At 34.3% G+C, this 230,686-nt stretch carries 239 protein-coding genes, 7 tRNA genes and 1 pseudogene (1 of these 247 cut by a window edge); 102 read left to right on the forward strand and 145 right to left on the reverse strand.

Annotated features, from left to right (window positions below):
- The first annotated feature begins 207 nt into the window (after positions 1-207).
- The 4 genes from ACMT7R_RS05425 (at position 208) to ACMT7R_RS05440 (ending at position 2,696) form a co-directional block, all read left to right on the forward strand.
- A complete protein-coding gene (locus ACMT7R_RS05425) occupies positions 208-678 on the forward strand; it encodes a carboxypeptidase-like regulatory domain-containing protein (protein ID WP_415310591.1) in 471 nt (156 codons plus the stop codon).
- A 232-nt stretch (positions 679-910) separates the two neighbouring features.
- Entirely contained in the window at positions 911-1,138 is a 228-nt protein-coding gene (locus ACMT7R_RS05430) for a hypothetical protein (RefSeq protein WP_415310592.1), read from the forward strand.
- A gap of 115 nt (positions 1,139-1,253) precedes the next feature.
- The gene (locus ACMT7R_RS05435) at positions 1,254-1,757 is read left to right on the forward strand and encodes a hypothetical protein (RefSeq protein ID WP_415310594.1); all 504 of its coding nucleotides are present in this window, start codon (positions 1,254-1,256) and stop codon (positions 1,755-1,757) included.
- 216 nt (positions 1,758-1,973) lie between these two features.
- A complete protein-coding gene (locus ACMT7R_RS05440) occupies positions 1,974-2,696 on the forward strand; it encodes a hypothetical protein (RefSeq protein WP_415310596.1) in 723 nt (240 codons plus the stop codon).
- Positions 2,697-2,929: 233 nt separating this feature from the next.
- Here the strand turns inward: ACMT7R_RS05440 and ACMT7R_RS05445 are convergent, their stop codons facing one another.
- Positions 2,930-3,913, reverse strand: coding sequence for a hypothetical protein (locus tag ACMT7R_RS05445; protein ID WP_415310597.1), 984 nt, complete (start codon positions 3,911-3,913; stop codon positions 2,930-2,932).
- Positions 3,914-4,154: 241 nt separating this feature from the next.
- On the opposite strand from ACMT7R_RS05445, the gene ACMT7R_RS05450 reads away from it, so the two are divergent.
- Positions 4,155-5,135 carry a hypothetical protein gene (locus tag ACMT7R_RS05450; RefSeq protein ID WP_415310599.1) on the forward strand — a complete coding sequence of 327 codons (981 nt, stop codon included), beginning with the start codon at positions 4,155-4,157 and terminating at the stop codon, positions 5,133-5,135.
- Between the two features lie 88 nt (positions 5,136-5,223).
- Here ACMT7R_RS05450 and ACMT7R_RS05455 read toward each other — a convergent pair whose 3' ends face one another.
- Positions 5,224-6,252 (reverse strand): hypothetical protein, encoded by a 1,029-nt coding sequence (locus tag ACMT7R_RS05455; protein ID WP_415310600.1) that lies wholly within the window; start codon positions 6,250-6,252, stop codon positions 5,224-5,226.
- 139 nt (positions 6,253-6,391) lie between these two features.
- Between ACMT7R_RS05455 and ACMT7R_RS05460 the strand changes: the two genes are divergently transcribed.
- The 3 genes from ACMT7R_RS05460 to ACMT7R_RS05470 all read left to right on the forward strand — a co-directional run bounded on the left by ACMT7R_RS05460 (position 6,392) and on the right by ACMT7R_RS05470 (position 8,157).
- Positions 6,392-6,922: a hypothetical protein gene (locus ACMT7R_RS05460; RefSeq protein WP_415310601.1), complete on the forward strand. Its 531-nt coding sequence runs from the start codon at positions 6,392-6,394 to the stop codon at positions 6,920-6,922.
- 170 nt (positions 6,923-7,092) lie between these two features.
- The gene (locus ACMT7R_RS05465; protein WP_415310602.1) at positions 7,093-7,416 is read left to right on the forward strand and encodes a hypothetical protein; all 324 of its coding nucleotides are present in this window, start codon (positions 7,093-7,095) and stop codon (positions 7,414-7,416) included.
- 429 nt (positions 7,417-7,845) lie between these two features.
- The gene (locus ACMT7R_RS05470; RefSeq protein WP_415310603.1) at positions 7,846-8,157 is read left to right on the forward strand and encodes a putative quinol monooxygenase; all 312 of its coding nucleotides are present in this window, start codon (positions 7,846-7,848) and stop codon (positions 8,155-8,157) included.
- A 150-nt stretch (positions 8,158-8,307) separates the two neighbouring features.
- Here ACMT7R_RS05470 and ACMT7R_RS05475 read toward each other — a convergent pair whose 3' ends face one another.
- The 5 genes from ACMT7R_RS05475 to ACMT7R_RS05495 all read right to left on the reverse strand — a co-directional run bounded on the left by ACMT7R_RS05475 (position 8,308) and on the right by ACMT7R_RS05495 (position 13,278).
- Positions 8,308-8,724: a hypothetical protein gene (locus ACMT7R_RS05475; RefSeq protein WP_415310604.1), complete on the reverse strand. Its 417-nt coding sequence runs from the start codon at positions 8,722-8,724 to the stop codon at positions 8,308-8,310.
- A 270-nt stretch (positions 8,725-8,994) separates the two neighbouring features.
- Entirely contained in the window at positions 8,995-11,010 is a 2,016-nt protein-coding gene (locus ACMT7R_RS05480; protein WP_415310605.1) for a S8 family serine peptidase, read from the reverse strand.
- Between the two features lie 281 nt (positions 11,011-11,291).
- A complete protein-coding gene (locus ACMT7R_RS05485; protein ID WP_415310606.1) occupies positions 11,292-11,696 on the reverse strand; it encodes a hypothetical protein in 405 nt (134 codons plus the stop codon).
- Between the two features lie 367 nt (positions 11,697-12,063).
- Positions 12,064-12,432 (reverse strand): hypothetical protein, encoded by a 369-nt coding sequence (locus ACMT7R_RS05490; RefSeq protein ID WP_415310607.1) that lies wholly within the window; start codon positions 12,430-12,432, stop codon positions 12,064-12,066.
- Between the two features lie 300 nt (positions 12,433-12,732).
- Entirely contained in the window at positions 12,733-13,278 is a 546-nt protein-coding gene (locus ACMT7R_RS05495) for a hypothetical protein (RefSeq protein WP_415310608.1), read from the reverse strand.
- Positions 13,279-13,489: 211 nt separating this feature from the next.
- Here ACMT7R_RS05495 and ACMT7R_RS05500 point away from each other — a divergent pair, with 211 nt between their 5' ends.
- Entirely contained in the window at positions 13,490-14,143 is a 654-nt protein-coding gene (locus ACMT7R_RS05500) for a hypothetical protein (protein ID WP_415310609.1), read from the forward strand.
- A gap of 138 nt (positions 14,144-14,281) precedes the next feature.
- On the opposite strand, the gene ACMT7R_RS05505 is transcribed toward ACMT7R_RS05500, so the two are convergent.
- Both ACMT7R_RS05505 and ACMT7R_RS05510 read right to left on the reverse strand, forming a co-directional pair.
- Positions 14,282-14,581, reverse strand: coding sequence for a hypothetical protein (locus ACMT7R_RS05505; protein WP_415310610.1), 300 nt, complete (start codon positions 14,579-14,581; stop codon positions 14,282-14,284).
- A 930-nt stretch (positions 14,582-15,511) separates the two neighbouring features.
- Positions 15,512-16,072, reverse strand: a complete 561-nt coding sequence (locus tag ACMT7R_RS05510) for a hypothetical protein (protein WP_415310612.1) — start codon at positions 16,070-16,072, stop codon at positions 15,512-15,514.
- Positions 16,073-17,636: 1,564 nt separating this feature from the next.
- Here ACMT7R_RS05510 and ACMT7R_RS05515 point away from each other — a divergent pair.
- A complete protein-coding gene (locus ACMT7R_RS05515) occupies positions 17,637-18,614 on the forward strand; it encodes a hypothetical protein (protein ID WP_415310614.1) in 978 nt (325 codons plus the stop codon).
- 265 nt (positions 18,615-18,879) lie between these two features.
- On the opposite strand, the gene ACMT7R_RS05520 is transcribed toward ACMT7R_RS05515, so the two are convergent.
- A complete protein-coding gene (locus tag ACMT7R_RS05520; RefSeq protein WP_415310616.1) occupies positions 18,880-19,092 on the reverse strand; it encodes a hypothetical protein in 213 nt (70 codons plus the stop codon).
- Between the two features lie 635 nt (positions 19,093-19,727).
- Positions 19,728-20,462 (reverse strand): hypothetical protein, encoded by a 735-nt coding sequence (locus ACMT7R_RS05525; RefSeq protein WP_415310618.1) that lies wholly within the window; start codon positions 20,460-20,462, stop codon positions 19,728-19,730.
- Positions 20,463-20,695: 233 nt separating this feature from the next.
- Between ACMT7R_RS05525 and ACMT7R_RS05530 the strand changes: the two genes are divergently transcribed.
- A complete protein-coding gene (locus ACMT7R_RS05530; protein ID WP_415310620.1) occupies positions 20,696-21,352 on the forward strand; it encodes a nitroreductase family protein in 657 nt (218 codons plus the stop codon).
- A 58-nt stretch (positions 21,353-21,410) separates the two neighbouring features.
- Here the strand turns inward: ACMT7R_RS05530 and ACMT7R_RS05535 are convergent, their stop codons facing one another.
- Positions 21,411-21,920, reverse strand: a complete 510-nt coding sequence (locus tag ACMT7R_RS05535) for a hypothetical protein (RefSeq protein ID WP_415310622.1) — start codon at positions 21,918-21,920, stop codon at positions 21,411-21,413.
- Positions 21,921-21,976: 56 nt separating this feature from the next.
- Positions 21,977-22,066: transfer RNA gene (locus tag ACMT7R_RS05540), tRNA-Lys, on the reverse strand.
- A gap of 266 nt (positions 22,067-22,332) precedes the next feature.
- Here ACMT7R_RS05540 and ACMT7R_RS05545 point away from each other — a divergent pair.
- Together ACMT7R_RS05545 and ACMT7R_RS05550 are read left to right on the forward strand one after the other, a co-directional pair.
- Positions 22,333-22,602, forward strand: a complete 270-nt coding sequence (locus tag ACMT7R_RS05545; RefSeq protein WP_415310624.1) for a hypothetical protein — start codon at positions 22,333-22,335, stop codon at positions 22,600-22,602.
- Positions 22,603-22,902: 300 nt separating this feature from the next.
- Positions 22,903-23,172, forward strand: coding sequence for a hypothetical protein (locus ACMT7R_RS05550; RefSeq protein ID WP_415310626.1), 270 nt, complete (start codon positions 22,903-22,905; stop codon positions 23,170-23,172).
- A gap of 72 nt (positions 23,173-23,244) precedes the next feature.
- Here the strand turns inward: ACMT7R_RS05550 and ACMT7R_RS05555 are convergent, their stop codons facing one another.
- From ACMT7R_RS05555 to ACMT7R_RS05570, 4 genes are all read right to left on the reverse strand, one after another.
- Entirely contained in the window at positions 23,245-23,727 is a 483-nt protein-coding gene (locus tag ACMT7R_RS05555; RefSeq protein WP_415310627.1) for a hypothetical protein, read from the reverse strand.
- A 160-nt stretch (positions 23,728-23,887) separates the two neighbouring features.
- Positions 23,888-25,645, reverse strand: coding sequence for a helicase C-terminal domain-containing protein (locus ACMT7R_RS05560; protein ID WP_415310629.1), 1,758 nt, complete (start codon positions 25,643-25,645; stop codon positions 23,888-23,890).
- Between the two features lie 102 nt (positions 25,646-25,747).
- On the reverse strand, positions 25,748-26,023 hold the full coding sequence (locus ACMT7R_RS05565) for a hypothetical protein (protein ID WP_415310631.1): 276 nt from the start codon (positions 26,021-26,023) through the stop codon (positions 25,748-25,750).
- Positions 26,024-26,028: 5 nt separating this feature from the next.
- Positions 26,029-26,727: a hypothetical protein gene (locus ACMT7R_RS05570; RefSeq protein WP_415310633.1), complete on the reverse strand. Its 699-nt coding sequence runs from the start codon at positions 26,725-26,727 to the stop codon at positions 26,029-26,031.
- 141 nt (positions 26,728-26,868) lie between these two features.
- Between ACMT7R_RS05570 and ACMT7R_RS05575 the strand changes: the two genes are divergently transcribed.
- Positions 26,869-28,350 (forward strand): DEAD/DEAH box helicase, encoded by a 1,482-nt coding sequence (locus ACMT7R_RS05575; protein ID WP_415310635.1) that lies wholly within the window; start codon positions 26,869-26,871, stop codon positions 28,348-28,350.
- 244 nt (positions 28,351-28,594) lie between these two features.
- On the opposite strand, the gene ACMT7R_RS05580 is transcribed toward ACMT7R_RS05575, so the two are convergent.
- Together ACMT7R_RS05580 and ACMT7R_RS05585 are read right to left on the reverse strand one after the other, a co-directional pair.
- Positions 28,595-29,395 (reverse strand): hypothetical protein, encoded by an 801-nt coding sequence (locus ACMT7R_RS05580; RefSeq protein WP_415310637.1) that lies wholly within the window; start codon positions 29,393-29,395, stop codon positions 28,595-28,597.
- 59 nt (positions 29,396-29,454) lie between these two features.
- Positions 29,455-30,021: a hypothetical protein gene (locus ACMT7R_RS05585; RefSeq protein ID WP_415310639.1), complete on the reverse strand. Its 567-nt coding sequence runs from the start codon at positions 30,019-30,021 to the stop codon at positions 29,455-29,457.
- A gap of 257 nt (positions 30,022-30,278) precedes the next feature.
- On the opposite strand from ACMT7R_RS05585, the gene ACMT7R_RS05590 reads away from it, so the two are divergent.
- Entirely contained in the window at positions 30,279-30,773 is a 495-nt protein-coding gene (locus ACMT7R_RS05590) for an acyl-CoA thioesterase (protein WP_415310641.1), read from the forward strand.
- A gap of 62 nt (positions 30,774-30,835) precedes the next feature.
- Here the strand turns inward: ACMT7R_RS05590 and ACMT7R_RS05595 are convergent, their stop codons facing one another.
- Positions 30,836-31,876: a hypothetical protein gene (locus tag ACMT7R_RS05595; RefSeq protein ID WP_415310643.1), complete on the reverse strand. Its 1,041-nt coding sequence runs from the start codon at positions 31,874-31,876 to the stop codon at positions 30,836-30,838.
- Between the two features lie 417 nt (positions 31,877-32,293).
- Here ACMT7R_RS05595 and ACMT7R_RS05600 point away from each other — a divergent pair, with 417 nt between their 5' ends.
- The 3 genes from ACMT7R_RS05600 to ACMT7R_RS05610 all read left to right on the forward strand — a co-directional run bounded on the left by ACMT7R_RS05600 (position 32,294) and on the right by ACMT7R_RS05610 (position 34,894).
- Complete coding sequence (locus ACMT7R_RS05600) at positions 32,294-33,154, forward strand: hypothetical protein (protein WP_415310645.1); 861 nt, start codon at positions 32,294-32,296, stop codon at positions 33,152-33,154.
- A gap of 53 nt (positions 33,155-33,207) precedes the next feature.
- Positions 33,208-33,822: an NADPH-dependent FMN reductase gene (locus tag ACMT7R_RS05605; protein ID WP_415310647.1), complete on the forward strand. Its 615-nt coding sequence runs from the start codon at positions 33,208-33,210 to the stop codon at positions 33,820-33,822.
- Positions 33,823-33,931: 109 nt separating this feature from the next.
- Positions 33,932-34,894, forward strand: a complete 963-nt coding sequence (locus ACMT7R_RS05610; RefSeq protein WP_415310649.1) for a DNA adenine methylase — start codon at positions 33,932-33,934, stop codon at positions 34,892-34,894.
- Positions 34,895-34,989: 95 nt separating this feature from the next.
- Here ACMT7R_RS05610 and ACMT7R_RS05615 read toward each other — a convergent pair whose 3' ends face one another.
- The 3 genes from ACMT7R_RS05615 to ACMT7R_RS05625 all read right to left on the reverse strand — a co-directional run bounded on the left by ACMT7R_RS05615 (position 34,990) and on the right by ACMT7R_RS05625 (position 39,335).
- Positions 34,990-36,090 carry a hypothetical protein gene (locus tag ACMT7R_RS05615; RefSeq protein ID WP_415310651.1) on the reverse strand — a complete coding sequence of 367 codons (1,101 nt, stop codon included), beginning with the start codon at positions 36,088-36,090 and terminating at the stop codon, positions 34,990-34,992.
- A 12-nt stretch (positions 36,091-36,102) separates the two neighbouring features.
- A complete protein-coding gene (locus ACMT7R_RS05620; RefSeq protein WP_415310653.1) occupies positions 36,103-39,093 on the reverse strand; it encodes a DNA topoisomerase VI subunit B in 2,991 nt (996 codons plus the stop codon).
- 77 nt (positions 39,094-39,170) lie between these two features.
- Positions 39,171-39,335, reverse strand: a complete 165-nt coding sequence (locus ACMT7R_RS05625; RefSeq protein WP_415310655.1) for a hypothetical protein — start codon at positions 39,333-39,335, stop codon at positions 39,171-39,173.
- A gap of 187 nt (positions 39,336-39,522) precedes the next feature.
- Between ACMT7R_RS05625 and ACMT7R_RS05630 the strand changes: the two genes are divergently transcribed.
- The 6 genes from ACMT7R_RS05630 to ACMT7R_RS05655 all read left to right on the forward strand — a co-directional run bounded on the left by ACMT7R_RS05630 (position 39,523) and on the right by ACMT7R_RS05655 (position 45,693).
- Entirely contained in the window at positions 39,523-39,702 is a 180-nt protein-coding gene (locus ACMT7R_RS05630) for a zinc-domain-containing protein (protein WP_415310657.1), read from the forward strand.
- Positions 39,703-39,810: 108 nt separating this feature from the next.
- Positions 39,811-40,230 (forward strand): S6e family ribosomal protein, encoded by a 420-nt coding sequence (locus ACMT7R_RS05635; protein WP_415310658.1) that lies wholly within the window; start codon positions 39,811-39,813, stop codon positions 40,228-40,230.
- A gap of 136 nt (positions 40,231-40,366) precedes the next feature.
- A complete protein-coding gene (locus ACMT7R_RS05640) occupies positions 40,367-41,629 on the forward strand; it encodes a translation initiation factor IF-2 subunit gamma (RefSeq protein WP_415311633.1) in 1,263 nt (420 codons plus the stop codon).
- Positions 41,630-41,635: 6 nt separating this feature from the next.
- Positions 41,636-42,085, forward strand: a complete 450-nt coding sequence (locus ACMT7R_RS05645) for a hypothetical protein (protein ID WP_415310659.1) — start codon at positions 41,636-41,638, stop codon at positions 42,083-42,085.
- An 18-nt stretch (positions 42,086-42,103) separates the two neighbouring features.
- Positions 42,104-42,766 (forward strand): MBL fold metallo-hydrolase, encoded by a 663-nt coding sequence (locus tag ACMT7R_RS05650; RefSeq protein WP_415310660.1) that lies wholly within the window; start codon positions 42,104-42,106, stop codon positions 42,764-42,766.
- A gap of 116 nt (positions 42,767-42,882) precedes the next feature.
- The gene (locus ACMT7R_RS05655) at positions 42,883-45,693 is read left to right on the forward strand and encodes a peptidylprolyl isomerase (protein ID WP_415310661.1); all 2,811 of its coding nucleotides are present in this window, start codon (positions 42,883-42,885) and stop codon (positions 45,691-45,693) included.
- 42 nt (positions 45,694-45,735) lie between these two features.
- Here the strand turns inward: ACMT7R_RS05655 and ACMT7R_RS05660 are convergent, their stop codons facing one another.
- A complete protein-coding gene (locus ACMT7R_RS05660; RefSeq protein ID WP_415310662.1) occupies positions 45,736-46,674 on the reverse strand; it encodes a deoxyhypusine synthase in 939 nt (312 codons plus the stop codon).
- Positions 46,671-46,910, reverse strand: coding sequence for a hypothetical protein (locus ACMT7R_RS05665; RefSeq protein WP_415310663.1), 240 nt, complete (start codon positions 46,908-46,910; stop codon positions 46,671-46,673). The genes ACMT7R_RS05660 and ACMT7R_RS05665 overlap by 4 nt, the downstream gene beginning before the upstream one ends.
- Before the next feature lie 128 nt (positions 46,911-47,038).
- On the opposite strand from ACMT7R_RS05665, the gene ACMT7R_RS05670 reads away from it, so the two are divergent.
- On the forward strand, positions 47,039-48,118 hold the full coding sequence (locus ACMT7R_RS05670; RefSeq protein ID WP_415310664.1) for a deoxyhypusine synthase family protein: 1,080 nt from the start codon (positions 47,039-47,041) through the stop codon (positions 48,116-48,118).
- Between the two features lie 178 nt (positions 48,119-48,296).
- A complete protein-coding gene (gene pyrI, locus ACMT7R_RS05675) occupies positions 48,297-48,758 on the forward strand; it encodes an aspartate carbamoyltransferase regulatory subunit (protein WP_415311635.1) in 462 nt (153 codons plus the stop codon).
- A 216-nt stretch (positions 48,759-48,974) separates the two neighbouring features.
- Here the strand turns inward: pyrI and ACMT7R_RS05680 are convergent, their stop codons facing one another.
- Positions 48,975-49,544: a cyclic nucleotide-binding/CBS domain-containing protein gene (locus ACMT7R_RS05680; protein ID WP_415310665.1), complete on the reverse strand. Its 570-nt coding sequence runs from the start codon at positions 49,542-49,544 to the stop codon at positions 48,975-48,977.
- Between the two features lie 78 nt (positions 49,545-49,622).
- The gene (gene rqcH / locus ACMT7R_RS05685) at positions 49,623-51,719 is read right to left on the reverse strand and encodes a ribosome rescue protein RqcH (protein ID WP_415310666.1); all 2,097 of its coding nucleotides are present in this window, start codon (positions 51,717-51,719) and stop codon (positions 49,623-49,625) included.
- Between the two features lie 220 nt (positions 51,720-51,939).
- Between rqcH and ACMT7R_RS05690 the strand changes: the two genes are divergently transcribed.
- Genes ACMT7R_RS05690 through cobM form a run of 4 tightly spaced genes read left to right on the forward strand, consistent with a single transcriptional unit; the run spans position 51,940 to position 54,401 of the window.
- Complete coding sequence (locus ACMT7R_RS05690; protein WP_415310667.1) at positions 51,940-52,233, forward strand: hypothetical protein; 294 nt, start codon at positions 51,940-51,942, stop codon at positions 52,231-52,233.
- 11 nt (positions 52,234-52,244) lie between these two features.
- Positions 52,245-52,832, forward strand: coding sequence for a precorrin-6Y C5,15-methyltransferase (decarboxylating) subunit CbiT (gene cbiT, locus ACMT7R_RS05695; RefSeq protein WP_415310668.1), 588 nt, complete (start codon positions 52,245-52,247; stop codon positions 52,830-52,832).
- 49 nt (positions 52,833-52,881) lie between these two features.
- A complete protein-coding gene (gene cobI / locus ACMT7R_RS05700; RefSeq protein ID WP_415310669.1) occupies positions 52,882-53,613 on the forward strand; it encodes a precorrin-2 C(20)-methyltransferase in 732 nt (243 codons plus the stop codon).
- Positions 53,610-54,401, forward strand: a complete 792-nt coding sequence (cobM, locus tag ACMT7R_RS05705) for a precorrin-4 C(11)-methyltransferase (protein ID WP_415310670.1) — start codon at positions 53,610-53,612, stop codon at positions 54,399-54,401. Before cobI ends, cobM begins: the two co-directional genes overlap by 4 nt.
- Here the strand turns inward: cobM and ACMT7R_RS05710 are convergent.
- Entirely contained in the window at positions 54,398-54,694 is a 297-nt protein-coding gene (locus ACMT7R_RS05710; protein ID WP_415310671.1) for a hypothetical protein, read from the reverse strand. The two genes, cobM and ACMT7R_RS05710, sit on opposite strands and share 4 nt — an antisense overlap.
- A gap of 230 nt (positions 54,695-54,924) precedes the next feature.
- Here ACMT7R_RS05710 and ACMT7R_RS05715 point away from each other — a divergent pair, with 230 nt between their 5' ends.
- Positions 54,925-55,116 carry a hypothetical protein gene (locus ACMT7R_RS05715; protein WP_415310672.1) on the forward strand — a complete coding sequence of 64 codons (192 nt, stop codon included), beginning with the start codon at positions 54,925-54,927 and terminating at the stop codon, positions 55,114-55,116.
- Between the two features lie 24 nt (positions 55,117-55,140).
- A complete protein-coding gene (locus ACMT7R_RS05720) occupies positions 55,141-55,419 on the forward strand; it encodes a hypothetical protein (protein ID WP_415310673.1) in 279 nt (92 codons plus the stop codon).
- Positions 55,420-55,530: 111 nt separating this feature from the next.
- Here ACMT7R_RS05720 and ACMT7R_RS05725 read toward each other — a convergent pair whose 3' ends face one another.
- Entirely contained in the window at positions 55,531-55,677 is a 147-nt protein-coding gene (locus tag ACMT7R_RS05725) for a hypothetical protein (protein WP_415310674.1), read from the reverse strand.
- Between the two features lie 449 nt (positions 55,678-56,126).
- Here ACMT7R_RS05725 and ACMT7R_RS05730 point away from each other — a divergent pair, with 449 nt between their 5' ends.
- Positions 56,127-56,390 (forward strand): hypothetical protein, encoded by a 264-nt coding sequence (locus ACMT7R_RS05730; protein ID WP_144730631.1) that lies wholly within the window; start codon positions 56,127-56,129, stop codon positions 56,388-56,390.
- 98 nt (positions 56,391-56,488) lie between these two features.
- On the forward strand, positions 56,489-57,181 hold the full coding sequence (locus ACMT7R_RS05735) for a hypothetical protein (protein ID WP_415310675.1): 693 nt from the start codon (positions 56,489-56,491) through the stop codon (positions 57,179-57,181).
- A gap of 28 nt (positions 57,182-57,209) precedes the next feature.
- Here ACMT7R_RS05735 and rnz read toward each other — a convergent pair whose 3' ends face one another.
- The 7 genes from rnz to ACMT7R_RS05770 all read right to left on the reverse strand — a co-directional run bounded on the left by rnz (position 57,210) and on the right by ACMT7R_RS05770 (position 65,003).
- Positions 57,210-58,139 (reverse strand): ribonuclease Z, encoded by a 930-nt coding sequence (gene rnz, locus ACMT7R_RS05740; RefSeq protein ID WP_415310676.1) that lies wholly within the window; start codon positions 58,137-58,139, stop codon positions 57,210-57,212.
- A 27-nt stretch (positions 58,140-58,166) separates the two neighbouring features.
- Positions 58,167-59,066: a ribose-phosphate diphosphokinase gene (locus ACMT7R_RS05745; RefSeq protein ID WP_415310677.1), complete on the reverse strand. Its 900-nt coding sequence runs from the start codon at positions 59,064-59,066 to the stop codon at positions 58,167-58,169.
- Positions 59,067-59,246: 180 nt separating this feature from the next.
- Positions 59,247-61,358 carry a hydantoinase/oxoprolinase family protein gene (locus tag ACMT7R_RS05750; protein WP_415310678.1) on the reverse strand — a complete coding sequence of 704 codons (2,112 nt, stop codon included), beginning with the start codon at positions 61,356-61,358 and terminating at the stop codon, positions 59,247-59,249.
- An 84-nt stretch (positions 61,359-61,442) separates the two neighbouring features.
- A complete protein-coding gene (gene murI, locus ACMT7R_RS05755; protein ID WP_415310679.1) occupies positions 61,443-62,243 on the reverse strand; it encodes a glutamate racemase in 801 nt (266 codons plus the stop codon).
- A 46-nt stretch (positions 62,244-62,289) separates the two neighbouring features.
- Complete coding sequence (locus tag ACMT7R_RS05760; RefSeq protein ID WP_415311636.1) at positions 62,290-62,679, reverse strand: metal-dependent transcriptional regulator; 390 nt, start codon at positions 62,677-62,679, stop codon at positions 62,290-62,292.
- 154 nt (positions 62,680-62,833) lie between these two features.
- On the reverse strand, positions 62,834-63,196 hold the full coding sequence (locus tag ACMT7R_RS05765; protein ID WP_415310680.1) for a hypothetical protein: 363 nt from the start codon (positions 63,194-63,196) through the stop codon (positions 62,834-62,836).
- A 142-nt stretch (positions 63,197-63,338) separates the two neighbouring features.
- Complete coding sequence (locus ACMT7R_RS05770) at positions 63,339-65,003, reverse strand: PQQ-dependent sugar dehydrogenase (RefSeq protein WP_415310681.1); 1,665 nt, start codon at positions 65,001-65,003, stop codon at positions 63,339-63,341.
- A 189-nt stretch (positions 65,004-65,192) separates the two neighbouring features.
- Here ACMT7R_RS05770 and ACMT7R_RS05775 point away from each other — a divergent pair, with 189 nt between their 5' ends.
- Positions 65,193-65,831 (forward strand): cyclase family protein, encoded by a 639-nt coding sequence (locus tag ACMT7R_RS05775; RefSeq protein WP_415310682.1) that lies wholly within the window; start codon positions 65,193-65,195, stop codon positions 65,829-65,831.
- Between the two features lie 68 nt (positions 65,832-65,899).
- Here the strand turns inward: ACMT7R_RS05775 and ACMT7R_RS05780 are convergent, their stop codons facing one another.
- From ACMT7R_RS05780 to ACMT7R_RS05805, 6 genes are all read right to left on the reverse strand, one after another.
- Positions 65,900-67,012: a hypothetical protein gene (locus ACMT7R_RS05780; protein WP_415310683.1), complete on the reverse strand. Its 1,113-nt coding sequence runs from the start codon at positions 67,010-67,012 to the stop codon at positions 65,900-65,902.
- Between the two features lie 100 nt (positions 67,013-67,112).
- Entirely contained in the window at positions 67,113-67,796 is a 684-nt protein-coding gene (locus tag ACMT7R_RS05785) for a DedA family protein (RefSeq protein WP_415310684.1), read from the reverse strand.
- Positions 67,797-67,894: 98 nt separating this feature from the next.
- Entirely contained in the window at positions 67,895-70,687 is a 2,793-nt protein-coding gene (locus ACMT7R_RS05790; protein ID WP_415310685.1) for an FTR1 family protein, read from the reverse strand.
- 262 nt (positions 70,688-70,949) lie between these two features.
- Positions 70,950-71,411 carry a hypothetical protein gene (locus tag ACMT7R_RS05795; RefSeq protein WP_415310686.1) on the reverse strand — a complete coding sequence of 154 codons (462 nt, stop codon included), beginning with the start codon at positions 71,409-71,411 and terminating at the stop codon, positions 70,950-70,952.
- A 127-nt stretch (positions 71,412-71,538) separates the two neighbouring features.
- Positions 71,539-72,768 carry an ammonium transporter gene (locus ACMT7R_RS05800; RefSeq protein WP_415310687.1) on the reverse strand — a complete coding sequence of 410 codons (1,230 nt, stop codon included), beginning with the start codon at positions 72,766-72,768 and terminating at the stop codon, positions 71,539-71,541.
- Between the two features lie 299 nt (positions 72,769-73,067).
- Positions 73,068-73,367: a hypothetical protein gene (locus ACMT7R_RS05805; protein WP_415310688.1), complete on the reverse strand. Its 300-nt coding sequence runs from the start codon at positions 73,365-73,367 to the stop codon at positions 73,068-73,070.
- Positions 73,368-73,490: 123 nt separating this feature from the next.
- On the opposite strand from ACMT7R_RS05805, the gene ACMT7R_RS05810 reads away from it, so the two are divergent.
- From ACMT7R_RS05810 to ACMT7R_RS05820, 3 genes are all read left to right on the forward strand, one after another.
- Positions 73,491-74,144, forward strand: a complete 654-nt coding sequence (locus tag ACMT7R_RS05810) for an alcohol dehydrogenase catalytic domain-containing protein (protein WP_415310689.1) — start codon at positions 73,491-73,493, stop codon at positions 74,142-74,144.
- Complete coding sequence (locus ACMT7R_RS05815; protein WP_415310690.1) at positions 74,026-74,526, forward strand: zinc-binding dehydrogenase; 501 nt, start codon at positions 74,026-74,028, stop codon at positions 74,524-74,526. Before ACMT7R_RS05810 ends, ACMT7R_RS05815 begins: the two co-directional genes overlap by 119 nt.
- Positions 74,527-74,661: 135 nt before the next feature.
- On the forward strand, positions 74,662-74,970 hold the full coding sequence (locus tag ACMT7R_RS05820; RefSeq protein WP_415310691.1) for a hypothetical protein: 309 nt from the start codon (positions 74,662-74,664) through the stop codon (positions 74,968-74,970).
- Positions 74,971-75,049: 79 nt separating this feature from the next.
- On the opposite strand, the gene ACMT7R_RS05825 is transcribed toward ACMT7R_RS05820, so the two are convergent.
- Positions 75,050-76,231 (reverse strand): multicopper oxidase domain-containing protein, encoded by a 1,182-nt coding sequence (locus tag ACMT7R_RS05825; RefSeq protein ID WP_415310692.1) that lies wholly within the window; start codon positions 76,229-76,231, stop codon positions 75,050-75,052.
- A gap of 433 nt (positions 76,232-76,664) precedes the next feature.
- On the opposite strand from ACMT7R_RS05825, the gene ACMT7R_RS05830 reads away from it, so the two are divergent.
- Positions 76,665-78,398, forward strand: coding sequence for a hypothetical protein (locus ACMT7R_RS05830; RefSeq protein ID WP_415310693.1), 1,734 nt, complete (start codon positions 76,665-76,667; stop codon positions 78,396-78,398).
- 96 nt (positions 78,399-78,494) lie between these two features.
- Here the strand turns inward: ACMT7R_RS05830 and ACMT7R_RS05835 are convergent, their stop codons facing one another.
- Positions 78,495-78,983, reverse strand: a complete 489-nt coding sequence (locus ACMT7R_RS05835) for a cation diffusion facilitator family transporter (RefSeq protein ID WP_415310694.1) — start codon at positions 78,981-78,983, stop codon at positions 78,495-78,497.
- Positions 78,961-79,494 (reverse strand): cation diffusion facilitator family transporter, encoded by a 534-nt coding sequence (locus ACMT7R_RS05840; protein WP_415310695.1) that lies wholly within the window; start codon positions 79,492-79,494, stop codon positions 78,961-78,963. The genes ACMT7R_RS05835 and ACMT7R_RS05840 overlap by 23 nt, the downstream gene beginning before the upstream one ends.
- 426 nt (positions 79,495-79,920) lie before the next feature.
- On the opposite strand from ACMT7R_RS05840, the gene ACMT7R_RS05845 reads away from it, so the two are divergent.
- On the forward strand, positions 79,921-81,060 hold the full coding sequence (locus ACMT7R_RS05845) for a hypothetical protein (RefSeq protein WP_415310696.1): 1,140 nt from the start codon (positions 79,921-79,923) through the stop codon (positions 81,058-81,060).
- 294 nt (positions 81,061-81,354) lie between these two features.
- Here the strand turns inward: ACMT7R_RS05845 and ACMT7R_RS05850 are convergent, their stop codons facing one another.
- Entirely contained in the window at positions 81,355-81,747 is a 393-nt protein-coding gene (locus ACMT7R_RS05850; protein ID WP_415310697.1) for a hypothetical protein, read from the reverse strand.
- A 134-nt stretch (positions 81,748-81,881) separates the two neighbouring features.
- The gene (locus tag ACMT7R_RS05855; protein ID WP_415310698.1) at positions 81,882-82,658 is read right to left on the reverse strand and encodes an asparagine synthase C-terminal domain-containing protein; all 777 of its coding nucleotides are present in this window, start codon (positions 82,656-82,658) and stop codon (positions 81,882-81,884) included.
- A 71-nt stretch (positions 82,659-82,729) separates the two neighbouring features.
- On the opposite strand from ACMT7R_RS05855, the gene ACMT7R_RS05860 reads away from it, so the two are divergent.
- Positions 82,730-83,512, forward strand: a complete 783-nt coding sequence (locus ACMT7R_RS05860) for a 6-pyruvoyl trahydropterin synthase family protein (RefSeq protein ID WP_415310699.1) — start codon at positions 82,730-82,732, stop codon at positions 83,510-83,512.
- Between the two features lie 228 nt (positions 83,513-83,740).
- On the forward strand, positions 83,741-86,113 hold the full coding sequence (locus ACMT7R_RS05865) for a valine--tRNA ligase (protein ID WP_415310700.1): 2,373 nt from the start codon (positions 83,741-83,743) through the stop codon (positions 86,111-86,113).
- 28 nt (positions 86,114-86,141) lie between these two features.
- Here the strand turns inward: ACMT7R_RS05865 and ACMT7R_RS05870 are convergent, their stop codons facing one another.
- The gene (locus ACMT7R_RS05870) at positions 86,142-86,510 is read right to left on the reverse strand and encodes a DUF6659 family protein (protein WP_415310701.1); all 369 of its coding nucleotides are present in this window, start codon (positions 86,508-86,510) and stop codon (positions 86,142-86,144) included.
- Positions 86,511-86,785: 275 nt separating this feature from the next.
- The gene (locus tag ACMT7R_RS05875) at positions 86,786-88,795 is read right to left on the reverse strand and encodes a discoidin domain-containing protein (protein WP_415310702.1); all 2,010 of its coding nucleotides are present in this window, start codon (positions 88,793-88,795) and stop codon (positions 86,786-86,788) included.
- 317 nt (positions 88,796-89,112) lie between these two features.
- Here ACMT7R_RS05875 and ACMT7R_RS05880 point away from each other — a divergent pair, with 317 nt between their 5' ends.
- The gene (locus tag ACMT7R_RS05880; protein ID WP_415310703.1) at positions 89,113-90,039 is read left to right on the forward strand and encodes a hypothetical protein; all 927 of its coding nucleotides are present in this window, start codon (positions 89,113-89,115) and stop codon (positions 90,037-90,039) included.
- Between the two features lie 37 nt (positions 90,040-90,076).
- Here the strand turns inward: ACMT7R_RS05880 and ACMT7R_RS05885 are convergent, their stop codons facing one another.
- Entirely contained in the window at positions 90,077-90,547 is a 471-nt protein-coding gene (locus ACMT7R_RS05885; protein ID WP_415310704.1) for a RidA family protein, read from the reverse strand.
- A gap of 81 nt (positions 90,548-90,628) precedes the next feature.
- On the opposite strand from ACMT7R_RS05885, the gene ACMT7R_RS05890 reads away from it, so the two are divergent.
- The 4 genes from ACMT7R_RS05890 (at position 90,629) to ACMT7R_RS05905 (ending at position 94,445) form a co-directional block, all read left to right on the forward strand.
- Positions 90,629-91,321: a hypothetical protein gene (locus ACMT7R_RS05890; RefSeq protein ID WP_415310705.1), complete on the forward strand. Its 693-nt coding sequence runs from the start codon at positions 90,629-90,631 to the stop codon at positions 91,319-91,321.
- A gap of 4 nt (positions 91,322-91,325) precedes the next feature.
- On the forward strand, positions 91,326-91,391 hold the full coding sequence (locus ACMT7R_RS05895) for a hypothetical protein (protein ID WP_415311638.1): 66 nt from the start codon (positions 91,326-91,328) through the stop codon (positions 91,389-91,391).
- 134 nt (positions 91,392-91,525) lie between these two features.
- Entirely contained in the window at positions 91,526-93,646 is a 2,121-nt protein-coding gene (locus ACMT7R_RS05900; protein WP_415310706.1) for a thioredoxin domain-containing protein, read from the forward strand.
- Between the two features lie 112 nt (positions 93,647-93,758).
- Positions 93,759-94,445 carry a hypothetical protein gene (locus ACMT7R_RS05905; protein ID WP_415310707.1) on the forward strand — a complete coding sequence of 229 codons (687 nt, stop codon included), beginning with the start codon at positions 93,759-93,761 and terminating at the stop codon, positions 94,443-94,445.
- An 8-nt stretch (positions 94,446-94,453) separates the two neighbouring features.
- Here ACMT7R_RS05905 and ACMT7R_RS05910 read toward each other — a convergent pair whose 3' ends face one another.
- Positions 94,454-94,762 (reverse strand): hypothetical protein, encoded by a 309-nt coding sequence (locus tag ACMT7R_RS05910; protein WP_148685579.1) that lies wholly within the window; start codon positions 94,760-94,762, stop codon positions 94,454-94,456.
- 113 nt (positions 94,763-94,875) lie between these two features.
- On the opposite strand from ACMT7R_RS05910, the gene ACMT7R_RS05915 reads away from it, so the two are divergent.
- Positions 94,876-95,250 carry a hypothetical protein gene (locus ACMT7R_RS05915; protein ID WP_415310708.1) on the forward strand — a complete coding sequence of 125 codons (375 nt, stop codon included), beginning with the start codon at positions 94,876-94,878 and terminating at the stop codon, positions 95,248-95,250.
- Positions 95,251-95,293: 43 nt separating this feature from the next.
- Here ACMT7R_RS05915 and ACMT7R_RS05920 read toward each other — a convergent pair whose 3' ends face one another.
- The 4 genes from ACMT7R_RS05920 to ACMT7R_RS05935 all read right to left on the reverse strand — a co-directional run bounded on the left by ACMT7R_RS05920 (position 95,294) and on the right by ACMT7R_RS05935 (position 99,615).
- Positions 95,294-95,833: a hypothetical protein gene (locus tag ACMT7R_RS05920; protein ID WP_415310709.1), complete on the reverse strand. Its 540-nt coding sequence runs from the start codon at positions 95,831-95,833 to the stop codon at positions 95,294-95,296.
- A gap of 165 nt (positions 95,834-95,998) precedes the next feature.
- The gene (locus tag ACMT7R_RS05925; protein WP_415310710.1) at positions 95,999-96,727 is read right to left on the reverse strand and encodes a class I SAM-dependent methyltransferase; all 729 of its coding nucleotides are present in this window, start codon (positions 96,725-96,727) and stop codon (positions 95,999-96,001) included.
- Positions 96,728-96,845: 118 nt separating this feature from the next.
- Positions 96,846-98,489, reverse strand: a complete 1,644-nt coding sequence (locus ACMT7R_RS05930; protein WP_415310711.1) for a hypothetical protein — start codon at positions 98,487-98,489, stop codon at positions 96,846-96,848.
- A gap of 172 nt (positions 98,490-98,661) precedes the next feature.
- A complete protein-coding gene (locus ACMT7R_RS05935; protein ID WP_415310712.1) occupies positions 98,662-99,615 on the reverse strand; it encodes a glycosyltransferase in 954 nt (317 codons plus the stop codon).
- A gap of 216 nt (positions 99,616-99,831) precedes the next feature.
- On the opposite strand from ACMT7R_RS05935, the gene ACMT7R_RS05940 reads away from it, so the two are divergent.
- Complete coding sequence (locus tag ACMT7R_RS05940) at positions 99,832-99,981, forward strand: hypothetical protein (RefSeq protein WP_415310713.1); 150 nt, start codon at positions 99,832-99,834, stop codon at positions 99,979-99,981.
- A 336-nt stretch (positions 99,982-100,317) separates the two neighbouring features.
- Here ACMT7R_RS05940 and ACMT7R_RS05945 read toward each other — a convergent pair whose 3' ends face one another.
- From ACMT7R_RS05945 to thpR, 3 genes are read right to left on the reverse strand one after another with little or no spacing between them, the layout of a single operon-like run.
- A complete protein-coding gene (locus ACMT7R_RS05945; RefSeq protein ID WP_415310714.1) occupies positions 100,318-101,085 on the reverse strand; it encodes a hypothetical protein in 768 nt (255 codons plus the stop codon).
- On the reverse strand, positions 101,069-102,469 hold the full coding sequence (gene cca / locus ACMT7R_RS05950; RefSeq protein ID WP_415310715.1) for a CCA tRNA nucleotidyltransferase: 1,401 nt from the start codon (positions 102,467-102,469) through the stop codon (positions 101,069-101,071). The genes ACMT7R_RS05945 and cca overlap by 17 nt, the downstream gene beginning before the upstream one ends.
- A gap of 4 nt (positions 102,470-102,473) precedes the next feature.
- A complete protein-coding gene (thpR, locus tag ACMT7R_RS05955) occupies positions 102,474-103,058 on the reverse strand; it encodes an RNA 2',3'-cyclic phosphodiesterase (RefSeq protein ID WP_415310716.1) in 585 nt (194 codons plus the stop codon).
- A gap of 91 nt (positions 103,059-103,149) precedes the next feature.
- On the opposite strand from thpR, the gene ACMT7R_RS05960 reads away from it, so the two are divergent.
- Positions 103,150-103,758, forward strand: a complete 609-nt coding sequence (locus ACMT7R_RS05960) for an AAA family ATPase (protein ID WP_415310717.1) — start codon at positions 103,150-103,152, stop codon at positions 103,756-103,758.
- Between the two features lie 7 nt (positions 103,759-103,765).
- Positions 103,766-104,152 carry an RNA-binding domain-containing protein gene (locus ACMT7R_RS05965; RefSeq protein WP_415310718.1) on the forward strand — a complete coding sequence of 129 codons (387 nt, stop codon included), beginning with the start codon at positions 103,766-103,768 and terminating at the stop codon, positions 104,150-104,152.
- Positions 104,153-104,173: 21 nt separating this feature from the next.
- Here the strand turns inward: ACMT7R_RS05965 and ACMT7R_RS05970 are convergent, their stop codons facing one another.
- Positions 104,174-105,040, reverse strand: a complete 867-nt coding sequence (locus tag ACMT7R_RS05970; RefSeq protein ID WP_415310719.1) for a sulfurtransferase — start codon at positions 105,038-105,040, stop codon at positions 104,174-104,176.
- Positions 105,037-106,683, reverse strand: coding sequence for a nitrite/sulfite reductase (locus ACMT7R_RS05975; RefSeq protein WP_415311639.1), 1,647 nt, complete (start codon positions 106,681-106,683; stop codon positions 105,037-105,039). The genes ACMT7R_RS05970 and ACMT7R_RS05975 overlap by 4 nt, the downstream gene beginning before the upstream one ends.
- 349 nt (positions 106,684-107,032) lie before the next feature.
- On the opposite strand from ACMT7R_RS05975, the gene ACMT7R_RS05980 reads away from it, so the two are divergent.
- Positions 107,033-107,161: transfer RNA gene (locus ACMT7R_RS05980), tRNA-Trp, on the forward strand.
- A gap of 178 nt (positions 107,162-107,339) precedes the next feature.
- Here ACMT7R_RS05980 and ACMT7R_RS05985 read toward each other — a convergent pair.
- Both ACMT7R_RS05985 and ACMT7R_RS05990 read right to left on the reverse strand, forming a co-directional pair.
- Positions 107,340-107,645 (reverse strand): hypothetical protein, encoded by a 306-nt coding sequence (locus ACMT7R_RS05985; protein ID WP_415310720.1) that lies wholly within the window; start codon positions 107,643-107,645, stop codon positions 107,340-107,342.
- A gap of 345 nt (positions 107,646-107,990) precedes the next feature.
- Positions 107,991-108,563, reverse strand: a complete 573-nt coding sequence (locus ACMT7R_RS05990) for a hypothetical protein (protein ID WP_415310721.1) — start codon at positions 108,561-108,563, stop codon at positions 107,991-107,993.
- A 123-nt stretch (positions 108,564-108,686) separates the two neighbouring features.
- Between ACMT7R_RS05990 and ACMT7R_RS05995 the strand changes: the two genes are divergently transcribed.
- Complete coding sequence (locus tag ACMT7R_RS05995) at positions 108,687-109,094, forward strand: VOC family protein (RefSeq protein WP_415310722.1); 408 nt, start codon at positions 108,687-108,689, stop codon at positions 109,092-109,094.
- 164 nt (positions 109,095-109,258) lie between these two features.
- Here ACMT7R_RS05995 and ACMT7R_RS06000 read toward each other — a convergent pair whose 3' ends face one another.
- Complete coding sequence (locus ACMT7R_RS06000) at positions 109,259-110,749, reverse strand: FAD-binding oxidoreductase (RefSeq protein ID WP_415310723.1); 1,491 nt, start codon at positions 110,747-110,749, stop codon at positions 109,259-109,261.
- 80 nt (positions 110,750-110,829) lie between these two features.
- Positions 110,830-111,723: a type II methionyl aminopeptidase gene (gene map, locus ACMT7R_RS06005; RefSeq protein ID WP_415310724.1), complete on the reverse strand. Its 894-nt coding sequence runs from the start codon at positions 111,721-111,723 to the stop codon at positions 110,830-110,832.
- Between the two features lie 102 nt (positions 111,724-111,825).
- Between map and ACMT7R_RS06010 the strand changes: the two genes are divergently transcribed.
- Positions 111,826-111,899: transfer RNA gene (locus tag ACMT7R_RS06010), tRNA-Pro, on the forward strand.
- 31 nt (positions 111,900-111,930) lie between these two features.
- Here the strand turns inward: ACMT7R_RS06010 and ACMT7R_RS06015 are convergent.
- From ACMT7R_RS06015 to ACMT7R_RS06040, 6 genes are all read right to left on the reverse strand, one after another.
- The gene (locus tag ACMT7R_RS06015) at positions 111,931-112,335 is read right to left on the reverse strand and encodes a 30S ribosomal protein S11 (RefSeq protein WP_134483782.1); all 405 of its coding nucleotides are present in this window, start codon (positions 112,333-112,335) and stop codon (positions 111,931-111,933) included.
- Between the two features lie 38 nt (positions 112,336-112,373).
- Complete coding sequence (gene thiL / locus ACMT7R_RS06020) at positions 112,374-113,357, reverse strand: thiamine-phosphate kinase (protein ID WP_415310725.1); 984 nt, start codon at positions 113,355-113,357, stop codon at positions 112,374-112,376.
- Between the two features lie 10 nt (positions 113,358-113,367).
- Positions 113,368-114,696: a phosphomannomutase gene (locus tag ACMT7R_RS06025; protein WP_415310726.1), complete on the reverse strand. Its 1,329-nt coding sequence runs from the start codon at positions 114,694-114,696 to the stop codon at positions 113,368-113,370.
- Positions 114,697-114,760: 64 nt separating this feature from the next.
- Positions 114,761-115,171 (reverse strand): transcriptional regulator, encoded by a 411-nt coding sequence (locus ACMT7R_RS06030; protein ID WP_415310727.1) that lies wholly within the window; start codon positions 115,169-115,171, stop codon positions 114,761-114,763.
- A 72-nt stretch (positions 115,172-115,243) separates the two neighbouring features.
- Positions 115,244-115,537, reverse strand: coding sequence for a ferredoxin family protein (locus tag ACMT7R_RS06035; protein WP_134483789.1), 294 nt, complete (start codon positions 115,535-115,537; stop codon positions 115,244-115,246).
- Between the two features lie 99 nt (positions 115,538-115,636).
- Positions 115,637-115,858, reverse strand: a complete 222-nt coding sequence (locus ACMT7R_RS06040; RefSeq protein ID WP_134483791.1) for a hypothetical protein — start codon at positions 115,856-115,858, stop codon at positions 115,637-115,639.
- A gap of 127 nt (positions 115,859-115,985) precedes the next feature.
- On the opposite strand from ACMT7R_RS06040, the gene ACMT7R_RS06045 reads away from it, so the two are divergent.
- From ACMT7R_RS06045 to ACMT7R_RS06060, 4 genes are all read left to right on the forward strand, one after another.
- Positions 115,986-116,822 (forward strand): hypothetical protein, encoded by an 837-nt coding sequence (locus ACMT7R_RS06045; protein WP_415310728.1) that lies wholly within the window; start codon positions 115,986-115,988, stop codon positions 116,820-116,822.
- Positions 116,822-117,634, forward strand: a complete 813-nt coding sequence (locus ACMT7R_RS06050) for a hypothetical protein (protein WP_415310729.1) — start codon at positions 116,822-116,824, stop codon at positions 117,632-117,634. Before ACMT7R_RS06045 ends, ACMT7R_RS06050 begins: the two co-directional genes overlap by 1 nt.
- 46 nt (positions 117,635-117,680) lie before the next feature.
- Entirely contained in the window at positions 117,681-118,943 is a 1,263-nt protein-coding gene (locus ACMT7R_RS06055) for an MBL fold metallo-hydrolase (RefSeq protein WP_415310730.1), read from the forward strand.
- 70 nt (positions 118,944-119,013) lie between these two features.
- Positions 119,014-119,904, forward strand: a complete 891-nt coding sequence (locus ACMT7R_RS06060) for a DNA glycosylase (RefSeq protein WP_415310731.1) — start codon at positions 119,014-119,016, stop codon at positions 119,902-119,904.
- A gap of 71 nt (positions 119,905-119,975) precedes the next feature.
- On the opposite strand, the gene ACMT7R_RS06065 is transcribed toward ACMT7R_RS06060, so the two are convergent.
- The 4 genes from ACMT7R_RS06065 to hisI form a co-directional block, all read right to left on the reverse strand.
- Complete coding sequence (locus tag ACMT7R_RS06065) at positions 119,976-120,767, reverse strand: hypothetical protein (RefSeq protein WP_415310732.1); 792 nt, start codon at positions 120,765-120,767, stop codon at positions 119,976-119,978.
- Between the two features lie 80 nt (positions 120,768-120,847).
- Positions 120,848-122,194, reverse strand: coding sequence for a ThiF family adenylyltransferase (locus ACMT7R_RS06070; RefSeq protein WP_415310733.1), 1,347 nt, complete (start codon positions 122,192-122,194; stop codon positions 120,848-120,850).
- 41 nt (positions 122,195-122,235) lie between these two features.
- Positions 122,236-123,462, reverse strand: coding sequence for a threonine synthase (gene thrC / locus ACMT7R_RS06075; RefSeq protein WP_415310734.1), 1,227 nt, complete (start codon positions 123,460-123,462; stop codon positions 122,236-122,238).
- A 77-nt stretch (positions 123,463-123,539) separates the two neighbouring features.
- Entirely contained in the window at positions 123,540-123,869 is a 330-nt protein-coding gene (gene hisI / locus ACMT7R_RS06080; protein WP_415310735.1) for a phosphoribosyl-AMP cyclohydrolase, read from the reverse strand.
- Between the two features lie 172 nt (positions 123,870-124,041).
- Between hisI and ACMT7R_RS06085 the strand changes: the two are divergent.
- A pseudogene (locus ACMT7R_RS06085) lies at positions 124,042-124,821 on the forward strand (DUF1743 domain-containing protein); the annotation flags it as partial.
- 581 nt (positions 124,822-125,402) lie between these two features.
- On the opposite strand, the gene ACMT7R_RS06090 reads toward ACMT7R_RS06085, so the two are convergent.
- The 10 genes from ACMT7R_RS06090 to ACMT7R_RS06135 form a co-directional block, all read right to left on the reverse strand.
- Positions 125,403-125,518, reverse strand: a tRNA-Met gene (locus ACMT7R_RS06090).
- Between the two features lie 328 nt (positions 125,519-125,846).
- A tRNA-Leu gene (locus ACMT7R_RS06095) sits at positions 125,847-125,963 on the reverse strand.
- Between the two features lie 48 nt (positions 125,964-126,011).
- Positions 126,012-126,938, reverse strand: a complete 927-nt coding sequence (locus ACMT7R_RS06100; RefSeq protein WP_415310736.1) for an ABC transporter ATP-binding protein — start codon at positions 126,936-126,938, stop codon at positions 126,012-126,014.
- Between the two features lie 30 nt (positions 126,939-126,968).
- Entirely contained in the window at positions 126,969-128,105 is a 1,137-nt protein-coding gene (gene dnaJ, locus ACMT7R_RS06105) for a molecular chaperone DnaJ (protein WP_415310737.1), read from the reverse strand.
- Positions 128,106-128,157: 52 nt separating this feature from the next.
- A complete protein-coding gene (dnaK, locus tag ACMT7R_RS06110; RefSeq protein ID WP_415310738.1) occupies positions 128,158-130,101 on the reverse strand; it encodes a molecular chaperone DnaK in 1,944 nt (647 codons plus the stop codon).
- On the reverse strand, positions 130,102-130,794 hold the full coding sequence (locus ACMT7R_RS06115; protein ID WP_415310739.1) for a nucleotide exchange factor GrpE: 693 nt from the start codon (positions 130,792-130,794) through the stop codon (positions 130,102-130,104).
- Positions 130,795-130,906: 112 nt separating this feature from the next.
- Entirely contained in the window at positions 130,907-131,338 is a 432-nt protein-coding gene (locus ACMT7R_RS06120; protein WP_415310740.1) for a translation initiation factor IF-2 subunit beta, read from the reverse strand.
- A 110-nt stretch (positions 131,339-131,448) separates the two neighbouring features.
- Complete coding sequence (locus ACMT7R_RS06125; protein ID WP_415310741.1) at positions 131,449-132,039, reverse strand: hypothetical protein; 591 nt, start codon at positions 132,037-132,039, stop codon at positions 131,449-131,451.
- A 74-nt stretch (positions 132,040-132,113) separates the two neighbouring features.
- Positions 132,114-134,183 (reverse strand): minichromosome maintenance protein MCM, encoded by a 2,070-nt coding sequence (locus ACMT7R_RS06130; RefSeq protein ID WP_415311641.1) that lies wholly within the window; start codon positions 134,181-134,183, stop codon positions 132,114-132,116.
- Between the two features lie 67 nt (positions 134,184-134,250).
- Positions 134,251-134,862, reverse strand: a complete 612-nt coding sequence (locus ACMT7R_RS06135; protein ID WP_415310742.1) for a hypothetical protein — start codon at positions 134,860-134,862, stop codon at positions 134,251-134,253.
- A gap of 55 nt (positions 134,863-134,917) precedes the next feature.
- On the opposite strand from ACMT7R_RS06135, the gene ACMT7R_RS06140 reads away from it, so the two are divergent.
- Positions 134,918-135,973 (forward strand): replication factor C small subunit, encoded by a 1,056-nt coding sequence (locus ACMT7R_RS06140; protein WP_415310743.1) that lies wholly within the window; start codon positions 134,918-134,920, stop codon positions 135,971-135,973.
- Here ACMT7R_RS06140 and ACMT7R_RS06145 read toward each other — a convergent pair.
- The 6 genes from ACMT7R_RS06145 to ACMT7R_RS06170 form a co-directional block, all read right to left on the reverse strand.
- Complete coding sequence (locus tag ACMT7R_RS06145; protein ID WP_415310744.1) at positions 135,970-136,242, reverse strand: hypothetical protein; 273 nt, start codon at positions 136,240-136,242, stop codon at positions 135,970-135,972. The genes ACMT7R_RS06140 and ACMT7R_RS06145 overlap by 4 nt on opposite strands.
- A gap of 104 nt (positions 136,243-136,346) precedes the next feature.
- Positions 136,347-137,132, reverse strand: a complete 786-nt coding sequence (locus ACMT7R_RS06150; RefSeq protein WP_415310745.1) for a 7-carboxy-7-deazaguanine synthase QueE — start codon at positions 137,130-137,132, stop codon at positions 136,347-136,349.
- Complete coding sequence (locus ACMT7R_RS06155) at positions 137,119-137,877, reverse strand: 7-cyano-7-deazaguanine synthase (protein WP_415310746.1); 759 nt, start codon at positions 137,875-137,877, stop codon at positions 137,119-137,121. Before ACMT7R_RS06155 ends, ACMT7R_RS06150 begins: the two co-directional genes overlap by 14 nt.
- Before the next feature lie 18 nt (positions 137,878-137,895).
- Entirely contained in the window at positions 137,896-138,300 is a 405-nt protein-coding gene (locus ACMT7R_RS06160; protein ID WP_415310747.1) for a hypothetical protein, read from the reverse strand.
- Between the two features lie 463 nt (positions 138,301-138,763).
- Positions 138,764-139,162 carry a zinc ribbon domain-containing protein gene (locus tag ACMT7R_RS06165; protein WP_415310748.1) on the reverse strand — a complete coding sequence of 133 codons (399 nt, stop codon included), beginning with the start codon at positions 139,160-139,162 and terminating at the stop codon, positions 138,764-138,766.
- Positions 139,163-139,191: 29 nt separating this feature from the next.
- Positions 139,192-139,788 carry a hypothetical protein gene (locus tag ACMT7R_RS06170; protein ID WP_415310749.1) on the reverse strand — a complete coding sequence of 199 codons (597 nt, stop codon included), beginning with the start codon at positions 139,786-139,788 and terminating at the stop codon, positions 139,192-139,194.
- A 142-nt stretch (positions 139,789-139,930) separates the two neighbouring features.
- Between ACMT7R_RS06170 and ACMT7R_RS06175 the strand changes: the two genes are divergently transcribed.
- From ACMT7R_RS06175 to ACMT7R_RS06185, 3 genes are read left to right on the forward strand one after another with little or no spacing between them, the layout of a single operon-like run.
- On the forward strand, positions 139,931-141,319 hold the full coding sequence (locus tag ACMT7R_RS06175; protein WP_415310750.1) for a cytosine permease: 1,389 nt from the start codon (positions 139,931-139,933) through the stop codon (positions 141,317-141,319).
- 20 nt (positions 141,320-141,339) lie between these two features.
- On the forward strand, positions 141,340-141,600 hold the full coding sequence (locus ACMT7R_RS06180; RefSeq protein WP_415310751.1) for a hypothetical protein: 261 nt from the start codon (positions 141,340-141,342) through the stop codon (positions 141,598-141,600).
- A gap of 31 nt (positions 141,601-141,631) precedes the next feature.
- Positions 141,632-142,588: an NAD(P)/FAD-dependent oxidoreductase gene (locus ACMT7R_RS06185; RefSeq protein ID WP_415311643.1), complete on the forward strand. Its 957-nt coding sequence runs from the start codon at positions 141,632-141,634 to the stop codon at positions 142,586-142,588.
- A gap of 236 nt (positions 142,589-142,824) precedes the next feature.
- On the opposite strand, the gene ACMT7R_RS06190 is transcribed toward ACMT7R_RS06185, so the two are convergent.
- The 15 genes from ACMT7R_RS06190 to ACMT7R_RS06260 form a co-directional block, all read right to left on the reverse strand.
- Positions 142,825-143,724 (reverse strand): metal ABC transporter permease, encoded by a 900-nt coding sequence (locus ACMT7R_RS06190; protein ID WP_415310752.1) that lies wholly within the window; start codon positions 143,722-143,724, stop codon positions 142,825-142,827.
- Positions 143,725-143,749: 25 nt separating this feature from the next.
- Entirely contained in the window at positions 143,750-144,493 is a 744-nt protein-coding gene (locus tag ACMT7R_RS06195) for a metal ABC transporter ATP-binding protein (protein ID WP_415310753.1), read from the reverse strand.
- Positions 144,494-144,540: 47 nt separating this feature from the next.
- Positions 144,541-145,509 carry a metal ABC transporter substrate-binding protein gene (locus ACMT7R_RS06200; protein ID WP_415310754.1) on the reverse strand — a complete coding sequence of 323 codons (969 nt, stop codon included), beginning with the start codon at positions 145,507-145,509 and terminating at the stop codon, positions 144,541-144,543.
- 158 nt (positions 145,510-145,667) lie between these two features.
- On the reverse strand, positions 145,668-146,603 hold the full coding sequence (locus tag ACMT7R_RS06205; protein ID WP_415310755.1) for an urease accessory protein UreD: 936 nt from the start codon (positions 146,601-146,603) through the stop codon (positions 145,668-145,670).
- Between the two features lie 17 nt (positions 146,604-146,620).
- Entirely contained in the window at positions 146,621-147,277 is a 657-nt protein-coding gene (gene ureG, locus ACMT7R_RS06210) for an urease accessory protein UreG (RefSeq protein ID WP_415310756.1), read from the reverse strand.
- 19 nt (positions 147,278-147,296) lie between these two features.
- The gene (locus tag ACMT7R_RS06215) at positions 147,297-148,025 is read right to left on the reverse strand and encodes an urease accessory protein UreF (protein ID WP_415310757.1); all 729 of its coding nucleotides are present in this window, start codon (positions 148,023-148,025) and stop codon (positions 147,297-147,299) included.
- Complete coding sequence (locus tag ACMT7R_RS06220; protein WP_415310758.1) at positions 148,015-148,611, reverse strand: urease accessory protein UreE; 597 nt, start codon at positions 148,609-148,611, stop codon at positions 148,015-148,017. The genes ACMT7R_RS06215 and ACMT7R_RS06220 overlap by 11 nt, the downstream gene beginning before the upstream one ends.
- A 101-nt stretch (positions 148,612-148,712) precedes the next feature.
- A complete protein-coding gene (locus tag ACMT7R_RS06225) occupies positions 148,713-149,078 on the reverse strand; it encodes a hypothetical protein (RefSeq protein ID WP_415310759.1) in 366 nt (121 codons plus the stop codon).
- Between the two features lie 10 nt (positions 149,079-149,088).
- Positions 149,089-150,648, reverse strand: a complete 1,560-nt coding sequence (locus ACMT7R_RS06230) for a TCP-1/cpn60 chaperonin family protein (RefSeq protein ID WP_415310760.1) — start codon at positions 150,646-150,648, stop codon at positions 149,089-149,091.
- 70 nt (positions 150,649-150,718) lie between these two features.
- Positions 150,719-152,446: an urease subunit alpha gene (gene ureC, locus ACMT7R_RS06235; RefSeq protein WP_415310761.1), complete on the reverse strand. Its 1,728-nt coding sequence runs from the start codon at positions 152,444-152,446 to the stop codon at positions 150,719-150,721.
- A 12-nt stretch (positions 152,447-152,458) separates the two neighbouring features.
- Positions 152,459-152,836 carry an urease subunit beta gene (gene ureB, locus ACMT7R_RS06240; RefSeq protein ID WP_415310762.1) on the reverse strand — a complete coding sequence of 126 codons (378 nt, stop codon included), beginning with the start codon at positions 152,834-152,836 and terminating at the stop codon, positions 152,459-152,461.
- Positions 152,837-152,908: 72 nt separating this feature from the next.
- Entirely contained in the window at positions 152,909-153,211 is a 303-nt protein-coding gene (locus ACMT7R_RS06245; RefSeq protein WP_148685528.1) for an urease subunit gamma, read from the reverse strand.
- Between the two features lie 126 nt (positions 153,212-153,337).
- The gene (locus ACMT7R_RS06250; protein WP_415310763.1) at positions 153,338-153,892 is read right to left on the reverse strand and encodes a hypothetical protein; all 555 of its coding nucleotides are present in this window, start codon (positions 153,890-153,892) and stop codon (positions 153,338-153,340) included.
- Between the two features lie 165 nt (positions 153,893-154,057).
- Entirely contained in the window at positions 154,058-155,194 is a 1,137-nt protein-coding gene (locus tag ACMT7R_RS06255) for an urea transporter (protein ID WP_415310764.1), read from the reverse strand.
- A gap of 89 nt (positions 155,195-155,283) precedes the next feature.
- Complete coding sequence (locus ACMT7R_RS06260; RefSeq protein WP_415310765.1) at positions 155,284-157,644, reverse strand: sodium:solute symporter family transporter; 2,361 nt, start codon at positions 157,642-157,644, stop codon at positions 155,284-155,286.
- Positions 157,645-157,804: 160 nt separating this feature from the next.
- Here ACMT7R_RS06260 and ACMT7R_RS06265 point away from each other — a divergent pair, with 160 nt between their 5' ends.
- Complete coding sequence (locus ACMT7R_RS06265; protein WP_415310766.1) at positions 157,805-158,344, forward strand: Lrp/AsnC family transcriptional regulator; 540 nt, start codon at positions 157,805-157,807, stop codon at positions 158,342-158,344.
- 29 nt (positions 158,345-158,373) lie between these two features.
- Here the strand turns inward: ACMT7R_RS06265 and ACMT7R_RS06270 are convergent, their stop codons facing one another.
- Positions 158,374-159,282 carry a ParB/RepB/Spo0J family partition protein gene (locus ACMT7R_RS06270; protein WP_415310767.1) on the reverse strand — a complete coding sequence of 303 codons (909 nt, stop codon included), beginning with the start codon at positions 159,280-159,282 and terminating at the stop codon, positions 158,374-158,376.
- Between the two features lie 302 nt (positions 159,283-159,584).
- On the opposite strand from ACMT7R_RS06270, the gene ACMT7R_RS06275 reads away from it, so the two are divergent.
- On the forward strand, positions 159,585-160,040 hold the full coding sequence (locus ACMT7R_RS06275; RefSeq protein ID WP_415310768.1) for a universal stress protein: 456 nt from the start codon (positions 159,585-159,587) through the stop codon (positions 160,038-160,040).
- Positions 160,041-160,155: 115 nt separating this feature from the next.
- On the opposite strand, the gene ACMT7R_RS06280 is transcribed toward ACMT7R_RS06275, so the two are convergent.
- Positions 160,156-160,677: a hypothetical protein gene (locus ACMT7R_RS06280; RefSeq protein WP_415310769.1), complete on the reverse strand. Its 522-nt coding sequence runs from the start codon at positions 160,675-160,677 to the stop codon at positions 160,156-160,158.
- Positions 160,678-160,905: 228 nt separating this feature from the next.
- On the reverse strand, positions 160,906-161,133 hold the full coding sequence (locus ACMT7R_RS06285) for a hypothetical protein (protein WP_415310770.1): 228 nt from the start codon (positions 161,131-161,133) through the stop codon (positions 160,906-160,908).
- A gap of 538 nt (positions 161,134-161,671) precedes the next feature.
- Between ACMT7R_RS06285 and ACMT7R_RS06290 the strand changes: the two genes are divergently transcribed.
- On the forward strand, positions 161,672-162,193 hold the full coding sequence (locus ACMT7R_RS06290) for a hypothetical protein (protein WP_415310771.1): 522 nt from the start codon (positions 161,672-161,674) through the stop codon (positions 162,191-162,193).
- A 324-nt stretch (positions 162,194-162,517) separates the two neighbouring features.
- On the opposite strand, the gene ACMT7R_RS06295 is transcribed toward ACMT7R_RS06290, so the two are convergent.
- A complete protein-coding gene (locus ACMT7R_RS06295; RefSeq protein WP_415310772.1) occupies positions 162,518-162,655 on the reverse strand; it encodes a hypothetical protein in 138 nt (45 codons plus the stop codon).
- A gap of 317 nt (positions 162,656-162,972) precedes the next feature.
- Between ACMT7R_RS06295 and ACMT7R_RS06300 the strand changes: the two genes are divergently transcribed.
- The gene (locus ACMT7R_RS06300) at positions 162,973-163,407 is read left to right on the forward strand and encodes a nitroreductase family protein (RefSeq protein ID WP_415311644.1); all 435 of its coding nucleotides are present in this window, start codon (positions 162,973-162,975) and stop codon (positions 163,405-163,407) included.
- Between the two features lie 102 nt (positions 163,408-163,509).
- Here ACMT7R_RS06300 and ACMT7R_RS06305 read toward each other — a convergent pair whose 3' ends face one another.
- On the reverse strand, positions 163,510-163,698 hold the full coding sequence (locus tag ACMT7R_RS06305) for a tautomerase family protein (RefSeq protein ID WP_415310773.1): 189 nt from the start codon (positions 163,696-163,698) through the stop codon (positions 163,510-163,512).
- A 304-nt stretch (positions 163,699-164,002) separates the two neighbouring features.
- Between ACMT7R_RS06305 and ACMT7R_RS06310 the strand changes: the two genes are divergently transcribed.
- From ACMT7R_RS06310 to ACMT7R_RS06340, 7 genes are all read left to right on the forward strand, one after another.
- A complete protein-coding gene (locus tag ACMT7R_RS06310) occupies positions 164,003-164,824 on the forward strand; it encodes a class I SAM-dependent methyltransferase (RefSeq protein WP_415310774.1) in 822 nt (273 codons plus the stop codon).
- Between the two features lie 84 nt (positions 164,825-164,908).
- Entirely contained in the window at positions 164,909-165,286 is a 378-nt protein-coding gene (locus ACMT7R_RS06315; protein WP_415310775.1) for a hypothetical protein, read from the forward strand.
- A gap of 497 nt (positions 165,287-165,783) precedes the next feature.
- Entirely contained in the window at positions 165,784-165,951 is a 168-nt protein-coding gene (locus ACMT7R_RS06320) for a hypothetical protein (RefSeq protein ID WP_415310776.1), read from the forward strand.
- Positions 165,952-166,700: 749 nt separating this feature from the next.
- Positions 166,701-167,309, forward strand: a complete 609-nt coding sequence (locus ACMT7R_RS06325) for a CHRD domain-containing protein (RefSeq protein WP_415310777.1) — start codon at positions 166,701-166,703, stop codon at positions 167,307-167,309.
- 345 nt (positions 167,310-167,654) lie between these two features.
- A complete protein-coding gene (locus ACMT7R_RS06330; RefSeq protein ID WP_415310778.1) occupies positions 167,655-168,566 on the forward strand; it encodes a GNAT family N-acetyltransferase in 912 nt (303 codons plus the stop codon).
- A gap of 415 nt (positions 168,567-168,981) precedes the next feature.
- Positions 168,982-169,143: a hypothetical protein gene (locus ACMT7R_RS06335; RefSeq protein ID WP_415310779.1), complete on the forward strand. Its 162-nt coding sequence runs from the start codon at positions 168,982-168,984 to the stop codon at positions 169,141-169,143.
- Positions 169,106-169,630, forward strand: a complete 525-nt coding sequence (locus ACMT7R_RS06340) for a hypothetical protein (RefSeq protein ID WP_415310780.1) — start codon at positions 169,106-169,108, stop codon at positions 169,628-169,630. Before ACMT7R_RS06335 ends, ACMT7R_RS06340 begins: the two co-directional genes overlap by 38 nt.
- A 170-nt stretch (positions 169,631-169,800) precedes the next feature.
- Here the strand turns inward: ACMT7R_RS06340 and ACMT7R_RS06345 are convergent, their stop codons facing one another.
- Together ACMT7R_RS06345 and ACMT7R_RS06350 are read right to left on the reverse strand one after the other, a co-directional pair.
- The gene (locus tag ACMT7R_RS06345) at positions 169,801-170,769 is read right to left on the reverse strand and encodes a cache domain-containing protein (protein WP_415310781.1); all 969 of its coding nucleotides are present in this window, start codon (positions 170,767-170,769) and stop codon (positions 169,801-169,803) included.
- A gap of 116 nt (positions 170,770-170,885) precedes the next feature.
- A tRNA-Pro gene (locus tag ACMT7R_RS06350) sits at positions 170,886-170,978 on the reverse strand.
- Between the two features lie 98 nt (positions 170,979-171,076).
- On the opposite strand from ACMT7R_RS06350, the gene ACMT7R_RS06355 reads away from it, so the two are divergent.
- The gene (locus ACMT7R_RS06355; RefSeq protein ID WP_415310782.1) at positions 171,077-172,069 is read left to right on the forward strand and encodes an Lrp/AsnC family transcriptional regulator; all 993 of its coding nucleotides are present in this window, start codon (positions 171,077-171,079) and stop codon (positions 172,067-172,069) included.
- 5 nt (positions 172,070-172,074) lie between these two features.
- On the opposite strand, the gene ACMT7R_RS06360 is transcribed toward ACMT7R_RS06355, so the two are convergent.
- The 6 genes from ACMT7R_RS06360 to ACMT7R_RS06385 all read right to left on the reverse strand — a co-directional run bounded on the left by ACMT7R_RS06360 (position 172,075) and on the right by ACMT7R_RS06385 (position 177,206).
- Positions 172,075-173,070 (reverse strand): aldo/keto reductase, encoded by a 996-nt coding sequence (locus ACMT7R_RS06360; RefSeq protein ID WP_415310783.1) that lies wholly within the window; start codon positions 173,068-173,070, stop codon positions 172,075-172,077.
- A complete protein-coding gene (locus ACMT7R_RS06365) occupies positions 173,070-174,011 on the reverse strand; it encodes a DUF1802 family protein (RefSeq protein WP_415310784.1) in 942 nt (313 codons plus the stop codon). Before ACMT7R_RS06365 ends, ACMT7R_RS06360 begins: the two co-directional genes overlap by 1 nt.
- A 65-nt stretch (positions 174,012-174,076) precedes the next feature.
- Positions 174,077-174,874: a chlorite dismutase family protein gene (locus ACMT7R_RS06370; protein ID WP_415310785.1), complete on the reverse strand. Its 798-nt coding sequence runs from the start codon at positions 174,872-174,874 to the stop codon at positions 174,077-174,079.
- A gap of 96 nt (positions 174,875-174,970) precedes the next feature.
- The gene (locus ACMT7R_RS06375; protein WP_415310786.1) at positions 174,971-175,231 is read right to left on the reverse strand and encodes a hypothetical protein; all 261 of its coding nucleotides are present in this window, start codon (positions 175,229-175,231) and stop codon (positions 174,971-174,973) included.
- 502 nt (positions 175,232-175,733) lie between these two features.
- The gene (sufC, locus tag ACMT7R_RS06380; protein WP_415310787.1) at positions 175,734-176,516 is read right to left on the reverse strand and encodes a Fe-S cluster assembly ATPase SufC; all 783 of its coding nucleotides are present in this window, start codon (positions 176,514-176,516) and stop codon (positions 175,734-175,736) included.
- A gap of 405 nt (positions 176,517-176,921) precedes the next feature.
- The gene (locus ACMT7R_RS06385) at positions 176,922-177,206 is read right to left on the reverse strand and encodes a hypothetical protein (protein WP_415310788.1); all 285 of its coding nucleotides are present in this window, start codon (positions 177,204-177,206) and stop codon (positions 176,922-176,924) included.
- A gap of 98 nt (positions 177,207-177,304) precedes the next feature.
- On the opposite strand from ACMT7R_RS06385, the gene ACMT7R_RS06390 reads away from it, so the two are divergent.
- Positions 177,305-177,535 (forward strand): hypothetical protein, encoded by a 231-nt coding sequence (locus ACMT7R_RS06390; RefSeq protein ID WP_415310789.1) that lies wholly within the window; start codon positions 177,305-177,307, stop codon positions 177,533-177,535.
- A gap of 26 nt (positions 177,536-177,561) precedes the next feature.
- Here the strand turns inward: ACMT7R_RS06390 and ACMT7R_RS06395 are convergent, their stop codons facing one another.
- A complete protein-coding gene (locus ACMT7R_RS06395) occupies positions 177,562-178,242 on the reverse strand; it encodes a hypothetical protein (RefSeq protein ID WP_415310790.1) in 681 nt (226 codons plus the stop codon).
- Between the two features lie 131 nt (positions 178,243-178,373).
- Between ACMT7R_RS06395 and glnA the strand changes: the two genes are divergently transcribed.
- From glnA to ACMT7R_RS06410, 3 genes are all read left to right on the forward strand, one after another.
- Positions 178,374-179,780, forward strand: coding sequence for a type I glutamate--ammonia ligase (gene glnA / locus ACMT7R_RS06400; RefSeq protein ID WP_415311646.1), 1,407 nt, complete (start codon positions 178,374-178,376; stop codon positions 179,778-179,780).
- Between the two features lie 84 nt (positions 179,781-179,864).
- A tRNA-Val gene (locus ACMT7R_RS06405) sits at positions 179,865-179,939 on the forward strand.
- Positions 179,940-181,016: 1,077 nt separating this feature from the next.
- Positions 181,017-182,942, forward strand: coding sequence for a potassium transporter TrkG (locus ACMT7R_RS06410; protein ID WP_415310791.1), 1,926 nt, complete (start codon positions 181,017-181,019; stop codon positions 182,940-182,942).
- A gap of 67 nt (positions 182,943-183,009) precedes the next feature.
- On the opposite strand, the gene ACMT7R_RS06415 is transcribed toward ACMT7R_RS06410, so the two are convergent.
- Positions 183,010-183,525 carry a universal stress protein gene (locus ACMT7R_RS06415; RefSeq protein ID WP_415310792.1) on the reverse strand — a complete coding sequence of 172 codons (516 nt, stop codon included), beginning with the start codon at positions 183,523-183,525 and terminating at the stop codon, positions 183,010-183,012.
- Positions 183,526-183,861: 336 nt separating this feature from the next.
- Positions 183,862-185,304, reverse strand: coding sequence for an SLC13 family permease (locus ACMT7R_RS06420; RefSeq protein WP_415310793.1), 1,443 nt, complete (start codon positions 185,302-185,304; stop codon positions 183,862-183,864).
- 206 nt (positions 185,305-185,510) lie between these two features.
- Between ACMT7R_RS06420 and ACMT7R_RS06425 the strand changes: the two genes are divergently transcribed.
- Both ACMT7R_RS06425 and ACMT7R_RS06430 read left to right on the forward strand, forming a co-directional pair.
- Positions 185,511-185,942 (forward strand): hypothetical protein, encoded by a 432-nt coding sequence (locus ACMT7R_RS06425; RefSeq protein ID WP_415310794.1) that lies wholly within the window; start codon positions 185,511-185,513, stop codon positions 185,940-185,942.
- Positions 185,943-186,026: 84 nt separating this feature from the next.
- Complete coding sequence (locus ACMT7R_RS06430) at positions 186,027-187,235, forward strand: cation:proton antiporter (RefSeq protein ID WP_415310795.1); 1,209 nt, start codon at positions 186,027-186,029, stop codon at positions 187,233-187,235.
- A 122-nt stretch (positions 187,236-187,357) separates the two neighbouring features.
- On the opposite strand, the gene ACMT7R_RS06435 is transcribed toward ACMT7R_RS06430, so the two are convergent.
- Positions 187,358-187,861 (reverse strand): hypothetical protein, encoded by a 504-nt coding sequence (locus ACMT7R_RS06435; RefSeq protein WP_415310796.1) that lies wholly within the window; start codon positions 187,859-187,861, stop codon positions 187,358-187,360.
- 342 nt (positions 187,862-188,203) lie between these two features.
- Positions 188,204-189,532 carry a phosphomethylpyrimidine synthase ThiC gene (gene thiC / locus ACMT7R_RS06440; RefSeq protein ID WP_415310797.1) on the reverse strand — a complete coding sequence of 443 codons (1,329 nt, stop codon included), beginning with the start codon at positions 189,530-189,532 and terminating at the stop codon, positions 188,204-188,206.
- Positions 189,533-190,294: 762 nt separating this feature from the next.
- On the opposite strand from thiC, the gene ACMT7R_RS06445 reads away from it, so the two are divergent.
- Positions 190,295-190,834, forward strand: coding sequence for a hypothetical protein (locus tag ACMT7R_RS06445; protein WP_415310798.1), 540 nt, complete (start codon positions 190,295-190,297; stop codon positions 190,832-190,834).
- A gap of 308 nt (positions 190,835-191,142) precedes the next feature.
- Entirely contained in the window at positions 191,143-191,325 is a 183-nt protein-coding gene (locus ACMT7R_RS06450; protein WP_415310799.1) for a hypothetical protein, read from the forward strand.
- 431 nt (positions 191,326-191,756) lie between these two features.
- Here the strand turns inward: ACMT7R_RS06450 and ACMT7R_RS06455 are convergent, their stop codons facing one another.
- The 5 genes from ACMT7R_RS06455 to ACMT7R_RS06475 all read right to left on the reverse strand — a co-directional run bounded on the left by ACMT7R_RS06455 (position 191,757) and on the right by ACMT7R_RS06475 (position 196,324).
- Positions 191,757-191,999: a right-handed parallel beta-helix repeat-containing protein gene (locus tag ACMT7R_RS06455; protein ID WP_415310800.1), complete on the reverse strand. Its 243-nt coding sequence runs from the start codon at positions 191,997-191,999 to the stop codon at positions 191,757-191,759.
- A complete protein-coding gene (locus tag ACMT7R_RS06460; RefSeq protein WP_415310801.1) occupies positions 191,977-192,852 on the reverse strand; it encodes a right-handed parallel beta-helix repeat-containing protein in 876 nt (291 codons plus the stop codon). Before ACMT7R_RS06460 ends, ACMT7R_RS06455 begins: the two co-directional genes overlap by 23 nt.
- Positions 192,853-193,539: 687 nt before the next feature.
- Positions 193,540-194,073, reverse strand: coding sequence for a hypothetical protein (locus tag ACMT7R_RS06465; protein WP_415310802.1), 534 nt, complete (start codon positions 194,071-194,073; stop codon positions 193,540-193,542).
- Positions 194,074-194,637: 564 nt separating this feature from the next.
- Positions 194,638-195,228 (reverse strand): plastocyanin/azurin family copper-binding protein, encoded by a 591-nt coding sequence (locus ACMT7R_RS06470; RefSeq protein WP_415310803.1) that lies wholly within the window; start codon positions 195,226-195,228, stop codon positions 194,638-194,640.
- A complete protein-coding gene (locus ACMT7R_RS06475; protein ID WP_415310804.1) occupies positions 195,191-196,324 on the reverse strand; it encodes a PQQ-dependent sugar dehydrogenase in 1,134 nt (377 codons plus the stop codon). Before ACMT7R_RS06475 ends, ACMT7R_RS06470 begins: the two co-directional genes overlap by 38 nt.
- A gap of 388 nt (positions 196,325-196,712) precedes the next feature.
- Here ACMT7R_RS06475 and ACMT7R_RS06480 point away from each other — a divergent pair, with 388 nt between their 5' ends.
- Entirely contained in the window at positions 196,713-196,982 is a 270-nt protein-coding gene (locus ACMT7R_RS06480; protein ID WP_415310805.1) for a hypothetical protein, read from the forward strand.
- 367 nt (positions 196,983-197,349) lie between these two features.
- A complete protein-coding gene (locus ACMT7R_RS06485; protein ID WP_415310806.1) occupies positions 197,350-197,877 on the forward strand; it encodes a hypothetical protein in 528 nt (175 codons plus the stop codon).
- Between the two features lie 328 nt (positions 197,878-198,205).
- Here ACMT7R_RS06485 and ACMT7R_RS06490 read toward each other — a convergent pair whose 3' ends face one another.
- Entirely contained in the window at positions 198,206-198,637 is a 432-nt protein-coding gene (locus tag ACMT7R_RS06490; RefSeq protein WP_415310807.1) for a YidH family protein, read from the reverse strand.
- A gap of 269 nt (positions 198,638-198,906) precedes the next feature.
- On the opposite strand from ACMT7R_RS06490, the gene ACMT7R_RS06495 reads away from it, so the two are divergent.
- Positions 198,907-199,122 (forward strand): heavy-metal-associated domain-containing protein, encoded by a 216-nt coding sequence (locus tag ACMT7R_RS06495; protein ID WP_415311647.1) that lies wholly within the window; start codon positions 198,907-198,909, stop codon positions 199,120-199,122.
- 101 nt (positions 199,123-199,223) lie between these two features.
- Here the strand turns inward: ACMT7R_RS06495 and ACMT7R_RS06500 are convergent, their stop codons facing one another.
- The 6 genes from ACMT7R_RS06500 to arsM all read right to left on the reverse strand — a co-directional run bounded on the left by ACMT7R_RS06500 (position 199,224) and on the right by arsM (position 202,889).
- Positions 199,224-199,544 carry a hypothetical protein gene (locus ACMT7R_RS06500; RefSeq protein WP_415310808.1) on the reverse strand — a complete coding sequence of 107 codons (321 nt, stop codon included), beginning with the start codon at positions 199,542-199,544 and terminating at the stop codon, positions 199,224-199,226.
- A 362-nt stretch (positions 199,545-199,906) separates the two neighbouring features.
- Complete coding sequence (locus ACMT7R_RS06505) at positions 199,907-200,596, reverse strand: MIP/aquaporin family protein (RefSeq protein ID WP_415310809.1); 690 nt, start codon at positions 200,594-200,596, stop codon at positions 199,907-199,909.
- A 53-nt stretch (positions 200,597-200,649) separates the two neighbouring features.
- Positions 200,650-201,102: an arsenate reductase ArsC gene (locus ACMT7R_RS06510; RefSeq protein WP_415310810.1), complete on the reverse strand. Its 453-nt coding sequence runs from the start codon at positions 201,100-201,102 to the stop codon at positions 200,650-200,652.
- 30 nt (positions 201,103-201,132) lie between these two features.
- The gene (locus ACMT7R_RS06515; protein ID WP_415310811.1) at positions 201,133-201,615 is read right to left on the reverse strand and encodes a methyltransferase domain-containing protein; all 483 of its coding nucleotides are present in this window, start codon (positions 201,613-201,615) and stop codon (positions 201,133-201,135) included.
- Positions 201,593-201,877, reverse strand: coding sequence for a hypothetical protein (locus ACMT7R_RS06520; protein WP_415310812.1), 285 nt, complete (start codon positions 201,875-201,877; stop codon positions 201,593-201,595). The genes ACMT7R_RS06515 and ACMT7R_RS06520 overlap by 23 nt, the downstream gene beginning before the upstream one ends.
- A gap of 211 nt (positions 201,878-202,088) precedes the next feature.
- A complete protein-coding gene (gene arsM / locus ACMT7R_RS06525) occupies positions 202,089-202,889 on the reverse strand; it encodes an arsenite methyltransferase (protein WP_415310813.1) in 801 nt (266 codons plus the stop codon).
- A 57-nt stretch (positions 202,890-202,946) separates the two neighbouring features.
- On the opposite strand from arsM, the gene ACMT7R_RS06530 reads away from it, so the two are divergent.
- The 7 genes from ACMT7R_RS06530 to ACMT7R_RS06560 all read left to right on the forward strand — a co-directional run bounded on the left by ACMT7R_RS06530 (position 202,947) and on the right by ACMT7R_RS06560 (position 208,688).
- Positions 202,947-203,375: a winged helix-turn-helix transcriptional regulator gene (locus tag ACMT7R_RS06530; protein ID WP_415310814.1), complete on the forward strand. Its 429-nt coding sequence runs from the start codon at positions 202,947-202,949 to the stop codon at positions 203,373-203,375.
- Positions 203,376-203,857: 482 nt separating this feature from the next.
- Complete coding sequence (locus tag ACMT7R_RS06535; RefSeq protein WP_415310815.1) at positions 203,858-204,688, forward strand: class I SAM-dependent methyltransferase; 831 nt, start codon at positions 203,858-203,860, stop codon at positions 204,686-204,688.
- Between the two features lie 21 nt (positions 204,689-204,709).
- Positions 204,710-205,201 carry a hypothetical protein gene (locus tag ACMT7R_RS06540; RefSeq protein ID WP_415310816.1) on the forward strand — a complete coding sequence of 164 codons (492 nt, stop codon included), beginning with the start codon at positions 204,710-204,712 and terminating at the stop codon, positions 205,199-205,201.
- Positions 205,202-205,569: 368 nt separating this feature from the next.
- On the forward strand, positions 205,570-206,037 hold the full coding sequence (locus ACMT7R_RS06545; protein WP_415310817.1) for a universal stress protein: 468 nt from the start codon (positions 205,570-205,572) through the stop codon (positions 206,035-206,037).
- Positions 206,038-206,307: 270 nt separating this feature from the next.
- Positions 206,308-206,808 carry a cyclic nucleotide-binding/CBS domain-containing protein gene (locus ACMT7R_RS06550; protein WP_415310818.1) on the forward strand — a complete coding sequence of 167 codons (501 nt, stop codon included), beginning with the start codon at positions 206,308-206,310 and terminating at the stop codon, positions 206,806-206,808.
- 553 nt (positions 206,809-207,361) lie between these two features.
- Complete coding sequence (locus ACMT7R_RS06555; protein WP_415310819.1) at positions 207,362-207,745, forward strand: hypothetical protein; 384 nt, start codon at positions 207,362-207,364, stop codon at positions 207,743-207,745.
- Positions 207,746-208,409: 664 nt separating this feature from the next.
- Positions 208,410-208,688: a hypothetical protein gene (locus ACMT7R_RS06560; RefSeq protein ID WP_415310820.1), complete on the forward strand. Its 279-nt coding sequence runs from the start codon at positions 208,410-208,412 to the stop codon at positions 208,686-208,688.
- A gap of 121 nt (positions 208,689-208,809) precedes the next feature.
- On the opposite strand, the gene ACMT7R_RS06565 is transcribed toward ACMT7R_RS06560, so the two are convergent.
- Entirely contained in the window at positions 208,810-209,724 is a 915-nt protein-coding gene (locus ACMT7R_RS06565; RefSeq protein WP_415310821.1) for an NAD(P)/FAD-dependent oxidoreductase, read from the reverse strand.
- A 113-nt stretch (positions 209,725-209,837) separates the two neighbouring features.
- On the opposite strand from ACMT7R_RS06565, the gene ACMT7R_RS06570 reads away from it, so the two are divergent.
- Positions 209,838-210,248 carry an ATP cone domain-containing protein gene (locus ACMT7R_RS06570; protein ID WP_415310822.1) on the forward strand — a complete coding sequence of 137 codons (411 nt, stop codon included), beginning with the start codon at positions 209,838-209,840 and terminating at the stop codon, positions 210,246-210,248.
- Between the two features lie 108 nt (positions 210,249-210,356).
- Here the strand turns inward: ACMT7R_RS06570 and ACMT7R_RS06575 are convergent, their stop codons facing one another.
- From ACMT7R_RS06575 to ACMT7R_RS06605, 7 genes are all read right to left on the reverse strand, one after another.
- On the reverse strand, positions 210,357-210,581 hold the full coding sequence (locus ACMT7R_RS06575) for a hypothetical protein (protein WP_415310823.1): 225 nt from the start codon (positions 210,579-210,581) through the stop codon (positions 210,357-210,359).
- Between the two features lie 1,049 nt (positions 210,582-211,630).
- Positions 211,631-212,575, reverse strand: a complete 945-nt coding sequence (gene nuoB, locus ACMT7R_RS06580; RefSeq protein WP_415310824.1) for an NADH-quinone oxidoreductase subunit NuoB — start codon at positions 212,573-212,575, stop codon at positions 211,631-211,633.
- Positions 212,575-214,353, reverse strand: coding sequence for an NADH-quinone oxidoreductase subunit C (locus ACMT7R_RS06585; RefSeq protein ID WP_415310825.1), 1,779 nt, complete (start codon positions 214,351-214,353; stop codon positions 212,575-212,577). The genes nuoB and ACMT7R_RS06585 overlap by 1 nt, the downstream gene beginning before the upstream one ends.
- Before the next feature lie 110 nt (positions 214,354-214,463).
- On the reverse strand, positions 214,464-216,002 hold the full coding sequence (locus tag ACMT7R_RS06590; protein ID WP_415310826.1) for a hydrogenase 4 subunit F: 1,539 nt from the start codon (positions 216,000-216,002) through the stop codon (positions 214,464-214,466).
- The gene (locus tag ACMT7R_RS06595) at positions 215,995-216,672 is read right to left on the reverse strand and encodes a hypothetical protein (protein WP_415310827.1); all 678 of its coding nucleotides are present in this window, start codon (positions 216,670-216,672) and stop codon (positions 215,995-215,997) included. Before ACMT7R_RS06595 ends, ACMT7R_RS06590 begins: the two co-directional genes overlap by 8 nt.
- 14 nt (positions 216,673-216,686) lie before the next feature.
- Complete coding sequence (locus tag ACMT7R_RS06600) at positions 216,687-217,643, reverse strand: respiratory chain complex I subunit 1 family protein (RefSeq protein WP_415310828.1); 957 nt, start codon at positions 217,641-217,643, stop codon at positions 216,687-216,689.
- Positions 217,643-219,718 (reverse strand): proton-conducting transporter membrane subunit, encoded by a 2,076-nt coding sequence (locus ACMT7R_RS06605; RefSeq protein WP_415310829.1) that lies wholly within the window; start codon positions 219,716-219,718, stop codon positions 217,643-217,645. Before ACMT7R_RS06605 ends, ACMT7R_RS06600 begins: the two co-directional genes overlap by 1 nt.
- 293 nt (positions 219,719-220,011) lie before the next feature.
- Here ACMT7R_RS06605 and ACMT7R_RS06610 point away from each other — a divergent pair, with 293 nt between their 5' ends.
- From ACMT7R_RS06610 to ACMT7R_RS06620, 3 genes are all read left to right on the forward strand, one after another.
- The gene (locus ACMT7R_RS06610; protein WP_415310830.1) at positions 220,012-220,626 is read left to right on the forward strand and encodes a hypothetical protein; all 615 of its coding nucleotides are present in this window, start codon (positions 220,012-220,014) and stop codon (positions 220,624-220,626) included.
- Between the two features lie 313 nt (positions 220,627-220,939).
- Positions 220,940-221,218, forward strand: coding sequence for a hypothetical protein (locus ACMT7R_RS06615; RefSeq protein WP_415310831.1), 279 nt, complete (start codon positions 220,940-220,942; stop codon positions 221,216-221,218).
- A 611-nt stretch (positions 221,219-221,829) separates the two neighbouring features.
- Positions 221,830-222,930 (forward strand): alpha/beta fold hydrolase, encoded by a 1,101-nt coding sequence (locus ACMT7R_RS06620; protein ID WP_415310832.1) that lies wholly within the window; start codon positions 221,830-221,832, stop codon positions 222,928-222,930.
- A gap of 476 nt (positions 222,931-223,406) precedes the next feature.
- Here ACMT7R_RS06620 and ACMT7R_RS06625 read toward each other — a convergent pair whose 3' ends face one another.
- On the reverse strand, positions 223,407-223,916 hold the full coding sequence (locus tag ACMT7R_RS06625; protein ID WP_415310833.1) for a pyridoxamine 5'-phosphate oxidase family protein: 510 nt from the start codon (positions 223,914-223,916) through the stop codon (positions 223,407-223,409).
- Positions 223,917-224,372: 456 nt separating this feature from the next.
- Between ACMT7R_RS06625 and ACMT7R_RS06630 the strand changes: the two genes are divergently transcribed.
- On the forward strand, positions 224,373-225,899 hold the full coding sequence (locus tag ACMT7R_RS06630; protein ID WP_415310834.1) for a multicopper oxidase domain-containing protein: 1,527 nt from the start codon (positions 224,373-224,375) through the stop codon (positions 225,897-225,899).
- 763 nt (positions 225,900-226,662) lie between these two features.
- Positions 226,663-228,267, forward strand: a complete 1,605-nt coding sequence (locus ACMT7R_RS06635) for an acyl CoA:acetate/3-ketoacid CoA transferase (protein WP_415311649.1) — start codon at positions 226,663-226,665, stop codon at positions 228,265-228,267.
- Positions 228,268-228,370: 103 nt separating this feature from the next.
- Here ACMT7R_RS06635 and ACMT7R_RS06640 read toward each other — a convergent pair whose 3' ends face one another.
- A complete protein-coding gene (locus tag ACMT7R_RS06640; RefSeq protein ID WP_415310835.1) occupies positions 228,371-228,889 on the reverse strand; it encodes a universal stress protein in 519 nt (172 codons plus the stop codon).
- Between the two features lie 238 nt (positions 228,890-229,127).
- On the opposite strand from ACMT7R_RS06640, the gene ACMT7R_RS06645 reads away from it, so the two are divergent.
- The 3 genes in view from ACMT7R_RS06645 to ACMT7R_RS06655 are tightly spaced (at most 34 nt apart) and all read left to right on the forward strand, a layout consistent with a single transcriptional unit that may run on beyond the window.
- Complete coding sequence (locus tag ACMT7R_RS06645; protein WP_415310836.1) at positions 229,128-229,820, forward strand: VIT1/CCC1 transporter family protein; 693 nt, start codon at positions 229,128-229,130, stop codon at positions 229,818-229,820.
- Between the two features lie 34 nt (positions 229,821-229,854).
- A complete protein-coding gene (locus tag ACMT7R_RS06650; protein ID WP_415310837.1) occupies positions 229,855-230,421 on the forward strand; it encodes an APC family permease in 567 nt (188 codons plus the stop codon).
- Positions 230,408-230,686 carry the start of an APC family permease gene (locus ACMT7R_RS06655; RefSeq protein ID WP_415311650.1) on the forward strand. It continues 588 nt past the right edge of the window, so only the first 279 of its 867 coding nucleotides appear in the window; the start codon lies at positions 230,408-230,410; its stop codon lies beyond the right edge, outside the window. The genes ACMT7R_RS06650 and ACMT7R_RS06655 overlap by 14 nt, the downstream gene beginning before the upstream one ends.

A 230,686-nucleotide genomic window follows, 5' to 3' on the forward strand; every position in this document is an offset into this window, starting at 1 on the left:
TCTAAGTAGCAATACAAAGTTGTATCTTATCATTTTTCAGTCTTTGTAAGTTAACAAACTATATCGTTAATTCGAAAATTATACATAAAAATCATAATCTTTCTGTCTTTTGTAGTAATTATTTCAAAAGAAAATATCAGGATGTAAAACTTTTAAGAAATAATGTAAACCCTTTAATAGGCGGACACCATAGATATTGTGATCAACATGCAATTAATACCAATAACATACAAAAGCGATGTAGATATGTATCAACAGCAACAACAAATTCAAGGCCATGGTCATGCAGACAGAAAGACAATGGGTATAGTGATAGCAATAACTGCCACTTTTATAATTGGGGGTTATGTCTTGGTAAATATACCGCTATCTAATGTAAGCATGGGTTCTATTTTCGATCCATTGCCCGTTTACAAAAACGGTTTAGGATCTGTTAACGGTTATGTAATTGGCTCGCCTGAAGTACCAATTCTTGGAACCATCATGGTTGCCGCTGAGCAAAGCGGAAAATTTCAGACTGTAAGCATAGGCTTAGAACCTGATGGGAAATATGTTTTTCAAGATTTGAAGCCAGGAGTATATATATTGATTGCTTTTTTTCCCGATGGTGAGTATAGAGTGACGAATAACATAAAAGTTGAACCAAACTCGGTGCAGACACTAATTTTCAAATATTAATTTTTTTCTTAGATTTATCTTTAAAGACCAATGGGTTCATTCAGATACACAGGAGATCGGAATTATTTTGAAGTATATGGACTGCGGAGAGATTTAAGATATACCGAGTTTTTTATAAATATTGCTATTGAATCACAATAAACATAAATATACAAACTAGTAGAATTATCATGAAGATTCTAATCACAACTTCAATTTCCATATTGTTGGTATCGGTACATCATCACGTGCCATGGCTGTTACCCATTTAGAGACAACTAATGAAGATTTTCTCAATATAAGAGAAGCGACCATAGATGCTACAGACTCTGAACAAATGTCTGCTTTTCTCAAATTTCATGGACATATTCCAACAAATGATGATGGCGGTGCATTTGGATATTGTATTTTGACACTCAAGGGATTGGATGCAGTTGTCGTCAGTACAATACATCCAGGTATTCTATACAGTAAAGATTAAACTGATACTGATGCTCCAATCTGGCACAATCATTTTATGATTTTATTAAAGGATTCTGAATACTATTTCGAATGTATTTGCGAAGCATTTATATTTATTGGCATGACATTACAATATGATGAATAAATTCATCTTTACAATAACCTCAATTGCAATGCTAAGTGTGATTGCAATGATGACACAAACCATTGGACAAGTCTCCGCACAACAAAATCAAACAGAACAATCGACTCCGTTTATAGTACAAAACACAACCAAGTCAATGGTAGATCCATTACCTGGTCACGAAGCTCATCAAATAGTTATTGCAGCTCCTCCAAGGGATGACGGCAAGATATATTCGGGAATTACCTCATTCACAGCAAGTCAACCAGTTGAAGTGGTAATGTTACATCCATATACTTCAGGAGTGAATACAACTGAGACAGGCGAACCATTGAATGCTCCGTTTGGCGATGGCAAAGTTGCAATTTCTTTGATGAAGCAATTTACCGATTCTCCAGTGAGTGCTGGTTCGCTTGTATTTGCAGGTAACGCTTTGGCATTTCACAATATAGAAGGAAAACCATTCGTGATAACCTATACAATAGATGGGGACATAAGTTCTTTAACACAATGAAGGAAAAGCTTGGGTAGGTAACCTCTTCCACCTTCTTAAATTTTTATAACTATAATCGTTTTCATATTCTTTGGTGGAAATGACCATGAAACAAAGTACAGATAATTTCCTTAGATTTCTCTACTAATTAAATTCGATTTGTAATTATATTCCACTTTTTTATATTTTTAAGAAGAACGCCAAATATAGCCAATTACTTGTTTAATAGTGAATAATATGAATTTAAATGCAAAATTGATAATGACTGCAGCTATAGTAGCAGGAGTTTTATCTATAGGATTACTTTCATACAATCAAATTCAGCAAACAAGTGCACAAGCCGGTGGTTTAGTGGGATTAGAGAACATTCCTGGATTTGACTTATTTAAAGAGAAGGCTCAAGACAATAACATTCTAACTCAAAGCTCAAGTAAAGATTATTTAGATATTGACAAAGCTGTTGTTGCAAAAGCAGCAAATAAGGTTCAAGCTGTTTTACAAGCCCATGGACATATTCCAAAGGATGGTAGCGGAGGTGCATTTGGATATGGTATTTTAACGACACAACAATTGAGTGCCATTATGGTTAGCACAACACATGCAGGTGTATTAGATAGTGAAGACCAAAGAAATGCTAATGATCCAAGATGGCATAATCACTATGTATCATTGGCAAATGTTCCGGGTGACCCATGTGGATCTGATCCAGCCGTAACTTCAATAACATTCCAATCTCCAGGTGAAGTTATTGTAAATAAGGATAAGGCAGTAATGTCAAACCTTCCAGCCAAATTTACGGGAACTAACGCATTAACTGGTGCACCACTCACACTAAATCCTGGAACTAATGTTCAAAATGTAGTTTCGTTTGTTCTTGAACCAATCTTCGACGACGAGGATGAACTAGAAGCCGTATGTGTTAAAGACATTAGACCAGCTGACAAGGTAATAAAGAATTAAATCCTTTATTTTTTGTGACTTCGCATCTTAAAGTTGATTAGAACAGGTACTTTTTGATTAATGTTGATTATTCAATTTTGGTAAAAATGATTTGTATTTCTTAATAACTCCTAATATTGCAAAGGATTTGTGAACAAAGATTCAGTTCAATCTTGAACCATATCCCCACGCGCCCAACCTAAATGATACTATATATAGTAACATGGACAACATAAATAATATACTAGAAAGATCTAATTGTTATTCATTACTTCAAGACTCTTTACTTCATTCCAATATTTCTCAAACATCAATTCTTGAATCAACACTTTGTGCTCCTCATTTGAATAAGTTGCATTTAGTTTGCCGTCTGGAGAATAGTTAACTTGAAGCAAATGTTTGTTGTCAAATATCATCACCATCTCATCTATTTCTGTAATTTTGTTTGTATATCCTAACTTGATTGGCCTGATTTGTGTTGACTTGTTTATATAAGCAATTTGTTTTGTCAAATATACATCTACATCTTCTATGAGAATCTTGATCGATGCCGTTTTTTGTAATATCGATGGTAATTGATGAAGAAAATTACCTTTGTTCAGAAGATAGCATAGGATCTTGTTGGAGGATAATATTGTAAGGTCCTTCTTACAAGTAAGTATTAAAGACTCTACTTCTTTTTCTATGTTTTCGTAATCTGTTATAGTTCTTTGAGCGCTTGTTTTGTCTTCGTATTCTAACTCTTTCTTTCTTGTGGTAAATGGTACGGCCATACTCCACAATTCTTCAAAAATCTGCATTTGTTGTTCGGCGAGAGTTTTAGAATTGCTAAAGTATGTTTGTAAGGATTCATCATTCTGCTTATTAAGTATAAATGCCATGTATCCCATCTCGTCGCGGATTCCAAAATTTCCCCTCAATCCCTCTAAATGTCTAATTTCTAAGAAAGGTAACGTATTAAGAAATCCTATAGTTTCTAAGTTCACATCAGTAATTAGTCTACATCTTATGCCTTTTTCCTTGACCCTTTGTCCTACTAATTCCAATCCTTCTACAAAATATTTAGACGCCCATTTACACATGTCGGCATCCCATACTGTATTATAGCCTAATTCAGTGGAATTCAATCCATCTAAAGTAATTTCAAGCATAATTTTGTAATCCTGAATAACGTCAGTTATTACTGGATAATAATAATTGGACTCTTTTAACTGCTTGAGAGTTATTTCATCCACCATAATGTCTTAAAATTACATTTTATTAAAAAGTTGTTCCTTGTCCCTTCCTTAGACTTTAATTGATAAGATGGGTGAAATATAATTAAGTTAAAATCATTTTAATAGAAAATTATAAGTATAATTCTTTATTCTACATCCCATAGTCCTACAGTTCTAATGATCGGTATGCGAATTGTAAGATATAATACGAATCTCATCAGTTAAGCAACTTTTTAATAGAATGGATTAATCTTACAATTCAGTGGACGAATTAACATTTCGTCAGTTAAAGGAGTCCAAATACTATGAACCTAAAATCACTGATGTAATTACCGATTATAAAATGATGCTTGATCTGGTTGCAGACGCCGTAAGTGTCACAGAAAAAGGATATGATACGGTAATAGATTCAGTTATGTTTAACTTTCTATTGAAATATTTCAAGCATGGAATTGACCTCATAGATAAGCACATAGAAGAAACTGGGGTAAAAATGAGAATGATTGTAGATGCAAACAGCAAAAACATTGATGCGCTAAATGCCATAAAATTTTATGAAATAAAACATGCAGATGGAATACGAGGCAATTTCGGAATATGGGATAAAAGAGCATATATTGTTTTCATATTTCACAAAGAAAGTGAACAACCAGATCAAACATTGTGGAGCAATTCAAAAGAACTTGTAGACAAACAACAAACACTATTTGACAAAATGTGGGATCTTGCCATTCCGCTCTCTGTGAGAAATAAGGAATTAAAGTATCAGCAAGTTCCGCAATATTGTGATACATTATCCAACTCAAGTGAAGTAAAGGCAGAAATTAGTAACGTTGTACAACAGTGTAGGGAAGAATTACTGATAATTTCTTCGGTCAGAATATTAAATTTGCTACTTTTAGCCTCTGATTTTCTCACTCAAGTTTCTGTTCTATTAAAACGTGGAGTTAAAATTAGAATTTTGTGTGATTCCCTAGACACAGACATTGAAAATAAATTCAATTTTATCAATAGTCTAAAATTGGGTAACGAATTGCAATATGGATACTCAAATCAATTTAACAAATTTAATGAACTAGTCCTTATCAGTGATGGCAAAACAATGCTTCGATCTATACTTCAACCCTCAAAAGAATTTATGGCACACCTGTCTACTAATGAAGCCGAAGTTCTAGTACAGGAGATATTATTTGAAAAGTCGTGGAACGAAATTAAAAGTCTGGATGTTGTAAATAGCAACTAGTTTTTGATGTACAAAGACGTTTTCAATCACAAAAATTAACGAAGGACCATCGGGTATAGAATACAAACTAATACTTGATGTTAAAAGGTTAAATGATCACGCAGTAGTATTGCCGTGTTGTATTAGGAGTAAGAGGGATTAACCGTTTTGAATCTCCGAGACTTTGGATTTCGTTCCAATATTTCTCAAATAATACTTCTTGAACCAAGACGGTATGTTCTTCATTAGAGGATAACGCAAATATTTTACCATCCTGTTGGTGTTTTGTCTGCAGTACTTGTTTTTCATCAGTCAGAACAACCATTTCATTGAAACAGCAAAGGCTCTTACCAAATCCATATTTTATTGGATTTTCCCCATTTTGGCTATTTAATTCTGAAATTTGTTTCGAAAATACTTGGTCGGTTTCATCAGTTAATATTTTGATTGAAACACCTCTTTTCTGAGCAGACTGAATTTTACCAAAATTATTATTATTCATAAATAACTGATTTAAAGACCTTAAGGATGAGAAAATTAAAAGTTCTTTTCTACTCTGGTCTACTATGTAATCAAGTTCGTCTTTGAATTCATATATATTATTGATCATTCGCTGATATTTTGGTTGATCGCTTCTATCTAGTTCTCTTATTCGGACAGAAAGTGGAATGCTAATTTCCCATAATTTGTTAAAAAGACCAACCTGTCGTTTCACTAAATCAGGATTATTACTAAATAAGGTTTGATCAGGTAAGTCGCTCTTTTGATGGAAGAGATATACCATATATGCTCTTTGGTCAGCGATCCCCATATTTCCTCTTAGATTATCGACATGATGAATATTTGGAAAATTCAATTCACTTACGCGATCAACATTTTCCTTAGTAGTTTCCACTATCAAGTTCAATTCTACCTCTCCATTTTCTAATCGCTGTTCAACCACTTTTCTTCCGTCCTGAAAATATTTCCAAGCCGAATCAAATATTGCAGGATCCCATACAGTATGGAAATCCTTCTCCGTGAACGGAAGCCCACGACGAACAATTTCATACATCAAATGAGGATCGGATATTATATCAGTCATCACAGGGTTCCGAAAGTTAGATGCAATCAAGTGATTAACCGTAGACTCATCCACAAAAACATATGGTATCACTATTTGTTAAAAACTTCGGTTGTAAATCTATATCGGGTAATACCACATGCTTTCTTAAAATCTGCAATAGTCCTAATACATTAAAACTATTTATGGTTGCATTTTACATTACTCCTAATCTTTGATTAAAGAGGACAATCCTCCTGAGGAAAAAACAGAAGTTATCTATGGTCCCGAGAACATTATAAAAATAAATAATGAATTATGGTCTGAACTAAAAGAATCCGCCGACATTTGTGCAGACAAAAATGTTCCTTATTCATATACTGCTATTCCTCAAGTTGCCAATGCGTTTAGCAAACTCCAAGCCAGAGGTATTAAGGTAAGAATAATCACTGAAATTACTACAGATAATATAGAGTATTGTAAAGAACTGCTCAAACTATGCGAATTGCGTCATCTAGACGAAATAAAGGGAAATTTTGGAATAGGTGATGGTATATATTATAGAGCCAGTGCGAAATCAACAGAAACAGCACCTCCTCCGCTTCTTATATGTAGCACCTTGAGAGCATTAGCAGAACAACAACAATATTTCTTTGATATGCTGTGGAGAAAAGCGGTCCCTGCTAAAAGAAGGATTAAAGAAATAGAAGAAGGATCTGAAAAGAGAATTTATAGAAACAATTCAAGAACCCAAAGAAATACTTGATGTAGTTACGCAAAATAATTGCTTCATCTACAGAAGAAATACAAGTAATAATTTCAAATCAGGAGATACTACATTTATTTGAAAATGAAATCGATTTAATAAATTTATTCAGAGGTCAACTAAAAGAGGGCAATCATATACAGATTATGATTCATCAAGAGAAACAGAACATGGATTCTCAACCTCCGAAACTTGAAGAGCAGTTTCGTAATCTGTATAATCTTAAAAAGAATCACGAAGATCAAATAGAAATACAGAGTATTCTCAGTGACATTTATGAAAGATTAAATGTTTTCATATCAGACAGGGAAACAATAGCAATAATAGAATCAAATAAGTCGATCAAAGACAAAACGACTAATGATGAAGATATATTTGACCTATTGGGTTTGGCCACTTATTCGAATAGTGAATCAACAGTTTCATCTTATGCAACAATATTTGATACACTTTGGATCAGGTCAAGCATGTCAACAGATCCTCAAATAATATGAAATAAATTCTTTAACGGTAGTTTGACTTTTTCTGTAGTTAAATACAACCGTGGGGATACGGTTCAAAATTGAATAGAATCCAAAGTTAATTTTGACACTAACCAATAGAGAAGGGTCCAAATCCCGCATTTCATACCTTTTTGAGATCGATTTGAACCCGCTAGTTAACTTTTGGTTAACCTTTAGAAATGTTATTCAGAATTAAACAGCATATCATAACATCCATCCACTTTCATAATGAGATACTTGTACAGCCGCTTATTAAGATGTTGGTTCAGTCAGGACCTCGCACTCATTACAGAACATGTTCACGTGAACCCAATAACCTGGATACAATATTGTAGGATACTACAAGGTTATCATATCGTCAAAACCGTTTAATTTAAGACAAGCTTTAAAAGATATAAAAATTAATTAATTCGAGTAAAAATGTCAAGTCAAAGCAATCAAGTAAGAGTAATAGTTTTGATCAATGCAAAGGAAGGAAAAAAACAAGAGTTACTAGATCTATTAATGCCGTTAGTAAACCCACCAAGAAAGCGCGAAGGTAATGTTACTTATACTTTTAACAAATCGATCGAAGACCCTAATGAATTATTATTTGATGAAGTGTGGGAAAGCAAAGAAGCATACGACAAACATTACAACAACCAAGAATCAGTAGATTTGAGGACCAAAATTCAAGATTTGGTTTCAAAGCCGATTGAATTTAAACTATATAACGAAATTACAGGTCCCTAATTTTGTTTGATCCCCATTTTTAGAACTAAACTGTCAAGCCTTGATCAGTCACAAATTTAGTTTTCAAAAGTAGATCTAATATCACCATTTTAATAAGTTTAAAAACACAATATACGGATAGTCATATTTCACTATAGTTACAACTACGTATTATTTAGTTCTTATAGTAATTGGACGTTCCTCAAATTGATAAGTACATACATTGCTATGGATCTCTTGGCAAAGACTTGTGACGCTAACTGTATAATTTCCAGGTTCTATATCATTGGGAATTGACAAAATAGCAGAAAAATTTCCATTTGCATCACTTGTGACATTATCGGATATCAACTTGTCACGTTCCTTTTCTAACCAAACCTGTAATAATACATCCGAAGCGGGCTGTCCATTGTACTCAACCCAACCTTTCAAATCTATTGTTTCATTATGACGAAACTCATTCTTATCTATATATGGTATAGGTTTTGATACATGAGTAGCAAGAACATCAAATGAATATGAACCTAGTGAAGTGAAGGATACAGCCAACAATGTAAATAATGTGATAATTCTGACTCCATTGTTCATCTGGTATTGATTTGAGGTGCGTCTAAATTAAAATTTATCCTTTTCTAAATTAGATGTGATGCATACCTGAAGAAAGTTTGAGTTTGGGCGCGTAGGAATTCGTGCGGATATCGGTGTTTTAAATGGGATTCTGCTTCCACTGCTTCTAAGAACTACTTAAACTTATAAAGAAACCAGCATTTTGAAATATTTGGACATTGTCTAATACTCGCATGAAATTATTTTTAATAAGAATTGAAGGAAAAGCAGGTGAACCAATTTGCTAGTCAACTAGATCCGTCTATTATTAGTAATTTTCATTTCTAATTTAATGAAGTCATTGGCACCCTCATCAGTATTCAACACTGTTTCGTTTAGATTACGTGATGAATCCTTAGGAACATTCAGCAAACCTGATTTTTCACCATCCAAGTCAGTTGTATCTTCCGAAGTTCCCTCATACAATTTTATGTTGTAGTGGACATCAATAGACGAATCAGTTTTCCAGTCAAGGGTTAAACGTATCTCACCTCTAACTTCGCCGCCCACCTTGTCGATCCAAACAGGTATGTCGACATGGGTTTGAAAGGGTCCTAGTTGAAATATCTGCGGAACTCCAGCGTTAAATGAGACAGTTTTTTCTTCATCATCTCCGAAATCCTCATAGTCATGTAGAACCATGGTTCCTTCAAGAGCAACTTCACGATACCATGGAGAATCAGGATTGAATGCTGCGGCCGCCAATACGGCTCTAAGTGTGTTAATACGTCCATATCCCATTTCAATATTCCAAGTCCCATTGGAATGAGCCGCGTCTATACTATAAGGTAAAGTCCCAACCTTATCTGCGGTTCTTTCTATGATATTTCGAGCTTCTTCTGGATTTATGGCAGGATATACACTAAAAACTAATCCTGCTAATCCCGACAGATGCGGTACAGCAGCTGATGTTCCTTGAAAATCTAACATATAATCGCCCGAATTATTATATCCCTGCGTTCCTACCATATCGGTAGTAGGTATTAGTATGCCCGGCGCTACTACAGACATTTCTGGTCCAAAATTAGAACCCGTGTATGCTGTCCCGCCTGAGACTGAACTTGTAGGAGATTGACGATTGTCATTTTGATCTGTTCCACCACAAGCCATCACGTATTTACTACTTGCAGGATAATTTATCGTACTATTGTTATTGTTACCAGTAGAAGCGCAAATAAGTGAATCAGTGGATGCCTCACTTAAGGCTGTTTCTACTGCAGTTGTATCTGGAAGATTAAAAAAGATACTCATATTGATGACTCTAGCTTTAAACACGCTTGCAAAATTTATTCCTCTTATCAGTTCCTCTTCAGTCCAGTTTACAAATGCAAGTGGAAGTATCTTACAGTCCCCCGCTACGCCTGCAACTCCAAGTGAATTATTAATTGTAGCGGCAATTATACCTGCAACTGCAGTTCCATGTCCAATTTCTGTAGGACCAGGAGGTTCTACTGGAGAGCCATTTCCCAACATAGTATCCAAGTTTACACCTGGACTAGCAAACTTGAGATCAGGATGAGTTAAATCACATCCAGAATCCAGTACACAAATCACTATATCTCCACTGCCTCTTGATAGATCCCATGTGGTAGTACCTTTGTCAGGAGGCATAGTAACTTCACCACCTGCTCTGATGCGTCTCATATTCCATTGGCTAAGATAATCAGGATCATTGGGAACATTAGATACTGGAACTACCATAGGCATGTGCTCAAAACGTATTAGGCTATAAACATCTGTATCAGAATCTAAAATACTTTTTATCTTAAACGCATTAAAATTATTCAGATTTCCTATTTCATAGTAGTAAGTATTCTTTCCAGAATACTTTGATTTTTCAATCGACTTTTTCATTGAATAATGGTTGTAAAGATCCTGAGAAATTGATGGTTCATCACTACTTGCTTGAGTTGTAAATGTGAGTATGAGAACGTGTGGTAACGGACATATCATTCCTCGCTGTCCTGAGATATCTGAATTACTATAAACTGGAGCGACCCAATCAAAGTCCTGACCAAATAGATTATGTAATGTTCCGCTCATATCTGCTGGAGTAAATAATTCTGAATTGTATATCCAGAATCTCTTATTGGTATGGTTTATTTTTTCGTCAGGATTCAAAGGATTCTCTAAAGCCATTGGAGACTGAAGGGTACTTGTCACTTGATTGAGTGTATAGGGCTTCTTTAGGCCTAACAACCATCTGTTTCTATCAATACCTATTTTAATACCACTCGGATAGACAATTTCATCTGGGAAATCCACCATGTATACATGGTATATGCAGATATTATTAAGTTAGTTGAAGAACAACCGTTACGTATAATAGCGCCTATGTAAGATCTTAGGTTGTTGAAAATGATTTTCAAGAACAATCAAAATATGATTCATTTCTATGGATAGTAAAGGTAAAACAGAGTTGGATTTTAGTCATTTTCTAAAGTTCTCATATTTATTTGAATACATCTGTGGATATACGGTTCATGGTTGAATAGAATCTAGTATCAAATAATTATATGATTGCCCAATTTATGATTGTCAGATTGAAGTTACCATGGACCCTTGCCATTTTGCATAAGATATTCATTATAATATTTGGTCGATTTGTTTACATCATATGCTTGCCAAATCCAGTATGCAAAAATTACGATACCCAGTATAATAAACAGTGGAATTACTCCTCCAATTATAGAGAGAACCATAGTAATGGCAAGTGCCCAACCGAGTATCAATAGACCAATACCTTTACCAGTTTTACCTATATACATATGTCCAATCCCCTGGAATCCAAAAAAGCCTGCGATTAGTGCGATTAGAACTGCAGTCCCAGGGTTTTTATTCTGAGTTACAACAACAGATTGAGTAACCGATTGAAGTTGTGACTTTCCACATGAAGGACAATATGTGATTTCCTCAGAGGCGAATTCTTTGCCACAGTGCTTACAATATACCATTTGTAATTTCTTGATTTTGAAATATTTAAAAATATAATCCAGATTCTTAAGATTAAATTGTATAAGAGAAAATCCCTTATGGTCTTGTGGAGCACGATTTAAGGAATTTTTGTCGAGCATGTGAAAGCGGATTCAAATCCCAATACATTACACTAATTTTACTATATTATAGTATCATTTAGTTTGGGCGCGTGGGGATTAATGCGGATATCGGTGCTTTAACAGGATTCTACAATGAATTGTTGAAAGAAATACTTAAACTTTCAATGATTAAGCCAAAACTATCTTGTAAAATTATATAGTGAGTTAACAGGAGTTTCCTTTGATGGTATAATAAATAAAAATATAACTCTGATGGATGACTCAGTTACACCCTTACCGTGAGATATTCTGGACCTTTCTTAGGACTATTCGTCATTTCAAAGCAATCATATATGCTTCCGTCATCCTCGTCAACCACACAAACATGAAAATCTTCATTTGCATCGATTAAACCAGACGGCATTACTATTCTAGTGGTATACTGTCCATCTGGAGTATTGGGATCATCATCATACATTGCATCGATCAAATCGATATTGTCTCTTGAATATTGCGGAAACTCTTCGATGTACACGCTCACATCATTAGGTCCGTTTCTCGAACTGTCTATAAATTTCACCTCCACTATAAAGCTGCCCTTTTGAGCATAAGTCGTCGGAACTAATGTAAGAACTAGCGAAATTGATATTGCCAAGACGATCTCCTTTTTGATCATGATGACAAATTATACATCTTTCATATTTAACAATTGTGAATCATTCCCAATAATATGTTAGAGAATACTATAGTAAATTTCATACAGGTTCAAAACATTGTTGTCTCATTAAAGGAGATCTTGATTATCGTTGATAAGTGATTTAGGTGCGCGGGGATACGATTCAAGGTCGAATATAATCACTATGCAAAAATATCAATTCATAGGAGACATATAGAAATTACTTTTGAGCAAATTTGCTTTAAGATTTGAAAGTATTTTCCCTAGGACTATACTTGATCACTCACTAGTATCATTATCAATAGGAACATTGGTCTCTCTCTGAATGTCAAACTCAGTGGTTTCTTCATTGTCTTCATCGTTTGAACCTGTATCACTTTGTGGTGTTTGTTCGATAATATCTACTCGAGGAGCGTCTGCTTTAATTTCATCGTCAAACTGAGGTGGCGTCTGGTTTGGCTCTTCTTTTAGTACAGGTAAATTATTTCCATTGTCTGGAGAGATCCGGCCAACATCTGGGCTGGGTCCTCGTGGTTGAGTGGCTTCACCGCAGTCATAGTGCGTTTTCGTATTAGGATTATAGAGACAGTGCTGACAATATTCCATTTCAATTCCTTCTGGATCGCCAGGTACAATCTCTGTCCAGCAACACGTGGTACCGTAGGTACCAGGATCTGCACCTGGCTGTGTCCAGCATCGGGCATTAGGATCATCAAAAAATTGGTGTTTAGGGGCTCCAAAAATATTTGAAGTAAGAGAAGAAGTCAATAATATAGTAACGAAAAATACAATACTAAAAGCAATGATTTTTGATTTTTGAGACAATATCATCACCATGTGTCTCGATCTTTATAAGGATTTATCGACTTGTTAATGGATTTATCAAAACTAACCAAACAGCAACATTTGCTATCATTACTATTACCTCATATCAGAGTAACAATAAAGTAATTGTTATTATAAAATATATATTATCAAGCCTTTAACAATATACCAGGAATAATGAATTTCTTTTCCAAAATTAGGCAAGACTAAAATGAGTAGAATGTATTGTAATAGTAATAATTATGTTTTAACTACGATAGCAACAATCAGTTTCATACTGCTTTTTTCAACAGTTACAAACCCATTATATGGATATGACTTGGACGATGTAAAATCATCAATAGCATATGAAGAGGCCATTAATGAATTCGATCTGCCAGCAAATGCCAAGAACTTTAGCATGGAACTTGACAATGGATTAATTGCTAACTATTACCTTGCTCCTAATCAGACCTATGTGTTTGATGGAGTGTCGGGTGCGATTTCAGAACAAGATGACAGCGACAATGACGGAGATGGTAAAAAGAAGATCAAATATTATGTGGACGTTACGGTAACAACAACGTACTCGTATCCACAATCACAAGATAAACCTCAGGATCCACGAAACGATCCCAAGTATGATTCTATAGATTGGCAAGACGACCGTGGTGAAGAATACAATTTAAGTCAAGAAGAAATGGATGAGATATTAGAAGAGCAAGAGCAAGAGGAACAGAACAATGACAGTGACAATGACGGCTCAAATGATGAAACCAGTGATAGCACTGATGGACAAGATGATAGCGGTGGAGATGATAGCGGTGGAGATGATAGCGGTGGAGATGATAGCGGTGGAGATGATAGCGGTGGAGATGATAGTTAGAACCCCAGGACATACTATACACAATCCAAAACACCAATTTTTTCTAATTTATGAAATTTAAAAAAGATTATTTATTCATGCTGAATAAATAGCTATTATGGCATCATTCACTGTTAGATGGAATTGCATTTGCCCATATTAAGCGTCTGTTGCACTTTCACAGGCATCTCTTGTATTGCCTTCTACCGACATGCATCCCTCAAGAAATCCTTGATAATAGTCGTCACCACAATTGCTATAGGTTCTCTGATTAAATGGATGGTCTTCACCATCGACTATGCCTCGTTCAAAACAACTGACTTCATCACTACTTGCATGTACCGTTGTAATTCCTCCTAAAGTAATCAGAAAGACAGGTACAAGAATAATTGCCAATCCTATTTTTGAAGACAAAACTGTTGTTTGAATAATATTTGAGTGAAATCTATCGTTCATCATAAACGTCTGCTATAATTACTATATAGGCTTTTTTCTCTGTGGGTCCTATTGATAATGATATCCAAGACCGAGAATATTGATTAATCAATCAATAATAATAACTTGTTGCAAAATCTTGCGAGAGTAGAGGATAAGAAATGGCAAATCACAGCTATGGTCGTCCCTGTAAATCATGATATTGAGCATACCCAAATAGTTCCAGTCGTGTATTAATGCAGAAAAGCACATTCCTGTATCCAGATAGCCATTCATTAAAATAAGGATTGAACTATGTGTTAACTTCAATAGAAAACAAGTTTCAAACGACTTTATGTCATCACTGGAGATTGAGGTTTCAACTTATGGGATAAAAAATCCATTAATTTGATATAGCCTATTAAAATAAAGGGTACGATAGTTAAGAGTATAGAAATTGAAACAAATTATGTAAAATTTCTCAACCGCCGCTGGAGTATTAAAGAAAAAATATTGTGAAGATATACATAGATTTTTAGCATTCAAGAAAAATATGGAATTAAATTCTCTGTAAACTATTTAATCTAATCCATCAAAGAACTTATTGCATAATATTCCATTTTCAACACTGAAAATAAAGGAAGAATAAATAGAAACATCTTTGCTTGACAAATTGTGGCATTCAATATCATTTTACAGTCAAAATCTGGCTGTACTGTCGCAGTTGTGACAAACGTGCAATCCTGTTTTATTATATTTCTATTAGGCATATGATAAGCAATCTTTTACAAATAGCTGGATGGTCTAAATTAACAAAATATTTGGCTTTTTGATTTAATTAGTACCGCAATTAAAGGGTATTATGAGCAATAGCTGTTCTCAGCACCAATTTGCTTTCTCAATGGAACACCTTTTTTTCAATTCTTTTGGGTTTTTCAGGACTACACATATGAAATAGATTATTTGTTTTATTTTCTAATTATTTGGTCTATTGAACAAAAATGATTTTTCGATTTTGCGTTTTATATCAGTTATAGGATCACCTATGGTATTATCATTCATTTTTCTATACTTGGAAATCTTTTTGATTCCATCTATAGAACGTAACAATTCGACCATCTCATTCATGTCTTCCACAGGAGTATGAGATTGTATGCTCATATCGAAACTTTCAGAAAGAATAAATGCCTTTGTCTCTTCATCGGTGTGATTTAATAAGGCCTCTAATTCATTGAATGGTTTGATCAATTGATCAATAATTTTAATAATTTTAACATCTTCCTTACTTAGATTGAATATATCAGGAAATTTTTTATTGTATTTGTTGTATATCTCTAAATCGGTTTGATTGAGAATATCAAATTTATTATTGTAGCGAACGTATATGTTAGACGATCGATTTAGAGTTTTATTTTTGACATTCATGTCAATTATTTCAGATGCAGAACTATGCTTTGTCTTATTATGACGTTGCGCATTCCATTTTCGGCCAAATTTTTCTCCACACTCGTCGCATTGGTAAAATTTCTTTTTCATAATTATGATATTAAATAAATAAATAAAAGAGTTACTCAGAGTAACTTTTTATAGATTCGAATTTCGGAGAAGTAAACTTGACAGAATGACATCTAGAAGATAATTTTCATCACTAACAAACAAAAAAAGTATTCGGGCCGGTGGGGATTAAGTATCTCATGATAATAAGGTTCTAATACACAGTAGTTTTCTTCTCAATAGAAGTTAGCTGGATATCTAAGGACACTTTTAAAATATTAGATCTTTAGTTCTTTTAATTTTTGTTTTGTGTTAAATATATGAAAGAAGCATGTTTGAGTATTCATTTTCTTGTATATCAACAAGATATAATACTTATCTTTTAGATAACTACCCCTCTGTTGAACTATATCTGGATACGCATATTGTAACTATGAGATCAACATTGTCTATAGTCTCGTTACAGATTTTTATGATCAATCGGTTAATCCTTTATAGATATGTCCATAGCTACTATACATGAAGGCATAGTCTTCTGACCATTACTATATATAAAACTAGTTTATTTTAGTGATATGATTATTCCCTAATCTGTCGATAAGTAAGAGAAGAGAAAAAGTCAATAATATCAATAACTTGCAAAAGATTTTAGCGATGGAAAAGGGTTTTCCATCTTTTCTTTATTCACACTTATCAAAACTCAAGCCTCAAGGAAATTAGATAATTACAGAATATAGTCGCATCTTCTTAACTATTTGGCAACATGAATCACCACCAACAACATCCATCAAGACATAATCAAAAAAGATAATCATCTTAACCCATCCAAACTCTCTAAATTAGGTGGCAGAGCAAAATACACACCTTGTCACTATTAGTTACTCTGCTAAAATAAGAACTGTGCCGTGTTGGTTTTGATGATAAAACTGAACTCGGATAATATTAGTACATCATATGTCGATTTTCCGACATTTGATTGAATCCTAGATATTTATTAGAAAAATCAAAGATATAGAGTTAGGTACTCCTACACCTACCTATCTATTTAATATTTTAGCAAATTAAAAGAAATTAGAAAAATTATTGATCCTCCTTAAAAGTCTTCAAAAAAAAGTTTTAGCAAGATTTGCATAGATTATTAGGGCTCTAAAAAAATACAGGTGGCTGCTGTATGTAACTAGTTACAACATGTATCCCCACAATCAACATATAATTTCCATTGAGGTATAGAATTGATTAGAGATTTATGTTTGTTTTAATGCGTTGTGAAGATATCATTTAGGGCGGTTTAGAACCTAGAAAAATTTTGACTAGAGCATTACCCATTTGCGAATTATTTGGTTTGAGCCCGTGGGGACACGGTTCAAGATTGAATAGAACCCGAGTTCATAAATCTTGTTATAGGATAAGAAGTCACCACGTCATACAAATCGTTTTACCAAAAATTCAACAATTAACACTAATTAAAAAGCAGTAGCATAAAAGAACTTGATCTTAATCTAATACAGATAGAGTATCAGGGTTTAAACATCAGTCATGTTTTGACCATAATGAAAAAAAGTCACGACCTCAAGATCCTTATAAAATATATTGTAAATATAATAGAGTGGATGACATAGTCCTCGAACAGTTAAAGGAATCAAAATTTGTGCATCCTGAAATCACGCAAGTCATACTCGAACCCAAAAAGATGTTTGAGATAGGGCTATTTGCTCTTTTAAATGTCAAGTATAGGTTTGACATTGTTTGGGACAGGCCGATGCTAGACTTTGTTTGGAATTATTTTAGGGAGGGAATCAATATGGCTGAAAAGCAAGCAAAAGAAAGTGGGGTCAAGTTTAGATTGATTACTGAAGTTACAAAGGAAAATCTGCAATATATAAATTCGATAAGACATCATGAAATTAGACATGTCAACAGCATAAGAACCAATTTTGCAATTATGGATGAAACATCGTATATGGTTCAAATATTCCACAAAGAAAATGAACCTCCCTCTCAGGCCTTCTTTAGCAATTCTCGAGCACTTGTGGGAAGCCAACAACAACTGTTTGATAGACTATGGGAGATTGCTACTCCGTTATCACATAGATTAAAAGAAATCGAATATCAAGAGAAATTAAATTATTTGCGAATTATTACAGATCAGAATGAAATTAGAAGTGAAATCGATTCATTAGTCAATCAGGTTGCTAATGAATTGATAATATTTTCATCTTTTGAAATACTACATAACATTTTTGAAACAGACATATTACCTTATGTAAAATCGTTGTTAGATAGAGGAATAAGTATCAAGATTCTTGTAGACAGCACTAGTGAATATTTTCAAATTAAGATGAACTCAGTTATTGAAGAAAGGGAAAGCAAACGCATACAAATGGGATATTGGAATAATCTAGGCAGATTTGACGAAATGATTTTAATAAGTGATAGCAAATACGTTCTTCAAGTACGTTATGACAATGACAATAAGATGATAGCCTCATTTACAAATGAGGAACATAAAGTGCAGGTTCAAGAAATAATCTTCGAGAAACACTGGAATGAGGTAAAGAGTCTTGAAGTCATGAATGGCAATTAGTTCGATAACTCATCCGGATTGACTGTCTTTCGCTAACGTACTTAACTATACGAAGTTAGATATTAGATTGCTTGCATCATCTCTTACTCTAATCTATGCTGTATATTGTGTTACCTTTTTTGATATCATTTAGTTTGGGCATGTGGGGATACGGTTCAAGGTTGAATCTCATCTAGACTTCGTAAAAATAAAAGATTATTTTAGCCGATTGTAGTGATGCACCAACATAGAGAATATAATACTGTCCTTGTTATACTTTGGTTGACTAGTCATTATCCCTGCTATACCTCTCCTCTATAAGATCTATAATTTTTCTTATTGACCTATCTTCATTCAAGTCATGAGTCTTTTTTAAGTGATCAAACATATCACGACTCATCCAACTTTTAATTTTTATCTGATCCTTCCATTCGCGTAGAACCCAATTAACCGTTTCATAAGAACAAATAGGACATCTTAACGGTTTAATATCATTCAATATTGTTTAATTTTGACCGCCTTATTTTAGTATATACCGTATCCTTATCCATTATCTCTGTCTGTTACTCACTGTCCTCATTTACAGATAATTGAATCGTTATTGATTTTCTTCCCTTGTAATGTTCGTATATAGTTTTGATTAATTACCTATCGATATAGTTTAATCCCAAATGGATATAGCTACCCGAACTTATTTCAGTCACGTTATCTTAATTCCATCAGAAAAATCATCCCATCCGTCTATAATACATTCTTTAGATTCAATGATCTTGTTTGTCAAGATGAATTTCGCTTCCTTCTTTGTAGATTTATAATTGTATTGTCCATAACTTCCATCAATCCTGTTACTTCTCTGTATTGTAAATTTTGCCGTTCAAAGTTATAGCTCCAAGGATATTGATATCAGACATTCCAAATAGTATTACCCCATTATAGTATCATTTAGTTTGGGTGCATGGGGATACGCTTCAAGATTAAAGAGTCCAATGATTTTAAATCAAATAACAGGTATGTACGAACGTTTGGACGACTTATCCGAGTGAATTTTATTATGGGAAATGATCCGGCAACATTATCTCATGGCGAGATATTTATTATCAAACTATCTGTTAGGGTTGATTATAAGGTTATAATCTAAGGTGGGGGTAATAAGGTGACCTCCCCTTTCAATGATACATTTGATACTGGATCAGGAACTGTATAAAACGATGCTGAGGCGGCTATTGCTATTGCAATCAATCCAACTATGAAAAGAGCATATCCCCATTTTTGCCTATAGTATTTCCTATCAATATTTGTTTCGTAAGCTTCCGATATTTCTTTTGGTACATCTAATCGTATTGTTCTTTTTTCTGGAAAATGTGACAAAGCAAAAAACAGTACAGATATGGAAAGAAAAACATTTGGAACAAGTTTGATAACTAGATCTGAGATATTAAAAATATCTGTGATATTAAACACGTATATAATCCCAAAATTTACTGCGATCAATCCTACTATTGTTGTTATCATATATTCTGCCCTTTTGTCTAGGGTAGGTATTGTATTTTCTTGCCATCTTTTTGCCATATCCATCAACATTCTTTCGTACCATCCTTGGGGTGTTATATTTACATCTAGCACATTATCTGTGCTATGATTATACTTTATTTCATAGACTGTTTGACATGGCGAGTTATTATGCAGAAATGGACAAATAATTGAATGATATTTGATAGCTGAACCCCCATCGCCCACACTTGCCGTTATTGAAAGTATAACAGTAGCTGGATCCACAGGATTCCAAAGAATCCTATTGTTACACAACTGGCATGTAATAGTCAATATTCTGGTAGCTGGATTATAATTAGCCCAGCCTGGTGTTGGCATAATTTATTTAGAAATAGCTATTATTAAAAGTTTTTATCTTTTGCCAATTATTGTGATTAAATACATATCATTAACATTATCGTGATGCAGACTTCACAATTATCTAATAAGTATACACCGGATCAAAAGTATATGTTTGCAAGGTTACGAACTAATATTTGATTCCATATAGCGAATTATTAATAAATCGTAATTTTCATTAGTTTTATAAATCAAGATTCAGGGTCATAAGTATGACTGCATTAACTCCTGAAGAACTACTTACAACTACAAGAGCCGTAAGAAAGAGACTTGATCTTCAAAAACCTGTGGAAATTGAATTAGTCAGAAAATGCATAGAAATAGCCCAGCAGGCTCCATCGGCTTCCAATAGACAGAATTGGCACTTTTTGGTTATTACTGATCAAGTCAAGAAGAATTCATTATCTGATCTCTTTAGAAAGGGATGGCAATCCTATATAGATTCACCAACTTCTGTTGCCAAGACCATAAGCTCTGATGACCCAAAGAAGAGTGAATCTCAAAGAAAAATATATGAATCCGCAAAGTATCTAGTAGACAATTTAAGAAAAGTTCCTGTATTTGTTATTCCCTGTATTGAAGGCAGAACCGACGGATCAAATGTTCCAGTGGTAGTCCAAAGCGCTATTTGGGGATCAATTGCTCCTGCAGTCTGGAATTTTATGCTTGCTGCGAGGTTATACGGACTGGGAACAACTTGGACCAGTTTTCACCTTTTATTTGAAAGAGAGGCCGCTAAATTATTGAATATTCCATACGAAAAAGTTATGCAAGTGGCGTTGCTTCCTGTAGCTTACTATAAGGGAACCTCATTTAAACCTGCGCCAAGAGATACAATAGAAAAAATATTACACACGAATTCATGGTAGGGGCCGTCATCACCATTTATTAGAACAATATCAGATAGGCCATCTTAGTTATTACTGCTTATTTGGAACGTAGTAAACATGTATCTAGAACCATGCTCCTAAAAAATATGAAAGGGTTAATTCGTCTATCAGGATATTCTAACAATTTCTTTATTTCATCCCTAGTAGGAACACGATCCTCTGATGCATGCCTTCCCTTTGGGATACCTCTGGTTACTAATCGCCAGTTGATTATAATATCATTCATATCACAAAATAACTTTATGGGTTTGTAATAGTTAGGAATAGTTGATTGAGATATTTGTCCCTTTTTGGCTCGATCATTATGAAAGATAATATAATTTAACAAAGTATTTTGAAAGGTCTTCGGGTCTTGATTTATGAATTCATAAAATTGATTAGCCTTCTCCTCAATGGTTGTACCTCGTAATTTCAAATAGTCAAGAAAAACCTCCAGCCGTTTCGGATACTGTCTTTTTGTTTCAGGAGCCTTCAATGCATAAATGAATCTAAAATATGGAGAATCCATCATAATTGGTTCGGTATCATTATACTCAAATGATTGCAACTCTATCCCTAACGATATTCATCACATCGGGCCTAAAAAAGGATTCAGTTATGAAGCGGGCCCGTGGGGATTCGAACCCCAGACAGCCGGATTTCTTTCTTGATTAGTTAAAAGTCCGGTACTCTACCTGGCTGAGCTACGGGCCCATCAACTCCTATACCGGACTAGTACAATTTAATTTTATAGATTAGCTTTCTTTTACACGCCTCTGTGCAAAAGTGATAGCTGTTTTATTCAAAAAGTCAATAGTTAGTATGTCCTTGGGCAGCTAAACAAAAAAAAGTAATTGAAAAACAACTACAATGATAAAATGTTCGAGTAAATATTCTTTGATCATTATACTACTTTATAAAAACAGTAACAACCATCCAAACTATGATATAATTAATTTCAATTATACTTTTCAATTACGATGAGTAACATAACAAAAAACTATAAAGTCGGAATATTTGCAATGTTTATTGCAGCAGCACTCATAGGTTCAGTAGTAGCCTTTGGCGACAACTATGCATATGCAGGTGGAAAGAAGAAACACAATGACGCAGAGCAAGAAATTGAACAGGGTCAAGAAAATGCACAAAACGGACAATGTGTTACTGGTACAGTATCCTTACTAAACTGCAATAATGTAGGATTATTATTCCAAAATAACGACGGCGAACTCGCCTTAGGTCAACAATAAACCTCCCTTTTTTTATTATTTTACTAAATATCAGATTTTGCTTTTACAGATCATTTTAAAGTTTTAGTTATTAACCTTCTTAGAATATAGTCACCATCACATCTCAATCAATAATTATCATTACCATTATTACTATTACATCGTTGTTACTAGTTTTTGGGTCATATTGTACTTATCATAGATTTCAACAATCCTTTATTATTCTGTAATTAAGATCTAGAAAATTATTTGCGATAAATATAACAGTAACAACCATCCAAACTATGATATAATTAATTTCAATTATACTTTTCAATTACGATGAGTAACATAACAAAAAACTATAAAGTCGGAATATTTGCAATGTTTATTGCAGCAGCACTCATAGGTTCAGTAGTAGCCTTTGGCGACAACTATGCATATGCAGGTGGAAAGAAGAAACACAATGACGCAGAGCAAGAAATTGAACAGGGTCAAGCAAACGAGCAGAATGCACAATGTGTATCCGGAGATTTCACAATTGCTGGATGTAACAACGTAGGCTTGATGTTCCAATTCCAAGACGGTAACATCGCTGCAGGTCAGCAATAAACTCTATCCTTTTTTTCTTTTCTAGTCTTTTTTCAAATTAGTAGTATTATTATTATTATTTTCAATATTATCTTACTTTGTTCTATCAAATAATAGTTCTCCAAGTAACCATTTTAGATCTATTTTGACATTGCTATGATCATTATTACTACTACTGTTATTGGAATCGATTCTACTCCGATCTACCGAATATGTATCATACCCATTTTGATGTTTGGGATTTATATCAACCTCACAGGATTCTTCCCTAAAAAAAATAGTAGACCCCTGAGAATCAATAAACATTAAAAATGAAGTCTTTTGGTTATATTTGTCTCTGATACAGATTTGTTTTTTATCCCTGTAAGGATCATTTCTATCAATATTATTGTCGTTTTGCAAAAATATCATATACTGTTCTAATACAGGGATTATCTTGCGAACAAAATTCCTAAAATGGTTTAATTCATGTGTAGCAAGGCCTAATCCACCAGTGTCCCATTGAAAATAATAATTTCTTATTCTAATATCAGGTTTATAGCAATATTTTTCATAATCCTGTATTTGGATATCCATATTCACTAATAGCTTTAAAATGATTATTTACTTTTGTAAAAAAAGTAAGAATCTATCGATTTGTATATTACGCTCATACCTATACACATACACTCACAGGTGCGCACGCGTGTGCGTGTATATCTACATCTCCCCATCTTTGATGATATTGTAGTGACCCCTATCTTGTAATGATAGCTTCTGAAAACCACTTTGGAACCATATCTCGTCCGTTTTTTAACAAAAATGAAACACTGCTATCCAAAATGTAGGTATTTGCATAATCTTCAGAATTTCGTACACTCCTCCCATATGCTTGTATAAGTCTAAGAATAGTATTCCATTCATACCATTTGGGATTTCTCTGTTTTAAAACAGAGACTTTTTTGTCAGTTAAATCAGGATAGGGCACCTTTACAATAACCTGAAACCTAGAAAGATCATCCTTAAGGTCGACTCCCAGAAACATCGAAGGCGATATCAGAACGGTGGGTTTTGTACTTTGAACATGTTTTAAAATCATTTCATTTCTGTCAAATTTTGGATTGGTTTCGATAAGACGTGATAAATTAGCTTTTGATAGATTATTTTTGATATATTGAACTTGAGAATATGACGTAGTGTGTATAATGCCCTTGTCATTTTTATGTACAGTTAGCAAATTATCTAGTACTTTAACGATGTTTGGCAAAGATTCACTCATTGTCCTTGCATTTAACCACGCTACATTCATTAAGTAAATAGGCCTGTTTTTGATTGGAAAATCTGAATTTTCAACTCTTATAAACTTGACATCATCGCTTTTTAGTCCTACTGCTTTGCACAAGTTTTCTTTACTCAATATAGTAGCACTCATTAGCAGAGAAGTTTCACCCTTGTCAAATATATCTTCAAAGTAACTTGATACGACCAATGGTTCTAATTTGATCCTTGATAGAGTATTGTCAATTTCATTTTTAGTAATATTGGTAACAAGCCAGTTTTCCTTGTTAAGCCGCAAATCTTCCAAAAACGATGACAAACTCTTTTCATAATTTAGCGCATCAATCAGATTTTTTTCGCTAACATAAATATCCTGACCCAAACTGCTGCTACTACTGCTATTATTACTACTACTGCCACCGCCGCCGCCTCCTGCTCCCAAAATATTCGCTGCTTTTTCAACATACCCAGTAAACTGTTCTTTTAAAGTGGTACAAAAATTTATCCAGGTTTCTACATCAGTTTGCTTGCTATCGGGTAATTTGATTTTTGGAAAGAACCTAGTCAGGGATTCTTTGCTAAAAATAATATTTTTAAAAGACGATAATTCAGATTCTAGTGTGTGTGCTTCATCTAATATCAAAAGTTTTCTCCTGTTTGCGCCCGAAGAATAAAACAAATCAGATAAAAAATACTTGTAATTGTATATTGTATGGCTTGATTTGATAGATATCCACTTTTGATGATAATACAAGCATGGTTTCCACTCAATTCTAATCAGTTGAGAATGCTCCCTTGCCTTATCGTGGTATTTTTTTAAAGCGAATTTGTTTATGTCTATGTTTTCATAAATGGTCCCTTCAGCCTTTACATCATAGTCGCTCATCCTAGTTTTGTAAATGCAATCAAAATCATCATCCTTCAAACATGGTCCGTATTCACAGTTCTCACTTATTCCCATATCCTCCTTTATTATACAGGGAAAGTTGTTACGTCCTTTTACTTCCGAAAGATATGGAAAATCTCTGTTATATTGTGTTTGAAGATCTTTTGTAGATGTACAGATATGAGAGCTTCCCAAAAATCTTGCCAAAGTAACAGCAACTGCACTTTTGCCAAATCCAGTGGGAGCTTCTAAGAATATGAATTTGTAATTGGATTTTAGAGCTTGATCAAGTTCCTCAATAACCTGGGCCTGTTTAGGACGAATGGTCTCAAGAGGGAAAAAACTTCGCATAGACATAAGAGGGGATGACTATTTGTATGTAAATGGCTTATTAAAGCCTAACCAACTAACCAACTAATCAACCAACCAGGGTATTCTCTTTTCAAAGTAGATTTATTCTATAATAATTCCATAGCCCATAATCCTCATTCCCTTGGAATCGGGTCTAAACAATACACATTTTTCATTTCGCACGTACGCTAGTGGCTTTTCAAATGTAATATTTAGGTTTGAATCAGCGATCTGTTTTATTTTTACAGTACGGATTTGAAGGCCCACAGAGATCATATAATTCTGGGTTTCAGAGAGATCTTCTTTAAAGAATTGATTTTTGATAAATTTGACCTGAAGGTCATTGTAAGCAATTTTGGCCAAACCAGATTGATGCAATAATGTCACCTCGTGAAATATCCTTTGCCTGAAACACCCTTTAATGCAAGGCCCACACGTGAAGGTTTCTTTGATATGTCTACAGGGTCATCGTGCATTTGGATAGATTTAATCATTATGGGTTTGTCAGCAGGATAGAGTACTAGTTCGTCGTATGGTTTGATCGCTCCTTGCCTTACAGAACCCAGCACCACCGTTCCGACTCCCTTAACATCAAAAGCATGATCTATAGAAACACAAACCCCATCTTCTTTTTCATTTTCTTTTTCTTTAGCAAAATCGGTCTCAGCCCCATCGATTTGCTCTTGACCCAGGTCAGCAATGGCACTTTTTAGCTGGTCTAAATTATCCAAAATTACAAATGATGATAATCCGGTATTTTTTATTATATTTCTAATCTTTTCAGCGTCAATTTCATAGCTATGCAAAATAAAACCTCTTTTTATCCCAAAAATATCAACGGCAACAAGTTGTTCACCCAAAAAAGTATCGAGTTTTGAAATATTGATTATAGCGTAATCAGACATTGCTACAGATTGTAATAATGGTTGAAGCTTTTCGGGGTACGTATTAGGGAAACAATATGAAATAATCTTATCATTTGTTTTTCGATCGTATATTGTGATATCACTAGATGTCCCCTTTTTTCCCAACTCTCCCGCAATTGAGGTATCCCCCAACAAAACAAAATTATAGCTATTCAAAATCTCCATTTTATTAACAAATTTTTAAATAAAATCTTTGCTTTTGGTTTAGCTACTACTATTAAAGCATGACTCATGATTTCAATGCATTGCTATTTATAAGGTATAACCACATTTAGTAATCCGAGCTGAATATATTAATTGGTTAGTTTTGAAGAACTTGGTATTGAAAAATCTATAGTGAAAGCATTAACAGAAACGGGAATCGAACAACCATTTCCTATTCAAGAATCAATAATTCCACTTATCTTAAAAGGAGAAGACGTTATTGGTAGATCGAATACAGGAACTGGTAAAACAGCCGCATTCGTACTACCTATGTTGAGTAAGTTGAATCCTAATAATTTTCTTCAGGCACTTATTTTAGTTCCTACAAGAGAATTGGCTATGCAGATTACAAGCACAATAAATCAACTTGTAAAGTATAGCAACCTAAAGTCCGTTGCCATTTATGGCGGACAAAATTATCAAATGCAAAAGAAAATACTCAATAAAGGTGTAAACATCGTAGTCGCCACCCCTGGCAGACTCCTGGATCACATGAATCAAAGAACTATTAATTTGAGCAAAATTAATTTTCTTGTTCTTGATGAGGCAGATAGAATGTTGGATATGGGTTTCATTGATGATATCAAAGAAATCCTTTCACACATTGACAACAAAAAGCAAATCTGCCTTTTTTCGGCAACAATGCCTGACTCAATAGTCCAGCTTGCCAGAGAGCAGATGAACAATCCAAAGCAAATAAGTATTGAAAAGACAATCTCTCAAGCCAACATAAATCAATCTTATCTACTCCTCAATGAAAAAGACAAATTCAAACAATTGGTTAGCACCCTCAAACCCATCTCAAACAAAGATGAAAGTCACATCATTGTTTTTACGGCAACAAAGCAGAGGGCCAGAGATTTAACATTCAAACTACGAGATGATGACTTTTACGTCGAAAGTATTCATGGAGATCTAAATCAAAGACAAAGAGAAAACACTCTTTCTAGGTTTAGAAATAAGAGATTCAACATTTTAATCGCTACGGATGTTGCATCAAGAGGATTGGATATAACTTCTGTAAGCCACATTATTAACTACGATATCCCCGACGATGTAGAGACCTACTTCCACAGAATAGGAAGGACTGCTAGAGCAGGGGCAAACGGCACTGCGCTTTCTTTTGTTTCCCAGCACGACATGTTTACACTCAGAAAAATTCAAAATATCGCAAAGAACTCTCTAAAGAACCTCAACACCGAGTATGGAATAGAAGTAGACTTTAATGTCAACAGTCCTCCACGACCCAGTCGTTACAGATCTAATTACGGCCGTGGTGGCGGTGGCGGCGGTGGCTATGGACGCAGTAGTTATGGCAGAAGTAGTGGCGGCGGTGGCTATGGACGCAGTAGTTATGGCAGAAGTGGTGACCACAACAGCGGCAATAGTAGTAGCAGTAGCAGTAGTAGTAGTGACAGAGATAGCAGACGTGGCTATGGACGCAGTAGAATTCCAGCAGAACAAAGGTCTAGAAACAACTACGACAACAGCAGCAAATTTCAATCAAGAAGGTTAAGCGGAATTACCAGACCGTTGGGAAGAAGGAATAATTACAGCAGAGAAGACTCTGACTAACAATACAAAACACAAGAAGACACTTATTCCAGTTATCTGTATATGGATGCTGGAACCAAAAAATATTCATTTTTGATTTTATTATTTTTACATCTTCAAAGCTTGTACACTAAATATATGGAATCGATTTAAATTCGCAGGTATTACTAGCCAGGCAGCAAAATCACTATGAGAGATAAAATACTTGTTTGTTTAGAAATTTAAAATTTGAAACTAGAAATTAAAAAAATAAGAAGATGATTTTTTACTCTGCGTGACCGTGGTCGGCTAATGGGCTAATTTCATTAACACCCAAGACGATTGTGGATGTAGCTGCAAAGTCAATATCATCTGTAGAGTTATTTGCTATTGCAATATCTGTGATGGTGTTTGCGTCGTCAGATGCAATATCTGCATGATAGAGACAAAGGTCTCCAGGTGAGGACAGTGGTGCTACAAATTCTAATTCAGCTGGTGCTAGATTCGGTGCTTGACCAATCAAAACATCTACAGCGGTAGCATTTGCTTCATCACATGGAACCTTTGCTGCAATATGACCACTTTCTATCTTATATGGTGTGGAATCATACAGGTGAATAAAACTGCCTTCAGGTAAACTTTCACCTTCTAACAATATAGTTTGGGAATCCCTAGTCACTGTACTTTCATGAGCGGTAGCATTTTCAGAGTGGTCATCGGTAGATGAAGCTTCATCTCTGGGTGCTGCACTCGTTGCATTTGTAGTCACCAAGCCATCTGTTGTTGTTGGCAATAACTCTTCCTCAACTGGTACTGATTCGGTTACATTTTCGGTAGTTTCTGTTTCATTGCCGGTTGGACTATCAGCCACCAAGCCATCTGTTGTTGTTGGCAATAACTCTTCCTCAACTGGTACTGTTGTTTGGGTTACATTAGTAGAATTGTCAAGTGGTACCTCTGTTACATTTAGAGCTTCAGATAATGATTCGTTTTGTGCGTACACGTATCCATTACCAGAAAATATTGCAGATACGAGCACAAAAACTACAAAAAGTGATACTTTTGTACTAGTGGATTTTTTCATCATTATTTTATAATAAAATTACTGGTATTTATGTAGTTTTCAGTACAAAAGTCGAAATATCATTATGTGGTTTGCTTTACTCCGTTGCGTCTTTTTACTTTTATAGCATAGGAAACCCCCACAAGGGCTGCAAGAATGACAAATATATAATAATAATTAATCATAAAGCTAATTACAGAATCGTTTATTCTTTCAAGTACAGGTACTTGTACATCAATTTCGAATGTAGCACTTTGGATATCCAGTGTATAAAAAATATCTTTTATATCGACAAAAAGCAAATACTTGCCCGGTTCGCTAAAAGTATAGTTAAAATCATAATGACCTTGTCTGACCATAATATAATTAGCGGGGTTGGAAAACACCGGATTTCCATCTTTGAGGATATAAAAAGCAACAGGTAATTCTATGATTTCATCGCCTTGAGTAGATTTAACCTGCATTAAAAAAGCAGTATCTTTTCCTACCAATGGTTTTGAGGGATTTAGCAAAAGATCGATTACAAAATTTCCGGCTGTCTGGTTTTGAGCCCCACTTAAACTGCTGGTGTCACCATCACCTTCATTAGTACCACCAAAAAAATGAGCCAAAGCTGCTTGATCGCTGTCAACAAAACTAAAATAAAACAAGCCAAGGAGAAGGGCAGAGCAGGTTAAAATTTTAAATTGTCCAAGACCAGATAGCCTTTGGACAGAATAACAATGAAAATTCACAAGATTTTTAAATATAATAATACTTGATAGTCTAACTGGGTCAGACAAAAGCATATGAGATACTGAGCCAAAGTTTAATATAAATTCAATAAATTTAGCTTTTAGCCTTGCAAAAAAATCATGCCCTTTTATTATTTAAGAATTAATACTTCCATGTCGCTTGTTTTTTTATATTGTCTGAAGAAAATGCTCAAAATATAATCAAAAAAACAGTGCAAGAATCTGAAGCAGAGACCACAATTGTAATGCTGCCTTCCGATGCCAACCCGCTTGGAAATGTTTTTGGAGGCATGATTCTAAAATATGTTGACTTGTTAGCAGGACTGGTTGCAAAAAGACACGCCGGCCATGCCAACATTGTAACAGCAAGCATGGATAGTATGACATTTTTAAAGCCAGTATACATAGGAAACGCTTTGATCTTAAAGGCCAGAATAAACTACGTAAGAAAGAGTTCTATGGAAGTTGAGGTAAAAATAGAAGCAGAGGATTTGAACAAATCTCAAAAGGTTCACACTGGCACAGCATATGTAACTTTAGTTGCCCTAGATGAAAAGGGAAAACCAACCGAGGTTCCAAAACTAGTATTGAGAAATGACGAAGAGCAAAGGAGATTTCAGGAAGGTGAGGAGCGGATGAATACCAGGCTCAAAAACAGGAAAAGGTGAGCAAACAGCAAGGATAGTAAGATAAGATATTAAATAGCCACAGAATTAATCCTTATTTTACCTCAATATTTGATCTTTGATTCATTGAGAGGATAAACGTACACGTTTGCCTTCTCATCTCCGATTCTGATTGAATCCAGCAGCAAAGAACCTTTCAATTCTGAACCGTCAACTCCCCATCCCTTCTTTCCAAGGATGCAGTTTTCATCTATCTTGTACTTTAGGGTCGCAGCATTAAATGGTTCCAAGGTGACCCTTTCTTCTGCCAACAAACCTTCATCTCTCATCGATTCAGACATTTTCCTACCCCCATCATTTAACAGATACTTTATACCGTAATCTTTTCGAAGAATTTGAAGCCCCTTGTGCATGTCAAATTTTTCTCCAGTTTGCAGGTACGTAATAAACTCAGATTCTTTGATCATCTTTGAAAGATGTTCGTATACCGCGTCGGTAGTCAAAATGATTACCCTCAGCTTATTTTTTGGATTAAGCATGGCTATCTCATTTTTTTCATATAATTCTACTATTCTTGATTTGGCTATACTTTCAAGCGAACGTATGGATACTACAAAGTAAAACTTGTCCAAGTTAACAAATCTCTTGGAGAGATTCAAAAGCTCATCATATATTTTTGGATACTTGGGTCTCAGATGATTTCCAAAAAAATCCCATGACCAAATCTGAGCATGATTTTCCATCATATTGTTTACTGTGACAATAATGGCGTTGTTTCCTACAAGCATTCTGTGCAACGAAGCAAACACATTATCTCCAAGTTTTCTGCTACCACCAGTAAGCAAAGTGACGCCTCCACCCTTCAATCCTAGCAGCTTGAAAGCATAGATTCCGCTGTGAGATGAAAAGGCTTCTGCAGCAATAAAACTGGTAGCTTGATAGGGAACTGTCAACTTACTAACGAATTCTTCCGAAGCACCAATTACCACATATGGAATCACTTTTGACAAATAGGGACATTGTAAATCGTCAACAGTATCATAAACTTTTAGACTTCTTTTTCGCAACTGAGTAACGGCATTTTGATCTATCAAGCCATTATCAAAAAGAGATTCAAGTCTATCAAAATAATTTCCTTTGACCATGTCTGAATTCACCATATAATCCGAACCATTAAAAGAAGAAAACAACTAGTAATTTAATTGTCTATCTCTCTACTATTTTGCCGCAGCTTTTCAGGATTCCGGTAAAACCTTTTTTTGTATAGATGTGTATGTATGGATTAAAAGCTGCAATAAAGCTATTGGTGTTCCCAGTCTACACAATATTGGATGGCTGTATATTATGGCAATAGTAGTTTATTTCATGTAAAATTGTAATTGTCAAACTATAGTTTACTTTTAGACTTTGCAAAGGAGATTTTTCACGATGTTAGATAAGCAAGCTGTTGAAAAAAATACAATCAATCTTCTATTAGAATTAGATTATAGTTTTGAGAAAAAAACACGTACATAATTATTAAAAACAATCCTCATAAAGAATATCCACTAAAAAATTACATCATGTATTTCAATAAATTAGCTCCCACAGTAATATCGGCAATGTTCTTGTTACTAATCTTAAGTTCAGTTAATTTTTCATCTGTAAAGCTAGTTAATGCAGCCACAGGTGACTTGGTAAATTATAACAACAATTTTAACATGTATACTTCACCCAACGATCCAAATAAAGACTCTGCTATGCAGAACGCAAACTGTGTGGTCAATTTTATGCAAACATATGTTTATGCAGCTGGTTCAGCGGACAACTGCAATAACGCATCTACACCTGCAACCCCAGCAGAACAAAGCCAAACCCCTGTGCAAAGCCAAGCATATCCACCAGCATCTGATGGTCCCCAAACAGCAGTTGGAGGACAAAGCGATAGCGCAGGTGTAGTAAAAGTGGTGGACACCAACAATCCTAATGGAGCAACCTTTGCACCGGTTCAATCGACCGCCTTCACATCCAACCAAAACAATCCAAATGATAATGATGATGATAAAGACAAGGATGCAAGAGACAAAGACAATGATGATGATGATAAGGATGATAATGACAACAACAGAAATGATGATAATGATAATGATAAAGACAAGGATGCAAGAGACAAAGACAATGATGATGATGATAAGGATGATAATGACAACAACAGAAATGATGATAATGATAATGATAAAGACAAGGATGCAAGAGACAAAGACAATGATGATGATAATGATAACAATAATAACGACGATGAAAACAAAGTTTACAATGAAAGCACAGTAACCAAACAGGAACGCAAATTGTTGCTCACTGCATGCTTTGAAAGAGCATATGACAAAGGTAACTACCTATCCACAGAAGAAATAGTAAATTGTGCAGAGAACTACAATAGCTAATTCTCTCTTTTTGTAACTAAATATTCAAATAATAAACACATGAAAAAAAACTAATGACTATAAAATTATTGGGAATTGCAGGGAGTATGAGAAGCAATTCCTATAGTTTTAAAGCCTTAGATCTTGCTTTAAAAACATCTAAAAACAACTATCATGCAGAAATAAATTTATTTGATCTTAGGAAAAACAAACTACCAATTTATGAACCCAATCTAGACTTGGACAAAATTCCATTGTCAGAAAAAGAGAGTTTAGAGATGGCCAATAAGCTTGTCCGATGGGCAGATGCAATTATCTTGACTTCCCCAGACTATCACGGTTCTATGTCAGGAGTTTTAAAGAATTTTTTGGATTTCTTTTGGAAAGAATTTTCTGGAAAAACATTTGGATATATTTGTGCATCACATGAAAAAGGGTTAACAGTAATGGAACAAATGAGAACAGCAGTAAGACAATGTTACGGGTGGAGCATGCCATATGGTATTTCAACAAGCTCAGATGATTTTGATTCAGAGGGCAACATAACGAACAAAAAGACAATCTTGCGTATCGAGATGTTATCCAGGGATATAGTATTTTACGGAAAAGCTATAAGAGATCAATTTCTTTCGGATACGTCAAACAAAGTTAAAGAATCATATTCTTTTCTAACTTTAGCAAAGGAGTAAAAGACAGAGATAGAACAATAAAAGCGTTTTAGGGGTTTGTACTATAAATCAATTATATAGAAAACAATCATATGTCTTAATGTTAATCTAGTTCATAATATCACACCAATTGCATAAAACTCACACAACTTCGTTTTTGAAATGGGCTGGTGGAAAGAAAAGACTAGTAGTGCTCTTAGACAAGCTAACACCAAATTATGTTGACAGGTATTTTGAACCCTTTTTAGGCGGTGGCGCCTTTTTCTTTTATTTAATCCAAACAAGAAAACCCTTTAAAGCTTTTTTATCAGATTCCAATCCTCAGTTAATAAACACATATAGAGTAGTTAGAGACAACGTAAAAGAATTAATAGAGATCTTGGAGAATCATCAAAAAAAATACTACAAGAGCGGTGAAAAATATTACTATTCAGTCAGAGACAACACTGACGCCAACCAATTAAACATCCAAATTAGTAATAATACCCACTCAGCAGCGGAAGTAGCAGGGAGGTTCATTTTTCTAAACAAGACTTGCTACAATGGATTATACCGAGTAAATAAAATAGGAAATTTTAACGTTCCTCATGGAAGATATTTCAACCCAAAAATTTGCAATAAAGAAAAACTAATGGAATGTTCCAATTTACTAAATCGTTCGGAGGTTGATATAAGATGTGATATTTACAAGAATACCACTACAAAATGCCAAGAAGATGATTTTGTATACTTGGATCCGCCATATTTTCCTGTTTCAAGAACAGCAAACTTTACAGATTATACAAAAGAAAATTTCGGAGTACAGGAACATGCAGAACTTGCCAATGAATTTGACCGTCTCAACGATATAGGCGCTAAAGTATTACTTTCAAACTCCAATTCAGACTATGTAAAATCTCTTTATGAAAAATACCGTATCCTCAAGGTTAAATCACAAAGAAATATCAACTGTGACGCTAAAAGACGAAGTGATCATCATGATTTAATTATTACGAATTTTAACAGGAACAAGAAGATAAACAACATAGAACGGACAGTAGTCAAGGGTAAAAATAAGAAAATAATCGTATCAACTACAATCATCGATAGATAGGTCCTTAAATACAGTAAAATAAGGTAGTTTTCAAGCTTGATTGATTTTAATTATGCTTGATTGATTGATTGATTGTTAGTTTACTAAATTGGTAATCATATTAGACCTGCCAATCGCAGTTTTTGTGGCAAATAAGTCTCAGATAGATATTTGAATCCATGTTTAAAGAAAGCGTCCAATTCGCATTTTTCTTTCTTGTTTAAAAAGAGGTTTAGTTCTTTTTGCCATTGTTTATTCTGCATCCACGGTTTTTTCTTCATATCATTTGCCCTGTTAATATCTTCTTCAGTAGCTGTCAGTCTCGCAACTTCTGGTATGTTAAACTCGTAGATATCAGAGAACATCATTCCAAGGACTTGAGCATTTGGAGTCACAAGTCTTTCACTATCGTAACTCAAAGATTCGCTACCTATTTTATATCTTAAAGCAATACCTAACCCCCAAGGATCTGCATCAGCAAAGACAACTACTGGTTTTTTCCACTTTTCGTTTAGAACCTTTACCATCATTCGAGTGGCACGATCAGGTTCCCCTGAACCAGTTAATAAAATGGCATTATATTTCTGAATAAATCCTGATTTTCTAATGTTATTTAAAACAGTATCTTTTTCCACCACCATAACAAAGTCCGCTTTCACGTCCTCAATTTGGACATCGCCTATGTTGGTAGGAATTAGCTGAGACGTAGCCCGGCTTCCAAGATTACAATCAATAACATCCCCTCCAACTCGTAATTTTATGGGTCCAGAGATCATGCCCTTTGGTTTAGAAGTTACGGAAAATTCCTCCCTCGGGATACCAGTCAAAAGTTCCACTGCTTTTATGGCATTATCTGAGTCCTCTTGTCCGGTCCAAAATTTTTGTTTATTTTTATCATCTCCAACATTACTAAGGGTAGCATAGTACATCCCTCGTATAGTACTTTCCATATCTTCATCTAGCAACTTCTTTACAGCGTTTGCCATTACCAAGTACTGAGCAAATGTAGGTATCCTCTTAACACTATCGGGGCTAACCTCGACCTTTTTGTCACCAGTGGTGAGCATCCTTTTTTCATTGGACCAAACGGTGTTATCATAACCTATTTTTGGTAAATCCAAAACCGGCATTTGATTCTGTTTTATAACGTCATCAGAAATTTTCTTCATAATCCGTTTTACTATAGATATAAATTCCTGTTTTTTTACTGTAGACAATTAATAGATCACCTATTTCCTTTTACCCTTATTTACTCTTTTACTGAATGAATCAATGGTTGATTGAATTTGTTTTGTTTGAGAAGGATGAGAAGAGGGAATTTTAGTTGCATTACCTTTCACTCGCAATCCCACTTCTACTCCTCTTTTACTTTCCCTTCTTCTACCTCCAGTTTCTTTATCCATTTTACTTGATGATTTTTTTTTATTAATTTTGGTTTCAATTTTGCCAATATCTTTTTTCAAAATATTATCGGATCTATTGTTCTTTTTATTAATAGTAACTGGTGCTGGCATTTTGGATTTTTTTTCATTAATTGTAGCATTCTTTTTCTCTTTCTCTTTCTTTTTATTATTTACAACCTTTAGGTTCAATTTCCTGTTTTTAGTTGAAGGTTTTGATTTATCGGGCAGACCTGAAGATTTAGTATTTTTGCCACCAGGTCCAAAATCAGAAACTGAATTTTTCTTTTGCTTATCTTGTTTTTTAGACCTTTGAACCTGATTCATTTTTTGATTGCGATGATCAATTTTATATAACGCTTGTGATGGTAAATTTGAAGAAGAGAGGGATTCGATAGTACCTGTGGAAACAGTAGAACCTTTTGAAACTGTGGAATCAAAAGACCCTTCTAAATTTGCGGAATTAGCATAAGGAGAAGGAGAAGGAGAAGGAGGAGATGAGGAACTTGCATGCAACGCGTCCCCTCTAGAAGTCAAAGCAGCGGTAGTAGTGGTAGTGGTAGTGGCAGTGGCAGTGGCAGTGGCAGTGGCAGTGGCAGTGGCTTGTGGAAGAACATTAGCCAAAGAAGACATTTCGTTTTCATCAATCATTGGCTTTTTAGCCAGATGATTCTCAATTAAGCGAGAAAAAGAGTCATTTAATTTTGAATTCTTGATTCCAAGAGATTCATTTATGGAATCTACGATGAAAGGAAGATAGTGTTTATATAATCGCAACTTATTTTCGGCCTCTTTTAGTTTTAATTCTTTACGAATCTGAGTACTTAATTTTCGATATAACTCTGAAAGGCAGGATTTCATGTAATATTTTAATTCGCCCTCAGAAGCAATGCTTTCTTTTCCTGCAGTCTTGTACGGTATTTTTGTTGAACAAATATGAAAGAATATATGCAATGGTAACACTTCGATGACTCTATCTTTTTTTGATTCTTTGTTGGTAGAGAATTGTTCTTTGGCCTGTTTTTTAGTAATACCCATTTTATTAATTTCAACTTCAGATATTACCTCTCTAGCGACATCTGAGCCTTCATCATATAATAAGGGAATTTTATTTGCAAACCGGTACATTTTAAACGAAGGAATATCACCTCCATAAGCCAAGCCGGTTTCAACAATTGTAGGCCTATTGTTTATGACACATGTTCGTGATGTATAGGTCGTTAAGACAGGTTTAAGGACTTTGACTGAAAAATTAGACTTAGAAGATATATTATTTTTTTGTTGTATTTGTTGCTGGTTCTGTTGTTGTAGTAGTGATTGTTCTGTATTTGATAACGTCGCCACTGAATTATCTACTGTTGTCGTCATATGAGGACTAGCAACTGTAGTAGCAGTAGTAGCAGTAGTAGGTGCAGCATAAGAATCACTCATAGCCACTGACGAATTATCAGATTCTAATTTGTTGACAACCGAGTTGTGAGATTCAGCTTTATCAGCTGATATGGTAGTATCATTATTAGTACTATTATTTTTGCTTGAGACGATAGTATACTCAGACATCATTCCAATAGTTAAAACATTCTCTCCAATGGGACTTAAGTGGTCGGTATTAGGATTCTGGAATCGTGTTTTTTTACATATATTTACTACTTTAATAAGATCGTGTTCACTGAAATCACTTATGGCGGTCTTTAGTGAGAGCCCAGCATTCGTAACAATGTCCTTGGCCTTTTCGTATGAGAGCTTTTGAAAAGAGGAGCTTAATATTTTGGGTAGTGACATTTTTTGACTCTGAAATTTTGAAATTGCTTTTTTTAGAGTCTTGAGATCCATGTCAGAAGGATGTGGTAGAATTTCTTGTGCCGGCTGCGGCATTATAGATGTCCTTCGGTCAAAGTGAAACAATCCGTCATCTGTTTCAAACGTAATAGATGCATATGGGTTTACAATACTTGTTTCAGAAACATACTCGTAAATCTTGTTTTTAGTTATGGGCATTAACTTGGCTCTTAAAATAACTTCTATCTTGAATCCAGATTTGCCTGTGGTAGCAGTGTCGAAGCGCGCATCAGGGCCCTTTAGTAATTTTTTGGATAATACAATGGGTTTATTAGTTCCAATATCAGTCCTAAGTTCAAAATAATATTCATCGGATTCGTCAATGGAGCGATTCCATACTTTGATAGGAAAATCCGTATCCTTTGTAGAGAAGGCCGCAACCATTTTTAATCCGACACCAAAAAGTCCCCTTTGTTGTTTTTCCATGTATTTAGCAGAAGTCAAAAATGAGCATACCGCGACAGGTAATTTTTCGGAGTTGATACCTGTCCCGTTATCCTCGCATGAAAGAGTCCACAGATCATTTGCCTGATCATAAATTTTCAAAGATACATTAATTGATGGTAAGATTGAAAAACTCTCACAAGAATCTAGCGAGTTTTCGATTAGCTCTCGTATGGCCATGTACAGTATACGTTCACCAGTAAAACCGGCCAAAGCGGAATTATCTACAAAAAACTCAGATTCTGCTTTCTTATTATAAATAATCTTGTATTTTTCTAGCTTATTTAAAGAAGCAGAATGTCCTTCTTCTTCTTTTTTCTTTAATGATCTATCCCTGCTGGAATCCAAAACGACACTATCCTTTATTGTTGTTTTTGTTGAGGTAGCGTGAACAGGGGTTGTCTTGGTAGTAGTAGTAATAGTATTGTTAGCAGTAGCATTAGTAGTAGCAGTAATAGCAGAAGTGGCCGTCTTTGTAGTCATATTAGTAGCATTAGCAGTATTAGTAGTAGGAGCGGCAGAGGATTTGGTCGGCATCAAATATAATAGATAATATCTTATTTGATTTAATCGTTATTCCAATTCAACATTGAATTGATTAGAACCAACTACTCTCAATCAATCTGGGAACCGTATGGGGTGGACGAATTTTTTAATTCTCTTATGCTATTTGGATGAATTTCCACTAGGTAGCGTTTTTTTTGATTTTCTTTTTGAATCACCAAGTAATCTGTACCCGTTCCGACAACTGTTCCATTTAATAACTCCTTAATTTTCAATTGGGTAGTAATATTAAATCAAGAGGCTCATAAGTAGTATTATTTCTTTTTTCGGATGTTTTGATGTCACCATAACAAAAGCATATGATGAAGATAAAACAACAAATACCAAGAATTTAGGTTGGGAGCTCATGACTAAAATGCAAAAGACATAAGAATTCTTTAGTCGCAATATTTTCTTGTATATATGGATGCTAGGTGTGTAAACTGTAATAGGAAAGCAGATTTTGATATTGATAAAAGCAAGGTAACCTGCAAAGAATGCGGATTGGAATTAGATTATGAAGAGTACATTGAAAGAATGAAAGAAAAGGCAGTTACAATGGCTGATGATTTTCAGTCGACCTGGGATAAGAGAGGATTTTAATTTATTTTATGTTCTGAGGCTGACAATGAACAGACCATTGCATCTTGAGTGTATAAGTAGATATTTTAGCAAGATTAATTAAGGCTACAAATTCAAATAAAAAGGACTTTGGTAGAATTTAAAGTAGTCATTTCAGATTCAGCTGGTAAAAGCACCAATCAGGAATTAAAAGACAAAAGTGCCCAGCCTCTTTTAGGTTCTAAGCTTGGAGATGTGTTAGAATCTTCTATTTTCGGATTTAAGGAAGGAAAGGTGAAATTAACAGGTGGCAGCGATAAATCTGGAACACCTATGCGTTCAGATTTACATGGAGCTACAAAGAAATATGTTCTCATGACCAAGGGTGTTGGAATGCGCAACCTAGGACCAGGAGAGAGAAAGAGAAAGCTGGTCAGAGGAAATCTCATCACAGAAGAAATTTATCAATTAAACTGTCAGTTAATCGATGCAAAATTGCCTGAAAAGGAACTTCCGACTGATACTGATCCTTCCACAGCAGTTGCTGCTGAAGGCGAACAACAACAATAACAATCAGGATAGTTCACAGGCATAGATGTAAAACTTTTTATCACATTTTTTTGATTTTTTTCTGATTGCATCTAGATAATCTTTTGGTTTAACACTTTAAGTAAATTAATATTTGAATGAAAAAATACAAAAGGTATTGCACTGGAAGGATACTTTACCTGAGTGGTATATTCAAAAATATGGTTATCAACCATGTATTAACATAGGCACCTCAGGACATGTAGATCATGGTAAAACAACGCTTATTGAAGCTATTACAGGAGTATGGACAAGTGGACATAGTGAAGAGCTTCGACGAGGAATCACAATAAAGGTAGGTTATGCAGATGCTGCCTTTTATAAATGCCCTAACTGCCCACCCCCATCAAATTACTCTGTTCAACCCAAATGTGCTCTATGTAATTCTGAGGCAGAATTATCAAGAGTAGTAAGTTTTGTAGATTCTCCCGGACACGAGAGTTTAATGGCAAACATGCTCTCGGGAGGAGCGTTAATGGATGGTGCAATACTAGTAATAGCTGCAAACGAAAAGGTTCCTCAGCCTCAAACAAGAGAACATCTTTTAGCACTTCAAGTATTGGGTATTGAAAATATTGTGATCGTTCAAAATAAGGTGGATCTTACTGAGAAGGAGAACGCTGTAGAAAACTACAACCAAATAAAGGAATTTGTAAAAGATAGCGTAGCTGAAAATGCTCCAATAATACCTATTTCAGCGCAGCACAGAGCAAACATTGATGTTTTGATAGAATATATTGAAAAGTATATTCCTACTCCCCAAAGAGTTAACAATGAAAATGGCATTATGCACATCCTTAGGTCTTTTGACATAAATAAACCTGGAACCTCAATAAAGAACATTAAAGGAGGTGTATTGGGAGGTGCCTTGGTTCAAGGCGAATTTGAAATAGGAAGTGAAATAGAAATCTTGCCTGGAATTTACAACGAAAGAAAGAATAGGTATGAATCCATTTTTTCTGAGATAGGTTCCTTGGCCACCGGTGCTGGGTTGGTAGAAAAGGTCAGGCCAGGCGGGTTGGTTGCAATAGGTTCCAAACTAGACCCGTCCTTTATCAAAAGTGATTCACTGATAGGTGCGGTGGTTGGAAAACCAAATTCATTGCCCCCAGTTGTCGATGAAATTACAATAGATATCAATCTATTTGATACGGCGGTCGGTACTCAAGATTTGGTAAAAGTTGAGCCCATAAAGACCAAAGAAAACCTTAGGTTAAACATTGGAACTGCTGTAACCCTTGGAAACGTTACGAATTCAAAGAATCAAAGAATCGAAGTAAAGATAAAAAAACCCATTTGTCTCATGCCTAAAAGTCGTGTTGCTCTGAGTAGAAGAATTGCAGATAGATGGCGATTAATTGGTGCAGGAATAGCCGTTTAAACCAATATGGAGATTGTTAGCGATACTAGTTTTTTAATGGTTTTGTGCTATGAGCCCGTCAAAAACCTGGATGCGCTAGAGTCAAAATTTGGAAAATTGATATGGTTAATCCATCCACAAACGGTTGACGAGCTGATGCAGTTAGAAAAGGCGGCAGGTATAAAAAGATCAAAAATTGCAAATTTATCCTTAAGGATTATCAAAAATCAGATAGAGAAAGGAGATTTTAGATATCTAGATGAAATCGAATTGAATCAGATTGATAAAAATGTTACGAATCTTTCAGTCGACTCTGTATTACTAAACCTATCATTCCAAAAGAAAAGACCTCTAGCTACAATAGACAAGGGTTTGATTACGCGAGCCCTGAAAAAAGGCGTTGATGTCATAACATTAAAAAATAATAAAATAATCTATGTTCATTCCAAAGTTGGATCAAACTTAAATCATCCCTAATTACCTTCTTTATTCATTATGATCAATGTTGAAGGAGTTGAAATACGATGGAATGGACATGATGGATTTAGATTTGATTCAAATAATAAGAGGATTTACGTTGATCCTTACAAGCTAATTGCAGAATACGATAACAAGAATGACGCAGACATTCTATTGATTTCACATAACCATTTTGATCACCTAAGTGTTGAAGACATAAATAAAATAATTAACAAAAATACAAAAATTTGTGCTCCAGAAGAATGCTTGGATTCTTTGAAGAAGAATTATCCAGCTAACAGCATCATTTTATTAGGACACGGAGAGACAAAAAAGATAGAAGAAGGCATATCAATTACAGGCATAAAAGCTTATAACACAAACAAGAACTTTCACCCAAAAAAGGATGGAAAAATCGGTTTCATCATAGAAATAAATAATTTATCAATTTATCACACTGGGGATACAGATATCATTCCGGAGATGGAAAACGTAAATCCGGATGTCTTGTTGGCACCTGTGTCGGGCACGTATGTAATGACAGCAAAAGAAGCAATAAAGGCTACAAATGAAATAATCAAACCAAAAAAACTTGCTATACCAATGCATTATGGAACAATTGTTGGATCAGTTAAAGATGCAGAGGAGTTTAGCAAGGGTGTGAATGTTTGCAAGACTTCGATACAGGAAATAGAATAAAAGAAAGCATTGTCTAGCTGCCTGTGTGCCTCTCTGGCCTACTCTAATGAAAATACTCACTAAAAGAATGATTAAATATTAAATAAAGTTAAAAAAATCATAATAACGTGTAGGTAATGGCAGGAATAGAGTTTTTTAAATCAGAGAGGAATAGAAAGATAACCAAATACCTTTTAATTATCGCGGTACTGTGTTTAGCTTTTTCAATTGCTTTCATTCTTAGAGCTTATCCAATAAAATATGGATTTTACTTAAATGAATTTGACCCCTTTTTTGATTATAGAGCTACAGAATATATAGTAAATAACGGGGTGGTTGCGTATTTTGACTGGCATGATTACAAGTCATGGTATCCTGACGGTAGGGACATAGCAGGAACCTCCCAATCGGGATTGCATTTAACGGCGGCTACCCTTTACCAAATTTTTGGATTGAATATGACCTTGATGGATTTCACAATTTGGTTTCCGGTAGTAATTGGGTCAGCGTCAACCGTACTAATGTTTCTGCTAGTACGAGTAATAACAGGCAATACTATTCCAGGATTAATAGCAGCCCTATTTTTTGCTGTAAGTCCCGCAATAATACAAAGAGGAAACCTGGGTTGGTTTAAGTCAGAACCATTGGGACTGTTTTATGGCCTAGGTGGAACATACTTGTTCTTATCTGCCTTAAAGGATAAAAAATACAAGTATTTTATCCCAAAAGCAATTGTCGGAGGAATACTAGTAGGACTTGCGGTCACCTCTTGGGGAGGGTCTCAATATTTTGTAATACCGATTGGAATTTTCATAATAGTATTAGGATTTATTTCAAAAGACCTCAAAAATAATTTAATAGTTGCTGCTTTGTTTACAATTTCAGTCATTTCAGTAGCCGGTGCATTCCCAAGACCAGGAATGTCGTTTGTTATTGGACTACCGGGTATACTGTTGATGACAAGTACACTGTTTCTATTTGTAACTACCATAGTTAGACTAAAAACTTCAGAGAAAAGGGCAACCTTAAAGACTGCAGCAGTATTGGGGATATTTGTAATAATCGGAATTTCTATAGTGGCAGGAGGTTTTTACAAAACACCATCGTTTAGATATCTTAACGCCATAAATCCATTTCTTTCGGCAGAAAATAAGCTGGTAGAGTCTGTAGCGGAGCACTTTACACCTACCATAGTGGATTATTTTAGACAGTTCTCGGTTCTAATAATTTTCGCAGGTTTAGGAATATGGCTGGCTTTTAAGAACAAGAGTAATTCCAACATGATTTTTGCCTTGATAATAGGATTGACGGGTATCTATATCAGTGCAACCTTTGCGAGATTGCTGGTATTTGCGTCTTTAAGTATCATAATACTGTCGAGTATAGGAATTTACCAATCCATCAGAAGCATAACATCGATCAGAACAGAGTATGAGCAAGGGGCAATATCGCCATCATCTTCTCCAAGTAAGGACGATCCAAAAATAAGAAAGGAGATGAAAATGAAAATGAGCAAACAAGTTTTGCCTTACATGGGTTTTGTCACGATTCTGATAATAATGCTAACTATTCCCATGGTATATGACAGTAATACAAATTGGATTACTTCTGCCGATGTGCCAACATCCATAGCTAATGGAGGAACTAACTATAGATTGACCACTAATGACTGGATTGAGACTTTGGACTGGATATCAGAAAACACACCAGAGGATTCGGTAATAACATCTTGGTGGGATTATGGATACTGGATTACTACATTGGGAAATAGAACATCTATTGCCGATAATGCAACCATTAACCAAACGAGAATTGAAACCATAGCAAAGATGTTTATCAGTCCAGAAGAAGAAGGCTGGAAAATTGCAAATAATCTAAAATCAGACTACATATTGATATATGTAGTAGGACAAAAACTTCCTTCCCTAGACCCTGCTAATCCAACGCCGCTATATGTGCTGGGTAGTGGAGGAGATGAAAGCAAAAAGCATTGGTTTATCCGGATTGGCGGATTCAATGAATCAGAATATGTGGAATCAAACGGAGACACTCCAAAGCAAAAGTATTGGGATTCTCTCTTGGGAAATATGATGCCTTTTAAGACTATAGGATACTTTAATCCAAGTATTGGAACTCTCTCACCAACATATCAACCAAATGCAATTCCATTTTATACAAAGGATATAAAATATCCGAAGGGCAATACTGAAGAGCCATTGTCTTTAGAATACGCTTCAAAGAGCTTTGAAAGTAATGATCCAGGACTATTTTTTGGAGTTTTGCTCTACAAAGTTAATCAGAATTATAGTTCCACAGTCAACTCTACTGCTGCCAACTTCGCAGCAACAAATGGTAATAATAATCAAACCGATGGATCCAACGCCTCGATCTCACAATCTAATATTTTAAATAATATAGACAATACAACTTCTTCTAGTAACAATATGACAACGACTACTAATGCTACTGCAACTATTGAAACAACACAGGGTCCAATAAAAATCGAGTTTTACCCAGATGTGGCGCCAAATCACGTGAAGAACTTTCAAGACCTTGCCAGCAAGGGATTTTATGATGGGATAGTATTTCATAGGATAGTTCCAGGATTTGTAATTCAAGCAGGAGACCCAAATACAAAAAATGATAGTGCTAGCAGAGAATCTTGGGGTACAGGCGGTCCAGGATATACAATAAATCAGGAATTTAACAATATGCCTCATGAAAGAGGAGTATTGTCTATGGCAAGAACAAACGATCCCAATAGTGCAGGTTCACAGTTTTTTATAGTGCTTAACGACTCGAATTTTCTAGATAATCAATACACTGTCTTTGGCAAGGTAACAGAGGGATTGGAAATAGTGGATAAGATTGCAAATTCCACTACCAACTCAATGGATCAGCCACAAGACCCCAATTCAGCACGAATTACCAAAATTACAATACAATAAGCAACACCTCTTTACATAATCCCTTTTTTATCTAGGAGTTTCTTATTTTGATAACAAGCTATAATAGATGAACGGCAATACTGTGCTTACATCGGCATGGATAGTAACTTGTTTGGCTTGAGTTGTAACTTTGCCCCATGAAATGGCTTCTGCTACAGGAGCACCACTTAGGCTACCATCCCATTCTGAAGCTGTTGTAATATACACAGCATAATCTAACCCACCTCGGTATTGATTCCACCAAAGGGTATGATGCTTTGATAATCCTCCACCCATCATGAAGGCCCCAGTCATTTTGGCATCAAATATCAACTCAGATAAGATGGTTTGATCCTTCAAGATATCGATTCTAAATTCCTTATGTGACTGATTGAACAGCCACATCTGATTTCCTACTGCACCATCTACTATTCCTGGAACCATAACAGGGATATCATTTTTGGCAGCCCAATACAAGAAAGAAGACTCATTTAGACGACTTCCTATGTACCTGAGCATTTCAGATGGAGCCAATTCTAGTGAACGTGTTTTTGATTTGGCATTATCATAAAGTTCTTGTAAAATAGGCTGGACTTTAGCTTCAATTAGGGGTCCATAATTTTCGTTAGGTATAAGTATGTTACCCAATCTATGAATATCTTTTTTCAAGAGGAATTGATCGTCTAATCTAAAATCACCCTCATAGTAAGAAGAAAAGGATTTTGCAATGTCGTGGTCCAATGCACCACATGTAGTAATAACGCAATCAAACATCTTGTTCTTTATCATGTCTCGGATAATTCCACGGTTTCCAGTGGACACAAGCGCACCAACAAATGAAAGGAAGCGGGTGCAGTTTTTCTCACTCATCATTTTTTTCAATATTCCAATCCCACTAGCCAGATGTCTCCCTTCAAACCCACCAGAATGAGCCATATTTACCAGAATCTGATTTAAAGATGTATTTCTATTAATGGAATAATCGTCAATGGATTTGTTCAAATAATCAGAACTATTTTTAACATTGGCATTATTGCTTTGGTTTTTGCTTTGGTTTTTGCTTTGGTTTTTGCTTTGGTTTTTGCTTTGGTTTTTGCTTTGGTTTTTGCTTTGGTTTTTGCTTTGGTTTTTGCTTTGGTTTTTGCTTTGGTTTTTGCTTTGGTTTTTGCTTTGGTTTTTGCTTTGGTTTTTGCTTTGGTTTTTGCTTTGGTTTTTGCTTTGGTTTTTGCTTTGGCCACTACTCTTCTTTATGTGGTTCAACAATGGATGTAATTATTTTCATATTAATAAACTGCATCAGGCAATAATCTTGTTATCAACAAGCGGGACGATCACAAATATATAAGTGATATATAGATTTAAGTGATTGAATCACGATCGACATAGTTTTTCAGGAAAAAAAATAGATCCTCCAGAAATCTCTGCCAACATGAGTATTTCAGAAATGATAGATTTATTCAGAAACACGGGATATAATGCACGTAGGTTAGCTGAGGCAGCCGATATATTAAAAAAAATGGTTGAATCCAATGCCACGATTTGTTTGACCATTTCTGGAGCATTAACACCCATCGGTTTTGGTAAAATGATAGCAACCATGATAGAAAATGGTTTTGTGGACTGGATAGTCACCACCGGTGCTAATGCCTATCACGATTTACACTTTGCATATGATTTGCCAGTCAGGCAGGGTCATTTCGATGTTGACGATGATGTTTTGTACTCTAAACGAATTGTGAGGATATACGATGTATACATAAAGGAATATGGTACCCTCCAGTCACAAGACCTTATAATTCAAAAGAATATTCAGAAAATTTATCAAAAAGATATAGATATTCTAAATGGTTCAACTGCCGATTTGTCATATCTGATAGGAAAAGAGGCCTCTGAAAAATCCAAATCACCTGAAAAATCATTCATGGTGTCAGCATTCAAATCTAATGTTCCTGTTTATATGCCAGCACTTAGTGACTCATCAATCGGACTAAATATGTTACCGTCTATGCTAGACGGAAAAAGGTCAATAAATCCTATCAAAGACATTGCAGAATCAACCGCAATTCTTTGGAAAAGTAAAATTTCCGGTGGATTCGAATTGGGTGGCGGGGTTCCCAAAAACTTTTTTCAACAGACTGGTCCAGCATTGTATCAAATTCTAAAAATAAAGGAAGGCGGTCATGATTTTATAGTCCAGCTTACAGACGCAAGACCAGATACTGGTGGTTTATCTGGAGCAACCCTACAAGAAGGAAAAAGCTGGGGTAAAATAAAGACATCCCATAAAGGAAATGTAATAGTCTATGGAGACTCATCTGTATATTTTCCAATCCTCTGTTCATATTTGCTTAGCGAATGCAAGCCTAGGGCCAGAAAACAGATATTCAAGAAGAAGGATTCATGGGTGGAAGATATGAAAAGTCAATACATCTCCTCGAAATCTTAATTTACACAAGCAGGAAAAAAATTTGAATTTTTTCTTTTTGCTTGACTATTAATAAGACAATTACACTAGGCCACGCTACGTTAATGATTATCTTCTTAAAACAAGATCCAGATACCTTTTCCCAGCGTTGATAAACAATAACATAAAAAGGTTGAAAACAGGTAATGTAATTGGTCAAATGTCGGAATTCAATCAACTATTGGTACGAAGAATAAAAAACGGTACTGTAATAGATCATATTGAGGCATCAAGGGCTTTACTTGTACTTAATATCCTAAATATCAGAGGTCAGGAAGGAAATGTAATCACCGTGGCCTTAAACGTGCCGAGTGTCAAACAAAAGAAGAAAGACATCATAAAAGTTGAAAACAAGTTCTTGGAAAAGAAAGAAACGGACAAGCTAGCATTGATTGCACCTAACGCGACAATCAATATAATCAAAGATTACAAGTTGACCGAAAAAAGAAGAATTCAACTCCCAGACAAAATAATAGGATTTTTCAAGTGTCCAAATCTGAGATGCATAACCAATACTGAACAAGGACTAGATTCAAAAATAGAGATTATCGATAAAAAAGACATACTATTAAAATGTCAATACTGTGCAAGGTCGATAACCACTAACGAATTAATTAGCTGAATAAATGATTGAACGACCGACACAAGATAAAATGCATAAAAAATTGAAATGAAATAAACTAAATTTTTTTTGTGTGCGCGTATATATGCATGTACGTGAGCACATGCATCTAGGCAGGGAATCACAAATTAAGTTGACTATTTATTATTGAAAATAAAAAATGCTTGGGTCGCATGTTCAAACATTTAATAAAATAAAAGTGGATCCAAGATATCATTATTCTCCTCTACAAACTTCACAAGTATAGGATCCATCGGCATAGAGCAGAAAATCAGACCATTCACCACATTCATCACAATATCCAGAAATATTTCTAGGAGAACGTCCAATTTCACCTCTTATAAGCAATGATTTTTCAGAGACTACATCAAATAATTCTGGAGTAACAGCTAGGACATCAGATACAGAGATAATTCCAACAAGATTACCCTTATGAGTTACACCTAAGCGCTTTATCCCGTGTTGTCGCAGGAGTCGTGCTGCAGAGGTAATACTCTCCTCTCCATTAATCGAAACTAATGGTTGCATTATACTTGACGCTTTGATTTCAGAAGGAATATGTCCAGCAGCAATTGATTTGGAAACAATATCCATTTCCGTTACAATACCTAGAGGGTTATCATTATCCATGATTACGATACTTCCGATTTTAGCATCAGTCATTAATTTTGAAATCTTGATTAGATCATCATTAGGTCCTGCATGGACAATAGGGCTATTCATGACGTCACTAACTAAAACCCGTGTAGTCATTCCAGTAGTTTCGTCTCTAATATCTTTAGACACATCCAATCTTCAGTGTTTGAATTTAATTACTTTTCTATTCATACAGTGTGTAATAAAGGACATGAGAAATTTTTGAACCTAATCATTTTTTTGGAGAACTTTAAATTCATATTTTAAATCCCCTTTTTCAATTGGCAGAAGTTTAAACTGACCCACAGGAAGGATTCGCACGATCTCATCAATGGATAAATTCTTCATAAAAGTTATGAGGCCTTCAGGAAATTCATTTTTTATAAAGTATTCTACAAAATCAGACTTTATCTTTTTTGAAGCCTTTACGACATCAAAACCGGAAGGAATTACCTTTCTCAAACATATCGATCTTTTCGATATGGATATGGGAGGACCTACGATCAACAAAGGTCTTTCCTCTATAAAAGAAAGTCCTATTGCCAGTTTTGTTTCCAAATTCTTGACAAAATTTCTCTTACCTTCAATAATAAAAGCACCTTTTGGTAAATATTGGCCCGTTGGTGCACCTTTTTTAACTTGGTTTGGATAAACCCAATAGGCATCCGCTGAAGAAAGATTGTCTTTCCATGATCTACTGAATGATATAGTCGCCTGCGACACCTGGAGTACACTTTGAGAAATGTCCTCAACGGACTTGTTATTGGCGTTTTTTAAGATGAAGAAAGGAGAGCCATATACCTCAGCATGAAATACATAATCATGTTCCGTTAGATGTTTTCTTATAAGCACCGAATTGGACGAAGAATCTCTGCCACCTATAGCCAGCATATCATCGGTAGTAAGAAACCATCTATACTTTTCATACCATTCTTTGTTGGTTAAAATTTTGATTTGTGACAAAGGTTTTTTATTTTTTTGTTTTTGAATTTTTTCCAGTTGTTCATGTAACTTTGCCCGAGAGGTTTCAATTGTGATCAAACCCCTTTCCATTTCTTTAGCTACATTAAACAAGAGTGAAGAAATCTTTGGAATATTGAAACTCCCCTTGTCTATGGGTACTTTTTCTCCCATAATTTCCAAATAATCCTTCCCCTTGATGCTTAAGATTTTGGCATCAAAATCATTTAGTAATTTATCCAAAGGATGGTCGTGATTTTCTGTAACGGTAGTGCTCCCAGAATCAATATGGGTTGAGGAAGAGATGGAGGAGGAATAGAGGGGTGTAAAGGCAAAAGATTTAGCGACAACGGCAGCCGAATTTTGCATAAGCAAATTGGCAAAATTTCGAAGTTTGTTCGATTTTGAAATAACCAGTTCTTTTGCTTTCTCTTGTTCATTTAAATCGTGTTCTATTGACTCGATCTGTTTTTCTAACTCGGAATTTTTTGTAGTACTATTCTGTAAAATATTATAATTCAGGTATTCATCAATTGCATCAGTGTATGAATCAAATCTTTTGATGAGATCGGAATCAACAACATCACTAGGAATTACTGGACTAATATCGATGGGATTTTTGTTTTCATCCAAAAGTATGCACGGTTCGTGTCCAACTCCAGTTGAAATATTTCTTATTGTGGAGGTTAATTCTTCAAATAAAATTTTTTTCTCAGATGGACTCAAATCTTTCACCTTCTTATTATGAATCTTTGAATTATGTACTGCGAGTTCAATGAATTTTTTTGAAATAGAAAGGCTTCTGCCCAACCATCTTTTTAGATCAATATTTTCAGATTCATTTTTCTCAATTAGGGACAAAAAATCAGAAAATGTAATGGATAGAGGATCGACTCCTCTTGCGGGTGGAGGAAAATATTTTAGTCCCACCTTTAGAATCCTATGTCTGACATTAATTGGATTCAAGATATTCAAAATTTTAAAAGAATCATTACAGATCATTATGTTCCCATGACCAAACAATTCGACAATGAGATAATATTTTATCCCCAGTATATTCTGAAAAACAAACTGTACTATTCGTTCCCCAGGAGTAACCACAGCGTCGACAAGTTTTGAGCGTTCTAGGTCGGTTTTAATCTTCTTAAGAGTGTCATTGTCTTCCATAATAGAGTATTTGTACTTTGTAATACAAATTCCAAATGTAGAAATCAATAAGGAAACATCATTTTTTTGGGAATGATGAAATTTGATTATCAGAGAGTTTTTTGATATTAGGGAAATATTGCTTACGTAATAAACGCTATCTATAACTTCCTTGATATTGTTTACGATAAATCTTAATTCTATCTCCGAAATAGCCATTTGAATAATAATATGTTTTTATTGAATATAATAACTAGATGGGATTTAATTGTTCTCCACCGTAATAGGCTTGCTTGATAAATATTTACATATAAAACTAACCTGCTGAGGTTTAAATAATTACAAGTTTTTGATTCTTGACGATATCTGAGTATGTTTTTATTAGAGTTACGAAAAGTAGAGATTAAATGTGGTTAATTAAAATTAATAGCACATACCATTGCAAATAGAAGATAAAATTTATTATTTAAGAATCGGTTTCGCTATCATAGCAGGATCGATATTAGGTGTTGTTGTAAAACCCAATTCTGATCAATCTAATACAATAGGATTAACTATACTCATTGGCATCATTTTTTATGCAATATCTCAAATAATTGCTACCCGAATGGCCAAAGATGTCCCCAAAGATAAAAAGAAAAAGGTGGTTACCATAGCAATTTTTGGATTCATTTTCATGCTATTTACATTTATGATATTGATATACACGGTAATTAACCAAAATATCATATAAGCAGACAGAAAATGATATGGAATTACAAGACACCTGGTATCTTAGACGAATTATTTGAAAGAACTGAAAACGTCCCAATTACAAAAGAAGACGTTAGATCGATAATAATCAGTAAATTACGGCTAAAAGAAGGTTTTACTGCCATCGATGTAGGGTGCGGCAGTGGCAGTATAACTGTAGAAATTGCTCTCCAAACCAGAGCCAAAATATATGCAATTGATTCAGATTTAGAAGCTATAAATTTAACAGAGAAAAATCTTTTGAAATTTGGTACTTTAAAAGATACAGCCATTATTCATGGAAAGGCCCAAGAAGTACTACCAACCTTGCCAAATGTTGATGCGATTGTAATTGGAGGAACCACTGGAGAAACTGATAAAATAGTGAAATTGGCGCTGTCGAAATTAAATGAAGGTGGAAGGTTGGTAATTACATCGATTCTAATAGAAACCATTTACAGTGCCCTTAAGGCTATGCAGGAATCAAGTTTAAGAGATATAGATATTACTCAAATAACAATTGCAAAGTCAAAGAAAACAAGCTCAGGTACTATGATGATATCAAGAAATCCTGTTATCATTTTCTCGGGTACTAAATGAAATGGTTCAAATATGAACACTTTAATTAAAATAATTTAGAATTCTACTTATGCGTGATTCAGTTCTTTATTGTATAGGATGTGGCCCAGGTGACCCAGAATTAGTAACCATTAAAGCAATAAATTTGATAAAAAATGCCGATATAATTTTTACACCAACTGCAAGGGAAAATAAACCTAGTGTTGCTCTTTCAATAGTTGAAAAATATGTATCCAAGGGAACTGAGGTACGACAGCTAATATTCCCAATGACAAAAGACATAACAAGATTAAAGGAATCATGGAAAAATAATGCAAATGAAATAGCCGAGGCAGTTAGGGTTGGAAGAAAAGCCGTTTATTTAACTGTGGGTGATCCCTCCCTGTACAGTACCTGGATCTATATACATAAAGAAATACAGACAAATCATAAGGATGTGGAAGTTGAAATTGTCCCGGGTATAACTTCGATATTCTCGTTTTCTGCAGAACTTAAAACTCCCGTAGGAGAGGGAGAGGAAATAATAGGTATAATTCCCGCATGTTATAATTTAGACAGACTGAAGACTGCTGCAGAATGTTGTGATACTTTAGTCTTCTTAAAAGATGGAAGATATTTTAATAGTGTAATTGATGTTTTAATGGAATCCAGTTTTCCGGATGATTCGGATGTCTTTATAGCACAAGATGTGTCTACAAATGCGGAATCGTTACAAAGAAGAAAGTTAGTTGATATAGCGAATAACAAGAATGAAAACAATGATAAGTACTTTTCCATCATGATAGCCAAAAAGAAAAAATGATTCAAAAAAATACTGTATATTTTGTAGGCTCAGGACCTGGCGATCCAGAGTTAATAACCATCAAAGCAAAAAATCTTGTCGAAAATGCAGACGTGATAATTTACTCAGGGTCCTTGCTAAATCCCGAATTATTGAGATACGCAAAAAATGATGCTCAATTATTTGATGCAGCAAAATTGAGCAGAGTCGAGATATATGAAATTCTCAAAGAATCTACAAAGAATGACAAACTGGCTATAAGATTTCATGACGGGGATCCGGGCTTATTTAGTACCATTCGAGAACAAATTGACAAATTGGAGCAAGATAACATTAACTGTGAGGTGGTACCTGGAATAACATCCTTACTGGGTGCTGCAGCTTCAATGAATTTGGAGATGACTCTGCCAGGGATTACACAAACGGTAATAATTACTAGAGCAGAATTTAGAACTCCAGTACCAGACAGAGAAAAAATCTCTGAACTCGCAAAACATGGTGCAACAATGGCATTTTATCTAAGTGTTCATTTGTTGGATAGAATTGCTAAAGAGCTATTAGATGGAGGAGTATATACCAATGATACGCCAGTTGCGATAGTATACAAGGCAACATGGAATGATCAAAAAATATTAACAGGAACCATTGGCACTATTGCAAGAAAGGTAAAAGAAGAGAGAATAGTTAAAACTGCTCTAATAATTGTTGGAGACGTTATTTCCCCAAAAGAATATGAATTTTCAAAGGTTTATGATTCAAAATTTACCCATGGATATAGAAAAGGTAAAAATGATAGCAGCGGTGACTAACTAAGCGGGATACGCTCTAATTCCTTTTGATTAACAGAAGCCCATGCACCCATACCTCGTCCGTTGGTTCCCTCTAAATCGATGATCTGGCTTATAATAATCTCTTTAGGAGCCATTGGAGGCCAGAGCATGGCGACATAATCACCCTTATTGCCAGGCTTGTTCATATCCGCTAGAATCATCTGTTCTGTCTTAAAACCAACTGTAGATAGCTTTGATTTTATTGATTCAAACAGTTGTTTTTGACCGTGGACTATTACATGAACGTTTTTATCCGAACTATAATTAGACATAACCTAATAAAAGTCGCATATTTATAAAGAGGTTGCTAATCTTCCAGATGTTGCAGTAGCATAAGACTAACATATGGCATTGTCGAAGTAACGAAATATTATATCAGCAATGACAAATACTTACGCGTTAAATCTATCAGATACCATCATGCAATCAATCACAACTAACCTAACGAGAAAGTATAATAGAGATGGTTTAAATATTAGGCTCGCTTAATTAGGCTTAACTAATGACTTTGCATCAAAAATTCACATCCTCTCAGTCAGTAGAGCTTGTAGAAGAAAATGAAGAGGAGAGCATCATAACTTTCATCTGTGAGAACACTGACGGAATCTTGGATCCCTTAGATCAAATGACGTTTGCATTAAACGAAACTGCTATAAGATATGGTCCAATAGTAATACTAAAGGATGCTCCGTGATACTCGTATAGGGTGATGTGGCAATTGGTAACAACTAATCCTGGCGCAGCTTCGAGTAACAGTGCCTCATCGGGAAAACACATTATTCCAGAGGATAAAACTGATGAAGTAAAAGCACTAATAGCCCGATACGTGTTGCTTAAAATAGAACAAAAAAAGATAGAGGCAAAATTATCTGAAATTGCAAAATATTATGATGACGAGTCTTTAAGAACAATATTTGAACCTATTGGTGAATCAATGATGGGTGTAATAGGATTAGAATCATCCCATAATAGGAAAAGAACTGATTCTCTGGCATAGAATTCGTTTATTAGCTGATTATCAGCAAAAAATATATTTTTTGCTGATAATATAGCCGGTAGATAGACTTCGAAAAGGTACTAAAATATCAAATCGAAAAATGAAATCCTGTTATTTTTTTGTTCTATAAACATTCAATTGCTTTCTAGCTAATTTTCTTCTGTATTTAGCAAGCGGATTTTTTCCAGTCTTTGGTAATACTCTTCCTTTCATTATATTGGTGCCGCAGGTATTACAATATCCATCTATGGTCACCATACTATTCGCCAGTTTCACAAATTTTATATCCGACATAATTACAACGGATTTGCAAACTGTGCAAAAAGTACTCGAATAATCAGGCATAATGGTACATATAGTCAATTGAAATATTAAATTTTCTATTATTGTTATAGTCATTTTATCTTATCCTCTATTGAAATATCTTTTAGATTTAATTCACCTATTCAAACACTGGTTACTTCACAATGAGTAATAACATATCATAACTAATAATACATTTAAAGTTCAGATTCTTCTTTGTAGTCATTTCATGCAAATTTTTTCAATGCATATTAGAAGTCGAGAGTTTACAACTTTGAGTCAGTTTCATAGATTTAACCGAGCATATCTGTTTGTTCTGCTACACCGCGATCTAAATTTATTTAATGATCTAAAAATCTAATTAAAAAACATTTAATACCACGCTTCGTTAAGTTAGAACCAACATGACATTACCAAAGGGATTTGGTTCACAATCTAACACCCAAAAAAACAGAACTTTTGATGAATGGTGGGCAACCGTACCTGGGGATTTGAAAACAAAAGCTCGAAAGGGCGATGAAGCAAACAAAGTTTTATTGAATCAGGTAAATTATGTATTACTTCATCTTCATCTACAAGGCAAACACGATACAAAACCATCTCATGAAGAATTGAAAGATTGGCTTCATAGTGGTCAAGTAGACGTAATGCGTCAAATTAAAAAATAAATTTTTTAGAAAATTTTATTTTTTTATTTTCTATCTATTATAACATAAAAACTAAAAAATAAAATATATATAAATACCTGCATATATAAAAAAGAGTTTTGAAGAGGGGTAGTCATATTGCAATTTTTGATACTTTTAAGACATATCAAGCAAAATCTACCAGAGAATCAAAGCGACAAAGAGGAATAATTGCACATATTGCATTAGAAAAGGATCCTAGTGGCAAAACAAGGACTTCAATTGCTCACATCTTGGCAAAAAAATATGGAATTGCATGGCAAAACATTTACTCTGCAATTTTCAAAGACCTTGATGAGGTACTAATACCTGCAAAGGTTGTCAAAGAGGGTGGCAGATTGCCAACAAAGAGAGGCCCAAAAGCCTTACAAATAGAGGGGATACCGTATTACGAGTTAACCAACACAGGGCTAATAATTGCATCAACTATTGAAGAAACAGGAGATATCAGATTTCGCATGAAGTTGTTAGAACTTTACATATCGAATTCAAGTATAAACGGTACAAGTAGAAATGAAAATGCCGCTATAATCAATGAGGGAATATTATTGTTATCAAGATATGCACCTTCATTCATTTTAAAAATAATTAATGAGTATATTGTTGCCTATAATCGTGGCGAAATTGAAAGATTGGATACTCTTGATATTGAAAGATTGAAAAAGGTAATTTCGAAACAAATAACCATTGAAAAAGAATTGGTTGAAACTTGTATGATACTGTCCAATGACAAAAAAGAATTGCTAAAGAACTTTATTGAAAGAATTAGTTAATGCACATTACTGACAAAATTTTTAGATTTTAGTTTTTATAGTCAACAGAAACAGTTTTCAGATCAAAGGCAAGTTCGGTAGAAAAGAAAACAGAACGTGCTTCATTTAACAATACTTCCAAGTCTTTATATCGACTGCTAAAATGAGTTAGGCACAGTCTGTGAACAGATGCCAATTTTGCTAGGGCTGCAGTTTCAATAGCCGTCGAATGATAGCTTTCCTTTGCCTTTAATAGTTCGTTGGATGAGAAAGTAGATTCGAATATCAGTAAATCACAATCTCTAAAAAAATTACAAAGATTATCAGATGGGCGAGTATCGCCTGAAATACCAATTTTTCTACCAGGTCTTCTTTGACCAACAATTTCGCTAGAATGAATTACTCGGTTCTTATCTACAATATCTATTCCTTGTTGAAGTAAACTGTATAATTCCCCTTCGGGAATATTCAGCGTTTTTGCTTTTTTTATATCGAATTTTCCCGGTCTATCGTTTTCAACCACACAATAGGCATAAGAACAAACACCAGGTCCATGTTCAGATTTACAATATAATATACTATACTCTTTTTCTTTGACCAATATCCCATGAGAACCACAAATTTTATGTATGTTTATTTGAAAAGTCAACTTAATATGCAGCAATCTTATATTTTCTAAAATGAAATCATTCAATGGCTCAGGGCCAAAAATATCAATAGGTAACGTTCTTCCTTGAAGTGAGAGCGTTTGTAGAAAACCTAAAATTCCCAAAATATGATCCGAATGCAAATGTGTGATAAATAGCTTGGTTCTTTTATTGAATCCGAGTTTTGCCCGGATAAAATTATATTGCATACCTTCTCCTGCATCAAAAATGAGCAATGTTCCATGTCTATTCACTACTATGCATGAAAGTGATCGGTCAGCAGTAGGCATTGCTGCAGAGGTACCTAAGAATATTACATCAAGACTTACCATAATATAATCAATCACAGAGAATATTATCTATTCGTCTAAAATCGAAGATAACGTTTTGGCAATTTCATCACTTAAATCGATCTTTGAACATGATTTAGGAATACTATTGGTAGATATCAGATCATGGATTCCGGTTTTTCGCAAAGTATCCAATGATTTTTCATCAGATAAGGCATGGACACACATGACAAAAATTCTGTTACAATCATTTTTCTTCAAGACATCAATCGCTCTCATTATTGTTCCCCCGCTTGATATCATATCATCTATTATTACTATATCGCGATCCTTAACTTCAATATCAAGATTTTCATCCATAGTAATGTTGCCAGTTTGTCTATCGCGCTTCTTCCTTAAACTTACGGAGGAAGTTCTTAGGATATCAGAAAACAACTTTGCCCTTGTAGCCCCACCTTGATCAGGGGATACAATCAGGGGATCAACCAAGTTGAAATTGGTTTGTGCATACTTGGCAAGCAACGGAATGGACGAGATATTAAAAACATTCAAGTCAAAACAAGATAAGGCTGTGGCACTGTGAATATCAATAGTAACTAAATTATTGATACGGAAGCAATCAAAAAGCTTTGATATGAGAGCCATGGATACAACTTCGCCTTCTAAGAAAGTTCGATCTTGTCTTGCATATCCCATATATGGGATAACTGGTATAACCTCTGCTGCACCAGATTTAATGCAATATGAAAGCATCATAAAAGTTTGTAAATAATGTGAATCTACCGGGGGAAAAGTGGATTGGACTATGACACATCTCTTATTAACTAGGTTCGCATTTATTCTTATTTTACTTTCTCCATCAGAAAAAGTTCGCAATTCAACTTCAACAGGATCAACATTCAAGATGGATGCAATAGACGTTCCTAACTTTGTTGAGGATGGTCCAGGTAAAACCGCTAAATCTTTCACGACATCATTGAGATAAAAAGAGAATCTTAAAAATGTTCAACCAATGTGAATGAACCAGATTGCTTATTGACAATTATGCATGCTTTAAGATAGAGATATAGTTCTAAGAAGCAGCAGCAGCAGCAGCATGACTAATAATACCAAAGGTTCTTGCTCAATTAAATAATGATCAGTCTTTTTTTATTGTTTTATTATCAATATAACGTCTGAATTTATTTTGTTCAACTGTTCTGCTATCGCTTGAATAACTTGTTCATTTGCATTCAGGCTAGAAAAATCTAACAATTGAAATCCATCCAGCAAGTGAACAGTTGGACTTAGATCGGAATTTGAGAATTTTGAAATAATTGAGGGAAGATCGGTCATTAGCATAGTGGACGAATTATATATTAATTTGCCATTGTCCAGTGAGAGACGCACTCTGCCATATTTGTCTAAAACAAGTATAGATTGTTTATTTGTATTGAAGAATAGTTTTTTATGTTTGTATGAATTAGTAAAAATATAATAATTACCTAGTTTATGCTCGAGAGAAATGTTTCCACGATATTGAAATAAATCTTTCGCAATTCCGAACAATTCTTCTTCACTTAATTCTTTAGAGCCATTATTATTTAAATCAAGAGTAACATTACCTATTGCAGTAACTCTTAGTATAGATCGATCACTTATGTATTCAGATTGAACAGACAGAGAATCTGGTGAGGCATTCTTTCGTATTGCTTCTTCCTTGATTTCTGTTATCAATTGAGTAACATCCTCAGGAGTAGGGTTATTAATTGTTCTTTCTTTTTCTTCATAAATCATCCCAGTAGCAACTCCAATTGAAGATATGACATCCGCGTGATCTGCCTTTTTGTACTCAAAATTAAGTTTTCTTGCGACCATAGGAACCAGAACAGAAGCTCCTCCACCTCCGCCTATAACTACAATCCTGTTTTTGGATAATTTGTATTCTTTAATCATGGGTAGGATATAATCTACAATTTTAGAAACAGAAATATCCATGACTTGCCTGGCAATTTGCTCAGGAGTTACCCCTAAATAAGTTGCCAGTTTAGTAAATGCAATCCTAGCTGCGTCCGTATTCCCGTAGGCATTATCATTCTTGGGAATAAGATTCAATGCATTCGCAGCACACGTGTTAGTTATTCCATATTTCTTTCCACCTGGAACCTCGATGCAAATATAGTCATTAGGATCATTATTTAACGGGCTAATAGTAACAATTTCGCCTTTTAATAAATCCTCAGGATTTGCAAAACAAGAGTATTCCATTCCTGCAATATGTGAGGATCGGGGACCGACATCTATAATTTTCCTCTTTGAAGAAACTCTTATCAATGAACCACCGGCGACTCCACATATTCTAGAGTCAAGAGATCTTATGCAAGTAGGATGTTCCATAATGTTCACATAACGCATTTCTGGCTTACCATCCTTAATGATACTAATATTGGTTGAGGTGCCACCAACTTCTATAAATATTCCCTCTAATACCTGTAAAAACAGTAACGCCCCCACAACACTTGCTGCTGGACCCGATAATACAGTAATTATTGGTTTATGCAAAAAAGAATCCAGGGTAGTTACGCCACCATCACCTTTCATTATCATTACAGGTACATTGATACCAAGCTTGCTTACGGCGGACTTTACAAAGGTTGCAGTGCTCGTAGCTTTAGGAAGAATACTGGCATTAATTGTTGCTGTCAAAGTTCTAATTTCTAATCCATAAATTCCTGTTAATTCATGACCCGCGGTGCAGGGAAGTTTCGAATGTTTCATAACAAAGAGCTCATTACTAGGATCATCAACTCCGAAAGCTTCACTAACAACTATCGATTGAGCTCCCTCAGATACTAAATTTTCTATAGATTTGAGAATTCCGGGTCCTTCTAAATATTTAGAAGTATCCAAAAAAGTATAGCAAGTTTTTAAAGACTTGTTAGAATTCAAAGATATATCTTTTATATGAGTTCGTTTTACAACATTTGTTTTTTCCATCCCAACACCCATTCCAATAATACCAACCTTTGAAACATCCCCCTCAAGGAATGCATTCACAGCTTGGGTTGTGCTGTGAGAAATCAACTCTATCTCTTCATGGTCTATATTACAAAGCTCAATTAGCGCAGATAACGCATTCACAATACCAATAGAAACACCGCCGTCCAAAGAATGAGTTGTCGGGACAGATTTTTTTCCAAGGATTTTCTTTTCGACCATATCTATGGCTACGGCCTTGGTAAAAGTTCCTCCTACGTCTATACCGATTCGAATCTTTTTCATGCTTTTTATATCCTCTTCTTCATAGAAGCTCTAAAAACGAATATTTCATAAATTTCATGTAATTTAAATGCTCCCAAAAAATTGCTAAAGTTGCAATGATACGTCAAATATTAAATCGCGAACCCCCATAGAGCGAAGGATGGATTGAAAATTGTTTTTGTCTGCGGATACAAGGATTTCAAGTTTGCCCTTACCATTCTTATTCAAGTCTCCCGTATATTTGAGATAATTCTTTACATCGCGTGCAACTTCAGTTGAAGAATTTACCAATTTAACTGAAGGTAAAACTGCTTCAATGTAGTTCTTAACTATTGGTAAATGAGTGCTACATAATGCTGCTACATCAATCGTATTATTCACCATATGCGGTCTAATCACCTCCTTAATCCTTTGAAATGTTAATTTCTGATCAATCAAAAATGCCCCCTCTTCAACGAGGTCGATTATTTCGGAAGAATCTATATTTTCTACGAAAAATTGCTGAGGTATTTCTTTTTTTATAAGATAGGTAAACTCTTTGCTTTCGAGCGTACCTCTGGAAGCCATTATGGCAATGTGTTTTTTTCTGCTAAGGTTTATAGTTTTTTTCAAAGGCAGACGAGTGGGGATAATATCTATTGAGAAATTATTCTTTATTTCATCATATATTTGAATTGATGGTGTATTTGATGCCATTACTATTAGTTTCGGTTGATATTTTTCCAAAAATTTGATTGATTTTACAATTATATTTTTTAATTCATTTTTTGACTTTCTTCCGTATGGAAAATTCATTTTATCCGCATAGTAAAGAAAGTTCTCAGTAGGAATAACCTTTCTTAACTCTCTGACAACAGATAAGGATCCTAACCCCGAATCAAATACGGCAATGGGTCTATGTAGCACAAGTAATGACACTCATCAAGGGACTAAAAATGTTTGAATTCGTATATTATTTGATGCAACAATTTCCCTCAGGTATTTGATAACCATGAGGACATATTTTGGGATGTTTTAATAAAGTACAGAGAGCATCAGTAAAAATTTCTTTCATATGATGCTCTATGCCACAAACCATCTCTTCGTCTACATCGATTTTGAGGGCATCTTTCATCAATACTTCTAATAATCGGGTGTTACGTATCATTTGCTTTCCAATGCTTTCTCCTTCACTTGTAAGAGTCACTATTGAACCCTTCTTGTAATCGATCAAGTGAGAGTCATTCAATTTATGAAGCATTTGAACGACTGATGGTTGAGTTACATTCAAGATCTTGGCTATAGAGCTTACCTTTAATTCTTGTCCGCTCTCCAAAATAGACCACATTGCCTTTAGATACATTTCGACGTGTTCGGCTTCCGCTGTACCCACATACAATTGTTCAGGAAGTCCAGAATTTTTTGAATATGTAGTCAATGCTTATGATTACACAGTATTATTTTTTAAATTTATTGATTTGGAACTTGCTAAAAAAAATTAGTGATTCAAATATGGCTCATTGTGAAAGTGAGCGTGGCAAGTTTTTCTCGTTTTTCTTCAGCTGTAAGACAATTTGTTTTTTGTTTAACATTAGCTCCACAGACTGGATTTTGCTTTTATAAAATACAACTTTTTTTCCCTTCTCGTTTATTACAATTCTATCAATGAACAAAAGGCCAAGGTTCTTAAGCTTTCTAATCTTTTTGTAAGTGGAGCTAATTGGTAGATCATTTTCCTTACAGATTTCAAATACGGTTTTTGAATCCTCTATAGTAGACATGACAATTTTGTATGAAAATCCATCAAACAATTCCTTTAAGAGAATTGAAGCATTCTTGTCTTCATGATTCAATAAATATTGTTGATCAGAGTACATCATTTAGGCTTACCTAATAATTAGGATAACCTAATATTTAAACGGTGTTATATTTTTTTGAATATATGCAATATTACAATTGGCATGTAGACTGCAGGATATGTAAGGTTTAAAATCTAATAATGTGTATGAATTTTATTGGTTTCTATTCTACAATAATTTCTCCCACCATTGATGGATGATAAACACAATAGTAGTCGTAGATTCCTTCGTCGTCGAATTTCAATGAATACGCTTGTTTTGAAAGGATTGCATCAGAATCAAACAATTGACCTTCATCTGGATCAGTGTCAGACCCAGAAGTGGCGGTGTGTGATACTGTATCTGCATTATACCATGTTATGGTATCACCAGATTGAATGGTAATCGGATTGGGAGAATATGAATTATCTCCGCTGATACCGTTTATCGTTACCAATACAGAATCTTCAGGCACGACGCTGGATTGTGATAAAGAATTAGTTTTTGGTACGGTGCTCTGAGATGTAGGAAGTATTTTGTATAAATCTCCTGTAAAGCTTAATACATACATATAACCATCTGGGCCAATTTGAATGTCGGTGATTCCGCCAAAGCCCTGTCCAAAAATTATAGGTATGCTTTCAACAGTATTGTCTACCCTCTTATCTATAAGAGGAGTTGTATCACCGGCATATGTATTATTTATTACTATGTCATCGCGTGCTTGATTTAATGTGAATCTATATAGATTTCCATTGTTAATATCGCCTACAAACAAGTTATTCTCATATTCTTTTCCCAATTTATCCGAATTTAGAAACTTTAAAGCTGTTGGACCTATAGGGATATGCCATGCAAATTTAGGTTCTGCATATTTTCCACTTCCGAAAATTACTAGATCGGAGGGTGATGCGCCGTTACCCAACAGATCATCATCAGAAAAACCCTGTATTAAAGACCATCCACTATTGAAACCAGGAAAAACCAAATTTATTTCATCTCCAGATGTAGGTCCATTTTCGGTGTCCCATAAATTCCCTGTCAAAGGATCAAAATCCATACCAAAACTGTTCCTAATACCCATAGCATAGTATATACCCAATGGAAGTTCGTTTCCGAAGATTGGCTCACCATCTACTACCTGACCGTCTTGAGTAATTCTAAGGACACCACCTAATCCGTTCGGTGCAGGACCATTCTCTACATTTTGTGCTTGTGTTCGGTGCCCCCCAACTTCTCCAATTATCATATATACATTGTTATCCGGTCCGATCAAAAGTTTACCTCCATTGTGATCCGTTCTATTGATGTTATTAGGGATAGCAGTCAGATCCAACAAAAGAACTGGGTTGACTAGTTGTCCATTCACATAATCATATCTATACAATCTGTTTCCCAAGGGATCAACATTTCCTTTAACATCACTACCGTCCTGTTCATTTCCAGATTCAGTATAAGAAAGAAAAACGAATGTTTTTCCATCAGGATGCTTTGAAGCAGCTATCCCTAACAATCCCCGCTCTATTTTGGTCGCTACGGATAAATCAATTAAAGGACTATCTTGTATTTGTCCATCAAGTACTCGCATAACTTGACCAGTATTTTTTTCAGTAACTAAAATGTCACTTTCTCCTACAAATGTCATACTTGTTGGAAAGGTTAATCCAGAGACTACTTTTTCTACAGTTAAGCCCTCATCATTAATAGTGGGCCCAGATGGCGAAGGCAGTGCCTTAGAATACGCCCCATAAGAATAATGGTCAGAGTAAGAATCAGATGAAAAAGATAATACCAGTGTAAGAGCAAACATAAAAATCAATAGATTAATATCATGATCAAGACTTTTCAACGGAAAAAATAAAACCTGAATTAATTAAAAGGTTACGTATTATTGTTTTTAATAATAATGGGTAAAATAAAGAATTTAAGACTTGATCCCCTTTGTTCAATTGAAATTAATTGTGAGAAAATCCAAAATTCTCGAAATATGAATAATGCTAAATATATATGGTGAATGTAAAAGACCTCTTGAAAATAATTGCAGATAATTGATTTAACACAGGAAATTGATGAGCATATCCAAGTCTTTCCAGGCTCTCCAAAGGTTAGTTTATTACAGTGGTCAAACTTTGAATCGCATAAATTTGCTTCTGAGGCAATTTTTTGCAGTACCCATGTAGGAACACATATCGATGCCCCATATCACTTTAACAGTAGTGGTAGTGCTATTGATAAGATTTCTCTCGAGAGATTAATAGTTCGAGAGAAGACAAAAGTTCTTAAAATAGAAAAGAAGGATAATGAAGAAATTGAAATTAGCGACCTCAGAAATTGCGAAATCATGGAAAACGATTCCATATTAATTAACACCAATTGGTCAAAATATAAAAACATGAATAAGTATTTTACCAATAGTCCCGGCCTTTCTAAAGCCGCAGCTAAATATTTAGCAGAAATCAAAATAAATCTCGTAGGAATAGACAGCCCAAATATTGATCCAGCCACAGATGAAGATTTTGGTTCCCATAGGATATTTAGTGAAAACAATATCCTCATTTTAGAAAATCTTATGAATCTTGATAAATTACTAAACAAGAGATTCACCTTGATAGCGCTGCCCCTTAAACTCAAGAATTGTTCTGGATCACCCATCAGAGCGATTGCTATACAAGACTGATCATAATATCATGGCGCTACCATAAAACACATAAAATAATGAATCTAGTGAGCATGAAAACGTAAAATCTAAGACTCGATTTTCTTATTCTTTGACTTTGTATTGCTGATTAATCCGACCAAGCGATAGCCATATTCGAAATTATGTTTTACATGGTTAATACCATGTGTTAGGTGGGGTTCAAATTTACCATCTAATATATTTTCAATATAAAACTGGACCTTTTTAATCGAGATTTGAGAATGCCTAATTTGTTTGTCGGATAAAGAACGTCCGAGTTCAGATTCAATCTCTGATTTGAAATCCTTTAATTCAGTTAATTTGCCATACCTTAGTATTTTGTTATAATTATTGCATATGTCATATAGTTTTTGCAGTTCTTTTTTTGGCAATGTAGACAAAGAATTCTTAACCTGTGATGGATCTCTATGGATGATCTGTGCTATCTTATACGCTATTTCACCTATAGGATATATCTTATCTTCGTTATGGTCAGGGGTAGTAAATTGACGGCTATTTTCCTTTGAAACAGAGTAGTTTGTTTTTAATGATGAAGAATCCTCGATTTTATTTGGATCTTGGTGTACCTGCTCCAATGACGGGCTTTTTGACAAATTCAAAAGAGAATTCAGATCACGACTGGGATAAGAGTACTTTTGAGACATCAGCAACGATTTTTTAGAATCATAATAACTCTTTAACTGAAAAAGAGATATTTTTTTACCCTCTAGGTCGGTCTTAAAAAATATGATAGACATTATATCAACAAGAAGGTTTGGAAATTGAATTTTTACATTATTAGGAAAATTGTCATAATTACGTAGCAGGTCATCACAAATTTCGAGAACAATATTATCATATGTGGAAATTGTAAAGGGAATCGAATTGGTCTGTTTTTTGATCAGATGATCCACAAGGAATTTGTATGACATTATAAAGAAATCATATGCATCGTTTTTTTTCAAGACAAATTTTTCATTTTGAATCAAGATTGTTATCGTTTTTAACAAGATCATGTACGGATCTACAACCTTAACATCAGGAAACAAATTTCGAAAATCATTCATTATCATAATAAAATAATCATCATTCTTTGCAAGGTCATCGACCCAATTAATCCCAAGCTCTCTAAAGCTCTTTTTAAATAAAATATTGAAATCAATATTTGAATTACCAGTCATTCTTGGACGTCCTATAATGGTATTTTTTTGTTATTAAACATTAGAAAATAATCTAATTGTAAAATATTCTAACAAAATATCACATAATAAAACGTGAATGCTATCTTTTTTTATCGTTGTTATTATTATTATTATCAGAATCTGATTCAGTATCAGAATTATCTATGGCCCAAGGAAACCATTTTCCAATTATTTTTGCCCAATCAAATTTGAAGGTAAAATACAAGACAAGGGCTAGCAAGACTACTGACATCACCGTAACCAATATAGTAGAATATTCATTGTTAGAATCTGTTACGACCAGAAATCTATCCATTATGGGTCTACCCAGAAAAACTGTGCCCCAAACAATAATTTCTCCTAAAAAGAACTTGCCGATAAATGTAAACAATGCAAATCTAGTTGGGCTATACTTGGCTATTCCAAGAGGAATGTAGACCAAATCGTCAGGAATAGGAGTCAAAGCAGCTACAAACACTCCGATGCCTCCATATTTGCCCAATAATTTTTGAAGAGGCAACATCCTAGTCTTTGTCTTTTTGCTTAAAATGTTGCGACCATAATAACTTGCAATAAAAATAATCGTCTTGGCCAAAACTGCTCCTATTGTACTCATCAAGACTATTAGATTGGGATCCAATTCTTTGTTAAGGGCAGAAGTGACTAAAATGGGAAAATACGGTACTGGTATGAACGGAATAATACTACCGATAAAACTGATTAGAAAGATACCAACATAACCTGAACTACTATAAAAAGAAAAAAGGTCTTGTATATCAATCAAACAAAGAAATTATTGAATTAACAAATATAACTACTTTCTTAATTTTATGAAATTTATAGTAAAAATAGGAAATTATTAGATATCACTAGATCGCCTCTCTAGGTTTTTTTCTTCTTATCGGGTGTAGGAGGGGTTCCTTTGTTACCAGCAGTGGCTTCTCCCTTTTCTTTATTGGCTACTGATTTTCTCATAGAGGCTATTTTTTGTTGACGTCTAGGTTGGATAAACAGGATATACAATGACCCGACTACATAAATGGCAAGCAATATCAATTGTCCAACAACAGTCTCAAGCGTTGGATGAATACCGGTCATCGTCGCTATGTTTATGTCCAATCTAGGAATTATTCCAAAAAGGTGTGTAGTTGAAAGCCATCCAAGCTCCTGGAATTCCCTCAATGCATTACCCAAAAATGTGATGGACATAAATGCCCCAACCCCCATAGTTAATCCAAATAGTACTCTTAAAGGTAGTTTCTTGCCTAGTTTTCGAATTATAAAGACAACTGCAATAATTATTGCCAATCCTAATACCATTCCTGCTAACACATACAGTTCCATATACTTCGCAAAAGAAAATAGCGCCTGATAGAACAGGACGGTTTCAAATCCTTCTCTGTATACTGTGAAGAAAGCAAGCAGAATGAAAACCATGAAGCTGCCCGTAGCTGTTGCCTGCCATACTTTTGCCTTAACAAATTCAATCCACTTTTTGGTCTCAATCTTGTTAAGTACCCAGAAGCTTACCCAGAACAATACGGCCACAGCTGAAATCCCTGCAATAGCTTCAATAAGTTCTCTTTGTGCACCGGAAATTTCGATCAAGAATTCGGCTATCAGCCATGTAACAACAGTCAGACCTATGGCCAGGACAATTCCAGCGTAAACATGTTTTTTGAACTTTTCATTTCGTGAAGCTTCCAAATATGTCAGTATCGCTCCAATAATTAATGCAGATTCAAGACCCTCTCTAAAAATTATGGAAAATGAAGAGGAGAAAGCAATGACTGGTGCAACAACGCCTATGCCTGAAACAAACCTTTCGGATTCGTCTAGCCCGGTTTTAAGTTCATATACCTTACTTACAACCTGATCAGACGGTGCGTTCGAGGAGATAAGATTACGTAACTCTGCAAATTTTATCTCCATTTCAAGAGTAAAATCAGGATCAATTGGCCTCAGAGGTATCTCTATATTTTCATAGCTATCTAAATAGGCTGACCTTGCAGTGGCCAAGGCATCGGATGTATCATTTTGATTGTAAACGGTAATGACTTGATCCAGTTTGATTCTTATAGTGTCTATGTCATCGCGAACCTGGTTCTTGAAGTCTTCTGTAGCATTTCCCATAACCCGCCTTTCACCAGTATAAACACCAAATCCCTGTTTAAGGGAGTCAATATTAGCGGTATTTGAAACAAAGGCTGAAGGTAGTGTTAGATTTCCAGGGTTTGCTCCTGAGGGGTTACTACTTGAGCTCAATAATTGTTTGGAAACCTCAAGATCTGCCTTTATGTCGGTAATATAGGCCTCGATTACGGGTAACGAAGTTTGATTTTGGATCATGTCACGCAGATTTTCTCTCATATTTGTTTCAATTTGCAACATAAGAGTGGAATTTACCTCCTCGATCGGGGCCTCTAGATATTCAAAATTATCCAAATATGCAGAAGATACATTCTTGTCTGCAGCAACATAATCGCCATTTTGAAGGGAGGAAAGTGCATTATTTAGTAAGGTATCTATGTTGTCATAATAAGATTGGAGAGCAGGATCGACTCCAGAAGAACTTGAGCTCAATAATTGTTTGGAAACCTCAAGATCTGCCTTTATGTCGGTAATATAGGCCTCGATTACGGGTAACGAAGTTTGATTTTGGATCATGTCACGCAGATTTTCTCTCATATTTGTTTCAATTTGCAACATAAGAGTGGAATTTACCTCCTCGATCGGGGCCTCTAGATATTCAAAATTATCCAAATATGCAGAAGATACATTCTTGTCTGCAGCAACATAATCGCCATTTTGAAGGGAGGAAAGTGCATTATTTAGTAAGGTATCTATGTTGTCATAATAAGATTGGAGAGCAGGATCGACTGCACCAGGGAAACTCTGTAAACGAATGTTATTTGATTCATTTAGATCATTTTCTATTGCGGAAACTAATCTCATAAATTCTGCTGTATCTTCACTTTCAGATTCGACCAACGTATTTAAACTTGAAACAAAGTATTCAACTTCTTTGGATTTTGTATCAGTCATATTTAATTTTATGATCTCGAAAATCTCACTTGATTGATTTAGTAATCCTAATGTATTCTCGTAATCCATAGTGGCAAAATTTGCGGCTTCTGGATCGGTTAGTTTTGAGGTGTTTAGATAAATGCCATATGAATTGTAGGCGTCTCTAAGTAAGTATGACATTGTCTGAGCTTCGAGAATGGAAAAATCTTGGGCTGGAAGTGCATCCTTTAATTTAGAGTAGAAATCATTAACAAGATTTATCGAGTTTATGATTTCTGAATGCAAAATAGGTGAATCAGGCGAAGTTCTTGAGTTAATTCCAATATCAGTTAAATTGGCCTCTAAACTACTAGCTAAATTACTGTCTAACATAATTGCGACTGGTTTAATCGATGGATAAACTACAGAATGTGGAATATAAGCATGTTCAAACAAAAAAGAATTGTTGTTGCCATTTACTTTGTCTAAGAGAATATTTAATTGAGTTTCAATTCTGTTTAAATTAAGGTTCAAAAGTAATAGATTTTCATTGGAAATCGATGATGATTCACTGGAAGTCGAATTTTGTGCTGAAACATTATTGATGCATGAGAAAGAAATGTTCAATACTAATGCAAATACAATAAATAATGCTAGCAATCTTACCATGATTATTTTCCCCTCAGCCAAGGGTTCAAGATGAAATGCATTTGATCTTTAAAATAATTATGAAATAAGAATGACATTAGGCTCTCCTAATTTTATAGCGAACACAATTTAAACATTCTTAGATAAATTTGTCAAATCTAATTGAATTTAATTAAATCTTTTACAATAATAGAACAGATATATGAATAAAATTGTTTTAAACTGCAATATATATTGGATATTTCCTATATTCTAAAAGTAGTCTATAAAAAAGAGATATTAATTAAGGAGTCAGTGCGACACCAGAGGATATTGTATTAGATATCGGTTCGGTTCTATTTAGATCGGTAAAAGTCACATTGACCTGAACATCTGTTAATGATTGATCAGGAATGGCAGTCCTAAACTGAACGGTTCCTGATTCATCACTTATTGTAAATCCATTCGTGTAAGAAGAAGTTTTTATAAGCGTTCCATTAGGTGCAAATACTTTCATCTCACCATTGATTCCAGTATTTAATAAAGAGAGGTCCTTAAGCTGGTAGTCTACAAGCGAGTAAACCTGGTGTAATGGATTGGAAGTAGTCGGTCCAAAGGTAAGTGTATTAAAATTTATTGTGATTTTTTCCAATGATTGTGCGTTTATGCCATTTGATGAATAGGCTCCAAAAAGCAGCACAGTGGTAGCAAATAGCGTTGCAGAAAGCATCACAATACTTTTATGATTTTTTAGTGTAGTAAGCATCAAATTAAAATCAAATAAATACTATAAAAACAATATGTTAAGATTTAGTTATACATTTTAATAAAAAAATTTAGATTGAAATAAGAATCGAAAAATAAAATAATAAATATATTACGTTTGAAAAAGGCTATCTGTTTTCATACGCCACCTCCTGATGATACGATATATCCAGACCCAGGTCTTCCTCTTCCTCTGAAACTCTAAGGCCAACGGTATATTGAATAATCTTCAATATCACAACCGTGCCCACAAAAGCCAAGAGTGCAGCCACACCTATACCAAACGCCTGAATAGCTAATTGCATAGGATTACCATAGAATAAACCATCTGGACCGATAGAATTTACAGCCGAAGTAGCAAACAATCCTATCCACAATGCTCCTGTCATACCTGTAATGCCGTGAACCGAGCTTACATCCAGCGCATCGTCTATCTTTAATCTTTCTTTGATCAAGACAATACCATAATAAGATGCTAATCCCAGCACAATGCCCAAGAAGAAGGCAGACTGTCCGGTAATAAAGCCGGCTGCAGGAGTGATACCTGCCAGTCCAGAAATTCCACCGTTAATTACTGCACTAACAGTAGGCTTTCCTGTCCTGGCCCAGCTTATAATTACCCATACAAGCGCACAGACTGCAGCTCCAATTTGAGTATTCAAGAAGGCAGTTGCAGCCAATTGTCCGGATGCTAAAGCACTACCTGCGTTGAATCCAAACCATCCTAACCACAAAAGTGTGGCACCTATTGCCGCAAGCGGTAGATTATGAGGAACCATGATCTCTGGTCCATATCCTTTTCGTCTACCTAATACCAATGCAGACGCCAAAGATGCCATACCCGCACTAACATGTATAACTATACCTCCCGCGAAATCCCAAACACCTAATTGAGCTAGCCAACCTCCGCCCCAAATCCAGTGAGCAAGTGGATAATAAATTATCAAGCTCCAGAGGATCACAAACAAGACAAAGCCACTCCACTTAACACGTTCTGCAAATGCGCCTGTAACAAGCAGTGGCGTAATAACTGCAAACATCATCTGATAGGTAGCAAATGTAATTCCAGGTATCGTAGGCGCTAATGCTACACCCTCACTAAATGGAACGTTGTTATAAAAGAAATTAGAAAGATCTCCTATAACACCGCTAACATCGGGTCCAAATACCAGAGTATAGCCCACTATGAACCATAGGGTAGATAGGAGCATCATCCCAGTCATTGTTTGCATAATAACAGATAAAGAATTTTTTAATCTGATCAATCCCGACTCAAAAAAACCAAGAGCAGGAGTCATCAAAAATACTAATCCAGTGGCGACTAACATCCACGTGGTATCACCAGTATCTATTGCCAACGGTCACAAAAGGTTTACAGTAGATTATAAAGTTTTTCCTTTTTAGCTTAAAAATTTTAATTAAAACAATAGGATTAATAAAATTATCATAAAGTTTTGATTTTTTGATTAACAGTTTTAATGAATTGTAAAATAAATTATTGGAATAAAAGGTGCTTTTAAGTTTATTTGTGTAATTGAGTAAAATGGATAATCTGGTGCGTTCAAAAGAATATAAACTGTCTTAGATGCCTCAAGCGAAAACACTATGTTTATAATTACGGCGTAAGAAAAAAAATAAACTCGAATTGATCATCGAACTATTCCTCAAAATTCATGAAATTTTTCCAGAAATTCATAAATTCCGAAGTTCTTGAATCAAAATTTCCGCTATCAGTCACTTGTTCTTTGGTATTGTTGACCGTAGAATTGTTTACACCGGTGGTTGAACAAGATTTATCAACGCTGCATGTAGTCACTACACATTCGTCATTATTGCAATTTTTTTCATAGTATGTGTAGCTATTATTGTTCTTCTTATCTAAAGAATAACCGTTAGGAGCATAGAACATCGAAAATCCAACAACTAATATCAATGCAATTACGAAATACTGGTTCATAGCAACCAAAAGCCGATAAATATATTTTTAAATTTTGAATAAATCATCAAAACAATTTTTACTAATATCTTTACGATAGGATGAAAACAAATTATATATAATAAATTATTACTGACATATAGTATGAAAGCTCTTTTCTATTCAAAACCAGGTATAGAAAATCTCACATTTTCTGATTACCAATTAACAGATTTAAGAGAAAATGAGGTTTTGATTGAAACAAGATGCATGAGTGTAAATCCAATCGACTATTACACTATTACTGGTATACACGGTATAAATGGTCCCAAAATGAAGATATCACCATTTCCTCACATTCCGGGTACTGAAATAGCAGGGATAGTAAAGAAAAAAGGCCCAAATTCAAAAACTAATCTTGTTGAAGGTGATCGTGTTATTATCTACAATAGGCTATTCGATGGAACATGTAGATACTGCAGAAACAATAAGGAGATGCTTTGTGTCGATGGCGGGATGATAGGACTAGTAACAAACGGAGGATATGCAGAATATTTGAAAGTTCCAATTCAAAATGTTCTAAAAATACCTGATCAAATAGACTGGGAGGTTGCATCGGCGTTACCCGTTGCAGGACTTACTGCCCTCAATGCTATCGAGGAATCGGGATTAAAAGCTGATGAATATTTGTTGATATTTGGTGGTTCTGGCAATACCGGCCTTTTTTGCTGCACAAATTGGCAAAATAATAGGTGCAAAAACAATTTCCATTTCTTCAAAACCATGGGTAACGGAGTTTGGCGCAGATTATGTCTTTGAAAATAGTTCGGCATTAAATGAAAAAATAGCATATGTTACCAACGGTAATATGGTTGATGTTGTCATAAATTCTCTTGGCGAATTAACTTGGAGTCAGGGGATAAACGTTATAGGAAAATTGGGCACTATAGTTACATTTGGAGTACTTACTGGTGGCAACCTGATAACAGACGGTAGATTGTTGTATAACAATCAGATTACCATAAAAGGTACAACAGGCGGTTCGGTAAGTGCATTAGACAAGTTGATAAACATGGTAAAAACAGAGAATTTACGAACTAAAATTTGGAAACGATTTTCATTGGAAAACTCAAAGAAAGCAATAGAGAGTATTTTTGACAAAAATAGAGATGGACGAGTTATTATAGAAAATCAAGGATAATTCATGGTCATGAATTTTTACTAAGAATATATAATGTCATAATACAATGCCATAGCACAAGATAATTCATAACTATACATTTTAAATTACTAACCAAGGTATTACTTTTATAATAAGAAAAAATATTGATAACATATGAATAATCTAGGCAAAATATCTATTGTATTGATAGCTGTTTTCATAGCAGGTAATTCAATGTATCCAATCAGTCAGCTCGTGCATGCACAAATAGATATTTTAGAAACCCCCACCAACCCCAACAATACAGCAACATCACCAACAACCGCTACTCCGAAAGCAGTAGATACTCAGAAAAATGCCAAAATAAAAGAAGCATTAGCTAATATTTTCGAAATATATCAAGCCCTGGCAGATAGAGGCGATGTAGATTCATTGCTAAAACTTAATAACATTGAGAGAATCCTGCTCGAGTTATTAAGATAAGGAATTTGAACTGATAGAAAATTATTTTTTACTTTTATTTTTTTTGATATAATAAATTAAAGATTTTAAAAAAAATGGTTTATTGGCCATTCCATGCTAAGGGTGTACCTAGCATGTATGGTTTTACATTCACTGGGATGCTGTTTGCACCAGTTGGTGGGATTGCATTGGATGGATTTGCATCATCAGTCAAACCTAACAAGTTGCTTGTACCATTATCTGGGCCATCAACTACGATTAAGCCTGCTTGACCTTTGAACAATTGTGAGTAGTCATGGTTTACGAATGCATAGACACCTGGTTGGTCAAATACGACGTCAATAATTGCATCAGTTGATCCGCCAATTGTGTATGTTTGTTTACCAATTCCACTTACAATGCTACCGTCTGTGACTCTGTCTAATAATTCACCTACTATGTGGAAGTTTGTTGGTAAATCACCATGGTTTATTATGAAGAATCTTACATGGTCACCTTGTTTGAAGAACAAAGTTGTGGCATTAGGTGTCTTTGTGATTACTGGGTCATATCCAAATGGAATACCATTTATCCATGCGGCTGTCGGTGCATGGGCAAACATTGCTGCTGCATCGTATTGACCAGATGGGTCAAGATAGTATTCTGAGAATTGGAATGTAACTTCTTTTGCATCTGCTTCGACATCAGTTGTAGTTAATGCGTTTGTACCATTTTCTACGCCTACACCTTCATATCCGGTATAACCTACTTGTGGATCAACGATTACACCACCAACCATTCCTTGGAAAACGTGTTGGTCCATTGTCAATACTGCATTTCCTTCACAGTGGTATTTGAAGAATCCTGGTTGAGTTGCAACAAAGGTATACTGTTTTGAATCACTTACATTGATTGGACCAAAGTTAGGCACTGCACTTATAATTGATGCATGATGATCCAAACTGTGAATCAATGTATTATTTGGATGGTTAATTATATTGACATTTAAAACATCACCTTGGGTCACACGAATTGTTGGACCTGGAATAGTACCATTCCATGTTAATGCGGCTATCTCTTGACCACTTGGCAATGTGAGATTCTTCTCAACTGCTACAAATGTTACATTCTTTACTGGGGCTTCACTTTCCTCAGCCTCTTCAGTAGAGATTTGTTGGAATGCACCACCTAATTTGAAATTCATATTGGCTAGTGTTAATTGACCTTGCTCATTTGATATTGCAAATGATTTCATGTTTATGCCAGGAAGTAAAATTAATCCAGACATCAGAACAGCGGACAAAGCAAAAATTGCTAATGTACCTCTTCATTGTGCTAAATTAGACTAGAAGATATTTTTAAACCTTTTGGACATAAGAATTTTATAGAAAATAGTTCCATTTTCTAAAATTTGATTAATAATTTTAATTAATGAATAATATTTAATTTCAATTACAAACATTGTAAATCTTTTACAAAACTTCCAAAAGGAAATATATCATGACTTTATACCATGAATACTTGGTAAATAATTATATCGTTTGTTATTCAAATTTGAATTAATTAGAATACTAAGCACACCATATTGATGTATTAGAAAAAGTAGCACCTTTTTTGTTGATAGACTAACTATAGTATTTAAAAAACAAGCGATAAATGCATAAATTAAGGTCTAATAAATGAAATTATTTCATCATTCGAGGATGTACAAGAATAAATATTAACCGTGTTGGGTAATGAATATAAATATAATGATTATAACCAGATTCAATATCTTAGGAATTTTTGTTATTTCTATATTGCTCACACTCGGAGTAAGTAATTTTTCTACGAATGACACTTCGCTTACTCTTACGGCTCCGTTAATTGCATTTGCGACGACAGCGACATCAAGCATGGCTCATTCAGAACACATGGATGAAATGCGTCACGATTCATCCAATGCAACTATGTCGGAAGAAGATAAAATGAGATTTTGTGGAACAGACAAAATAAACTCAAACCAATACGTTAATGAGTTTGCTATTCCAGTTCAGTGTAGCCAGCCCGTAGGATTAGCAGTAGATAAGGACAACAACGTATGGGTAGCTTCTGGAAAGTTAGGAAGTTTATTGGTCTTTAATTCAAAGACCTTAGAATTTGATAATATCATCAAAATACCAAACTGGTTGGAACAGACCAGAATTATGGGTTCTATGATATGGAATATGAAATTTGATAAAAACGGTAATTTGTGGTTTACAGATGAACTTAGTAATTCCATTTGGAAGTATTTTGTCAAGGAAGGAAAATTTGAAAATTATAGATTATTATCGGAAGGTGGATATCCTCAATCTATTGCATTTGATTCTGATGGTAACGTATGGTTTACACAATTTTTTGGCAATAGGCTGGGTTTTATCGAACCTTCCAAGGTAATAACAAACACCACAGAAGGCATCTCAGAATTAGATATGTCAAGACAAATAGACTTTCAAACCATGGGTCCAATATCTAATGGTTTTGGATTTGGCAATATCGATGTCAATTCCACTTCTCCAACCAACGTAAATGAGACATTATGGTTTTCAACTGCTAGTTTTCCTGTGGGCGGACATATCATTGGATATGATGTAACAGCTGAAGCGCTAACCATTCACGATGTCACCTATACTCATAATGTTCCATTCAGTATTGCTGAAGATGAAAATGGACTTCTTTGGGCTAATAGCCATATTGCAAATCTATTCTTCTCATTAAATCCGGATACTGGCGAAATAAGACAATACGCTACTTCCAATCCTTCTGCTTCTGGTAATTTGACTACTTTGCCGTACTATAACGTTTATAGAGATGGAAAATTGTGGTTTAATGAACACTATGGAAACGCCATAGCATCGTATGATCCTAAGGAAAAAACCCTGGTTGAATATTATATTCCATCTCAAAACCCATTGTGGGTAAATTCTTCAAATCCTCTCAGATTTACGTTTGATAATAATGGATCAATCTGGTTTACAGAATGGACTGAGAATAAACTGGGTGTGATAACAAAAGATCGGTTTGATCAGATACCAATATCATTAGAGGTTTCAAAAGACAAGCTAGTCATAGATGGTAAAAACAATAAAAGTGACATGTTAGATATTTACATTTCTAGCAAGATTATCAATTCGACTTTACCTAGTAGTAGTAATACCACAAGTCAGATCAATAGCCCTATGAATATAACGATGGATGCGACGTCTTCTCTCTCTAGGGATGGCAAATTGACCAATATTACAGCTAGTTTTAGTCAAGACACTGTACATTTCGGAGAAAAGCCATCAACTGGGAATGGACCATCTTCCTCATCCCCACCAGAGTCAAAGGTAACACTAGCGATCCAACCAACTAAAGAAGCGATTCCAGGAAACTATACTTTAACGATTAGTGCAAAACATGATAAAGACATCACTGTATCAAAAATAGTAGATCTGGAGATCAGATAAAGGGGTTACTGCATACTGTGATACTAATACCACTATACAGTAATAACAATTTTTGATGGGAAAAGCTTGGATATCTGAAGCGACCAACAATATTATTTATTCACTACTGTCCGTAGGATGAAATCGCTCTATTTGAATAGTAGAATGATTGATTCTGAATTTTTTTTCTAATAATGAATTGATTTCGTCTAAAATTCGGTATGAATTGCTTGTATCTATTACGACAATATGAGCCGACAATGCATGTAACCCTGAAGTTATGCTCCATATGTGTAAATCAAATACCCCAGTTACTCCTTTTACCTGTAATAGAGCCTGTTGTATTTGTTCATATGATACGGTTGAGGGCACACCTTCCATCAATATATGCACAGATTTTCTTAATAAAATAAAAACTCGAGGTAATATGAACAAAGAAAGTCCAATACTCAATATGGGATCGATTATTACTACATTGGTTATAGCAATTAGAATTCCTCCTAATATTACACCCACTGAACCAATGATATCGCTTAATAGTTCCAATTTGGCACCTTGAATATTCAAATCCTCTGTATCAGCATCATCTTTTTTGTCGACGACCAAGGAATCCCTTTGTAGTATCGTCTTTGAATAAGGGATCGCTAGCCTTGTTATGATTAGGGCCATTTTCATGATGACCGTGGAAATGTTCTCCACGCAAAATGTACATCCCTACAAGATTTACAATTAAACCTACTATCGCCACAAGTATCATTGGAAAGCTCTGAATTTCTGTAGGTTCAAAAATCCGTCTATACGCTTCGTAAATTATGATTATGGACAAAAGGGATAATACTATGCTATTTATGAAAGAGGCAAGAATTTCTGTTCTAAAGAAACCGTATGTGTGAATTGGTGTGGCTTCTTTTCTACTATAAATTGCAGCTATCAATGCTATACATATTCCAAAAGTATCAGTTAACATATGCCCAGCATCTGCAATAAGAGCTAAACTGCCAGTGTAAAAACCAGCAAGAATTTCGACTACCATATAAGTGGCCAATAAAATGAGGACAATCTTCAATTTCCTTATTTTTATATTATTTTTGACGATTTCTATTGCAGTATTATGCAATTTATTTAAAAACTAACGTACATATGATATTATAAACTTGCTCTCTTGCTCATCGTTTAAATCTATTTTTAATTCAAGCCAATGATTCTAATCGACTAAAAGAGACTAAATGCGATTAGAATTGGAAATCTATCTATTAATGAATGAATGAATGAATGAATGTTACCTATCCAAGAAAAGAATATTATGTATCATTATTTACTTAATATTCTCACTCCAAGATAATAATATGAAACTTATATATCCTAGCATAATCACGAGCTATGAATCAATCCCAACTTCAAACTGTGATAAATGGTACAAATACAATGGTCAACAAGACAAATACCATTATATGATTTGATTCTTGATCTGTTGTTACAGTTTTAGCAGTGAGAATGTAATAAAGACAGTTTTTTATAACTGGTTCTCAAACATTAGATAATATTGATTAATTGTAGAAGTATTCCTTTTAAATCTTTTACAACCCCCTTAATTATTATCATAGCAATCACTTTATTTTTTTCATTCTTTTTTCTTAACTCTTCAATCGATATTTCAGTGTATGGTCATTTTAGCCATTCTGCACACTATAATAATGGTCAAATAGGTATAGGTAATGAATTTTCGATCTTTCAACAAATGGAACCTGAGTATCCAAAACCCAATGATACATCATATATCCAATTCAGTATCCAAGATAAACAAGGTAGAGATGTTAGTAATAAAGTAGTCATGGTAGAAATTTATTCTACACTTACGAATGAACGCATAGCAGCTTTTCCTTGGACCATAGTAGAAATTGGAGATTTTCAAATCCCTTTTATCTTTCCCAAAATTGGAAATTATCAAATTGTGTTGAGTCTTTTAAATAATGAAGCTAATTCTGAAGAAATACTAAATACTGTTCCCCCTCCACGAGCTCTTTTGGGGGATAGTTCAAACTGCAATTGTGAAAGAGCTGTATTCAATATTTCCATAGGAGAATCATTTGGATTTATCTTCATTACTGTAATTTACGGCTCAATTTTAGGAGTAATTTTGATAGTTGGATCTGTATTAGCATGGATGTTTTTAAGCAGAAGAAAAAGCAAAACAAACCCCATTTCAAATGATGAGTTTATCAAATATTCAGTTCTATTTTTAGCAGTTGGTGCAGCTATAGTTCATCTTGCAGTATATTCAGGTCACGCAACATTGAGGCTTGAATATAGCATATTCTTATTATCTGCAGCTGGAGGGCAACTCTTTTATGGAATTTCGTACATCTTTTTGATCTTCTCCGATGATAGACTTTCCATTAAGAAAACGGACAAGAAATTCATATCAAAAGAATACTACAAAAAATCAAAGATATTAAATTCGATAGGTTTGGCAGGTTCTTTGGTGTTAATAGGTTTATACATTTATTCAGTTACTTTTCCACCTCCACTTTCGCCCAATGCTCATCCAGAAGATGTTGATTTGGCAGGTATTATCGATAAATCTCTAGAAATAATATTGGTAATCGGAATAATTTATTTAATACGAACCGAAAAGAGAAGATATCTGTACAGTAGGGAAATTTCAGGTAACAGAAACCTGTAATTTGAATGCTTTTCGGTTTAATTCTAATTTGTCCAGATCAACTAAGACCGACCTAAAATCAAAGTTATAGTTAGGTATAGTGAAAGTGTTCAACCATTTCTTTTATTTATAGCAAGTAAATCATTCATCTTGAAAATATTTCCTCTTAAATAGTCTCCAACTAGCTGAAGAATCAAAATCTAGTATTGTTTAATTTGGAATAATTCTTAAAATATTTACTACTTTTTATTATTTGATTAAGATACTGCTCTGCCTGAATATTAGAAATATTCATGCCGTTGGCTACATAGGAAACTATTCTAACTTTTCCCTTTTATTGACCGGTTGAAATTGTAAAGCATCTTGAAGTGTTTTCACGGGATCAGAACTAGCTAATGCTCCAACGACAAGGGTAGAAAGATAGTTTACTTTATTGCTCTCCAAACTCCCATCCAATTCCTTTTCTAATTCTGCAAATGGATGCATTAACTTTCCAAAAATATCAACAATATTTTGTTCTTCAACTTCCTGTTCATATAAAGGATCAAAATTTGTGACATTATTCGACTCCTTACTATTTTGATACACGAATCCATTGGTTTTGTTAAAAATTATTGCCAATTCGTGATGTATTTTCTTATTGTGACGTAATGCATTCCATTTTCTCTTGAAGTTCTTATTGCATTGATTGCAACTATATACGCCCATGTTAACTATGGGTAAGAACGCTATTTAAAATGAGTCACTCAGAGTGACTCATATGTTATTGCCGATCATCACGAGACAATCAAGCTACACACACAGACATGATGAAAGCATAGATAAACAAAATGAGGTAAAAACTAGGATAAAATACTCTTATTCTTAACCATAAATTTGTGAATATTTGAGCCATACTGAATAGCCTTTTTAGGATGTGAAGCAGATTCCTTAGGAACGCCTATTTTCAAAGCTATATCTCTTAAGATATGCTTCCGTAATAGATCATCTGAACTCCTTATTTTGTAATCTAGGGATATATTTTTTGAATATTTGACAAACGATTCTGACAGGAAAGGTTGATAAGAACGGATTCCCAATTCCCTGATTACTTCAGAGATTTCTTTCATCATATGAGTCTCGTTGGCCAATTTTTCTTCCATGTAATTGTTTATAGCTACCTCACCCTCATGATAAAAAGATCTATATCTATCATATCCACAAAAAAGCTCATCGAATCCATTGGCAGTAAGAAAAAAGTCACTTAATTCGTTATCTCTGACGACTCTACTTACGAGGTAAAAGGCAAAACAATTTTCAATGTGTGAAAGATTGTTACAAGACATCTTGGTTTTCACATATCTAATATTGTTTAGCATATCATTCGGAGTAATTTCGAAAGTCATGTGACCTGATCGCAAACCAAGGAGGTTGGATATGGACTTTGAGAAAAGAAGATCATGAGAATTTGGAAAACCTATTGTAACTAGATAAACTTGTTTGCCTAGATCTTTGCAAATTTTTGCCAATATGGAACTATCAACCCCTCCTGAAAATGCAATGACAACTTGATCGTTATTTTTTATGAAAGTTTCAACGGTAGAATATAACCGGAGAGCCAATTCCTCAGATATCAGCATTTTTTATGATTTGATACCTTCAAAATATATTTGTAATAATTATAATAGAGAGAAGATAATAATTAATAGATTTGGATAAAGATCTAAAGTTTATAGGTCAAAAGAAGGACCTCATTGAAAATAGAACTGGATATTCGATATCAAAGTTATTGGATTTTCTTAAAATAGAATATGAATATAACAATAGATTCAATGATTCTGATTTAAATATTGATTTTAAAATTGGTGATAAATATATTAAAATAATAGAGGACGACTCCGACATGAATGAGTTCAGAATAATTAAGGAAAAGTTTCCACTATTAGATCTGATTGCCGTTGGAAAGTCATCCTATTTGGGAAAAATTAATGAGATGGATAGTATGTTTATGTTTGACAAGCAGAGTGAACAAATTGGCTCGATTTTTATTGAAGACCCGTCATTGGCATTTGACTACGCACATATTCTCCCCTTGGTAGAAAAATGCTCGATAATACATGGTCATACTTCAACAATTATGGTTGAAATCATAGGAGAAATGAAAAACAATCTAGTAATTGACTTTTCAGAAGCAAAGAAAATCATAAAGGAAGCCTTGTATCAGATAGATCACAAATTCTTTATCAACAAGAAATATTTAAAGAAAGAAGATGGAGATCATTTTTTTATAGAATTTGATGGTCCAAAAGGTTATTTTGATTTAAAAGTGCCTAAATATACTACATATCTTTTGGATGGAGAGGCCACCGTAGAAAATCTATCTACCGAAATAATAGCAATGCTATCAAGCAAAATGCCACCCAATGTTCAGGCTTTGGGTGTATATATATATGAAGGGGTCAACAAGGGGGCACATATACTTTCATATATATAAAAATAGACCATGAATAACCAACCTAATTTAAAAAAAACAGTGCTCATTTGGAAACTTTTTTGCAGCAAATTTGTTTTTGTAATTTAGTCCCAAAACCAGTATTTCGAAATAGGGTGCAGATAGGACACTCGATTGAGGCCTTTATTCTTATAGCGACTATAGAAGAGAAGTTTGCATAGTCGAGGAAGATTAATAACTAATTAATTAAAGAATATTACAAATTAAGCTTTGAGTTCAAAGATTACAGAAAAGACCTGGTCGTCAGAAATTGAAAAAAAAATTCTACAGGATTGGAAAATTAGTAATATTTACGATTATGATACAATTGATCAAAGCAATGAAAAATATTTTGTTATAGATACTCCCCCACCTTATCCCTCCGGAAGACCATGGCATATCGGTGCTGCTGCTCACTACTCACAAATTGACATGATTGCGAGGTTTGCCCGTTTAAAGGGATTGAAAGTAGTCTTTCCTATTGGGGTAGATCGTAATGGAATTCCTGTAGAAATTCATACAGAGAAAAAATACAAAATAAGGATGAGAAATACCGAAAGAAAAGAATTCTTAAGACTTTGCAAACTTACGTTGGATGAAACTGAAAGTGAATTTATAGAAATCTTGGCTAGTCTTGGCCTAAGTGCAAACTTTAATCAAAAATATCAAACTGATTCGTCTGAATTCAGGGCTTTTACACAAGCAACCTTTATTGAAATGTGGAATAAAGGTTTTGTATACCTTGGCAATAGACCTAATAATTATTGTATTGACTGCGGTACAACGATAGCTGATGCAGAAATTATTTATTCAAATATTGAAACAAGATTAGTTTACATAGCATTTTATCTGAAAAATAGTAACGATAGAATTGTTATCGCAACTACTAGACCAGAGCTGCTCTTTTCCTGTCAAGCTATAACTGTGAATCCAGAAGATGAGCGATACAAGGAAATTCATGGAAAATTTTTGAAAATTCCATTGTTTGACAGGGAAGTAAAAGTAATACCTCACCACTCCGCTGACAAGGATTTCGGGTCAGGAGCAGTTATGATATGTAGTTACGGCGATCTAAACGATGTTCAACTATTTAGGGAGTTAGGGCTGCCTGAAATCCGATCCATTGATATGAATGGAAGAACCACTGAATTTGCAGGAGAGTTCGCCAATCTCAAGATAAAAGAAGCAAGAGACAGGATAATAGATAAACTGACAAATCAAGGATTAGTGGAAAAGATAGAAAGCATCACACATAGAACACCTCTTTGTGAAAGAAGCAGAACTCAGATTGAAATAATTCCGCTTGAGGATTATTATTTAAAACAAGTTGATATTAAAACGGAGTTGCTAGAAAGATCCAAAGCCATCAAATTTTACCCTGAAATGCATAGACAAATCCTTGTAAACTGGATAAACTCGGTTGCTATTGATTGGCCTATATCAAGAAGGAGGTTTTATGGAACTGAGATCCCGATTTGGTATTGTACTGAATGCAATAATCCAAATTTGCCTCAGCCAGGAAGATATTATAAACCCTGGGAGGAAGACCCCCCATTTGAAAAGTGCAACAAGTGTAATAATAACAAGTTTGAGGGTGAAAAGAGGATTTTCGACACATGGATGGACTCTAGCATAACTCCCCTCTTTATCTCAAGATTTGACAAGGATAAAAAATTTTTCGAAAAAGCTTATCCTGCAAGTATTAGACCCCAAGGCAAAGACATTGTAAGAACTTGGCTTTATTACACTATCCTAAGATGCCTGTATCTAACGGACCAAATCCCGTGGTATAGTGCTTGGATAATGGGATACGGAGTTGATGAAAAAGGCGAAAAAATGAGTAAAAGTAAGGGAAATGTTATTGATCCTCTTCCCCTTATCAACAAGTACGGCGCCGATGTATTCAGATTTTGGTCTGCAAGTGAAACTAACCTAGGATATGATTTTAGATGTTCAGAATTGAAAATACAAGGTGCCCAAAAGTTCTTATCAAAATTGTGGAATATCGGAAGATTCATTTCTAATTTTGAAGTCATTGAAGAAAGTAGTAAACCTCAAGAGCTAAATCCAACTGATAAGTGGATACTCGCCGAGCTGTCAAAAGCTACAGAGAAATGTCTTCAAGGTTATGAAGATCTAAATTTTTTCATACCTGCAAATGTTTTAAGGGATTTCACATGGAATATGTTTGCTGCTCATTATATAGAAATGATCAAGGGCAGGGCATACAACACCGAATCTATTGACGATAGAAAATCTGCATTGTATACGATTCATAAATGCTTTAAAACAATATTGCTCCTATTAGAACCAATTTCTCCATTTATAACCTATGAACTTTGGTCGAAAATTTATGGCAATAAAGAGGTAATTTCAAGTCAGAAAAAGATTCCAATTGTAGAGAAAGAATACGAGTCTTTTGGATCATCAACGCAGTCGATAGTCAAATTCAATTCAGACATTTGGAATAAGAAAAAAGAAACTCTGTCCGAAATTACAAATAAACCCCTTTCCCTCAAAGATCCCATCAAAACAAAAATACCTGTTGAATTGGAATTATTTAAAGACGATTTGATTGTAATGCATAATATAATTCTAGAATAAAAATTTGAGAAAAAGATTAAAGTTTGATCTAAGATTTGTTTCCACTTACGATGTCTAGTATATCCTCAGCTAAATCAATCACGTTTTGAGATTCCATATTAGGCTCCAAAGTTATTAATAACATCTTTTTATCCAAGTAAAATGTTAATAAAGATAGTTTTTCACGTTCTACATACACAAATCGAGCTTTACCCATCGTATCATCAAATCTTTCTCTCATAGATTTTCGGAGGGCTGTGTGTGTAAGATACAATTCTTCACTTGGTTGATCAACAATAGAATCAATTCCATGGCGCATTCCACCAACTATTAGGGAGCCGGTTTCATCAATCAATCCGGCATACCGGATATCATTATTTAGTTCAAAAATAGTATCAATTATTTTTTGGTAGTCCATGAATAATTAGAATGGATACTATTTATTGAATGTTAAGATTCCTTATGGATTTTTTAGTACAATCCAAAAAACATCTTTACCCTAATGTACAAAAATAACAGAAACTTTGTAATTATAAAGATCTTGTTATAAGTAAATCTCCTTAATCTAACAAGCCTATAACGTATGAAAGACACAAATTTCTAATATTTTTTCTGTTAATTAATCTATGAGGAAGAATTGTATAGAAAAATAATATAGAAGAGAAGCAGAGGATTGGGAGGAAAAGTGAAGGCTCAGTTGACGGCTATCTCCCTGACACTTAGATTCTTAATATCGACGTTAGAGCTTCCATCCCAGCGGAATGTTACGATTGGGCCTCCCCATGAAATCAATTCGCCTGGACTTCCTCCGCATCTATCACCCTCATCACCAAATCCACCACTGTCGGTATAGCCAAAGATCTTTTTCCATTGTCCGTTATTGTTTTCATCAACCCAATTTTCAAGCTTTACCACTTGTTTACCATCTACCACAGTGTTGTACATAATTGCTTTGTATCCGACCCACTTATCTTCAATTGATCCAATATTCTTTTGAGCTGGTGTAAATGAATAGCCTCCTGAATGCCACTGTTCTTTTGCAAATCGAGAGCGACCGTCTTTGAATAATCCACCCTTATATGCAGTTCCTTCACAAGGAACATCAGAGTTGTGTTTACCACCATGGGCATACCAAGTCAAATCAAAGTCCGAATCAGATGCTGAATTTATTTTTACAATTCCTGTTATTTCCAGATTCCTCCAGTCATTTACTGCTTGCATATAACCTTTACTTGAGAGTTGTTTTTGATCATATGTGTCAATGTCATCTTGATGATATCCGGTACTAGTAAACACGTTCATTCTAACTTTGTCGGAGGTTACTTTCCACGATCCATCACTGTTTTTCTTTAATGTTAATTTAGGATCAAATCGGCTATCTGAGTTCGGATCATTCATGTTCATGAACCATTTTTCCCCATTTGGTTTATCACGATAAATTTTCTTTACTCCAAAAACATCTACTCCGCTATTAGGATCAGGGGTTGGAGTAGGTGTAGGTGTAGGTGTAGGTGTAGGTGTAGGTGTAGGTGTGGGTGTTGGATCAGATGATGAAGGTTTGGAAAATGCGCGGATCTCAGATATAGAAGCCCAATCATTTTCGGTGTTGCCGTTCACAGTAACTCTGATATACTTTGCTTTTAATGTAGAATCCTTAATTACGTAAGACTCAAATGAATTGGTTTGTTGTGAGCTTCGATCAGTCAAAAGAGTTGTAAAGCTTGACCCATCTTGAGAGGTCGAAATGGTAAAGTCATTTGTTCTCATATCACCTCTATGCCATGCAATATCTACTGCACAAAGGATATCATTTTTCTCAAGTTCGATTTGGATGTAAGATCCTTTACCATATTCTGACCATCTTGTGTTGAAGTTTTTGTCAAGAACATTTTGTGGCACATTGCTAGCATCATATCCACTTGCACCTATGCGAGTAACTGTAGCTTCAGTACAATCTGCTGGTATGGGGTCAGGAGTAGGATCAGGTGTGGGGGTGGGAGTAGGATCAGGTGTGGGGGTGGGAGTAGGATCAGATGATGAAGGTTTGGAAAATGCGCGGATCTCAGATATAGAAGCCCAATCATTTTCGGTGTTGCCGTTCACAGTAACTCTGATATACTTTGCTTTTAATGCAGGGTCTGTGTTCACATACTGTTCATATGAATTAGTATCGCCTTTACTTTTTCCAGACAACAAAGTTGTAAAGCTTGACCCATCTTGAGAGGTCGAAATGGTAAAGTCATTTGTTCTCATATCACCTCTATGCCATGCAATATCTACTGCACAAAGGATATCATTTTTCTCAAGTTCGATTTGGATGTAAGATCCTTTACCATATTCTGACCATCTTGTGTTGAAGTTTTTGTCAAGAACATTTTGTGGCACATTGCTAGCATCATATCCACTTGCACCTATGCGAGTAACTGTAGCTTCAGTACAATCTGCTGGTATGGGGTCAGGAGTAGGATCAGGTGTGGGGGTGGGAGTAGGATCAGGTGTGGGGGTGGGAGTAGGATTTGGATTGGGCCAAGGCCAAGGCCAATTTCCATTTCCCGGAGAAAGCCCGCCATCCAAATACCCGCCAATAATGTCATTCAAGTTCAAACTTGCATATGCTTGAGTAAAGAAATCGGCTAATCCCGGAGATGAAAGAATCAGGGTTAATGCAAGAAAAATACTTAAAAAATTGTTATAATTTTTCATTTAAACACGTGCCTCCATTAAATTGAAATTTTTTGGATAATTCAAATCAATTTCGATAACTAAGAGCGCATTAATTATACTCATTTCAAGAATTTAGGAGAATTTAATATTTATGAGACGCTTACTTTTATTATCAAAGAAATATGATATATTAAGTTATGCGAGTTTGATAATTAATAATTAATATCTACATTATTCTATCAATTTCTTACTAGAGTAAATGATATAATAAGAGCTTATTAGATAAAATTATATAAAATTTTATTACAAATTACAACATATTTCATAAATATCAACAACCGTAATATAAATTAAAATTGTTTCAATATCTTAAAATAAAGAATGTTGTAATTACAAGTGCATTCATAGTCTTCATGATTAGTTCCGCATTAATATCTGTAAGTCCGGTTACTGTATTAGCACAGTCTTCAGAGCTACCCAAAGCAAGTTTACTCTATAATGGAGGCATCTCAGACTTAAAACCATCATTGACAGTAAAGGACAATTTAATGAAAAAAATACAAGTTCCTGAAGATGAACATGAGTTCGAATTCAATTCATTGATATATGCAATAAACAGAGGGGACAAAATATCTTTTGACTTTGAGGAAGAGCCAGCGAGAGTAGACGCTTTTCTTATAGATTATGAAACAGACTATACCACATTGTGGGCGTTAGAAAAGTTATCCACTGGAGAATTTACGGCTAATACACCATCTCCAGGCCTTTATAATCTGGATGTTCATGCAATATACCCAGATGGAGAATATGTATCCTATTCAAAATTAGTTAACGTAGTAGATAACAACCAAAATCTTTTGAGTTTAACTCCACAATCTAACCAATGTGGAAATGAATTACCATTAGACAAATTAACTGCAATGGGCAATCCCGCTACTAGCGTTTTGAACCAAGTCATTAATCAGCCATTGATTAAAGAACTTTCATTTGGTATAATAGATGAATTAAATGTACAATTGGCAGACGTTAAGAACATTTGTGGTATTCAATTAGGACTCAAAAATGCTCAAAATGACATAAATTTCTTTGCAGTACAAAGCTCCGATGACGGAAGTCTATATTCTGATCCCATAGTTTTCTCCAACACAGGATTTAGCGGAGAACTACCAGAAATTTACAAATACCCATCCTCTATTGAAGCAAAGTTCCTAAAGATAGTACCCCTTGGAAGTACATTAGAAAAGGGTCTCGGGATAACAGACTTTAAATTATTTGGTCATTAAACCCCATCTCTTTTCTAAATGAAGAAAATCGCAGTTTTTACAATTGAATTATAAAATCGATTTCAACTGGGGCGTTTAATGGTAAACTGTTTACTCCCACTGCCACTCTAGAATGTCTTCCAATTTCTCCAAAGACTTCAATAAGAAAATCTGAAGCACCGTTTATGACTTTTGGATGCTCCATAAAAGAGTCTTCACAATTTACATAACCAGTTATTTTGACAATTCTTTTTACTTTATCTAAATCCCCTACCAAATTTTTCAGAATTGAGATCGCGTTAAGACAACAGATTTTGCAAGCTGATTGCGCATCTTCTATTGAAATTTGTTTTCCCACTTTACCTCTATATTTTAAATCATTAGTAGGATATTCCATATCAAGTGGAATTTGACCAGAAATGAAAACAAGATTATCTACTCTTACTATTGGAACATAAGAGCCTAGTGCTTTTGATATTCCCTTTGGTATTACAAGATTTAGTGATTCTATTTTTTTCTCAGGATTCATAATTTAATATACTTGTTAGAACTAAAATGTTAACTTTTACGTTTAGTAACCTTTTTAATATCTTTATCTTTTGTTGTATTTATGTCAACGGAGGATGACCTTCCAAAACTCCCAGCCAAGAAATGGAAAATAGGTACTATAGGTATCTCCCTGATAGTAATGGGACTTTCATTGTTATTTATTTATGTATTATGGGCTTCTTTTGGATATATTGGTCCATCCTTTTCATCTGACGTTTTAAATTTGCAACAATCAACCCTACGAGCTGAATATCATTTACCAGAAGAGCCTGTCATTACAGACCCAACTGTATTGCAAACACCCCCTTCACTTCGTCCTTTCCTTGCGGATAATGCAACAAGCTCCTCTAATGCAACAAGCTCCTCTAATGCAACAAGCTCCTCTAATGCAACAAGCTCCTCTAATGCAACAAGCTCCTCTAATGCAACAAGCTCCTCTAATGCAACAAGCTCCTCTAATGCAACAAGCTCCTCTAATGCAACAAGCTCCTCTAATGCAACAAGCTCAGACTCACAAAAGGTACAAGTATCTATAGTTTCAGGTGCGTCTACTTTGACCGATACCGCTTATAATCCAAATCCCGTCGAGATTACTATAGGTCAAACGGTTGTTTGGACAAATGATGACGCAGCTTTTCATACGGTTACCTCTGGGCGAAGTAGGTGCAGCAGACGTTGGAAAAGAATTCGATTCAGGGTTGACTGGACCTACAGCGCTGACCAGCAAAGGAAAAACATTCGAACATACCTTTGAAGTAGTGGGCGAATATCCTTATTTCTGCACACTGCATCCCGGAATGGTCGGTACAGTTGTTGTAAGTTAAGCATTATAACATACCATACTATTTGTTAACAGGTACACAAACAAACAAAATTTCGAAAATGGTAATTGTTGTAGCGCATTATTACAATTTACGCACATAAATACATAATACATCTAAGATGACTAGTTATCATAATGAATGATAAGGTCGAGAGAAAACCGAATTCTTTGATACATGAGAGTAGCCCTTATTTATTGCAACATGCATTTAATCCAGTTAATTGGTTAGCTTGGAATGACGAGACAATTAATCGCTCAAAGAAAGAGGATAAACCGATCTTTCTCAGCATAGGTTATAGCTCTTGTCACTGGTGTCATGTGATGGCACATGAGTCATTTGAAGATAATGAAATTGCAAAAATTATGAATGAAAAATTCATTAACATAAAGGTCGATAGAGAAGAAAGACCAGATATCGACGATATTTATCAAAGGGCATGTCAATTAGTAACTGGTAATGGAGGTTGGCCTTTATCCGTATTTCTGACTCCAGACCTCAAGCCATTTTATGTGGGTACATATTTTCCAAAGGAGAGTAGATATGGAATGCCCGGCTTTGGAGAAATCCTTAAACAACTCTCACAAGCATATATGGCAAAGAAAGACGACATAAATAAGACGACCTCAGAATTTGTTGAAGCATTAGCAAGTACCTCAAAAGATATCAGAGGTAACAATATTGGTGAAATTGACAAGACGGTATTAGATGAATCAGCGCTAAATCTATTACAGATGGCAGACCTTGTTAATGGCGGTTTTGGTATTTCTCCCAAATTCCCAAATGTTTCAAATTTGTTGTTCTTGTTACGATATTATCATATTTCAGGAATAGAAAAATTCAAAGATTTTGTTCTATTAACATGTGACAAAATTATCTTTGGGGGAATACACGACCATTTAGGGGGAGGATTTTCTAGATATTCAACAGATCAAAAATGGTTAGTACCTCATTTTGAAAAGATGTTGTATGATAATGCATTATTGGTTGTACTATTTTGTGAAATGTATCAAATTACCAAAGACGAAATATTTAGAGACACTGTTGAAAAAACACTAGATTACATATTGCGAGAGCTTACCAATGATAAAGGGGTTTTCTATTCGGCCGAAGATGCAGATTCCGATGGCGAAGAGGGGAAATTTTATGTTTGGTCAAAAAGAGAAATAATTTCAGAGATCAAAATTCCACTACATCAAGATATATTTTGTGAATATTTTGGTGTTACTGAAATGGGAAATTTTGAGGGAAAAAACATACTCAATGTAAAGTATTCAATTGAGCAACTATCAAAAAAATATGGTTTAACCGTAGAAGAGATTAAAAAAATAATAGATGTGAATTCAGCAATACTCTTTGATATTCGAGAGAAAAGAGTAAGACCTCAAAAAGACGATAAGACAATTTTATCATGGAATGCTTTGGCCATATCGGCCTTTGTCAAAGGTTTCAAAATAACGGGAAAAGCAAAATACCTAGAAGCTGCAGTAAAGGCCGTAGAATTCATAGAAAAAGAGTTAAAATCAAAGAATGGATTTTTATATCGGATTTACAAGAAGGGCGAGGTTAAGATACCTGCTTATTTAGATGACTATTCTTTTTATGTTAACGCCCTCTTAGACATTGTTGAGGTAAAGACTGATTCAAAGTACATCGACTTGACTTGTAATTACGCTGATTGGGCACTAAAACATTTCTGGGATGTAGAAGAGAATAACTTTTACTATTCCTCCGACCTGCATGAATCTCTACTTCTGAGAACTAAAATACTATACGACCTTGCAACTCCTAGTGGGAATTCGGTTTTCGTATCCAATTTGATTCGTTTGTATCACATAGTTGGAAAGAGTGATTATATAGACAAAGCAGAGAAAATGATAAAAGGGTCGATCTCAGCAGCGTTAGATAACCCCTTTGGATTTGGTTGGTTGTTATCGTCTTGCTATCTCTACATCAAAAAACCAATAGAAATCACCATCTTTTCTCATGATGTCAATGATTCAAAAATCACTGATGAATTGAACAAAATGTTTATCCCAAATAGCATATTTTCCGTCTTGTATGAAGGGAATGCTTTACAAGACCTTGAAAAATATAGTCTATTTAGAAATAAAACAATGATCAAAGATAAACCAAGTGGTGATTTTGTATTGATATGTAAAGATTTTGCCTGTACTCCCCCAATATCAGACCTACGGGAGATAGAGAATATTTTAGCCTCACATTCATCATCATCATCAAAAGAAAGAATTAAATAAATTTTTTTACAGCTATGTCACAGTGTTGAATCCTATTCATGTGAGATTTTTTTCCATTATCGGGTTGAGTTTAATTTTACTTCCATTAATTAGCGTAAACATATTTGGTCAAATGGACCAACCACCAGATAACTTTGATCAAGCAAAATCATCTAGCGATGAGGCGCTATCAATAATTGATTCTTTGAAGGGATCATCTCTACTCGATTCGGTTGTAGAGGACATGAGAAATATTTCCTATCCAACTATGAATCAAACAATCAACAACCAAAATAATGCATCTCAGCCGTTAGATAGCAATTTAAATTTCCTTATACCTAACAGTACTACAACTGTTGCCCCATTTATTAATGAGACACTAATTCCAAGTTTAAACACCACTAGCAAGAATAGTACAACTAATGAAAACTTTGTAGACAATGTACAGCCGATGTTAATCTTACCATACCCTATGACCATCTCTTCGAAAGATATTATTCCATTGTATAGTTCAATGCCGTTGAAAATTGCAAATGGAAATATTTTGGCTAAACTCCCATGTAATTCAACCAACCCATTATTACAGATTGTTGGTTCCTCCTCGGATAACAACTTATTTCCAATACAGATAAATATTTTGTCCAACTTTTCTGGGACCGGAAGTATGTGTATGTATCAGTCAATAATTCCCGATGACTTGTCGAATCTATTGTATTCACACACCTTGACGAGTATTTATCTCTACAATCCTTCGGATTTTCCACTTGAAGTACCTAATACAACATCTATTTTCCTAGGAATACACAAATTAATAGAGTGAAATTAGCTCTATATAGAATACATTATTCCACCAGAAACTATTGGAATAGATTCTAGATTTGATAATTCCTTGATGCGAGCAATAATCGCATTAAACCAGAGACTATCGATGCCTTGACTCCAAATAGTAATTTTCTTATAGTCTCTTTCCTTGCCCTGATGAAAAAAACCTTTACAATCCTCGACGGTCATATTATTATATTTTTGACTTATTTCTTCGACTGCTAATTTTGCTTCTGATGGCAGGTATAAAATAGTCAACGTAGGATATGGAATGGTGTCTGTAGAAGTAGAAGATGATGACGCATCGTTAGCCATGGTTATACTGTATTTTGGACTTATATGATGATTTCGTTACAAAGATTTGAAAAATAGAAGTAATAAATCGAAAATTCATAAAGGCTATATGTTTATTACATTATTGTAACTATATGAAGGCGGAGCAATTTACAAAGAACATACTCGATTTAAATGATAATATTTTATTTAGTGGGATCATTGAAAAATCTGGGCATTTAAATATCAGTAGTCAAAGAGATTCATTAGATAAGTATTTAAAAGGAAGAAATGCCGAATTGATTATTTCTGAATCGGCATATGCAGTTGATTTAAGAAAAGGCTTTTCCTCTTCATTTGGTAACTTAAACTCCATTTGCTATGAGTACAGTTCATTTAGAATATTGATAATACCAGTAAAAGAACATATCTTGTTTTTGTTGATCAATAAGAATGTAAATACGAGTGATTTATCACAACAGATCTACAGGATTGTTAACTCTGACAATGAACTTGATTTATACTCTTAATAAACAAATTGATGAAGATCGAATCAAACTGATATAACGATCGTTATTTTTGACTATTATACTGCGACCAAAAATCAAGCAATCTAAAATATGACGAGATTGCTTCTTTCATAGTTTGAAGGTAAGCATCACGTAATTGGTCCCATAATGCGTAATAGTCAACAACATTATCTGAGTTTGTTGTGGTTGAATTCATTGGAGTTCCTTCTGGTTTGACTAAAGCTGGAGTTCCTTCTGGTTTGACTAAAGCTGGAGTTCCTTCTGGTTTGACTAAAGCTGGAGTTCCTTCTGGTTTGACTAAAGCTGGAGTTCCTTCTGGTTTGACTAAAGCTGGAGTTCCTTCTGGTTTGACTAAAGCTGGAGTTCCTTCTGGTTTGACTAAAGCTGGAGTTCCTTCTGGTTTGACTAAAGCTGGGTCGTTTGTTTTAGAGCTGGCCTTATCTTCTGCTTCTCTTTTGGCCTTATCTTCTGCTTCTCTTTTGGCCTTATCTTCTGCTTCTCTTTTGGCCTTATCTTCTGCTTCTCTTTTGGCCTTATCTTCTGCTTCTTTATTGGGTATTACATATCCTTTAGGAAGTGTCATAATTGAAGTGACGTATAAGAAGATTAATGTTTTTCTAAGATTCTATGAAAACAATTAATCACTTTGATCCAACCATATGGTGTGCTGAACCATGAAGGAATTTACAACATGTATAGATTCATCTCACTATCCAAAAAAATATTGACCATTTTAAGAAATCCAAACCTATTTCTTCTTCTTTACAGTACATATAATAGATAAGCCAATTCTTTTGCCAAATATTCTTTCAGTATACTTGAGCACCGGAACAACAGAATCCAATATCTTGACTCCCGTCCTACTTACTTTTGGTTTCTTAAACAAGTTACCATTCAGATACCACCCTATCATTCCCACGGTATTGAAATAAAACGTCTTATCAATAACAAATCCAGTTTTTCTAACTTTATATTCTAATTCTTTCTTGGTATATCTTCTATAATGGCCAATATTTTTATCAATAATATTATAAAGAAATTTATGACAAGGAACCAAAACAATGAGGGTTCCTTTCTCTTTTAGCATATCGTATAACTGGGCAAATGCAAATTCATCGTTTTCCACATGCTCTAAAACATTCACTGCCAATATTGAATCAAACTTTTTATAACCAATTCTTTCGTAGTCAATTCGTTCATTAAGATCTAATCTATATACTACAACACTCCCATTAGATGAAAATTTTTTCTTTAGTAATTCAACATACATAGATGAGATGTCGGTAAATGTTAAATTGGAATTAGGGAAATCTCTTGTTAATTTTTCTGAAAACGTTCCTATACCACTTCCTATTTCTAGAATGTCTCCATACAGTGAAGATGATATTTCTTCGTACATCCAGTCATTGAAACGATGACTATCTGACATTAATTCTAAATTTTCGTGGCCTGTATAGTGTCCAGCATCGATGTCCATAGCCTCTTTATATGAAACTAGTCATTGAATATAAGGAATGTTATCTCTCTAGACTTTGAAATGTATTAGTTAATTTTAGGTCCATAATTTAAGCAATTTAACAAAAATAAATTTTAAATTACCTTCCGTTGTGTTGATTCTTTAATAAAGAAATGTTAAAAGGTCTTTTCAAGAGACCTATTTCTTTCATCAACACTATAGCGATAAACGTCGTTATCAATAATACTATCGCAATGAATATTGATCCAAAAGTACAATAAATGTACCCATCAATAGAACATGGTGCTAATCCATAAGCGACCCAATTCCATGTAGTACCAGCGTACATTTCTGGCTGAATCGTGCTTACATAGCCTTCAAATAAAGATTTAACATGTAAAATTATGGGAGAGTAATAGGGATTCCATGTCATTATGTCTAGGCTGTTAGGTAACGTTGACAGACTCTCTCTTTCCCATCCATACATTATTCCATATTGATACCAAACAAGTTTTCCTAACAGGTTTACCACAAAACCGGAAATACATAATGAGACCAGTGCAATAACTTTTAAGTTTAACTTTTGACCAAGTCTCATAAAGGCACTTCCAATAACTAAAGTGACAAATGGCAATATTGGTATTAAATATCTAGGACCCCACGCAACCCCACCACTCCAAGAAAAAGGTTCAAAATCAAAAGATAATGTTCCTACATATATCCAATTTAGTATGATAATGTAGGCAAATAATATAACTAGTCCTTTGTTTTGATTCTTCAAGTACTTAAAGCCCCATGGTAACAAAATTGCCAAAGGGAAGAAGACAAGCATGCCTGCACCAGGACTAATGAGTAAACCAATTAACCCTCTCCATCCATCATGCATTTCAAGAGAAGAAAATGAACCATATCCAAACTCGGTAAAAGAATCAAATCTCAAATAATTAACTAGGCCAGCAAGAAATACCATTATAGCAAGGGCCATCAAGAAATAAACAAATGTTTTCGTGTTCTTATTGTGCCTTCGTGTAGTAGTAATAAAAAAGTACAATATGAACCCCGGTAGAAAAATTATGCTTGTTGGATGTGCAAATATCGATAATCCCAAAAATATACCGCCTAACAATGCAAAATATATACCAGCCTTCTTATTGGGAGGCATAGAGAAAAAATGACAAATAAATGAAGAATTAGAATGTAAGGATTTATGAATATAATAAGCCGCCAGTATCAGAGTTAAAGCTTGTAGAGGCTGAACCCAAAATGTTGTATTATATGGCCAGATAAAGGAACATACTCCAAAGACCAAGCTCAATGCAAAAGCTAGTTTTTTTGATCTGTAAAGATCAATAGAAAAACAGAATATGACTACACATATAGCTGAGATGATCATAGAATTTAAAAATAAGCCAATCAAAGCAATAGGGGAAACAGAAAATAACAGAGCAGCATAGTAGAACGGAACTGCAATAGCAGAAAGGATCAATGATCTTACTGTATATACTGGTTCAATTATTGTATCTATACCATTATTAGAACTATTTTCATTTTGAAGAATTTTGTTTGTATTTATAGTATAGTTTATATCAAAATTAAGCTCTGCAATGCTGGGAACTAATGGATCTAATTTTGCTGTATGTTTTAAGACCATGCTCTCAGTGACAAAAAATGTTTCCATACCATCCCACCAGTCAAAATGTCCACCACTTGATGCAATATTTACTAACAAGAAAAAGCTGAAAAGAAGAGCTACTAGTTTCCTACTAATACCTATGTGCATCATCGTCAAGTCAAGTCATTGAAAAGTCTATTATAGATTATAAGAGTTTTGTGGCAAATTTCAATTACATGAAAACAATCTCGATATATCTACTAACATGCAAAGAAAGTAAGTAAGGAATTAATGTCATCCTCTGCATTTTGCCATTAGTAGATATTTCATACCAAATCATCAATTAATTAATTTGCCTATTGCTTTTTTCATTCTTTGTTATCAAGTATTCTAGTCTTCTTCTTGATCTTACTACAAGCTCAGAGAGAAGACCTACTACTAGAGAAATTGTTCCAGTAACAAACAGCAGGGATGAAAAGACTACAGAGGGCATAGATAAGATCTCACCTGTAGTTATTTTTTCATTCAGTACAAATAATCCTGGATATAACCCTACGATAAAAAACATCAGTGAAATCAAGCCAAAAAATTTTAAAGGATTTACATTCATCAAAATAAATAACAGTGTCCTAGCGATCCTTAATCCGTCTTTTATGGGATTCAATTTTGTCTGTGAACCCTTTCTTACACCATAGCTTATTGGAACCTCAAGAATTCTAAATCCTTTAGCAAGAGCCTCAACGGTCATTTCCACTTCAATCTCAAAACTGTCACTGAATAAAATCAATTCTTTAAAGGTTGTTGTATATAACGCTCGATATCCCGATAGTGAATCAGTAATTCGAGATTTCATGGCGAAGTTTATTGTTCGATTGAATAATTTGTTACCTAGTGCATTAAACCCTGATATAGATCCCTTTTCTTTTTTACTATCTCCATGGATCCTTGAACCTACGACCATGTCAGCTTTATCTTCCAGTAGAGGTTCTAGTAACAATTCAATTTCAGGAATTGAATATGTCCCATCTCCATCAATAAAGATGATGATATCCTCACCTATTTGATCGACTGCTTCACGTATTGCACTTCCTTTTCCTTTTCTTCTCTGAAATATAATTTTTGTATTCTTCTTCTCGCAAATCTCTACGGTATTGTCAATAGATCCGCCATCTACTATCAATATCAAAGGTTTGGGACTTAAATTGAGAGAATGAATATTATCTATTAATTCACCGATAGTAGGTGCCTCATTCAATGTAGGGATAATAATTGCAATACTCTTGTCCCCATCGTTCATATCTTGTTCAAATTAGGATGCTGTCCGATATATAACCGATTATTAATTAATAATTGCTTTGTTTTTAAATTCATTTCATTTACAAGCAAATACAAATACTAAATATTAGAATGCGACGTTAATTCGGTGGCTGCTTGGTCTGATATTAAAAATCCGATATCAAATATTGAATGAAAGATGTATTTTATGAGTAGATGAAAGCAAGGAAAAGAATCGGTGGATCGTCTATTGTATAGTCGTTTACATAATAATGTATCAAATAAACACTACGAAAAAAGAGAGACAAAAGAAAAGGAAAAGAATTTGACTGTTACCTCTAACACTTCTTCTCTTATCTTCATGAACCTTGCTGAAAGCACTAATTGAATTTACTCCACTACTATAATTGAATTTGTCAGTACCCTGTACCTGTACCTGTACCAAGACCAGGACCAAGACTAGCACCGCCAGTTAGAAGGCAGTCATTCTTACCCGATTTAATTCTTACGTCTCCAACTCCTCCATTGATCAGGCAAATCCCATTGGAGGTTCAAAATTAAATGACAATTCTTACATTATTTCCTTGAGTTTGAGTACGCCATTGCCATTTAACATGCAAACGAAAAAATACCAATAATTATACAGAATGAGTCCTACGATGCTTTGATTTAGATTTCTTGTATTTGGGATAATTTGTGTGAAATACTGCTCGAAGTTGATTTATCAATTACACCTAATCAGAGTTAATATCTTCTCGAAATTTTTTCTACACTTTTCATGTTTATACATTGATAAGAGATTTAGAAATGTAGTTTTAGAATTATGGTAATTATGAAACGCATTTACTTGTTCTGATATATATCCCTTAAAAATCAAACCTTGTAATGCAGAGGTTACGTTATTAACTTTTCTTTTACTACTTGCACTCTCAAAATCAACTATTGTACATTTTAATCCATCAGGGGAAATTATGACATGATTATCTAATTTATTTAATTGACCATGATCTATTCCCATTCCATCTAATACGTAACATTGGTTCAAAATATCAATTACAATATGTCTGACCAAATCTGGATTTGGTCTGCAAGATAAGAACCATTTTTTTGCAGGTATGCCTTCAATGCATTCCATTAACATAATATTTTTTGTATGCAAATGGACCTTTGGTCCTATATTATGCAGATTGACATATTTATAAAAATTAAATTCATTTTCCATTTCATTTCTGCAGGAATCGGTTCTTCTAATTTTGACGGCCATTGTATTATTTTCATAATCAATAACCTTTAGAACCAAACCCTCATTACCTTTTCCCAAAATGCTAACAGAATTTAAAATAGTAGGGCCCTCTAATATTACAAATTTTATATTCAATGAAAGTAGTTCGTTAATTCTGGTTTGATATTCATCTGCACTAAATCTTGGATAACATAATAGATCGGTTAATTTACTTGATGATAAAACAAATTTATTAGAAAATTCTGTCATCAGTATGTATCAAATCGGATATAGTATTATTTACATGCATATCAAGTTTATGATCTTGATTCAAGAGATACAAGTTGTAGGAATTTATAAAATCGGTCTTCAGTCCCCTTGGAATCCCTATCAAAGTAGGATTATTTGCAAAAGCAGATTCAAGATATTTTTTTATATCTGTATAGTTCCTAAAAAAAAGACATTTGGTAACAGAGTCATTGTCTATCCATTTTAATGGAGATTGCTCATTAGCTTCGATGAATTTTTCAACATCCTGTTTTCTAAGAATTTCTGGGCCGGCCTTAATAGATAAAGAAGAAATCGTGGCTGATTCGAGCAACAATGTTATAACACAGTGATTTTCTTTTTCATTGACGCTACAAGTTGATTTCAAGATTTTAAAGCCATATGACCCTGAAAATCTTACAATCGATTTTGTTAGTTTTTTGAGTTGTCCCCAGATAACATCTGCAGGTCTATGTGTATATCTAAATTCGATTATCAAAATACATGATGACAACGAATTTTTAAGACGATCCTCAACTGCAAAGTTGTTATTAGCAGAAAAATATTTTGTATTTGGATTTATCATAAATTTTCTTGAAGCTTGAATCAAAGTTGCAACGGAACGAGTTGAGATTGCACTACCCAAATTTCTATTTTGATCGATAGGATCTAAAATTACGATGAAGCTGTTATGAAGATCATTGTGCCTGTTTTGAGGGATTGTAGTTTTATCGATCCTAATAATCAATCCATTTTCATTATACTTTGAAAAAAATTCAATGGTCGACAAAAAAGTTCCAAATTTTAAGATCAATACTTCACACACATAACCACTAAATCCTTCAGTAGAAATCTCCGCCCCATAGATGTTTAGGGATTTTAAAAATCTCTTTAGAACTCTGACTTGATTTTTCTGATCTTGATCCAAGTTAGTAACCATATAAGAGGTATGAAATGGGGAACGATCTGCAGCACTTTTCCATCTCCCAAAAGGGACATCAAAACAAGGAACCACGTTCACTTTTATCCCGTCCACTATAACTTCTACATAAGGGTGATCGGCATAGCGAAGATATGGAGAATACTCCATTAAGGATTGCATTCCTATTTCTTTTCCATAGGTTTCAAAATGATCATAGTCAATATCACTATTAAATTTGATAAAGATATCAATATCGGCGGAGTTTCTAAGCCAAGTTCCTTTTGCAAAGGAACCGCCAAATACTATATCTGTAACATAATTATCTAGGTTATGATCCACTATGTATGAATAAAGTTTCTTTTTTACTATGTTGGCACAATTTACAAGAACGTTTTCTTCAAAGGATGAGGGAATACAATCTATTAATATTTGTTCGATTAAATTATTGATATTTGTACTCTTCATTTCTTTAAACAGCATCAATAATTAATAAATCAGAATATACCGGACCTTCAGGTGTAAGGATACTCTTCTTGAGTTTAATGTTTTTAACTTGATCGGCGTAATTAATATTTAGAAGATCTGGATTGAAGGTCTTGGAAATTTTGAAACGTTGCCTTGGACGAAAAAGGGTAATGTGAGGAAAGAAAGCAGTTTTTTCCTCTGCTATATAATTTTGAAATCTATCATTGGGCTTGTTGTTGACTTGATCTAGCAATTTTGATATGATATTGTAAAGGTTATTTAATTTTTCAGTACTTGGTCCGTCCACTCCTAGCCATATGACTCTGGGATTGGTGGAATTTGGTGGAAAACAACCTGCTTTGATAAATCTTATCTCAAATGGTTCAAACTTCATAGCACTTAAATTTTCGGTTACATCTTTGATTGCAGATTCATCAATATCGCCCAAAAACCTGATAGTTATATGAATATTAGCTTTTGCAACTGGTCGAATGTTAAATCTGTCAAACTCAAATTGCTTCATAATCATATTTTGGAGGTGGACTACCTTGTCTACGTTGAGAATGTCTATTGCAATAAAAGTTCGCATAAAATGATTGAACTAAACTCTTAATATATTAATTCGTAAATTCCTGACAGAATTAAAAGATAAATAACAAAAAAAGTTCATAAATAAAGTGTTGGTTGATTCAAATCAATTTGTTGTTTGTTTAACTGGGATGCCAGGGGCAGGAAAATCAACTGTAGCTAGATTTCTACAAGAAAACGGATTTTACCCTATTGCTATGGGAGACGTTATAAGAGAGAAGGCAAAAGAGAATAACCTGCCACTAGATGATTATAATCTAGGCGAATTAATGAAAAATTTTAGAAAGACTCATGGAAATGAAATTATTGCAAAGCTAACAGTCAAGAAAATTACTGATTTAAAAAATATCGATTTTATCGTTGTCGATGGAATCAGGAGTTATGATGAATTCATCATCCTAAAAAGTATAGGGTATGTAAAATTATTAGCTATACATGCCTCTTCGGATATTAGATATGACCACATCAAACAGCGAGATAGATCTGATACACCAGCGAATCACGAAAATTTCATGCAAAGAGATGAGCGGGAAATGAGTGTAGGAATTAGCAAAGCAATAGCTTTAGCGGACGAATCAATCTCTAATAACAATATAACTGTGAATGAGCTCAGAGAGCAAGTGGAGTGGATCATCAAAAAGTGGATTGATGAATACAATAACAGTAAGCAAGAAAACAACATTACTACTACCCCATCATAGATTTGAAATGGAAAATAATCACGTTGAAATTACGATTATGACCCCAGTGAATGTGACTGAGGACAGACAAAAGGTAATTTTTTCACTCAATAATATTTTTCCTAAATCAGAATTGATAGAAAAGAAGAACACTATATCTATAAAAGAACACGATTTCAAAGTTTTAGAAAAGCTTAAAGAAAAAATAAAATCCAAAAAATCATTAGCTGTCTTACAAAGAATTCTCTACAATAATTACCACATGGAAAATACATGGTTCTTAATAAACAAGCAAGCAGCCTTTGTGGATGTTGTTGCACTAATAGAAAATGAAAACGAATCTCCATTAGGACCAATAAAAATATCCATCACTGGATGCAACCTAGAGGTGGTTAATGAATGGTTCGAAAGTTAAGAGAAAATTAAATGTGTTATATTATTCGGCCGACAGATCCCAATAATTTGCATCTTTGAATTCTGTTTTGGGTTTTCCAAGTGATTTCCATTCTTTAAACGATTTCGGATAAAGTTTTACATTTGAAATACCAGCAGTTTTTAATGCAAAAAATGTCAATCCAGACAGAGTACCAACACTTCCACAATAAGTAATGATTTCATTGTTTGAATCAATACCCCTATTCTCTAGGAATCGTTTAAGTTCAGAAGGATTTCTCAATATAGAATTTTCAGAACGCAGCATGGTATAGGGAATATTCTTTGAATTTGGGATATGTTCGGTTAAGAAATTCAATCTTTCTCTTGAATCAATTATTATTTTGTTTTTATCATTCTGGGCATTTTCTATATATTCGGCATCGGCAAATATAGAATAGTCAATATCCATAGAATGTGAAGTTTTAGGATATTTATTTGATTTTTTCTCAACTTCTAATCCTAGTTTTTTCCAATTATCAAAAGTTACCTCCAATAATGCAACGTTACTATGACCTACGTACTTGAACGACCATGCTACCCTGGAGGCTAACGCTCCAAATGTATCATCGTATATCACTACAGGCGTATCATCAGATATTCCCAGATTATTTAGAATTTTGATTATAGATTCGGGATCATCATTAGATAACAATTCAGCCAATGGTAAAGAAACGGCAGTTTTTATATGACCTTTTAGGTATTCATCCTTTTTTCTTACATCTACAATTCTAACTTTATTTTTTTTAATTAGAGTTCTTAGAGTGTCAATATCACACACATTATTCAAAGCAAGTGAAGACGATTTACTTTTTTCACGCTTTTTTAATATCTTTATTTGATTATTTTTTTGCTTGAAAGTTCTATTCAAGCTGCACATTCGCCTCTTGCTGTTTTCGCAACAAAATTGGTGTCCGTTCCATAATCTTTATAGAAATCAGGAGCCGATGTAAATGCAGGCAATTCGATTATGGGCAATAGAATCTTTTTCATATCTTCAAGATTCTTAACCTCGCTAGTTCCGTTTCCCATAGAGATTTTATGAATCCATTCATTTAGTTTCTCACCATTTTTTCTTTCCTTCTTAAATATATCGATTATTTTAAGGACGACTTCTAACACCTTCTTAGCGGGTACTCGCATTACAGCCTTGCCTAATTCACCGTCTTCTCCAGTGCTCCCATCAAAAAGCATTGTGTATATAGGCACCATAGACGTTCCTATGCGTGATGCACCACCATAAAAGCCAATAGTAGCCACTTCATGCTGACCACAAGAATTAGGACACCCGCTGATTTTAATAGTTGAATTCACAAAGTCATTGTCCTTGTCGACATTAAGTTCTAAGAACTTGCTTTGAATCTCTTTAGCCAATCTATGTGAATTGGTAATAGCAAGGTTGCATGATGTAGTTCCAGAACAGCCCACGGTAGACACAATTGTATTTGCACCCGGATTTCCCAATCCACTTCTAGATAATCTCTGAAAGACTTTTGGCAATTGATCCGCCTTTATATATCTAATTAAGAAATTTTGCTGAGGATTCGTACGTGCTTTCTTCTCTAATGAAAACTCTCGAATACAATCTGCAAGAACACGTAATTGGCTCGATGTGATATCACCAGCACCTAAGGAGATATATACACTGTAAAAACCAGATTGTTTCTGGGTGACTACATTTGTATGAAGCCATCGGTCATATGGGGTATCATTTGGTTCGGAGCTTAATACAGGTAATTTCCTTTTCTTGCCATTGGCCGACAAAGTTATTGCATCAGGATTGGCTGCAGTTGTCTCAGCTGCCTTCAAAAAGCTTTCAAAATTATTTCTTGTAGGAATGGATATCGTAGCTTCCACCAATGTGCGCTCTTTTAGTAATAATTCCCTGAATTTTTCCCACCCAATTTCGCTAACTAAATAACGCATTCTATTTCTAGCGAGATTTTCCCTATTTCCTAGTCTATCATATAGTCTAATGGTAGCGATAGATGTTGACAATAGTCGTGATTCTGGAGTGAACTCTTCTAACAGATGACCTATGAATGAAGCAGCACCCAAGCCACCTCCCAAATATACGCGAAAACCTCTTATCCCATCCCTGATAGTTGGAACTAACCCTACATCCGCAATACGGACATAACCATGTTTGGAACAACATGAAAAATTAAATTTGAATTTTCTAGGAAGATTTTGACAAATAGGATTTCGTAAAAAAAATCTTGCAATTGCCTTAGCATAAGGAGTAGTATCAAATGGCTCATTCGGACATACTCCTGCAAAATGGCTACACATTACATTTCTAATAGTATTACCACACGCTTCTCGCGACGTAAGTCCAACTTCAGCCAAACCTCGAAAAACTTCGCTAACATCTTCTAACTGGACCCAATGCAATTGAATATTTTGTCTAGTTGACACATGAGCAGATCCGATTGAAAATGATTCTGATAAATTGGCGATCTTTTCGAGCTGATTGGGTGCAATATCTCCACCAGGCACTTTTATCCTTATCATACTGAATTCGCTATTTAATCTAGACCCATAAGCACCATTTTGTAATCTAAAACGCCTAAATTCATCGGCATTCAATTTATCTTGGCGATAAAGTTTTACTTTATTAGCAAAATATTCAGATTCTTCTGCTAGACCCCATTTTTCATTCGTTTCAGATTCTTTATTTTTTGATGAAGAAAGAACATCATATTCAATAGATTTTGCCAAGGTTAATACAATAATGGATTAACAAACCTTATATTTTTTATGGAACATGCATATTATACAAAAAGCAATCAATTTTTACACCAAATAAAGAAAATCAATTTAGAAAAACTTATAGTTACAATTATAAATTTATTATTTAGGTGGGGTCGTAGCGAAGCCAGGCATCGCAACGGGCTCCAGATCAAATAAAAGGGCAAATATTGAAGAAACCCGTGGATCAGGGGTTCAAATAATATATTAGAATATATTAGAACAATTCCCTTCGGCCCCATCTTGTTATTGGATTAGTACTATCATCTTTACATTATTTAAGAGCATAACAGAATTAGTTACTCTGAAAGGAAATAGAGTGAAGTGTAGAAACCTGATGGTCTTTAATTTACTCAGGTCAGATGATAAATTGTATCGATATGTACGATGGATAATTATTATTAAAAGTCACAATCAGACTATTTTGTTTTCTTAAAGCTAAAGTAACAAGAATGACATCGGTCCTTTCCGTAGATAACTCCAATTCTGCCACATTCAGAGCATTTTTTTTCATTATCAACGGTAGAATCTAACGATTTTATCTTCTGAATACATCTATCACATAAAGGAGCATCCAGGTTATGGCTTGATATGAAAACATCTCCACATTGTGAACATCTGAAACTATAAATTTTTCCTTTTGGTTTCCATTTTTTAAATGGATTGGCAGTAATAGAATATAATATTTTTCTAAAGGGATTTGCCATAAAGTATATAATAATCATACAATCACACATTTTAGTTTAATGGCTAGGGAATAATTAACTAATGAAGGTTAGATAGACTATATTTTTCTGTACAGTTGTCTATTTCCTATTCTAATAAGAAAAACTCCCACCGAAATCAGAATCAAAGAAATAAATAAGAATGTAGGATTAATTGCCTGTTTAAGTAAATTAGGCGCATCCAATATATAGTCACATGTAGTTTCACAAATCTTTGTAACAGGAAACAATAATAGTATCAATCCAAACAAAATGAGCATAATGACACCGATTGTAGAGACCACTGCACCTATTTTTATAATTCTACGATAATTTAATGTGGCAATCATTTCGAATAGAATTAAGTCAATATTCAAGTTTTGATGTGTCGATTGTAACGTATCTATATTCACTATTTTTCGAAACTCGATTGAGTTGTTTGTTGTAGTAGTAAAAAGGAACATTATCGTTTACATGTGAATCCCAAATTTTATGGACTTGATCAAAGTAAACTTTTCTCTTTTTTTGTTTACGTCTTATCAATTCATGACTCAATACATGAGATATTTTTGAGCAATTATTATCAGCAAAATACCTTTCAACTTTGAAATTTGAGGAAAAAACCTTGGGTCTAAACCAAGTAGTTAGGCCAAAATTCTCACCATGATAACCTTCCAAATGACAATCTGTCCACATGGGTTTAAAGTAAGTAAGATAAAAATGAAATATTGAAGAGCCTCTTTCTTTATGATCTCTTAAAAGATAGGCCAAGTTGACACGGTCAAATAGTTTTCCAGGAATCACTGGTAATATATCTGCCTCCACAGCAAAATCCTCATGAAATTCATGCTTGATCCACCATTTGAAAAAACGTGTCAAAGATGAAACATAATCCCAATCTTCCTCGTACCGCTTCTTCCATTCCTCTTCCTTTGACACATAAATAAAAAATAGTTTATCTTGCACCATAAGATAAACAGCATACATCAATAAAATTTTTGACTCATCAATACCAATGCAATACAAAAAGTTCATAATTTAGAAGCAATATAGACAAATCAAATGTCATTTAGAAAATTAGGTGCTGTGATACTTTTAGTTTCAGACATGCGTAGATCTATCCAGTTTTATAAAGAAACTCTTAATCTACCCATTAAAAAAGAATCAGAAGAATGGACAGAATTTTTTAATAAAGAAACAGTATTGGCCCTGCATCCAGTAAAACATAAGGAGAATCTGAAATCTGGTCAACATATACTAATTGGATTTACCGCAAGTGATTTTGAGCATACGATAAATAATTTAAAAGAAAAGGGTGTTGTCTTTTTCAAAAATGCAAAAGACGAAGGTTTTGGAAAACATGCAATAATTGAAGATCCTGATGGCCATCTAATTTCAATTGTAAAATTAAAAGGCAACCAAAATGAAGAAGATGGATTTGATTTCCTTGGATTAGTAGGTGCAGAATAATCGCACACCAGTGCAAGGAAAAGATTCACTAAGATCTGTTAATACCATAGCCTTATTGGAAAAGCAAGCAAACTATAATGCTGTTGATACAGGAATCAGAATAGAACAAATTAGTATAAGAAGCTTAACAAGATTTGAGAACATGTAGGAGCTCTAAAGATAATCTAGAGAACTATTTTCCCAGGATTTAGTATATTTGATGGATCGAACGATTTTTTAATGTATTTAAAATAAGAAAGAATAAAACTATTATACACGTTCTTTATATACGGGGTTCTTGATATACCATCGCCGTGTTCAGCAGTAATTGTTCCTCTGTATTCTTTTACCTTCTTGAATATTGAATTAGTGATATCATGTAACATCTTTGTTTGTGTCAAATTTAATAAATCGTCAGAACTGCTAGAGTCGGTTATTAGGGGACGCGTATGAAGGTTTCCGTTGCCTAAATGACCATAAATAACATACGATAAATTATACTTGTTGTATAAGGCTAACACATCGGTAACATATTCATAAATATGATCGATCGATACTGCTGTATCCTCGAAAATAGTAAAAGGCTTTCTATTTCCTACGGTATATTTGATTGCCATGTTCAATGCATTTCTTCTTGATCCCCATAAATTGTTTATAGAATCCAAATCATGAGCTTGTTCTACTACCTTGCCTTCGGAATAAACAGCACTTTTAAGCAGTTTTGATATACTGTTGATCTCTCCTTGATGTTGGTAAAAATATTCAATAAATAATAAGCACCCGTTATTGCTTGCAGTGATAGACTTGATCGATGAGTCCATGACCGGAGAATCTAAAAGCTCCAAAGCTGCAGGTCTGGTAGAAAGTATTTTGCTGGTATACATACATGCCTTCTGAACGCTGGAAAAATAGACCATATATAATGATCTAAAAATGGGTAAATCAATAATCTTTAGTTTCAAGGAAGTAATGATGGCCAGGGTTCCTTCAGATGCTGCAAAAAGATTCTGTGGATTGAAAGTGGGCGTGAAGATAGAATCAAGCCTATATCCACATGAATTTTTGCTTACATCTGGATACATAGAAGATATTTCGTCATGAATTGAAAACAATGGTTGTAAAAATTTATTGAGTCTATCATCACAAAGGCCATTTTGAGCAAAACCTTTCTTTCCATCAGAATAAATAAAATCGATGTATTGTAAATATCCTAAGATACTACCATATCCCAATCCATATGGCCCTGATGAATTATTCGAAACCATGCCTCCAATTGTACAATAATTACTACTTGCAGGATTTGGAGGTAGGAACTTGTTGTGTTTTCGTAACTCTTTATCCAACAACCCTTTAACTATACCAGGTTGAACGTTCACACAATTAGATTGCAAGTCCAGATCAAGAATCTTGTTCATATACTTGGTAAAGTCTAATACTATACCATTGGAAAGACTTTGACCAAGTAGACTTGTACCAGCACCTCTACAAGATATAGATAGTCCATTCTTGATTGCAGAGTCCAAAGATATCTTAATATCATCCTCATCCTTTGGGAAGCACACAAGTTCAGGAAGAATTCGATGGTTACTTGAATCGACAGAATAATAATCTTTAATCCATGATTCATTGGAAACTTCGCCTTTGAATGAAAATTTCAGTTCATCTAAAAGGTCCACAAACATTTCATATCGCTAAAATATATAATGTTTAGCAAAAAAAATTATCAAAACAAATGAGATCACAGAAAATAAAGCAATTATTTTGTTATTATATAACTTTTGTTTTCAAATATGAAAATAGTATGTTCGGCTTGAGATACAACTTTGTTGTTCCCTTCAACTAGAATTGGATATGCTCTTACATTCTTTTTCTTGATAAGAAAATCAAGAATAGTTCTAGCGTTGGATTCGGCGAAATCGCTTACTAGCCATCGTAATGCAAAGGGAAGTGTTTTAAATTGGTTCCATAGATACATAATGAATTCATCTGCCCCTTTATCTTTGGTTGGTTTTCTAGATACTAATGAAAAGATATTCCTTATCTTCCCTTCATATACTATTCCTAGGCCGTCGCTAGTAGTAACAAAAGGCTCTATTGCATATGCCTGATTAGATGATAAAGAGAAGGATGATCCATACGTTCTAATGTTTGGAATAGATTTTCCTGCGTGAATAATATACTGGTCAAGAGAATGACCACTTAGGTTCTGAATCGGTTTTAATCCATTATGTGATATTGTATTTTCAATTATTTTACCAATTTCACTAGATTTAGTATTATTCTTTGCAATCTTTATGGCTTCTGATAAGGATAATTCAGCTACCTTTATCAACTGATCATACTTTGGATCATATGAAATAGTAACTGCAGTATCTGCAACATAGCCATCTATGTGTACTCCTAGATCTATTTTTACGACATCGGTATCTTTTATTACAATTTGATCGTCTGGCTCGGCGGTATAATGAGCGGCAATCTCATTTATGCTAACATTAACTGGAAAAGCAGGATGTCCACCGTTATCAATTATCTCTTTTTCTATTGAATTGCATATTTCATAGAGCGTTCTACCAATATGATTTCTTTTTCGAGTATTTTCCCGAACCTTGGATGCGATTTGGCCTGCACGTGTATAATTCTCTAGAGACATAAAATAGAGATAATATCATCCCCGAATATAATAATAATGCGAATAATGATTTATATTAATTGAAACAAGATTAAAATTAGACAGAAAATTTCTCTTTAGAAAGGGATCGTAGTCTAGCTTGGTAGGATGCCAGCCTTGGGCGCTGGAGGTCGTCGGTTCAAATCCGGCCGGTCCCATGATCAAATAATAGTAAGTTAGAATAGAAAATTATACTCTTCTTCCTCGACGACCCCCAGGTTTTCTAGTTGTATCGTGTGGAACAGGTGTTACATCATCAATCCTACCAATTCTAAATCCTGCTCTAGCGAGTGCTCGTATGGCAGCTTGGGCACCTGGACCTGGAATTCTTGGACCTACACCACCAACTGCTCTTACTCTGATGTGAAGTGCGTTAATACCCTTTGTTTTGGCTGCGTCTGCAGCAGATACGGCGGATTTCATTGCCGCATATGGAGATGATTCATAGCGGTCTGCAGTTACATGACGACCACCAGAACTAATAGAAATAGTCTCTGCACCGCTTATATCAGTTATATGAACTAAAGTATTATTATAACTACTGAAAATATGGGCTACCCCCCATTTATATTGAGTAATTTCTTCTTGTGACATTAATGTAGAATTTTTGGGTGTCACATTTAAAAACCTTCTTAACCTAAATGTGTGAATCCACGGTTTTCAAGTGCTTCAGTATCTCCATTATTCTTTAGAACTAATACTTGTCCACTGCCTCTTACTACCTTGCCGATTACAAAAATATCCAATTTATGATTTTTCAAAGTTTTAGATATCCTCATTAAATTTTTTTTAGAAATAGTTCCTATTATATGGTATTCCTCACCACCATAAAAAATAAGTTCGAAATAATCAAGCACATTCATTGATGAGAATCGTCTCAATTGTGTAGGCACAGGTATACTTTTCTCGTCAATCAATAGATTTACGTTACTCTCGCTAGATATCTGATTCAAACCTGCAGCAAGGCCATCACTAGAATCGGTGGAGGAAGAAAGGTAATGAGCAAACAGAATCCCAAATTTGTATGATGGAACAGGATTTAATACAGAGTCGATAGAATTCTTCTTAAAATGGTTATCAGGGCTTGGTAAATTATTCATCAAAATCCTTAGACCCGAAGAAGTATATCCAAAGATTCCAGAAACAATAACTAAATCTCCCTCCTGAGCACCGTTCCTTCTTGGAACGTTCACTTTCGAAGATAGAGATCCAAACATACAGCAATCAATTATGATTTCTTTAGATTCATTAATATCACCACCTATAATATCAATTTTGAAATCCTTTGAGGAAAGAGTGAATCCATCAAGTAATTTGGATATTTCATTATTTTTTAATGTTTGAGGCAATCCCAACGAAATTAAAGCGAATCTTGGCTTTACACCCTTTGAGACCAAGTCGCTTATGCTAGACACCATCGATTTTCTGGCAATTTGTTCTAGAGTCATTTTGGGGGGCACATCGGTATGTTCAACTAGCATATCACATGTAACAGCTAACAATTTACTCTCATAAAGTCCACTACCAAGAGAATTAATAGGTAGGATAGATACATCATCCTTACCAAAACAGGGTTCTATATTTGGAATTCCAAATCTGGATATTATTAAATTCAATATTTGTTTCTCATTGAATTTTTTCATAAACTTCAACTATTTTGTCATAGAACGTTTTAAATAGCGAATCAACCTTTTCAGCAGAAGATTCCAAAGATATTCTTAGTACGTGTTCGGTATTAGAGATACGCACTAGGATCCACGAATTATCATCAATAATAAATTTTAAACCATCAGTGTAAATTATTTCAATAGAATGAGATTTTAGTGCAGATAATATTTTTTCAAATAATACTTTATTATCGGTTTTTGGATTTATTGGATGCTTGGTTCGTATTTGTCTAAACTTTGAAGAAATTGACAAGCACTCTTTAATCAAATCCTGATTCAAAGAACTAATAATAACACTAGCTAGCAAACCATCTCTACAAGAAGTGAAACTCGGCATTATGAAACCACCACTGCTTCCTTCCCCACCTGATTCAGAATGTGTTTCAAGCATCCGTCGCAACACATTTGATTCGCCTACCTTAGAGAAGTAAATTTGACCGCCATGATCTTTTATATACTTTTCAATAGCCAGACTGGTATCCAGGCTAATTGTAAATTTCTTAAATCCATTATTCCTGATGACGTTTGCAACGCAAAATAAAAGGGTTAAATCAGGATTGAGCTGAACTCCCTCGCTGTTGACCACGACCAATCTGTCACCATCTATATCAAATGCAAAGCCAAAGTTCAAATTATTAATTTTAACCAGATTGCAGAGGTCAACTAGAGGATCAGATGTGGGATCAGGACCTCGAGAAGAGAGTCCCATCGTATCATTTATTCCAAGGTATTTAACCTGATACGAGTTAAGCAAACGGTTCGCAAAATTGCAGGCTGCTCCTCCTCCAAAATCGATTCCCACTCTAACATCTCTATTGGGATGAGTGGGAGGATGAAAGTGATCTAATATGTCAGTCATGTAATGGGGATCAATTTTGAAAGTGTGTCCTATTTGAGAATGTTCATGAATTTTGGTTTCTAATAACTGTTCTAAATCCGACTCAAATAAACCCCTACCATTAATAAGCATCTTTAAGCCATTCCAGGATAAAGGATTATGAGATGCGGTAATCATTAACCCCCCAGTATATTTTCTGGCTTCCCTAAATAATACTGGGGTAGGGGCCATACCTAAGTCGTATACATCAATCCCTTGTTCCAAAAGAGAACCAGTAACAACTTCAGCAACCAGTTTACCAGATGGCCTAGTATCTCTTGCAATTACACAGTTTGTTACATCAAAGTTATCTTTTAAATATGAACCAAAAATCCGGGAGAAACGAGATATCTCCTGTATGGTAAGGTCTTCATTAAATATACCTCTGATTCCTGAGATAGATATCTTCACGATGTTAAAAATATGTATGCAATATTTATGTTAATTGCCTTAAAGCGTTAATAGCAGGCAAGAATTAAGAAAAACGAGAACCGGTAAGCATAACTTCGCATTGTTCACAAATTCGCTTGTCTATGTTTGATTCTATACTATGATGAACGTCACATATAATAAAAGTATACCTCATGAAGTTACATAGTTGAATAAATTTTGTCATAGTGCTTGGAGAATAAGCATTATTTGTAGAAAGATCTTTGGAAATATCATTGATCATTTTCATTACTTCAAAATTATCTTCCAATTTAGCTACTAATGATAAATCGCCACGTGTTCCTCTAATGTAGTTACTAACAGCCGCTTGGGTAATTCCAAGTAGTTTGGCCACCGTCTCTTCCTTCAAATCATAGTCACGAATTAATTTTTTAGATAATATAGCGCGAATAGCAGGTATAAGTGACTTTGACTCAATTTCAGAGGGTAATAACATAATATTTTGTAATTTTCTAATTATATAAAGATTTCAAGTAGACAGACAAACAAAAAATAATTGGGTGATAGATTAGCCTTCTTCCCAGCCTTTATTAAATACACCGTTTTTATGTAACGGAACTGGTTGGCCTGCAGTATATTCTAAAGGTCTCATCCAGAATATAGCATGAGTTGGACAAACACCTACGCATGCACCGTCTGAGATACATCTTTCTGGATAAAAGACAAATGCTTTGCCTCTTTTCCAACCTTCAACAGGTTTAACACGAAGTACATCCGGACCTAATGCGGTACAAATTTCTACACAAAGTGCACACCCAATGCATCTTTGTTCATCAACATCTGGAAGTATAGCAATTGGCATCTAATAATTCACTAAACGTCTAGTAACGATAAAACTATTTAAACTATTTGCCAAATGCAAAACAGTGTTATACAAAGATAAAAAAATCTAGATAAAAAATTATTTTTTAATTTGACGCATTACGTCTACTTGACCACTATGAAGCCAATCTTTCAATTCTTCATGAGACGGTTTTGTATCGTGTTTGCCTTGTAGATGAAGATGAAGTAATACATAATTTACCTGATTCAATAAAACCTTGTTGTCTTCATCGCCCTTACGAGCTTTTGCTTTTAATTCCTCGGGAACGGTTGCCCACCATTCCTCAAATGATCTTACCATTAAAAAATCAGCGTAAAGTTACTTTATAAATATTTTGAAAATTTTTCAAAGGTTTTGATAAATTATGGTCTGAGGTTCGACATAAAAACATTAATTGATAATAGTTTTAATTTGATATGTTTTAAGAATGCCTTTCCTAATTGATGACATTATATCGGCACAAAAGGAATTGGACAGATTTAGATCAACGTTCCATAAGCATAAGAATTCTGTTGATCATGAGAGATTTATTTTTCCCTTTCTGTGTGGGTCATATTTTACCTATAGAAAAATAGATGTAGAAAGAATAGCTTCGATTGCTAAGACTGTATCTAAAGATCCAACATATTTGGATATTGGGTGTGGTTATGGCGATTTTTTAGAAAAGGTAAGACAATATTTACCTAACGCAGAAGGAATGGAAAAAAGTGCCGAAATGTTTTTCAAATTAGGAAGATACAAGCCTGATTACATAAAAATCGGTGATGCATATAATGAAATTGAGAAAAAATATGACGTGATATTCGTTGGATGGATGGAACCTGGTGTTGATTACAGAGACAAAATTGCTAAAAAAACTGAAGTGATAATTACAACATTCGATAAGGGAGGACAATGTGGAATAAATGGTGGATGCGAGTTTGAGGGATTTGGTTACGAGAGAGTGGCAAGCTGGATAACCCCGTCATGGATAGATGTAAACACAGAATTGATGAATAGGTATTACTCAAAAATATCAGATGAAACGGTCAAATCTCTAAGTGAACTAAGAGGAGCACATAATTTATGGTATGTCTATTCCAAACCAAAATACAAGGAAGGTATAAAAGAAAAATTAAGAAGACAAGAAAAAAATCAAGTCGATTTGCCATACCCACATGAAAAAATCCTAGACGAATGCGGATTTGAAGTGGGTGAATTGCTGCGTGTAAGCCCCTCATCACAATCATCGCCAGGATTATGGAAAATAAATTTTGATATATAATGCCGCCCCAAATTGAGGACCTGAGCTTCGCTTTTGAAGCGTTAAAGCAATTTAGAAAATACTCGTTTTCGTTGCATCATGAGAGATTTATTTTTCCCTTTCTGTGTGGGTCATATTTTACCTATAGAAAAATAGATGTAGAAAGAATAGCTTCGATTGCTAAGACTGTATCTAAAGATCCAACATATTTGGATATTGGGTGCGGTTATGGCGATTTTTTAGAAAAGGTAAGACAATATTTACCTAACGCAGAAGGAATGGAAAAAAGTGCCGAAATGTTTTTCAAATTAGGAAGATACAAGCCTGATTACATAAAAATCGGTGATGCATATAATGAAATTGAGAAAAAATATGACGTGATATTCGTTGGATGGATGGAACCTGGTGTTGATTACAGAGACAAAATTGCTAAAAAAACTGAAGTGATAATTACAACACTTGATCAAGGTCTTAGTCTAGCAGCTGAATTTGAAGGATTTGGTTACGAGAGAGTGGCAAGCTGGATAACCCCGTCATGGGAAGACATCAATACAGAAATAACAAACAAGTATTACTCAAAAATATCAGATGAAACGGTCAAATCTCTAAGTGAACTAAGAGGAGCACATAATTTATGGTATGTCTATTCCAAACCAAAATACAAGGAAGGTATAAAAGAAAAATTAAGAGATTGCCTAGTCGATGAAAAGAAGAAGGAAAACAAGGGATATGATTTTGAAGATATATTAGATGAAGTAGGATATAGATATTTAGAAAGCTTTAACGTAGGGGACAAAAGGCATCTTTTGTGGGATATTGTTTTTAATGACTAAAAATTTCAAAAAGACTAATATGATAAATAACTTTAGTAATTTTTAATTGAAAGTAACAACATTAGGAGCTGCCAGAGAAGTTGGAAGATCCGCATTTCTTGTAAATTCGAATAATACAAATATTCTATTAGACTATGGAGTTCTCTTAAAGAAAGAGCCTCTTTTTCCCATAAAGGTAAGTCCAAATGAGATTGATGCTGTTGTAATAACTCATGCGCACTTAGATCATTCAGGATGTGTGCCATCTCTTTTTCTAGACGAGAACACAAGTCTAGAGGCTTTGGCTACAATGCCCACATTTGAACTCTCTCAGTTACTGATACAAGATATGATAAAAATATCCGGATTCTATCTTCCTTTTCAGTATCATGACATGATGAATATGTTGAACCATGCCAGACATATAGATTATAGAAAGAGTCATAATATAAGAGACACCACTATTACTTTTCATGAATCTGGGCATGTCATAGGTGGATCAACAGTTCTCGTTGAAAATGACGAAAAGAGATTATTTTACACAGGGGATATGAATACTCGAGGATCAAAAGTACTAAGACCTGCAGATCTGGATATAGGCGAAATAGACATGTTAATTATAGAAAGCACCTATTCTCAAGCTGAACAGGTTCCTAGAGATCAATCAGAGAGAGAACTAGTAAAATATGCAAAAGAAGTTGTTGAAAGAAATGGTGTATTCTTCATACCTGCATTCTCCGTGGAGAGAGCCCAAGAAATAGCTTGTGTCCTCAAGACCTATGATTTCCCATATAAAATTGCAATGGATGGAATGGCTCTAAAGACTAATGATATAATGCTAAGGTATCCAAAATATTTACGTGATTCTAAAATGTTCAGGAGTTCAATTGAAGATGTAGAAAGAATAACAAGTTGGCACAGAAGGAAAAGAGTGGTCAAAGAGCCAGGAGTAATAATCTCGCCAGCGGGCATGTTAGTGGGAGGAACCGCAGTTTTCTACATTGAGGAAATTTGTAAGAGTCAATACAATGGAATTGCTTTGGTTTCATATCAAGGCGAAGGAACACCAGGACGATCGTTACTAGACAAGAGACAAGTAACTTATAATGGCAGAACAATAAAATGTCTTGCCGAAGTAAATAGATTTGACTTTTCAGGACATAATAGCAGAACAGAATTATTTGAAATTTTAGACAAGGTGAAAGGAGACCCTCAAGTGCTAACAGTGCATGGTGATAACTTATCATGCACCAAATTTGCTGAAGAAATTGTTGAAAAATACGGATATAGGGCTCATGCCCCAGAAGCTGGTGAAGTAACAACAGTATAATTGAGAAAAAACGGTACAAATAATATAAAATAAAATAAGATGGAGATTTGTAAGGAATATATTATTTCACTTGAAAAGTAGTAGAAATATCCTTAATATTCATTCGACCATTAATAGTGGGCAATACTTTCTATGGGAGAAAATAAATAATTCGTGGTATGGGATATATGAGGATTCGATATTGAAAATCACTTTGCCTGAAATTAAGGGCAATCTGACATATGAATATGATTCGTTTCCTATAATAGCGAACTGGCAACAACCTATATTTAGACTAGATGATAAATACGATGAAATAATAGAGGATATTTCAAGAAGAGATAAAGTCGTTGAAAACATCACTAAGAAATATATTGGATTACGCATCATGAGACAAAAGCCAATTCAATGTATTATATCGTTTCTATGTTCAAGTAATAACAATATTCCAAGAATTCGATTCATCTTACGAAACCTTTCCAGAAAATTCGGGAAGAAAATAGAGTGGGACAACAACACTTTTTACACGTTTCCCACATTAAAAACACTAGCAACAATCTCTCAGTCAGAACTGTTGCATTGTGGATTTGGATATAGGGCTGAATACGTACGAAAAACTGTAAAAACTATTATAGATCAAGAAATCGATATGCAATTGATCAAGGATTCAGATTATGTAAAGTCCAAGCAAGAAATAATGAAATTAAGTGGAGTTGGAGAAAAGATTGCAGACTGTATTTTATTATTCGCATTTGACAAGGTAGAAGCGTTTCCTATGGATACTTGGATTATAAAACTTCTTCAAAAAAAATTGGGTCAAATGATAATACCAGATTCAGAGTTAAAAATAAATGATAAATTTACCCCGAGTCAGTATAGACTTGTTTCAAATAAAATAAGAGATCATTATGGCAAATATTCTGGATATGCTCAACAATTTCTATATTACAGTATTAGAGAAGAAAATGGTAGAAGGTGGTAATAAATAATTATGTCAGCCGTAGTAGCTGTTACCTACTACTAACAATAACATACCTGTATCTGTGCCTATTTTCATGAGTTTTTCTTATTCTTTTTGTTTGAAGACTTTTTTGAGCTAGAAGGAGTACTCTTTGTAGATTTAGGGGTTGAAGACTTTTTTGAGCTAGAAGGAGTACTCTTTGTAGATTTAGGGGTTGAAGACTTTTTTGAGCTAGAAGGAGTACTCTTTGTAGATTTAGTTAAGACACTTTTTTCTATCCTTGACATCCTTTTTTCAATCTCCTTGATTGATGTTTGAGTTTGTTTCAAGGAAACTGCTTGTTTTTCAATAGATTTAAGGCCTTTTTGTATAGGCGGAGACGTCTTTTGCATTTTTTGAATTTCTTTAAATAGCCTATCCACGTTCTTATTGATAGTTTCCAAGTTCTTGGTTATTGGAGTTAAATCAATTTCTTTATAATCAGGCCTCTTTGCAATGGTTTTTCTAATTGAACGCCCAGCTTTATCTTCATCTTCTTCTTCATCGTCATCATCTTCTTCTAATTCTAACTCTTCGTCTTCATCTTCTTCTTCATCGTCATCATCTTCTTCTAATTCTAACTCTTCGTCTTCATCTTCTTCTTCATCGTCATCATCTTCTTCTAATTCTAACTCTTCGTCTTCATCTTCTTCTTCATCGTCATCATCTTCTTCTAATTCTAACTCTTCGTCTTCATCTTTTATTTCCCCCTTGATTTGCTCGTTTTTATCCAAGTTTGAAGAACCATCCTCTAAATTTGAAACGCGATCATCATCATCTGCAACAGTAATTATTTCTTCTTTCCTGTTTAAAAGAACAGGAAAATATTGAATCTCCAGAGACATATTTTTATCTATACAGAGAAATAAAAACCCCAAATATTAAAAGTGATCTCTATAAATTATTACAAAGTAATAAAAAAATACTAACTAACTTTGGGTTTTAGTTCTTCAGTGAAAGTATTATAGATTGACAAAGCCTCTTCTTCGCTTTTTGCACCAACTATTGTTGCCGCCCCGCTTGTAAGAAAGCTGATCAGTAATTGATTTGCATTTGATACTGTTAGGCCCAAATTACCTTTTGATTTTAACACGTATCCATTTGATTCAGCGATTTTTAATATATTTGACAAATCTACTTCGTTCGTAATTTGTGCTGGAGTAACAGTATAAGTTCTCTTTCCACGATCTCTTCCACACAATTCTTCCACCAAAATTGAGGGAATGCTGATATCTTTTTGTTCTACGTTTAATCCACATGACGGACATTCATCATGTCTATTCATTTGAATTTTATCAAATACTAAGTCATTTAGGTCTATATACAGTAATTTATTTACCAGAGACGGTTGTTGTCCGGTAGCTATTTTCACTGCCTCAGATACCTGGACTCCAGAGACAAGGTACAGTATTGACGGATGTACACCTTCGGTGCTACATGTTGGCATTTCATCTTCGGATAATTCAGGGAAAATACATCTAAGGCATGCACTTTGGTTAGGGAGAATAGTAAATACCGAACCAACCATTCCAAGAGCTCCAGCATAGATGAATGGAATCCCGAGTTTTAGACAAGCATCATTTAACGCATATCTTGCATCTATACTATCCAATGCGTCAATGACAATATCACAGCCTTTGACAATTTTCTCGGCAGTATACTTTGTAACTGAAATGGGGATAGCTTCTAACTTTACTGCAGGATTCATTTTCTGCAATCGATCCAATGCAGCTTCGACTTTTACCTTTCCTATATCCGAATCAGTGTACAAATGTTGTCTATGGAGATTAGAAATTTCTATCACGTCTCTGTCAACAATTCGAATTTTTCCTATTCCCATTCCTACTAATTGAGTTAAAACAGGGTTGCCTATTCCTCCAGCGCCAACAACACATATCGTAGTATCTTTGAGTTTCTCCATTCCAACATAGCCTATTTCTTCGAGCATAATTTGTCTAGAGTATCTAAGCATTTCTTGATTAGTTATTTCAGCTCCTCCGGCTACAGCAGGTAAAATATAGATCGAATCCCCTTCTTTTAGAGCAGAATTCATTCCTGCATTGTTAAATCGCATATTTTTTCCATTAATGTAAATGTTGATTAATGCTCTGGGCTTGCCGTTGATGTCTATAACCCTACGTTTAAAATCATCTCCCATAATATCGGATACAATATTGAAAGCTTCGTCTAATGTCGAAGCGTCGATAGACATTTTTTTTTCTCCTGCACCTTTATTCAATACTGATGGAATAACAAATTCAACTGTGGTCAATTATACATAACACCTCAAATTTTCGATTTATATCCGTTTGTTCAATGTATCATTGCCGACACAAGTCTAATATCAGGCTTTACAGAATTAGGAGTAGGAAGCAAATCTATCACAGATTCGGTAGTTTTTAATCCATTACCTGTGACATAACAAACAATATTTTCATCCTTTTCAATTCTATTGTCCTCTATTAGCTTCTTTAGAACACCGACTGCAACACCGCCTGCAGGTTCAGTGAAGATTCCTTCCGATTTAGCAAGTAATAATATAGCATCTTTGATTTCCGCATCAGTGACTTTCTCTCCAATCCCATTAAATTGTTTTAGACGCTTTAATACGTATAATCCATCACCAGGGTCGCCAATTGCCAAGCTTTTTGCTACTGTATCAGGTTTCTCTACTGGTATCACTTCATTGGATCTATTTTTAAAGGCATCTACAATAGGTGCACATCCATTAGGTTGTGCGGCAATGATTCTTAAATTGGATATATCTGAGATCAACCCGAGGTTCATTATTTCTTCAAACCCTTTGCAAATAGCATTTAACATGGCACCACTTCCTACAGGAATTACCAGCACATCAGGAACAGTCCAGTTCAATTGTTCCAATACTTCAAATGCTAGTGTTTTGGAGCCTTCCACGTAGTAAGGTCGCATATTTATGTTTACAATTCCATAACCGTTAGAGTCTCCGATCACTGAAGCGATCCTGTTGGCATCGTCGTAAGTACCATCAACTGCTACAAATTTACCTCCATAAGATAATGCTTGAGCTATTTTAACATCTTCTATGTCCGATGGTGCAAAAATATAACAAGGCAAATTAGCTCTTGCAGCATGAGCAGCAGTAGCGGATGCAAGGTTTCCAGTAGATGCACAACCCACGGCAGCTAAATTCATTTCTTTAGCCTTTGAAACCGCTACACCTGCAGGTCGATCCTTGAAAGAAAAAGTTGGATTTACTGAATCATTCTTGATGTATAAATTCTTAAATCCACCAAGGTTATTGCCCAAGTTTTCTGCTTTTTGTAATGGAGTAATTGAACCATTCAAACTCACTATATTTTTTTTATCTTCTATAGGAAGGATTTCAAAATATCTCCAATAAGTTAAATCTGTCCGATTTTCAAAAGTATGTTTAGTTATATTATTATCTATTTTATATTGGACATCCAGTGGCCCAAAGCAATCCTCACAGATATATAAAAACCTCGGGGAATACTCTTTATTGCATTCTCTACACTTTAGCGCGCTTATAATTCCCATTATTTCTGATTATTAATTAACAATATAATAGATAAATCTCTCTAAATAATATTTAGTATTACTTAACCATCATATGTCTATCTGCCCAATTCATTGTGAAAACAAGAACGATTTCCTGTGTGACATGCGGGATTTATGGAGTTTACAAGATATAATAACGCATCAGAATCGCAGTCAACCAATATTTTCTCAACGGGTTGAATATTACCTGACTCTTCGCCTTTCATCCATAATCTGTTATGAGATGTACTCCAAAAATGGGCATTCCCTGTTTCAACAGTTTTGGACAAAGCATGTTTATTTGCATATCCAAGCATCAAAATGTCCTTTGTTTTTATATCCTGAACAACTACAGGAATAATACCATTTCTTTTTTCAAAATCGATTTTATCAATGGATTTTAACACCGCAAAGTGATTGAAGCAAATTGATATAAAAATTTATAACAATGAATCAAGAATCGCCTACGGATTCAAATAAAGTAAGTTATTATGATAATAGTCGTTTGACAAACTGGCATTAGAAAGAGTTTCGGTTAAATAACACGAGATACCAAGAATAACAACGACATTACCGCATATGACAATAGACAAGGAGAAACTTGATACAAAAACCCTTCACATTGGATTTGATGATACTGATTCAATAAACGGAAGATGTACCACTCACTTGTCATTTCTAATAGCAAGAATATTGATTAAAAAGTTCAATGTAGAGTTTATCGATTTTCCGCTATTAATAAGGCTAAATCCCAATGTTCCTCTTAAAACTAGAGGTAACGGTGCAGTATGTTTAAGGATCAAAAGCAATAACAATGAAAAAATCAAGGAAGAAGTTTCACAAATTATAGAGAATTATTCGGATATAGGCGATGGTGCAAATCCGGGTTTAGCTTTCTATGAAGAAAATAACATTAACAAAGACTTGTCACAGTTTAGCAAAAATGCAATGGATACTATATTAAGTAAACAATTAGCCATAAAAATAGCAAAAAAGTACAATATGCAATTTCGAGTCTACGGGAAAGGCCATGGAATTGTAGGCGCACTATCGGCTATAGGATGTGTTTTAGACTCAGATCATACTTTTGAAACGCTAGCCTACAGGAGAGAAGAAAATATAGGAAAAAGCAGAAAAACAAACGATTTTAAAGTAAAAAGACTAAGCGAAGAATCCTATCCATATACTTATAATAACTATGATCAAAAAAACTCGAGGGTTCTGATTACACCCCATGGTCCTGATCCAGTATTTTGTGGTATTAGAGGCGAAGATCCATTATTGACTTTGTATTTTTTAAAAAATTTGTGTATAGAAGAAGTGCTGGATGGCTACATGATATTTAGATCCAATCAGGGAACAAATCTTCATCTTACAAAAGAGAAACGAAGAGTAGACATGAAACCTTATACGGCAGGATACATTAATTGTGAAGTCACAACAATGCCCTATACAATTAATGGCGGACATGTAATCTTCAAGATAAAAGATAGGTACGACTATGTGTTACCAGTTGCAGTATATCAACCGACAGGTCTAACTAAAGTTGCAAGAGGGTTAGCAATTGGAGACAAAATTGAGATAGGGTATGGTGTACATCTGAAATCAAATAATCAAACTACACTCAATTTGGAATATTTGATTGTCAAAGAATTGGGTAAAGTTTTTGAAATCAAGAATCCCACTTGTACTATATGTCTAAAAAGTATGAAATCAGAGGGTAGAAGTAAAGGGTATGAATGCCAAGTTTGTAAAACAAGAATTAGATCATTAGACAAAATAAAGATAGAGAAGGAGAGAGAAATTAAAAGTGGTTTGTATATTCCAGAACCTATTGCACACCGTCATCTTACAAAACCAATTTCAAGATACGGTATGGAAAAACGATATGATCGATTTGAAGTAATACGCATGCTAAAGAGCATAGTGTGGATAAATGATAGCGGGGGGTTGATTTGAACTTACGGCTGGCGTTATAGCACAGTAACCGCTCTGCGGGTTATGAGCCCGCCGGGATAACCTAGCCCCTAAAAAGGTCTGGCTTCCCCACCCCGCTAACTAATATTTGTAATATAAGGAGTATATATACGGTATAGATCTGTTATCAAGAGGCATAATTTTGATTGAATTTAGCGGTGATAGTGTATATAGCACAACTTTATACAAAGAAGACACATATTCATTGAATAGTATTTTAGTAACTCTATCAAGAATATATCGATCTTCATAATCGAGTACGAAAACTGATGTTATTTGATATTTTGTTTATTTTGGAAATAATCAAAGCAAATAATATCATCATATAAATGACTGTGTAACAACAACCCTATTTCCATTGTTTTTCATTTGTACAGCAATATTTCCGAGATAATCTATATTTCGAATGCGGGAGATGGGATTTGAACCCACGGACCCCTAAGAGATGAGGTATCTCAAATCCTGGTTTCTGAGCATCGTGTTTTTTCCAACTCACGCCTTTGACCAGGCTTGGCAACTCCCGCATAAAATATTCATGAAAAATCCAACATATATTCTAATAAAAACGAAGGCTACTCCATCTCCTGGTCTCCAACCAAATTCACAAAAATATCATCCAATGTAATAGGCGCGACTGAAAAGGATAAATTGCTACGCACCATAATTTCAGATATTTCTCTTAAATTGCGTTCAAATGTGAATAGCCTTACAGAATCTGAACTCATGGTGATTATTTTTCCAAACGAGCTAACTAGATTTTTCAAGTCAAAAATGTTGAGGGCTTTTGATATGTGGATATCAATTCTTATTTGATAATTTAGCGTGCCTCTTAAATCATTCATATTTCCTTTAGATATAACCTTACCTTGATCTATGATAAAAATAGAATCAGATAAAATTTCAGCTTCGTCCATATAATGAGTAGTTAGTACGATCGTAACACCTCTATTCTTCCAATCTTTAATTATGGACCACACTTGACGTCTTGAAACAGGATCGAGACCGATAGTAGGTTCATCCAAAAACAACAAAGGCGATTCAGTAGCCATAGCCATTCCAACCAGGATTTTTTGTTTCATGCCACCAGAGAGATTTAGAGCAGGAACATCCTTAGCTGAGTAAAGATCTAATCGATTTAGGATTTCGGTAGTCTTGTTAGCGGCAACATCCTTTCTTTCGCCACGTATTTTTAGCCAATTATAAATATGATCCCAAGGTGTTAATGCTCGTAAAGGTCTTCCCTCTTGAGGTACAATAGATATCATCTGACGAATTCTCTCTGGATACCTCAACACATCCTCCCCAAAGATAGTTATTCTCCCTGAGGTAGGTAACATTTGAGTAGAACAAATACGGATAAAAGTAGTTTTGCCAGCACCATTTCTTCCCAATAAAGTAGATATTTTCCCTTCCTCAATTTGCAAAGAGACATCATCAAGTGCCTTCTTATTGGAATTCTTGTAGATCTTATTTACATTAAATGACTCTATGGCAAACATTAAGATCCGAGTTGCAAAAGTTACAAGATTCTAGAATGCATCTTTTTTGAATTCCTTCGAAAGATCCTTTAATAAATTCTTTTGAGTATCATTGATTTTATCAGGGAGTTTTACATTCACTTTCACATATTGACTTCCACGTCCAAATTTTCCATATCTTGGTAAACCTTTTCCTTTCAACTTGAAAATGACATTTGCTTTGGTACATGACGGTATTTTAAGCTTTTCAGTCCCATCTATGGTTGGAACCTTAGTCTCGGTTCCTAAGATTAAATCAATAAATGAAACATCATAATTGTACATTAGGTCACCATCTTCAAGAACTTTGAAAAGTTGATGAGGTAGGACATGGATGCGTACCAACAAGTCTCCACTTGCACCTCCTGGGACACTCTCTCCTTTTCCAGATATCCTCAGTGTAACTCCATCCTCAACGCCAGAGGGTATGTCAATCTTTAGATTATTTGTTTTCCTAACTTTCCCCTCTCCATGGCATGTATTGCATGGTTTTTCAAGAATTTTTCCCTCTCCATGGCATGTATTGCAAGTGTCTAGAGAGATAAAGGTAGAAAATTGATTTTGGTTATATACCCTACGGGTCTGTCCTTGCCCATTACATGTTGGACAAATTTTTGGACTTGTACCTGGAGCAGCTCCGGTTCCCGAACAGACCGAACAATTCTCAATTATGGGAATCTGTACTTCTTCTTTTTTGCCCTTTACTACTTCTTCCAAGGTCATGCTTACGTCATATAATAAATCTCTGCCTCTCCGCCTTCTGGTTGTGGTCCCAGAATTGAAGCCGAAAGGATCGCTACCAAAACCGCCTCCACTTCGACCACCACCCATCCTACCAAAAATTTGTTCAAAAATATCACCAACGTTACCAAATCCAATATCCTTAAAGATTTCAGCAAAATTGTCTTCCGATCCTCGGAAAACTTCTTCATTTCCAACGTGTCCATATGCATCATATCTCTTTCGTTTTTCCGGATCAGATAGTACAGCGTAAGCCTCAGAAATTTCTTTAAATTTTTCTTCTGCTTCTGGCGACTTATTGCGATCGGGATGATACTTTAATGCAAGTTTTCTATATGCAGATTTTATTTCATCTTTAGTAGTAGATTTTTGAACCCCTAGTACTTCATAATAATCTCTTTTACTCATCGTTGATCACAAAATAATTGAATGTGGTTGTTTATACATCAGTTCTACTATTTCATTTATTATTGCTGGTTTCGGTACCACTACCACCAGTGGTTGCAGATCCTGAATTATTTTCGCTAGTATTTGGACCCTGTGTATTTTCACCTGTAGGAGGAGATTGAGTTGTAGATGTTTCGGGACCGGGTTCTCCTGGACCAGATCCAGAATCGGGCCCAGCAGCCGTATTGGAAGCATTTTGCTGAACGGATTGATATGCAGCTGTGCTTATTTCGGCCAATACATTTTTCAGATCCGTTATTTTTGCTTTTGTCACATCAATATTATTAGATGAGATCGAGTCTTTTAGCTCCTGAACCGTTTTATTGACTTTATCCTTTTGTTCAGCAGTTACTTTGTCCTTTAGATCTTGATTTACCAATTTTTCAGCCGAGTATATCAAATTATCCGATTCGTTTCTTAATTCGGCCTCCTCACGTTTCTTTTTATCTACTTCAGCAAATGCATCCGAGTCTTTCTTTAATTTTTCTATTTCCTCTTTTGATAATTTTGTGCTTGCTGAAATGGTGATTTTTGATTCTTTTGAAGTAGCAAGATCTTTTGCTGTTACGTTCAATATTCCATTTGTATCAATATCAAAGGTTACTTCAATTTGTGGGACAGATCTGGGAGCCGGTGGAATACCAGACAGGTTAAACATACCCAGTGAAACACAATCAGCAGCCATTGTTCTCTCTCCTTGGACTACATGTATGGTAACTGCCGTTTGATAATCTGCAGCTGTAGTAAACACTTTACTCTTCTTTGTTGGAATAGTAGTATTTCTCTCAATTAGAGTTTCCTTAAGTCCACCCATAACTTCTACACCAAGAGTCAAAGGAGTGACATCGACCAATAGGATATCAGTAGACACTTCTCCTGAAATAATAGCACCTTGAATTGCCGCACCCATGGCAACTGCCTCCATTGGATCCACACCACGCTCAGGTTCTTTATTCATGACAGATTTTACAAACTCCTTTACTATCGGCATTCGGGTAGGACCACCCACCAAAACTATCTTCTCAATATCCGTAGCTGATAATTTTGCATCTTTTATGGCTTGCAACATTGGATTTCTACATCGCTCTACAACCGGTCGAAGCAATTCCTCCAATTTTGCTCTATTCAAAGGAATTGCGAAATTTTTTGGTCCTGTAGATTGATCATATGCTAAAAAGGGCAAATTTATTTCTGTTGTTACTATATTGGATAATTCAATTTTTGCTTTTTCAGCGGCCTCCCGAATCCTCATCATAGCCGCTTTGTCGTTTCGCACATCTATTCCCGATTGATTCTTAAATTCGTTAACAAGATAATCTATCAAAATATTGTCCATGTCAGTGCCACCCAGTTGAGTATCACCAGATGTACTTTTTACTTCAAATACACCACCACCCATTTCCATAATGGTAACATCCAGAGTTCCCCCACCAAAATCAAAAACCATGATTTTGAGATCACTTTGTACTTTGTCTAATCCGAAAGCCAGCGATGCAGCCGTAGGCTCATTTATGATTCTCACGACTTCTAGTCCAGCAATCTCTCCTGCATCTTTTGTTGCTTGTCTTTGATTATCGTTAAAATATGCTGGAACAGTAATTACAGCTTTATCAACAGTATCTCCTAGAAATGCTTCAGCATCCTTCTTGATTTTCTGAGGTACAAATGCAGATATCTGTTGCGGAGTATATTCCTTTCCAAAAACCTTAAACTTGTAATCGGTGCCCATTTTCCTCTTTGCAGCGATAACAGTTCCTTCAGGATTTGAAAGCATTTGACGTCTTGCAGGTTCACCAACAAGTAGCTGACCATCTTGTGAAAACGCAACCACCGATGGAAAGGACTTTCCCCCAATGGAGGTACCCTCAGCAGCTTGTATTATAACTGGTTTTCCACCGCTCAAAGCAGCAGCAGCAGAATTACTAGTTCCTAAATCGATTCCTATTATTTTTCCCATTTAATCGTCATCTCCTTTTGTATTTTCTTTATTATCACTATCGATATTTTTAATTATCTTTTTAGACACTTCAACCAAACTGGGACGAAGAACGCGTTCGTTTAATAAATAGCCCTTTCGGATTTCTTTAGTAATTATGTTTTCTTCCATATCATTTTCAAAATAAGAAAACGCGATAATTTCGTGAAAGTTAGGATCAAAAACACTGTTTAAAGCTCGTATTTCCTTCACATCTTCTTTTTCCAAATATGTATCAATATTCTTTAGTATGTTAGTTAATCCTTCAAGAATAGAGCTATCAACCTTGTGATGTTTTAGAGTATCCAAAGCGCGTACGAAATCTTCTCTCAAATTAATTATGGTCGACAGCATTTCTGCCTTTACTGAAAGTATTCTCAACGTATTTTGCTTTTCAATATTCTTTCTATAGTTATCAAAATCGGCTATGCTATACTTTAATTTGTTAAAAGTTTCATCATACAAATTTCGATAGTGTTCAAGGTCATCACGTGTAGTTTTTAATTCTGCAGATAATTCTTCGGCAGTTAATTCCGTATTTGACTCATAATCATTTTCATCATGAGAATTATTATTAGAATTAGAATTATTATTAGAATTAGAATTATTATCTAACAAAAGATAATCATCACCTTGATCATTAGTAGTTGGATCTTTTTTTATGGTTTTATCCATGCTAATAAATTTGGGTAAATCTAATAATTAGATATCGATTTCTTCTTGAAAATATAGAAGTATAAATCAAGAAAGAACTGAATGATTGTAACTATGAAGTTAAAACTAATTATCAAGCATAGTTGCTTTTTATAGAAGACCTCGCTCCACAAGCCTCGCAGATCATAAAACCTAACTTTTTGATTTTTTCTGTTCTAGTATCTGGGCTACCACAAACAGGACAAATAACGTAATCCTTTACATATCTGTCTATCAGACCAGAAAATGAAGATACTGGTTTTCTTCCCAAGAAAATAACTCTTTCACCTGTAATATATCCTGCAGAAGCCAATTCTTTATTGAGATAGAGTAATAATTTTTCAGGATCGCGTCTGAGTGCTTTTGGGAAATCCATAAAATTCCTAAAAATTGTTCTTTGACCAACCCATATTACTCTTGGAATAGGAATTTCAAGCCTTGAAACTTCTTTCTTAACGACATTTCCGAGTTTGTTTTGTAACCTATCTAATAATGACATGTACCCCGACTCATCTTGAATTGACATAACTAAACTACGATAAACCATTTAATTTACGTTATGAATGTATCTTAGACATGTGAATGAGTGGAACAAGAATTATTAGCATAAAACACCAAAATCTATCCAAATGAGAATTAGCGGTTCTTGGTTATCCATTCGATAAAGGGGGTCATAGTTTGGTATGGTAAATCATTAGTTTTTTCTACGTTATAGCTTAGCATGACCATTCTATTTAGCAACACACTATGTAAATTCTTGTCCACTTGGTCTCTTTTAAGGGGATCATAGATTTCAAAAAAGCATTTTTGTTTATAATAAGAAATATGATGGGCGTAGCAAAGCATCAAAAGCGTGGGATCTCTACTAATTCTTTCATTTATCACAGTTTGTTCAAACGTGGGATTATTCTGAAGTTCAACATAAATCTGAAGAACTCTCCTTTGATACTTTTCTTTAATGTAATCGTTATCAAATTCAGTATTGCTTCTAGATTGAAATATTTCACGCTTTAATTGGTCAATGGTTTTCCTAGTAATATCTTTTGCAGACAGTATATCCAAATTATTCTTAATACCATAGTTTTTACCAAAAAGAAAAAAGATTCCTAGAATTTCATTTTCCTTAACAAATGGGAAGATCAAATTGCCATCTAGAAATTTTAATATTCTCTCATAAATATCAGCAGGCAAGAAAAATCCCATGTAGGAATCAGAAACTACTGTCACATCATTGGAAAAGTCCCAATGATATAAATAAATATTTTTGCACCAAAATGATCTAAAATTTCTAGGGTATAAAATTAAGCCTTGGAGTAAAATCCGGGTTTTCTTTCATATATTTGACCATCGCTCATTGCCTTTTTGATATAAGACCTGGCATCTGAATCTGTGAACTTGGCTGTTTTTATCAGTTCACCTATGAACACATTTTCTTCAACATCATTCTTTTCTTCCCCTGAAATGCTAGAAAATATTTCCATGAAAAGTTTTAACTTGGATATCTCGCTGAAAGGTTTACCATGTAATACCCCTAAATCAACCTTACCAGTATTTACGTCAACACCAGCAGTTTCTAACATTCTTTGAACTAGAAACAATGATCTTTCAGCATCTTCTCTATCAACTCTATCCTTTAGCAATAATCTTGCTCTGGCAGTTGCGAGTCTAACCAACCCCTCCAATTGCCTAGGAGTTACAGTAATCATGCTATCAGAATCAACATTTCTCATTTTCATATAATAATCACGAATGATATTTATCGCCTCTGGAGTCAATTCAGGTTCTACAATTTGTTTCGCAAATGCGAGATATTTACTAAAGAGATCTATGTTGATTGCTCCTTGTGATGATTTTTGTACATCCTTATGAATTTCTAATATATGAGTAGCTATTTTACTATCCTTTTCTTTCTCGGGTAGATCTCGTATTACATACACAAGATCGAATCTAGTAAGGAGAGGTATTGGAAGATTTACATTTTCAGTGATATTTTTATAAGGATCATATTTTCCGTACATCGGGTTTGCGGCAGATAGAATCGAGGTTCGGGCATTTAATGTGGCTACGATACCACCCTTTGCTACAGAACATGTTTGTTGCTCCATAACTTCATGGAGCGCAGAACGATCTTCAGCCTTAATCTTGTCAAATTCATCTATACAAACCAATCCTTGATCTCCTAACACCACGGCACCTGCCTCAAGCATCATTATGCCAGATTTATCTCTTACAACTGCAGCTGTCAAACCGGCTGCTGTAGAACCCCTTCCAGAGGTGTACAAACCTCTAGGTGCTATTTTTGCAGCAAATTTTAACATTTCAGACTTTGCAGTTCCTGGGTCCCCAACCAATAACACATTAATGTCACCCCTTCGGGTTGATCCATCGTCTAATTTTTTAGTAATTGAACCCACGATTAGCAACAATATTGATTCTTTTATCACTTCATGGCCATATACATGAGGGGCAAAAGATGATACTAATTTATCATATATATCGGGCTTTCTTGACAACATCAATATTTGTCGTTCATCTTCAGCACTTATGGAAATACGTTCAATAGAACGAGTTTTCTTATCTCCGGCTCTACCACCAAGATATTCGATGTTATTCCCTTCCATTCGTAACCTAAATAGAGAAGTTTTTTGTGCTGCAGCATTTGCTGAACCAAATGAATATTCCTGATCTATCCTAATAATACCAGTTAACATGATTCGATCTCCTGGTCTACATTGATCAACCAAATCACCTAGAATTGTTACTTCTATGTAATGAGGCAGTTGTCCCGCTGGCAAATCCTCGGGTAACTCTTGTAATCTAACCAACTGAAAGTCAATAAATAAGCTGCTCTCTACATCCATTTCCAATTCTTTTTCGGAGCAATTAAGGCATCGCAATGGTTTTTTTAAGGCTAATCCTTTTAGCTGTGAAAAGCTGATCTGATTGCAATTAAGACATCTATATGCAATTCTTTTTCCCAATGGTTTAACTTCAGAGGAACGTACTACCATCCCAGAAACACCTAACAGTTTGTTAATAACATCTGCATTGATATCACGCAATCCTTTCTGAACAGCATAATTTCCCATTCTTACTCTAATATGCTCCCGTATTTCATGGGCGTAATCTGGATGAATTTCTAAAAGAATAGAAGTAACAGCCTCGTTAAAAGCTGAGAACATTTCATCTGGATTATGAGTAATGTCCTTTGCTAATGATGGAGCAAAGCTATCAAAATCAATATAATCGACGGTAATGGAAGTAGAAGAAGTAGCTACCATATTATTTATCTTGTCAAAATACTTGTAGTTACCATCCCGATCCTTAAATGAACGTAGAAAACTTTCTAATTCATTTGACAATGCAGATATGGTTTGTTGTTCTTGTTCCTGTTCTTGTACATTTCTTGATGAAGAAGAAGAATTTGAGGGGTCGGTATCACTCAAGTCTTAACACCAATTTCTTAAACTTGGATGTCATATAATAAAAATTCTCATAGAGAAATTTTTCTTCTACCGAGAGTTTTTCCTCAAGTTCAGGTACTAACGGTGATGAAGCTGAAAGTTTGACAATTTTTTGTAACCTAGATGCAATAAAAGGGTTCAGAGCTACGATTAATGATTCTCTATCTTTATCGTCGATATTATTAAGGTAATTATTTACTTTGGCATAGAAATCTGGTTCTATTGTAGATAACATGTGACTCTGCGATATTCTTTCGCGATTTAAAGCTCTCTTTATATAAGAAAGTTGATCATCATCATGAATTTCTACTACATCATGTTTGCTCAAAATAATAGAGATCCATCTGGGTATAGAGGTCATATCTCCCTCCTTGGCACTAATAAAAACAAGTGGACGTATGGATAATTCAAAATCTCTCAAGTAAATCACACGTACATCCTTTAGAATATAATCTAACGAAGAAAAAGTATAAAGAATAGAAATATCATCCATTTCTAAAAATAGTTTATCTATGTTGTTATTAGGTGGTATTGTGGGCGTTGTTGATGATGATGGGGATGGGGATGATGATGATGGCGATTTCACATACTTAATTATCTCTATGAGTTAATAAGATTTCAATCCCAGGGAACTTGAGACATTGAATAATTTTAAATTGGCAAGGGATGGACTATACATCTGGATGGAAAAACAGCGGAAGCCGAAGGAAATTTCTGATATTATGTGGGTGGAAAAATATAGACCAACACGGTTGGATCAAATAATTAATCAAAAAGAAATTGTAAAAGGGCTAGAAAATTTGTTAAAAAAACCAAATGAACTACCGCATTTATTATTTACTGGATCTGCAGGTACAGGCAAAACTACAACAGCTCTATGTTTGGCTAGAAAGATTTTAGGAGAAAACTGGAAGAGAGATACACTAGAGCTAAATGCATCAGATGAAAGAGGAATCAAAATGGTTCGTGAAAGGGTAAAAGAATTTGCCTCGATAATGAAACTTTCCATAAATCAAGATACTGATGATAAGCCATTCAAGATTATTTTATTGGATGAGGCAGATGAAATGACATCCGAAGCACAGACAGCCTTGAGAAGAATAATAGAGGATAGTTCTAAAACGACCAGATTTATTTTTATTTGTAATTATTTATCTCATATAATTGAGCCGATACAAAGTAGATGTGTAATCTTCCGATTTTCTAGAGTCTCAGAAGACGAAATAGTAGAATATTTAAAGAATATTTGTAAAAGCGAAGGAGTAAAGGTTGAAGAAAACGCTCTTCACAAAATCTATGAACACACCAACGGAGACTTGAGATATTCGATAAATATTTTGCAAGCCGCTGCTGCAAGTGGAAATGTAAACGTGCAGCAAGTTCAAAGTGCGATAGGCATCTCAGGAAGAAGCAAGATTGCTGAAATAGTTAATTTGGCCATTAACTCGAAATTTAATGAATCAAGAATAAAATTATTAGAATTACTAAACGTATATGGAGTATCGGAAACTGATTTTCTAAGATACGCTAATGAAGAGATCTATAAACTTGAATTAGAGAACCCTTTTGAAGTATCAACTATTATTGCCGAATATGATTATAGACTTGCAAATGGTGCACATCCTGAAATTCAACTGGCAGCCTTCTTGGCACAGCTTGGAAAATTAAATTTGAAGAATAACAAAAAATCTATTTAAAAGTCGTCTTCAAATTCATCTCCGCCATCTTCCTCTGTTACATCGTCAAAGTCTTCTTCAAATTCCTCACGTTCTTCGGCGGTTTTATATGGAATATCGGCTTCTCCTAAATTTCCACAAACAGGACACTTAAATTCAATTGTTTGGCCTTCAAGATCCAATAGAAATTCTTTGGTGAAAACCTCATCGCAATTTGAGCAAACTAATGTGGTTTGAATATTTTCTTGAGTAAATTTATGAGACTGTACCCGAAAGATTGTGTTCACCATACTTATTTTACCTATAAGAATCAGTCTTTATTATAAGCCTTATCTTTTTATAAACCTAAGGATTAAGATGCCAGTGTCAGTGCAAGCATAAACAGAATATTAACCTAGTTCATATCCAACATTTTGTGCATTTGTGGGATTACTCTTACATCTTTATAAAAAGGGTATACTTCGTCATAGATTTTTAAAATGTGTTCAGTGGATGGAGAGTCGAATTGATAGCTTGGTTGAAGTGTTATACCACTTAAATTACCAATATTGGAGCACTGAAAGATTTTAGTCGTTAAATCTCTAATTTCGTTTGTAGTTGTAGAATTTGTAAATACAATCTTTACAAATGAAATCTTATCGGTCCTGTTTAGGGCTAATTCCAAACATTTTAATTCATTTTGTATCAGGTCATCATAGGATTTGGATGGTTCGATCACTTTTGAATCGGAAGTCTTGAATTCAACCTTACAAATATCAAAGTATGGCAACACTGACTCAAATCTTTGCCAATCAAAACAAGATGACTCAAGATAAGTCTTGATATTCAATTCATTCTTAACAAAATTTGCAAGTGCGATCAAAGATAATGGTTGTAACAAAGGTTCACCTCCAGTAAAATTTACCTTATAGATTTTAGGCTGAAGGTGCTGATGAATAAGTCGTTTAGCTTCATCAATAGTATAACTTTTTCCACTCTTAGTAGATAGAGAATATTTTGTATCACACCAATAACACCGGAGATGGCAACCTGAGAACCTGATGAATAAGGTTTTTGTACCCGCAAATATACCTTCACCTTCAATACTCACAAATAACTCATTTAATTGGACTCTGTCAAGTACCTCTTGATTACTGTTAATGTTTGAGATTTCAATACTACTATGATTAATGGTTGGCATATTGTGTTTTATCCTCAATTCCTGCTTTTGAAAATGCATGTTTTCTATTCATACAAGATTCACATATTCCACATTGTTTGTTTCTACTGTCTATGGAGATGGAACTGCTGCCCTTGTTATCGCTATGTGTTCCTAGATAGCAGCTCCAAGATTCAAAAATTTTCTCTCCCAATGTTTCATACCCCATCAAAAGCAATTCCGATTTACTTAATTTATCTAATGCAGGGGACCAAATATGAAGTTTATTTCTTATTCCGGCAGTAATTCCATCAATTTCAGACATGTTAAATACTTTTTCTAAAGATCGCGTGAACGTAGGGCGACAATCAGGATACCGAGTATCTCCAGAATGAGCTCCATATACTACAAGAGAAATATTCAATGAAGTGGCCCATACTGATGCAATAGTCAAAAAAACAGTGTTTCTTAATGGCACAACCATGCTATAATCAAATGTTGGAGGAATTTTGGATTTGGAATTCGTCAGGATATTAGTTTTTCCAAAAAGAGTTTTGAGAAATGATATATCAACTATCTCATGCTTTTTACTTTTTAATAATTTGGAAAAGCGTTTTGCCACAATTAGTTCATTGGAAGCGCGTTGTCCATAATTAAATGAAATTAAATATACATCTAATCCCAATTTCCTTAGATAAGCAGCTGTACTAATAGAATCGAGTCCGCCGCTAAATATACAAACAGCCTTAGAAAAATTTTCTATGGAATTAGTAGACTCTGGTCTCAATTATGATATTAAGTCAGCTTATTCGTTATGTAAACTTGACGATGCGTTAGAATCATCATCATTTTTGAAATATCCAATTAATCCCCCTATCGCATATGAAACTGAAATCATGACTCGGGTCAAGAAAAGGATCTGTTCATAGTCATCAGTATAATTATAATATATCAAAATAGAGAACAATGTAGAAAGGACAAGTACACCTGTTATTATCTGTTCGATACTATAGATTTTGGAATATTTTCTTAAAAATATGAATGTAGAAATGTTACCCAAGGATAGACCAGTAAGTAACAAAAAAGGATAATACTTTTGGAAAAATAATATAAAAACAAAAGGCAGGGCCCATGTGAGTCCATTGATTATTTTTATGACAAATGGCCACGATATACTAGTTGAAACTCTATCTCGAAATACTGCACGCATGGATATGAGAGGTTTGAGGAATATTAATAAGGAGATAGCAAAACAACTAGGCCAAATCAAATAGTAATAAAAATAATCAAGATTATAAACAAATACCAAATGTGACAAAATTGAGGAAAGCCCAAACCACACAGAAATAAAGAAAAACATAAACGAAAATACTCGAGTCATTCATATTGTAAAAACAATAATTTAATATATAACTTATTAATATAAGCAGGTTTAGAAACCACGCGAATAGATAGTTAGTTGGTTGGTAAGCAGGATAGAAGGCATAAAATACATTAACAGTCAGTTCTTTCAATAGTTTGAGTGAGTAAATGAATAATGAAAACTTGTAAACTGTGTAATAAGACAAAATTTTATTCTGTGAATTATTTATTCTCAGATACTATATGTAATGAATGTTACCTAATCCTAAAGGAAAAATCCAACTAAAAAGATAACTTTTTGAGAAGAAATATTATTCGATGACAGCGCCGCATTTGTTACAAAATTTTGAAGAATGTTTTATCGAATTACCACAATTAATACAGTATTTTTTTTCAACAGGATTTGAGGATATACTTTCTTTAGAGGTATCCTTTGTACTATAAAAATCAGCTATGGCTCCTGTAGGTTTAAAAGATTCATCTATATCGGGAAGATAATTGGACGGAGGAGTTGAAGTGTTTGTTTTTGAATCAGGTTTATCTTCTATATATGTGAGTAAACGAGGAGTTGAAGTGTTTGTTTTTGAATTTTTTACACTTTCGCCCAACCATAACGCAAATTTTTTTAGGGTCATCTCAGGTGTAGAAAAAGTTAGTGAATGGGTGGACATATAGTCCTCGGTTGCCAATCGCCCATTAAAGATTTTCATAACACATACTGAAGGATTGTGTCTTTTAATTATTGTGAATTACCGCATTTGTTACAAAATTTAGCCTGTTTTGGAATTGAGGCGTTACAAACAATACAATTTTTTTTTGCGTCTTTTGTATTTGTGTTTGAACGGTCTTGCTTGGTTATTATTATATCCACGGGTTTGAAAGTAGGGGCTTCCTGAGGCAATGGTAGATCATATTCTTCATTTAATGATGGCGAAGGTGATGGTGATGTTGTAGAAGGTGAAGGTGAAGGGGAAGTAGGACCTACGTTACCACCAGTTGAAATAAAGCCATCCACACCAAAACCACCACCGGTGCTTCCACCTATATTACCCGAAGGCATAGTTTGTGATGCAGATCTATCATTTTTGCCTTTAGCAGAAATATTCTTATCCATGGCTGATTTTAGTTCAAGAATAACACGACAGGATAAAAAATTTAGGGCAGAGGAAGATACAAGAAATTCACCCATCCTCGAAAAATACTCGTTGTTATCCATTTTTCCTTGTTTAAACAATTGAGTTGAATCAAAAAACGATTCATAATTATTTTGAGTATCATTAACCAATTGTTTTAGTTTCTCTATAAGGCCACCAAGAGTATCCACCCCAAAGGACATGACTTGCAAATGAATAAAAACAAATTTAAATTTATGGAATTATTGGTATTATAGATAAATATTTGATAAAGTCTCATTCAATGCTCCTGCTGCAGCTGCTGCTGCTGAGCATTCCTCAAAGAACTTTTTAGGTGAAATAATTGTGAAATTTCTAGAAGGTAATACAGATTTTGGAATAAATCCAGTGGATAGCAAATATAAAGTACTTTCTGGTAAGAATTTTTTTGTTTTATGGTCTAGTTTGGGAATAGGTCTACTAGTGATTTCCGCAGGCTCATTCGTTTCCTCGTCAAATATAACAGAAGCAATAATAGCCATAATTGCGGGTTCGATAGTTGGATCTGTTTTGCTGGCATTAGCGGGCAAGATAGGCAGCGATCATTCGGTCCCGTCGATAGTAAGTATGAGACCTGCGTTTGGTTTGCATGGTTCATATTTGCTCACAGTTCTTAATATCTTTCAATTAATAGGTTGGTCCACTTTTGAAATAACCATTTTATCGAAGGCCGCAAATATATTTAGCAATGGATATGTTGATTTTTACATATGGTCTATTGTTTTTGGAGCAGTAATCGTACTTTTTTGTATATTAGGACCATTAAAAATTGTAAAGCAATGGCTTAGCAAATTTGCAGTATGGGTGGTATATGGTTCAACTATAGTCCTGCTAATAAGTATAATATTATCCACGAGCGGGGGTGTTGGATCAGAAGGTGTAATAGATTCTAACTCAACCGTATCGACTACTACTACTGCAAATGCTGCTAGTGCTGCTTCTACTTCTTTTGATTTTAGTTTCTTTAATTCCTTAGATTTGGTAATTGCCATGCCTTTATCATGGTTGCCTTTGGTGGCTGATTATAACAGATTTGCAAAAAAGAGCAAAAATGCATTTTATGGAACATTTATAGGTTTTACAATCACAAATTGTCTTTTTTATATAATTGGATTCTTGTTGGGTATTAGTGACATATTTGCAATACTAGTTGCTATTCAAACATTCTTTTATGGATTCTTTTTGTTGGTATTAATCGTTGATGAAGTCGACAACGTTTTTGCAAATATTTTCTCATCTGCAATGTCATTTAAGAATATCCATAACAAGATAAACTACAAGTATCTCGTTATTTTTTTTACGGCATTAGGAGTTTTATTGGCGAATTTAATTCCAATTCAACAATACGAGAATTTCTTATTGATAATAGGCGCTCTATTTGCACCACTATTTGCCATAGTTCTGACCGATTACTATATTATAAGAAGGGGAGGACGACGGATAACAATTGAAAACTTTTATGAAAAAACCAATCGAGTCAAGATATCATCATTTCTTGCATTTGTTGTCGGAAGTATCACTTATTTCATTCTATCCCCAATATCAGGGTTACACGTAACCGATTTGGGTTTAAGCATAGGTTCAACCATTCCAAGCATGGCAATTTCAATTCTAGTCTTCTTAGTAATAGAACTTTTAATAAAAAAAGTTAAATTGAAAAATGAAGAGTATTCATCAGACAAGAAAATTGAGTGAAAGGTTGATGTAAAATGTCGTTGACAAAGAAAAAAATAGTAATATTAGGGGCAGGTTATGCAGGCATATTTCTTAGCACAAACCTTTCATCAAAATTAGATAAGAATTCGACTGAAATAATACTAATAGATAGAAATAATTATCACCAATTAATGCAAGAAATACACCTGGTAGCTTCTGGTTATAGAACTGCAGAACAATTGAAAATCCCTATTTCATCTTTGATACAGGGCAAAAATATTAGATTTATTCAAGATGACATAGAAAAAATAGTACCCTGATAAGAGTACCATATTCTTAAAATCAGGAGAAATAAAATATGATGAACTAATTGTTTGCTTAGGATCATCAACCAAATATTTTAACATTCCAGGTGCTGACACATATACTCTCCCTATAAGATCGATATATGACGCCTCAATTATTCACGATCATATTTTACGAATAATTGATGAAGCTGCAAACAAGAAACATAATATAGTAATAGTAGGGGCAGGTGCAACTGGGATAAGTCTTGGGAGCGCTTTGGCAGAAACAATAAACGCCTCACCTAACAAAAGCAACATCAAGATAAACATAATTGAAGCAACATCAACAATTTTGCCTGGATGGGATATCAGAGTTAAAAACAAAACAGAAGAAATTCTCAAAGAAAAGGGAATAAGGATTTTTCACAACTCTCTAGTAGAAAGGGTGGACCAAAAGACTCTATTTTTGAAGGATGGATTGGAGATTAATTCATCGCTAATAATATGGACTGCCGGAGTAAGAGGCTACAATATAGACATTGAACCAAACATTGACAAGACCAACGATGGTAGAATCATTGTAAATGAATATTGTCAAACAAATCAGTACAAGAATATTTATTCCATAGGAGATTTGGCTGCGATGAAAAATTCCAAAGGGAAATTATATCCACCGCTGGCACAAATAGCTGTAAGACAAGCACGATATCTAGCAGACAATATTGCAGAACGCTATATTGAAGGAACTAATCCGAAAGAAAAATTTGATTATGAAATTAAAGCGCAAATAATATCCGTAGGAAGCGATGAATATGTTGGTTTGTTAAATAATTATTTAGTAAGTGGAGATTTGGCAAAAATGATTGATGAATTTACAAAACAGACCTATATGAAATCACTAAAGAGCGGAGGAAAGAATATTTCCGTTAATTTATACGAAAATGACTTTTTCTCACAGGTTATGGCGGGTATAACCTTTGCAGGATTTACTTTCATTAAAGGATTAGAAAAGCTGGCATAGTAGTTGCAGCGTATTGCATATGAAAAATAAATTAGCTATCCTGCAATAATGTATAGTACTTGTTATGGAACTAGATAAAAGAACACTCCTTCATATAGAAACCCTACAGGTTTCCCCATTATTTGGCAAAAACTTATTGTATCTTTAAGAGGGATTTATTTCTATATACAGAAATAAAAAATAAGGTTATGAAATATATCTTCCATTTGTTCCTATTATTTTTCAAATAAATTAAATCAGCGATGAGTATGTTCATGTCTGTGTTCATCAGTGTGCATATGAGGATGAGAGTGAGAAATACTACCATGACTATGAGAATGATAGATTTTCTTAAATAGGGCGTAAAGGGCAGTTATACCAAAAGCTAGTGTAATGAACATAACTATTGTTGGACCTGATGAAGAATCCAAAAAGAAACTTGCATACATTCCTGAAAAAGAAGCTACACAGCCGATTATTATGGATAAGAATACTACATTTGAAAAGTTATTAGAAAGCATGCGTGCAGAAATTGCCGGTCCAACTATTACCGATGCTAATAATGTTACACCTATTGATGACATTGAGACTATTATGATTGTTGCCAAGACAAATGAAAATAGCAATTCTATATGTGAAGTTTTAATTCCGCTAATTTTAGCACTTTCATTATCAAAAAAGGAAAAAACTAATCGTTTATGAAGAAAGAAGAAAAAGGCTGCCGAAAGAATGGTAACTGAAACAATAACGTATAGATCTTGTTCGGTAATAGCCAGAATATTTCCAAATAATAACGATTCAAAATTCCTTGTATATCTATCTGTCATGCTTACTAGTAACACTCCAAATGCAAAAATGGCTGTTGTGACCAATCCTATGGCAGCATCGGGTTTAATCTTATTTCTCTTGCTAATTTCATAAATAACGAATGATGCAAGATAACTCCAAATAATAGCACCAATATAGTAGTTCATTCCAACTATGTTTCCTACTATAGCTCCGCCAAATGCAGCATGAGAAAGACCATGACCTACATAACTTAAACCTCTAAGAATAATATATACTCCTGCCAGTCCACAGATACCACCAAGTAAAACAGATACTATTATGCCTTTAATAAAAAACTCATATTGAAAGGGTAATAGAAAATCAATCATATGGGTTATCTTGTTATTGTTATTTTTATTTGGGCCTATAATCCGCCAGTCCGTATGTTTTTAAAAGATTATCTTCCTTAAGAACGTCCTGTGGAGGGCCTTCGGCGATAACATATTTATTAAAACATACTACCCAAGGAGAACGATTTGCTATATGTGTTATATCATGGGTGGTCAAAATAACCGTCATGCCATTGCTGTTGAGATTCTTTAAAATATCAAAGATCTTTTCCCTTGATACGTAGTCTAGTCCCGTTGTTGGTTCATCTAAAATAAGGACATCAGGGTTTCTTATCAAAGCTCTACCTAAAAATACGCGTTGTTGTTCACCGCCAGAGAGAGCTCTAATGTGTCGTTTTTCGTAACCTGCTAAACCCAATATTTTTAGCACATCTTTGATTTGGTTTTTTAATTTCTTGTCAATCCATGGGAGGTAACTCTTGTACTTCCATGATCCCATGGCAATAACTTCTTGAACAGAAACTGGAAAATTCCAATCAATTGTCTCTATTTGAGGAACGTAACCAATGGAGGGATAGTAAAAAATGGAATCGCTATCATTATTACAAATATATTCGATATCTCCGTTCCATGGCTCATAGATTCCGCACAATAATTTTAACAGAGTGGTTTTTCCAGAGCCACTTGGACCCACTATAGACATGAATCGGCCCTTTGGAATAGTCAAATTGACTCCTTCTATAACAAAATCATGATAGGTAAATCCATAGGATAGACCAGTAATTTTCAGATATTCGAAGGAGCCCATCCTAAATGTATTAGATATGTAGCTTATTAATATTTAAAAAAGCTAGGTTAAGGTGCGTGGGTGTAGGTGTTTGCCGGATTCACAGCAGATAAGCTACTAACATTTCCCCCCAATGGGACTATCATGTTTTTCATATTCTCAAGCATCATTCCAACATATGTATGATTAGGAGCTGTCAGGTTTCCCGGTAATGCATCATCACTAAGAGTTTGTACTATTTCTATACCGGCCTCATTGGCTATTTGATCTGTTATTCGGTTGGAAAAGACTTCGGATGTAAATATAGCCGAAACATTTTCTGCTTTTATCTGGTCTATCAATTTTGCAATATCAAGTGGCGAGGGTTCCGAAAAGTCCGACGGTTGTACTGCCCCTATCACAGTCATGTTATATCTAGGAGCAAAGTATGCCCAAGAATCATGATAGGTAATTAATTTTCTGTTTTCAGTGGGTATGCTCTGGGTAGCTTCTTTTATTCCCTCATCCAACTGTTTTAGCAAGGCAACATATTTGTCAGTATTCTCTGTATAGTATGCGGTGTTATTGGGATCCATTTCAACCAGTTTATCTTTGGTTAGATTGGCAAATTTCATGGCATATGAGGGATTAAGCCACAAGTGTGGATTAGGATGACCCTGTTCCTCAGGGAAGCTAAAGTCAAACACCCATTCAGTGGGATTAACAGCATTATCTCCAAGTTTGAGTAATTGAATATTTGGATTGGTGTTCAAAGATGTATTTACGATTCGTTCCATGGGATCCTCGAGGTAAAGACCGTTTGTTATCACAAGATCTGCTTTACCTAATTTCACAATATCGGAGGGCACTGGTTCATAAGTATGTGAATTCACGCCTTCAGGAACTAAGCCTGTAAGAGTTATCTTGTCACCCCCCACATTTTTGACTATATTAGTAATAGGAGAGACCGAAGTAACTACATTTAACGTTTTGTTGAGTGCAAAAGAGTCTTGACTTGACTCGAAATTTGTAGATAAAAGTAATAAAATAGATAACACTATTGCGAACCTTATACAGCAAAGTGTTGACTTTGAACTAATATCGAATAAAGATTTTAGCATCCAGTTTTATTATTCGTAATTTTATTAATTTTTTTAACGGGAGATTTGCGGTTTTGTGGGATAAAAAACAATATATATTATGAAAAAGAAAGAATTTAGATTTTTCGAATCCCACTGAATGAAACATTTAATACGTTTTTTCTGACAATTCCAACAATAGAATAAATCAAATCTCTAATATCATAAACAAATGAACCAAGCAGTCTTATTAACAGGCCATTATTATCGGGTAGTTTAGTACAGCCACCAATTACATTTTTTGTTCCTAAAATGGTTTCCAATATTTCATTTTGTATGAGGTTTATTTTATCTCCTGGAGTTAAGATATAAATATTTCCCAAAATATCATAATTATTTAACACACCAAAGGATTTGACATTTTCTTTCTTGGGTTCTATTTTTGCTATATCAATCAATCTTAGCTTGTCATTCTGGTTTACTGATTTAACTTTCATATAACAAATGTCATATTCAAATGATTCGTTGCTTGCTACTCTACCCGGGGTTAAGATTTCAGAGTACACACAAGTCGCTTCATCATGAACTTTAATGTTTGAAACCTGGTAGAATCTGGAGTCTCTATAGGGTATTATCTGATCGGGAATATATTCTAGGTAACAGTTCTTATCAACATCTAAATTTATGATTTGGGTTCCGAAATTTTTGTTCATTCTATAAATTCTGGTTGCACTCTGTGTAGTAACATGAGCTATGGCCGAATTTGTAAGTGCGATATCCATTCTAAACCTATCACCTTGTAAGATGCCCCCAGACGGAGATATTATATAGACGTAGGCCATTTCAGGACAAGTTTCCTCAAGATACATTGCCCGTTTTATACAAAGTGGAACCTTATAGTGTTGGTACTTTATTGATGTCCTATGAACAATGGGATCCTTTTCTAACTTTAGTTGCAGAATACCTAATTTACCGGCTTTTCCTACCCCCATCTGCTCTAAAGCACTATCATAATTTAATACCTCAACAGGGATTTTGTCGGGAGTACAATAAGAAAGATTATACACACTCATAAAATCACAAAAAGATTTTAATTGGCGGCAACTGACTTTGGTGGTGCATCAAACAACACATCTTTTACTATTTGTTCAGCAACCTTTTTCACACCTTGACCAGTTTTACTATTAACAAAAACATATGGTTTATCTTTTCGAACCACCTTCGCATCTCGTTCCATGATGCTCAAGTCGGCGCCGATAAAGGAAGCAATATCAATTTTGTTAATTACTAACAGATCAGATGTTTCTATTCCAAGACCACGTTTTCTAGGATATTTATCACCTCCAGAAACATCGATGATATAGATAAAATAATCAGCAAGTGCTGGACTAAAAGTGGTAGTTATATTATCACCACCGCTCTCAATTATTATTAAATCAAGATTTGGATGTTTGGCTTCCATTTCTTCGACTACAGAAATGTTAATTGATGGATCTTCTCTTACTGCTGTATGAGGACAACCCCCCGTTGCTATTCCAATCACAAGATCTTCAGGCATTAGTCCTCTTTCGGTGGCAAGATTTTTTCTCATCCTGTCGGCATCTTCCCGAGAGACTACATCATTAGAAATGATTCCAACATCATATCCTTCTTTCTTTAAAATAGGAACCAATTGTTCAATTAACATTGTTTTTCCTGAGCCAACAGGTCCCCCTATGCCAATTCTGGGAATTCTTGCAAGTGCCACAAAAGATAAAATGAAAAAATTAAGTTATAAACATTTTTGAATCCATCTGCTCATGATGCATTTGGATTATGTCCAGCTGAGGAATAAATTGCCACATTTCATCGGCAGGTTGTTTGATATTTTTTAATACCGTAGATAACATCACCGGCTTTAATTCATTTATCATCATTTGTCCTTCAAAATGCTGAAGAATGCCCAATCGAAGTGCCGCCCCGATAACACTAACTACAAAACCGTATAATAGCATCAAACCCGACCTCTCCTTTGTTAAATTCATAGAATTACATCCTATTGCGTATGACACGGGAAAAACACCCTTTGCGAGGCCATCTTTTATGCTCTTTGAATAAAAAGTCAGATTTTCATTTTCTCTAACAAAAGTAGAAACACACCTAAGGAATTGAATGCCTGACCTAGTTGAGGCAGAGCGGGTTTCATCTACCAATCTCATAAAGTAATATGTATTATCCAAATCTAAAAGGGAAGCAAAATCCTTCTTTTGTAGACAATCGTATACATTTCCTATGACGCAACAATCGGTGGGTCCAATCTGTTGGACAAGGTAGGCATTTATAAAATCTAAAATTTCACCATATGATAGTTTTCTATTTTTATTATAAAAAAGGTGTTCCAATCCGTTTGAGGTGGTGTATAATCCAGTTGGAAAAAAGGAATCAGATAATTGTAAAAAACTCAGATCTTCAATAGATATGGAAGTATGAGATACATTGTTATTCTCAGTGTGCATGAATATCAAATCCTTGATCAGGTTCAAAAATAAGGGTTTCGGCTCGAATATCTACATAGTCTTTTAGACCAGATAGAAGCCTTAAGAACAGATTTATCTCATCTGGAGTCTGAATAGGAAATATAATATCACTGCCACTGATCTTCAGCGGTCTATGCAAGTTTCCAATGGTGTGACCTACTTTTATTGCGACATTTGTAAATTCGTGGTTATGGTCATGATGGTCGTGGTTATGGTCATGATGGTCGTGGTTATGATCACTTTTGCTGCCGTCGCCATCATCCCTATGATGGTGAATATTTTTTTTGATATTCAAAACAGCCACAAGCTCTGGAGATAATTTTATGATTATCATTTTAGTATCGTCTAAAAATGCTACATCACCATCCCTCAAATGAGTCCTAGAAGGCAAAATAAATCCTACATCAGTTTTTTTATCTGAAACTTTTCTCATCCTAACTTTCTCAGTTTCGGATCTCTGAATTGTTATGGTTTCAAGAGAATTTTTATTTAATGACTCTTTGTACTTTTGATTCAAGTCTGGATTATTTTTGATATTTCCTAAGATGGTTGTAACGGTTAACATCAGATACCATATAGAGTTCAATCTTACCCATAAAAACAATTTTAGATTCTAATCGGTTTACGTAGAATCAATAATCTTGTAGATGAATGTTATGTCTGATACTAATTATCTTGAGAAACCGTCGTGTTTGTGTCTCTCACTTTTTTCACAGCATTTATCATATTCTGCAAATTTTCAGTATAATCATATTTGCCGTATTGTCCGTATTTTGCGGGATCCAATTCTGCAAATACAAACCCCCCTTCCGACATTTCAACATTAGATCCAATTTCGAATTTTTCAGCTACAATACATTTTTTTACCAAATGATATGGATAATCTAGATTAAGATGAGATTTGGGATCGATAGAACCAGAGATTAAAGATAATTTTCCTGATTTAACAATTACATGTTTAATTCTCATAGGGTCAATTATTAGCAGAGAGTCATCAACATTAGATTTTTCGGTGCAATGTCTAATTTGCAACTAACCATAATCACCTTTTCGAATCTGAGAGAGCTTGAGGATTGAGATCGTCTGCTGCTAAATTCTTGTCTATCCTTAGTACAGATTTTGCCATCTCTCCTGATGCTTCTAATGCCATGGTCTTTACCAAAACAGGATCGAGTACTCCTTTTGATACCATATTTACGATCTCTCCACTATCTATATCGACTCCGTATCCATCCGGTGATGCTTTAGCGTTCATTACTTTTTCTAAACCATTGAATCCAGCATTTGTCAATATTTGTCTCATAATACTTTCCAATGCAGAAGTGACCACTTCAAGTCCTACTTGCTCTAATCCATTGAGTTTTAGTTGTTTGATTTTTTCAATGATGTGTAATTCTGCAGCACCTCCGCCTGGAACAACTCCATAATTCAAAGCAGCTTCTGCAGCATTGATTCCGTCAATTGTCGATCTCCATCTTTCTAAAGACGTTTCTTTTGTAGATCCTGAAATCAGGATCGTTATAATCTTTTTCCCATTACCATTTTCTAAATAAATTATTCCGTTATCCTCATCTTCGTATATTTTTTCAGACACACCGATAATATCATTATTTTTCAGATCATCCAAAGTTCGTACGGGCTTGGCTCCTGTGTATCTTGCCAAATACTCTATTTCTTCGTTTGAGATATGTACTGCAAACAAGCCCTTTGATACGAACAGATCTTCAATTATTTGATCTACTTCAGGCGAGGCTATAAAGAGGGTATTTGCTCCTGTTTCTAATATAGAGTCTACAATTTTTTTGGATTTTTCTAGACGATCCTTTTCCATGGTAAGAATATCTTGATATTTGCTATTTTCTTTGATCCAAGATTCCTTTACGGGTTTTAAATCTAATTTGAGGATCAGAATCTTTGAATTATCTACTCTATTTGGAAGTTCAGGATCGATTCTTTTTCTTTCCAAAACAATTCCATTAAAAATTTTGTCATCAACGTCAACTCTTCTTATTACTTTTATGGCTTTATCAAAATCGTATTGTCCATTGTATATAGCATCTTTTCCCACATTACGCAAAGCATTAACTACTATCTTATGCAATACCCGACCATCGAGTTTTGATGACAGACTCGTTTTAACAATCTGATCGAGCTCAGGATCACTAATTTTTATTTTCTTAGCACTTTTCATTAACAAGTCACAAGAATGCATTACGCCGCTTTCGATTCCTTCAACAACCTTGGTTGGATGAACTGCTAGTTCGCGAATCAGTCTCTTGCCTTCTTTTATCATTTCTGCTGCAAGAATAACTGCAGTAGTAGTTCCATCACCAACTTTTTGTTCTTGTCTTTCTGCAATTTCTACAATCATTCTAGCCACTGGATGTATAGCTCTCAGAGATAACAATATGGTAACACCATCGTTTGATACGTGCCTATTCATAGATTGATCAATCAAAAGCTTATCGAGACCCTTTGGCCCCAGTGTTGTTCTCACAGTATCTGCTACTGCCATTACTGCATTAGAATTCGATTCTAAAGCATTAAATTCGATGTTTTCAGCGATTGGCTTCCAAACTCCAAAATTTTGTGGCGAAGACATATAATTTTTAGATTTAAAAACCGAGAGATAAATGTATCAGAAATTTGGAAAATAAAAAATGTGGAGAAGATCAGGCCATAAAGTATCTCTGAGCCAAGGTTAATTCCTTTGCTGGATCTACTGTTGCAATTTGTCCATCTATCTTAACCTCGTATGTCTCAGGATCAACAGTAATTTCTGGTGTTTTATCGTTCCACATCATATCTTTCTTTCCTATGCTTCTACAATTCTTTACTGCTAGAGTGGTCTTTTCTAATCCCAATTTCTGAGGTACGCCAAGTTCTATTGATTTCCTCGACATGAAAGTAAATGAAGTCTTCTTTACAGCGCGTCCCATTGCACCGAACATTGGTCTATAATATACAGGTTCTGGTGTTGGCAGTGAAGCGTTGGGATCTCCCATTATGGACCAAGCAATGAATCCGCCTTTAAAGACCATCTTTGGTTTTGCAGCAAAGAATGGAGTATTATACATTACAATATCAGCATATTTTCCTACCTCAAGTGATCCCAGATAATCAGCGACACCATGTGTGATAGCAGGGTTGATCGTCGTTTTGGCTATGTAACGTTTTGCTCTCAAGTTATCGTTATCTCCCTCTTCGTCTTTTAGCTTTCCTTTCATCTTTTTCATTTTGTCTGCAGTTTGCCATGCACGTATTACTACCTCACCAATTCTACCCATAGCCTGGCTGTCAGATGAATACATACTAAGTATACCCTCATCATGCATTACATCTTCTGCTGCGATAGTTTCTGCTCTGATTCTAGAATCTGCAAATGCAACATCTTCTGCAACTGCTGGATTTAGATGGTGACAGAACATGAGCATATCAAGATGCTCATCAACCGTATTAACTGTGAATGGTCTTGTTGGATTAGTCGAAGACGGCAAAACATTTTGTTCTGCAGCTATTGCGATAATATCCGGTGCATGACCACCACCTGCTCCTTCTGTGTGGTAACTGTGGACTACTCTACCATCAATTGCATCAATTGTATCCTCTAAATAGCCACATTCATTAATTGAATCGGTATGGATTGCAACTTGTACATCGGTTAAATCAGCTGCTCGCAGTGATGCATCCAAAACTGCTGCTGTGGTACCCCAGTCCTCATGATCTTTTAATCCACAGGCACCTGCTTCAATTTGTTCCATCTGGGTAGCAAGAGAAGGATGAGAATCATTACCTTTTCCTAAGAATCCCCAATTCATTGGAGTGTCTTCAACTGATTCGAGCATCCTGCTTATGTTAAATGTACCTGGAGTGCATGTAGTAGCATTAGTACCATCTGCAGGGCCAGTACCTCCGCCTATCATGTTGCAAATACCATTGCTAATACCATCTATGTATTGTTGAGGGGAAATCATGTGTATGTGTGTATCAAAGTGTCCTGGGGTACATATGGTATGTTCACCCGCTGTAGCTTCAGTGCATGCTGATACTACAAGATTTCTGTCAACATCATCCATTACTAATGGATTTCCTGCTTTCCCTATGCCTGCAATTTTACCGTCCTTAATACCAATGTCACCTTTCACAATTCCTATTACAGGATCCAAAACTACGGCGTTTGTGATAACAAAGTCCAAAGCTCCAGCAGCATTGGTAACACCTGGTGTTTGAGCTAACCCATCCCGGAGGGTCTTACCGCCACCAAAAACACACTCATCACCATGGGAGATCAAATCTTTCTCAATCTCAATTAAGAGATCGGTATCGCCTAAGCGAATTTTGTCCCCTTTGGTTGCTCCAAATAAGTCTGTATATTGTTTTTTAGTTAATTTTAGAACCAATTTCATCCTCTCCTAATTACTACCCATTCCTTTAAAACCACTGAACTTGGCTTTTTCAAATGCAGATTTTTTTATATTGCCCGACTTCATGCTTCCATTAGTTAATCCATTAAATCCAAAACAAACCCTTGAGCCTCCTAACTCACAAAGTTCAACTTCTTTAGTATCACCTGGCTCAAATCTCACTGAAGTTCCAGCTGGTATATTTAGTCTATAACCAAAGGCTTTTTCTCTTGGAAAATCAAGGACTTTATTTATTTCAAAAAAGTGCGTATGTGAACCTATTTGACATGGCCTATCGCCAGTATGTTTCACGGTAACCTTGATAGTTTTTCTGTTTTCATTGCAAAGTACGTCACCTTCAGATAAAACATATTCTCCTGGTATCATTGCAGACTAAAACCTCCTCCACTTGTTATTAATTTTGATACATATCTGATTGTCATCATTTTTCATTTTCACCTATTGAACCGGGTCGTGGACCGTAACGAGCTTTGTTCCGTCTGGAAACGTTACTTCAACTTGTACGGTATGTATCATCTCAGGTACTCCTTCCATAACATCTGTTCTTTTTAAAATATTTCTTGCAGATGTCATTAATTCTGCTACTGATTTTCCTTCTCGTGCTCCTTCTACGACAAAATTGGCTATATAAGCGATTGATTCAGGGTAATTAAGTTTTATTCCCTTTTGTTTTCTTCCCTCGGCAATTTGAGCCGCCGTCCATATCATCATCTTTTCAATTTCTCTTGGGGCTAACATCATGTTTAATTCACATATAACAAACGTAGTGAATTATTTTAAAATTCAAAATAATAATCAATATATATGAACAATAACAATCCGGTTTTTGATTTAGTCGACATCGACTAAATAGTTATATTATTATCATTATTTCTTTGAGATTTTAACAGGCAAACACATCTTTAACCAATAGAATGTTTTATCATAGTCACCATTTTTGCCCGTTGGCAGAATAAATTCATACTTTTTCTCATTTGTATGAATAATCAACACATTTTCCTTTATTGCAGTACCAAGCATATTTGAAACCAAAGTTTTGGTATCGGGATAGAATGCAAATTTTGTAATATTCTTGTAAAGTATAGAAGTTTCATCGCTAGGATGCGAATCATCCTTTAAAACAAATGAATCCTTTTTCTTGATATCTGAATATTCAATTTTTTTTGATAATAAATAGTAAAGATATGGTCCAAGTCCAGCAACAAAGCCAGGATCAGTGAGTTTGCGAATAATGTTCTTCCTTAACATGATAATTCTATTGGGAGTAAATGTAAGAAGGTAATCGATCTTCATGGGTTTTTGTTTAACATATCCAGAGAGCCTCAATACTATGGGTTCAACATTGTGGTCTTTCATCAAATCACAGAACATTTTGATTTTTTGCGTATCAGAAAGAGTAGAATCAGCTTTGATCTTATTCAAATCTATCTCAAGCTCAGACAACATGATATGTTATATGATGTGAAATATTACTTTAATCATAAAAAAAAGTGGTTAGTATTTTCTCTAACCAGAGAAAGATACAGAAGGAAGGAAGAAAAAAAGTCCTATTCTATCCTACTCTATTCTATTCTATGCTATGCTATGCTATCCCTCGGGCCTAGACCATCCTATTCCTGCAGGAATATTGGAAAATCCAAAGATTGCAATTAACCATACCCACGCGGTAAACACGAATGGTCCAGTGAGTGCAGGTAACCCCCATTGTCCAAAGAACCGTTGAAGTGCAGGCATTACAATTACAGAACAAGCAACAGTAGCAAGTACTGCCATAAAAAATGACTGCCAAGTAAGGGGTACAAAACTAGTCAGGGCAATCATTACTAGCACCTGGTTGAATCCATGTAGTCCTATTCGAGTTTCCTGGGTGGGCAACTTCATCAGTATCGACAACGCAGCGCCGATTGCTGATCCGATAAGTGCCATAAGACCAGCAAGGTACAATGGCGAATATTCATTCCATTGTGCTGTATACCCATTTGTAAACCATGGCCTATCTTGAACGCCAGCGATAAGTGGTGCCAACTCGAAGGTTAAAGTAAGTCCAACAACCCAAAACACCCCTGTCTTCCAATTCTCAACAAAGGTAACCTGAGACACACCCTTTAAGGTAGCAATAATAAATTCTTTTGGTGTCCATTTGAAATTTTCGAGTTTCAATTGGACTGGATTATCGCTTCCCGATATTTTATCCTCTTTTGCGGATTCAGGAACTTCTGGCCATACATCATGTCCGTAACGCTTACTTGCATACATCATAGCCCAAGTTGTGAAAATGAATGAGGATGTAAAGCCTGGAATGGCTACGGAATTAGCTATTCCACCTTTATCATCTGGACTAAATATATCACCCATGAAGTGTGCAAATGCCATCCACGCTACAGCTGTAATAATTGCTCCAAATATCGAAATTGTAAGAGTCACACGATTTGCTTTTACAAATGGACCAGACCAAAATGCCATTCCGGTTAATATAGAGTTGTATCCAAACAAACCAAATGTAACAAGCCCATAATCTGCACCGAGTAGTAACGCTGTTGCCGCTCCAATTAAACCCGCGGCGACCATCATTATACCGGCTTTACGTGAAGCCAGCAGCACACCAGCAAGAATAAATATACCAGTTACGGGCGAACTTAACAGAGGAACTTCAGAGATTCCATTAAATAAGATATAAAAGAAATCTAGAAGAGGATCTCCCGACGAATATGTTGGTATTCCCATAGAAGGATTCTGTACAGGTATTGTTTAACAATTTGTATTGAATATCAGTTTATTAATATACAGTACAGAATATACCGGATAAATCGGAACTAATTTAGCAATAACACAGGTTTATTAGATTCTGACAGAATTTTTTTAGTTACATGTCCGAGGTCTTCAGAATGTCCTAATCCGCGTGTTCCTAAAACTATAATGTCCACGTTGAGATCGTGAGCAGTTTTAATAATTCTATTTGCAGGATCACCGACTTTGACGATCCTTTCACATCTTTTTGAATTCTTTATGAGAATACTGGATAAAACAAGACGCCCTTCTTTTTCAATTCTCTTTAATAACTCTGTATCGTATTCGGAAGCAGTAGCATTATCTTCCGTACCCTCCGGCCATTCAATTATGTGTAACACATAGATTAGAGAGTCCAATTGAAAAGTATGACTAGCGTAATCTAACGCCCTTATGGATGGCATAGAACCATCTACCGCTACGAGAATTCGCTTGTAATTTGTATTCGCAGTAGAACTCTCTAAATTGGAATTTACAGTGCCGTATAGAGGAGATAGCAACATATTTTCATCTTTTCTAAATAGAAACTTTGACCGGATGACAATCATAAGATTGGATAAGACCGTTGAAATTTCTCGTTTCGACTCAATAATTGGTTTAATAATAAGAAAACAAGCAGCTGCAAGTGTCCAAAAAATACTTAGCAAGATCCAAAATAAGAAAAATTCAAAAGAAAAAATGTATCCTGAAAAAAACAAAGGCAGTGGCCAAATTACAACCAATATGAGAGTAAAAATGATCCCGTATTTGTATCCAAATAATGTTCTCTTTTTTAAGAGATTTTCATCGTTATCTTCCTTGATTAATGACCTGATTCTTTCCTCTACAACGACAATTCGCTGTTTTGTAATATTAAAATTAAAGTTATCAGGTTTGATTAAACTTCCCAAAATAACGAACGCAAAACCAGTTGCAAACGATGTCAAATTGCCAAAAAGAAGTGGAATATCATGACTTGTAGATAAAACAGAAATATTTCCATATAATGAATATGCTGAGAAAAGCCATACAAAAATACCAGCCAACAGACCAAATAATGCAGATAGAGATGCAGAAGTCTTGTTGGTTTTCTTCCATATTAAGGATAATGAAATAGGTCCAACCGCAGACCCGATTAGAATACCCATCGACAGGTAAATGTATTGTAAGTTCAGTCCTATGTGAAACAAGGATAAGGAAAGCACACCTATTCCAAATCCAAATGCCAAGACAGAATATTTAGATATCCTCATCAACTGCCTGCCAGACGCTGAAGGTTTAAAGTAAGTTCTATAGATATCGAATGTAAATAAAGATGAAAACGCAACAAGTTCGGCGGATCCTGCGCAAGTTACCGCGGTAAAAAGCATAGTTAGAATAAGTATGCCCCCAACCTCTCCAAGGAGTGTCGAAATGGTTATTGGAGCAACCAATCCATGACTAACTTCTGATGGAGAAAGGTCCAAGTGCAATGCAATTCCTGCAAGTCCAAGGGAAGTTGCAAGAGCGAAAGGAATTGCAAACCAGGCCAATCCACCAATAAAAAATCCCTTGATAAGAGATTTGGGACGCGAGGCAATTGCTCTTTGCCAAAAGGCTTGATCGACAAAAACAGTTCCAAAATTTCCAATTATATTTATTATTCCAAAAATAAGTGCACCAATTGAGGCCAAGGTAAGGAATGAACCACCAGAATTGCCCTCCACGGGATTTATGGTGCTTGCCAATTGGAGACCTTCAAACAATCCTGTTATTCCGCCAATATTGGGATTAAAGAAATAGATGCCTGTTACCAGTATTAATATCGCAATAAAAATTAGAGAAGTATTTAGATAGTCTGCAAAGAATGTGGCCTTTAAACCTCCAAAATAAGTATACATCATGATACTCAAAGGGATTATGAAACAAGCAATAGTAATGTCAATTCCGGTCAATGCATTTAAAGCCGCAGCCCCTCCTAGGACTAGCATGGCAGTCACAATAGAATTGGCCAATAGTGCAAAAAGCAAAAATACCTTATGACCAAATTTTCCCAGTCTAAGATATAGAAATTCTGTAAAAGTGTGAGAAGATGGCGCCCTTTTTTTCAACTCTAAGGCAATTACTGCAAAAAGAATGATCTGGATGCTAGCCCCTGCAGCATACCAAAATGGCCCACCAATACCATACTTGTAAGCAACAGTTGAGGATTCTAAAAGTGTGGCAGCCCAAATCCAAGCAGAAATAACAGATGACGCCAATAAACCGCTTTTAATATTTCTCCCAGCTGTAGAAAACCACTCAAATGTTTTCCGAGTTCCAAGCCACTTTGTATCTACAAAAATGAGCAATAACACGAGTGCTGTCATTATCAAACCACCTCCAATAAAGATCAGATAACCAATTTCTTGGGAGAGGATGAATGACAATTGTTTGATAAAGTTAAATTGATTTATTTAAGTTGATCTTGATTCTCTGGTGGTTGCTGTTAGTATTTTTCTTGTTATCTACGAAATTAAGTAGTAATTAACTCGAAATTGAAGTTCTAAACTATAAATAATTTGATCAATAACTTTGTACATCACATCAATGATAGATTCGATAGACGAGTTAATTCTTTCTGCTTTGAGTAAAGACGCCAAGCAGGACTTGAATGAAATTTGGGATTTTTTAAGAAATTACGGTCATAATTTGAGCTTAGAAGAGATAGATTCACGCATAAAGACATTGGAGGATGAAAAAATAATCTCAAGGTATACGATTTCTATCGATACAAAAAAAGTAAGGCACAAAATAATCAGAGTTGTTTTGGTTACCTTTAGACCATCTCAGCATTTGAGAAGCAGGGTAGAAGGATTAAAGAAATATCTTGAAGATGCCCCCTTTGTATTATTTTCTGGAAGAACTAGAGGAGGATATGATTGGATTACCATTCAGGTATTTGCTTCTCCAGAGATTGCAGATGAAGAAAGCGATATTTATAGGAATTTATTTGGAGATATTATCCAGACGTATGAGGTATATGACTTTTCCCCTTTAAAGGAACCTACCTTCAATGCATTTACATACACCGAAAAAGAATATAAAAAATTCTTAAATGAATGGATGCCTCCGTTTCTTGGAAGATGATCAAGTAATTATTTGTGGTATTTTTTGAATCAAATATCTCGTCCTTTCAAGTATTTTGCCGTTTTAGTGATTTTAATATTCTTGAATCGAATTGTATCGTCTATTAGGGAGTGAATTTTAAGTCTCATGTCCATCAAAAAGCTTACGACATCTGTGCTTTGTTCTGGTTCAAAGTTTAATTGAACTTCCTCGATTATGCTATCGAGCCTTGCAAGTGTTATTTTTAATGCTAGCGTTGTTTTTTTAGTTATCTTCAGAGTTTTAATGTTTTTAAGATTAATATTTTCGTTAGCAATTAATTCCAAATCATCTCCTGACAAACCTTCTTTAGAAAATACTGCCTTGACCTCTCTAATCTGTCGTATTGTCAAATCATTTTCTATAATGTGATCGGTAAATTGAGCAACGTTACTGGGAGAAAGAGTAGTCAATTCAAGCGCTTGACTTACGCTTAATTTGTTTAGCATAATTTTTTCCTTAACATCCTGAGGGAGTTTTAGTAATTGTATTCTGTGAGAAACATACTCTTCGCTTTTTCCTATTTTCTTGGCCAATTCAGTAACACCTCCCCACCCCAAATCCTGTACATATTTTCTAAAAGCCTCGGCTTCCTCAAGAGCGCTCATAGATTTTCTCTGGATGTTTTCAGTTAACTGAATTTCAAATGCCTGTTTGTCATTCATCTCCCTAATCTTGCAAGGAATATGACGCCATCTAAGAGATTTGCATGCATAGAACCGACGGTGACCGGCAACTATTTCAAAATTATTCTGATAAGGACGTATCAAAATGGGTTGAAGTAACCCATGTTCTTTGATACTTGAAACAAGTGATTCTACTTCTTGATAATCATTGAATTTATCTCTAATTGAAAACTGGGATGGTCGAATCATCTTAATTTCGATATGTTCCACTATACTAGTATCAAACGCATGCATAAAATTAGATAAGTGACGTAGTACTTATACATTTTTGTTTTTATTAGCTGAACGTAAACATTTATAGAATTTTTTTGCGAAATTATACAAATTATATCCATAAAATAGATAATTTTATAAATTTCATCAAAAATAAAGTTCTTAATCCAGTCTAAAAAAAACACACAACACATAGGTATGTACATCTCGTTCTCATCCAATAACTTTATTGCGATGGCGATGGCGATGGGAATTGCAATGTTCATTGCTCGTTTATTATTAAGATACTTTTATAACAATGACAAGTGCAAATAGAAAAATAAATGTTTTCTAAAATTTTAGTAGGTATAGATGGATCCGAGTATTCAAGAAATGCTGTAAATTATGCTTTAGATCTAGCTTCGAAATATGATTCAGATTTATTTCTTCTGGCCATTGTTCCTTCTAAAGTTCATCATGGTGATTCTTCAGGGGTGTTTGGCATGGTTGCCCCGTCTTATTTTCAAGAATATAAGAAGGAGGCAGAAAAATGGTTTGAGGAAATTATAGCCTACATTAACAATAACACAACCATTGATACCAAAACTAAAGTAAAATCAGAGGTAATTACTTCACCTTTTTCTACTGCAGCCTCAATTCTAAACTATGCAGAAGAAAGAGATGTGGAACTGATAGTTATAGGCACCAGGGGAAACTCTGGCTTAAAGAAAATGTTACTTGGCAGTGTTGCAACAGATGTTGTGACTTATGCTTATTGTCCTGTGTTGGTTATTAAATGAGTAACTTTTCATTTGTCTATTTCTTTTACTATTTTATTCAACATTGATGGCTAATTATTTAGTTAGATTGAGATGGTACTGGTAGTCATAATTAATAATTAATAATTAATAATTACTAAATCAGCTCATCTCTATGCAGTCTATCTAATACTGGCTTTAGGGTGTTACCAAGTTCCTTTTCCCCTAGCATCATATCCGAGTCAACGCCTAATACTATAGATAGGATATTTCTATCCTCCCTAGCAGTATAAACTGAACTTCCAATTATCTTAAATTCCTGGCGATTGTCTTCAATCCATTGTTTCCAAATTCTAGTCCGTTGAGCATTTTCCTCTAATGAACTGATTACATAATCCAAATGTATTCCTTCATTATTATCGAGTAATTGAAGCTTGATCATTGGAAGCATTAAATTTCCTCCCTTTACAGATTTCTTTTCCTTATTCATTTGCTCTATGATCTTATCTTCTATTTCATGATCAGCAAGCGATTTATCATCCTCATGTTCATGGATATCGATATTGTAATTTGGAAAAAAGTATCCGGTTAAATTCTTATCCCAATCGTAAATTTTGTATACACTATCGATATATTCTAGTTTCCACAGGTTATCATTCTTATTTCTTCTTCCAAACATTACAAGATAAAGAGAGAGACATTTGGTATTTTAATTTGACAAGATAGGGAATCGAGATGAGAATATGCTGCAAGATATAGATCTGATTTTGAATTGATCGCGATACACACACGCACAAGCTCTTTCTCTCTTTCCTTGCAACTTACCATGGGAGCAAGAAGATGGAGGATAAATCAGATCGAAGTGTTACTAATTTCTTTTGTTTATGAACAAAAAAAAGATTTTGTATTAGATTTTGTATCTTTCTAATTCGTCGAGACCAATTTTTAAGAACACTTCTGCACCGTTAAATCCATCTATTTGACTTTTTGGCAAACTATACTCCTTCCTATCTCCCTGTGAAGTTATTATCACAGAATCAGCATTTACAGCATCCACGTTTCCAGCATCATCGTAGTCTCTTGATCTAACATTCTTATGAATAATGCTTTCCCAATCTAGTACTGAATCGGCCATTTCGATTCACCATATATAATCGGTCAATAATTATTTAAAGATGTTTATTAATTAACAAAAATACGTATAATATGATCATATTTTTGTAACATTTATATCTTTTCTACTTTATTTGTAAATAAATAGAATAAATGGATCCCTGGCTTTTTGAACCAAGCCGTATTAAGACCGTAGGAAAGAATAGAGTGATTTCGAAAGCACATATATATAAAAAAACTGCAATTTTTAGAATAAATACTATGGCTCCGATGAAATTCTCAAGATTATCGAATAGCTGTTTACACTGGGTGGAAATGTGTACTGGAATAATAGAATGGCCATAGATGATTAAAGAAAGGTTCATTCTAGTCTTTTTAATCGTTTCAAGAACATGAGTATTTTTGCTTATTTATTTCCCTGAAATTCAGGAATTCTAAATAGATTCCTCGCTGTCTCGTAATATTACTAATAGTTACTCAGCTAACGTATTTGCAGAATAACCGAAACTATATGTCAACAAAACATGAAAGAATATATAAAATACAATATATAAGATATCATGGTTTTAAACAAAAACTATGCTAATGTTCTGATCATTTGTTTTTTTACACTTTTACTGCTGGTATCTTCTTCTGTACAGTACTCGATTGCTTCTGCGACTCAATCTCCTCTTCAAACACAATGCCTAAGTTTTCCAAACACAGTAATTAACGGCATTTCAAATTCAAACGGTGATAATGATGATAATAATAGTCCATCAGGTCTAAAGATTCAAGTCAATTTATCTAATAAAAATATTGCCGATATTGGTCCTCTTACTATTTTCATCATTACAACGGAAGGAGAATGTGCAACAGCAGAAATTAACCTAGATTCAGCTGAATCGGTAGGGCAAGAAATGCAGTTAACATTTGAATTTGAACCAGGCGTTATTAACGTAAATGAAAAATTCAATGCTTGTGTTGAAACTTCAATTGATTTTGATTTTAAATGTGTATTGGGTTCCAACAGTCCTTCAAAAGTTCCTGAGCAAGTCTTTTTAGAGGTTCCTATAAAAAATGAAAATTCGTTTGTGAATTAGCAATGGCTAGACACAATCTATCCATTTATTGACATGTTCTAATCAATATGAAGTGAGGTTTGCGCATACTTATTTAAGTTGTTGAAACCGTCACTGCCACTAACATCAAAAAATATAAATCTAGATTGTTCCTATTTTGGTTATTTTATCAGTCAATCATGATTTGAATATCTTATGATGTATCAATAGAACAAAATGTATTAATTATCCTAAAAAGAGAAAAGAGTATCCTAAAAGTGGACCAGACAGAGCACGGAACTCGAAGCTCCTCCTTCAAGTGTATCCTTACAACCTGGCTGGGTCAAAATAAACAAACAAAAAAATTCAAAAAGTTATGTTTGTACCTTCCTCATAAAAAACTATATAATTTACACCAGTTAATTCAGTGTCAAAGTCTTTTACCACTTGGATATTAACTATCTTTCTATTTTCTCTCTCTAGAAAATTAGAGATTTCCTCCATAATGGTATTACTCCATCGAAATATTTCTTGTTTTAACATAAAGTATGTTGATAATAATGTATTTAAAACTGAATACTAATCTGATATATGCACGTGTGTATATGTGTGTATGTGACAATCTATTCATTTATCTTTCTGATTCAAACTCTGATAATATTAGACTTGTTCTAATTTGTGAACAGAACCGGAATTTTTTAAATATATATTTATTATTTGTATTATAATTCAGTGTATGAATACTGTCGATTGTATTGCCACAAAACTGGATATAAGGGAATTCAGGTACTGATAATGTACCCGAAAATGTAATATCTACAATTCTAAATTCTGCTAGATTCAGTGGTAGTGGTCTAAATACTCAACATTGGCGATTTATAGTAATAAAAGAGAGAAACAATATAAAAAAATTATCTGAAGACAGTACAAGCGGGCAATGGGTAGTTGGAGCAAATTTTGCCATCATTTTATTAACAGATCCAAAATATGGATTTCATTTACTTGATGCGGGAAGGGTCATACAAAATATGCAACTATCTGCATGGGATAATGGAGTTGGTTCCGGAATATATACGGGCATAAATGATAGTAAAATGAGAAATGATTTCAAAATCCCATTGAATCTGAGTATCTCTGCTGTTTTAGGTTTTGGCTACCCTAAAAAGTCCATTACAGGAAAGAGAAAAAACCGTAAACCAGTAAACGAATTGGCTTTTAACGAGGTTTATGGAAATTCAGAAAACATAACCCAATAAAAAGTAAATAAGAAAATAAGAAAAAAATTTAATATTGTGTGTATTATATTATATTGGTAACATATGTCAAGGCCCGTTCCAAGTCATTTTGAATTTATGCTACTATACCATATCAACACCTATAAGGCCTCCATTTCCCCAGTTCTCCTTGGAAACCTCATAAATTAATACTCTTATTTTTTCTTCTTGTGTCTTCATAATTCTTGCTGTTTCTCCTGTCAATACCTTTATCAATTCCCTTTTTTGTTCGACTGTTCTTCCCTGACTTATTGTAATTTGAATTACGGGCAATTAATTATCTCATTAATTCAGATAAACTTGTTATTATATAATATTGCTATTTATTAGCTATGACGTGTGAACTAATCTTTTGCACCAGTAGATGAAAACAGAAATATTTGTTTTACAGTTTCAACTTCTGAAGTGTCAACGAAATGGAGCGGAGATGAAAATCATGGGCTTGAAAGAAATAGGAAATTACTTCTCAAGTAGTAATAGAATTGACTTGATAAACTGTAAAAATTCTGTTTGCGGAATAAAAAAAACCAAGACACGATATTCGTATTTATCTCAGCATACAATGTATATTTTATAGTTGTATAGTACCAAAGATAAAGTCAAAGAGATTTGGAGTTCAGGAGATTACAGAAGCCGGGGCCAATATTTTCCACCAGTATCGGCTCGTTTAACAAGATATGTAAAATTGCAATCAGACGATTCAGTTTTGGATTTAGCATGCGGATATGGTAATACTGCTATTACTGCTCGGGCAATTGGGGCAAAAGTCACTGGGATTGATATTACTCCAAAACTTTTGGCACTAGCTAAAGAAGAAGAAAAAATTTCAAATGTTAGTGGAATCGACTGGAAAGAGGGCGATGTAGAGGACTTGCCATTTGAAGACGAATCATTTGATGTTGTATTATCGACTTTTGGTCACATTTTTGCGTCTAATCAAGAATTAGCAGGTAAAGAAATGATGCGGGTCCTAAAGCAAGGTGGACGTCTAGGTTTTACAAGCTGGCCTCCAGAATTGGCTGTCGGCAAACTTTCAGATGTTGTTTCCAAATACAACCCATTTCCACCTTCTGAAGCATTTTCTCCTTATAATTGGGGTGTTGCTGACAAAGTGAAACAACTTTTGCCATGTATCAAAGGCATTTATTTTGAAAGAGATACTATTAAAATTCCAATTTTGAGCCCTCACCATTACTGGCAAGATACTATCACCAAAGCAGGTTTTATGATTCAGATAATAGAAGCATTGAAAAAACAAAACGAAAAAGATAAAATCGATTCCTTTAGAAAAGACTACATAAAGACTTTGGAGCATTATATCTGCGATAATGAATTAAGATTGGGCTATCTTATAACGGTCGCAACTAAGCAAAGAAGTAATAACAAGCCAACATCATAATAATAGTTGGATCAGGCACAGATGTTGCAAATAGGACCAAAAGAAAAATAAGAGTTGATACATAATCAAGAGCAAGTAACACCTTTGATTATTAAAGTCGATTTGAATTTTCTTCCTGAAAATCTAAGGTCACTGATCATTAAATCAAAAGTGCTAAATCAATATGCAATCAATATTGAAGAAGACGTACCCGAAAGATATGAGGAGAAGTCAGGTGGCATCTACAAGTTTGAATTCAATGGATATTTGTCTGGATTCAAGGACCTTCTCAAACTTGTCTTGCAAAACAATTCTATAAACGACTATGTTGTTGCAGAAGATCTTCAGTATGATAACACTTTAGTCGTACTAAAAGACGGTGACATACAACAGCTTGATATTTGGCTTTGTGATATTTGCGGGTTGGCTTGTGCTAGTGAGGATGAAAAGTACATTCACCAAAGAATACACTATTTTATCTAGTTCAGGGGTTGGTGAACAAATTAACATAAAAAAAGGATTTGATAATTTAGTTAATGGTTCATTGAAAATGACCTTAACAAACTTCACGAATAGCATTGATAATAGAAAGCAGAAAGAGAAAGGGAGAAAAATTTGTAAATTCTCTCAAATAAACAGAGGTTATGGAATTTCTAAGAAATAGGGACATTTATCACGAGATCAACTGCTGCACTAATGGTACCTATTATAAGAACACCATGATTTACCATTGTGTTTTCCTATTTTATATTATTTCTAATTTTTGTAACTTGAATCTACTCAGGAGAACGATATCCTAAAATTAGCTTATTAGATAATCCCTACAGCTATTGTATGTATATGAAATACAATATAATTCATAAAACCCATAAGTTTTATAAATCTTTAAACAAATAGATTTATTTGTACAATTGAGTATATTTTCGTAATTGGCTACATAATGGTACATGTATTTAAACCATTTTATACAACCATAGTATATGCTTGGAACACTTTGGACGATTATTTTAATCATCGTAGCAATCATAGTTATAGTACTTTTACTAAGATTTCTTTTCGGAATATTGGTTATAGCTCCTGTAGGACTGGAATCCGTTCAAACAGGCACAGCTGTCGATATGTTGTTGCCACTAGTCAATAACATTTAGTTGATAGCGGCAAAACATCATAGAGCATTTATCGGAGAATTCTACCATCAACAAAGTTAATGTAACCAAATTAGCGAGACAAATTTAATATGCGAGTGATACTTTAGATTATTTATTGCACTATCTGTCCGCTGGATTAGAAAAGTGAGATTTTAGTCTACCTAGTCATTAGATTACCTGGTTTAACTCTTCTTTAATAATATATTCAAGTCCAAATAGACTTAATTCCATCTCAACGTTTGTCTTCTTCGAGTCCAATAACAATCGATCTATTTGGGTTAAAGGCATTACATGAGCTTTCTCATATAATGAAAGTCTGACCAAAAATGGTAAACTTCCTGTGGTTATATGTTCCTACTATGCAATTTGGCCATCAGTTCAGTGTCCAATTTCATGATTCTACTGGTCAATGTTCCGCTTGAAAGCTCATAAGCTGACAGGGAAATTATCAGTGGTATTTGCTACAACAACCCTTATAAAGTATATAATACGTTAAAATTTATCTTTGATTGGTAAAATAGATTTGAAAATTTCTAAGCGAATTTGATTATTAGTTATACAATTCGTAGAATATTTGTCATTACTAGAAAATAACCATGGATAACTAAGTTATAGTCGGCGTTAAGGTAAATTGAACAAAGATAATTTAAGAAATAAGGGCTAAATTTTGGTTACAAAAATAAGGATCTTAACCTTTCCTCTATACTATTATATGCAGTTATATACTATCAGATTCTTTCAGTATATTAATGAATAAAAGAAATACAAAATCATTTTTTGTATCATCAATGATCGCTATGTTGGTAGTGGCAGTGTTTGCAATGGGATCCCCCGTTGCAATATCCCAATCTTTTGCTCAGGGTAACGACACCAATTCCAATGACAATGGTAATGGTAATGACAATGGTAATGACAACAATAACGATAGTATCGGTAATGTAGATTACAGTACTGTACTTTCAGGTGATCAAGAGGTTCCACCAGTAAACACATCAGCAGCTGGAATTGCAGATTTTAGTCCGTCTGATGATGGAGACAGCATTGATTATACTATTACTGCCGATGACATAGAAGCAGCAACAGCAGGACATATTCATTTTGGAATTGAAGGTCAGAATGGACCAGTAGCAGTTACTTTGTTTGAATTTGATTCACCTCAAGACGAGGTTTCAGAAAGTGGAACTATTAATGCCGAAGATCTGTCTGGCCCCCTTGAAGGAATGCAAATTTCTGATCTAGTTGATGCTTTTAACGACGGAAACGCCTATGCTAATATACACACAGAGCAGAATCCAAATGGAGAGATACGAGGACAGATAATTAGCGAAGAATTGCAGGAAGATACAGAAGAACAATAACCACCACTCTTTTTATCTTTATCGTGTATGCTATTAGTGGTAATAATTTTTTTTATTTTGGTTGATTATATGTATGATTTTTCAAATGCTAAAATACTACTCAAAGATGATTTGAGACAAAAGTAGAAGATATATCTGCATTTTATATGACAAAGATTTTTAGAATATTCTATGAGAAGTAGCTAAAGGTACTATTTTTTGTATTATAATTTTTTATCCCTCCTTAAAGACTATTATTTTATTTTCAAATTATAAGAAATTCACTTATTAAATAAAGATGACCAGAGAAAAATCAACTAAAAAACGAATAAAAATCAGAGTGCGCAATTTCATATACATACTAAATTGACTACTACCACAGAGCAGGGATTGAGATTAAGACCGGGTGTCATAGGCGATGCAAAGGATATTGGAAAAATAATATTTGAGGCATTTTCGGAGATCGCAGATAAACATGGTTTTCCTCGTGAGTTTCCCACTGCCGATATTGGGATAAATGTTGCAACTTTCTTTCTATCTACCCCGGGATTCTATTCAGTAGTTGCCGAAGATATGAAGAAGCAGATCGATAGCAAAATTGTAGGCAGTAACTTTTTAGATGAACGATCATCTCTAGTAGCTGGAGTTGGACCAATAACCATCGATCCAAAATCGCAGGATAAAGGTGTAGGTCGAAAGTTGATGATTAACATAATAGAAAGAGCCAAGAGCAAAAATTATCCAGCAATTCGTTTGCTCCAAGCAGCTTATCATAACCGATCACTTGCACTGTATACCAATCTAGGATTTGAAGTTAGAGAACCAATCTCAGCTCTCCAAGGAAAGCCCATTGAAGCAAGTGTTCCAGGAAGGTCTGTACGAATGGCAACTGAGGCCGACTTGGAATCCTGTAACCAGCTATGCAGGGCAATTCATGGTCACGATAGAAATGGGGAGCTAAAAGACAGCATAAAACAGGGTATTGCTAAAGTGGTTATATACGACAATAAAATTACAGGTTATACAAGTGGATTAACATACTTTAATCACTCTGTAGGTTTTTCAAATGATGATCTCAAAGCGCTTATTGCCTCAGAATCATCGACATCAACAACTGATAGTTACGGAGGACCAGGTATTCTTATTCCAACGCGAAATACGGAGATATTCCGCTGGTGTCTTAACAACAAGCTAAGGCTAGTTCATCAACTTACCCTCATGACCATTGGAATGTATAATGATCCTGCCGGGTCATATATGCCATCTATTCTGTATTGAAATTATGGATAGTAGTTTCGGCAAAATGACGAGGATCAGCAATTATAAAATCTACTCCTATCTCTTGCCTATTTCGATAACAGAATTCTTAAAAATAGGAACAAATACCATTTATAGGAATCCTAGTACATAATGATACACAATACGGGATAGGTTGTACAACAATAATATAAGAGGAGAAAAATTGTTTGCTTGAATAGAATAGGACGTCGTAATGAGATTTGAACCTACATTGTCGATCTTTTTGACAATGGTTAAATAATAATAGATATAATTCACCATATGAATAAGAGTCCAACAGGTAGCACATCTAATGAAACAAACATGATTTCAAACCACAAAAAAAACAAATGTTCTAACAGTAACTATTATTGTTGAAATATCAGTATTATAGTTGATATTATCCTTTAGTATAATGATGGCTGGTGATATGACCAGTTCGGTTTTGGTATTTGCTCAACAAAATGAAACTGAAACTGAAACTGATAACGATTTGCAAAAACAAAATGGCCCGATCAATGAAACATTTATCAACAATAATGAAGAGGAAAAAAAATTCCGTTGGAACGGTCACTGACGATACTACTACTACTCCTCGTTCACCCCCAATAGAAAACTGTGGAATAAATCCTAATGCTCCTCCATGTTGCACTCCAGGACAGGATGAAGGATGCACAAATGCCAGTGTTGATGAAGTAACTATTTCTAATTTTAACACAATACCACAAAAAATTAATTCACAAGATGAGTTTAAAGTACAGGTAACAGTCACAAACAACCTAAATATACCAATTACTTACAGAGGGAGCATGTGTGGCGGTTCGCCACTGGATATTCAATTTGACAAAAATGTAAATGTTTACAATGCAATTGCATGTCAAGCTATATCTACTGAGACGCTAAATGCTAGTGAATCTACAACTGTCGAAGGAAAAGGATATGAGATATTAAGGGCAATAGGTTCAGGCAATGTCAACACAAAGATCACTTTTAACTATGGGTTACAAAATGGTGACACTCAGGAAAAACAAGTCACCAAGAGTTTTTCATTAAACATAGAATAATATAATAACTGATAGAAGGAGAAGTAGGAGAAAAGAAGAAGGAAAAAGGAAAAAACAATTGAACCATTTTATGATTCTAATAAACTACGCGACAATATTGATGTGGTGCCAGAGGTTTGTGAAACAAATTTGACATAAAAGATGGATACTTTTTTTGTTGATTGTCATGGCTAGTGAGTAGACAGGGATAGTAAAATCCATTTTGATTGAGCAAAGTCAATGGGAGCATAGGATATTGTTAAATCGTTGTCACCCATAGTTTCAATTATAGACCCTGTTATTCCAGCTTTTGCATTTTGGAAACTTTGAAGGTCCTTAAATTCTGTGATATCATTATTAATAGAAGACGATTCTGCTATTTTAGTACCGTTAGAATCGACAATCACCACCCTGTTGGTACTTACTGTATCATTCGCTCCTTCTGTCGGTATCTCTGATTTTAGTAAATCATTAAAGTAAGAAAAGTTCAATGTCAATATCTGTATTCCTACTATTGGTGAGTCTTGATTCTCCAAATCTAAATAAATTGGGCTGGCAAGTATCGCAATTGGTTCACCAGTAGTTACGGCCATTAGGACATTACTTAGATACGGCTTTTTTGTTTCCATGACACCCTTAAAATGATCTTGGTGTCCAAAATTGAATATACTGCCATTAGCTTGATATGGATAATAAGGTTCACCAAAATAACGATCTCCATTGGGCAAAAGTAAACTTATAGCTAACAAAGCACTGTTTTTGGCTAGAGCATCCCTGGCCACATTTCTCTTTTCTATATCTTGGTCACTAGGTATACCATGATAACTTATTTTCATCTCATTTGTAAGATTTACCAAAGGAAAGTTTTCAGAGGAAATCGACCCATTTAGTGGATTCTCTGCTAGAGTCATTAAACCTGATATCGTGTTGTTCAAATGTTGATAAAGTGAATCTAGTCCCAGTTGTTTTAGTAATATAGGATTTGAAGTGCTATCTATTTGAGATTTGTTCATGTCATTAGCAAAAAAGGTATCATTAACTTGGCTCGCTTGGATGGAAGATAATGTGTTTATGACCGGAACAAAAAATATAATTAGTACAGACATTCCAACTAATAGAAATACAGAAAAAATTAGAATCATATTAGGTTTTATTGTCACCGTTTAGAACAATATTTTCGTAGTTAATAAACTAGTTTGAAACTTTAATGTTTGTTTGCTCAATCCCTGACCTTAGAAAATAGCGAATATAGCGAATATAAGAAAAGTATGATCAATGGGGCCAGAGGGATTCGAACCCTCGACCGCCAGCGCCCCGGGCTTATACCCAAAATAATGGATGGTATCCTGCCAAGCTAGACGATAGCCCCTCGCTTATAAAGAATAAACCTCTCATTTTTAAACTTAAGTAATCCTGGCAATTCTAAACACTTTAATAATTAGATTAATACTTTATAGCATATCACTTATGCTGGTTAACGAATTAGACGTCATAGATAAACAGATATTAAATGATATTCAGTGGTCTTTTCCACTAGTTGAAAGGCCTTTTCTTGAGATGGCAAATAAATATCACTTGACTGAAGACGAAGTTCTTAACAGAATCCAGAGACTAAAGGATATTGGAATAATCAGACAGATAAGTGCAATTTTTGATACCCGTAAACTTGGTTACAAGAGTGCCCTTGTTGCATTTTCAGTTGACAATAAAAATACAGACTATGTCGCTAATGAAATAAACAAGCACCCCGGGGTAAGCCACAATTATGAAAGAAACCACGAGTACAATATTTGGTTTACATTAGCAGTACCTCCTGATGCGGATATGAAGGCGGATCTGGATAAAATGGCTTCTTTGGATGGTGTGATAAAATACAGGGTATTGCCCACTTTAAAAATGTACAAAATTGGAGTAAAGTTGGACATGGTAAATGCAGATGCTGAAAAGCCTACTCCAACAGACAGTGTAAAGAAAATGGAAGGTAAAGCAGAAAAAATCTCAGAGACCGACAAAGAGTATATTAGACAACTACAAAAGGATATTGAAATAATTAAAGAGCCTTTCAAATCGATTACAAACAGCCTCGGAGTAAGCCTGGAGGAATTGTTCAACAAGGTAAAAGAGTATGAAAAAATAGGGGTAATGAGAAGATTTGCAGCAATATTAAGACACAGACAAGCAGGTTTTACAGCTAACGGTATGATAGTTTGGAACGTTCCTGAAGACAATATTGATCAAATAGGGCTAAAGGTTGCATCGTTTCCACAAGTAAGTCATTGTTATAGACGACCCATATATCCAGACTGGGAGTTTAATCTATTTAGCATGATTCACGCCCGAACTATTGATGCAGCTGAAAAAATCGCAAAAGAAATTTCAGAGATCATCAAGATTGATAGATACAAAATATTGTTTAGCTCTAGAGAGTTTAAGAAAGAAAGGGTAAAATATTTTGAATAATTTTGCTATGCTATTAGTTTAGGCATATCAAAATTATTTTCATACATTCTTTCTATTTGGGTTTTCTCATCTGCAGACAAATAATTTCCATCGGATATTTGAGCGAACAGATCAATTTCTTCCAAGCTTGTGACAGTTGGCAAGAGAACAGAGATTTCTTTTTGAGATAATATGTATTTCATTGAAAGTTCCGTAATATTCCATCCATGGGAATCAGCTATTGGTTTGAGTTTTTCTATTTTTTTCATAGCTTGAATGATCCATTCTCTCTTTCTGTTGTTTCTATGATCATTCTTATCAAAAACAGTATGTTCGTTGACTTTGCCTGTTAAAACACCCGACGCATCAGGTACTCTAACCATTATGCCTACCGATTTACTGGAATTTTTATTTACCGCGTTAAAAAATACCCTGCCAGGATCTTGTTCTAAAATATTATATACAGTCTGTAAACACACAATATTTCTGTTCTCTATAGCGTACAATCCTTCCTTTTCCCAGCCTATTGCAGGTCCCAAAGCAACACCATGGCTTTTGATCTTGCCTGTTTGTACCAGTTCATCCAATCTATCAAACAATGCGTTGTTTTGGATAGCGTCCATCTTGGGATTGTGCAAGCTATATACATCAACAAAATCAGTTTCTAATCTATTCAGGCTCTCTGATAGTGCATAGTCTAAGAATTCAGGGTTGTGTTTTTGGGGAATTTCTCCGTGCCCAATTTGATTAGCACCATACATATCATAACCCCATTTTGTCGAATAAATTACCTCATTGCGCATATCTTTAAACGCTTTTGCCAACAATTTTTCGCTTTTACCCTTTCCATACATATCAGCAGTCTCAAAGAAATTAATTCCTAAATCATAAGCACGTTTTAACATCTTTATGGATTCTTCTTCCTCTAGTTTTTTTCCCCACCAATCTAATGCCAAAGTCCAAGTCCCAAATCCAATTTCACTAACTGGAATTCCAGTATTTCCCAAATTACGATATTTCATTAAATTATACTCCTCACTTTTTCAGATAATTTATTGAATTTATTGTCGTCTATACAAGGGTTACTGATGGATTTCAAATATTCAAACGGATTTTCTGATAGAGAATTATTTGCAAAATACAAATCAAGATCCCGGTCATGTGAATCAATCTGGATCCAAGATTTGCAACCTATCCATTGAGGTTTATTCGTGATTTTGAGAGGTACTTTTAGTTTATATGCTCGCAAAAGCAGTAGATGCAGTGGTTTTTTGGGATTGTAATTGAATCGCATTTTAAGATAATCATCAGTCCAAATGTGAAAATCTTTTAATGCTTTTAGCCGATCTAAACTGGGTACCTCGCTAGAATCTATTATCTCGACAAACGAAGTGATTTCAGTGTACTTTTTTGAAGGGGATGAATTGTTATTTTCAGTTGTCGTCGTTTCCGTATCGCCAATGTCATTATTTTTTTCTTCTATCTGGTCAAGAATCGGGTGGTATTCAGGGCGTATAGACTCTCTCGCTTGATGTTCAAAAGTAGGGAATAGAAAAAATTTCTTAAATTTTAGCTCAAAACCATTTCGGTACTCCATGATTCCCCCTTTTCTAAATAATAAAATTTGATTACCTGACTCTATGGCATCACACACAACAGCCCACTCCTTTAGGGCACCGAGAAAATTTGAATCAGAAGGAGGAGGAGGAGGAGGAGTTGAATCGGAATTTGATGATATTGGTACAAGACCACTGTTTTGGTTATTTTTAACATTATTTTCAAAAGATATTGGAGAACTAGGATGAGAAGGAGTGTTGACACCCATGTAATTTGTTGAAGGTCCACCTCCGGTTTCAGGACCAAATTTGGTTGTCTCAAATGGGACATTTTTATGATTATTGACTACCTCGTTATTGTTGTTGTTATTATTATTATTACCATCCAAATGAAAATGAAAAGCCATATACAAGCACCTATAATTACAAAGGTACTTTGAATCTAAATAAATATTGTTAATACTAGATGATTCTAACCTAGGCTCTTTATGATATCAGTTATACCCTTTCGAACACATGGAATCATTGGCGTATCTTTAATTATATATCTGCTGACCTGAGTTTCACGTAATTCGATAATAAGATTTTGAAATCTGGCTAGACTATTTGTTTCAAATGCTAGCATGAAATCCTGATCATCGATTCCGAATGAATAAGTTGTATTGAGCAAGATATCTGGATATTTTCTTCCTACTTTGATATGTTCTTCCATCATTTCTTTTCGTTTTTCAAAGGGCAAGAGATACCATTCTCGAGATTTAATGAAAGGATATACTATTACATATTGTAATGGGTCTTTGTCCAGCTCAAATCCACGCTTAACTTGATTTGAATAGATGGACCTTCGAGTCAAAGAAAGAAATGTGGATACCGGTTCGATGTATTTTCCCAAGATAGTTGTATAAATTTTTGAAGAAAGAACCTGAATATTTTCTAGTGATGAGGAAATGGTCCAGATCATAAACTCACTTTCGTGTCTGAGTCCAAGTGTAGAATAGGTCTGAATTTTCATTCTTTTGCTTGCAGCTTGAAGCAATTCGTTAAATTCACGTGAAGCTTCGTCCTTGCCCATTTCATTTAACCAACGCCACTTGGGATCGACCTTGTAAAAGGTGAAAGTAAAGAACATTTCAGGTTTATCACTATTCTGTACATCATCGCTATTGGAATTTTTATTGGAGGAGGAGGAGGAGGAGTTAGCGGCATAATTTCCTTTAGAATTGGTCAAATTATTGTCAACATTTGATAAGGCCTTATTCTTGTTGCGCATAATTTTGATGGTATTTTAAATTAATAAATAGTTAACATATTATTATTTGGACACCGAATTTCTCTTGTCTTTATCCAAGTTTTACTTAATGCTTATTCATTCGTAAATTGAAGAATGATTTCTTTGTGAAGGGTTAGTATATTTGAGGCCAAGATTAGTCACGTTGTTATTTTTACTCATAACTTTTTTCTTTTTGTACTTGTCTTTGGTCGTACTATCAGACATGGTATTGTTGTTGTAAGTTTTATCCTCAAGTTGTCCATCCAGGTTTTGAAAAGAAGGAGGATCCAATTCTTCCAAAAAAGTTCCTCGATCAGAGTTAGTTTTGTTTGTTATAATTCTTATTTTCTTTTTCATTTAACATCACATAAGGAATCTATACTCAATTGTAACAATGCCTTTTATTAATAGTCGGTTCAAAATCTTCTGTAAGGGTACTAATAAGATGCTAACAGGCAATGAATGAGGTATATGCAAATCGACAATGGTAAGTTGATTTGTTATAATATTTACATATTAATTGGTTGTATTAAAGATAATTTATAAATAAGGAATTTTAAATGATAAATTTGAATAGCAAATAGTATTTTGTAATCACATTTTGTTGGTAAAGAAATAAACTACAGACCCAAGCTAAGTCGAATTGTTATCCTGATGCTTTATAAACATATTTTTAGTATACATAGAATATATATGGATAATTCTTAACGCTTTTGTGATACATGTGACACTTCCTAATTGGAAGCAAAATTTGACTACATTTGATAATATCAACATCTTTATATAAAATAGATGAGGAGCCAATAGCAGTCAATATTTTGTATCGATTAATCAGCTTTTTATGCTTGTACGAAAAAAACTACTGAGTATCGTCAGAGAGTCCTAGCCATGCATAGCCTTTAGCTTCAAGTTCCTCTGAAAGCTCTTTTCCTGCCGATTTTATTATCTTGCCCTTTGACATTACATGTACCTTGTCCAGTTTGTTAAGATAACGCAAAATCCTAGCATAATGGGTAATAACTATGACTCCTGCTCCTGTTTCAATTAATTTGTTTATAGCCTCGGCCACAGCCTTTACAGCATCTATATCAAGTCCAGAATCAGGTTCGTCTAGGATTGCCAGATTGGGTCTTAGAACGAGCATCTGCATTACCTCTGACCTCTTTTTTTCTCCCCCAGAAAAACCTTCATTTAGATATCTACTTAGGAAGCTTGGATCTAGGCCAACATTATCCAAGTTTCGCTTTAGGTATTCATGAAATTCCTTTACTGTTATGAATACCTCACGGTCTTTTTGTTCTGCACCTAGTGATTTGCTTAGTAAATTATAGGCATTACGCAAAAAGTGACTGTATCCCACACCTGATATTTCTGTTGGATACTGAAAACCTAAAAAGAGTCCTTTTTTTGCTCTTTCGTCTGTTTTTAGATCAACGATGCTTTCATCGTTTACCAAAATATCTCCAGAGACTACAGAATAACGGGGATGTCCTAACAAAACGTTGGCCAACGTACTTTTGCCAGAGCCATTTAATCCCATAATGGCATGAACTTCACCTTTGTTGACCTCTAGATTAACACCATTAAGTATTTTTTTATCATCAATATTGACATTTAGGTCTTTTATTGTTAAGAATGACATAAAAACTTAAGAACGAATACATAATATAAATATTCGTTAGAATAACACTGTTATAATTATAAAATTTATATATTTTACAAATATTATATAAAGAAATCTGCAAATAATAATTATATTTTAATAAAATTTATAAAAAAGGTATAAAGATATTAATTTTTTTAAAAAAATTATGTTATTGTTATTGTTCCTTGCATAAAGGGATGAACTGTACAATGATATGGATGTTCTCCTGCGCCAATCTTTTCTGCTGGAACACTGGCTGTTGGCAGCTGGCATTATTATACTTGTATCAAAGAGTTTTCCGGTTTCTGGGTCTTGAGGTCCAGATCCACTTGTAGCAGTATGTGGAACAGTATCTTCATTGATCCATGTAACTCAAAGCATCACTTGTAGGCAGTAGCAGGATCAGGCTCCATAAGCGGGATTACCCTGTGTGGCAGAGCCCGCTAAAATTTGCACTTCGACTTTATTTGCAAATGCAGATTCGTCTATTGCTTCCTCTGCTGCTGATCCTCCGCCTGCAGCAGCAGCCGTTGCTTCTGGTGCAGGTGGGAGTTCCTGTCTGTAAATAGAATCAACTACACCAGGTACTGGAGTAACTGCGCTAAATGCATAATAACAAATAATTCCAGTTAAAACGGCTAATCCCATCATTCCATAAAATCCTATTTTGTCAGTTCTGTCAGCCATATTGACAACCAAATTGTATTAGATCGCCCCTATTAATGTCTTTTATGTTTTGACAAAACGAACTTGGTAAAGTTTGTTATAGCATTGCAAAAAATGATATGACTTTTATTTCTGATATTTTCATTTTTACCGAGAGAATGCTTAAGGGGAGAGAAAGAATCACGTGCAGCATATGCAATGAAAAGATTGGTGATTTTAGGTACGAGCCCATGCAACAATGGAATATCTCGGGATTCTTATGTAGCAAGTGCTATTCAAAGAAAATATCAGATCATTATATTAAACAACAACAGCAGCAGAATACGGACGAAAAAGTGACTGAAAATTAATCACCATAAGAAAATAACATGTACAGTTATACGAGTTGACGTATTTCAACAGCCTTTTTGGACTCTAGTATAGGTCTTGCATTCTCGAATGGTAAAATAGCCACATCGTCTTTTTTAAAAGGGCCGTATTTATTCATGTTAACCCCTACAAATTGTTCCATAGAATCCAAAAACCTAACCATAATAAAATTCTCATTTATCGAGGAAACGATTTTTTCTAAAGTTTTTGGTTTACCACCTAACAGCATCTTTAGAATAACATCAATTCGTTTTTCTCTTTCCCTGTTACCAAAAAAAACATATTTTTCTTCATCGGTAAGATTTGAGTATTCAAAATTCTCTGGCGAAGATTTTGAACTATTGAAAATTTTTTTACATCTTAATATAAAAAGTAATGATGTTAGTTTAGTAATCATAGATATTAATTCGGTGTTGATTTGCTTGGAAATGGCCGCCGTTGTAGCATCATCTTCATCAACAGTGGCATCTGTATCATCGTCATTAGCTGTGTTAGCATCATCTTCCATGGAGTAAGGTTCAAAGTCGTTTTTTTCATTTTGTTCATTTAACAAATAAATGAGATTTGCAATATTTTGATAAAGATTCTGTGGAATTGGCTGAGGTTCATTGGTGACCTGAATTTCTCTCTTTAGAACATTGTGAATATCATCGATTTTTATCAGATTTTGTATCTTGTTGTGATCCATCAGCCTTTACAATAATGTATACATGATAAGCTTAATTAGAGGTTTTTATTTTACTAGATTGATTATTTCATTTGCCTTATAAAGTCATAGATGGAAAAATAGAAACTTTAAATTTTACTGCTGAACAAATCATGATGCGACTAAAGGACGAGGAAATAAGATTCATAGATTTACAATTTACAGGTTTGACCGGTAGATTCCATCACACAACAATGGCCTCAAATATGTTCAAAAAAGATGATTTTGAATATGGATTACCAAAGTTAGACGGTTCTTCAATCAGAGGTTTTACTGAGATTCATGAATCTGATTTGATAATTAGACCGGATCCTTCAACATATGCTATCATTCCATGGATTGAGGAATACAAGACAGCTAGGCTGATATGCGATATTCTAGCTGGTGGTGAAAAAAGATTACAATTCAAAAAAGATCCTCGTGGTATTGCAAGAAAAGCTGAAAATTATGTGAAGGAACAGGGATATCACAACTCATTTTGGGGACCTGAGGTTGAATTCTTTGTCTTTGATAAATTAGAAGTAAATACGCTTACGCCTTACAGATCACAAAGCTATAACATAAGCTCCAAAGAAGCACCTTGGTCTACTGAAGGTGTAGGTTATGCACTAAGATTAAAGGAAGGTTATCTTCCTAGTGCTCCTGGCGATACTTTAATGCAATATCGAAACCAATGTGTGGATGTTTTGAGTAACAATTTTGGGATTATTTGTGACGCACATCATCATGAGGTAGCAACAGCCGGACAGTGCGAAATTGATATTAGATTTGACACCTTAGTAAACGCGGCTGATTCCGTTCAGAGCTATAAATATATCGTAAAAAATATTGCAAAAAAACAGGGAAAAATTGCAACAATGATGCCAAAACCTATAGCTCTTGATAATGGTTCAGGCATGCATGTAAATGTTAGTTTATGGGATGAAGAAAAAAACCTATTCTATGACAGCAATGATTCCTATGCCGAAATGTCCCAATTGGCTAGATATTTTGCCGCAGGAATTCTAAACCATGCCCCTGCTTTAGCAGCAATTGTCGCCCCTACAACCAATTCCTACAGGAGACTAGTGCCAGGATATGAAGCGCCAGTATATATCGCATGGAGTACAGGTAACAGATCTGCAATAATTAGAAATCCTGCACACTACAAGGGTGAAAGATTTGCTCATATGAAAAGAATAGAATTCAGGGCTCCTGATCCATCATGCAATCCATACCTAGCATTTTCAGCTGTAATTTCTGCTGGATTAGATGGGATAAAGAAAAAAACCGCCATACCCGATCCAATAGATGAAGATATCTTTAAGATGTCACCTCAACGTAGACGTGAATTGGGAATCAGACAGTTACCACCATCGCTTAGAGAGGCATATGAGGAGCTAAATATCGATAGGGAATTTTTAAAGCCTGTCTTTGATGATGAAATTATTGATTCTATCATATTACAAGAAGCAAAGGATCATCAAGAGGTAACGATAAGACCTCATCCCCATGAATTCTCACTGTATGCGGACGTTTGATCCATGACTAGTTAAGGAAATGACCACACGGCGGTAAAACAAAGATTAATAACACTGGATTAACACAGTTCTAAATAATTTTTTGGAGGGGTTGTCTAGACTGGTTAGGATACCTGCCTTACACGCAGGTGGTCATGGGTTCAAATCCCATCCCCTCCATTGCAGTCATGGGTTGTGACGTAGTATTTTTAAATCTGTAGCGGACAACAGATGTAGCTTATGTCCTCTAAACCTGCAACAACAATTAATACTATCATCCTATCTAACAATCCAGCCAAAGACACTCAATTAGATACTTTAGAGTAGAAATATCGAGGGCATAATAAAAGGAGCATTTCCTTACTATGTATCAATATTCGAACAAATGTTATCAACCAAACCTAATAATGCAATGTCATTATACGATTTTTTACTGGTAGAACAAATTGAAAAAAATTGTAAAACTTAGTACGAAAATAACTATATTAAAGTCATTTATCTATTCAATAGATTTCTACATTTCAAAGACTTTGGAGAAATAACCAAACATGACATACTGAATTACTTGAATTCACCCAAAAAATCCGATACAGATGACCCAAGTCACAAAGGGGATTAGAACTTATAATACGAGACAAATGATATTAATTAATTCTTTAGGTGGTTATGTAGATAATCTGAACAAAATGTACAAGAAGAAAAAAGTATTACAAATGAGGATGTTAGAAAGGCTTCTAAGGAGATAAAATTTAATAATCCTTCTCAAAGAAACCATTCTTCTATATATGCATAAGGATTGACCCGCGAATCGTTATTTTCTTGACCACATAAACGATGACCAACCTCATTTATCATAGAATTGGACAGCCATTTACCTTCATATATATATCAGAGTAGGATAAACAGACAAATTTCTTATGTTAATCCTGTTTTTACGTTCCAAAAAATATTTGGGAAAAAATGTGTCTTTTATCTCTACTATTTCCTCCTAGGTCCAAAAATACGTCAATTAAAAAGGACTATCTCGATTTTTTACTAGACAAATCTAAATAGTAAGTAATCAATGAAAAGACTGGGAATTGGATGTGTTAGAATATGTATGACTAGAATACATTCAAAATTCGTACAGAAAAAATAACTTATCGTATTTTGATGGTCTGCAAATTTATAAAATTCATGATGATCGGGTCATGTTTCTCAGAGACAAGCAAAGTTTAAACAATATCTGAGCATCATCAACTTTATTCTGATATAATCATGGTTAGTGAAGCACTTGAACGGTCTGTTTTATCTTATCTGCATCATCAAATCATTTTTTTAAATGAGGATATAGATTCTGCAACAGCTGTTAAGCAAATGCATGATGTTAAAGCTGAGACCATTATTGTAAAGAATAATAATAATGAGTATATCGGAATCATAACAGATAGCGATATTTTAGATAAAATTGTAATGCAGGGTGAAGACTCAGATAATGTACCTATAAAGAAAATCATGACCTCACCCATCATAACTATTTCCGCGAAAGCAAATGTAAGACAAGCACTTGAACTTATGAGGCTCAATACGATAAAGAGAGTTCCGGTTACTGATAATATTCGTATTTTGGGTATTGTAACTCAAGAAGGCCTAGCTAACGCCATTAGGACATCTGTTTTGGAACAAACATTTAGGCCATATCGAACCATAGTTAGAGAACATTACAAACCTATTATGAGTAACCTAGGTTTTATACTACAGTTTGCGGGATTTTTGTTTATTGTTCCTGCCACAGTAGCTGCATTGATGGGAGAGGCCAATTCAGCTGTAGGAATTTTTCTTTGTGTAATTTCAATGTCTATAACAGGATTTGTATTGAATTCTTATGGCGAAAGGACACCTATGAATCTGAGGCAAGCTTCCCTTCTTATGGTTTCAAGTTTTGTTCTGCTGAGTCTTTTTGGAAGTATTCCATACATATATGTAAATCCATTTTCATCCGAGGTTGACACTTCAAATCTTTTTATCAATAGCTTCTTTGAAAGTGCATCTGGATTTACAACTACAGGTCTTTCGTTCATAACTTTACCTGAAGAGTTACCCAAAAGCTTTGATCTTTATCGTTCATATACGCAATATATCGGAGGTCTAAGTTTCGTATACTTGATAGTTGCTTTTTTCTATCCTGAAAGAAAATTGATGCACATTAGAGGAATGCTAGGTGGTGGAAACCTCAAAGTAAGACAACTGATATTGACAATTGGAGTCATCTTCAGTGCTTATGCAATAGTTCTTGTCTTTTTCTTATATTTAAGCGGACAGGAGGATATACTTTTTTCCCTCACCTTAATATTTAGTACTGTTACTGGTGGTGGATTTGTTCCCACCTCTACAGCATTAGATTCACCAAATAACCTGGAACTTACTACTCTTATGATAGGTATGATTATTTCTGCGCTTCCCTTCGTGTTTCATTATGCGGTTTTTAGTAAGGAAATGCATACAACGAGTGTTCGCCCTGAATTATTCTTGTATATGGGTATAATTATTACTTTTACAGTTCTTTTCTATTTTGCATTTATCAACACTTTAGAAGTCCAATCAGAGTTAATGACATCGGTATTCCATGTAGTTAGCGCTGCGACTAATTCTGGATTTCAATTCATTGACATTTCCGAAATATCGATTGATGCGAAAATGGTATTGATAATTGCAATGTTAATTGGTGGTACTGCATTTTCTACTGCAGGAGGTATAAAAGTGGGTCGAATATTACACATTCTTCAAAAAACTTTAAGCAAAAAATTTACAACTGATAACAGTGGTGGATCAATATCTGCGGTAGCATCACCTCTTAATAAGAAATATATAGTTACCAACGAGTCGAGACAACCAGTAAAGCAAAAGGAAGAAAAAATATTTAATGAGATAATATATGTAGCAGCATTATTTATCGCCGTCTCACTATTTACCGGAATGATTGTATCTCATATGGAAAAAGAAGATTTTGTGAATTCATTTTTTGATTCTGTTTCTGCATTAACAACAACGGGATTATCCACAGGTATAACTTCAATTGAAATGAATCCTCTATCAAAAATAGTTCTTATTATTAATATGATAGTAGGAAGATTTGAAATAATCACAATTATATATTTATTTTTGAATATATCTAAGAAAAGACTGCAATTGCATCCTCATTAAATGAATGTTGTGAAATTATTCACATGATAAAATACTGATGAATAGATAAAAAAAGGCTACATATAATTTAATGAATTATAAGTACTGGGCAGTCTGCTAATTCTGATACTTTACGAGTAACACTACCTAATGCTTTTATTTTGGAAATACCCTTTAACCTGTTACTGCTTCCCATCACAATTACATCTACTTTCTCATCACTAGCGTATTCTAATATTTTTTCTGCGATATCCCCAGTTAAACACCTACTGCTAGACTCTATATTTTGTTCTTTTAACTTTTCAATCTTTTGTTGTGCTCGTTCATGCCACGCATCTTCCATTGATGATGACATCAAATTCATTAATTTTGCTTTTTCAATAAGTTGTTTGTTGTTTCCAAATATCATGGTGTTGGGATCTTCGATATGCTCTATAACATGCAGTATTGTAATGAAGGCACCACATGGTCCAGCTATTTCACAAGCTATCTCAAGTGCTTTATCCGAAATCTCTGTGCTGTCATCCGTTACTAAGATGTTTTGAATCATTATTTCTATCTTAAATGTGGTATATTTTAAGAGACGAATATATTTATCTACCATCTGAATCCATTCGTCTCAAAAACCAATTGAGCTATGTATTTTCCATAGACACTGCTTAGTGTTATTATCTTTAAGCATTCATATTTAAATCTCAAATATCGAAAGGTCAAAGTAGTAACGGATCTGATAAATATCTCTCTATACCAAAGTAAATTTTCTGATAATCAAAAATGGACCCTTTCATGACAGGTTAGTTATTAAAAAAATTAACTAATTATTTGCACCATATGTTCTATATACAAAGGTATTATAGTACTATTATCGAAATTTATTTTATTTATTGAAAAGATTCTCTATTTAAAATTAAGATAAAGAATTGAAAGAGTAATATTTTCGCTATTGCATTAATAATAGAAACCCGTATAAAACCACTGTTCCGACTACCAAAGTTATCAGCATAAATGGAAACCCTATTTTTATCCACCTTACAAATGAAATGTGGTGTCCAAACTTTTGACTTAGTCCAGCAGCTACTACCCCCGCACTGGAACCGATCAACGTACCATTACCTCCCAAGTCAGCCCCCAATGCCAAAGCCCACCACAGGGGGCTAAACTGGAAACCACTTTCAGGTCCAAATGAAGATGCGATAGTGGGGTCAACATTTAGTGTATGAATTAATGGAATCATAGTAGTAGTAAAAGGGATGTTATCTACAAAGGCACTTGCAATACCAGCTAACCAAATAACCATTACAAATGTAATCCAAGGATCCCCACCTGTTATGCCAATTGCCAATTTTGCAAGAATTGTTATCAATCCAGCATGTTCCGCAACTCCCACAATAACAAAAAGACCTACAAAAAATAGTAATGTAGCCCAATCAACTTCATGCAATATTCGTTCCAAAGAAACTCTGCTTATAATGAGCAATACAGCTGCTCCACCAATAGCTACTATTGATACTTCTAAATGAGTAATGGTTTGCAGAGAAAACATGATGATCACGCCTACTAATACTATCAACGATTTTATTAACAAGCCTTTATGATGAATCACTATTACGTTTTCATCTCTATGCATTAATTCTTGGACATCTTCCTTCTGTTCTAACTTCTGTTCACTTTTTAGTTCATTTTTGAAAAAGAGTTTGATTAGCAATAAAGAAAATCCAAAAACAACAGCTATTGTTGGTCCCATGTAAACTATAAAGGAATTAAAGTCGATACCTGCTGCAGATCCAATCAAGATATTGGGAGGATCTCCGATTAGTGTGGCAGCCCCGCCAATATTTGACACCAAAACCTGAGCAATTATAAAGGGAATAGGATGTATTCCCAGAGTACGCGTTATAGACAGGGTAACTGGAATCATCAACAAAATAGTAGTAACATTATCTACAAACATTGATGCAATAGATGTAAAAGTACATAGTAACAGCATTAATATCCAAACATTTCCCTTGCTGATTTTTCCAAGCTTTATTCCAACTTGATGAAATACTCCTGTTTCTCCAAGTATGGCTACTAAGATCATCATTCCAAGTAATAGACCAATGGTGTTAAAATCTACAGATTCTATAACAAAATGGAGACTGTCTTCAGCTACCATAGAACCTAGTATTATGGCCAGTATGATGGACAATACAGCTCCAAACATTGCAATAACCGTTCTATGAATAATATCCAGTCCAAGGATAACATAGATAGCTACCATGATTATCGTAATGCCTGCTAAGATAGGAGTAACACTTTTTTCAAACACTAAAGGTGGAATTGTAAAAACAAAGACTATGTAAATCGCAATCAAGATCATACCAATAGAATATTTCTTGTGCATGTCTTCAACTATTTTGAAGAAGTTAAAGGTTATTCTTAAGTATAGAGATAATAGTTTTGGCTGATCTTTACATTATTAACTACAAACAAGTATTGTTAAAAATAATCTCCAAGGCAAACTGATTTTTTGAGTCGGGCTGAATTACCTAATACATGGTTCAATCAATCCAATTAAATAATATATCTTTGTGGTATGAAATATAGATAGTGAAAGGTAGCGACCTAGACACTAAAAAATATGATAAAATAAAACATCTGGTAGAAGTAGATGATGATATTTTAGCTGTTTTTTCAGTGGAGTCATCGGTTATTAAGGAGTTGTATATAGCTGAGAATGCCAACTTAGATAGAAACTATATCGAATCTCTAATTCATATTTTAGAATTAGATCGAAAATCATATAATGAAAAACCACAAACTTATGTGATAAAACAAGAATCAGAAGAGGAATACAACAACAGCTTAGGCAAGATAAAATGGGTTGTCATGGAATACGATAAGATTAGAATACTTAAAATATTTGAAAATGATAAAATAATTTTTGTTCTTATAAATAGTAATACACAATTAGAGCATACTGTAGATAACATCTTGGGATATTACTATGATCTAGACGAAATTCCCAGAAGTCTCTTTTGAATTAAATATGCAGAACTACAAGTAAAACTAGTTTAGCGGTAAATATAGATATATTAAATTTAATCAATGAATAGAATATAGATTATGGCTGCAGAATCGGTTTTTATTCATATCATAATATCACTTTCCATTCTTCTTTTTACAGCTAAAATATTTGCAGAGATATTTCAGAGGATAAAACAACCAGTTGTTTTAGGTGAATTATTGGCTGGAATCATAGTAGGACCTTATGCATTGGGAGGTCTGCCACTATTTGACGGTCAACCTTTGGTCGTTTTAGATGAAACAGTCAAACACATTGGAGAATTAGCAGCTATCATAATCTTGTTTATTGCAGGGCTAGAAATTACACCTAGAGAATTTCTAAGAGGTGGCGCAGCATCATTTACAGTTGGTGCGTTAGGAGTAATTGTGCCATTCTTTGTAGGCTTTATTGTTCTTTCAATATATGGACTGGGCACGTTTGAAATACTGCTTATAGCCACTGCATTAACAGCAACAAGCATAGCAATTTCCATTCAAGTCTTGACTGAATTAGGTAAAATGCAATCAAAGGAGGCTCGACTCATACTTGGTGCAGCAATAGTAGACGACATCCTCGCTATAGCCATATTATCTGTAGTTGTTACAATGGTTCAATCCGGTGACAGTATACCCCAGATAGCAGATATTGCTTTCCTAATTCTAAAAATCCTTGGTTTATTTGCAGTTTTACTAATTGGTGCTGTCCTCATAGTACCAAGGATATTGCATAGAGAAAAACTATGGAGATCAAAAGGCAGTATAGAAGGAATTACCACAGCTATATTTTTTGGTATCGCAGGGGTTGCGGCTTACGCTGGCTTATCTCCGATAGTTGGAGCATTTGCTGCTGGAATGGCTGTTGCTAGTACGAAGCTAATCAAACAAGTTGAAGAATATGCGCATAAGTTACAGTTTATTTTTGCACCTTTGTTTTTTGCGATTATAGGAGCTCAAGTTGATCTTCGAGGTATTAATTTAGAGGTATTGATCATTGCAGGAATAATTATAGCGATAGCCATTCTTACAAAACTTGTAGGATGTGGATTACCATCCATGTTATTTCTTAAGGATAAAACAAAATCAATGAGAGTAGGAATAGGAATGGTATCCAGAGGTGAAGTTGGATTGATTGTTGCTGGCGTAGGAGTTACTTCTGGCGTTTTATCTACTGATGTCTATACCTCCATAATCTTAATGGTAGCTGTTACAACTATAATTACACCAATTTGGCTAAAGAAAGTATATAAAAAAGAATTAATACAAAATTAAAAGTTGTTACCGTCAGATCATATTTATTAAAGGAAACGTATTGTCGATACTATTCATCACAATGTCCTAATTGGTAAAATATGAAGTAATTTCCCAAAAGCAATGAACAATACATTATTCTATCACATTGGAGTCATCACAGATATCGTGTAATTCATAGTCATTCCTCCACTCGTCATCGAGCCGTTCTTAGGTGGCACTAATGAAAAAGTCATTATTCCATCCGTGCCGTTATTTGAATCTTGCAAATATATATTTGCTATCTGTCGCACTATTGGTTTAGCGATCATAAAATGTACGACATCCTTTGTTTTATTATTCCTATCAACCATCAGTACATTTGTAACGTCTTTGCCATTAGTAAATCCCTGATAACCACCTTCCGCAGACAGTGGACTAGGTTTTGGGATTTCCACTTCCTGATGAATAAACACAGTGTTTTTAGGATCGGCTATTCGTTGTGCATCATAAGAAAACGGCATCGTAAAGTTTATCGAATTAGGTTGTTGATCGTAGGTTATATTCCCTATTTCATCGTAAGATGACAGACATGTCTGGATAATGAATTTGGTTATGAGTATAATATGTATAATAATGGTCCTTATTCTCCAGAACTTGCTAATCATTATTATGAAAAAATTAATGTTAATACGATGTCTGTAGATGTAAAGGCTGGAAATTGACATTTTTACGATTTTTGCAAACAAATTTTTGACATTATTTGGTGACAAAGAACCTCAATGGTTGGAAGTGGCTTCAACAAAAATTGACAGTGTTAATCATTTTAACGATGAATAAGAAACTTTGAATAAGGTTTATGCAATCAAATCAGATCATAGCAAAAGATTCATTGATGATGTTTGGAATGATTTAAAAGACAAAAGTCTAATTCAGTATGAATCAGGTCTAAAATTGAATAATCTCTTACCAGGATTCTAAAATTTATTTTTTATAGTCATTTGGAACCATTATTCTTCTAAACTTTCCAATTCCTTTTTGTATTTTCTTTGTTGTGGTAACATTAAGTATACACAGGCTCCTCCACACATTGTACAAGGAACATTATTGCCCTCGTGTTGACCAGTATTTCGATAATGAATCTCTCTTGCATTCTCAGGGTCTATGGATAAAGAAAGTTGTTTTTCCCAGTTTAATGTTCTTCTTGCTTCTGTCATCTCTGTATCCCACTTTATCGCTTTTTCTCTAATTTTTACCAAGTCGCCTGCATGAGCAGCAATTCTGTAAGCAATGAGTCCTTCTTTTACTTCAGTTCCATTTGGAAGTCCCAAGTGCTCGGAAGGTGTCAAATAACATAGTAGATCAACGCCTTCAGAGGCAGATATAGCAGCTCCAATCGCGCTAGCTATGTGATCATACCCTGAAGCTATGTCAGTAACCAATGGCCCTAATACATAGTACGGAACGTTTCCAATTAAAGATTTAGCTAATCGTACATTTGCTGCCACTTCGTTTAAAGGTACATGTCCAGGTCCTTCAACCATTACCTGTACATCATTTTCATATGCAGTCTTGGCCAGCCTAGAAACATTTATCATTTCTGCAACTTGTAATTCATCGTGTGAATCAAGTATTGAGCCAGGTCTTAATGCATCACCAAGACTAAAAGTAACATCATATTTTTTGGCTATTTCACAAAGATAATCAAAATGTTCGTAATATGGATTTTCTTTATTGTACTTTAGCATCCATGCTGCAGTAATCGTACCACCCTTTGATACAATACCTGCGTGTCTTTTGACATTCATAATTCTCTTTGCTAGGTCTAGTGTTATTCCAGAATGTATGGTTGTATAATCGACTCCATCTTTTGCATGTTTTTCAAATGCGTTGAGAAAATCATCTTCAGTGATGCTTAATGGATTCTTATACTTCTCAACACCATAAGCATATGCCTGGTATATTGGAACTGAACCAAAAGTCAAAGAGCTTGCAGCTTCTAGCAATTGTTCTCTTATCAAATCAAGATTGCCACCGTCAGAAAGATCCATAATGGTATTTGCGCCATACCTCATAGCTATTTTGGCTTTTGAGATTTCTTCACCAATATTTTGATATAATGTAGAAGTTCCAATATTTACATTAACCTTCGTTCTTAGACTTTTTCCAATACCTGTTGGTTTGATATGCTGTTTTCTTGTAATATTTTTTGGAATTATAATAGAACCATTTGCTATATGCCTTAAAATAAAATTAATATCAACTTCTTCATCTTTTGCCACCTGTTTCATTTCTTCAGTTGCGATTCCTCTTTTTGCTGAATTAAGTTGAGTACACACTTGTTAATGCTAATTGCATAACTATTAAATGATTTGATAATTTTGGTTCAATATCAAATTACAAGCATGGGCTAAATTACAATTAGGACATGACAATGACAACCAATAGAAGAAATATGTCCCAAAAAGTCAAGATGTCTCTGATATGAAGATAGAAATTCAAACCCATGACTACCTGACATGTGAAACAAATCCCATCCCCTCCATTATAATTATTTGAGAAAGTGAATGTTTAGTTTATATGAACGCTAATTCATAAATATCAACCCTTTTTACTAGTAATGTTCAAATCCCTTGACCTCATAATCAAAAAGCCATAAAGAAGATTCCCTGTTTTTATGACCAGGGTTCGAGTGCCAACTCAGGATTCCTCACTATCAAAATTATGCCTAGAAATCACTAAAATCAATTTGCAAAAAATTGACAGTTAATTTAACATAGTATCATATCACTTAACCGATGCTCTGATACGAAATGCCGACTACATATGCTACTCAATTAATATGATGTTTTTGTCATATGAATTTCCATACAGACGGATGTCAAATCCAGATGTTTGCTAATCTATTATGAATCTTGTCTTGAATGATCCATTACTCAAATACGTTAAAAATCGTATAGAACTACACTATATCTACATGATTAGTAACTTGCAAATCTAATTATCTTTAGTTGAATATCAATTTATCAGTTAAATGGCATTAAATCAAGTAATATATTGAATTAAATTTGAATCTTAATTCATTTTCGTTTAGAAAGATCATGAATATACGAGAGATACAGTCTAAGAAATTTGACATATGTTCCAAGACACTAACATTGACTGTAACAGTTCTTGCTATGGGATTGTTGTTTTCCATTTCTACTGCTATGGAAAAAGGAGTATTGATAACAGACTATAATGTATACGCGCAATCTGAACAAGAACAAGCACAAAGAGGTGTTGATGATAATTCATCTTACCCCGTAATAATCAAATTAGATTCTGTATCTTTTGCACCACTTACAGATTCTGAGATTAATCAGCTAAAAGTTGACATAACCTACCAAACTAATGATCCTAAATTAGTAAATACTATTATGGCCGGCGTTATGAAGGTATACACGACTGAGGGAACTCTAGTAAAAACCTCGAGCATTCCTAGTGGTTATGTACTAGGGCAAGCAGGTCCAATGCAATTTGCAACATCCTTTGAAGATCAAAGTATTAAAGATGTTAAAGCTGAAATTGTGATGACTGATACCAGTCATACAGAAAAGATATCAAACACCCTTGATGTCGAAACTACCTTAACAAAGTGAAAATCTACACTTTGGAAGAGATATCTGAATATTAAGAATTAATAAAAATCTTCAGTTCCTCTTTTATTTTTCCATCAAATTGAAGACCGGTTAGTAATGGCTCCGATTCATTGAAAATACCTGTGTATTCATTAGAAATGAAATAGAAAGCTCAATTTCTTTTTCTCATATTCGTTTAACATCATGAATTAGAATTCTAAAATTAGTGTAATATAAAGCGGGTATAGATAGTATATGAAATCTAGACCTATCATTGAATCTATCAATTCTTAATATATTCATAAATCGACTAAACCGAAACCTTTTAGGTGAATAGACCCCATATTTTGTATCGAATGTCTATTGATCCACGGGAATGGGAGAAACGCTCTGAAAGTGGTGAATTATGTGGTATGCTTGGCTGTAATAATCCTCCTACGATTCAATGTGCTCAATGTAAAACTCATTACTGTGATGAGCATAAAGTTATTCACAGACATCAACTCGAATAATATGTCTGGTCATATAACCTGGTTCATGTACTTCCATCACCTATGATCCAATTTCTTTTTAAATGAATGCTAATATGTCTTTCATGGTAAAGATCTGTATTTTAGCTCGACCGTGTACAAATATAATATCTACTAAATAAGCAATCGTGAGAAATGATTGAATATTCAGAAGTAACTGTGGCATTATCATGGACTGTCTTGATACTATTGTCCTTAGGTATTTTATTTAGGAAAAGGATACTCGGATTATTTAGCAAAAAAGAATCCTTTTGACTTTTGTCAAATTTAAATCTGACTAGCGTGTACTATTATTCTTAGGACTAATATTAAGTTCAGAAAAATTAGTAACACTCATTTTCTTGAATTGCTAACCTTGAATTATTTCATTTCTTACAAATCTAGTCACTGATTTTTTAGAATACTTGTTTTGTTCATTGCATTATATTATTTTCTATGGTATTGCCCATAGAATCATCGCTATATTCTATTCCTTCTGTCGCATTAATCAAAGTATTGTTGTAAACTTTATTTTCAACAGAGTTATGATACAAGTAAATTCCTTGACTTTCACAATTACTTACCGTATTGCCATAAACCTCATTATTGTGTGATTGAGATAGGAATATGCACTTTACCTCATCGTGAACGTTATTATTTCTGGCTACTAGAATCATACATGTTTCTACTAAACATTATTCCCGAGCCTGCGCTATTGTATACTTCATTATCTTCGATAGTAATGTTGTAACAATCCAAAGAACATATTATACCCATGGCTCCATGGTCATGGACGGTGTTGTTTCTTATTATCATATCATGAGTAGCCGTATGTGGGTCAAATCCATACATAAAGTTGTGATGCACATGGTTATCTTCCAAAACCATGTTGTCTACACCAACCGAGTAAAACCCAAAGCGATTATGGTGTATTTCATTATTCTTTACTATACTAGTACCATTACTTCCATAGTAGCTTAAACCAGAGCAACCACCACCGCATTCATAGCCTAAATAAGCGAGTTCTGAATTTGTAATATTTGCAGTACCTGTAGTTTCGTCATCTATTTTGATATATGGTCTTGGTACAGCATCAATGCCAGTATGTTCATGTTCTCTATCTGGTAATATGTCAAATTCAAATTTTATATAATCATTGTTTTCAGGATCCCATGAAGAAACTTTTACAGAATCTATAATTAAATTACCCAAAACAGTAATAGAGTTAACATTATCTCTATCACCATCTCCATTCTTATCTCCTGCCAGTATTTTTAACCAACTCGTATCCTTCGAGTCAATTACCAATGTAGCACCTTTCTCAACTACTATGCGAGAATCTAAAATCCATATACCATTATCCTCTTTTTCTAAAATTTCTGGATTTTGTAAGGTGTTGTATATATCAGAAATGTTGACGTCTTGACTACATGAAATCGAAATTGTATTCCTATCACTGTCGGTACTATAACTAATACAACTATTTTCATCAATCTCTTGAGCAAGTATCCAATTATTTGATATGCTCATTACAACCACCGCTAAAGCCATTATCAGTAAATAATGACAAGGTAGCCTGGGATTGACGCCAACCAATAAACTTCCTGTCAAAAAAATAATTATATGAATTACTTGTAAATTAACTAGAATAATTCATTAATTTAATATTTAATATATAAATTACTTAAATGAAGTAATTTTTTACTTTATGAAAACTAGTCTGCATCCAATCCTTAAATCTGTTCAAGTCGACTATCGCAACATAGTTCTACTTTACCGCTTTTTTTTGCTGTCACTGTAAAGAAGAATAATGACTTAAACAACTTTTTATGTAACTATTTTCTAATATTTATACCAGATAATTCAAAAATCACAGGATAATAGGTATTGCCTACACGTTTTTCTTATTATCCTGTATTGATAATTCAAATTTTAGAATATTGATACAAATTGTTTCGGTATTCTTAACTCATTATCTTATATACAGTTGGGTAACCAGATTATCTATTGGACCATTTGTATACGTGTGTGAAGAATACATGACTGTATTTATCAGAATATTAATTAAAAGAAATTGTCTCTAAAATTATTTAAAACAAAAATATAAACATCTCTAACACAGATCGAATATCACACTGCTTTGCCTGCAGAATAGATAGTGATGCTTACTTACTGGTTTGATACAATCTTATTTATTCTAAAAAACATAAAAAAGGATTATTGTTGTGCTAATGCGTTATTACCTGTGTTTACCTGATTTTGGAAGTTAAAGTTATTGCCTGAACCAAATGTGTTTCCACCCGAAACTACTTGACTGTTTTGACTTGATGATTGTGATTGACCTATGCCTTGTGAAGCCTTATTACTTCCACCATTTCCGTTTTGTGCCAATGCATTGTTTCCACTGTTTTGTTGGTTCTGTATGTTTATGTTATTACATGAAGCGCTAGTGCTTCCGCCTGAAACACATTGACTGTTTTGACTTGATGATTGTGATTGACCTATGCCTTGTGAAGCTTTGTTTCCACCTCCACCGTTGTTTTTATTGTCATCATTATCATGTTTTTTGAAATACTTTTTACACCAGTTCTTGCTATGATCTTCTCTGCAATCACTCCAGTTTTTGTATTTCTGTTTTGCACTAACTGTATCAATGCTTGATATGGCTGGTCCTAAGATCATTGCAGTTGAAAACAAAGCTACTACTACTAATAATACTGATTTTGTTTTGGTATTATTTCTATTTAACATTTCTGTGTTATTTTGTATAGCAATAGTTTATGATATAATGATTTTTTAAAATTTTTACCATATTTAGTTATAGTTGATAATTTTAGTATAGTTTAATAGAATGCTTATAAATGACCTTCCATTTTCGAGGATAAACCTTATTATGGACTCATTGAATTTTAATTTGTTGTTGCTATCATCCTGTATCAAAAAAACTATTTTAAAATTAAAGGAAGATATTGCAATCAATGTAGACTCCATTTAGAAAAACAAGTAGAAGAATCAGAGGTTATATCAATAGTTGAGATAAACTATATTACAAATATTATGATGGTAGAATATGATTTAGGTTTAACGTCCAGCTTAGACATACATAAGGAGATTGAAAATTCTAAATGCAGGTTCGTTACACTGACATTTGCCTTCTAAGTCAAGTCAGATACTTTTGAGCTTTTTCGTTTGGTATAGATAGTCTTCTTTACCTGGGTTATATTTCAAGATAGATTTTAAAATACGATTTAAAAGAAAGTTGAATCCAGTGTTGCCATCCTGGTTTGATTAATAAATAAAAATCAGACAATGAGTTTATTCAACTATAACTTCTCCTACCATTGAAGGATGGTAAAAACAATAGTATGGATATTCGCCAGCATCATCGAATCTGATGCTATAATAGTGGTTTGGTATTATAGCTTTAGAATCAAACACCTCTCCTGCATCATCATCATTATCTAGTCCTGAAGTCACAGAATGAGAAATAGTATCACCATTATACCATGTTATAGTTTGACCTCTTTCAATGGTGATGGGGTTTGGAGAGTAGGATTTATCACCATATAAACCTAAAATGACCGCTGGAACAGAATTTCCATTTTGTGCTGCACTTTGATCATTTTCGTCTTCGGACTGTTCGGTTTGAAAGCCTTCTTCTGTACCAGTACCGCTATTAGCAAGATTGGTAGAACCACTTGTTGTATTAGCAGCAGTAGTAGCAGAGGAAGAGGGTACAATTCTAAATAAAGATCCGGTATAGCTTAACACATACATATATCCATCTAGACCTACTTCAATATCGGTTATACCGCCAAAACCTTGACCAAAAACAAATGGTTGATTTTCTTTTGGATCATTAACTTCTCTATCTAAAAGTAGAGATGTATTTCCTGTACAGTCCATTATCAAAAGATATATCGTCACGAGCTTCATTAAGCATGAATCGATATAGCAGTCCATTATTTATATCGCCTACAAACATATTATTTTGATATTGAGTTCCCAATTTATCCGAATTCAAGAACTTTAATGCGGTAATGCCAATTGGAGTAACCCAGGATAATTTAGGTTCAGCGTAACTTCCTTGTCCAAAATAAACAAGGTTATCAGGAGTTACTTCGTTTTCCAAAAGGTCATTCTTTGATAATCCTTGAATCAACGACCAGCCGCTGTTAAAGCCCGGAAAAACCAGATTGATTTCATCACCTGTATCAGGTCCGTTCTCGGTATCCCATAAGTTCCCTGTTACGGGGTCAAAATCCATGCCAAAACTGTTTCGAATACCCATTGCATAATACAAATCAAGTGGCGATTCATCACCAAATATTGCGTCGCCAGGTACAATTTGACCATCTTGAGTTATCCTCAATACTCCTCCCAACCCATTTGGTTCTGGACCATCTTCTATATTCTGTGCCTGAGTTCTATGTCCACCTACTTCTCCTACTATATAGTAAACGTTATTATCTGGACCAATACGGATCTTACCTCCATTATGTTCACCTCGATCATTTTCTGGAGTTGCAGTTAAATCTAATAACAATACAGGATTGGTCAGCTGACCGTTTACAAACTCATAGCGGTATAGCCTGTTTCCTTCTGGGTCTACATTATCTTCAACATCACTTCCATCTTCATCATTTCCGGATTCAGTATAAGAAAGGAAAATGAATGTTTTTCCATCGATTTGTTGTTTTGCTATGGCAATACCTAGTAGACCTCGTTCTATGCTATTAGCTACTGGTACATCAAGGACTGGCTCTGGTTGTATCTGACCATTTACAATTCTTACTACCTTTCCTGTTTCTTTTTCGGTAACTAAAAGATCATTTGGTCCCAAAAAAGCCATACTGGTGGGTATATCTAATCCATCAGTTATTTTTTCGACTACGAGGTTATCATCCTTTACGGTTGGACCGGCAGGAGCTAAGGGGGCTTTTATGTATGCACTATATGATATATTGATTATAGAATAATTAGAACACAATAATAATAACATGCAAAAAGCAGACAAAACAAATAACTTAATAAAATTTTTTTTTACCAATGATATTCGATTGTTTTTTGATATTTTATAGCTTCTCCAGAAATTTACTAGTAGAAACGATATTGTTTAAGAACTGAATAGATTTGATAGAAATAGTAGTCATTATTTGATAAAAAAGATGCGAATTAATTTGATCTATAAAATTTGGTCCATAGATAATAATGATCTTTACAAGTTCAAAAAGTTATATCAATGCATTTTGAATCTAATATCTCTTATGAATTGTCATCATGAATTTGTTTATTAGAATAATTTTACAGTTCTTCATTTAGAATAAATCTAACAGAGATATGCTTCTAAACCAAAATATGATTAATTTCAATTATACATTTCGATTATAATGAGTAAGATAACAAAAAACTATAAAGTCGGAATATTTGCAATGTTTATTGCAGCAGCACTCATAGGTTCAGTAGTAGCCTTTGGCGACAACTATGCATATGCAGGTGGAAAGAAGAAACACAACGATGCAGAACAAGAAATCGAACAAGAACAGTCAAACGAGCAGAACGCACAATGTGTATCTGGTGAATTCACAATAGCTGGATGTAACAATGTTGGCTTGTTATTCCAAAATAACGAAGGCAATTTAGCATTAGGTCAACAATAACTTCCATTTTTTTTGACATAATCATATTTAATTTATTTAGTAATTAGTTGTACCAAACAGGATCTTCCCTACAGTATTTTCTATAATGAATACTTTGCAGGCTTTCAACATTCATTATTCCACCTATATGGGAAAATATTGATTTATGATATAATAGCTTGATATCTGAATAGAGAAAACTTACGAACAAGCAATTCTTATTTTAACTTCCTCATATCTAAAAAACCATAGGATAAATATCCAAAAATCCGGACGTATTAACTCTAATTATCCTGTTTCAATATTTAACACCGACTTCTTATGGTATTAAGAAGTAAATCATTGAATTAATATATCAGTTCTACGAATAGTATCTATTAAACAAATTATGAACATGAAATTGAAAGATTTTATGTGCTTTTTACATGAAAATAAATTAGTTGATTTACATAGCGTTCCTCGAAAGGATGAAACTGGAAGTATTAACCGCTTAAAGCTGCAAAAATATATATACTTGGCTCAAACCTGCTTGAATAACGATTTTGGTTATGAATTCAGCATCTACAACAACGGTCCATATTCGCCAGAATTAGCAAATTACTATTACGAAAAACTGGATACTAGCGGAATAGACGATGATATAATAAAGAAAAATTGGAAATTAGATAGCGGTTTCACGAAGAGGTTCTTGGATTTTTTTAAAGACAAGGAATTAGATTGGCTGGTAATAGCTTCTACTTTAATAGATAGTAAAAGCTATTTTGAGGAAGAACAAGAAATTTTAAGTAAAGTTTATGCAATGAAGTCTGACTATGGTAAAGACTACATCAATGAAGTGTGGAATGAGTTAAAAAACAAAAGTTTGGTGGAGTGCGAATCCGGTCTGAAATTGAATAACTTTCTATCAGTATTCTAGAAATAATATTTGTATATCTAATAAGTCGTTCAAAATAAGGAAATCAATGTTCTTTTTCTGACTTTATTTATCTAAAGCAATCTTCAAGATGATTTTTTATTCTATCGTCTAGCTAGAGTAAATTTTGCAATATGGTTTCCTACCATTTCTTTGTTTACGTACTTTTTTTTGACTTGGTAATTAGAGATAAAATTATATCGTCAGCTCAAAGAAAGGCGGTTCTTAGGATTAAATTTGATCATTTATTTAATGATATCAACCTTGTAGACTACATTCACAAAAATAATCTGCATTTATTGAATTCCATATCCGTTTCTACACTGCAAATCTAGATACTGGGTACAAGCACTAGATATACAAAAACAATTATGCTCAAAAAGACAATTATCGCAGTCGTAAAATAAATTGTCTTTTGATTTGGCGAATAAGTTTGCGTCTTTATTGATTTGTGAGTACTGAGATAGTTCTTTAAAGCAAACAATATCAATACAATCGCTAAAGATACAGTACCGATACCGATCCAATTAGAAATTTGATCGATTGAGGAAGGGGTTTGGTATGGATTTAATTCAGACGATTCTAATGAATAACCGAAAATTATAATTCGAAATTCAGTCAAAAATAAGCTAAATTTGGATATTATGAATCCAAGTCCTATCATTGCAATACTGGTTCTTACCCACGACAGAAATGTCCTTTCGTTTGCAAGATACTGCTGTGAGCGATCAGTTTTTTGTCTATCATCGTTATCATCGACCATGTTTTTTACATACTCTGGAAACTATTATAGTACAACATAGAGAATTCTTGCTGTTATGTCCATACTCCAATACCGAGTGCTAGAAGTTTTTTATTCTGATATGAAGAACACTTGGCTTCAATGTAATCAATTAGGTTGGTAATTCTTCACCGACTGAAAAGGATTATTATCTCTGAAACTTTTTTATAGAAGAATGTAAGTATAAAATTATTCAAACCCAAACTCATTCACTAGAATCATCGTCAGTCTATAGAAAAGAGTTTTTCCGAATTAATGGAAGATATTGCGATAGGTGTAAGATAGAGTTAGAAGAAGTCTTGGAAAAATTAGATGGTATTAAAAAAGTTGAGATAAACTATATTACCAATATTGTGATGCTTCAATATGATCCAAGATTAATATCAAGAATCAATCTTGCTAAAATATTGGACCTACAGTGTAAATTCATAAAGGTCAAAAGTAAGAATCCTATACTGGAACTATAATTAGTAGATAATATAGTTAAGAACCCGATATAACATTTCTTTCACAAGTGGATCGGACTCCAATCTAAACCGACCCAATCAAGATTTGTAACGTACATATTTTACCTCTTTTCCTCAAAAAATTCGAGTTGATACAAACTTCTATCAACATTTACTATGCTTGCAATATCATTCATATGTATTATCATCCTTGGGTCATTAAGCATATTTTCAATCGCTTCTTTATTTTTCCACTCTACAAAACCTACTACTCGAGTTCCGTCCAAACTCGTGTAAATAATTGAAGAAATAAAACCATCATGTTTAACCATTATTTGTTGGGTTGCATCGTTAAGCATGTTAACTACTCTTTGCTGTTTAGAAATATCTTCAACAATGAAGGTGTTTATAGATGAAATGGTGTTTCTTTCCTTTTTCGTCATGGATGTTATTGATTATCAAAATAGCTTATAAGATAAATCTACTCAATGCTAATTATTGGATATAGATTGATTTTTTTATTATCGGGTTAGATCATTATCAAATTAAATGAAACCCACAAGTTGAGCATAGGAGTTCGAGTCCCACCTCAAATGATCTGTCTTTGTATTTTTTAATAACCAAGTTCTTACTCTTTTGAGAAAAAAGATACTATAAAATATAACAGAATCATATTCATCAACTCTAATATTTAATAGTCATCTTATTGTATGTACTTCAAATATTGTCTATGTGAAGGAACGAGTTGAATCTGGTGAGATCAGATTCTACATGTTACCATAGTAGATCAATATTTGTTATTCATTCAAACCTTTTTTCTGTATATCAATGCAATCACTGACGTACCCACAAAAGTAGCCGTCCAGTATAGCCATAGATCACTCCATACTCCAGATAGTAATGCTGGAGCCAATGAACGAGCCGGATTCATAGAAGCTCCAGATATAAATGCTAGAAACAAAATGTCTAATCCAACAATACCTCCAATCACTATTCCTCCAAATCCTTTCAAACCTTTTGTATAAACGACAGTCAGTATTACTGCCATCAAAAGGGCTGAAGCTAAAACTTCTATTCCAAATATTAACGGTAAAGGATATGAATAATTAGGCGCATTAGCTCCAAGATTTGCTTCATTACCTATTACAATACTTACAAAAAGACTGGCAAGGAAAGCACCACCGATCTCAGCTAAAAAGTACAAACCTAATAGCCTTTTTGTGATGTGCTTTGTTATCAAAAACCCCACAGATACAGCAGGGTTAAAATGAGCCATAGAGATTTTTCCAAAAAGATATACACCTATTGCAACACCCGCAAATGGTGCGAATGCAACGAATGGTAGACCTAATATGCCGTTCAGTTTTGTATCAATAACTACTGAACCAGTAGCTAAAACCACAACGATGAACGTTCCTATTAATTCAACAATAAATCTTTTTTGGTTTGAACTCAGCTTGTCTGCTACTGACTCAAATGTTGATTCCTTTGACATAATCATTTGCTAGTTACTTGGGTATCACTTTAACCGAAATAAACAGAGGCATATTAAGTTGGAATCTTATTATCTTGGACAGATTCAATTATTTCCAATACTCTTTTTTCAATTTCGTCTCTTACTTGTCTCACTTTCTCTATTGGTTTGTCTTTTGGGTCTTCTATCCCCCAATCTATAACTTTGGGTACAAACAATGCAGGACAGAATTTATCGTCCATACAGCCCATATTGATTATAGCTGTTGCATTTCGCATCATGTCCTCTGTCAAGTCTTTAGGTTTTTGTTTGCCAATATCTATTCCAATTTCTTTCATCACCTCTACTGCAACAGGATTGATTTGAGAAGTAGGAACTGTCCCCGCACTAATAGGTTCGTAGCCTTTTGGACCATACTTTTTAAAGAAACCTTCAGCCATCTGACTTCTTCCAGCATTTTGAACACATACAAAAAGGACAGTTTTTTTTGTATTTTCATGATCTCGTTTACCAAATGAAAATTTCATCTAAATCTCTCCTTTCCCTCGCTAGTATTTTTACTCTTTAACTGCCTTGATAGAAATACTAGTGATTTGCCTTTTTTCTTGACCTATCTTGTCATTATCTAGTTCCATATACAGTTTCTCGTCAAGTATCTCAGTATTGGTAAAACCTGCTTTTTTAATACTGTCGAGGTAATTAGCTTTTGTTAATGCACCGTCTATACAACTACACCAGTTTTCCGCATTGATAGAGTCTGCATCTATTTCTTTAGAGGTAACCAAATCTGAAATGATCATCATTCCTTTTCCTTCTGGTTTAAGGATCCGGTAAATTTCTCTGAAGGTTTTTTCCTTGTTAGTTGTCAGATTAATAACACAGTTACTAATTACTAGATCAGCAGAATTATCTTCAACTGGTATTCTTTGCTCAATATCACCATGTCTAAATTCGACATTTGTATACCCATATTTATCAGCGTTTTCTCTTGCTTTTTTGAGCATATTTTCTGTCATATCAATTCCAATGACTCTTACCACTTTCTTTCACTAAATTGGCTGCAAGAAATACATCTATACCTGCTCCAGAACCTAAGTCGACCACGGTATCACCTTCTCCTATATCTGCAAATCTAATAGGATTTCCACAACCTACTCCCAGCACAGAGGATTCAGGAATAAGCTTCAATTTGTCAGAATCGTATCCAACAGCTTTTGATGATTCAAGCGGAGTTAAGAGAATTTCAGATGGATGTGCCGCAGCAATCACTAGAGGGCATACAACATGAATTAGAATTACCATCTAAAGCAATTTTTCCATATTGATCCATTATTTTTTCTTTTAAATGTGACGGTTTATCCATAGATATAGGTTTACTAGAAAAACTATTTAAGTTGGTAAGAGAAGTACAGTAAACTAAGTGAAATTAGAGAAACTATAGGAAAAATGCATAAAATAAAAGGATTTTCGTATCTACTCATTTGGTTCTTATAGAAAGTTCATTTTCTCATATTCAATTTTTAATTGCCTTTACAGTAATGCTTGTTATATTCCTGGTCTTCTTTTCACTATCCTCAACTACGTTACCTGGTCTTTCTTCTAAGATCTCGACGTTTGTAAAACCTGCTTTTTTAATACTGTCGAGGTAGTTAGCTTTTGTTAATGCACCGTCAACACAGCCACACCAATTATCCTCGTTGACTAATACCTTTTCTACTTCTCTAGAGGTCACTACATCTGAGATTATCAATCTTCCTACTCCATTTGGCTTTAAAATCCTGTGTATTTCTTTGAATGTGTTGACCTTATCTTCTGTCAAGTTGATAACACAATTACTGATAACTACATCAACTGAATTATCCTCTACTGGAATTTTTTCCTCGATATCACCCTTTCTAAATTCTGCGTTCTGGTACCCGTGAATTTTGGCGTTCCTTCGTGCCTTTTCCAGCATAGCATCTGTTATATCAATTCCAATGACCCTTCCCTCGTTCTTGACAATATTTGCAGCTATAAATACGTCAATACCTGCTCCTGAACCCAAATCTACAACCACATCCCCTTCCTTGAGATGAGCAAAGGTGGATGGATTACCACAGCCCAAACCTAGGATAGATGATTGTGGAACGGAATTCAAATCATTTTGATCGTATCCAATTGTTTTAGATGATTCTATGGGAGATATCAATGCCTCGGTGCTACCGCAACAACCTGATGAGGTGGTAGAACAGCATGATAGTGAACCATCATCTGCAGATGCTATTTTTCCATATTGTTCTATTATCTTGTTTTTTATGTTTGATTGTTTACTCATTACCTTTAGTTTACAAGGTAAACTATATAAATTAGTAAGAGTAAAAGAGGAAAGTAAGTGAAATCTCAGAAACCAGATGAAAATGGACATAGTAAAGCAATACCAAAACCATCTAAGCTACCAATACTTGAGGATGATAATGATTCTTGCGATTTCTATGGTTATAATGTGGAGAGTTTAATGAAGGAAACAGCTGAACTGAGAAATATAATTACTAAAAGAGGAACGCTAGAAATATTAATACCTTTGTGCTGTACTACCGATCCTGTTAGATATATCACATTTAGAAAATCAATGAAAGGTTTCAGTAGTAAAACTCTTACAATACGTTTAAAGGAGTTAGAGAAAAATGGTATTCTAAACAGACAATCCTTTAATGAAATTCCTCCTAGAGTAGAATACCATCTTACCCCAAAAGGTCAAGAACTTGTTGGATCTATTATCAATCTGCTTCAATGGATGAGGAAATGGTCAGAGAAGAAATAATTCCGATTCCTAAATTGATTGAAATCAAAAGGGATAAGCAAAACTATAATTCATATCATGTCGATTTAGTAGTGACAATATCAATTATTATTTGACCCCACAATAGAAATTTGACTCAAGTTTTTATGTTACTAGCAGCACCCCCCCCCCACATTACATACCACCATTCTCGAATTATAACACATTTCTATTAACTGATAATATTGATCAAAATTTATTCTTATTAGAATTAATGAATCCGTAGAACTGGGTCGTTGATATTTAGTAATTCGTGATAAATAACAGATAATGATATCTTTTAAAAATTATATTCCAAATCCCCAACATTTAATCACAAATTCTGTACCCTTTTTCATTCTTTTGATAAACAATAATTTCCAGTCTCTTGAATCAATATCTGCAGGTTCCAATTTCCCTAATGACTATTGCTTTCCTCTTTTACTCTTACTAATTTATATAGTTTACCTTGTAAACTAAAGGTAATGAGTAAACAAATAATTGAGAAATTGGACGTAAATACCAAAAGTACAAAAACAGGAACTGCAAATACGAATGTATGGGAATTAGGAGATTACCGAAGCATATCAACCATGCTACCTCAAATCTCCTTTCATTTAGTAAACCTGCTAAGAATCCAACCTGGAGAATCTGTACTTGATGTGGCATGTGGAAATGGTAACACTGCAATTACTGCTCGAAGAAGAGGTGCAAATGTAACTGGAGTTGATTTTACATTAGAACTTTTAGAAATCGCAAAAGAGGAAGAAAGAATTGCTGGAATTAGTGGAATAAACTGGAAGAAGGCGGATGCACATGACTTACCCTTTGAGGACGAGTCTTTCGATGTAGTTCTATCAACCTTTGGACACATGTTTGCAACTCAACCCGATATCGCCGCAAAGGAGCTGATAAGGGTTACAAAAAAGGGAGGCAAAATTGGATTGGCTACTTGGCCACCCGAACTTGCGATTGGATCTATATTTAGGGTAAATTCTAAACATTTGCCTCAAAAACCAGACTCTCCTCCCTCGCCAATTCTATGGGGAAATACAGATATAATACAACAGCGTCTACATGACCTGTCGGAAATTTATTTTGATCGAGGAACCACGGTATTTCCAATACTTAGTCCAAATCACTTTTGGGAGTTTATGAGCACAAAATATGGACCACTAATTAAGGTGTTGGAGATATTGAAAGATAGTGAAAACCAACCTGAATTGTTAAGAGCTGATTTTCTAAAAGCAATAGATCCATATGTAGTTGAGAACGGTTTAAGACTTGGTTATCTGTTAACTGTAGGAAAAAAGTAGTAAATCACAATGGTGTATACAATGAAAGAGCCACTAAAATTTTCGATAATAGTTGTAGTATCATTAGTAATTGTAATGCTGTTATTTAGTTCTACTTTATCATATGTATTTGCAGCAAATCCCTCTTCAGGATTCAAAAGTTCTGCTAACTGTAGCTTCTCAAAAACCACCTATAATCTCAAGACGTGTTGTTGGAGAGAATCAAATGGATCAAGTCTTGGAGAATCCTATTGTCAAAGTTGCACGATGGGTGGGTCAGATTTGGGAACCATAGTAACATGTGGACAACCAGAACTTCAGTTTCGCTCCGGTCAACATTGGGGGATAGGCGTTATCTCCCCAAGTGATGATAAGGGTGTTTTGGCAAAGACAGAAAATTCTAATCAAGCAGAAGAAGATATCAATCAGGTCGATTCCGAGGATAATATCAATATTGAAGAACAACCGCAGGAGGAAGAACAGACTGCTCAGAAAGAAAATTCTAATGTTGTCGGAAGATGGGGTATACGTTAATAATCTTATCTATTTCTTTTTTTTGACAATATAACTAGGTCAGCTTTTTTTGATAGTTCAATGTTATTATTTTTTTAAGATATTCGTTATTATGGATGGTACTCTTTTTCTAATGACAGTTTTTAGCGATGACCTTAAATAAGTTGGAATAAAATCTATGCTTTGTGTAATATTAATTTGATGACTATCCTTCAATATATTGATAAGAATCAACAAAAGTTATTTTAAAAGATTATTGAAACATGGAGATATAATGCTAAAATAACAGGTCATCCATCAATGATACCTTCTGTATTAAAATATATCACACGTCTAAAGGCATAAAACATGAACGTATATAAACATTTTTTAGTGGTTAAATATATAGGATGAATTCAAAATCGATTGGAAAGATACTGACAGCGGTTGATTACTCAAAAAAATCACTTGAAGCCGCAGAGTTTGCTCTCCTGATAGCCAAAAACATGAATTCATCGCTAATAATCGTTAATGTATTGCAAACAGAGCCATGGTTATATGGCAAACATGCTTATGAATGGGGATCGGAGGACGAACTCGACAAAGCATATCATAAAGAAAAAGAAAGAATTGAACAGGTATTGAACAATATAAAAAATAATGCAGAAAAAATCTCTGTTACCACAAGGACTGAAATCCTAATGAACGCACAAACAAATAGTATTGCTTCTACTATTGTAGAGTTTGCAGAGAATGAAAAAGTTGACCTAATTGTAGTTGGAACAAGAGGAGCGTCAGGGGTGAAAAGAATGCTGCTTGGTAGTGTTGCAAGTGGAGTTGTGACTTATGCTCATTGTCCAGTTTTAGTAGTAAAATAAGAATAATCTGATTTTGATCTATTGATAGATATAAAGAATGACAAAAAAAGACGATAGTCGAATCATAGCTCTTTTGTCTCTGAATAGACTTCCTTTGGTGGATTAAAACCCAGTATACAAGAGAAAGTTCTAAATCACATATATAAAATTCATAATTTATGCTTTGAGATTAATATGAAGATAGTATCATTAGTTTTGCTGAGGGAATAGATAAAATATAAAATTCTTCTCACAAAGCCTAAATACTTTTAGTACCCAGCATGATATTAGATGAGTTTAGAGTCAATCAGCATCATGGATATTTTGAATAAAGATGTTAAAACCGCAGAACAGAATCAGAATATTTTTGAAGTATCCAAGATTATGTTTGATAATGACATAGGATCGATTGTTATTGTTGATAGTAATGCAAGTAAAAATCCAGTCGGAATAATTACTGAAAAAGATATAATCAGAATTCTAAGTTCAACACAGTTAGTTAATTTGCAGGTTCCTATCAAAGAACTCATGAGTTGTCCTATCATTACGTTATCATCACAGTCATCAATTTTGGATGCAATGAAACTGATGTATGAAAGAAAAATAAGGAGAATTATTATACTCGAGGGAAACAGCTTTGTAGGTATTATTACAGAACACGATTTATTCAATACTTTAATGAAGAATAAGGATTTGATTACCATGGTAGCAGACAGCAATCTTCCAATTCCACAAAAGGATATGTACCAAGACTTTGCACATCATTGGTTTAGCAACTCATTTTTTAAATAGTTTTTATCATTATCATTAGTTGTACCTTTGGAAAGAATCAACGATCTTTCAAAATTGATACATTGGCGTATGGTAGTAGTGCATAATTATACTTTAATAGTTGATATTTTTACCATAGAAAAGATAGAAATTTGGAAGAAGAACCCAGATAAAAGAAAATGAATGAGAAATTTATTACATGCATACAGAATTCTGGCAAGTAAAACAATAACATAATAAATCTAACTTACTGCTAGTTGGTAATTATTTATAATGTCAATCTAAAAATGATACTCGAAGATTACGAATTTATCAAAGTAGGTAGGTAAAATGAATACAGTTAATTAGATAATCAGGTCCAGAGAATATCGTATTAGCACACATAGTTCTTCAGTCAATATTAATTAGATAAATAAACCACCAATTACACTAACAATTTTTAGGTTCCTATAAGTTATTACCAAAAGTAAAGTTAAAGATAATAACTTCCCCATACTCGCAAAACAAAATATTACTCAAAGTTAAATAGAAATCATCCGAAATACCTTTTTGATGGGAAACAATTTAAAAATTAATGGGAATTGAGATCGTTGAGTATTACGGGGATGGACAACGTCAAAGAAAAGTTATGGAAGATAAGAATACATCTATACATTATGTTCAACTTGGAACGTATAGCCTAGGACATCACGACCTTACTTGGGAGTTGGATTTCATTGATGAGAAAATAAAAGTCACCCTGAAACTTTATAGTACATCTTTACAAACAAAAATTCTAGATAGAAATAATGCATCTGCAGTTTTTAAGAGCGCTTGGGGTTATGGTCAATTAGACATTGAATTACGAGCATCATTTGATAATAAAGAACTTGTAATAAACGGAAGTATCTACCAAGGCAAAGGCTTTGGCCCTGAAAAACACATCAAGTATGACAATGTGATCGTAATGAGTTGGTAAAATCTACTTATTTTGGCATAGCATACTCTTTAGAAGAACTTGAATTTACTTGATATTAATAGATTAAGTGGAACCCTCATCTATAGCCAAAGGTTCGAATCCTCCCGGTTTTCAAAACATACCAGTCGTGTCTTTATCTACCAAAGTATAAACCCGTGAATGCAAGAAGCGGGTTCAAACCCATTCCATCCAATAGACCCAATAGTTTACTTGATGACTTCACGATTATACGGTATGGATTCGAGTCCCACCTCAAATGATCTGTCTTTGTATTTTTTAATAACCAAGTTCTTACTCTTTTGAGAAAAAAGATACTATAAAATATAACATAATCATATTCATCAACTCTAATATTTAATAGTCATCTTATTGTATGTACTTCAAATATTGTCTATGTGAAGGAACGAGTTGAATCTGGTGAGATCAGATTCTACATGTTACCATAGTAGATCAATATTTGTTATTCATTCAAACCTTTTTTCTGTATATCAATGCAATCACTGACGACCCACAAAATTTTTAGATTAGTATTTTTCTTTTAGGTAGTTGTATTGCTATCTCTTATTCTTCCTTGTTGGAAGCATCTGTTTTCAATTCAAATGCCTGTGCTATTAACTAAAAATTCAAAGAAATTCGATAAGATTATTTAGGAATATGAAAATAAATGAAAAAGAAATCAAAAATTAGAGTATTAAGAGATAATCAAAATGATGATAGTTATACTTTCGTAATAGATCTAAAGCAGTCTATTAATCGGAATCTAAAAGCAAAGCAAACCATCAAGGAAACAGAAGAAAGTAATACCGCGGTGACAGATGAAGACGATTTGAATCAAATATACAAGAAGAAAAAGGTATTAATTAAGGAGGACGTTAGAAAGGCTTCTAAAGGTCTGAAATTCAATAATCCTTCACAAAGAAATCATTCCTCTATATATGAATAATTGCCAATCTATCTGAAAAAGTCACATATAGAGAAATCATTTTAGGATATAGTCAGATGGTATAAGCTTTAACCACAAAGTGAATCGATTTTGATTACCCACTAAATTTTCACTAATAAATTTATTCTAAAAACTCTTTTTGTATTAGATCTCTATTAACACCGGCTGCTGCTTTAAGCCCATCCGCAGCGGAGATGATTAATTGAGCAGGAGCAAATACAGAAGCGTCACCTGCTGCGTAAACACCCTCGACATTTGTTCTTCCGTAGAAGTCTACTGAAATGCCACCTAGCGAATTATATTCGCATCCTAATTTTTTAGCAAAATCAGAAGCTTGTATTGGTTGCGGTAAAACAAAACCTCCTTTTCTAATCATACTATCTCCATTTTCAAAATGTATTTTTTCCATCTGTCCGTTTTTTCCTTCAAAGTTTTTAATTTTATTTTCCATTATCTTTATATCCTTATTTTGAATCAAACGCTTTTGTTCAGGGTTTAAAATGGACTTGCCATTGGTACATACAATAAGGTCTTTAGACCAATTGTAGACAGTCTGAATGAAATGAAAACCTTGTGTTTGTTCTTCTATAATGACAACTAGGGGTTTATCTCGCATTTCCCATCCATCACAGTAAGGACAATTAAATAAACTCTTACCATAATAATCAGAAATATTCTCTATGTCTGGTAAAACATCTTTTAAGCCAGTAGATATGATGATAGTCTTTGATTGATATAGTTCTTTATCAGAGGTAACTAATTCAAATAATCGCCCTTTTTTCGTTATTGAAATTATTTCTGTCTTTTCATACATGACTGAAGGATATTTAGCTATATCTCTGTGTGCAATTTCTCTAAATTCTTTAGGTTTAATTCCATCACGCGTAATAAATCCATGAGATTCTTGAGTAACTGCATTCCTTGGATTATTATTATCAAATAAAATGGTATTTCGTCTTGCACGTCCTAACACCAGGGCAGCATTTAAACCCGCCGGACCTCCTCCGATAATAGCACAATCAAAAAGATCATTCATTCGATTCTCGAATAATCGGTAATGATGATAGTCTTAAGAATTTGTCGTTTAAGATAAAGTGATGCAACTGGATTATAATGAGGGTTTTATACTTAATTGAATATAATACTATAATGGTTGAAAAGTCAGAATTTTCTCTATCGAAGTTAAGAGTTGAAAAAAAGAGTGGAAAGCGAGAAAACTTTAGTAGTGAAAAGCTTTTAACAGGAATAAGCAGAGCTGGGACACCATTTTTGATGGCTAAGGAAATATCAGAATCGATTGCTAGTAAACTTGCAGATAATCCTCCAATTGATAACTTTGTTTATTCAAACAAGTTAAGAGAATACATTACAGAGGAGCTTAGACAAAGAAACCAAAGTGCAATTGCAGAATCGTATTCCGGCTATAGTAAAAACCAAGTTACAGATTTGAAAGAAGAACAATTAAATAGAAATGATAAATTTGATTCTAAAGTTTCACTGTCTGTTAATACACATTCAAAACAAAAAGTAAAAGATAAGGATTTTCCACCTGTGATTTGATAATTTTACTTATTAGAAGAACATTAAGAAATAATACCCAATTCTTTTAAAGTATAAAAAGTGTATTGACTTTCTACTAAAATTTAAAAAATTGATGATATGTCCGATCTATTGATGGATTTCTTTTTCTAATGCGTCTTTTAATAATCTAATATGTTTTTCTCTATCTTGCTTTATAGTTTTCCACATGTCAACTAAATCTTGTCGTCCGTCCTTTTCAGCATCTTGGATATATTTACCGATAGTATCATATAAAAAGTCAGCATCTTTACCTAATGTCCGTAGTATATCATACGCTCTATTAGTTAGACCTGTGTCAGTGATGTTAGACATATTTTAGTATAGCAATAATGGTTTTTATATTTTCCTAACTGTATATTTTATAATTTAAAATATATACAAAACAATTTTCAAATGTAATAAGGCATCAACAAAGGTCTTGTTTCTTATGACAGTAAACTTGGCATCTCTAATACATAGAGCACCTCAGACCTTCCCATGTTTTTGTTATCCACGAGACTATCAGGCGGGTTGCATGATAGCGCTTATTGGAGGACCAATTCGATGGCTAACTTATGACATGACTGTAGCCTTATTACCCTTTATTCATTGCTCAAACTCGTAAGAGTCTGACACATCAAATAAAAGTAGAATATTATAACCAACATAATATTTAATCCCAGATCAATTTGACATGCAGATGATAATTGATCAACGGCTAATCGATTATCAAATTAAAATTATATTAATTACGCAATTGCAAACAAGAATTACATATAAGAAATCATTGTTTATTTTTTATCATGACTATGATGTTAAAGTGTAAGCAATGTTGATTTGAACATCCTTCAGCTCTTCAAATGGATGAAGATTCTTTTGAGGCGAGCACGATTTCCAATAATTCAGAAAACTGTACAAAATGCGGTCACTCTTCTGACAATAATAAGGAAGATTATTTCTTTCAATAACTTTTTTATTACATATTTGAGGCAATAATAAACCCGCGACTACCTTTCATGTAAACAAATCCCATCTCTTTTCATAGATCAAAACGTTATATTGACGAAACCACGATTATACGGTATGGATTTGAGTCCCAAACCTCATCTGATTCGATTTTTCATTTCATGATTTTTAGTTACTTATTGAGTAAGAAAAAAAACAACGATTCTTTAATAACAATATTCCTCAGCAAATTCAGATCTTAATTTACTTATTTTCTTTATATTATTTATGGAAATTTGATTATCTCCTCGACCGGATTTAATATTCATCTATATTTTTATCCTAGTTGTTTAGATATTCACTTTATCAGTTCTATAGAATATCTTTATCATTAATCCAAATTTACCTTACTGACACCTTGACTAAAACTTGAAGAATCAAACCTGAATCTTATTCATTGCCGTTAGAATTCCGTAAATGAGAGCTTCTGGTCTGGGTGGACATCCTGGAATATATACTTCAACAGGTAGCAGAGTATCAACGCCACCGGTTGTGGCGTACGTATTTCCAAAGATTCCTCCACTGCATGCACATGCTCCGACGGCAATTACAATTTTAGGTTCAGGAGTAGCCTGATACGTTTTTTCAAGTGCAATAGCCATATTCTGAGATACTGGGCCTGTAACTAACAACACATCAGCATGTCGAGGAGATGAAACAAATTGAACACCAAATCGTTCTATATCATAGATGGGATTATTCAAAGCAGTTATCTCTATCTCGCATCCATTACACGATCCACCATCAACTTGTCGAATCGCCAAAGATCTACCAAATAAACTGTTGATCTTTTCTTTCAATTCCTTACCAACCTGTTCGTAGGATAAACCATTGGAGCTTTTCTCATGTATAGTTTCATTCAAATATTTTTTGTCTGTTTGTAGTAGTTGCAATTCAACCAAATCTATCAATTGCTCTTTATTTCTTGCTGCAGTGTTTTGGTTATTTCCCATCTTAAATAAATTAGGATATACTTCTTCACACCTACCGCAAAGAAAACACTTTCCGTTATCTAATGTTACTTCAGTTGTGTTACTCTCTTTATTTCTTATTTTGATTGCATTTGATAGACAAATATTTTCTATTTCATCTGCCTTTCCATTCAGTTCAAAATCACAGATACCTTTAGACGTAACTAAGTTAATTTTGCCCTTAAAATTTTCAGAAATTTGATCATTTTCTTTGATTGGGTTAGATATCGTTACGCGTTTATTCTTTAAAATATCACTTTTAGTTTTGTCTTTAGAGTTAGACCACAATATGCCTTTATAATCAAATTTGTTCTTACTTGTAACAGTATCGATGATATCCTTTTCCTTCATCACAAATCGTTCCCTGAATAAGAGAGATCAAAACTCTTATTGATCAATGGAAAGTCCGGAACAATATTATTCTGTACAGCTAATTCTATCAACGGCCAATTACAAAATGAAGCCGTTCTTATTTTGAATCTAAAAATCCTATTGATGTCTTTTCCAAGCATGACCCAATGAATAGTTTGACCTCTGTGGGATTCACTATATCCTAACGCATTGTCGTAGGGTTGAAGATAATTTTTCAGATCGTTGACAGCCAAACTATCATCGTTACAGGTTCGATGAGCATAGCAGGACTCATAATTGGTGCTTTTATCTAAAATATCTGTCGCAATTTTTTTTATAATATCTATCGAGTGTCTTGTTTCCACAACTCGGACTTGAAATCTTGAAAGAGCATCGCCTTTTCGTTTGTTTAACTCAACTTCGTATGCAATCTTATCAACAATACCTTGAATATTTTCCATATTAAGATAGGGGTAATATGCATAGGGATTATTCTTTCTCGTATCAATATCTACCCCAGTACACCTTGCAATTACACCATTTGCTCCTAATCCAAGTACGTCATGACTCGATATACTACCTGTCCCTTTAAGACGGTCAATAAAGGAGGATGTATTATGTAATAATTTTACCATACTTTCAAAGTCATGTTGTATATCAGATAGTTCTTTAGAGATCAAGATCAGAGTTGTAGGCTTAAAATCGACTTTTACTCCACCAATCCTGTTTACTCCAAAAAGGAGTCTACTGCCACTTAGTTTTTCATTTATGCGCATTACTTTCTCTTTGAGTATATTAATTCTTGAGCTTCCATATGCAAACCCAACATCAGTACACATACCTGCGAGCGTCCCAAAGTGATTCCAAATTCGTTCTAGCTCTGCACAAATCGATCTAATTTGCATTGCTTTCGTAGGAATTTGTATTGAAGCCATCCTCTCTATCGCCTGGCAATATGCTGTAGAATTTGCCACAGATTCATCACCAGATATACGCTCAGATAAAAGCAATGCTTCATCCAAAGTCATTGTTTCCGCTAGTTTTTCAATACCTTTATGGGTATAGTATAAGCGCGTTTCTAAGTTAAGTATATTCTCGCCGTAAATACTAAATCTAAAATGTCCAGGTTCTATGATTCCAGCATGAACTGGACCTACAGGTATTTCACAGATACCCTCGCCTTTTACTTTTAGAAATTCATAATGATTATCCAAACTACCTGTATTTTTTGTCTTTATATCAAAATCCTTTCTAAGCGGAAAATGATTCTCTGGCAATTGTTCGTGTAAAACAAGCTTTCTATCATCAGGGTTCCCTTGGGCAACGACACCAAACATATCAGAAATTTCTCTTTCGTAGAGAGCAGCAGATGGTATATGCGAAACTATGCTCGGATATGTGGGCTTATCCACATTGGGAAGTGATGATGTAACTATGAAAAAAATATCTTCAGTCTTGCTAGAAAAAACATGTCTAATACTCAATCCATCATATCTTTTATTCATCAAGTCAAATGCACGTTTAGAATTACCCGATTCAACTTTTTTCTCATGTCTATTTTCAATATATCGTTCATCTGTACATATCATGGTAACAAGTCTGCATCCCAAATAATCATATATGAAATAAATAATCTCGGTACTGGCTTCTGGGCTGATCGTCAAAATGTGAATTTCATTGTAGTTTTTGTAATGGATCCTCTGTATTATTTCGTTAAATTTTTCAAGGAAAAGTGACTCGTATTCAAAGATTTTCTTGTTAAAAGTATGGTGGCTCATTTTATCTCAGACCCCTCACTTGTTAGATTATTTAAATTACTAACGTCGCTTTCCTTCACAACTACTGTTATCATTTCCTGCTTCAATCTGGCTTCTCCCTCTTCTTTACTTTATACCACTTTGAATATCTTCACGGCATCATTGATTAAAGTGTCCAAGGGTTCGGGTATGTACATTCCTAATATTATTATAAACGCAACTAGTATTCCCATTGCTATTATTGAAAGGTTACCAAGTTCTCCATTATCAATTTGTGTTTTAGGTTTACCAAAAGACATCATAACTAGATTTCTTATAAAACCGACAAAAATTATTGCCAACAGGATTATCAAAACAGTGCTGGCCAGTATATTATTATTGCTACTAAATCCGGAATATAATATCATAAATTTACTTAAAAAGATATTAAACGGAGGTAGGCCTATTATTGCTAATCCTCCTATAAGAAACATAACCCCTGTAACAGGCATGATCGTAAATATTCCTTTTATTTTAGACATTGCTTTAGTTTCGTATTTCTGGCTAATCTTTCCATTTGCAAAAAACATTAATGGTTTCACAATGGCATGATTTATCATATGCAAAATCGCGCCATATATACCAACGAGACCTCCAAATCCAAATGCTAAAGTGATTATACCTATATGCTCTACACTAGAATATGCCAACATCCTCTTCATATCCTTTTGAAAGAGAATTGAAAAAGAAGCAATGCCAACTGATAATAGTCCAAAAATGACTAATAAATTAGCTGAATATTCTTCACCTATTGAACCGCTACTTATTAGATGAAAACGAAGTATCCCATATAAAGCACAGTTTAAGAGTACTCCTGACAACATAGCACTTATTGGTGTGGGAGACTCACTATGTGCATCAGGTAACCAAGTATGCATTGGAGCTATACCTGCTTTTGTTCCATAACCAATTATTATGAAAATAAATGCTATTTTTACAATCATAGGATCAAGAAGTTTGGAGTTTTGTAGCATATTTGTCCAGTTTATCTTATCCTCCTCTGGTTGAACAGACGATAAAGGATCATGAATATTCGCATAATAAAAGAAAATAGTCCCAATTAGTGCAAATGATAATCCAACGGTAGCGATTATGAGATATTTCCAGGCCGATCTTATTGCATCCTCTTTTACGTAAATCATGATTAATAAAACAGATATCAGGGTAGTTGCTTCTATTGCAACCCACATTAGTCCGGTATTATTTATAATGGGGACTAGAATCATTGTAAAAATGAAAATATTGAATCCTTGATAATATCGGACTAGATGTTTATCATCAACTAGTCCATCTTGGTACTGTTTTCCCATATAGTTAACAGAATAAATTGAGGAAACGAAACTGACAAAAGAAATTAACAAAAGTACAACCATACTCAGTGAATCCACATAAAAAAATTCGTTGAATAGAGTAATTTTCTTGAAATCAACTATATATAGGAACAGAAAAAAGGTCAGAAAAAGAATAAAGGCAGTTGACAAAACACTGAAAGTTTCTAGGAATCTTTTCTTTTTGAATATTGTTACTAGAATACCACTCAAAATTGGAGTCAAGATAATAGACATAATTAAGAATGATTCAGGCAACATTTTGATTATTGAATTGGCCATGGTTATCATCTTTCTAGTCATCCTCCTCTGCGTACTCTAAGTTTTCACGTTTCTGATCAATATCATTCATGCTATCAAATGTGTATCCAATTCTATGTATCAGAATTGACGATATTACAATTCCGACTAAAATGTCTATGAATATGCCTATTTCTATTATTAAAGAAATACCATGAGTAAGGGAGAGAACAAACAGGAATAATCCATTTTCCAATATCAAAAGACCAACTATCTGATTAAGGGCAATTTTTCTTCCAATCATTACTAAGAGGCCAATTAGTAACAACGAAATGGAGACAGGAACAAAACTATTGGCAATAACATCTTCACCCAGTTGAATTTGTTGAGTTAAAAAATACGAAAGCGCTACAAAGATGGTCGAAGCAACAAGTGACATACGTATGCTAATGTATGGCTTTGTTTCATTTTTGAAGTCGTAACTTATTTTTTCTGTTACCTTTGTTAAAAGTCTGGGTACAATTACTGCCTTTAATGAAAATGTGATAATTGCTGCAAGATATATCTCCCAGTTATTAGTGATATAACCAATTGCCCCAGTTATTAAAGAAAGGATGATTGTTTGGTACTTATAAGCTTGAATCCAGCCCGAAAATTCTCTTTTTATGACTAAAATAAAGGTTGCAATCAGTAATGTACCAGACAAAAATATCAAAATATTATTATAAGCCATTTCTAATCCTATCCTCAAATATAAATAAAGACTATACCCATTAGTCCACTGGCCAAAGACAAAAATATTAAATCAGGAATTCTGAATAGTCTCCATTTAGCAACCTTAGATTCAATGTATGCGATCATCATGCCTAAAGATATCATTTTTAAAAGAAAAACTAATAACCCTATAATAATTGCAGAAATTGAAAAAGTTGTGGATAGTCCCCAGGGGATAAAAATGTTGATTAAAAGTGATAACAAGAGTATTTGCTTTATAGATTGGGATAATTCAATAAGAGCAAGGCTTTTTCCTGAAAACTCCAGGATCATTGCTTCATGAACCATTGTAAGTTCTAAATGAGTAGCCGGATTATCAAAAGGCAATTTTCCGGTTTCGGCCATGACAATAATAAAAAAACCAAATAGCGAAAACAACAAGCTTGCAGATATCATAATGGATGATTCTGCGGCATGAGATACAATTGTTTCAATGTTTGTTGCACCAAACGTTACTGCGATAGTAAATAAGACCAAAAACAGTGCAGGTTCTGTTAAAGATGAAATCATCATTTCCCTGCTGACACCGATACCTCCAAAAGCGCTAGAAACATCAAGTCCAGCCAGCATTAGAAAAAACCTAGAGAGGGCAAAAAGCCCAATTACTAATATGATATCAGCTCCCATACCAAATGGAAAATAGACCGAGAAGATTGGTACGAAGAATGCAACAAGCAATGTAGAAGAAAATATAATCCAAGGAGAGAATCTAAATATCCAAGAAGATTCTTCGGATATTACTTCATCCTTTCTTATCAATTTCAGCAAATCAAAATACGTCTGAAAAATGCTAGAGCCTGTCCTTTTTTGAGTGATTGCCTTTATCTTTCGCATTATTCCGGTTAATAACGGAGCAAGTACTATAATGGTCAGAAATTGAATAATACCAATAAGAATCCCGGACACGGATTGAGCGATATCAAAAGGCATTATGGAAATAACCTCACATATACCAAAAGCAAGATGATGACCACCAAGACATTGAGTAAATACAAATTAACTTTTCCCGTCTGAATTTTTTTCATTATTTTATTTGCTTTAAGTACGTTTCTAATAATTGGTCCATATATAAAATCCTCAATAATATTTTTGTTAGAAACGTGAATTTTAACTGATTTTTTAATGTAGGGATTAGAGGAGTGGTATGGGATATGTTCAATAACCAAAGACGGCTTGTAGAAATTTCTAAATACGTGAAGTATAGGTTGAGACAGAGAAGTAGCCGTATATTGCATTCTTTCGTTTAGATTGACAAATCCACAGCTCCAAGTTTCAGTAATTCTATGTTTTGTTCTACCGCCGACTCCATATAGAAACCCTATTGTCGCGGCCAGAATTGATACAAATATCACGGAAACCACTGGCAACGAAAGTCCAGAAACTGTATTATTTGTTCCAGACTCAGACCAAATCGAACCAAACGAAAATATTGGTTGATTCAAAGGCAACTGAAAATTGAATGCAAGAGTTATCATATCTATACCAATTGCGGGAATCAATCCTAAAGTAATACACATGATAGCAACAATCCCCATTCCTGCAAGCATTGTGCGAGGAACTTCCTTTATCTTGTAAATTATATCGCTTCGAGGTTTTGAGAGAAAAGAAATCCCAAAAATTTTTACAAAGGTGGCCAAAACGATCCCCAAAGTCAGTGCAAACGCCGCGCTTGCAAAACCCACAGAGATTGCAATAACGACATCAGGAATACGGTATGAAGATATAAAAGAGAGCATCATGAGATATTCGCTTATAAAACCATTGAAAAAAGGTAAACCAGAAATTGAAAGCACCCCTACTAAAAAGAAAAGCGAAGTCCATGGCATCCTTTTGACTAACCCTCCCAATTTTTCCATATTTGCAGTTTGAGTTCTAAAAATTATAGCGCCAGCACCCATGAATAAAAGGCTTTTAAAAATAGAATGGTTTAACAAATGATACATTGCAGCTAACATTGCAATTGCAGATAGATAGATTAAATTAAAAGATAGAAATACAATAGACAATCCCATTCCAATAAAAATTATCCCTATATTTTCTATACTACTATATGCTAGAGCACGTTTGATATCTTTTTCAATTACGCTGTATAATACACCCACTACTGAGGATATCGCACCTGTGGTAACAAACAACAATCCCCACCAAGCAAATTCAGAATTATCCGTTGCACCTGAACCCACCCCACCAAAATCATAAATGATTCTTATCAATCCATAAATGGCGGTTTTGATCATTATAGCAGACATTAATGCAGACACGTTACTCGGAGCGGATGGATGTGCGTAGGGAAGCCACATGTGTAAAGGTACGATACCTGCCTTTGTGCCAAAACCAATAAAGGCCAGTATGAAAACGATATTTTTCATTGTTACAGAAAAAGTATCTGAAGACAATCTAAAGGATTCAAAACTAGTACTTCCAGTTTGAGATGAAAGTAACAGAAGTGAAGCCAATATCAGCGCAGTACCCAGATTGGTCATAATTAAATAGATTATTCCAGATTTCAAGCTGGAATCATTTTTGTGATTGTATATTACAAGAAAGAAAGATGTCAGAGACATTAATTCCCAAAATACAATGAATGAGAAAATATCATTTGATGAGACTAAAAGGAACATGGAAAGTATAAAAGCATTGAAAAAAAATCCAAATACAGGTACATGTCTATTTTCAATATACTCTTTAATGTAACTCAAAGAATATATCGACACTGACAAGGAAACTAACCCTATAAGAAGAATAAAAAATGCAGCTATCCCATCTATAAGGAATTCATTGAACGAAAAGACATTGTTAGGTGCTAATTCAATATGAATAGAACTGCCGTTCATTATCACATTCAACGAGAGTATTATCAGAAAGATGGATCCGATGATAGTAGGAATGAAAAAAGGCTTTCCACCACCGTGTTTTCTAAGCAATAAAGAGAACAAAGCGCCAGAGACAAAAGATATTATGACCATCCAAAATAATGGTATCGAGTGTTCAAACATTGAAATCATAAATACCGTCTAAATCCTCTGAAAATTTTATCATTATAGGAAACTCGAGATTTGTACAAGAACATCAATATTTAATTGTTATGTATTTCTGAAATTTTGAGTTTTTGAGTTTTTTAAAAAATGAGAAAATCAGATCAACTGATTTAATACACTACAAATTCAGATTATCCTCCAAATTAAGATGAATAAATCAAAATATTGCTGATGAAAAATATGTAAATTACAATATATTCAAATTATAGAAATTATGAATTTCACAAAATTTAAGAATTGAGCCGATATAATATTAGTAGTTGAAGCAAAAAAGTAAAAAATTGAGAACATATTTGACACATTTTCCTGTCAAATCATATATAGAAGCTGACATTTTATCTAAAGAATCCACTTGGCGAATAATGGATCGAATAAGACAAGCAGGTGCGAAGGGAATAACTGCTGAAGAGATAACACAGCAGGAACAGATCCCTGTAAGTATAGTATACACAACTTTGAAAGAATTGTACAGATTGGAATATGTGTTCCTTTATCCTAGACAAAAAAAGGAAAAGGGTGAAAGGAAGAAGAGATTTGTTTGTGAGAGAGGATCTTGGGGTAAATATGGTATTGACAAGGAATTTGACGCAATAATTAAGGTTAATGGAATAACAGAAGGAATAATGGATGATCTACGCCAGCCTATAATGAAAATATTTGATGAAATTTACGAAAAATTTTCATCAAAAAGAGAGCTTCATCAATTCTTGCCAATAAAAGATACAAATATTTGTCCTAATTGTCAGAGGAGTCATGAATCAATGGAATTTTTTTATGCAATGTTATTGAGAAGTATAGATCTTATGATAACAGAGTCCAAAGAGATTAAGGATTTCCTAATTGAGAAAGGATATGCTCACGAGGAACAACCATAGTTCTAAAAGAGGTTTCGATTCCTTTAATTGAAATATCTCAAACAATGCAGTTGTAATTTTTTTATGCAATGTTACAATTTCTTTATTGACTGCTTAAACCCATAATATTTTGAAACTGGGTTATAATGCGATTGACTATTAATTAGTCGGTCGTGGTGAATTACAATATACGGATAGAAGAGTATTAGTAAAATTAAGTTGATAATAAATGAAAAAGAAAATTTGTAACACACAGAGAGAGAGAAAAAGAGAGAGAAAGAGAAAGAGAGAAAGATCAGTTGTTATATGGATTAGATCTTCATAAGAAACAGTCATGGATTTTGAGTTCTCACCTAAATGGTTGGCATTACTATTTGTCGTTGCAGGTGTAGTAGTTGTTTTTATGTTAATGGGAGGTTCATTGACCCAACTTTTTAGTTCTGGTGTACAAGAAAGCGTCTTCGTTCAACTTAAAGAAGGAAATACCTGTGTTGTAGAAGCATCTGATGGAATACCACGTACTATAAACAATTGTCCCTATCAAAAGGGAGACAATATAACCATAAACTATAAGCAAGGACTCCCTACGCTAGAAGGTCACAGAGCACAATAAATGTGATATAATATATGGGCTAGCTCAATATATTGAATACGATATAAAACAATCACCAAAAATTGAAGCAATTCACGTTTAACTTTCAAAAAAACAAACTTGTGAATGCAAGAAACGGGTTCGAATCCCCTTCCCTGTACCTTTGTTTATCCCGCCGAAATCACAAGAATAGATAGGCTCACGATCTTTTGAAATTCATGATGCACTGGCTGATTTTGAACTTGCGTAAAATAATAATCTTATCCATTACTATCAAGTTAGCGATTGAAAGCCTTGCAAATGATACTATAGGATCTAAATTTGATATACTCTGGATATAGAAAAGGAATAATACATTTTAATTTTATCAATTACCTTGACTTCGATTTAAGCAAGCCGGATATACAGAAGAAATTTTATGTGCAAACCATGAAATGATTTTGGAAATTCTTCATCATAAGACCTCGTTGCCACAGTGAACTTGCCTAATAATTCAACATACCAACTTCACACATAATATCCATTTTAAACAATATTAGCCAATAATTTGAAAATGATGTTATCTTCTGTTATGAAGCTAGCAGAGAAATTTTTGTTCTAAATCTTATTAATAAGATCAAAACAAACATAGTATGAATATCCCTCAGATTGCAACTTTTGTATTAATTATCAGTATTTTTTCATCAAATATTGTAAGCAGCCTATTTTTTATATCGAGTTTGAAACCTAGCGTAGTTTATGCAACAACATCTCTAGACCAATCTATTCGACAAAGCCAGGAGGAATTGCAGTCCGCAATTAATAGAGAAGTTCAGCGAACGTTTACAGAGACTATTAATAATACAAGTAATATCAATCTGGATGTAACTAATCAAACAAATGTTGGTCAAATCCAAAAAAATACTTCTCTGCATAGCGGCGCAATAATAACAGATAACAACTTGACATCTCAAAAGATAAAAGTCGGAGATATAGATATAGCATACAAGGTATTTGGAAAAGGAGACCCTCTCTTAATGATTCCAGGTTTTTCAATGACTAAAGAAATGTGGGGACCGATACTAAATGAATTGTCAGAGAATCACACTGTTATTACATTAGATAACAGGGGAATTGGGGAAACAACCGCTGGTAACAGGGCTTTTTCAATGGATCAATTCGTTAATGATACGGCTGGATTTATAGAAGCATTGGAGATTGAAAAACCAGTAGATGTGTTAGGTCTTTCTCTTGGGGGAATGATTGCACAGGAACTTACATTGTCCCATCCAGAAAAGGTAAACCATCTTATTGTGATTGCCTCATCCTGTGGAGGAAGAGAATCTTTACCACCACAACTATCACCAGGTGATTTACAAAGTATGCAAACTGGAACGGCAAATAAGTCACTATTTTTGCATGCTTTATTTCCTGATAAGTGGATACGAGAAAATAGTGATGAGATAAACAGAACATTTATCCTTCCTCAGGTGTCCCAAGAAAATCTTTTAAAATATGGCGAGGCATTGGGCAAATGGAAAGGCTCCTGTAATAGCATATCAACTATCGATAAACCCGTGTTGGTTATGACTGGAACCGAAGATATTACATCTCCACCTATTAATTCATTAAGAATAGCAGAAAAAGTACCAGGTGCATGGTTAATCCAAATACATGATGGAGGTCACGGTGTGATGCAGCAGTATCCTGAGACTGTAAATGAAATAATAGAGTTCTTTCTTTCAGTTACATAAATATTTGAGCTGATGAATAAAAAGAAGTCGTGTATCGACACAGAGAGAGGAATCTAATCCCCTATCCACTTTTAAAAAATTCTTAAAAGATGATTCTTGCTTGCTATAAATCGAGTCATTATTAAAAAAAGCATATGTAAAAGTAGTAACATTATTTCCTTGTCAAACATAAAATGAAAAAACCAGATAAAATAAACAATTGGAATATTTGGGATCGGTGCCGTATTAGTAGTGACCATAATTTCAGCTTACAGTTCCCTCCTTACTCAAGCCATCAACCAAGCTCAAGCACAGACCCTAAATACAACTGAACAAAAGCGTATGTAACTGACATTACTGTGCATTTTAAAACGGCTTGTGTATCTATCATTGTATTTACATATTGTTGGTAGAGTGTAAACACTAGATCAAAGAATTAATGGTATAAATCAAACATTCATTTCTTCCTTAAATTGGAGTACTATTAGAATCCTATTCTAGTAATACGAATTGGATTTCGTATTATCTCCAAATTTTCCTGTAGCTTCACTTACTTTTATTCGATATACTACAATTTCAAAAATTTCATTGTTCTTACTATGTAAAAACGGCGATAAATAGGAGTGTAGAAACGCGGAATTTTCTAAACCTAAATTATCATGATCAGTGGTTTCAGACCAAAGGGATTTTTTATCCAAATTAGTCCTGATGGATTTCATCAGAATCTCCAATCCCTTATTAGCGTCATCTCCTTTTAGTTCCTCAAAGGTTCCATAAAGAATCACACTTTTCCAATTGCTCATATCTTTCATCCAATCAACTTCAAAACATACATTCGGGTTTTTTCGCATCATTTGAATTTTTAATCCGTCCTTTGTATGTCCGTAAATATATCCATTATCATAAGCGTAAGTGACAGGAACTACAAATACCCTGTTATCATCAAAGCAGCCTATTCTTCCTATTAATTCTGATTTTAAAAAATCATCGATTTGATCTTTATCCAAATCCCCCCACATAACTAGAGTATTATATATTATTGATTAAAAAGTTACAGTCAGATTTAGTAGTAGTTCTGAAAGAGCTTCGAATCGAGAGAGCGAGAGAGCAACAGAAACGATATTGATTTGAACACTCAAAACAAGTTATCTCTGTATGTAATCAAAGGAAATATGAAATTTGTAATACCGATGTGTGCTAGTGAACTTTTGTATACACTCTCTCTCTTTTATCCTCTCCATTATGCTGTTTTATTTATTGCGAATTAGTAACAAAAAGTTCGATAATATTTCATATTTCACAACATTAACTAGTGAAAACGTCCTGATAAATATATAAAATTTTATTAATTTCTAGGTCCGAAACGACCTTCAAGTGTTTGTATGAATTCTTTTCTCAAGAGATCTATTAACGCAGGATTAAAGCTGATTGAATAATTTATTAGAATGATAAATCTGATTAAATTGTTGTTCAGAATCGAATCAGGTATAAATTTACACCGGCTGGTTTACTCCTTTTACTTATTTGGATTTGTAATTCTATTAATAAATATAGGATCTGCGCCTAACGGATCATTTGGTAGTGGCCTAAATAGTGAATCATCTATTAACGACGATGGTAATGCTCCTTACACCAATGTAACAGCAAATTTGTCAGTTACAGAGAGCCCTTTAGCTCCAGAATTTTATGGTCAAACTAGTAATTCTTCCATTGTAGAAGATAATAAGCATCTTGATAATAATTTTCAAGCCGACAAGATATACACACTGGTTGCAGAACATATCAGCATAGAAATAGGTCCAAACAACAGAGTACTAGCATGGACATTCAATGGAACCATGCCCGGTCCAACGATCAGAATGGATGAAGGCGAAAACATCACTGTAAAATTTGTTAATAAATCACCTATTCCTCATACTATACACTTTCATGGTTATCATGATGAAAATAATGACGGCGTAGGTCCTATGGTCATGCCTGGTCAAACCTATTTGTATAACATTACAGGCATCCCCGCGGGTGCTTTATTGTATTATTGTCATGTAGTGCCAACCTCCCAACATATCAAAATGGGCATGTATGGTGCTTTAATTATAGATCCTAAAAATACAACTGCCTTTCCGCCGGCCAAAGAGGCTGTCCTGGTAATGAGCGAGTTTAACATGAAAAATCCCCTAGAGTTTTTCGCAGATTATTATTTGATTAATGGTTACACTGATCAATATCTATACTACCCTATTAAAGCAAACCAAAGCGATATAGTAAGACTATACGTTTTAAATGCAGGAGTTAATTTACCTTATTCACTCCATCTTCATGGTACAATTTTCAAAGCTTATCCGTCGGGATTGTTTACGAACACCCCAATAGAATCACAATCTGTTTTGATAGGACCCGGCGATGCATCTATAATCGAAGCAAAGTGGAAGTATCCGGGTACATATTTATTTCATAGTCATGGTTTGCAACAAGAACATGGCAGCAAAGGTATGATAGAGATTTCCCCAATGGATTTCAATGAATCCTCATTTCAAAAACCTCTTAATCAATCGGTTTCATTAATTAATAGTCAATATGAACTTCAAATAGAACTTCAAGATCCAAATATGTCTTTTAGAACTGAAACTGAAATCAATGAAACTGAAATATTTCAGGACTCCTTTAATATAGATAATATCTTAAACCGCAACACGATAAGTAAAATTGTAAATGTATCCATCCCACTCAATGCAGGCCTTCCTAATAATGATAATTTTTACTCACCTTCTACTATTAAAGTACACAAGGGTCAGGAGGTACGATGGACTAACAATGATAAGCTCATTCACACGGTAACATCTGGTGATCCTTCAACAGGTAGTAATGGACTATTTGATTCTGGCGTACTTGCAAATAATGATGCCTTTTCCACCATTTTTATTGATAAAGGAGTAATTAGCTATTATTGTATCTACCACCCGTGGATGATTGGAAAGGTAATAGTGAACTAGTCATTGTAGGCGTAAAAACCTAAAAATTTAGATAAATTTGGCATTTTCCAATGAAATGAAGATTACAATAACTTAATTAAATAAGGGAATTGAAAAAGTCGAAAAAAAGGTTTTAGCATCTTGTCTGTTTGTGATTGAAGAGCAGCATGAGGGGTAAGTAGATTAAATGAACTAACTGTATAAGGAGTTGTGTATTCTTGTATAGTTGTAAAATTATTCTATGTTCGCCATCATCAGGAAAAATGTAATTTATAGAAAATTGTCCATTAGTAATGGAGGTATGAGTTTATTTTCAAATTTAAATAACCTCCCATCATGATCGGTTATGGTAACTCGTGTATTCAGGTCTTCATAAGGCCTAGAGTTGTTAAGATGTATTCACATCAAATAGTATTTTGGTATTTTCATCGATCACCGGGACATTGGGCACAAGTTTTATAGTTATATTCAAATCATCTCGTTGGCTTATCCAATGCTCATTTTTAACGGTTTACGGATTAGTCTCATTAAATAAAAAGGCTGAAGTATAATGAAATTCTGAAAATGCAAATAACATGGTAGTAGCCAATAAAGAATGGAAAACAATTATTTTGATAGTTAAATAACCATGGTTGCACACAAACATGTTGTAAGTAACACTTTGGAATATATATAGACATTCGCTGAGAGTAATTATCTCATGGTAATACTTATGAAATACAAGCAACACTGATTACATGTCAACATGTTTCCAAGGACTGATGATATTTCCGCTTTGGATCAAGTGCAGGATAACGACACTATAGCAATTTCAGGTTTTAATATGGCAACTACTCCAGAGTTCTTAATCAATCGGCTTTATAGTAAATATCAGAGATCTGGTCACCCAAATAATCTGTTCATAATATCAGACGCTTTACCTGCTGTACCGGGGAGAGCACTTGATTATGTTGCCCAGCAATTATACAGCGATAAGGATCAAGACTTTTTGAAAGGCTCATTGATGCCTTTCTTAGGATTTTCCCCTTGGTTTCAGAAGCTCGTAATGGACAATAGAATAGAATGCTATGGATGGCCCATTGGTATAACTGCATACTGGTTTAGAGAAATAGCATCTGGCAGACCAGGACTTTTGACAAAGATCGGCCTAGATACATTTCTAGATCCAAGAACAGATGATGCAGCTTTAAATGAATTATCTAAATCTCGTTCATCCTGTAAAGTTGAAATCCTAAAGATAGATGAAGAAGATTATCTCTTTTATAAAGCACCGAAACCAAAATTTGCTTTAATTCGAGCTTCAATAGCAGATGAAATGGGCAATGTATCTATGAAAGAGGAGGGAATACGTGGAACCGTGCTTAGCATAGCACAGGCAACCAAAGCTCTACCAACACGCGGTAAAGTCGCTTGTCAGGTGCGCTGGATAACAAAGTCTGGAACAATTAATCCTCGTGATGTTGATATTCCATTTCCACTAATTGATCATATTGTAATTTCTCCATCTGAATATCACTGGCAAACCGGTTCTATTGCTTACGACCCCCGATTGTCCAGTGAAATAGTTTCACCATCCAATCGTAATTTGGAAACTATTATCAATATCAATAAGATGGAAATGTATGAAAAAGTTATTGCTAGAAGAGTAACATTAGAGTTTGTCAATCTTATTCTACAAAAAAAAGAGCGAGTTTTGATAAATTTAGGGATTGGAATTCCCGCATTTATTTCATCAATCATTCATGAGGAAAATATAGCAGATCTTATCATATCACTCATCGAATCTGGACCTTGGGGAGGAGTTGCATTATATGGAAATGACTTTGGATTGGCCGTGAGTTCATTTGCATTGTCTACTATTCCTGATATGTTTTCTAATTTTGAAGGTGGCATAATAGATGCTGCATCACTAGGATTTTTACAGATTGATAAATTTGGAAATGTTAATCCATCTATGTTGCCTAATCGTCTATTTGGTGCAGGAGGATTTCCAGTCATAGCAGGTGGAGTTTCTAAGATATTTTTTGCTGGAGCATTCACAGGAGGAAAAAAAGAAATTAATGTTACCGATAATGGAATTAAAATTCTGTATGATGGTCCAATAGCCAAATTTGTTGAAAATGTTTACAAAATTTCTTTTAGCGGATATCAAGCAGCTAAATGTGGACAGGAGATCATGTATGTAACTGAGAGAGCAGTATTTAGACTTGATAAAAATAATAATGAATTGGTATTGGAAGAAATCGCTCCTGGTATCGACATTGAAAAAGACGTATTGTCTAAGATGAATTTTAAACCCCAAATATCATCAGAAATCAAAGAAATGGATACTCGACTTTTTGGAAAATCTGCAATGAATATCAGAAATGATTTAAAGAATTTCTTTTGATTTAATTTCTTTATCCAAGTACACATACATACAGTATCTAATAATCAATCCAAATTCAAATCCAAAATTTTGTTTTATTATTATTGTCAGATTTAACATACTATTAAGGAACTATCAAGACGGGCCGAGTAGATATTTCTGCAACATTTCTTGATATACTTCCAAGTGACTTTTTCGCATGTATGCCTCCAGTTCCAACGCTTCCAACAGTAATCATATCCACTTTTTCATCTTCAGCAAATTTGACAATACTATATGCGACATACAGACTCGAATGAGTTCCTGTGACTATTTTCGTGCTAACTAAAATGCCTGTCTTTTCATATTTTGATTTAAGATCTGAAAGCTTTTTTATCCATGCGTCTTTCATGGCAGAATTAACATCATTCAAGTATTTTTTCAAGGAACTTTTTCTTTCAGCTCCGATGGATTTGAAATGCTGCACGACTTCGTCTGATAATTTAAGTGGTTGTAATATATTCAAAATTATTATTTTATGTTTGGTTTGTATTTTATCACCGTGATGATTTGAAGTTGAGGTTTTCTGAGATATCAGGTTTACAGCATAATCCAGAGCCTTAAGAGAGTGCTCTGATCCGTCAACAAGCGTCAAAATTTTCATTGTAATAATTTAGATTGCTATTGTTGTTTAAATGCTTGTTCTTTTAATTATTGCTGCTGCAGCATAATTGATTTCATTACAATTTTGTCCAAGAGTAGCTCATTGGTCTTTCTTTAAGATTTGTTTTCAAAAGGTAAGTGATTAACTCCTACTGACTGAAAAAGGAACAAAAGAAGCGAAGTGTTTGTTTCATTCTAACGCGTTAACTCATATATAATATTAAGAGTATGCTATATTCTTGAAGTGGACTATAGAGGATTTCGTTTATGGTGCAACTGATGGAGCTGTTACTACATTTGCAGTAGTTGCAGGAGTAGTTGGAGCATCTTTATCTCCTTCCATCGTTATAATATTAGGTTTTGCAAACCTGTTTGCAGATGGATTTGCGATGGCAGCAGGAAATTATTTGTCAACAAGATCAAAGTTAGAGTACGAAGAACGCGAAAGAAAAAGGCAATACAAAGAAATTCAGGATTTTCCAGAGCGTAAGATATCAGAAATTAGAAACATTTATGCAGAAAAGGGTTTTAAGGAAGAACTACTAGAAAAAGTGACAAATGTTATAATTGCCAATCGAAAAGTTTGGACAGACATACTGTTGAGAGAGAAAACTGGTATTACAGATAAAAAAAATGAGGATCCTGTATTCAAAGCAGTCACGACATTTGTTGCATTTAATTTAGTAGGTTTAATACCTCTTCTTCCATTTGTTTTTGCACTAGTTATAGACAATACGTCAGGTTTGTCATCTCAAACCATATTTGCTTACTCCTCAATTTTTACAGCATTATCTTTCTTCTCGATAGGGATCATTTCTGGAAAAGTAGTCGATAAACCGCCTTTAAGATCTGGTTTTATTACTTTGATAATAGGAGGTATTGCAGCGTTAGTATCATATATAGTGGGAACTTTATTGAGTATATACATATAGTGATGAGAAGAATTGGATAGTTGCAAGACCTAAGATGAAATCTAGTGAAGGTGGCGATGGGGGAGGTGGTAGTTCTCCATCTAACCTTAAGAGAACGATCGGCTTATTTCAGGCAACTATTTTTGGAATAGGGTTGATCTTAGGAGCGGGAATATATTCAATTATAGGTGAAGCTGCTGGAATTGCGGGAAATGTAGTATGGGTATCTTTTATAGTTGCAGGTTTACTTGCATTAATAATAGGATTAAGTTATGCCGAACTTTCGTCTATATTTCCTAAAAGTTCTGCAGAATACCTGTTTGTAAGAGAAGCTTTTGACAATGAATTTTTGTCGTTATCTGTAGGTTATATTGTTATTTTTGTAATAGTATCGTCTGCTGCAACAGTTGCAGTTGGATTTTCAGGTTATATGGCTATTTTCATTCATTACGTACCTGAAATTATTATTGCGATAATTCTAATCGTGTTGTTATCAATAGTTAATTTTTATGGTATCTCTGAGTCAATAAATATCAATGTACTTTTTACATTTGTCGAGTTAGTTGGTCTTTTCTTTATCATAATAGCATGCATTTGCATCCGGCCAGATCTACAACACTGATTATTTCGAGGTTCCAAATAATAATTCGCCATCAAGCCTGAATCCTGGTTTGATGCTTGGATTGATATTCTCAGCAGCAGGATTGATATTTTTTGCTTTTTTGGGATTTGAAAATATAGTAAATATCGCTGATGAAACAAAAGTTCCCAATAAAACAATACCAAAGGCCCTAATGATATCTATAATTGTTACTATTGTAATCTATATTTTAATAGCGATATCCGCTATATCTCTAGTTGGCTGGCATGACCTGTATCTATCAGAA

This window comes from Candidatus Nitrosocosmicus sp. FF01 (assembly GCF_047711275.1).
Lineage (GTDB): Archaea > Thermoproteota > Nitrososphaeria > Nitrososphaerales > Nitrososphaeraceae > Nitrosocosmicus.

What these genes read in the sequence shown, in the direction of transcription:
- ACMT7R_RS05650 (WP_415310660.1), top strand. Translation starts at nt 42,104, where the DNA reads ATGATCAATGTTGAAGGAGTTGAAATACGATGGAATGGACATGATGGA.
- ACMT7R_RS06430 (WP_415310795.1), top strand. Translation starts at nt 186,027, where the DNA reads ATGGCTGCAGAATCGGTTTTTATTCATATCATAATATCACTTTCCATT.
- ACMT7R_RS05555 (WP_415310627.1), bottom strand. Translation starts at nt 23,727, where the DNA reads ATGGATATCCAAATACAGGATTATGAAAAATATTGCTATAAACCTGAT.
- ACMT7R_RS05475 (WP_415310604.1), bottom strand. Translation starts at nt 8,724, where the DNA reads ATGAACAATGGAGTCAGAATTATCACATTATTTACATTGTTGGCTGTA.
- ACMT7R_RS05760 (WP_415311636.1), bottom strand. Translation starts at nt 62,679, where the DNA reads ATGTATCTAAAGGCAATGTGGTCTATTTTGGAGAGCGGACAAGAATTA.
- ACMT7R_RS05820 (WP_415310691.1), top strand. Translation starts at nt 74,662, where the DNA reads ATGAATAATCTAGGCAAAATATCTATTGTATTGATAGCTGTTTTCATA.
- ACMT7R_RS06460 (WP_415310801.1), bottom strand. Translation starts at nt 192,852, where the DNA reads ATGAGCATATCAAATAATTGGATACTTGCTCAAGAGATTGATGAAAAT.
- ACMT7R_RS06325 (WP_415310777.1), top strand. Translation starts at nt 166,701, where the DNA reads ATGAATAAAAGAAATACAAAATCATTTTTTGTATCATCAATGATCGCT.
- ACMT7R_RS06035 (WP_134483789.1), bottom strand. Translation starts at nt 115,537, where the DNA reads ATGCCAATTGCTATACTTCCAGATGTTGATGAACAAAGATGCATTGGG.
- ACMT7R_RS06335 (WP_415310779.1), top strand. Translation starts at nt 168,982, where the DNA reads ATGATGGCTGGTGATATGACCAGTTCGGTTTTGGTATTTGCTCAACAA.
- ACMT7R_RS06045 (WP_415310728.1), top strand. Translation starts at nt 115,986, where the DNA reads ATGCCTTTCCTAATTGATGACATTATATCGGCACAAAAGGAATTGGAC.
- ACMT7R_RS06220 (WP_415310758.1), bottom strand. Translation starts at nt 148,611, where the DNA reads ATGTTAACCGTTACAACCATCTTAGGAAATATCAAAAATAATCCAGAC.
- ACMT7R_RS06285 (WP_415310770.1), bottom strand. Translation starts at nt 161,133, where the DNA reads ATGGCCGATTCAGTACTAGATTGGGAAAGCATTATTCATAAGAATGTT.
- ACMT7R_RS05605 (WP_415310647.1), top strand. Translation starts at nt 33,208, where the DNA reads ATGACTATAAAATTATTGGGAATTGCAGGGAGTATGAGAAGCAATTCC.
- ACMT7R_RS06215 (WP_415310757.1), bottom strand. Translation starts at nt 148,025, where the DNA reads ATGCACACTGAGAATAACAATGTATCTCATACTTCCATATCTATTGAA.
- ACMT7R_RS06205 (WP_415310755.1), bottom strand. Translation starts at nt 146,603, where the DNA reads ATGAGTGTGTATAATCTTTCTTATTGTACTCCCGACAAAATCCCTGTT.
- ACMT7R_RS06100 (WP_415310736.1), bottom strand. Translation starts at nt 126,938, where the DNA reads ATGTTTGCCATAGAGTCATTTAATGTAAATAAGATCTACAAGAATTCC.
- ACMT7R_RS05550 (WP_415310626.1), top strand. Translation starts at nt 22,903, where the DNA reads ATGAGTAACATAACAAAAAACTATAAAGTCGGAATATTTGCAATGTTT.
- ACMT7R_RS05425 (WP_415310591.1), top strand. Translation starts at nt 208, where the DNA reads ATGCAATTAATACCAATAACATACAAAAGCGATGTAGATATGTATCAA.
- ACMT7R_RS05715 (WP_415310672.1), top strand. Translation starts at nt 54,925, where the DNA reads ATGACTTTGCATCAAAAATTCACATCCTCTCAGTCAGTAGAGCTTGTA.
- ACMT7R_RS06455 (WP_415310800.1), bottom strand. Translation starts at nt 191,999, where the DNA reads ATGATTCTAGTAGCCAGAAATAATAACGTTCACGATGAGGTAAAGTGC.
- ACMT7R_RS05560 (WP_415310629.1), bottom strand. Translation starts at nt 25,645, where the DNA reads ATGCGAAGTTTTTTCCCTCTTGAGACCATTCGTCCTAAACAGGCCCAG.
- ACMT7R_RS05440 (WP_415310596.1), top strand. Translation starts at nt 1,974, where the DNA reads ATGAATTTAAATGCAAAATTGATAATGACTGCAGCTATAGTAGCAGGA.
- ACMT7R_RS06355 (WP_415310782.1), top strand. Translation starts at nt 171,077, where the DNA reads ATGCTGGTTAACGAATTAGACGTCATAGATAAACAGATATTAAATGAT.
- ACMT7R_RS06370 (WP_415310785.1), bottom strand. Translation starts at nt 174,874, where the DNA reads ATGCGCAACAAGAATAAGGCCTTATCAAATGTTGACAATAATTTGACC.
- ACMT7R_RS06275 (WP_415310768.1), top strand. Translation starts at nt 159,585, where the DNA reads ATGTTTTCTAAAATTTTAGTAGGTATAGATGGATCCGAGTATTCAAGA.
- ACMT7R_RS05890 (WP_415310705.1), top strand. Translation starts at nt 90,629, where the DNA reads ATGTCAACGGAGGATGACCTTCCAAAACTCCCAGCCAAGAAATGGAAA.
- ACMT7R_RS06265 (WP_415310766.1), top strand. Translation starts at nt 157,805, where the DNA reads ATGATAGATTCGATAGACGAGTTAATTCTTTCTGCTTTGAGTAAAGAC.
- ACMT7R_RS06510 (WP_415310810.1), bottom strand. Translation starts at nt 201,102, where the DNA reads ATGAAATTTTCATTTGGTAAACGAGATCATGAAAATACAAAAAAAACT.
- ACMT7R_RS05795 (WP_415310686.1), bottom strand. Translation starts at nt 71,411, where the DNA reads ATGCTTACTACACTAAAAAATCATAAAAGTATTGTGATGCTTTCTGCA.
- ACMT7R_RS05510 (WP_415310612.1), bottom strand. Translation starts at nt 16,072, where the DNA reads ATGAAAAAGAAATTTTACCAATGCGACGAGTGTGGAGAAAAATTTGGC.
- ACMT7R_RS05780 (WP_415310683.1), bottom strand. Translation starts at nt 67,012, where the DNA reads ATGACTGGTAATTCAAATATTGATTTCAATATTTTATTTAAAAAGAGC.
- ACMT7R_RS06390 (WP_415310789.1), top strand. Translation starts at nt 177,305, where the DNA reads ATGACTTTTATTTCTGATATTTTCATTTTTACCGAGAGAATGCTTAAG.
- ACMT7R_RS06340 (WP_415310780.1), top strand. Translation starts at nt 169,106, where the DNA reads ATGAAGAGGAAAAAAAATTCCGTTGGAACGGTCACTGACGATACTACT.
- sufC (WP_415310787.1), bottom strand. Translation starts at nt 176,516, where the DNA reads ATGTCATTCTTAACAATAAAAGACCTAAATGTCAATATTGATGATAAA.
- thrC (WP_415310734.1), bottom strand. Translation starts at nt 123,462, where the DNA reads ATGGGAATTATAAGCGCGCTAAAGTGTAGAGAATGCAATAAAGAGTAT.
- ACMT7R_RS05620 (WP_415310653.1), bottom strand. Translation starts at nt 39,093, where the DNA reads ATGCCGACCAAATCCTCTGCCGCTCCTACTACTAATACTGCTAATGCT.
- ACMT7R_RS05750 (WP_415310678.1), bottom strand. Translation starts at nt 61,358, where the DNA reads ATGAAAAAGATTCGAATCGGTATAGACGTAGGAGGAACTTTTACCAAG.
- ACMT7R_RS06295 (WP_415310772.1), bottom strand. Translation starts at nt 162,655, where the DNA reads ATGGAGGAAATCTCTAATTTTCTAGAGAGAGAAAATAGAAAGATAGTT.
- ACMT7R_RS06050 (WP_415310729.1), top strand. Translation starts at nt 116,822, where the DNA reads ATGCCGCCCCAAATTGAGGACCTGAGCTTCGCTTTTGAAGCGTTAAAG.
- ACMT7R_RS06365 (WP_415310784.1), bottom strand. Translation starts at nt 174,011, where the DNA reads ATGGCTTTTCATTTTCATTTGGATGGTAATAATAATAATAACAACAAC.
- ACMT7R_RS06475 (WP_415310804.1), bottom strand. Translation starts at nt 196,324, where the DNA reads ATGTTATTATTATTGTGTTCTAATTATTCTATAATCAATATATCATAT.
- cbiT (WP_415310668.1), top strand. Translation starts at nt 52,245, where the DNA reads ATGATATGGAATTACAAGACACCTGGTATCTTAGACGAATTATTTGAA.
- cobI (WP_415310669.1), top strand. Translation starts at nt 52,882, where the DNA reads ATGCGTGATTCAGTTCTTTATTGTATAGGATGTGGCCCAGGTGACCCA.
- cobM (WP_415310670.1), top strand. Translation starts at nt 53,610, where the DNA reads ATGATTCAAAAAAATACTGTATATTTTGTAGGCTCAGGACCTGGCGAT.
- ACMT7R_RS06465 (WP_415310802.1), bottom strand. Translation starts at nt 194,073, where the DNA reads ATGTTAAATAGAAATAATACCAAAACAAAATCAGTATTATTAGTAGTA.
- thpR (WP_415310716.1), bottom strand. Translation starts at nt 103,058, where the DNA reads ATGCGAACTTTTATTGCAATAGACATTCTCAACGTAGACAAGGTAGTC.
- ACMT7R_RS06375 (WP_415310786.1), bottom strand. Translation starts at nt 175,231, where the DNA reads ATGAAAAAGAAAATAAGAATTATAACAAACAAAACTAACTCTGATCGA.
- ACMT7R_RS05805 (WP_415310688.1), bottom strand. Translation starts at nt 73,367, where the DNA reads ATGAACCAGTATTTCGTAATTGCATTGATATTAGTTGTTGGATTTTCG.
- ACMT7R_RS06620 (WP_415310832.1), top strand. Translation starts at nt 221,830, where the DNA reads ATGAATATCCCTCAGATTGCAACTTTTGTATTAATTATCAGTATTTTT.
- ACMT7R_RS05435 (WP_415310594.1), top strand. Translation starts at nt 1,254, where the DNA reads ATGATGAATAAATTCATCTTTACAATAACCTCAATTGCAATGCTAAGT.
- ACMT7R_RS06490 (WP_415310807.1), bottom strand. Translation starts at nt 198,637, where the DNA reads ATGGTCGATGATAACGATGATAGACAAAAAACTGATCGCTCACAGCAG.
- ACMT7R_RS05470 (WP_415310603.1), top strand. Translation starts at nt 7,846, where the DNA reads ATGTCAAGTCAAAGCAATCAAGTAAGAGTAATAGTTTTGATCAATGCA.
- ACMT7R_RS05935 (WP_415310712.1), bottom strand. Translation starts at nt 99,615, where the DNA reads ATGAACGATGGGGACAAGAGTATTGCAATTATTATCCCTACATTGAAT.
- ACMT7R_RS05910 (WP_148685579.1), bottom strand. Translation starts at nt 94,762, where the DNA reads ATGGCTAACGATGCGTCATCATCTTCTACTTCTACAGACACCATTCCA.
- ACMT7R_RS06615 (WP_415310831.1), top strand. Translation starts at nt 220,940, where the DNA reads ATGGATTTTGAGTTCTCACCTAAATGGTTGGCATTACTATTTGTCGTT.
- ACMT7R_RS06445 (WP_415310798.1), top strand. Translation starts at nt 190,295, where the DNA reads ATGAATATACGAGAGATACAGTCTAAGAAATTTGACATATGTTCCAAG.
- ACMT7R_RS06590 (WP_415310826.1), bottom strand. Translation starts at nt 216,002, where the DNA reads ATGACTAGAAAGATGATAACCATGGCCAATTCAATAATCAAAATGTTG.
- cca (WP_415310715.1), bottom strand. Translation starts at nt 102,469, where the DNA reads ATGAAGAGTACAAATATCAATAATTTAATCGAACAAATATTAATAGAT.
- ACMT7R_RS05930 (WP_415310711.1), bottom strand. Translation starts at nt 98,489, where the DNA reads ATGATGCACATAGGTATTAGTAGGAAACTAGTAGCTCTTCTTTTCAGC.
- ACMT7R_RS05925 (WP_415310710.1), bottom strand. Translation starts at nt 96,727, where the DNA reads ATGGACATCGATGCTGGACACTATACAGGCCACGAAAATTTAGAATTA.
- ACMT7R_RS06030 (WP_415310727.1), bottom strand. Translation starts at nt 115,171, where the DNA reads ATGTTATTACCCTCTGAAATTGAGTCAAAGTCACTTATACCTGCTATT.
- ACMT7R_RS06115 (WP_415310739.1), bottom strand. Translation starts at nt 130,794, where the DNA reads ATGGATAAAACCATAAAAAAAGATCCAACTACTAATGATCAAGGTGAT.
- ACMT7R_RS05505 (WP_415310610.1), bottom strand. Translation starts at nt 14,581, where the DNA reads ATGATGAACGATAGATTTCACTCAAATATTATTCAAACAACAGTTTTG.
- ACMT7R_RS05730 (WP_144730631.1), top strand. Translation starts at nt 56,127, where the DNA reads ATGACATTACCAAAGGGATTTGGTTCACAATCTAACACCCAAAAAAAC.
- pyrI (WP_415311635.1), top strand. Translation starts at nt 48,297, where the DNA reads ATGTCGGAATTCAATCAACTATTGGTACGAAGAATAAAAAACGGTACT.
- ACMT7R_RS05885 (WP_415310704.1), bottom strand. Translation starts at nt 90,547, where the DNA reads ATGAATCCTGAGAAAAAAATAGAATCACTAAATCTTGTAATACCAAAG.
- ACMT7R_RS05630 (WP_415310657.1), top strand. Translation starts at nt 39,523, where the DNA reads ATGGATGCTAGGTGTGTAAACTGTAATAGGAAAGCAGATTTTGATATT.
- ACMT7R_RS06435 (WP_415310796.1), bottom strand. Translation starts at nt 187,861, where the DNA reads ATGATTAGCAAGTTCTGGAGAATAAGGACCATTATTATACATATTATA.
- ACMT7R_RS05790 (WP_415310685.1), bottom strand. Translation starts at nt 70,687, where the DNA reads ATGGTAAGATTGCTAGCATTATTTATTGTATTTGCATTAGTATTGAAC.
- ACMT7R_RS06500 (WP_415310808.1), bottom strand. Translation starts at nt 199,544, where the DNA reads ATGACGAAAAAGGAAAGAAACACCATTTCATCTATAAACACCTTCATT.
- ACMT7R_RS06480 (WP_415310805.1), top strand. Translation starts at nt 196,713, where the DNA reads ATGAGTAAGATAACAAAAAACTATAAAGTCGGAATATTTGCAATGTTT.
- ureB (WP_415310762.1), bottom strand. Translation starts at nt 152,836, where the DNA reads ATGATACCAGGAGAATATGTTTTATCTGAAGGTGACGTACTTTGCAAT.
- ACMT7R_RS05655 (WP_415310661.1), top strand. Translation starts at nt 42,883, where the DNA reads ATGGCAGGAATAGAGTTTTTTAAATCAGAGAGGAATAGAAAGATAACC.
- ACMT7R_RS06420 (WP_415310793.1), bottom strand. Translation starts at nt 185,304, where the DNA reads ATGCACAAGAAATATTCTATTGGTATGATCTTGATTGCGATTTACATA.
- ACMT7R_RS05965 (WP_415310718.1), top strand. Translation starts at nt 103,766, where the DNA reads ATGGAAAATAATCACGTTGAAATTACGATTATGACCCCAGTGAATGTG.
- ACMT7R_RS05875 (WP_415310702.1), bottom strand. Translation starts at nt 88,795, where the DNA reads ATGAAAAATTATAACAATTTTTTAAGTATTTTTCTTGCATTAACCCTG.
- dnaJ (WP_415310737.1), bottom strand. Translation starts at nt 128,105, where the DNA reads ATGAGTAAAAGAGATTATTATGAAGTACTAGGGGTTCAAAAATCTACT.
- ACMT7R_RS06410 (WP_415310791.1), top strand. Translation starts at nt 181,017, where the DNA reads ATGGTTAGTGAAGCACTTGAACGGTCTGTTTTATCTTATCTGCATCAT.
- ACMT7R_RS06245 (WP_148685528.1), bottom strand. Translation starts at nt 153,211, where the DNA reads ATGATGTTAGCCCCAAGAGAAATTGAAAAGATGATGATATGGACGGCG.
- ACMT7R_RS06585 (WP_415310825.1), bottom strand. Translation starts at nt 214,353, where the DNA reads ATGAGCCACCATACTTTTAACAAGAAAATCTTTGAATACGAGTCACTT.
- ACMT7R_RS05465 (WP_415310602.1), top strand. Translation starts at nt 7,093, where the DNA reads ATGGATTCTCAACCTCCGAAACTTGAAGAGCAGTTTCGTAATCTGTAT.
- ACMT7R_RS05855 (WP_415310698.1), bottom strand. Translation starts at nt 82,658, where the DNA reads ATGCTGATATCTGAGGAATTGGCTCTCCGGTTATATTCTACCGTTGAA.
- map (WP_415310724.1), bottom strand. Translation starts at nt 111,723, where the DNA reads ATGTCTCTAGAGAATTATACACGTGCAGGCCAAATCGCATCCAAGGTT.
- ACMT7R_RS06320 (WP_415310776.1), top strand. Translation starts at nt 165,784, where the DNA reads ATGCTTGGAACACTTTGGACGATTATTTTAATCATCGTAGCAATCATA.
- ACMT7R_RS06540 (WP_415310816.1), top strand. Translation starts at nt 204,710, where the DNA reads ATGAAAGAGCCACTAAAATTTTCGATAATAGTTGTAGTATCATTAGTA.
- ACMT7R_RS05920 (WP_415310709.1), bottom strand. Translation starts at nt 95,833, where the DNA reads ATGACACTTCCTAAAGGATATGTAATACCCAATAAAGAAGCAGAAGAT.
- ACMT7R_RS06545 (WP_415310817.1), top strand. Translation starts at nt 205,570, where the DNA reads ATGAATTCAAAATCGATTGGAAAGATACTGACAGCGGTTGATTACTCA.
- ACMT7R_RS05595 (WP_415310643.1), bottom strand. Translation starts at nt 31,876, where the DNA reads ATGGTCAAAGGAAATTATTTTGATAGACTTGAATCTCTTTTTGATAAT.
- ACMT7R_RS06650 (WP_415310837.1), top strand. Translation starts at nt 229,855, where the DNA reads ATGAAATCTAGTGAAGGTGGCGATGGGGGAGGTGGTAGTTCTCCATCT.
- ACMT7R_RS06505 (WP_415310809.1), bottom strand. Translation starts at nt 200,596, where the DNA reads ATGTCAAAGGAATCAACATTTGAGTCAGTAGCAGACAAGCTGAGTTCA.
- ACMT7R_RS06360 (WP_415310783.1), bottom strand. Translation starts at nt 173,070, where the DNA reads ATGAAATATCGTAATTTGGGAAATACTGGAATTCCAGTTAGTGAAATT.
- ACMT7R_RS06230 (WP_415310760.1), bottom strand. Translation starts at nt 150,648, where the DNA reads ATGTCTTCGCCACAAAATTTTGGAGTTTGGAAGCCAATCGCTGAAAAC.
- ACMT7R_RS05580 (WP_415310637.1), bottom strand. Translation starts at nt 29,395, where the DNA reads ATGATGAAAAAATCCACTAGTACAAAAGTATCACTTTTTGTAGTTTTT.
- ACMT7R_RS05765 (WP_415310680.1), bottom strand. Translation starts at nt 63,196, where the DNA reads ATGATGTACTCTGATCAACAATATTTATTGAATCATGAAGACAAGAAT.
- ACMT7R_RS06600 (WP_415310828.1), bottom strand. Translation starts at nt 217,643, where the DNA reads ATGCCTTTTGATATCGCTCAATCCGTGTCCGGGATTCTTATTGGTATT.
- ACMT7R_RS05870 (WP_415310701.1), bottom strand. Translation starts at nt 86,510, where the DNA reads ATGGACTACCAAAAAATAATTGATACTATTTTTGAACTAAATAATGAT.
- ACMT7R_RS06395 (WP_415310790.1), bottom strand. Translation starts at nt 178,242, where the DNA reads ATGGATCACAACAAGATACAAAATCTGATAAAAATCGATGATATTCAC.
- ACMT7R_RS05600 (WP_415310645.1), top strand. Translation starts at nt 32,294, where the DNA reads ATGTATTTCAATAAATTAGCTCCCACAGTAATATCGGCAATGTTCTTG.
- ACMT7R_RS06015 (WP_134483782.1), bottom strand. Translation starts at nt 112,335, where the DNA reads ATGTCACAAGAAGAAATTACTCAATATAAATGGGGGGTAGCCCATATT.
- rnz (WP_415310676.1), bottom strand. Translation starts at nt 58,139, where the DNA reads ATGGTAAGTCTTGATGTAATATTCTTAGGTACCTCTGCAGCAATGCCT.
- ACMT7R_RS05445 (WP_415310597.1), bottom strand. Translation starts at nt 3,913, where the DNA reads ATGGTGGATGAAATAACTCTCAAGCAGTTAAAAGAGTCCAATTATTAT.
- ACMT7R_RS05995 (WP_415310722.1), top strand. Translation starts at nt 108,687, where the DNA reads ATGTCATTTAGAAAATTAGGTGCTGTGATACTTTTAGTTTCAGACATG.
- ACMT7R_RS06520 (WP_415310812.1), bottom strand. Translation starts at nt 201,877, where the DNA reads ATGGTAATTCTAATTCATGTTGTATGCCCTCTAGTGATTGCTGCGGCA.
- ACMT7R_RS05545 (WP_415310624.1), top strand. Translation starts at nt 22,333, where the DNA reads ATGAGTAACATAACAAAAAACTATAAAGTCGGAATATTTGCAATGTTT.
- ACMT7R_RS06145 (WP_415310744.1), bottom strand. Translation starts at nt 136,242, where the DNA reads ATGGTGAACACAATCTTTCGGGTACAGTCTCATAAATTTACTCAAGAA.
- ACMT7R_RS06280 (WP_415310769.1), bottom strand. Translation starts at nt 160,677, where the DNA reads ATGTTTGGAAGAAGAAATAAGAATGATAACCTGTGGAAACTAGAATAT.
- ACMT7R_RS05985 (WP_415310720.1), bottom strand. Translation starts at nt 107,645, where the DNA reads ATGATTATTATATACTTTATGGCAAATCCCTTTAGAAAAATATTATAT.
- ACMT7R_RS06160 (WP_415310747.1), bottom strand. Translation starts at nt 138,300, where the DNA reads ATGCGTGCAGTATTTCGAGATAGAGTTTCAACTAGTATATCGTGGCCA.
- ACMT7R_RS06575 (WP_415310823.1), bottom strand. Translation starts at nt 210,581, where the DNA reads ATGTCTAACATCACTGACACAGGTCTAACTAATAGAGCGTATGATATA.
- ACMT7R_RS06270 (WP_415310767.1), bottom strand. Translation starts at nt 159,282, where the DNA reads ATGCATGCGTTTGATACTAGTATAGTGGAACATATCGAAATTAAGATG.
- ACMT7R_RS05830 (WP_415310693.1), top strand. Translation starts at nt 76,665, where the DNA reads ATGAATATAAATATAATGATTATAACCAGATTCAATATCTTAGGAATT.
- ACMT7R_RS06595 (WP_415310827.1), bottom strand. Translation starts at nt 216,672, where the DNA reads ATGGCTTATAATAATATTTTGATATTTTTGTCTGGTACATTACTGATT.
- ACMT7R_RS05525 (WP_415310618.1), bottom strand. Translation starts at nt 20,462, where the DNA reads ATGCCAACACCAGGCTGGGCTAATTATAATCCAGCTACCAGAATATTG.
- ACMT7R_RS05850 (WP_415310697.1), bottom strand. Translation starts at nt 81,747, where the DNA reads ATGGGCGTATATAGTTGCAATCAATGCAATAAGAACTTCAAGAGAAAA.
- ACMT7R_RS06640 (WP_415310835.1), bottom strand. Translation starts at nt 228,889, where the DNA reads ATGAAAATTTTGACGCTTGTTGACGGATCAGAGCACTCTCTTAAGGCT.
- ACMT7R_RS06065 (WP_415310732.1), bottom strand. Translation starts at nt 120,767, where the DNA reads ATGTCTCTGGAGATTCAATATTTTCCTGTTCTTTTAAACAGGAAAGAA.
- ACMT7R_RS06165 (WP_415310748.1), bottom strand. Translation starts at nt 139,162, where the DNA reads ATGAAAATCTTTAATGGGCGATTGGCAACCGAGGACTATATGTCCACC.
- ACMT7R_RS06470 (WP_415310803.1), bottom strand. Translation starts at nt 195,228, where the DNA reads ATGGACTGTACAGGAAATACATCTCTACTTTTAGATAGAGAAGTTAAT.
- nuoB (WP_415310824.1), bottom strand. Translation starts at nt 212,575, where the DNA reads ATGAAGGAAAAGGATATCATCGATACTGTTACAAGTAAGAACAAATTT.
- ACMT7R_RS05645 (WP_415310659.1), top strand. Translation starts at nt 41,636, where the DNA reads ATGGAGATTGTTAGCGATACTAGTTTTTTAATGGTTTTGTGCTATGAG.
- ACMT7R_RS05430 (WP_415310592.1), top strand. Translation starts at nt 911, where the DNA reads ATGGCTGTTACCCATTTAGAGACAACTAATGAAGATTTTCTCAATATA.
- ACMT7R_RS06385 (WP_415310788.1), bottom strand. Translation starts at nt 177,206, where the DNA reads ATGGCTGACAGAACTGACAAAATAGGATTTTATGGAATGATGGGATTA.
- rqcH (WP_415310666.1), bottom strand. Translation starts at nt 51,719, where the DNA reads ATGGCTATTTCGGAGATAGAATTAAGATTTATCGTAAACAATATCAAG.
- ACMT7R_RS05810 (WP_415310689.1), top strand. Translation starts at nt 73,491, where the DNA reads ATGAAAGCTCTTTTCTATTCAAAACCAGGTATAGAAAATCTCACATTT.
- ACMT7R_RS06565 (WP_415310821.1), bottom strand. Translation starts at nt 209,724, where the DNA reads ATGAATGATCTTTTTGATTGTGCTATTATCGGAGGAGGTCCGGCGGGT.
- ACMT7R_RS06605 (WP_415310829.1), bottom strand. Translation starts at nt 219,718, where the DNA reads ATGATTTCAATGTTTGAACACTCGATACCATTATTTTGGATGGTCATA.
- ACMT7R_RS06255 (WP_415310764.1), bottom strand. Translation starts at nt 155,194, where the DNA reads ATGGGAATACCAACATATTCGTCGGGAGATCCTCTTCTAGATTTCTTT.
- ACMT7R_RS05480 (WP_415310605.1), bottom strand. Translation starts at nt 11,010, where the DNA reads ATGGTGGATTTCCCAGATGAAATTGTCTATCCGAGTGGTATTAAAATA.
- ACMT7R_RS06195 (WP_415310753.1), bottom strand. Translation starts at nt 144,493, where the DNA reads ATGGGCTCCTTCGAATATCTGAAAATTACTGGTCTATCCTATGGATTT.
- ACMT7R_RS06120 (WP_415310740.1), bottom strand. Translation starts at nt 131,338, where the DNA reads ATGTCAATTCAAGATGAGTCGGGGTACATGTCATTATTAGATAGGTTA.
- ACMT7R_RS06570 (WP_415310822.1), top strand. Translation starts at nt 209,838, where the DNA reads ATGGTTGAAAAGTCAGAATTTTCTCTATCGAAGTTAAGAGTTGAAAAA.
- ACMT7R_RS05900 (WP_415310706.1), top strand. Translation starts at nt 91,526, where the DNA reads ATGAATGATAAGGTCGAGAGAAAACCGAATTCTTTGATACATGAGAGT.
- ACMT7R_RS05500 (WP_415310609.1), top strand. Translation starts at nt 13,490, where the DNA reads ATGAGTAGAATGTATTGTAATAGTAATAATTATGTTTTAACTACGATA.
- glnA (WP_415311646.1), top strand. Translation starts at nt 178,374, where the DNA reads ATGATGCGACTAAAGGACGAGGAAATAAGATTCATAGATTTACAATTT.
- arsM (WP_415310813.1), bottom strand. Translation starts at nt 202,889, where the DNA reads ATGAGTAAACAATCAAACATAAAAAACAAGATAATAGAACAATATGGA.
- ACMT7R_RS06290 (WP_415310771.1), top strand. Translation starts at nt 161,672, where the DNA reads ATGGTTTTAAACAAAAACTATGCTAATGTTCTGATCATTTGTTTTTTT.
- ACMT7R_RS06535 (WP_415310815.1), top strand. Translation starts at nt 203,858, where the DNA reads ATGAGTAAACAAATAATTGAGAAATTGGACGTAAATACCAAAAGTACA.
- ACMT7R_RS06560 (WP_415310820.1), top strand. Translation starts at nt 208,410, where the DNA reads ATGAAAAAGAAATCAAAAATTAGAGTATTAAGAGATAATCAAAATGAT.
- ACMT7R_RS05710 (WP_415310671.1), bottom strand. Translation starts at nt 54,694, where the DNA reads ATGTCTAATTATAGTTCGGATAAAAACGTTCATGTAATAGTCCACGGT.
- ACMT7R_RS06550 (WP_415310818.1), top strand. Translation starts at nt 206,308, where the DNA reads ATGAGTTTAGAGTCAATCAGCATCATGGATATTTTGAATAAAGATGTT.
- ACMT7R_RS05975 (WP_415311639.1), bottom strand. Translation starts at nt 106,683, where the DNA reads ATGATAAGGATAAAAGTGCCTGGTGGAGATATTGCACCCAATCAGCTC.
- ACMT7R_RS06040 (WP_134483791.1), bottom strand. Translation starts at nt 115,858, where the DNA reads ATGGTAAGATCATTTGAGGAATGGTGGGCAACCGTTCCCGAGGAATTA.
- ACMT7R_RS06190 (WP_415310752.1), bottom strand. Translation starts at nt 143,724, where the DNA reads ATGATTGATTTTCTATTACCCTTTCAATATGAGTTTTTTATTAAAGGC.
- ACMT7R_RS06415 (WP_415310792.1), bottom strand. Translation starts at nt 183,525, where the DNA reads ATGGTAGATAAATATATTCGTCTCTTAAAATATACCACATTTAAGATA.
- ACMT7R_RS06170 (WP_415310749.1), bottom strand. Translation starts at nt 139,788, where the DNA reads ATGTCCTTTGGGGTGGATACTCTTGGTGGCCTTATAGAGAAACTAAAA.
- ACMT7R_RS05530 (WP_415310620.1), top strand. Translation starts at nt 20,696, where the DNA reads ATGACTGCATTAACTCCTGAAGAACTACTTACAACTACAAGAGCCGTA.
- ACMT7R_RS05915 (WP_415310708.1), top strand. Translation starts at nt 94,876, where the DNA reads ATGAAGGCGGAGCAATTTACAAAGAACATACTCGATTTAAATGATAAT.
- ACMT7R_RS05725 (WP_415310674.1), bottom strand. Translation starts at nt 55,677, where the DNA reads ATGGTGACCATAGATGGATATTGTAATACCTGCGGCACCAATATAATG.
- dnaK (WP_415310738.1), bottom strand. Translation starts at nt 130,101, where the DNA reads ATGGGAAAAATAATAGGAATCGATTTAGGAACTAGTAATTCTGCTGCT.
- ACMT7R_RS05485 (WP_415310606.1), bottom strand. Translation starts at nt 11,696, where the DNA reads ATGGTATATTGTAAGCACTGTGGCAAAGAATTCGCCTCTGAGGAAATC.
- ACMT7R_RS05945 (WP_415310714.1), bottom strand. Translation starts at nt 101,085, where the DNA reads ATGACAGAATTTTCTAATAAATTTGTTTTATCATCAAGTAAATTAACC.
- ACMT7R_RS06150 (WP_415310745.1), bottom strand. Translation starts at nt 137,132, where the DNA reads ATGCCAACCATTAATCATAGTAGTATTGAAATCTCAAACATTAACAGT.
- ACMT7R_RS05905 (WP_415310707.1), top strand. Translation starts at nt 93,759, where the DNA reads ATGGACCAACCACCAGATAACTTTGATCAAGCAAAATCATCTAGCGAT.
- ACMT7R_RS06485 (WP_415310806.1), top strand. Translation starts at nt 197,350, where the DNA reads ATGAACATGAAATTGAAAGATTTTATGTGCTTTTTACATGAAAATAAA.
- ACMT7R_RS06555 (WP_415310819.1), top strand. Translation starts at nt 207,362, where the DNA reads ATGGGAATTGAGATCGTTGAGTATTACGGGGATGGACAACGTCAAAGA.